This is a genomic window from Amycolatopsis sp. cmx-4-83 (assembly GCF_046548815.1).
Taxonomy (GTDB): Bacteria; Actinomycetota; Actinomycetes; order Mycobacteriales; family Pseudonocardiaceae; genus Amycolatopsis; species Amycolatopsis pretoriensis_A.
Genome location: NZ_JAEBEF010000011.1, coordinates 1 through 221,373 on the forward strand (window position 1 = coordinate 1; position 221,373 = coordinate 221,373).

Here is a 221,373-nt window from a genome sequence, read left to right on the forward strand (position 1 = left end):
CGTTCGGGGCTGGTGTGTGGGGCGAGCTCCGGACCGCTGTGAGTTCCGTTCGGGGCTGGTGTGTGGGGCGAGCTCCGGACCGCTGTGAGTTCCGTTCGGGGCTGGTGTGTGGGGCGAGCTCCGGACCGCTGTGAGTTCCGTTCGGGGCTGGTGTGTGGGGCGAGCTCCGGACCTCCGCGAGTTCCGTTCGGGGCTGGTGTGTGGGGCGAGCTCCGGACCTCCGCGAGTTCCGTTCGGGGCTGGTGTGTGGGGCGAGCTCCGGACCCCCGCGAGTTGCGCTCCGTGCCGGTTTCGATGGGCGGGGTCGGTAGGGTCTGCTCATGAGTGATGCCGACGAGACGCTCTTCGAGCGGATCATTGCTGGTGAGATCCCTGCTGATGTCGTCTATCAGGATGAGACCACCTTCGCTTTCCGGGATATTCGGCCTCAGGCTCGGGTTCACGTGCTCGTCGTGCCCAAGAAGCGGTATCGGAACCTGGGGGAGTTGGCTGCCGCCGAGCCGCAGTTGCTTGCTGACGTTGCGTTGACCGCTCGTCGCGTTGCCGAGCTCGAAGGTGTGCTCGAGAGTGGGTACCGGGTGGTCTTCAACACCGATGGTGATGCCGGGCAGACCGTCTTCCACGTGCATGCCCATGTGCTCGGTGGGGAGCCGCTCGGGCTGTTCGGTGCTGGTAGTTAAACCGGCCTGCGTCTTGTCGGGGGGTGCCAGTAGCATCGGTGGGGTCCAGTCGTACTCACCGAGAAAGCAGGCCTGAGGCCACGTGGCCGGAACCGTACCGGGTGGAGCCGCCCGTCCGGACGTCCCTGGGGACGTCGCGAAGGCCGAGGATTCCGCTGTTCAGGCTGCGCAGTCCCGGTTCCCCATTCCCGACGCTGCCGCGCTGAGCCTGCTCGGGTCTCGGGATGAAAACCTGCGGGTCGCCGAAGAGCTTCTCGCCGCTGACGTGCACGTTCGGGGTAACGAGGTCACGCTGACCGGGAGCCCGGCCGACGTCGCGTTCGCCGAGCGTGTTTTCGCCGAGCTCGTGCAGCTCGCCGGTGGGGGGCAGCAGGTCGGGCCCGACACCGTGCGTCGCACGATCGGGATGTTGTCCTCCGGGGATGCGTCGCCGGTCGAGGTGCTGAGTCTCAACATCGTTTCCCGGCGTGGGAAGACCATCCGGCCCAAGACGCTGAACCAGAAGCGGTACGTCGATGCCATCGACAAGCACACCGTCGTCTTCGGGATCGGGCCCGCCGGTACCGGCAAGACCTACCTGGCGATGGCCAAGGCCGTGCAGGCGCTGCAGGCCAAGCAGGTCACGCGGATCGTGCTGACCCGGCCCGCCGTCGAGGCCGGTGAGCGGCTCGGGTACCTGCCGGGCACCCTCAACGAGAAGATCGACCCCTACCTGCGGCCGCTCTACGACGCGCTGCACGACATGGTCGAACCCGAGTCCATCCCGCGGCTCATGCAGGCCGGCACGATCGAGATCGCGCCGCTCGCGTACATGCGCGGCCGCACCCTCAACGACGCCTTCATCATCCTCGACGAGGCGCAGAACACCACGCCCGAGCAGATGAAGATGTTCCTCACCCGGCTCGGTTTCGGCTCCAAGATCGTCGTCACCGGCGACATCACCCAGGTCGACCTGCCCAGCGGGCAGCGCAGCGGCCTGCGGGTCGTGCGCGACATCCTCACCGGCGTCGATGACCTCCACTTCGCCGAACTGACCAGCCAGGACGTCGTCCGGCACCGGCTCGTCGCGAGCATCGTCGACGCCTACGAGAAGTGGCAGGCCGTGCAGGACGCGCAGGGACAGCAGGGCAACGGCTGGAAGGGCAACCGGCGTTGAGCATCGAGATCGCCAACGAATCCGGCGTCAACGTCGACGAGACGTCCATCGTCTCCGCCGCCCGCTACGCCCTCGACAAGATGGAGGTCAGCCCGCTCGCCGAGCTGTCCATCCTCCTCGTCACCCTCGACGTGATGGAAGACCTCCACGAACGCTGGATGGACCTCCCCGGCCCCACCGACGTCATGGCCTTCCCCATGGACGAGCTCGACTCCAGCCGCCGCCCCGACGCGCCCGACGCGTCGCCGGCGCTGCTCGGGGACATCGTGCTCTGCCCGGCGTTCGCCAAGGACCAGGCCAAGACCGCGGGCCACGCCCTGATCGACGAGCTGCACCTGCTCACCGTGCACGGCTGCCTGCACCTGCTCGGCTACGACCACGCCGAACCCGCCGAGGAGCGCGAGATGTTCGCCCTCCAGAAGCGGATCCTCGGCGAGTACCAGGACGCCGTCGCCGCACTGGACAAGCAGAACGCCCAGCGCAACACCGACGACCGCGTCCTCGGCATCGCCGGCCTCGACGCGACCGAGCCGCCGGCCGGGGAAACGCCGTAGTGCCCGGCACCACGAGGCCGGGCCGCCGTCACCGGACCCCCGGCGCGAGACCCTAGCCGCCGGTCATGGTCCAGCTCCTCTTCGCGATCGCGCTCGTCCTCCTGGCGGGCGTCTTCGCGGCGGCCGACGCCGCCATCAGCACCGTCTCGCAGGCCCGGGCCGACGGCCTCGCCCGGCTCGGGCTGCCCGGCGCCCGCCACCTCTCGGCGGTCGTCGCCGAACGACGGCGGCACATCAACCTGCTGCTCCTGCTCCGCCTCGGCTGCGAGCTCACCGCGACCGTGCTCGTCACGGTGTTCGTCGGCACCCGCCTGGCCCCGCTCGGCCTGGCCGTGCTCGTCGCCGCCGTCGTCATGGTCGTGGTCAGCTACGTCCTCATCGGCGTCGGCCCCCGCACCCTCGGCCGCCAGCACCCCTACCGCATCGGCCGCTACGTCGCCGGGCCCGTCCGCGTGCTCGGCTCCGTCCTCGGCCCGCTGTCCCGGCTGCTGATCCTCATCGGTAACGCCATCACGCCCGGCCAGGGCTTCCGCGAAGGCCCGTTCACCTCCGAAGTCGAGCTGCGCGAACTCGTCGACCTCGCCCAGGAACGCGGTGTCGTCGAGGACTCCGAGCGCGAGATGATCCACTCGGTGTTCGAGCTGGGCGACACCGTCGCCCGCGAAGTCATGGTGCCGCGCACCGAAATCGTCTGGATCGAGCGCACCAAGACCGTCCGGCAGGCACTGGCGCTGGCGCTGCGCACCGGCTTCACCCGCCTGCCGGTGATCGACGAGTCGGTCGACGACATCGTCGGCGTCGTCAACATCAAGGACCTGATGGCGGCGTACATGGACCCGGACGGCGCCAGCACCATCGTCAGCACGCTGATGAACGAAGCGTCCTTCGTCCCGGACTCGAAGCGCCTCGACGAGCTGCTCAAGGAAATGCAGCGCTCGCACAACCACATGGCGATCGCCGTCGACGAGTACGGCGGCACCGCCGGCCTGCTCACCATCGAAGACGTTCTCGAGGAGATCGTCGGCGAGATCACCGACGAGTCGGACGCCGACGAGCGCCCCGAGGTCGAGGAGCTCGACGGCGGCGCCGTCCGGGTGTCCTCCCGGATGGGCGTCGACGACCTGGGCGAACTCTTCGGCATCGACCTCGAAGACCACGACGTGGAGACCGTGGGCGGCCTGCTCGCGGAACGACTGGGTAGGGTCCCGCTGCCGGGGGCCGAAGCCGAGGTCGCCGGCCTTCGGCTGTTCGCCGAAGGGGGCAAGGACCGGCGCGGCCGCATGCGGATCACCTCCGTCGTGGTGCACCCGGCCGACGCCGACGCGATGACGGACCCGGGCGACCGGACCACCCGTCGCCGCACGCGCGTACCCCACCCCGACGAACGCGACAGGAGCGTCGAACATGCCTGACCTCGAGGCCGAGGACCAGAAACTCGTCACGCTGGCCCGGTCTTCGCGCGCGCGGATCCAGGCCGCCGAGGGCGCCGCGATCCGCGACACCGACGGCCGCACCTACACCGCCGGCACGGTCGACCAGCCGTCGTTCAAGCTCACCGCGCTCCAGGCCGCGGTCGCCGCCGCGCTGTCCAGCGGCGCCGAGGGCATCGAGGCCGCCGCCGTCGTCACCGGTGAAGGCCTGCTCAAGGAAGCGTCCGTGCACGCGGTCCGCGACATCGCCGCGACCGCGCCGATCATCCTCGCCGACCCCAGCGGCGAAGTGCTCCAGGTGCTCAGCCGATGACCGAACACCGCTCCGGCTTCGCCTGCTTCGTCGGCCGCCCCAACGCGGGCAAGTCGACGCTGACCAACGCCCTCGTCGGCACGAAGGTCGCGATCACCTCCAGCAAGCCCCAGACCACCCGGCACGCCATCCGCGGCATCGTCCACCGCGAGGACGCCCAGCTCGTCCTCATCGACACGCCCGGCCTGCACCGCCCCCGTACCCTGCTCGGCGAGCGGCTCAACGACATCGTGCACGCGACGTGGTCCGAAGTGGACGTCGTCGGCCTCTGCGTGCCGGCGAACGAGAAGATCGGCCCCGGCGACAAGTTCATCGCCGCCGAGCTGCAGAAGATCGCGAAGCGCACCCCGGTCGTCGGCATCGTCACGAAGACCGACCTCGTGCAGCCCCAGCAGGTCGCCGAACAGTTGCTTGCCCTGCAGCAAGTGATGGACTTCGCCGAGCTGGTGCCGGTGTCCGCAGTGGACGGTTTCCAGGTCGACACGCTGGCGAAGCTGCTCGTCGAGCGGCTGCCCGAAGGCCCCCAGCTCTACCCGGGCGGCGAGCTCACCGACGAACCCGAGCAGACCCTGGTCGCCGAGCTGATCCGCGAGGCGGCGCTGGAAGGCGTCCGCGACGAGCTGCCGCACTCGATCGCCGTCACCGTCGAAGAGATGCTGCCGCGCGAAGGCCGCGACGACCTCATCGACGTGCACGCGTTCCTGTACGTGGAACGGCCCAGCCAGAAGGGCATCATCCTCGGGCACAAGGGCGAGCGCCTGCGCGAGGTCGGTGCCACCGCCCGCAAGCACATCGAGCGGCTGCTCGGCTCCAAGGTGTACCTCGACCTGCACATCAAGGTGGCCAAGGACTGGCAGCGCGACCCCCGTCAGCTGCGCCGGCTGGGCTTCTGACCGGCGGGTGGGACGCCCGCGGGAATTCCTGGTCTCGATTCGGTCGCGACGGCACGAATCCCGGGGCGCGCGCCGATCCGGCCCCCTACAGTTCGCACCTCGACCACACCGCGGCCGGTCGGGGCGGCCGCTGAACCAGTGGTCGTCCATGGAGCACGACGAAGGGGACCGACCGAAATGACCGACAGCCAGGGCATGCCCAACTACCCCGGCGACCAGCCCGGCGGGCAGCCGAACTACCCCGGCGGCCAGCCGGGCGGGTACCAGCCGGGCCCGCCCCCGAGCAACAACCTGGTGTGGGCCATCCTCACCACCATCCTCTGCTGCCTCCCGTTCGGCGTCGTGTCGATCGTGCAGGCCGCGAAGGTGAACGGGCTCTGGGCGCAGGGCCAGACCGCCGCCGCGCAGGAAGCCGCCGACTCCGCCAAGAAGTGGGCGATCATCTCCGCGGTCGTCGGTGTCGTGTGGCTCGTGCTGTGGATCATCCTGATGATCGCGGGCGTCTTCACGTTCGGCGCGGGCACGACGTCATACTGACGTAGCCGAACAGCAGGAGGATCCCGGTGACCGACCAGTACCCGCCGCCGTACCCGCCCCCGGGCGGGCCGCCGCCCGGCTATGGCTACGGCTACGGCTACCCGCCGCCGAACTACGGGCCACCGCCGGACAACAACATGGTCTGGGCGATCCTGAGCACGGTGCTTTGCTGCCTGCCGCTCGGCATCGTCTCGATCGTGAAGTCCAGCCAGGTCAGTTCGCTGTGGTTCCAAGGCATGCACGCCGAGGCGCGGAAGGCGGCCGACGACGCCCGCAAGTGGGCGATGTGGTCGGCGATCACGACCGGGATCCTCCTGCTGCTCTACATCGCGTTCATCGTGGTGATGATCGTGGTCGTCGGCGCGAACGCGGACCGGTACACGCCGTGATCGCGACGACCGTCTACACGGGAATCCCGGCGCGGGGCGCGAAGGCCAAGCTGCGCGCGCTCGCGCCGCCGCTGGCCCTCGTGGCCGGGCTCGGCGTGTGCTGCGCGGTCGTCTGGGCCGGCGACCCGACCACCCCCGGCGGGTTCCTGCCCGTCTGCCCGACCAAGGCGCTGTTCGGCATCGACTGCCCCGGCTGCGGCGGCATGCGGATGGCGTACAGCCTGATGCACGGGGACATCCCGGCGGCGCTGCACTACAACGCCGTGTCGTTCGTGGTCGTGCTGCTGTTCGTGTGGAGCACGGCCACGTGGACCCTCGGGCGGCTGCGCGGCCGGGCGATGGACAGCTGGCTGCACTGGCGCTGGACACCACTGGTGTTTTCCCTCGTGTTCGTCGTCTGGTTCGTCATCCGCAACCTGCCGTTCGCGCCGTTCACGGCGCTGCGCGTCTGAATCCGGCGCGCCGGGGAACCGGTGCTCCGCCCGCCGCGTCGGACCGGCGCGCGGGTCACCCGGACAGCCGATGCCTGGGAGGCGCGGCCGCGACCGGAGCGAGTACGCTCCCGCGGACCGGACCGATGAGGGCGGATCCGTTTCCGCGCGTCGGGGAAGTGACCAGCGAGGGGAAGACCCAATGACCGATCCCTACGGCCAGCAGTCCTTCGGGCAGCAGCCCGGGGGCCAGCAGCCGTTCGGACAGCCGGGACCGACGCCGTACGGCCAGCCGTCGCCGTTCGGTCAGCCCGCGCCGTACGGCCAGCCGGGTACCCCCTTCGGCGCCCCGCGGAACTACGCGGACTGGGGCCAGCGCGCGATCGGCTGGCTCATCGACTTCGGGCCCATCTACGTGCTGTACCTGATCGTCATCCCGCTGTCCTTCGCCGGCGGGGACGCCGGCTCGCTCCTGGCCGTGATCGGGTCGCTCGCCTGGCTCGGCTGGACCATCTACAACCGGTGGATCCAGCAGGGCAACACCGGCCAGTCGGTGGGCAAGCGGATCGCCAAGGTCAAGCTGGTCCGCGAGGACAACGGACAGCCGGTCGGTCCGGCCATGGCGTTCGTGCGCGACCTCGCCCACTTCGTCGACAACATCATCTGCTACGTCGGCTGGCTTTGGCCGCTGTGGGACGACAAGTCCCAGACGCTTGCCGACAAGATCGTCGGCACCGTCGTCGTCCGGGCCGACGACGCCGCCGCTCCCTCGCCCTTCGGACCGGGCGCCCAGCCGTTCGCGGGTGGTTACCCGCCGGCCGGCCAGTTCGGCCAGCAGGCGCCCGGCGGTTTCCCGCAGCAGCCGCAGTCCGCGCCCGGTGGTTTCGGCCAGCCGCAGCCGCCCTCCGGTGGTTTCGAGCAGCCGCCGTCGGCGCCGGGCGGTTTCGGCCAGCCGCAGCCGGGCGGGTTCGGGCAGCCGCCGCAGTCCGGTGGTTTCCCGCAGCAGCCCGCCCCGGGCGCGTTCGACCAGCCGGCGCCGGGCGGTTTCGGCCAGCCGCAGCCGCCCTCCGGTGGTTTCCCGCAGCCGGGCCAGCCGCTCGCGCCGCCGCCCGGCGGGTCCCCGTTCGACGAGCAGGCCGAGCGCACCCAGATGCTGCGCCCGGACACCGGCGGCGCGTCCGCCTTCGACGAGCAGGCCGAGCGCACCCAGATGCTGCGTCCCGAGAACCAGGACGAGACCGAGCAGACCCGCAAGATCGACCCGGGGCAGTTCGGCCGGCACTAGCTTTTCCCGCACCACCGACGGGGTGACCCGGCGGAAAATCACGAGTAGTTGGGGTACAAGTTCATGACCGATCCCTACGGCCAGCAGCAGCCCTACGGCCAGCAGCCGCAGCAGCCGGGTTACGGCCCGCCGTCCGGCGCTACGCCCGCGCCCTACGGCCAGCCCGCCCCGTACGGGCAGCCCGCGCCCTATGGCCAGCCCGCGCCGTACGGCCAGCCGCCCACCGGTGGGTTCGGCGCCCCCGGCTACGGCATGCCCGGCGGTGGCGGCGACATCAACCAGATCAAGGACTACAAGGGCTGGGCCATCGGCTGCATCTTCCTGTTCTGGATCCTCGCGATCTTCGCGATCATGAAGTCGAACGAGGTCCAGACGTACAAGATGCAGGGCAACTACGCGATGGCCGAGCAGGCCTCGCGGACGACCAAGACGCTCTGCCTGATCGCCACCATCGTCGGCGGCCTCGGCTGCGTGATCGCGATCATCGTCTGGATCGTCGCGCTCACGACCGCCGCCACGTACTGCACGGGCTACTACTGCTGATTCTCGCGGGGCGCACCACCCCGCCATCGCCCGGAAGTGGGACGATGTCGGGGTGGTGAACCTCTACCGCGACACCGGGGTGGTGTTGCGCACGCACAAGCTGGGTGAAGCCGACCGGATCGTCACCCTGCTGACCCGGCGGCACGGCAAGGTCCGGGCCGTCGCGAAGGGCGTGCGGCGGACTTCGTCCCGCTTCGGGGCCCGGCTGGAGCCGTTCGGCCACGTCGACGTGCAGTTCTACACCGGGCGCACGCTCGACGTCATCACCCAGGTCGAGACCGTCGACGCGTTCCAGCTGCCGCTGGTCGCCGACTACCAGCGCTACACCGCGGCCAGCGCGATCGCCGAAACCGCGGACCGGCTCTCGGCCGAAGAGGGCGAGCCGGTGCTCAAGCTCTACCTCCTCGTCTGCGGCGCGCTGCGGTCCCTCGCCGCGGGCGAGCGCGACGCGTCCCTCGTGCTCGACGCGTTCTTCCTCCGCGCGATGTCCTACGCCGGCTGGGCGCCCGCGCTCACCGAGTGCGCCCGCTGCGGCCTGCCGGGCCCGCACGTCGCGTTCAGCGTCCCCGCGGGCGGGTCGATGTGCCAGGACTGCCGCGTCCCGGGGTCCGTGCACCCCGCGCCCGAGGTCCTGGACCTGCTCACGGCCCTGCTGCACGGCGAGTGGACGATGGCCGAGTCGACCCTGCCCGGCACCCGCCGCGACGCGAGCGGCCTGGTCGCGGCGCACCTGCAGTGGCACCTGGAGCGCCAGCTCCGGTCCCTTCCCCTCGTCGAGCGACGTGCCCGGGAGACCCCGATGACGTCCGGGGCTTCGCCCCGAGCCGGGGGCTTCGCCACCCGGACCCCCGAGGGATAGGTGGTGCCCGGGCAGTAAGGTCGGGCTGATCGGTTTCACCCAGTCAGGGAGGCTCGCAGTGCTGCGCAGGGGACGCGAGAACAAGGCGTCGCGGTATGAGCTGCGGGCCCCCGATCCGCACCCGACCGGCGCCAAGCCGCCGGAAATCCCCCGCGAGCTGGTGCCGAAGCACGTCGCGCTGGTCATGGACGGCAACGGCCGCTGGGCCAACCAGCGCGGGCTGCCGCGGATCGAAGGCCACAAGCGCGGTGAGGCGGTGATGATCGACGTCGCCGCCGGCGCGGTCGAAATCGGCGTCAAGTGGCTTTCGGTGTACGCGTTCTCGACGGAGAACTGGAAGCGCAGCCCCGAAGAGGTGCGGTTCCTGATGGGCTTCAACCGCGACACCATCCGCCGCCAGGTCGACTACCTCGGCTCGATCGGCGTGCGCATCCGGTGGGCGGGCCGCCGTCCCAAGCTGTGGGCTTCGGTGATCAAGGAGCTGCAGGCGGCCGAGGAGAAGACCAAGCACAACACGGCGCTGAACATGACGATGTGCGTCAACTACGGCGGCCGGGCCGAGCTGGGCGACGCGATGCAGCGGATCGCGCGCGACGTCGCCGACGGCAAGCTCGACCCCGGCAAGGTCACCGAGAAGACCATCGGCAAGTACCTGTACCAGCCGGACATGCCCGACGTGGACCTGTTCCTGCGGCCGTCGGGGGAGCAGCGGACGTCGAACTTCCTGCTGTGGCAGTCCGCGTACGCCGAGATGGTCTACCAGGACACGCTGTTCCCGGACTTCGACCGGACGCACCTGTGGCGCGCCTGCCTGGAGTTCGCGAAGCGGGACAGGCGTTTCGGCGGCGCCGTGGACCAGGCGGCTTCCTCGTGAGCGCGACCGAAGCGGCGGAGACCGCGGAACTGCTGACGCAGGCGAAGGAAGCGCTCGAGCGCTACCTCGAGGTGCGCGTCGACGACGACGGCGCGCTGACGTTCTCCCACGGCGACGTCCCGTGCGTCATCCAGGCGACCCGGCTCGGCGAGGGGCTCACCGTGCTCTCGCTGACCTGCGTGGTTGGCTGGGACCTGGCGGACGGGCCCGGGCTGTCGGTCGCGGTCGCCGAGCGGGCGGGGCAGGGGTTGTTCGGGACGCTCGGCGTCGGGCACACCGACTCCGGGGTCGACGTCACGCTGCGGTACGCGTTCCCGGCCGCGGGCCTGGACGCCGCGGCGCTGGGGACGTTGCTGATGCTGGTCGTGTCGACGGCGTCGCAGCTGCGGACGGAATTGCCGGGTATCGGGTCCGCCGGGTAACCCACAAGGGGTGGAGATTCCGCCGCGAACGGCGGATTCCGGTCGGAAACGGACCGGATCCGACCGTTCGTGACCTGTGCGGGTCATTTCGTGTCGGTGGGCACTGGCATCATCGTCGTCGTGAACATCGTTTCCACTTCCGGCACCGAGCCCGGCCGGCGCACGCGCCGCTTCCGGATCAGCTCGGTCGAGGTGCTGTGCGCGATCCTGCTGGTCGCGATCCTCGGCCAGGGCTGGCTGCAGCAGCTGTTCGACGTGCCCGCGTTGCGCACCGGCTCGACCGTGTTCGTCGCCGTGTGCGTGCAGGCGCTGCCGTTCCTGGTGCTGGGCGTGCTGATCAGCGGGGCCATCGCGGCGTTCGTGCCCGCTCGTGTGCTGGAGAAGGTGCTGCCCCGCCGGCCCGGTGCGGCGGTCGGCGTGGCCGGGCTGGCCGGGGTCGCGCTGCCGGGTTGTGAGTGCGCGTCGGTGCCGGTGGCCCGCCGGCTGATGGGACAGGGCGTGGCACCGGCCGCGGCGCTGACGTTCCTGCTGGCGGCGCCGGCGGTGAACCCGGTGGTGCTGGTGGCCACCGCGGTCGCGTTCCCCGGCAAGCCGGAGATGGTGCTGGCCCGCTTCGCCGGCTCGCTGGCGACGGCGATGGTGATGGGCTGGCTGTGGGCCCGCTGGGGCAAGCTCGAATGGATCACCGCCCGCGCGCTGCGCCGCCTCCCCGAAGTGGCGCCGGGGCAGCGGTGGCGGGTGTTCGCCGAAACGGCCCGCACGGACCTGGTGGAGGCCGGCGGCTTCCTCGTGCTGGGCGCGCTGATCTCGTCGGCGCTGAACGTGCTGGTGCCGGCGAAGTGGTTCGGCGTACTGGGCGAGCAGCTCGTGCTCGGTGTGCTGGTAATGGCGGTGCTCGCGGTGGTGCTGGCGCTGTGCAGCGAGGCGGACGCGTTCGTGGCGGCGTCCCTGACGGCGTTGCCGCTGCTGCCGAAGCTGGTGTTCCTGGTCGTCGGCCCGGCGGTGGACGTCAAGCTGTTCGCCTTGCAGGCAGGCACGTTCGGCCGCTCGTTCGCGATCCGCTTCGCCCCGGCGACGTTCGTGGTGGCCACGGCCTGCGCGGTCGTGGCCGGGGTTCTGGTGGGGGTGGCGTGAAGCGCGAGACGCAGAACATCCTGCTGCTCCTGCTGGGCGGAGCGCTGATCAAGATCGCGCTGAACGGCGACTACTTGAGGTACGTGAAGCCTGCGCAGCAACCCTGGATCATCACGGGCGGCGCGGTGATGGTGCTGCTGGGCGCGGTGGCGATCGTGCGCGACCTGCTGTCCGTCCGCACCTCCCGCCCCGACGGCGAGGCGCACCCGGCCGTCGTCGAGCCGGGTTCCCCGGACGACGGTCACGGCCACGCCCACTCGGCCCGCCCGGCGTGGCTCCTGCTGGTCCCGGTCCTGGCGGTGTTCCTGGTCGCACCCCCGGCCCTCGGCGCCGATTCGGTGATCCGCACGGAGTCCAGGGTCCCGGCGAGCGCGGCGGCGGCCAACGCGGCGTCGTTCCCGCCACTCCCGGCCGGCGATCCGGTTCCGTTGGCGGTCAACGAGTTCGTCAGCCGCGCGGGCTGGGACGCGGCAGGCACCCTGAACGGCCGCACCGTCTCCCTGACCGGGTTCGTCGTCCACGCCGACGGCGGAACCCTGCTGGCCCGCCTGGTGATCAGCTGCTGCGCGGCCGACGCGTTCCCGGTGACGGTCCGCCTCCGCGGCGGCGAAGCGGACCGCCTGGCGAGCGACGCGTGGATCCGGGTGACCGGCCAGGTGGTCCCCGGCACGGCCACGAAGGCGAACAGCTACACCCCCGACTTGACCCCGTCCTCGCTGGCGACGGTCCCGGCCCCCAAGGATCCTTACGAGTACTGACATTCGTCCAAGACGGACGGCCGGCGGCGGCTTAGATTCCGGCACATGGGAGTTCACGGCAGTACGCACGGGATGCACGTCGTCCACGACGGTCCGAAGCAGGCGCCACCCCTGCTGCTCATCCACGGATCGGGTGCTTCGGGCGCGTCCTGGGGTCCGGTCGCCAGGATCCTCGCCGCCCGCCACCACGTCATCCGGGTCGACCTCCCGGGGTGCGGCCAGTCGCCGCCCGCGGCGTCGTACGCCGTGCCCGGGCAGGCCGCTCGCGTGGCCGCGCTGCTCGACGACCTCGGGCCGGCGCAGGTCACCGTGGCCGGGCACTCCAGCGGCGGCTACGTCGCGACGGCGCTGGCGGAACAACGCCCCGACCTGGTGCGGTCGCTGGCGCTGGTCAGCACCGGCCCGAGCCTCGACGCGCTGCTGCCGCAGCCGTGGGTGATCCGCGCCCTGGTGGCCCCGCCGTTCGGCCCGCTGCTGTGGGCACGGCGGTCGGACGCGGTGATCCGCAAGGGAATCCGCGCGACGACCGCCCGCCCGGTGGACGTCCCGGACGACGCCGTCGCCGATCTGAAGAACATCGGCTACCGCACGTTCCGGCGGATCCTGCGCGACTATTCCGCGTACGTCGCCGAACGGAGCGTCCCCGAGCGCCTCGCCGGCCTCGGCCGGCCCGTGCTGGTGGTGTTCGGCGCGGCGGACCCCCGCTGGGACCCGCGGTCGGCGCACCAGTACGAGGCGGTGCCGGGCGCGCGCGTCGAACTGCTCCCCGGCGTCGGGCACATCCCGCTCTTCGAGGCCCCGAAACCGACTAGCGAACTGCTTCTGCACTTCGCGACGGCCGACGCCGCCCCGGCCTAAGCTGCGTACGTGCTGCCGACCGGCTGGAAGTGGGCGGACGTGGAGGTCGCCGTCCCGCGCCCGGCCACGCGGCTGCCGGGCGTCGTGATGGCGGGGTTCCGCCAGCGGATCCGCGCGGACGTCGGGATCGCGATGGTCGCGCACCCGTCCGTCACGCTGTTCCTCGACCTGAGCGAAACGGGCGGCATCGTCCGCGAAGCCGGCGGCACACGCCGGCGCGGCAGCTTCGTCGCCGGCCTCCTCCCCGGCGCCATCCGAACCGGCGGCCAGGAGGGCACGTGCCTCCAGATCCGGCTCTCCCCGGTGGTCGCGTCCGCGCTGCTCGGCGTTTCGACGGAGCTGACGGGCGCCGTGGCCACCCTCGAGGAGGTCTGGGGACGCGACGCCGAGCGAGTCGAGGAGAGGCTGCGCGCCGCCCCGTCCTGGGACGAACGCTTCGCCGTCGCGTCGGACGTCCTCGCCCGCCGGCTGGCGACCCGCCCGCACGTCGAGCCGGAGGTCGTCCAGGCTTGGCGCCGGACCCTCGCCGCCCGGGGGCGGGTCCGGGTCGACGGCCTGGCCGAAGAGCTCGGCTGGAGCCGCAAGCGCCTGTGGTCCCGCTTCGGGTCCCAGCTGGGGCTGACGCCGAAGAGAGCGGCCCAGCTGGTGCGCTTCGACCACGCGGCCCACCTCTTGGCCACCGGCCACACCGCGGCGACGGTCGCCGCGCGAAGTGGTTACGCCGACCAATCCCACCTGCACCGCGAAGCGAGGGCGATCGCGGGACTGACCCCGACCGAGCTGGCCGCGGCTCCTTGGCTGGCCATCGACGACGTAGCTTGGCCGACCGCCCCACGAGCGTGACGCGGCCTCGCAACGCGACCCGGCCGCCCGGCGAACGTGCCACCGCCAGTGCACCGGCGCCGGCCCACCGCGTCGTGCGGGTCCGCGCCCGGGCGACCCGTGACCGGGCTAGTGCTCCGCGCAGGTGCCGGTGATCTCCACCGTGTGCGAGATCTCCGAAAACCCGTGCTCCGCCGCGATCTTCTCCGCCCAGCGCTCGACCGCCGGGCCCTCGACCTCCACCGTCCGGCCGCACAGGCGGCAGACCAGGTGATGGTGGTGGTGCGCCGAGCAGCGGCGGTAGATCGCTTCGCCGGAGTCGGTGCGCAGCACGTCGATCTCGCCGGCCTCCGACAACGACTGCAGGGTGCGGTACACCGTCGTCAGGCCGATGCCGTCGCCGCGTTTGCGCAGCTCGTCATGCAGTTCCTGGGCGGAGCGGAAGTCGTCGACGGTGCTCAGCAGCTCGACCACCGCGGCTCGCTGCCGGGTCGATCGGCGCCCGGGCACCGGGGCTTGGCTGCGCGGCGCGGCGGGGTTCATCACTTTCCTTCCTGCACGTGGGCCACGGCGTCGACCACGATGTGCGCCAGGTGGTCGTCGGCGAGCCGGTAGACCACCTCGCGGCCGCGGCGTTCGCCCTGCACCACCCCGGCCGTCTTCAGCACCCGCAGGTGCTGGCTGATCAGCGGCTGCGCGACGTCGAGGGCGTCCACCAGCTCGTGCACGCACCGGTCGGCGGCCCGCAGCTGCAGGACGATCGCGATCCGCACCGGCGCGGCCAGCGCGCGGAGCAGGTCGCCCGCGTCCGTCAGCACCGATGGTGACGGGTGCACCGGCTCGGCCGCCGGTGCGCAGTCCGCGAGGCCCGGCTGGGCGCCACTCCCGGTCACCGTCGCCATGCCCGCCTCCACCCTGCCCGTCCGGACCATGAATTCCGTAGTCATTGCCGATAACGGCGCCGCCCATCCTAGTGTTCCCCCGGACGGGAGCCCCGCCCCGGCGCCGAGCTGCGAAGTACGGCTGGTCGTATTACCCCGTTCGGGTGAGTTCGTGGGATATTGGCTCTTCGGCTTCGCATGTAGTGGCCGACGGTGCAAGGTTGTCGCGGAGCGTTTTGCCGCTTCTCGCACAGCCGGCGCCGCGCCCAAGCACACCAGTGGGGAGACATGACCCGTTTCGCAACCAAGGCAGCAGCGCTGACGGCTGTCGTGTTCCCGCTGGTCGGAGTGGGTTTGGCCGGGGCTCAGACGCAGGCTGTCGACGAGAAGTCCGGGCCGGTCTCGTTCGCGAACATCGCGTCGGTCCGGATCGGCGGGGAAGGTCAGCGCGGCGGCGCCCTCATCACGGAGACGCAGCGCTCGCCGTTGCTGCCAGGTCAGTCGAAGCTCGGCACGGACCGCGTCACCGTCCCGAAGGACGACGGCGAGCGCGCAACCTTCGGCGGGCACTACCAGATCGACCTGGGCCGCTACAGCGCGTCACAGAACCCGTACCCGCCGGGTGTCGCGAGCCGCGACCACAACGTCGTCGCCGCGCTGCAGGCCACCACGGTGCCCACGGCCGTCGCGGAGACGAACTACGCGCTGCGCGACGTCTGGCAGGGCGCGGCGAAGGCGGTCGACAACACCGTGCTCGTGCTCGAAGGCGCGAAGTCGGCCGTGGACTGCACCGGCCCCGCCAAGCTCACCGCCACCACGTCCGTCGCACGGCTGTGGGTGCGCCAAGCCGACGGGGCGCTCGGCATCGTCCCGGTGCCCGGCGGCAATGCCGGCCTCCAGCTGGCCAACCTGCGGCTCGGGCCGCCCGGCGACATCGCGAACGCGGACAAGGCCACCACGGTCTCCGACCTCAAGCTGACCCGCGTCGGCGCGTTCGACCAGCTGATCCGGCAGGACGGCTGGCGGGGCGGCGACTTCACAGCCGTCGCCGGCTGGCGCGTCGAGATCACCACCCACGTCAAGGACGCGCAGGGCGCCGCGGTGCAGGACGTCGTGACGAACATCGTGCTCGGCGGCGTCAGCTGCTCGGTCCCCAAGGGGTTCGTCGCGAAGGCGGGCAACCAGGCGGGCGGCACGAGCGCGTCGCAGGCGGCGGTCCCGACGCAGGTCCCGGCCGGCTACCTCGGCGCGGCGGCCCCCGCGACCGACGGCGACGGCTCCCGCGTCCCGCTCGGCATCGGCCTGCTCTTCGGCGGCGTGTTCTTCGCGGCGGTCGCGCTGCTGCTCGGGCGGCGGCGCAAAACCGGGACGGACTAGGTGCTCCGCACCGCGCTGGCCGCCGTCGCGGCCGCGCTGGCCGTGGCCGCTTTCGCGGCCGGGATCGTCCTGCTGACCTGGCTGCCCCCGACGGCAGCCCCGCTGGCGGCCCCGCCGCCCGGCTCGCTGCCGGGGGAGAACGCGGCACCGGCGGTGCTGCCCGCGGACAGCGAATCGGCGGCCCAGCAGCGCCCGGGCACGGTCCGGCTCCCCGACGGCGCGACCGCGCGGCTGGTCCGCACGGAACTGACCGACACGGGCGTGCTGCCGATTCCCCGCGGCCTCGGGGACGCGGCCTGGTGGGGCGCGAAGCTGGGCGCGGACCGCGGCACGGCGCTGCTGTCGGGCCACGTCAACTGGGAGGGGCAGCGCGGCCCGTTCGACGAGCTGTGGCGCACCCGCGCCGGCGACGAGGTCAGCATCGTCGACGCCCGCGGCGGCCGCTGGGTCTACCGCGTCGACCAGGTGGTGACGCTTGCGAAGGAAGCGCTCCCGCAGCAGGCCCAGAGCTGGTTCAACCAGAGCGGCCCCCACCGCCTGGTCCTGGTCACCTGCGGCGGCGACTACGTGGGCGGCACCGAGGGCTACGACGAGAACCGCCTGGTCACGGCGAACCTGGTGACCCGCCCGCCCGGCTGACCCCGAGCCGGGTCGCTCACCGCATCCCGCCCGCGGCCTGCGCCCGAGTCGTGCGGTCGGCCGGGCCGCGGTGGCTCACGCAGGCTTGCTCGCGGCCGCCGGCCCGCCCGTCGGTGGACCCCGCCCGTCGGTGGTCCCCCGTCGGACCCGAGCCCCGGCCGCGCCCGAGCCAGGCCGTATTGAGCCATGCCGACCCCGCTCCACGAAGCCGAGTCGGGCCGGGTCGAGTCGAACCGGGCCGGGCCAAGCCGGGCCGGGCCAAGCCGGGTCGAGCCGGCCGGGCCAGCCGGGCCAGCCGGGCCAGCCGGGCCGAGTCGAGTCGAGCCGGGCAAGCCGGGCAAGCCGGGCAAGCCGGGCCGAGCCGGGCCGAGCCGAACCGAGTCGAGCCGGGCCAAGCCAAGCCGGGCCGGGCCGAGCCCGAGTCGAGCCGGGCCAAGCCGGGCCGAGCCATGCCCGAGCGGAGCCGCGCCCGAGCCGGGCCAAGCCGGGCCGGGCCGAACCGCGTCGAGCCGCGATCCCGGTGCAACCTCCCGCACCCGCCGCCGCATGTGTTCCTTCGCCGAGTCACCCGAGCGAAGGAGCCAGACCCCATGCAGGAGCAGAACCCGGCGGAGCGGAAGAAGGGCTCCGGCCGCTGGTGGATCGTCGGCGTTGCCGGCGCTTTCGTCGTCGCCGCGCTGGTCGCCACCCTGCTCATCTTCACCGGAAAGGATGAACCCGCGGTCGCGAACGGCACCGGGACGCCCGCCGCGACGAACCAGCCCGCCGAACAGAAGGACTCCGGCCGCGACCCGGTGCACCTGAGCCTGCCCGGCGGCGGCACCGCGAAGCTCGTCCAGGAGGACCTCGACGCGAACGGCGCGCTCAAGATCCCCGAGGGCCTCGACGAAGCCGCCTGGTGGGGCGCCGAACTGGGCGCCGACCACGGCGTCGCCCTGCTCTCCGGGCACGTGAACTGGAAGGGCAAGAAGGGCCCGTTCATGGAACTCTGGCAGGTCGAGCGGGGCCAGGAGGTCAAGCTCACCGACACCGCCGGCGGCGCCTGGGTCTACCGGGTCGACGCCGTCGAGACCGTCCACAAGACCGACCTCGCCGGGCGCTCCGAGCAGCTCTTCGACCCCGATGGCCCGCACAAGCTGCTGCTGGTCACCTGCGGTGGCGAATACGTCGGCGGGACCGAGGGCTACGAGGACAACCGCGTCGTGACGGCGTCGCTGGTGTCGCGGCCGTAGCCTGCGCGATAACCGCTGGGCCCCGGCGGATACCCTGGACGTTCTAGTCCGATAACCGTCCCCGCATGCTTCCGGAGCGTGGAGTGCCCACGAACACCATTGAGACCGTAGTCCGCCTGTGCAAGAACCGTGGTTTCGTCTTCCCCAGCGGGGACATCTACGGCGGTACCCGCTCGGCGTGGGACTACGGCCCGCTCGGGGTCGAGCTGAAGGACAACATCAAGCGCCAGTGGTGGAAGACCGTCGTCCAGGGCCGTGAAGACGTCGTCGGCCTCGACTCCTCGGTGATCCTGCCGCGCCAGGTGTGGGTGGCTTCGGGGCACGTCAACGTCTTCACCGACCCGCTGATCGAGTGCCTGTCCTGCCACAAGCGGTTCCGCGCCGACCAGCTCGCCGAGGAGTACACCGCGCGCAGCGGCAAGGAGACCACCGAGGACGACCTGTCCGACGTGCCCTGCCCCAACTGCGGCACCCGCGGCAAGTACACCGAGCCGCGGGACTTCAACATGATGCTGAAGACCTACCTCGGCCCGGTCGAGTCGGAGGAGGGCCTGCACTACCTCCGCCCGGAGACCGCGCAGGGCATCTTCGTGAACTTCTCCAACGTCCAGACGACGTCGCGGAAGAAGCCGCCGTTCGGCATCGGCCAGATCGGCAAGTCCTTCCGCAACGAGATCACGCCGGGCAACTTCATCTTCCGCACGCGCGAGTTCGAGCAGATGGAGATGGAGTTCTTCGTCGAGCCGGGCGAGGACGAGCGCTGGCACCAGTACTGGATCGACGAGCGCACGAAGTGGTACACCGACCTCGGCATCAAGGCCGAGAACCTGCGCCACTTCGAGCACCCGAAGGAAAAGCTCTCGCACTACGCGAAGCGGACCGTCGACATCGAGTACCGCTTCGCGTTCAACGCGGGCCAGGAGTGGGGCGAGCTCGAGGGCATCGCCAACCGCACCGACTTCGACCTGACGACGCACTCGAACCACTCGGGTCAGGACCTGTCGTTCTTCGACCAGGCGTCGGGGCAGCGCTACCGGCCGTTCGTGATCGAGCCGGCGGCCGGTGTCGGCCGGTCGATGATGGCCTTCATGGTCGACGCCTACCACGAGGAGCAGGTGCCGAACGCCAAGGGCGGCACCGACACCCGTGTGGTGCTCAAGCTCGACCCGCGGCTTTCGCCGTTCAAGGTCGCGGTGCTCCCGCTGTCTCGCAACGCCGACCTGACCCCGAAGGCGAAGGACGTCGCCGCGACCCTGCGCAAGCACTGGAACGTCGACTTCGACGACGCGCAGGCGATCGGCCGCCGCTACCGCCGCCAGGACGAGATCGGCACGCCGTACTGCGTCACGGTCGACTTCGACTCGCTCGAGGACCAGGCCGTGACCGTGCGCGAGCGCGACTCGATGTCGCAGGAGCGCGTCGCGATCGACAAGCTCGAGTCCTACCTGGCGGCCCGCCTCATCGGCTGCTGAACCCGCCCGGGCCCGGGCACCCCTGACACCTGTCACGGCGAGGTCGTGACGCACGGTCTGGGGTCCCGGGCCCGCCGGGCGGCAGCCTGGGGGCATGCGAGAAACAGACATCCAGGCGGTGGCGGCGGGGGCCGCGGTCCACCTCACCGGCCTGCGGAAGCACTACGGCGACGTCCACGCGGTCGACGGCCTCGACCTGACGATCGCCCCGGGCGAAGTGGTCGCCCTGCTCGGCCCGAACGGCGCCGGCAAGTCCACCACCGTCGACATGGTCCTCGGCCTGACCAGCCCCGGCGCCGGCGAAGTGCGCGTGTTCGGGCGCAAGCCGATCGACGCCGTCCGCGCCGGGCTGATCGGCGCGATGCTGCAGGGCGGCGCCCTGATGGACGACCTGACCGTCGCCGAGACCGTCGGCATGGTCGCGGCCCTCCACCGCCGCCCGCTGCCGGTGGCCGAAGCCCTGCGCGCCGCCGGCGTCGAAGAGCTGGCCGGCCGCCGCGCGAACAAGCTGTCCGGCGGGCAGAAGCAGCGCGTGCGCTTCGCCGTCGCCCTGGTCAGCAACCCCGACCTGCTGATCCTCGACGAGCCGACGGCCGCGATGGACGTCGGGACGCGGCGCGAGTTCTGGCAGTCGATGTACGCGTTCACCGAGTCCGGCCGCACGGTCGTGTTCGCGACGCACTACCTCGAAGAAGCCGAAGAGTTCGCCGACCGGGTGGTGCTGATGCGCCGCGGCCGGATCGTCGCCGACGGCAGCGTCGCCGAGGTCCGCGCGCTCGCCGGCGGCCGCACCCTGCGCGCCGCCGTCCCGGGCGCCACCGAGGCGCTGATCGCCGCGCTGCCCGGCGTCAAGGAGTTCGAGCTGCGCGGCGACCGCGTCGCGATCTCCAGCGCCGACTCCGACGAGACGCTCTGGGCGCTCAAGGCCGCCGTCCCGGCCGTGCACGACGTCGAGATCGGGGCCGTCGGCCTCGAAGGCGCCTTCCTTTCCCTGACCGCCGACGAGACCGCGGAGCCCGTCCGATGAACGCCACCTACCTGGTCACCGAGATCCGCCGCAACTTCCGGGCGCCGCGGTTCCTGATCTTCGTCGTCGCCTTCCCGGTGCTGATGTTCCTGTTGCAGGCCAACGTCTTCACGAAGGCGGACGCGCCGGACCACGTTGCGATCGCCGCCGTGATCATGATCAACATGATGACGTTCGGGACGTTCGCCGCGGCCACGAACAGCGGCGCCCGGCTCGCGCTCGAACGCGCCGCCGGCTGGCAGCGCCAGTTGCGCCTGACGCCGCTGACCGGCACCGGTTACCTGGCGGGCAAGGGCATCTCCGGGATGCTCGTGGGGCTGCCCGCGCTGGTCCTGGTGCCGCTGCTGGCCGTGACGGTCGAGGGCGTGCACCTCGACGCCGCGGGCTGGGTCCGGATCTTCGCCGGCGTCTGGCTCGGCACGATCCCGCTGGTGCTGCTCGGGCTGCTGCTCGGCCAGTTCGGCACGCCCGATTCGATGCAGCCGGTCAACATGATCGTCACCCTCGGCATGGGTTTCCTCGGCGGCCTGTGGATCCCGATCGAGTCGATGCCGGGCTGGATGCACGACGTCGCCCAGATCATGCCGACGTACTGGGTGCTGCAGGTGGCGCGACCCGCGGTGACCAGCGACATGGTGGTGTCCCTGCCGACCGCGGCCGGCGTGCTCGGGGCGTGGGCGGTCGTGCTCGGAGCGCTCGTGATCAGGCGTTACCGTAAGGACAGCGCCCGCGTCTGAGGGCCGGAAGAACGAGGAACGGCGATGGCGAAGCGCAAGTTCGGGCTGGACAACAAGGAATCGTGGTGGGAGGACCCGCTGCCCGACGCCGGGCGCCGCGGCGGTCCGAAGGGCCTGCGGTGGTCGGTCATGTCGGTGGTGTTCCTGCTGCCGTTCCTCCTCCCGGTCACGCGGGGTCTGCTGGCCGAGCCCGGCGTTTCGGTCGAGGCCGTGCTCACCGGCGTGCTGATCTACACGTACGCGTTGTGCTACGCGATCTTCCCGTTCTTCTTCCAGCGGGAGCGCCGGGTGAAGCTGGCCTTCGGGATCACGATGAACGTGCTGGGGGTCGCGACGCTGGCGACGACCAGCGCGAGCGCGTTCGTCCTGCTCTACGGCACGGCGGTGCTGGTGTTCCTGCTCCCGGCCGCCTGGTCGGTGCTCCTGGACGTCGGCGCGCTGGCCGCCGGCGCCCTCGTGCTGCTGCTCGAGGGCCGGTTCCTGGCCGACTACGGCGACCTCATCACGGTCGGTTCGGTGACGCTGGCGATGTTCTTCATGGCCAACCTCGTCCGCGCGGTGCGGCGGCTGGAGCGGGCCAACGAGGAGATCGCCACGCTCGCGGTGGCGAACGAGCGCCAGCGCGTCGCCCGCGACCTGCACGACCTGCTCGGGCACAGCCTCACCACGATCACCGTCAAGGCGGGGCTGGCCCGGCGGGTGCTGGAGAGCTCCGGCGACATCCCGCGCACGGTCGAGGAGATCCGCGAGATCGAGAGCCTCACGCGCAGCGCGCTCTCCGACGTCCGCGCGACCGTTTCGGAATACCGCGAAGTGTCGCTCTCGGCGGAGCTCGCCGGCGCGCGGGCGGCGCTGCGGGCCGCGGAGATCGACGCCGACCTGCCGCACGCCGTCGACAACGTGCGGCCGGAGCTCCAGAACACCTTCGGGTACGTGCTGCGCGAAGCGGTCACGAACGTCCTGCGGCACTCCGGAGCCAAGCAGGTGACGGTGCGGCTGGGCAACACCTGGCTGGAGGTCGAGGACGACGGCCGGGCCACCGAGGTCGTCGCGGGCAACGGCCTGCGCGGGCTCTCGGAGCGGCTCGCCGCGGTGGGGGGCGCGTTGCGGACATCGGTCCGGCCCGGGGGAGGATTGCTGGTGCGGGCGGAGATCCCGCACGCAGAACCGCGCGCGGCCGCCCCGGCCGTGCGCGCCGAACCCGCGGGAGGATTCGCTTGATCCGGGTGCTGCTGGCCGACGACCAGGCCATGGTGCGCGGGGCGCTGGCCACCGTGCTCGGGCTCGAAAGCGACATCGAGGTGGTCGGGCAGGTCGGCTCGGGCGACGAGGTCGTCGCCGCCGCCCGCGAGGCGAAACCCGACGTCGCCCTGCTGGACGTGCAGATGCCGGGCAAGGACGGTCTCGAAGCCGCGGCCGACCTGCGGGCCGCGCTCCCGTCGTGCCGGGTGATCATCTGCACGACGTTCGGCAGGCCCGGCTACCTGGCCCGCGCGATGGCGGCGGGCGCGGCCGGGTTCGTCGTCAAGGACGCCCCGCCCGAGCAGCTCGTCGAAGCCGTCCGGCGAGTCCACAGTGGACTGCGAGTGGTGGACCCCGCGCTGGCCGCGGAATCCCTCGCCACCGGGGCGAGCCCGCTCACCGGACGCGAGCTGGACGTGCTGCGGGAGGCCAGGGACGGCAGCACGGTGGCCGACGTGGCGCGCGCCCTGCACCTGTCGGAGGGCACCGTGCGCAACCACTTGTCCGCCGCGATCGGCAAGACGGGCGCGCGGACCCGGGCCGAGGCCGTCCGCGTCGCCGAGGAGCGCGGCTGGCTCTGAGCGGGCGGCGGCGTTCTGACAAGATGGGGCGGGTGGGTACCGCTGAACGCACCAAACCGTCGCTCGCGAACTGGGCGCGCCGGATCGCCTTCGGCGTCGTGCTCGTGGTGGTCGCGCTCGTCGGCGGTACGGCGTTCCGGGTGTGGCAGGTCGCCCGCGAAAACGACCGGACGCCCGCCGACGTCATCGTGGTGCTCGGTGCGGCCCAGTACAACGGCCGGCCGTCGGACATCTACGCGGCCCGGCTGGTCAAGGCCAAGCAGCTCTACGACGCGGGCGTCGCGAAGACGATCGTCACCGCGGGCGGCAAGAAGGCCGAGGACAACTTCACCGAGGCGCGGGCCGGCCAGCTCTGGCTGACCCGCCACGGCGTGCCGTCGTCGGCGACACTCGCCGTCGGCGAGGGGAGCGACACGCTGCGGAGCCTGCGCGCGGTCGCCCAGCAGGTCGAAGCCCGCGACTGGCACACGGCGGTGCTCGTCAGCGACCCGTGGCATTCGTTCCGGGCCCGGACGATGGCCGGCGACCTGGGCCTGGACGCGTGGACGGCGCCGACGCACAGCGGGCCGATCGTGCAGGAGCGCGTCACCCAGGTGCGGTACATCGTCCGGGAGACCGGCGCGCTGCTCTACTACCGGCTGACGAAGACACCGGCCGACGACCTGTTCGCCACGTTCCTGGGGTGAGCTTTTTGTCGGTGCGCCCGCTTAAGCTGGCCGGGTGGGTTACACCGAACACGACACCGCCCGCCTGCTGCCGGAGCCGGCGAAGGGCGCGGTGCTGCCCGGCGCACGGGCGGACGGACGCAGCGCGTTTTCCCGCGACCGGGCCCGGGTGCTGCACTCGGCCGCGTTGCGGCGGCTCGCCGGCAAGACCCAGGTGGTCGGGCCGGGGGAGGGCGCCGAGGTCACCGGCGTCCCGCGCACCCGGCTGACGCATTCACTGGAGGTCGCGCAGATCGGCCGCGGCATCGCCGAGGAGCTGGGCGCGGACCCGGACCTGGTGGACACGGCGGGGCTGGCGCACGACATCGGCCACCCGCCGTTCGGCCACAACGGCGAGCGCGCACTCGACCAGGTCGCGGCGGCGTGCGGCGGCTTCGAGGGCAACGCGCAGACGATCCGCATCCTGACCCGCCTGGAGCCCAAGCTCCTCGGCCCGGACGGCGGTCCGGGGGGCCTCAACCTGACCCGCGCGTGCCTGGACGCGACGACGAAGTACCCGTGGCCGCGGAAGCCGGGCAAGGCGAAGTACGGCGTGTACCCGGACGACGCGGCGGTGTTCGCGTGGTTCCGCGAGGGCGCGCCGGAGGAACGCACGTGCCTGGAGGCCCAGATCATGGACTGGGCGGACGACGTGGCGTACTCGGTCCACGACGTCGAGGACGGCGTCCTGGCCGGGCGCATCAAACTGCGCGTACTGGCCCACCCGGACGAGCGAGCGGCGGTGGCGGAGGCGGCGGCCAAGCACTTCTCGGCCCAGTCGGTGTCCACATTGGAGAACGCGGCGACGGAGTTGCTCGCGCTTCCGGCGGTGGCGGCGCTGGCCGAAGCGGAACCGGACGGATCGCCGGGCGCCCAAGTGGCGCTGAAGAGACTGACGAGCGAACTGGTGGGCCGCTTCACGACGGCGGCGGTCACGGGCACCCGAGCGGCGTTCGGCACGAGCCCGCTGACCGGTTATGACGCCCGCCTGGCGGTCCCGGAGCAGGTGGCGGCGGAGGTGGCGCTGCTGAAGGCGCTGGCGCTGCGGTACGTGATGAGCGACCGCCGGAGGCTGGCGATGCAGGAGGGGCAGCGCGAATTGCTGGCTGAGCTGGTGCACGCCCTGGCTCGGCGGGCGCCGGAATCTTTGGATCCGTTGTTCGTACCGGCTTGGAACGCGGCGAAGGACGATGCGGGGTTGCTGAGGGTGGTGATCGACCAGGTCGCTTCGCTGACGGACGCGCAGGCCCACGTGTGGTACTCGTGGCACGTGACCCGCTTGCACCGCTGAGTGGAGTGGGGCGCTGGGGCGGTTCGCGGCGCGCCCGGCTGGGCCGCTGCTGCGGCGGACCGGGGTGCGGTCGCTTCGGGCGGGTTCCTGGGCGCAGGCCGGCCGGATGGTGCGGTGGGCTGGGTGCGGCCGTTGCGGGCGGGCTCTTGGGCGCGGGCGCGCGGGCCGTGCCGGATGGTGCGGTGGGCTGGGTGCGGCGGTTGCGGGCGGGCTCTTGGGCGCGCTTGCGGCCTGATGCTGCGGCGGTCGCTTCGAACGCGGTGCTGGGCGCGGGCGCGCAGGCCGGCCTGCCGGGTATTGCGGTGGGCTGGGTGCGGCCGCCGCGGGCGGGCTCCTGGGCGCGCTTGCCGGCCGGATGCTGCAGTGGTCGCTTTAGGCGAGGTGCTGGCGCGGGCCGCACCCCTGGGTGCGAGTTGCCTCCCTATGCGCCAGCGGCTTCCCCGCGCTGAAGTGACCCCTCTGGGTGCGGGCTGTCTTCTGGCGCGAGCCGCTCGCCTGGGTGCGAGTTGCCTCCCTATGCGCCAGCGGCCTCCCCGCGCTGAAGTTGCCTCCCTCGGCGCGGGCTGCCTTCTGGCGTGAGCCGCCTCCCTAGGCGTGGGTTGTCTGCAACGCGAGCCGCTTCCCTGGGTGGGAGCCGCCTTCTCCGGTGGGCGCTGCCTCCTTGAGCGCGAGTCGGCTCTGGCTCATGCCGGTCTTGTCGTCGCGAGTCCGCGACTCGCGGCGAGGACCACTCCCGCGAGCCCTGCGCTTGGCCCGCGGCCGGCCGCCGAGGCAGGCGGTCTGGCCGGGGTGGGCCGGTCTGCCCGGCAGCTTGAGTTGAGCTCCGGCGGGCGGGTGCGCGGGCGGTGGTCGCCGGTCAGGCCCGGCGGGTCGGCGCCCGAGATCACGTACGCGGCGGTGGACGGGCTCGGCGCCGAGGTCACGCGCGGGCCGGTCGGCCTCACGTCTGCGCCGGGATCACCTGCGCGGGTCCCGAGCGTGCGCCGGTCTTCCGCTCACCGGCGGTTACCCCGGCCCGGCATTCGGGGGAGCGGCACTAGCACCCGGCTCCGCGTCGGCCCGTGGGGGATTTGTCACCGGTGGTCGGAGTTCTGCGTGGGGGCCCGGTGGGGTTACCCGGTCCGGTAGTCTCGCCCGCATGGCCACGGACAGCCACCTCCGGTTCGCCCTCGCCGTTCACCGGGCCCTCGGTGCCGAGGGCGGGAACAGCTGTTTCTCGCCTTATTCGGTGGCCAGTGCGCTCACCCTCGCCGCGATCGCCGCGCGGGGGCGGACCAGGGAAGAGCTTGTCGGCTTGCTCGGGGACGTCGGTGAGCAGGCCGGGTTGCTGCGGGAGGCCGCTCAGCTCGGGGAAGAGCGTGGTGAGCAGCCCGAACTGGCCGTCGCCAACACGCTGTGGGCCGATGACCGGTTGCCGCTCGAGGACTCCTTCAAGGCCGAGCTTGCCGGGTGGCCCGGGGCCGCTGTGGCCGGTGCGCCCTTCGAAAAGGAGCCCGAGGCCGCGCGGGCGCTCATCAACGACGATGTCGGGCGGACCACGCGGGGGCTGATCCCGCAGCTGCTGCCGCCCGGGTCGATCGATCGGGACGTCGCCGCCGTGCTGGTCAACGCGCTGTACCTGAAGGCCGCCTGGCGGCTGCCGTTCCGTGAGGCCAACACCGCCGACGCGTCCTTCCACGCGCCCTCCGGCACCCGCGACGTGCCGACCATGTGGCTCAGCGAGAGCCTCGGCTACGCGCACGCGAACGGCTGGCAAGCCGTGCAGCTGGTCGCCGGCGGTGGGCTGCAGGCCGTCGTGCTGCTGCCCGACGGCGACCTCGCCGACGCCGAAGCCGCGCTCGACCAAGCGAAGCTCGCGAGCCTGCTCGGTGAGATCCGCTTCAAGCCGGTGGAGCTCGCGCTCCCGAAAGTTTCACTCGACGTGCCCAGCTCGCTGACCGGTGTGCTGCGCGGGCTCGGCGTGCACACCATGTTCAGCGACGAAGCCGATCTTTCCGGGCTTTCTCCGGACCCGCGGCTCACCGTCTCCGAGGTGCTGCACCAGGCCGTGCTGCGCGTCGACGAACAAGGCTTCGAGGGGGCCGCGGCGACCGCGCTGACGATGCGGCTCACCTCGATGATCATCGACGAACCGGTCGCCGTCGCGGTGGACCGGCCGTTCCTGCTGCTGGTCCGGCACGCCGCCACGGGTGCCCTCTACTTCTTCGCCAGGGTGGTCGAACCGTGAGCTTGAAGTCCGAAGCCGTCCCCGAGCTCGTCCCGCCCGCCCCCGAAGCACCCACCGGCCCGAGACGCTGGGCGTGGCAGGACACCGCGATCGGCGCCGGCTTCCTGCTCTTCACGATCCTCCTCTACAACGGGCTGTGGTTCGACCTCGACCGCGGCTACCTCTGGAACGGCGCGTCCGACCAGAGCCAGTGGGAGTGGTACTCCACGGTCGTCGCGAAGTCCGTGCTGCACTTCCAGAACCCGTTCACCACCGACCTGCAGAACTACCCGCTCGGCGTGAACATGGCGGCCAACGCGGCGATGTTCGGCCTGAACATCCCGCTCGCGCCCATCACGCTGACCTTCGGCGCGACGCTCACCTGGGCCATCGTGCTGACCGCGGGCCTCGCCGGCACCGCGTTCGGCTGGTACTGGGTGTTTTCGCGCCACCTGGTGCCGAACCGGACGGCGGCCGCGATCGGCGGTGCCTTCTGCGGCTTCGCCCCGCCGATGATCTCGCACGGCAACGCTCACCCGAACTTCGTCGTGCTGTTCGTGATGCCGTTCATCGCGCTCAAGACCATCCAGATCGCGCACGGCGAACGCCCGGTGCGCAACGGCATCGTGCTCGGCGTCCTCGTCGCGTGGCAGATCCTGCTGGGCGAGGAGCCGCTGGCGATCTTCGCGCTCACCTTCGTCGTCTTCGCGATCTGCTACCTCATCCCGCGCCGCGCGGAAATCCGCGGCATGCTGGCGCCGCTGGGCAAGGGTGTCGGCATCGGTGCCTTGGTCGCGCTGCTCATCGCCGGATTTCCGCTGTACTGGCAGTTCTTCGGCCCGTACAGCTTCCATTCGCTGCTGCACGGTGCGGCGGGCAACGACACCGCGGCGCTCACGCGCTTCGCGACGCAGTCGATCGCCGGCACGCCGGAGGCCGCCGCGGACGTGTCGATGAACCGCACCGAGGAGAACGCGTTCTTCGGCTGGCCGCTGGTCGTGCTCATGGTCGTGCTCACGATCTGGCTCTGGCGCGACGTCGTTTCGCGAGCGCTCGCGATCACGATGTACGTGATGGCCTTCCTTTCCCTCGGTGTCGAGATCACGGTGGCGCACCAGGACACGGGCGTCCCGGGGCTGTGGAAGTGGCTGGGTCAGCTGCCGCTGCTGGACTCGCTGATCGAGTCCCGGCTCGCGATGGGCTGCATCCCCCTGGTCGGCGGGCTCCTCGCGATCGCGACGCACCGCGTCTGGACGGCGGCGGCCGAGCTGCCGGACCCGCTCGAAGACAAACCTCGCTTCCCGTTGAAGATGCTCTGGGTCGGCGCCGTCATCGCCGTGCTCCTCCCGATCGCGCCGACGGAACTGGTGACGCACCAGCGCCCGCTTTCACCGCCCTTCTTCGCCGATGGCATCTGGCGCCAGTACATCGCCCCCGGCGGCTCGCTGGTGCCCGTGCCGCTGCCGAGCACCGGTGAGGCCGAACCGCTGCACTGGCAGGTCGACGCCGGCCTCGGGTACCCGATGCCGGAGGGCTACTTCGTCGGCCCGACGTCGGCGGACGACCGCCGCGGCCGGTACGGCGCCGTCCCGCGGCCGACGTCGGACCTGTTCGCGGAGGTCGAGCGCACCGGCCAGGCCGCGAACGTCACCGAAGCGGACCGCACCCAGGCCTTGGACGACCTGCGCTACTGGAAGGCCGACGTGCTCGTGGTCGGCCCGCGGCAGAACCAGGAAGCCCTCAAGTCCACAGTGGAACTGCTGCTGCGCAAGCCCGCCGAGTTCGTCGGCGGCGTGTGGGTCTGGGACGTGCGCCCGCTGACGCCGTGACTCCTCACGAAGCCGCCGCCAGCAGGATCCGGGCCAGCTCTTCGGGTTGCGAGAACATCGGCCAGTGACCGGTGTCGAGCTCCACGAGCTCCCACCGGTCGCTCTCCAGCAGTGAGACGACGTCCGGGCTCGGCGTGTCCCCGTCGAGGAGGCACTTGAGGTACGTCGCCGGGAGTTCGCCGAGCGGACGGGACAGCACGGCCGGATCGGTCAGCGACGCCGCGGGGTGCGGGGTCGAGCCGCCGACGATCCGGGCGATCGCCTCGCCGGAAAGCCCTTGCTCCGCATAGTCTTCCGCCGTCAAGGCCGGCCAGAACCCCCGCGCGGTGAGTTCGGCGACGCGCTCGGCGGACCAGTGGGAAGTGAAGGACTCGCCGTCGGCGGGCACGTTCGAGTCCACGAACACCACCCGTTTCAGCCGGTCGCCGATCCGTTCGGCCGCTTGGCCGGCCGGGATCCCCGAATAGCTGTGCCCCACCACCACGACCTCCCGCAAGTCGTTGCGCGAGACGACGTCGACGATGTCCTGGACGTGCGTTTGCCCGCCGACCGGCGCGTCACGCCGCTCGGCCAGGCCGGACAGGGTCACCGCGTGGGCGCCGTGGCCGGCCTCGCGCAGGCGCGGGACCACCTCGTCCCACGCCCACGAACCGAGCCAGGCGCCCGGAACCAGTACGAATTGAGCCATGACCGGAACCTAGCGGAGGGGTCCGACAATTTCGGTAGAGTCGGCGTCCGTGATCTCTGTGGACGACCAGGGCCGGCCCGAACCGCCCTACGACAGCGACGAAGCCGCTACCCTCCTCGGTTTCCTCGACTTCCACCGCGCGACGCTGGCCTGGAAGTGCGCCGGCCTGGACGCGGCCGGTCTGCGCGCCACGGTGCCGCCGTCCACGATGACCCTCGGCGGACTGCTCAAGCACCTCGCCTACGTGGAGGACAACTGGTTCTCGTTCGTGTGGTCCGACCACGACCGGATGCCGCCGTTCGACGCGGTCGACTGGGCGGCGACCCCGGACTGGGACTGGGATTCCGCCGCGGACGACACCCCGGAGCAGCTTCGCCTGCTGTGGGAGGAAGCGGTCGAGCGGTCGCGGGCGGCGGTGCGGGAGGCGAACGGCGACCTGGCGCGGCGGGCCCGGCGCTCGCTGCGCGACGGCGGCACCCCGACCCTGCGCTGGATCCTCGTGCACATGATCGAGGAGTACAGCCGCCACAACGGCCACGCCGATCTCATCCGCGAGTCGGTCGACGGCAGTACGGGCGAGTAGCTCACCGGCTCTTGGCGGGGGTGTCGGAGTCGACGCAGAGCTCGCCGTCGCGCATGGCGAGCCCGAGGACGTGCGTTTCGGTGGTGGCCGGGCGGCCGTCGCGGTAGTGCAGCCGGATCCGCGCGGTCACCGTGCTGCCCTCGACCGCGGGCGTCCCGACGACTTCGGCGCCGCTGAACCTGCTCCAGAACTTGTCGTAGCTGTCGCGCGTCCGCAGCCGCAGGTTCGGCCCGATCAGCGCCCAGCCGGCGTCGGTGTCCGGCAGCAGTCTGTAGTAGTGGACGACGAACCCGGCGAGATCACCCGGTGCGGGCCGGCTCGGACCGGCCGTGGTCACCGCGACCGGCACGGTCGTCTCCGCGGCCGGCGTGGTCGTGCGGACCGGCACCGGAACCGGTGCGGCGAGCGGCGCCGACGTCGGGGTCCCGGCCGGGGTCCGTGCGAGCAGGGCGGGCAGCGCGATCACCGCGCCGGCCCCGCCGAGCAGCAGGACCGTGACGATCGTGAGCGCGACCAGCAGCCCGGTCCGGCTCCGCGGCGCGACCTCCGGTCCGACCCTCGTGAAGGCCCGGGTCACCGCGGGCGGGGGAGCGGATTCGCGCGGCGGGCCGAGGGCGGCGCGTGCACCCGCCGCGAGCGCCGCGGTGGTCGGGTACCGGTCGTCCACGCTCTTCGCCATGCCCCGGGCCACGACGCCGTCCAGCGCCGCGGGGATGCCCGTGCGCAGCAGGCTCGGCCGCGGCGGCGCCTGGTTCAGGTGGGCGTGGAGCAGGGACGCGGCCGTCGTCGCGGCGAACGGCTTGGTGGCGGTCAGGCACTGGTGGAGCACGCACGCCAGCGCGTAGACGTCGACGCGCTGGTCGGGCCGGGCGCCGGTGAACCGCTCGGGCGCCATGTAGTCGAGCGTGCCGATCGCCGCGCCCGCGCCGGTCAGGCCGGTCGCCGACTCCTGCGACCGCGCGATCCCGAAGTCCACCAGGTAGGCGAAACCGGTGCTGGTCAGGAGGATGTTCGACGGCTTGACGTCCCGGTGGACCAGGCCTTCGGCGTGCGCGGCGGTGAGGGCCTGGGCGATCTGGCCGACGACGTCGACGGCTTCGGCCGGGTCCATCGGCCCGCGCGTGCTCAGCCGGGTCGCCAGGTCTTCGCCTTCGACGAGCTGCATGTCCAGGTAGAGGCGGCCGTCGATTTCCCCGAACGAGTGAATCGGCACGATGTGCGGCTCGCGCAGCCGGGCCGCGGCGTGCGCTTCGCGGCGGAAGCGTTCGCGGTACTCCTCGTCGGCGGCGAGGTGGGGCGGCAGCACCTTCAGCGCCACGACCCGGTCCAGCCGGGTGTCGCGGGCGCGCAGGACCTCGCCCATGCCGCCGCGCGCGATCGGCCGTTCGATGAGGTACGGCCCGAATTCCGGGTTCACGGGGCTCCTTCGCAGGCGGACTACGCCACGGAGTCGCCGCGCGACCGGCACCGCGTTACAAGGTCAGCTGCGGCGCTGGGCGATCTGGAAGACGTCGCCGAAGGGGGCGCGGACCATCGCCCGCCGCCCGCTCTCGGTCTCGCCGGTGGCGCCGAACACCGTGCGCAGGAACGCGACGGTGGCGACGACGTCGCGCACCACCATCCGCGGGAGCACTGTCGGGTGAGCCGGGTCCATACCCGCCCACCCAAGCCGCTTCGCGCCGTGATCACAAGACGGTGGCCGGTCTCAGCCGAGGACCTCGCCCGCGAGCCGGCTCAGGTAGCCCGCGAACCGGTCGCGGTCCTCGGCCGGCCAGTGCCCCACCAGCGCCTCGAACGCCTGGCGCTGGTGGGCCTGAGACGCCGCGAGGAACGCCCTGGCCTCGTCGGTCAGCGTCAGCACCGCGCGGCGCGCGTCGCGGGTCGACGTCGAGCGCGTCACGAAGCCGTCGCGGGCCGCTTCGGTCGTCATCCGGCTGGCCACCGAGCGGTCGATGCCCAGCTGGCGGGCCACGTCCGCGACGGTGACCTCGTCGGCCGCCGCGCCGTCGACCGCCTGGATGACGAAGAGGTTCGGCACCGTCCACGTCGGCGGCGCGTCGGCGGCGAAGCGCTCGACGACGTCCGGCGCCCACTGGCGGGCCCAGTGGCGGACCAGGCGGAAGAGGGCGGGGCCGCCGTCGCTTGATGTGTGCACAAGGCACGTTATAACGTGTGCTTTATGCACGCATCTCGGAACCTCGCGTTCGCCGGCCTCTTGCTCGGCATGGCCATGGCCCAGCTCGACGGCCTGATCGTCACCGCGGCCCTGCCTTCGATCGGCGCCGACCTGCACGCGCGCACCGGCCTCGTCGCGGTGACCGCCGCCGGCCTGCTGACGGTCACCGTCGCGACGCCGCTGCACGGCAGGCTCGGCGACCTCCACGGCCGCCGGACGTCCTTCGCCGTGTCGGTCCTCGTGTTCGCCGCCGCGTCCGCGTGGTGCGCCGCCGCACCCGACGTCGGGTCGCTGATCGCCGCCCGCACGCTGCAGGGGCTGGGCGGGAGCGGCCTGATCGTCACGGCGATGAGCGCGCTCGGCGAGCTGTTCGAACGCGACGAGCTGCTGCGCCGCCAGGGCTGGCAGACCGCCGTCTTCGCGGCCGCGACCCTGGGCGGGCCGCCGCTGGGCGGGCTGCTCGCGGCCGGTCCCGGCTGGCGGTGGATCTTCCTGGTCAACCTGCCGCTGTGCGTGCCCACCCTCCTGCTCGGGTGGCGTGGGCTGCCCGCGAAATCCCGTGGCACCAGGGAGAAGTTCGACGTACCAGGCAGTGCGCTGCTGGCCGTCGCGGGCTCCGCGGTGGTCGCGCTCGGCACGTTCGAAGGGCTCGCTCGGAGTCCACTGTGGACACCGCTGCTGGTCGTGGCCGCCGTCGGAGCCGGTTTCTCGTTCGTCCGCAGGCAGCGTCGCGCGGCGAGCCCGTTGATCTCCCCGAAGGTCTTCGCGGACGCCGTTCTCAAGCGCGCGGTGGTGGTCAACGGCCTGGCGGGCGCCGCGCTCTACGGCACCTTCACCTACGTGGCGCTGGTCGCCTCGCTCGGGGCCGGGGCGGCCGGTACCGGGCTGCTGCTCGTCGCGATGACCGCCGGGCAGCTCACGCTCTCCGCGTCCTTCGCCGCACTGGCGCGGCGGCACCCGGAAATGACGGCGTGGGGCCGCTTCGGCTGCCTGCTCGGCGTGGTGGGCCTCGCCGCGATCGCCGTCGCGGCCGCGTTGAACGGTGCGCCGTGGCTGCTGGTCCCGGGGCTGTTCGCGACCGGCGCCGCGTTCGCCGTCTGCACGTCCGCTTACACGGTGCTGGGCCAGACGCGGGCGGACCGCGCACTGCTGGGCGTCACACTGGGCTCGCTGACCTTCGCGCGGCAGGCCGGCGGCCTGGCCGGCGCCGCGGTGTTCGGCTGGCTGGCGCTGGCCACGACCGGCGGGCTGGCCGCGCCGGGCCTGACCGCGGTGTTCGCCGGCGCCGCCGCGGTCATGGCCGTGGCCTGGCTCACCTCGCCCGTTGTCACGTCTTCCGAAGCCGTCTCGTCCCCCTCGTGACCGAGACGAAGGAGAACGGACATGCCGCGCATCACCGCGAAGAAGACCACCGAAGCCGGGCCGGTCCTCAAGCTGTTCTACCGGATCGCCGGCCGCCGCTACGGCGCCGTGCCCGAGCCGATGGCGGTCGTCGCTCACCACCCCGGCCTGCTGCGCGCGAACATGACACACGAACTGCTGGTGGAGCGCGCGTCCAAGAAGCTGCCGGTGAACGTCCGCGAACTCGCCGTCTACCGGGTCGCGACCCGCATCGGCTGCTCGTGGTGCGTCGACTTCGGCACGATGCTGCAGAAGCACGACGGCCTGGACATCGAACGGCTCAAGCAGATCGACGACTACGCGACGTCGCCCGCGTTCAGCCACCAGGAGCGGCTCGCGATCGCCTACGCCGACGCGATGTCCGCGGCGCAGGTGACGGTGACCGACGAGCAGGTCGCCGAGCTCGAGCGCGAATTCGGCCGCGAAGGCGTCGTCGAACTGACCTACCAGATCGCGCTGGAGAACTCCCGCGCCCGGATGAACAGCGCGCTCGGCATCGTCGACCAGGGCTTCACCTCGGGTGCCGCCTGCCGCATCCCGCTCCCGTAGGATACCGGGAATCGGACCCCGGTCGGACGCGCCGCCGGGGTCCGCCGCGGGACCGTTCCCGCATGCACCTCGTCGCCAGTGAACGCATCAAGCTCTTCAGCATCGCCACGCCCTGGGTGTGCGGCCTCTTCGCGCTCGTCGCGCTGGCCTTCCCGGCCGCGCTCACGGCGCTCACCGCCACCGAGTCGCGGCTGCCGCCCACCGTCGCGAGCACCCAGTTCGGCCACCAGCTCGCGCTGGTCTCCGTGCTGGTCCTGGGCGCGCTCGCGGTGACGAGCGAATACCACTCCGGCACGATCCACGGCACCTTCCAGGCGGTACCCCGCCGGACGCCGGTGCTGGTGGCCAAGGCCGCGCTCGTCGCCGGGTACGCGTTCGGGATCGGCGAAGCGGCCGCGTTCACGGCCTGGCTGGTCGCGCGGGTGCTCGCCCCGGACGCCGACCTGGCGCTGGACAGCGTCGCGGACTGGACGATCGTCGCCGGCACCGGCCCGGTGTTCGCGCTGGCCGCGGTCTGCGGGGTCGGCGTCGGCCTGCTCGTGCGCCACACCGCCGGTGCGGTCGCCGTGCTCGTCGCCTACCCGCTGATGGCGGAGAACGTCGTCCAGCTGATCCCGCGGGCCGGGCAGGCGATCCACCGGTGGCTGCCGCTGAACGCCGTCGCGAAGTTCCTGAGCGGTTCCGGCGAGGCGAACGCCGGCCGCGACGGGGGCAACGCCGCGGTGCTGTCCGACTCGCCGCTGCCCCCGGGCTGGGCCTTGGCCTACTTCGGCGCCTTCGCCGTCCTCCTGCTGGCCGCGGGGATCATTCGTGCGCGGCGGCGGGACGCGTGATGCGGGCCAGCTTGTCCGGGTTGACCACGTCGTAGATGGCCACGATCTTCCCGTCGCGGATGCTGACCGACTGCACGTGCTCGTCGAGCGCGAGGAAGCCGTCGCGACCCGGCATCGGCGGCAGGTACATCCCCAGGTCGCCGTTGACCAGCACCGGAGCGCCGCGTTCGGCCATCCCCGGCGCGTACTTGCGGGTGAGGCCGACGAAGAACCGGGCGATCTTGTCCGGGCCGAGGATGAGCTGGCGGGCGGTGCGGCCCTTGCCGTTCGAGTCGCCGATGAGCACGACGTCCGGGGCCAGCAGCTCGGTCATCGCCCGGATGTCGCCGGCCTGCAGGGCGATGACGAACTTCTCGAGGATCTTCGCCTGGTCGTCCAGCGGCACGCGCGGCGCCGGGTCGGCGTCGGCGAGGGCCTTGCGGCCGCGGGACGCGTGCTGGCGCGCGGCCTCGACCGAGACGCCGAGCGCGTCCGCGATCTCGGCGAACGGCACCGAGAAGGCGTCGTGCAGGACGAAGGCGACGCGCTGCTCCGGGGTCAGCTTGTCGAGCACGACCAGCGCGGCCATCCGCAGCCCGTCGTCGCGGACCGCGATGTCGAGGGGGTCCTCGCTGACGGCCTGCCCGAACGGCGTGACGACCGGCTCCGGGAGCCAGTTGCCGACGTAGCGCTCCCGCTGCGCGGCGGCCGACTTCAGCCGGTCGAGGCAGATCCGGCCGACGACGGTGGTCAGCCAGCCCCGCAGCTCGCGGATGGCGGCGCGGCCGGCGTCGTCGAGCCCGGCCAGCCGCAGCCAGGACTCCTGGACCGCGTCCTCGGCGTCGGCGCGCGTGCCGGTCAGCCGGTAGGCGACCCCGATCAAGTGATCGCGGTGCGCAGCGAACTCCGCGGCGAGGGTGTCCTGGGCGGTGGGCGTGGAGGCCATGCCCCGAGTGTGCCGCAACCGGCACGACTAGAGTGGATGACGTGGCAGGACGGATTCGGGAGAGCGACATCGCGGAGGTGCGCGAGCGGAACCGGATCGACGAGGTCGTCGGGGAGTACGTGGCGCTGCGCCGCGCCGGTGGCGGAAGCCTGAAGGGCCTCTGCCCGTTCCACAACGAGAAGACCCCGTCGTTCAACGTCCGCCCGACGCACGGCACCTTCCACTGCTTCGGCTGTGGCGAGGGCGGCGACGTGATCAAGTTCGTCCAGAAGATCGACCTCATCACCTTCGTGGAGGCCGTCGAGCGCCTGGCCGACCGGGTCGGCCTCCGGCTCACCTACGAAGGCGGTGGCGCGACGATCCAGCGCGACCGCGGCAGCCGCAGCCGGCTGATCGAGGCGCACCGGGCCGCGCAGGAGTTCTACGCCGAACAGCTGGTCACCGACGAGGCGCGCGCCGCGCGGGACTTCCTGTCCGAGCGCGGGTTCGACGCCGCCGCGGCGAAGACGTTCGGCTGCGGGTACGCCCCCGGCGGCTGGGACAAGCTCACGAAGCACCTGCTCACGCGCGGGTTCGAGGTCAAGGAGCTGCTGACGGCGGGGCTGTCCAAGGAGGGCCAGCGCGGCCCGATGGACCGCTTCCACCGGCGCCTGGTCTGGCCGATCCGCGACGTCGGCAACGAGGTCGTCGGCTTCGGCGCGCGGCGGCTGTTCGACGACGACCGGATCTCGGCGAAGTACCTCAACACCGCCGAGTCGCCGATCTACAAGAAGTCCCAGGTCATGTTCGGCCTCGACCTGGCCAAGCGCGAGATCGCGAAGCGGCACCAGGTGGTCGTCGTCGAGGGCTACACCGACGTGATGGCGATGCACGCGGCCGGCGTGCCGACCGCGGTCGCGTCATCCGGCACGGCGTTCGGCGAAGACCACATGAAGGTGCTCCGCCGGCTGATGATGGACGACGACGCCTTCCGCGGCGAAGTCATCTTCACCTTCGACGGCGACGAAGCGGGCCAGAAGGCCGCGTTGAAGGCGTTCGAGGGCGACCAGACGTTCGCCGGCCAGACGTACATCGCGGTCGCGCCGGACGGCATGGACCCGTGCGAGCTGCGCCTGGCCAAGGGCGACAGCGCGGTGAAGGACCTGGTCGCGCGGCGCACCCCGCTGTTCGAGTTCGTCATCCGCAGCACGCTCAAGAACTACGACCTCGACTCGGTCGACGGCCAGGTCGCGGCGCTGCAGAAGACGGTGCCGATGGTCGCGTCGATCAAGGACCGCGCGGCCCGCGACGGCTACGCGTCGAAGCTCGCCTGGTGGGTGGGCTGGCAGGACGTCGCCCAGGTGGTCAACCGGGTGCGCGGCAGCGCGGGCGCGACCGACAAGCGCGGTGGTGCGCCCCTGCGCCAGCCCGCGCGCGGCGCTCAGCAGGCCGCCCCGGCCGCGCCGAAGCAGGACCTGGCGCGCCCGGCGCCGAAGGACCCGCGGTTCGCCGTCCAGCGCGAGGCGCTGAAGGCGGCGCTGCAGCAGCCCGCGATCGCCGGGCCCGAGTACGACGCCCTGCCGCTGGAGGCGTTCACGCACCCGGTGTACATGGCGGTCCACGAGGCGGTGTTGAAGGCCGGCGGCGCGGGTTCCGGGCTGACCGGCCCGGCGCTGCTGGACGCGGCGGCCCCGCACTGTCCGGAAGGGACGGTGCGGCGGGTGCTCTCGGAGCTGGCCGTGGAACCGTTGCAGGCCAAGGACGAAGTCGACTCGCGGTACATCTCGTCGATCCTCGCGCGGGTGCAGGAGAGCCTCGTCGGGCGGCAGATCGCGGAGATCAAGGGCAAGCTGCAGCGGCTCTCGCCGGTCGAAGCGCCGGACGACTACCGGGCGCTGTTCGGCGACCTCGTCGCGCTGGAGCAGTACAAGAAGTCGCTGGGCGAGCAGGCGGCCGCCGGCGCGTGGGGCTGAGATGAGCTTCCTGCGCCGGTTGCTGGGCGACCGCACACCGCCGGACTTCACCGGTGCCCTGGACCCGGGCGAAGACGTCGTCGACAGCGCTCCGGTGGAGGGCGGCGGCTACCTGGTCGTGACGGCGCTGGGCCTGTGGATCCCGGACGGCGACGGCGCGCGGCGCGTCGGCTGGCACCTGGTCGCCAAGGCGGCCTGGTCCGACGGCGTGTTCACCCTGACCGAGTCGGCCGAGGTGCGCACGGCGGGGGCGGCCGTCGTGCTGGCTGACCGGCCGCCGGTCCGCTTCCGGCTGGCCGAGCCGGGCAAGGTGCCGCGCGAGGCCTACCAGCGCGTCGAAGGTTCGATCCGCTCGCGGCACCGGCAGGAGATCGGGTCCGGGGGAGCGTGGTTCGTCCAGCGCAAGATCCCCGGCCGCGACGGCGCGGTCCTGCAGGTCCGCCCGGACCCCGGCACCGACGCCGCAGTGGTCGAGGCCATCGCCGAGCAGGCCGCCGCGAAGCTGGTCAACCCCACCGAATAGCAGTACGCTCGTACTCAGTACAAGCGTACTGTTTGCTGGAGGCGACTGTGTGGGATCCCGCGAAGTACCTCGACTACGCCGACCTGCGGGCCCGGCCGTTCTACGACCTCGTCTCGCGCGTCGGCGCTCCTGCGCCGCGCCGGGTGGTCGACCTCGGGTGCGGCCCGGGCAACCTGACCATCTCGTTGCGGGAACGCTGGCCCGACGCAGCCCTGGAATGCGGTGATAGTTCACCCGAAATGGTGACCGCCGCCCGCGCCCGAGGCCTGGACGCCCGGGTGCTCGACGTCCGCGACTGGACGCCGGCGCCGGACACCGACGTCGTGGTGTCGAACGCCGTGCTGCAGTGGGTGCCGGACCACTCTTCGTTGCTTCGCCGGTGGGCCGAGTCGCTGCCTGCGGGCGCTTACTTGGCGGTTCAGGTGCCGGGCAACTTCAACGCGCCCTCGCACGCGCTGACGCGGGAACTGGCGGCGTCCCCGGCCTGGTCGTCACGCCTGGCCGAGGTCGTCCTGCGCGAAGACGACGCCGTCTCGAGCCCCCTCGAATACGCGAACCTCCTGACCGACGCGGGCTGCACCGTCGACGCCTGGGAGACGACGTACGCGCAGCCGCTGCGGGGCGAGAACCCCGTGCTGGAATGGATCACCGGCACGGCGTTGCGCCCCATCCGCGCAGCTCTGGCGGACGACGAATGGGGCCGGTTCCGCGCGGAACTGGGTCCGCTCCTGGCGTCGGCCTATCCCACCCGCGCGGACGGGACCACGTGGTTCGAGTTCCGCCGCGTGTTCTTCGTGGCCCAGGTCAGCGCCGCACCTTCTCGCTGATCTTGGCGCGCGCCACCCCGGCGGCCCCTTGCACCATGGGGTGATCGACGACCCGGCGGTAGGTGCGCACGAGCTGCTCGTACCGCCCCCGGCCTGCCTTGGCGCCCAGTACGTACCCCAGGCCTGCCCCCAGCAGGAACTTCTTCATCCGCGTCCACGCCTTCCGTCGATAGGTCGTCCGACTGTCCATTGTCCAGGAAAACCGCGCCGCCGGTGGCGGTTGCGCCAAGTGGGGGGTGGTGTGAGACGGGGTCGGGGCATGGGCTAAGGTTTCTCTTGTCGGTCGGAGAGACCGGCACCGGAAGTGAGCAACATTCCCCTGTAGCTCAACTGGCAGAGCATTCGGCTGTTAACCGGAGGGTTCTTGGTTCGAGTCCAAGCGGGGGAGCAAAGCCCAGGTCGACGACCTGGGCTTTTTTGCTACCCGGAGCTGGGGATTCGATGTCCGCCTTGACGATCGGTCAAGGCGGGGCGGTGGGCACGGTGTTCGGTGACGAGCGATGTGCGCTCGGGTGGGGGTCGATGGGTGGGGCACGCCGAGGATGTGACGTTGCGGATTCTGGACGACGAAGCCGAATCTGACCGGCTTCTGCTCGAAGGCTCCGGTCGTCGGCTTACCCGCGGAGAACGAGATCCCGGTGGCGCACGCGAGGCCGATGTGGATGACGCCGCCCAGAATCGGCTCTCCGTCGGAGAACGGTACGTGTGTGCCGGCAGGCTCCCGGCGCTCCGGGGTGCTGGTGGTGATCCGGATCTGCCCGGCGGCACGTCGTCGACCGGTAGCGGCCCACGCCGCAGTCGGCGAAGGGGATCCCGCGCTCCCCGAGTGCGGTCACGATCACCTTCTTCGCGTCGCCGCTGGTCGTCGCCGGGCTTCGAGTTGGTGGACGCCGAGTAGCCGACCCTGCTGTGGGCTTCGGCCGACTCCGCCATGGACAGCGCGCCCGGAGTGCAGAACGCGTTGTGCTGCTGGAGCTCGTCGCCGTCGAAGAGGTGGATTTCCTCGACCCGGGTCTCGGCGACGAGGATCGCGATCGTCGCGAGCTCGGTACCGAGGATGGCGACGTGGGGCGTGACCTTCTCGTGGAGGTCGCGGTACTGCCCGGAAGACGTGGTCCTGGGGCCGCGCCTGGTCGCCGGCGATGGTGACCGGGCAGGCGGGCGTCCCGAAGGCCACCTCGCGGCGAGGGCGCGCAGGGGACGTGGCCCGGCTCGCCGTGTCCGCCGGCGAGGACCTGGCGATGATCAGCACTCGGGCTCCGGCCGGCGTGGGGTGTCCTCGGCGGCACCGGCGCGGCCCGCCGGAACTGCGCGACGATGCCCGCCACCTTTCTCGCGTTCCGCCTCGGAGTTGCCGAGCACTTCCTCGATCGCCTCATCGGTCACCCGCGCGGAGTCGGCTGCGCTGCGGCAACCCGGGCCCGGGCGGGTGTGCGGGCCGTCGTGACCGCCGGCCGGCTCGGTCACCCGGAGCGCGGCTTGGACTGCCGGAAGCCGATCGGCGGCCGCGTCCTGGTCCGCGAGCAGCGTTGTGCCTCGCGCCTGGGTGCGGAGGAGATCGTGATCTGTTCCTCCAGCGCACGCTGTTCCGCTTCGGCGGCCGCAGCCGGCCGGTGGGGAATCTTCGTCAGGAGTCGCTCCGTCCGACGCCACCCTCGCCGGCCGCACCTCCTTTCTGCCGATCCATGTCTGGTGAGGCGCCGAGGCGGCCGCAGAGCCGGCAGGCCGGGGATGCGGCCGGCTGGTTCACCGCACTGTGCGGATCGAACTGCGCCAACTGCCCGAGCAGCTCCGCCGCCGCGTAGGCCCCGGCCTGCCCGAGTGGATCTTGGACAGCCTCGTCACTCACGGTCGTCCCTCTTCCTTCGCTGCCGCTTCGGGGCGCGCCAGAAAATCTGTGGTGGCTGAGGTAGACATTGGGTGGCGGGTGTGTGTAGTGTTCTTCTCGTAGCGAGAGAGACAACGTCAAGCAGGCGCGGGAGAGGACGTAACTACCCGCGAGGTGATACAAGGCGGTCAGGCAGCGCGGAGCCGATCACGGAACAAGGTTTCGGCTGGTGACCGGAAGCAGTAACCCGGGGCCGGGTTGTGAAGAAGGTTTGATCAGGTAGTACCGGCCTCTGGGACGCAGTAGTTGCAGGACGCGGGTGGAGTGCGTGCGCCCGTGAAGATCAGCAGTATCGGTAGTTGTTGTGCAAGTGCAGTGGCAGGACCGGTCAGGTGGCCGGAGCCGATCAGTGAACGGGGCTCCGGGCAGTGACCAGCGGCGTCAGCGTGCTGGGACCGATCAGTGGAAGGGTTCTGGCGGTGACGTCCGTGGCAAGTGAAGTTGCAGTACCTGAAGTTGCAGTACCGAGAAAGTGGAACACCGAGGAAAGAAGGGAACGGAGCCATCATTGGATCGCCCGCAGCGGCCGCGTAGTGCCGCGCGGGTGCCGTAGTTCCATCGAGTTCGGAGGTGGTGCTCGGTCACGAGTCAGCGATCCCCGCGTAATCCGGTTTTCGGTCGGACGCGGGTGCAGGAAGCCGGCGGTCGCGCCGGTTGACAATGGTGAAACCCAACCCTTGAGGACCCCGGGTGCCGTTCGCGGCACCCGGGGTCCTTTGTGATGCGGAGGTGGAATGATTCCTGACCAGCAAGGACCGGCCACGCCCGGCGCGGCCGACAAGTTCGACGACGAGCACTACCCGGCCTACACCATGGGCCGGGCGGCGGACATGCTCGGCACCACCCAAAGTTTTCTGCGCAGCCTCGACGAAGCCGGGCTGATCACGCCGCAGCGCTCCGCCGGCGGGCACCGCCGCTACTCGCGGTCCCAGCTGCGGTTGGCCGCCCGCGTACGGGAACTGGTCGATCAGGGCACCGCCATCGACGCCGCCTGCCGCATCATCAGCCTCGAAGACCAGCTCCACGAAGCCCGGCGCGTCAACACCGAACTCCGCGCCGGTCACTGAGCTGCACATCGAAATCGGCCGCGAAGCGGGAGAAACGGTTCACGATCGGGCCTCCCGTTTCACCGAACGCACTGCCCCGCGAGTACCCCGGCTCATCGTCGCCTCGGTGACGAGCAAACGTGCACGTTGATGGTGGTGGGCCAGCGTTCGCCCACACGGACCCCCTCGCCGTGTTCTTCCCGGCATCCGGGCCTCGCGATCAGGCCACCCGCCGATCGTGTCGTCAACGCCGTCCTGGCGACGGCCGACCGCGGGGGCGATGCCCGGCACCCGACGAGCTCGGTGAAACCACTGATCTTCGGCACGGGCAGCAGCAACGGTGATCGACGGCCACCGGACCGGAACCGGTCGACCGCGCCGGTCGCGGTGGGTGGACGCCGACCTCGGTCGTGAACGCTGGGTGGCGCGGAGCCGGATCAGGCCGCCGGGGGAGTCGCCGTGTTCGACGGCGTCGGCCACGGTTTCCCGCGCGGCGACCAGAACGTTCCGGACCTGGCCCTCGCCCAGCCCGCGGCGGGCGAGCCGGTCCGCGTCGACGGCGAAGTCCTGGTTCCGCTGGTGGCGTAAACGATTCCCGGTACGTGGCCGTCGACCTACGGTGGCCGCATGCATCCACCGATCATGGGCGTGGCCGCCGGCGTGCCGTTCACGGCCCTGGCGCCGGCCGACGAAGGCGCCACTTCGCTGATCGTCACTTGGCACATGCTGGACGCGCCGCGGTCGGACGCCGCGTTCGCCGCCGCATTGCCGATGAACGAGCTGCCCGCGTGGCGGGTGCACCTCGGCCTGCCGATGTGCGGGGCGCGCATGGTGGACGGCAGCATGGACGCCGGTTTGGAGCTGCTCCGCAAGGACGTCCTGATGGCCGCGCTGTACCCGATCGTGGTGCAGGCGACCGAGGAGTTCCCGGCCGCGCTGGAGTCGATCCGGGCGCAGCTGCCGGTCGACGACGGCCCGATCGGCGTGCTCGGCGGCTCGCTGGGCGGGGCCGTCGCGCTGCGGGTCCTTGCCGATACCGAGATCCCGGTCTTCGCCGGCGCGATCGTGAACGCCGCCATCCGGATGCGGTCCGTCGTCGGCCTCTTCCCCGGCGACTACCGGTACGACGCCGAGTCCGAGGAGGTCGTCGACAGCCTCGACTTCGTCGCCAAGGCGGGTGCCGTCGCCGGTCGCGCCCCGCTGCTGGTCGTCAGCGGCGAGCTGGACCACCCGGCGTTGCGCGCCGACGCGTCGGACCTCGTCGGTGCGATGGGTGAACGGTCCCAGCTGCTGTCGATCCCCGGACTGGCGCATCCGCTCGCCGACGAGCCCGGCCTCGAGCCCGCACCTCAGCTGCCGCCGGCTCGTGAGGTGGACGCCGGCCTGACCACGTGGTTCCGGCACCACGTCCCCGAGGCAGCTCGCAATGGGCGGGTCACGCTTGGTCGAGTCGGGGGTAGAGCACCTCTTTGACCAGCAGGAGGATCGCCGCGGCGACGGGGATGGCGACCAGCGCGCCGATGACGCCGAGCAGCGCGCCACCGAGCAGGACGGCGACGACGGTGATCAGCGCGGGCACTTTGAGCACGTTCCCGATGATCTTCGGCACCAGCAGGTAGTCCTCGACGAGCCGGTAGACGACGAAGAACCCCACCGTGGCCAGGCACACCGGCAGCGAAACGGTCAGGGCGACGAGGCTCACCAGGACGCCGCCGATCACGGATCCGACCACCGGGATGAGGTCGAGCACCGCGACGGCGATCGCCAGCAGTGCGGCGTAGGGGACGCCGAAGATCAGCAGCCAGATGAGTGTGAGTACGCCGGCGATCACCGAGACGGCCAGGTTGCCCAGGACGTAGCCGCCGACTTTCGCGAAGATGTCGTCGCCGATGAGGATCGCCCGCGGCCGGCGGGAGTGCGGGATGAGCCGGTACATCGTGGCGCGGATGCGGGGCAGGTCGGCCACGAAGTAGATGGTGAGGACGATCACGATCAGCGTGTCGGTCACGATGTTGAAGACGGCTTTCCCGGCGCCCAGGACACCGCTGGTGAGGGCACCGCCGGAACTGAAGGACGACTCGATCGCTTGCTGCAGGTGGAAGCGTTCGTTGAGGCGGCCGAGGAAGGTGTTGTGGTCCTGAGCTTCGCGGAGGTACTCCGGGGCCTGCTGGACCAGCGCGGTGGCTTGTTCGACGATGACGGGGATCGCGGCGGCGAGGAATCCGCCTACGGCCCCGAAGGCGACGACGAAGACGGTGGTGACGGCGAGCCAGCGCGGAAAGCGGCGGGTCACCAGCCACGAGACGGCCGGTTCGGCGCCGATGGCGAGGAACAGCGCGAGCCCGACCAGGACGAGGATCTGCTCGGCGCCGGCGAGGAGCTGGATCAGCCCGTAGGTCACGGCGACCCCGGCGGCGGCGGTCATGCCGATGAAGAACGGTGATCGGCGGTCGAGCCGCTTGCCGATTCCGCCCAGCGGTTGTTCGCGAGTGCTGATCTGCGCGGCTTCGGCTTCGGCCTCGGCGACCGTGCCCTCTTCGTCGTCGCTGTGAGGTTGGCCCACCAGCGGGTGGTGTCCTTCGGCCGCGGGATCGGATGGTGAGGTCATGGGCACCGTTCTGTCTCGCACCGGGGGGTGCGTGGAGGAAGGCCGGCGCGTTCGACGTGACGGGTTCACGCGCTGGTGATCGGCTGGGGACTCAACCGCGGGCAGAGTAGCCATCCTGCCGAAATCGAACCGGCCGAAGGCCGGCCGTTACGCGAATGGCACTCAGCGCCCGTACCGCGGTGTCCGTTCCGGCGCGATCACCCGAGGCCTGGCACGTGCCTGGTGGCTGCCGGCTCCTCTTGTCCACAGTGGACCATGACGGTGCCGGTCCCGCCGGGGTACGACGAGGTCCGACGCCCGCAGGGCCGAGTACGGCGGCCCTGCCCGGTTTGTCCGGCGCGAAGCACGGGAGCCGATTGCCGAAGGCGGTGAGTGACGTGCCTCGGCGAAGTTCGGCGATGTTTACCTCGGAGGGAATTGGTTCGGCGCACGGGAGGCCGCAGACTTCAAGCCATGACCCGTCACCAGATCCACACCGCTGACACCGCCGACGAAGCCGCGAAAGAGGCGCTCGAGGCACTCGAAAGCGCTTTCGGTTTCGTTCCCGCCGGCGCGGGGCTCATGGCGAACTCACCGGCGCTGATCAACACCTTCTTCTCCGCCTTCGGTCACTTCCGGGGTGGGGGCACGTTCGGCGCGGACGAGCGGCAGGTCCTGCTGCTGTCCAACGCGGTCGCGAACCGCAGTGAGTGGGCGGTGGCGTTCCACACGCTCGAGTCGATCCAGGACGGCGTCGAGCCGGCCGTGGTCGAGGCGATCCGCCGGGGCGAAGTGCCGCCGAACGAGCGGATGGCGGCGCTGTCGGCGTTCACCCGGTCGCTGATCGAGAAGCGGGGCCACGTCGACGACGCGGAGGTACGGGCGTTCAAGGCGGCGGGCTTCACCGAAGCGCAGGTCTTCGAGGTGCTCACCGGCGTGGCGATCTCGGCGATGACGAACTACAGCGCCGGCCTCGCCAAGCCGCCGCTGGAGGACGCCGTGCGGCCCCACGCGTGGAAGACGGGATACTCGACGGGTGCCTGAGGTGGGTCCCCTGCTGAAACACTGGCGCGGTGTCCGGCGGCTGAGCCAGCTGGCGCTGGCCGCCGAGGCCGCCGTGTCGGTGCGCCACCTGAGTTTCGTCGAGACGGGACGGGCGAACCCGAGCCGCGCCATGGTGCTGAAGCTCGCGGAGGTCCTCGACGTTCCGTTGCGGGAGCGCAACACGCTGCTGCTCAGCGCCGGCTTCTCGCCCGAATACCCGGAGTCCGCATGGGACGCACCGTCCCTGGTCGCCGTGCGGGAAGCGCTGCGGACCATCCTCCTGCACCAGGAGCCGTTCCCCGCGCTGGTGATGGACCGCGGCTGGGACATCCGGCACACCAACACCGCCGCCCGGCGGTTCTTCGCCTTCCTCCAGAAGGGGCAGCCGAAGAGCCCGCCGGGGGCGGCGAACGTGCTCCGCCGGATGTTCCACCCGGACGGCGTGCGCCGCCAGGTGACGAACTGGCCGGAGGTCGCCGAGGCCCTGGTGCGGCGCGCCCGGCGAGAGGCGATCGGCGGCGTCCTCGACGAGCGGGCGCAGGAGATCCTCGACGAAGTCCTGGACTACCCGGGCGTGCCGTCGCACCTGCGCGTGGTGGACGCGACGGCCCCGGTCCTGCCGATCGTGCCGATCCGGTACGAGCGCGACGGACGGCGGTTCGACTACTTCTCCACGGTGACGACGCTGGGCACGCCGCAGGACGTCACGCTGCAGGAACTGCGCATCGAGTGCTTCTTCCCGATGAACGACGAGACCCGGGAACGCGCCCGCGAACTGGCCGAGCCGTCCGGGAAGTGACCGGGTCGCCTGGGCACCGGGCCCGATCGCGGCCATCGCGCGAGGCCTCGCGGCGGTCGGTGTCGTACGCAAGGTGACGAGCGCGTCCGTGCTGTCCGAGTCCAGCCGGTCGCGGCATCACCGTGCGGACCAGGTGCCTGATCCGGTCGAGGTCGACGTCCTCCGCCGAGCGGGTCTTCTCCGGCACCTCGTCCACCACCGGATCGATGCCGAACAGCGGCCTGGGCAGGGCCGGGTGGGTGACGAGGCCGAGCAGCTCGTCCGCCGCCTCGGCTTCCGATGCCGAGGCGGAGCGTCCGGGCTGCCGAGGACCACCGCAACAGCTGGATGAAGCGCTCGCAATACCGCACGACCGCTTCCGCCGGCTGCGCCGAGTACTCGGCGGGGAAGTGCGCGTACAGGGAACGCTTCGACGTTCCGCCCGCGCGGCGATCGCGTCCATCGAGGTCCGCTCGAAGCCGTCCTCCAGGAACGCCGCTTTCGCAGTATCGAGGATGTGCTCGCGCAGCGCCGCTCCGCGTCGGGCCACGGCATCCTCCCGAAGTATACGGTTCGGTAGAGTTTACTTCGGTTCCTCATCGAGGAGAGTCCTCCTCCGTGATCGTGGTTACCGCACCCACCGGAGTTCGTGAGCGGGCCGGGGTCTTCACCGGATCGCACCGCGATCGCGACGTGCTGGACCGCGCCCCACGACGGCGCCGGCGCCCTGTTCTGGCTGATGCCGGCGGCCGCGACCGCGAGCAGTCCCTACGAGGCCTGCGTGAGCGCCTCGATCCCCTTCTTCCTCAGCCGCCTGGACGACGTCCTCTCATCGGGCGACACCGGTCTGTCCCGGACGATCACCGAGGTCTACCGCTCGAACGTCCGGGTCACCCCAGCGGCATGTTCCACCGCCCCCAGTTCGGCTTCATCCGCGCCGAGGTGGGCCTCGACCGGGTGATCTGGTCGGCCGACTACCCCTTCCTCGGCCTCGCGGGAGTTCCTCGACGGACTGGCCCTCGCGCCCGAAGACCGGGAGAAGATCACCCACGGCCACGCGGAGCAGCTCTTCGGGCTCGCGGACGGGGAGCCGGCGGGAAGTGACCAGTGGCGGACTGGACAGATCAGGGACAGTTGCCGTCCATTGTGGTCCGGTGGGCAACTTCCCCTGCCGGCGGTGCGTTGACGCGGTGCGACGAGGGGAGCTTGCGTGGCGGAACAGGGTCGCTGGATCACGAAGGACAGGCGCCGGATCTTCATCAAGGCCGGTGGGGGGAAGGGGAAAGGGGTGGTGGTCGCGGCCGTGGCCGCGCTGGCCGTTGCGGGTGGGGCCGGGGGTGTCGGAGCGTTCGGTGGGGCGGCCGGCGGAGGTGGTGCCGCCTTGGAGGCGCTGGCCGGGAACGCTGCCGGGGACGTCGTCGACTCGCTGCCGGGGCGTTCGCTCAAGACGCGGCGGGCCGAGGCGCGGGAGTCGGCGAAGCGGGGGAAAGCGAAGGAAGCCTGGAGCCGCCTGAAGTTCAAGGAGCTCAAGCGGGAAGTGCGGCGCCTCGAGCGGGAAGGGGATTGCGTCGCGGCCGCGACGGACAAGGTGCGCGATTTCCTGACGCGGACGCCGTGCACGTCGCTGGACCGGATGGTGCTGGCCGTCGGCGACGGGCACCGCAATGCCGCGGTGGTTTCGGTGGTGCGGGTGGGTTTCCGCTCGAAGAAGCAGGCGAAGGACTTCGAGGCGGTCGAGGCCGTGCAGGGCAGTGGTGACGTTCGGCCGCTGGACATCGCGGCCGTTCTCGGGATCGCGGGACTGCGGATGACCGGGCTGCACTACGAGTCCCGCGCCGACGGCAACGGGATGGTGGTCGCCGAGGCGGACGTCGCCGCCGGGCACGTCGACCAGGGCACCCTGGACGCGCTCGCCGACGTCGCCGCCTACCTGCCGGTCAAGTAGTCACCGTGTCCAGGCGCGGGGTTTCGCCGGGGCCGGCGGGGAAGTGGGCCACGAACGTGACTCCCTCGCCCTGCGCGTCGAACCGTGCGATCCGCTTCGCTTCGGGCTCGTAGAAGACGTCGCCGCGAGTCAGCAGCATCGGGGGTTCGCCCTCGATCTGGTACACCGCCGAACCCTTCTCGATGCTGCCGAACACCGGTCCATTGTGGACGTGCAGCCCCGTGCCGCCGCCGGGGGCGATCGAGATGCGGCGGATCTCGAAGTGGTCGATCACGCGGGGTTCCGGGAGGTGCTGCTCCAGCACCAGTGCGCGGGTCGCGACGGGGAGCTCGCCGGGGTCCGGGAACGAGCCGAGTTCGGTCGCGGTGCCGTCCGCCGGGAGTTCCTCGATCGCCAGGTGGGTCAGGGGTGTCGTGTCGGTGGCGCCGTGCCAGTGCCACTCGCCCGGGGACACGCGGACCGTGTCGCCCGGGCGGATCAGCTGGGGCTCTGCGCCGCGGCTTTGGACGTGGCCCATCCCTTCCGTCACGACCAGGACCTGGCCGAGCGGGTGGCGGTGCCAGCGGGTGCGGGCGCCCGGGGCGAAGTGCACCCGGTCGACCTGCGTGCGTGACGCGCCTTCGGGGGTGGCCAGTGGCGTGATCCACGCGTTGCCGGTGACCGCGTCGGCGGGGGCGGCGGTGGCGGCGGGGGTGTGGCGGAGCTTCATGCCGAGCACCGTACATACTAGTAGGTACAGAGAACAAGTGATCCACGTCATGCTCTGTCACAGCGGCCGCCTCCGCGGTGTCTTGAGGCCGAACCAGCCGAAGAAGGAGACTGTCATGGACCTGGCGCTGTGGATCGCCGCCGGAACGCTCGCCCTCGTCGCGCTCGCCGGGGGTGTCAGCAAGGCGTTCGTGCCCCAAGCCAAGCTGGCCGCCGCGAGGGGCGGGGAATGGACGGCCGATGCCCAGCCCTGGTTCGTCAAGGGGCTCGGGGTGCTCGAACTGCTCGCCGCCGCCGGGCTGGTGCTGCCCGCGCTGACCGGGGTCGCGCCCGTGCTCGTGCCCGTCACCGCCGTCTGCTGGGTGCTGCTGATGATCGGTGCGATGATCACCCACGTCCGGCACGGCAGCGCGAACCTGGTGGTCCTCAACCTCGCCTACCTCGCCGTGGCCGCGTTCGTCGCCTGGGGGCGGTTCGCGGCCTGACCGCGGCCGGGAAAAGGAGACGCCCATGAACGCCACCGACACCTTCGTCGCCCACCGGAACCTGCTCTTCACCGTCGCCTACGAGATGCTCGGGTCCGCCGCCGACGCTGAGGACGTCCTGCAGGAAACCTGGCTGCGGTGGGTGGACGTCGACCCGGCCGGGGTGCGCGAGGAGCGCGCCTACCTGGTCCGGATCACCACCCGCCTGGCGCTCAACCGGCTGCGCACCCTGAAACGCCGCAAAGAGGCCTACGTCGGCCCGTGGCTCCCGGAACCGCTGCTCACCACACCGGACGTCGCTGAAAACGTAGAGCTCGCCGAGAGCGTGTCCATGGCGCTCATGCTCGTCCTCGAAACGCTGGCGCCGACCGAGCGCGCGGTCTTCGTGCTGCGCGAGGTCTTCGACTTCGGGTACGACGAAATCGCGGCCGCCGTCGGCAAGACCCCGGCCGCCGTCCGGCAGATCGCGCACCGCGCGCGGCGCCACGTCGACGCCCGGCGCCCGCGCGAGACCGTCTCCGCGCGGGAGACCCGGGCGGTGCTCGAGTCGTTCCAGCGCGCGCTGGAAAGCCGTGACCTGCAAGGACTTCTCGACGTCCTCGCGCCGGACGTCGTGCTGATGAGCGACGGCGGCGGCGTCAAGCAGGCCGTGCCGCGGCCGATCACCGGGGCCGACCGGCTCGCGCGGCTGGTTCTCGGCGGCCTCGCCAGGAACGCCGCCGCGCTCACCACCGAGGCCACCGTCGTCAACGGCAACCCGGGCCTCACCCTGCGCCTCGACGGCGAGCTCGACGGCGTCATGGCCGTGCGGGTCGAGGGCGGGCGCATCAGCGGCCTCTACTACGTGCGCAACCCGGAAAAGCTGACCCGCGTCGAGTCCGAAACCCCGCTGACCCTGCGCTAGATGTGCGTCGAGCTCACCGCGAACGCCGTGATGTGGTCGGCCAGCGCGCGCACGTCCGCGTGGTCGCGGTGCTTGTCCGCCTCCAGCTTGAGCGGCCGCAGGCGGTCCTTGGTGCGGACGGACTTGAGCGTCTCGGCCGTGTCGACCGCTTCGGTGCCGATCTCCGCGCCGCGCTCCAGCTCGCCCTCGATCAGGTGGTCCAGCGCCAGCATGGCCAGGCAGAAGGAGCGGCTGCGCGCCATGTCGGGGCCGTAGCGGGCGATCACGCCGGTCAGCGCGGCGATCGCGGCCCGGGAGCGGCGGGGGCGGACGCGCACGGCGAGCTCGGTGTGCACCGTGCCGGCCATCGCCGACACGTCGGTCTCGGTGAAGAACCGCGCCCAGTCCGGCGGCCCGCCGCCGCGAACTCCTCGCCGGCCCGGCCGAGCAGGTCGAGCACGAGCTGCTCGTCGCCCTTTTCGGCGTACGCCCACGCCTGGTTCGCGCTGAGGATGCTCGCCGCCGGCGCCGACCCGGACCGCCGCGCCGCCAGCCTGCCGTGCTGGAACTGGGCCAGCGCCTCGTCCGCGGCGCCGTGGTGCAGGTGGATGCGGCCGCGCCGGTAGCGGAGGTTGGCGGCCAGGTCGTCCTGCCCGCAGTGCTCGGCCAGGCTCAGCGCCAGGTCGAGGTCGTGGTGGGCGGCGCCGACGTGCCCGCTGTCGAAGTTTGTCCAGGCGGCCAGGTTGTGCAGGTCGGCGACCGCCGCGCACAGCCGTGTCCGCAGCGGCTCGGCCACGGAGGCGCGGAGCAGCTCGTGCCCGCGGTGGATCCGGGCGAGCACGGCGTCGCGGCACATGCCCGCCGCGACTGCGTGAAGTAGTCCCGCGGGTGCGCTGGGTGATCCGGGACAGGTATGGAGTCGGGTACTTGTACGGGTGTGGTGCGCGGCCGTACGGAGCAGTCTCGGACGTGCCGCAGAAGTCCGCAGGAGGTTCGGAACCCATGGTGCACGGCCGGTCGCGTCCCCTCCTCCGGGTCGTCACCCCCTCGGACGTCCCGGAGGCGCGGCCGGCCCCCTCCTCCCGCGGCCGCGACCGCTACGCCGACCTCCCCGACCGGCGGCTCTCCGCGATCCTCGCCGCCGAGGACACCGCCGAGGAGCACGGCCTCAACCCGCACATGCGCAGCACCTGCTACGTCCACCGGTGCTGGACGCACCAGTGCGTCGGCGATCCGCTGCACGTCCTGGTCGCCACCGGGCACCGCTGGTGCCGCCGCTGCGAATGCCCGGTCGACGTCGCCGTCGACGAGACCCCGCCGGGCGCGGTGCACCTGTTCTGCCCGCGCTGCGGCCAGGCCGGTTCGGCGGCGAACCGCGACGTCCGCCAGGCCTGCCGGACGAGCCTGGCCGCGATGCACGGCGGGGACGCGCCGACGTTGTACGGGATCCCGGACGCCTGACGCCCGGGCGTTGCAACCTCCGAGGGACGCGCACCCCCTCGCATTGACCGGCACGTGAGGCCCTCCTACGGTTCACGAGTGGGCACAGGGTGCGAGAGGGGCAACCTCCCCGCGGACACCACGAGTTTCGTGGGACGCAAGGCCGACGTGGCCGAGGTCAAGCACCTGCTGACGCGGGCGCGGCTGGTCACGCTGACCGGCGTGGGCGGGGTCGGGAAGACGCGGCTGGCCGTGCAGACCGCCGCCGGGCTGTCCCGCGCGTTCCCCGACGGTGTCTGGCTGGTCGAACTCGCCGGGCTGCAGGACCCCGCGCTCGTGGCGCACACGGTGCTCGAGGCGCTGCGCGTGCACGACGAAACCGGCCGGAGCCCGGCGGCCGTGCTCGCCGAGCACCTGCGGGAGCGCCGGACGCTGGTCGTCCTGGACAACTGCGAGCACCTCCTCGACGCCTGCGCCGCGCTGGCGCACGACCTGCTGCGGGCCGCGCCCGGGCTCCGGCTGCTCGCGACGAGCCGGGAACGGCTCGCGCTGGCCGGCGAGCACCTGTGGCCGGTCTCGCCGCTGCCGGTGCCGGAACCGGGCCGCCCGCTGGCCGGCGGGGCGTGGCTGCGCTACCCGGCGCTGACGCTGTTCGCCGAGCGCGCCGCCGCGGTCGACCCGGAGTTCGCCGTCACGGAAGAGAACCAGGAGCGCGTCAGCGCGATCTGCCGCCTGCTGGCCGGGATCCCGCTGGCCATCGAGCTGGCCGCGGTCCGGCTGCGGGTGCTGACGCTGGCGGAGCTGGAAAGCGGGCTGGGCGACTGCTTCCGCCTGCCCGGCACGGTGAAGCGCGGCGGCGAGCCGCGGCACCAGACGTTGCGGGCCGCCGTCGAATGGAGCTTCGCGTTGTGCCGCCCGGCCGAACGGCACCTGTGGGCGCGCGCGTCGGTGTTCGTGGGCGGCTTCGACCTGGCGGCGGCCGAGCGCGTCTGCGCCGGCGACGGCCTGCCCGCCGGGGAGCTGCGGAACCGGCTCGCCGGCCTGGTGGAGAAGTCGGTGCTGATCCGCGAGGCCGACGGCGACCGGCAGCGGTTCCGGCTGCTGGAACCGCTGCGGCAGTTCGGCCGCGACAAGCTGACCGAGTCGGGCGAGACGGCGGTGGTGCTGCGGCGGATGCGCGACCACTACCTCGACGTCGCCGAGCGGAGCGAACGGGCGTGGTTCGGCCCGGAGCAGGCGGACATCTTCCGGCGGACCCGCCTGGAGCACGCGAACCTGCGGGCCGCGCTCGACTACAGCCTGACCGAACCCGGCGAGCTCGGCACCGGCCTCCGGCTGGCCTCGACGCTCTGGTTCTACTGGGCCGGCTGCGGGGTGTTCGGTGAAGGCCGCCACTGGCTCGACCGCGCGCTCGCCCTCGCCGCCGAACCGGACGCGGAACGGGCGAAAGCGTTGTGCGTCAACGGGTACGTCGCGACGCTGCAGGGCGACAACGCGGCGGCGATCGCGATGCTGGAGGAGTGCCGCGCCTACGCGAAGCGGACCGGCGACGAGGTCGCGCTGGCGTACGCGACGCACCGGCTCGGCTGCAACCTGCTGGTGGGGGACGACGTCGGCGACGCGAAGACGCTGTTCGAGGAGGCGCAGGCCCGCTACCGGCAGCTCGGCGAGCTCAACAGCAACGTGATGCTGGCGGGCATCGAACTGGCCATCGCGTCCATCTTCCTCGGCGACCTCGACCGCGCGGGCCGCCTGTGCGAGGAGGCGTGCGCCACCGGCGTCGCCCACGGCGAGCAGTGGGCGCACGCGTACGCGATCTACGCCCAGGCCCTGGTCGCGCTGGGCCGCGGTGAGCTGGACCGGGCGGCCGAACGCGGGCGGGACTGCCTGCGGGTGAAGAGCACGTTCCACGACCTGCTCGGCATCGTCCTGGCGATCGAGGCGCTGGCGTGGACCGAAGCCGCGCGGGAACGCTGGGAGCCGGCGGCGGTCATGCTGGGGTCGGCGCAGCCGATCTGGCAGGCGGTCGGGTTCCCGATGTTCGGTTCCCGGTACTTCGGCGCCCCGCACGGAGAGTGTGAGAAGCGGACCCGACGCGCACTGGGTGACGGCTCGTTCGAGGTGGCGTTCCGGCGGGGGCGTGAGTTCGGCTTGCCGGAGGCGATCGCTTACGCGCTGGGGGATCTGGGCCCGGCCCGGCCGGAGGTGGTGGCGGCTTCGCAGCCGACGCCGTTGACCGACCGGGAAGGGGAAGTGGTGACCCTGATCGCGGACGGCCGGTCCAACCAGGAGATCGCGGACCGGCTGGTGATTTCCCGCCGGACGGCGGAAGGCCACGTGAACCGGATCCTGCGGAAATTGGGCTTCGACTCGCGTTCACAGGTGGCCGCCTGGGCGGCGCGGAATCCGCAGGTGCCGACGCCGCAGGCATGAGGGGGAAGTATCCCGTTTCCCGTAACGGAGTTCCGGGTGTGCTCGCGAACGATCCTCCGGTGCCGCGGACCGCGTCGGGAACTGCGACCGTGCCCTACGCGGTTCTCGACTCTCGCGTTCGAGTTTCGCGCAGCGCGACGGCTGGCCGCGCGGAACGCGACAGTTCATCGAACCCGGCCGCGGGATCGACGTCGACACCTCGGTCACACCGTTGTGGCCACCGAGCGGACCGGTGCCGTGCCGTCCGATGTGGACGGCACGGCACCGGCGTCGTCAGCCCAGGCGTTCGCCCCAGTTCTCGAACGCCGTCACGACCTCGGCCGGAGCGTCGGTCTCGCGCAGGCGCTTGGCCTCCGCCTCGATGTAGTGGCGGTACAACGGAACCAGTCCCGCGAGCAACTCGGGCCGCGCCTCCTCCGCCTCGAGCGGGTGCCCGGCCCGCACCCGTTCCGCCAGCTTCACCAGCGACGCCGCCGGGGTGTCCGGTTGGGACAGGAACCACTCGATGGCCTCGTCGTTGTTCGCCGCGCGACCCGTCGGGAGTGTTGCCGAATACAGGAAGCGGACCGGGAACAGCACCGCCTTCGTGAACCACACCTTGTCGGCCAGCAGGCGGCGGGGCTCGCGGAACTCGGCCGCCACCTCGTCGGTCGCCAGGACCGCGATCGCGAAGCGGGCGCTCTCCAGCAACATCTCCGAAGCCGCCGGACGGGCGACCTCGGCGAGGACGTCCTCGCCGGTCAGCAGGACGCCGTGGTCGGCCAGCTGCAAGCGGTCCTGGGCCGGGAAGCGGCCGTCGTCGCGGCCTTCGCGCAGGGCCGGGAGGGAGGCCCAGAACACCGACAGCTTGCGGTGCAGCGGACTCCGCTCCTGCAGCGCCGCCGTCACCGGGGCCACCTGGTCGTCCTCGGGGACGTCGGTGAGGACGAGGGCCAGGTCGATGTCGCTGGCCGCCGCGGAATAGCCGCCGTAGGAAAGGCTTCCCAGGAGGTACGCGCCGATCAGGCGCTCTCCCAACGCTTCCCGGTAGGCGTCGGCGGCTTCGGCGGCGATCGCGCGGGCCGCGTCGGCGGGTTCAGGTGTGGTCATGCCGCCACCGTATCGCGGCGGGCGCACTCGGCGATGCGGTCGGAAACCACGCCGATCACCTGCCACGCCCGGTCGAGGACCGCGAGCACCGACTCCTCGGTCCAGTCCCCGCGCTGCCGCAGGAGTTCGTAGCCCATCTCGAGGTGCTCGACGTCGGCTTCGTCGTGCAGCTCGAAGTATTCGTCCTCGGGGAACGCGCGGGTGCCCGCCTGGCTGAACACGAGGCTGCCGGCTTCGAGGGCCAGGTGCGCCAGCACCGCGCGCTGCACGCCGGGCAGGATCGCGAACTGGTCGACGAACCAGGAAGCGCCCATCTCGATGACCGGGTCCCAGACCAGCTGCCGGTCCTCCGCGCGGCTGCGAGCCAGGATCTTGTCGTGGCCGACCTCTTCCTGCTGGTGCTCCAGCGCGAGCGCCCGCAGCTCCGGGTCGCTCTCGAAGCTGACCCGCGCGCTGATCATCCGCTGGAAGGCGTTCGACCACGGCTGCAGGTACGTGAGCACCGCTTTCCTGGTCTCCGGCGACGTGGTCTCGTCGCTCAGCAGGCGGATCAGTTCCGAGGACTCGTATTCCCGTTGCCGCTGCTCGTTGTGGCGGGCGATGCGCTCGACGTCCTGCTGGGTCACGATCGGCTCCTTACCGTGGTGCTGCGGGAGATCATCCTTCCGGGGACCGCTATCCGAGGTCGACGGGCGCGAGCGCCCGGTCGTAGACGGGGAACCGGAAGTACGTGGTCACGTCGCCGCGGCGACCCGCGGTGCGGTAGCTCACCAGCTCCAGCACGCGCGTCTCGGAGAGCGGGCCCGGCGCCAGCGCGGCGGTGAGGAGGCGGAACCGGCCGGGGTCGACGCCTTCGCGGTGCAGCAGTTCCGCCGTGCGCTCGACGGCTTCTTCGTCACCGGACGTGAGATCGGGCAGCCGCAGGTACGTCGTGGCCTCCGCGGCCCGGTCCGCCCCGGACCGGAAAGCCAAGCAGCTCAGCGCGGCTTCACCCGCGTCGAGCCGGTCGCCCGCGAGGGTGCGGTACGCGGCCGCCGCGGCTTCGGCGTCGTGGCTCAGCGCCACCGAAGCGACGTCGTTGACCTCGGCGAGGCCGGCACCGTGGTTGCGGTAGTAGATCTTGACCCGGGCTTCGGCCTCGTCGCCCAGGTCCACCGCGAAGAACTCGATTTCCCGCACCCCGTCGACGGTTTCGACCCGGCGGCGGGCGTCGTCCCAGGCCGCGCCCATGCCGAGCCGCTCCATGGCCTCGGTGACGGCGCCCTCGCGGTGGGCGGGCGGCCAGGCGTAGAGGCCGAAGTACGTCTTGTGGACGACCCGCGACGGCGGGCGCCAGGCGATCGAGTGCCACACCGGCGCGGGGGACGGGCGGCCCGTCCGCGGGGTGAACGTCTCGTGGACGCGGTCCAGCCTGCCGGTGACGGGATCGCCGTCCCCGGGCCAGACGACGTCGTGGCCGAGGCTGTCGAACAGCACGCGCAGTTCGGGGTGACCGCCGGACCAGTTCACCGACATCTCGGCCGGGAAGCCGTCGGCCGCCACATAGGACGGGTGGACGGGCGCCGGCCCGATCCGCTCGTGCGCCCAGCGGGGCAGCGCGGCGCGCAGCATCCGCGTGGTCCGCACGGACTGTTCCAGCGGAACCCCGAGCGCTTCACAGGCCGTAGCCCAAAGCCCGCACAGAAAGTCACCGGACAGCCGACCCGATGCGGGGTAGTTTTCCCTTATATATTCAGGAAAGTCCGGCATTCGATCGGTCACGAGCGGATGCTATCAGTTGGATGCTTGCTCAACTAAAAAGCTGCACCCGGGTGGTGCAACCAATTGGGCCATGTGGGTACGCCGGTGTCCGGGGTGGACACGGAGGGACACATCGGACACCGGCGAGTCCTGACCGGACACGAAGCGGACAACGCGCAGGTCTCAGACCCGCGCGGGCACCACCGTCATCGCGTGCTTCACCAACCGGATCAGCGCGAGCTTGCTGGAATCCCTGTCACGCGCATCACACATGACGATCGGCACTCGATCCGGGACCACGAGGGCCTCGCGGATCTCGTCGGCGGTGTAGCGCGGCGCGTTGTCGAAGCAGTTCACCGCGACGACGAACGGGATCTTCCGGCGCTCGAAGAAGTCGATCGCGGCGAAGCTGGTCTCCAGCCGCCGGGTGTCGACCAGCACGACCGTCCCGATCGCCCCGCGCGCCAGGTCGTCCCACATGAACCAGAAACGCGCCTGCCCCGGCGTCCCGAACAGGTACAGCACGTGCCGCGGCGAGATGGTGATCCGGCCGAAGTCGAGCGCGACCGTCGTGGTCGTCTTCCGCTCCACGCCGGACAGGTCGTCGATGCCGGCGCTCGCCTCGGTGAGCACCTCTTCGGTCGTCAGCGGCGGGATCTCGCTGACCGAACCGACCATCGTGGTCTTCCCGGCGCCGAACCCGCCGGCGACGATGATCTTGACCGGCGTGGGGACCAGGTCGGCCCCGGTGCCGTCAGTACTTGATGAGGCCATCGAGAACCGCCTGGAGAGTTTCGAGGTCCGGCGACTGCGCCGGGTGGTGGGTGGGGGAGCGCGTGATCACGAGGCCGCGTTCGATCAGGTCGCCGACGAGCACGCGCACGACCCCGAGCGGGATCTTCACGTAGACGGCGATCTCGGCGATCGAAACCGGGTGGCGGCACAGCTGCACGATCGCCACGTGCTCCGGGCCCAGCCCGACCGGCTCCTGCTCCGAGCGCAGCGTCATCACCTGCGTGGACAGGTCCAGCCGCGCGGTGTCGGCCGGCGTCCGGCCGCTCGTGATCGTGTACGGCCGGACCAGTGGTCCGGCGGCCTCGTCGTACCAGCCGTCTTCCGCGCTCACGTGGCCTCCCGCAGGACGTGCGCCGCTTCACGCGGCGCGGACGCCATGTAGTCGCCGACGCGCTTCACCAGCCGGCTCATCTCGTAGGCGATCATCTCGACGTCGACGCTGTCCGCGGCCAGCACGGCGAGGCAGGCACCCTGGCCCGCCGCCGAGACGAACAGGTAACCGCGTTCCATCTCGATCATGTTCTGCAGCACCGGGCCGCGGTTGAACTGCTTGCTCACCCCCTTGGCGAGGCTCTGCAAGCTGGAGGCGATGGCCGACAGCTGGTCCGAGTCGTCCTTGCTCATGCCTGCCGACTTGCCGATGAGCAGCCCGTCGGCGGACAGCACGATGGCGTTCTGCGCGCCGACCACGCGGCTCACCACGTCGTCGAGCAGCCAGTTGAGATCGGGTTTGGGGTTCCCGTACTCGTTCATTCGACGTCAGACCCTGACTTTCCTGTGTGGACTTTCCGGTGTGTGGTCGGGAACTAGGCTTCGTCCGGCCCGCGGCCGCGGCGGGTGCCCTTGTGGAACGCCGCCAGCGTGCGCGCGGTGCCTTCGCCCGGCGTCACGACGTCGTCGTCGCCGTTGTCCGGTTCGGCTTCGAGCTGGGCGACGAGGTTCTGCTGGGGCTCGCGCCGGGGCAGCCGCGGCCGGTCGTCGGTCGGGCGCTGCGCGGCGGCCGGCTCCGCGGCGGGCACCGGCTCCGGTTCCGGCGCCGCGGCCGGCACGGAGGGCAGCGCTTCGGGCGGGGTGAGCGCCCGCACCGGGTACGGCCTCGGCTTGGTCTCCCGCTTCATCGGGATCTGGCCGGTGAACGAGCTGGGTGAGTCCATCGAACCGGGTGAGCTTTCTGCGGCCCGCGCGGCGGGGGCGCCCACCGGGGCCAGGACCGCGGTCGTTTCCGCCGGGGAGCTGCCGGGCTCGTCGCCGCCGGCGCTGTCCTGGCCCGCCAGGTGCTGGACCGGGATGAGGACGGTGGCGCGCAGGCCGCCGTAGCGGGACGGGTCGAAGGTGACGGTGATGCCGAGCCGGGCCGCCAGGCGCGCGACCACGAAGAGGCCGAGGCTGGAGTCGGCCCGCAGCGCCATCGCGTCGAACTCGGGGGCCTCGGCCATCATCGAGTTCGCCCACTCGCGGACGCCGTCCTTCATGCCGAGCCCCTGGTCCGACACGTCGACGACGACGCCGCGCGCGACCATGCGGCTGGTCACCTCGACCGGCGAACCGGGCGGGGAGAACGACGTCGCGTTGTCGACGAGCTCGGCGACGAGGTGGATGGTGTCGGCCACCGCGGCGCCGACGATGGCGACGTCGGCGACCTGCTCCACCTGGACCCGCGCGTACTGCTCGGTTTCCGAGACGGCCGCGCGCAGGACCTCCATCAGCGCGACCGGCTTGCGCCAGCGGCGGCCGGGCTGCTTGCCGCCGAGGATGATCAGGTTCTCGGTGGTGCGCCGCGCGCGGGCGGCGAGGTGGTCGAGCTGGAACAGCGACGCCAGCTGCGTCGAGTCGTCCTCGCGCGCTTCCATCTCGTCGAGGATCTGCAGCTGCTGGTGGACCAGCACCTGGTTGCGGTGCGCGATGCCGAGGAACACGTTGTGCACGCCGCTGCGGGCCTTCGCCTCGCTCGCCGCGGCGTTGACGGCGGTCAGCTGGGCGGTGTTGAACGCCTCCGCCACCTGGCCGATCTCGTCGCGGCCGTGGTCGAGCTGCGGCAGCTCTTCCTTGAGGTCGACCGATTCGCCGTTCTTCAGCCGCTCCACGATGTTCGGCAGCCGGTTGCGGGCGAGGTCGAGCGAGTCGTTGCGCAGCCGCGCGAGGCGCGTCATCAGCGCGCGGTCGACGAGCGAGCGGGACACCCGCACCGCGACGATGATCGCCGCCAGTGACGCGAGCAGAGCCAGGATCGACCCGATGATGACGTTGCGCAGCTGGGCGTCACCGGAGTCGATCGCGGCCGCGGAAACCTTGTCCGCCTGGGTGATCGCGAGGTCGTTGAGGCCCTGGGCGACCTGGGTGGTCGCGTTCAGCCAGTCCGTTTCGGACACCGGCACGGAGTTCTGCTCGCTGGGCGACCACGGGCCGTGCTTGACGATCGCCTGCTCGGCGGTGGCCAGCTGCTGCCACGCGGCGCTCTTGGCCAGCGCCCGATAGCGGTCGCGGACGCCCGCGTCGAGGAACGGCTCGATCTGCGCCAGCTGCGCGCGGTAGGTCCCGGACAGCTGCGCGAACTGGGCGAAGTCGTCGGGGGCGAAGGTGCCGGCCGAGAAGGCCGTCGACACCAGCGAAGTCTCGCGCGACATCGCGTCACCGGCGCGGAACACCGAGGTCGCGGTGATGCCGCCGGTCGCGGCTTCGGCGTCCGGCACGATCCGGGCCTGGGTGTCGAACAGGTTGGACGCCGTGTCCATCACGCCGTTGTAGTAGCTGTTGACCTGCGCGCGGTCGATGCTGCGGAAGCTGACCTGCGAGCGCAGCACGGGCAGCTGGTCGAACTGGGACTTCAGCGCGTTGACCTTGGTCGCGATCTCGTCCGGCGCGGTGGAGATGGTCGCGGCGAACGCGTCCTTCAGCGTGTCGAGCTTCTCGTCGGTGACCTTCTGCTGCGCCTGCAGCCGGGCCGGGCCGAGGGCCGGGTCGTCCAGGTACTGCAGCGCGCTTTGGCGTTCCTTCTGGAATTCGGCCAGCGCGGTGGCCGCGGGGATGGACACCTCACGCACCGAAGCGGCGACCAGCCGGACGTAAACGCCGTTGAAGAGGAAGTACGAAGAGACCGCGATCCACAGCACCAGCAGGGTCACGCTGGGAATGAGAACGGTCCTGGTCAGCCTTTTGCGGATCGACTTGTCGTACGGCTTGTCCGACTCGTCCTTGGCGTCTTTGTTCAGCACGGCGGTTCACGAACTCCTGAGTGACGGTCGGCGAGGAAAGGGGACCCGGAGGAGGAGGCGGACACGACGATGGGACACAGCGGCGGCCCTCACCCGTCTTCGCCTCACTCTCCGTGTTGCCGCGGAATCGATCAGGGTCCGTTTTTTACCACGAACCACTGAGGGCCGGTGGTGCTGGCCCGGCTGGCGGACGCTTGTCCGACCAGCGTTGAACGGTGTTTACCGAGTGCATCGGGGTGGTTACCGCCATTTCCTCTGGTAACGGACCCGCGACGGTTTTCGGCGGCTTGCACGCTGGGCCGAACGGGTGAATGTGAATTCGGCCGATGCGGCGGACGGGGTGTTCACGTTGCGGGAAAGAAGGGGCGGCGGTAATGCCCGCGCGTACCCGGCGGAGGCCGTCGCGGCACACTTGATGATCTTGACCACAGGACGCCGTCACGGCGTGTCGCGGGAACCCGCGTCAGTGCTCGCCGCAGCCGGGTTCTTCCCGGACCTCCGGCAGCGGCCGCCGGGGCTCGCGGACGCCGCTGGGGTCGCCGCCGCCGGCCACCCACACGGTCACCGCGCCCCACCGGTCGAGCCGGGTACCGGCGGCCGGCAGCTGGGCGACGACCAAGCCGTTCAGCAAGGGGTGGGGACTGTCCGGATCGGGTCCCTGCAGCGTCAAACCCGCGTCGTGCCCGGACAGCCACGCGTCGAGCGCCTGCCTGCCCCGGAAGTCCGGCACGACCACCGGTCGCGGTTCATCCGCCACTGCTCTTCACCCGCCGGCCAGTTTACCGGGGCAGGCAAGACTGGTTTGACAAAGAAGCAGTGCTTGTCAAACCAGCTTTACATCACGTACGGTTTCGTAAATCACTCGAGGAGGCGTGATGAGCGAAGTGACCGGAACCGTCCCCGCCGGGTCGACCGAGCTGTGGCGAGACCGCAAGCGGTACCTGTGGCTGATCGGCCTGGTCGTGCCGTCGCTGGCGTTCCTCGCCATCGGGCTGCACGCGGCGACCGGCTGGAGCGCCTGGTTCTGGATCGGCCCGGTCGTGATCCTGGTGATCGTCCCGCTCGTCGACCTGGCCGCCGGCCTGGACCGGAGCAACCCGCCCGACGACGTCCTCGAGCGGCTGGAGCAGGACCGGTACTACCGCTGGATCACCTTCGCGTTCCTCCCGATCCAGTACGTCGGCTTCGTCGCCGCGTTCTGGCTGGTCGCGCACGGCGGCCTCACCGTCGTCGACAAGATCGGGCTGGCCGTCTCCATCGGCTGCATCGGCGGCATCGGCATCAACACCGCGCACGAGCTGGGCCACAAGAAGGAGAGCCACGAGCGCTGGCTGTCGAAGATCGCGCTGGCGCAAAGCTTCTACGGCCACTTCTACATCGAGCACAACCGCGGCCACCACGTCCGCGTGGCCACCCCGGAGGACCCGGCGAGCAGCCGCCTCGGCGAGAGCTTCTACCGCTTCTGGCCGCGCACGGTCTTCGGTTCGCTGAAGTCGGCGTGGCGCCTGGAGCGCAAGCGCTACGCCCGCCGGGACAAGCACCCCTTCCGGCTCGGCAACGACGTCCTCAACGCGTGGCTGATGTCCGCGGTGCTGTGGGCGGCGATGATCGCGTGGCTCGGCGTGGGGATCCTGCCGTACCTGGTGATCCAGGCCGTCGTCGGGTTTTCGCTGCTGGAGGTCGTCAACTACATGGAGCACTACGGGATGCTGCGCCGGCGGGTCGGCGTGGCGGGGAAGCGCCGCTACGAGCGCGTGGATCCCAGCCACAGCTGGAACTCCAACAACATCGCCACCAACGTCCTGCTCTACCACCTGCAGCGGCACAGCGACCACCACGCCAACCCGACGCGGCGCTACCAGACCCTGCGCGACTTCGCCGAATCGCCGGTGCTGCCCACCGGGTACGCCGGGATGATCGTGCTGGCGCTCGTCCCGCCGGTGTGGCGGCGGGTGATGGACCCGCGGGTGCTCGCGCACTTCGAGGGGGACGTCTCCCGCGCCAACATCCAGCCGTCGAAGCGCGAGAAGATCCTTGCCCGGTACGGAACCCGGGTCACGGCCGCCGAAACCGCGCCGGCGGACACCCACGGCGACGCGAGCGAAGGCGGCATGTGCCCGGGCTGCGGGTACGTCTACGACGAGCAGCTCGGCGATCCGCGCGAAGGGTTCCCGGCCGGCACGCCGTGGTCCGCTATCCCGGACTCCTGGTGCTGCCCCGACTGCGGCGTCCGCGAGAAGGTCGACTTCGTCGCGCCGGGCCGGGTGGGTGCGTGATGCGGATCGAAGCGGACCGCGGGAAGTGCGACGGCCTGGGCATGTGCGAAGCGATGGCGCCCGACTTCTTCGAGGTCGGTGCGGACGGCACCGTCGTCGTGCTCGACGAGCAGCCGGGCGAGGAGCACCGGCAGGATCTTGCCGCCGCCGTGGACGCCTGCCCCGTGCTGGCCTTGAAGCTGACATGACCCTCGTCGTCGTGGGCGCGTCGCTGGCCGGGCTGCGTGCCGTGGAAGCCGCGCGCCGCACCGGGTACCGCGGCCGGACCGTGCTGATCGGCGCCGAGGAGCACCTACCCTACGACCGGCCGCCGTTGTCCAAGGCCTTCCTCGCGGCGGACGGCCCGCGGGTGGTCGAGCCGTTCCACGCCGAGGCGGTGCTCCGCGAAGAACTCGGGGTCGAGCTGATGCTGGGCGCGCCGGCCGAGGGACTCGACACCGATGCGCGCGAAGTGACCGTCGCGGGCGCGGGCGTCCGCTACGACGCCCTGGTCATCGCCACTGGCGCCACCGCCCGCACCCTGCCCGGCGCCCGCACGCTGCGCACCGCCGAAGACGCCGTCGCGGTGCGCGCCGCGCTCGACCGGGGCGCGCGGACCGTCGTGGTCGGCGCCGGGTTCATCGGCTCGGAGGTCGCGTCCGCCGCCCGCGCCCGGGGCCTGCCGGTGACGATCGTGGAAGCGGCCGCCGTCCCGCTCGTCCGCGCGGTCGGGGAGACCGCCGGGGCGATGCTGGCGGAGCTGCACCAGGAGGCCGGCACCGAGCTGCGGCTCGGCGCCGAGGTCACCGCCGTCACCGGCAGCGGCGTGCACCTGGCCGGCGGCGACGTGCTGCCCGCGGACCTCGTGGTCGCCGGCATCGGCGCCGTCCCGGCCACCGGCTGGCTCGCGGGCAGCGGGCTGCTCCTGCACGAGCGCGACCGCGGCGTCGTGTGCGACGCGACCCTGGCCGCCGGGCCACCGGGGGTCTACGCGGCCGGCGACGTCGCGCACGTCGCGAACCCGCTGTTCGACGGCCTCCTGCGGCCGGAACACTGGACCAACGCGGCCGAGCAGGGCGCGGCCGCCGCCCGGCACGCGCTCGACCCGGCGTCGGCGCGGCCCCTCGCAGCCGTGCCGTACTTCTGGTCCGACTGGTACGGCCACCGGATCCAGTTCGTCGGCACGCCGCACGCCGACGAGGTCGTGACCGCGGGGGACACCACCCTCTACCGCCGCGGCGACCGGCTCGTCGGCGCCCTGACCGTCGACCGCCCGCGCGAGATCATGAAGCACCGCAGGCGGATCGCCACCCGCGCGCCCTGGGCTGAGGCGCTCGCCTTCGCGGGCACGGCCTAGAATGACGATCATGAGCGGGGCACCTCCGGCGCCGCCCGACGGTGGTCAGCACCGGCGGCCGATCATCAGCGCGGCCATCGAGCTGACCGCGCGGTCCGGCTGGCCGTCGGTCACCATGGCCCGGCTGGCCGAGCTGGTCGGGGTCAGCCGCCAGACCGTGTACAACGAAATCGGCTCCAAGGCCGCCCTGGCCGAGGCGATGGTCGCGCACGAGCTCGACCGGTTCCTCACGGTCGTCGACGCCGCTTTCGAACACCACCCGGACGACCTCGTCGAGGCGTTCTACGAGGCCGTCCGCTCGGTGCTCGAACTCGCCGAGGACAACGTCCTGCTGCGGGCGATCGTGTCGGCGTCCCACGGCGCCGCCCCGGAGCTCCTCCCGCTGCTGACCACCGACGCGGGCGCGCTGCTCGCCCGCGCGAAGGTCCTGCTCGCCGCGCGCGTGCGGCCGTACCGGCTGCCGCTCACCGACGACCAGGCCGACGTGGTGATCGACCTGGTCGTGCGCGCGGTTCTCAGCCACGTCATGCAGCCGTCGGACACCCCGGCCCGCACGGCGGATTCGCTGGCCTGGGTGGCGACCCGCGTGCTCGGCGTCGAGGCGGCGCGGCCGCTGCGGCACACCTGACGCTCAGCGGAGGCCGCGCCGGTCGAGCCACGCCGAGAGCTCGGTGGCGATCTCCTTGGGCCGGTCCTCCTGGGCGTGGTGCCCGGCCTCGCCGCCCGCGACGACGTCCAGCGCCGCGATGTTCTCGGTGCACCACCGCGCCATCTCGTTACCGATGAGCAGGGTGGGCGAGCCTTCGAAGGTGAGCAGCAGCTTGGGGACGTCCACGCTGCCGGCGAGCCACCGGTCGTAGGCCTCGACGCGCTCGACGAGCTCGGCCGGCTCCCCGCCGAGCGGCAGCTGACGGGCCCAGGCGAGGACCGGGCGGCGGCTCTCCGGCGTCGGGAACGGAGCGAGGTAGGCCGCGAGGTCGTCGGCGCCGACCGGCGTGCGGACGCCGCCGGTGAACGCCTGCCGGATGAAGAGGTCCTGCGTCAGCACCAGGTCTTCGCCGACGCCGGGCGTGCGGATCCTGCGGGAGCGCTCGGCCGCCTGCGGGGACAGGTCGTCCCACGCCATCGGCTTCACGATCGTTTCGAAGAACGCGAGCCCGCGGACCCGGCCGGGGTGGCGGGCGGCGTGGTCGAAGGCGAGGGCGCCGCCCCAGTCGTGGCCGACGAGGACGACGTCGTCGAGGCCGAGCTCGTCGAACCAGGCGTCGAGGTACCGGGCGTGGTCGGCGAAGGTGTAGGCGAGGTCGGGCTTGGGGGAGCGGCCCATGCCGATGAGGTCGGGCGTGAGCAGCCGCCCGGGGCCGACGTGGGGGAGGACGTGGCGCCAGCCGTGCGCCGAGCCGGGGTTGCCGTGGAGGAAGACGACCGGGGTGCCGCTGCCGGTTTCTTCGTGGTGGAGGACGGGCATTTCAGGTCCCTTCGAGCGGGGTGTCGAGCAGCAGGGTGAGCTCCCGGGTCAGCGCCTCGGTGCGGTCGCCGCGGCGGCCGCCGAGCGGCGCGAGCATGCGGTCGAGCAGCGCGCCGACGGTGGCGATCGCCGGCTCGACCACTTCGTGCCCGCGCACGGTGAGGGCCAGCCGGACGCTCCGGGTGTCGGCGGGGTCGCGGGTGCGCTCGATCAGGCCGTCGGCGTCGAGGGTCCGGGCGAGCTTGGAGACGTAGAGGGCTTCGAGACCGGTGTGGTCGGCCAGTTCCCGCTGGCTCGGCGCCTGTTCGCGCTGCAGGTCGAGCAGCGAGGCCAGGAAGACGTACTGGGCGTGGGTCAGGCCGACCGGGGCGAGCGCGCGGTCGACCGCCACCCGCCACTTCATGGAGAGGCGCCAGACCAGGTGCCCGGGAGTGCTCATGCCAGATAATGTACATGGCTATAGTAGCCATGGCTACTATTTGGCCGGACGAGTGGGGCGGCTCGCGCTGTCATGAACGAGTCGTTCACCTCGCCGGACGCGGTGAACGAGTCGTTCACGTCAGCCGGCGAGCTCCCGGATCCGGGCCAGCGCCGCCCGGACTTCGGTGAAGCCGGTCGTGAGCGGGCTCAGCCCCACGCGGATGCCGTCGGGACGGCGGAAGTCGATCAGCACGCCGTTTTCGATCAGCACGCGGGACAGCCGCTCGGCGTCGGGGTGGCGGAGGGTGACGTGACCGCCGCGGCGGTCGTCGTCGCGGGGCGAGGCGACCTCGAACCCGAGCGGGACCAGCCACTCGTCGGCGAGGGCGAGCACCCACCGGCCCAGCGCCACGGCCTTGGCGCGCACGCGGTCGATGCCCGCCTCGGCCAGCAGCGCGACGCCTTCCTGGACGCCGACCATGCCGAGCACCGGCGGCGTGCCGGACAGCGCCCGGCGGATCCCCGGCGCGGGGACGTACTCCGCGGCCATGCCGAACGTGTCGGCCGCGCCCATCCAGCCGGTGATCGGCTGGCCGAACTCCGCTTGGTGGCGGGCGTTGACGTAGAGGAACGCGGGCGCGCCGGGCCCCGCGTTGAGGAACTTGTACGTGCAGCCGACGGCGAAGTCGGCGCCCGCCGCGTCGAGCGCCACCGGGATCGAGCCGACGCTGTGGCAGAGGTCCCAGACGGTGAGGGCGCCGCGTTCGTGCACCAGCCGCGTGATGGCGGCCAGGTCGGCGATCGCGGCCGAGCGGTAGTCCACATGGGACAGCACGACCGCCGCGGTGCGCGGCCCGGTCACCGCCGCGACGTCTTCGGGGCCGACGTCGCCGGCCTCGATCCACCGGACCGTGCGCCCGAGTTCGGCGGCGACGCTCTCGACCAGGAACCGGTCGGTGGGGAAGTTCGCGGTGTCCGTGACGATCTCGTCGCGCCCCGGCCGCAGCGCGACGGCCGCGCGCAGCACCTTGTAGAGGCACACGGACGTCGAGTCGGCGACGATCGTCTGGCCGGGCGCGGCGCCGATCGCGACGCGGCCGAGTTCGTCCCCGATCGCTTCGGGCAGCGCCAGCCAGCGCTCTTCCCACGACCGGATCAGCCGGCCGCCCCACTCTTCGGCGACGAGCTGCTGCAGCCGGTCCGCGGTGGCGCGCAGGGGACGGCCGAGCGAATTGCCGTCCAGGTAGGCGACGACGCCGGGATCGGTGATCGGGACGAACCGCTCGCGGAAGGCCGCCAGCTCGTCGTCCGCGTCGAGGCGCGCCGCCTCCGCCTGGGTGGTCAGCGGTTCTTCTCCTTCACCCGCACGGTTTCCTTGCGCACTTCGGCCTGCGTGGCGCGTTCCCGCACCAGCCAGTCGGGGCTGTCCGCCTTCAGCGCGTCGATCTCGTCGGTGGTGAGCGCTTCGGTGATGCCGCCGCGCGTGAGGCCGCCGATGGAGACGCCCAGCTTCGCCGCGACGACCGGCCGCGGGTGCGGCCCGTTCCGGCGCAGCTCCTGCAGCCATTCGGGCGGGTCGGCCTGCAGCGCGTTCAGTTCGTCGCGGGAGACGACACCCTCCTGGAACTCCGCGGGGGTGGCTTCGAGGTACACGCCCAGTTTCTTCGCCGCCGTCGCGGGCTTCATGGTCTGGGCGGTTTTGTGCGACGTCATGCCGTCCAGGGTAGCCAGCCGGGTGCCCGGTAACCTGACCCGGTGACCTCGTTCCGCCTCGCCTACGTTCCCGGAGCGACCCCCGCCAAGTGGGTGCGGACCTGGGCCGAGCGCGTGCCGGCGGTCCCGTTGACCCTGGTCCCGGTGGCCGCGGCGGACGCGACGGCCCTGCTCCGCGCGCGCGAAGCGGACGCGGCGCTGCTGCGCTCGCCGATCGACCGCGAGGGCCTGCACGCGATCCCGCTCTACACCGAGACGACCGTGGTCGTGGTGGCCAAGGAACACCTGATCGCGGCGGCGGACGAAGTGTCCACCGTGGACTTGGCCGACGACGTGGTGCTGCATCCCCTGGACGACACGTTGGAGTGGTCTTCCTTGCCGGGCCGCCCCGCGGTTTCGCGCCCGGAGACGACGGCGGACGCGATCGAGCTCGTGGCGGCCGGCGTCGGGGTGCTCGTCGTTCCGCAGTCGCTGGCTCGCCTGCACCACCGCCGCGACCTGACCTACCGGCCGCTCGCGGACGCGCCGCAGTCGAGCGTGGCGCTGTCGTGGCTGGAGGACGAGACGACCGACCTGATGGAGCAGTTCATCGGCATCGTCCGCGGCCGCACGGTCAACAGCACGCGCGGCCGCGCTCCGGCTCCTGCTGCGGATCCGGCGTCGGCTGAGCGCAAGCGTCCGGTGCGGAAGCCGTCGCCCCCGAAGCCGGCCCGGCGCACCGGCGGCGGCGCGGGCAAGCGGCGCCGCCGGTCCTGAAGCTCCCCGTACGCGGGCGGCTGTCTGGGTGCCGCGAATGACTCATTCGCGGCAGCTGTGAGGTGCGGCCCGGTTGGCGGAATCCGAGTGTCGCGTAGCCGCTGAAGCCGGTCCGGCGGTGGCGCGCCCGGGCGTGCGGCGTCAGGCGGTCGTGCAGACGCAGTTGCCGTCGGCGCGGTCGGCCAGGTCGGGGTCGTCGAACCAGTGGCCGTCCTCCCCGAGGTAGCGGAAGTGCAGCACTGTGCCGGGGGTGACGTCCACCGACGCCGAGCGGCGGCCGTTGGAGCGCGGGGTGAGGTGGTGGCGGCCGGGCGTCCAGTCGTTGAACGATCCCACGACGCTCACCCGTCCGGGCGGTGCGGCGAGCGGGAGACTGAAGGTGACGCGCTGGGTGCCGGCCCGGCTCTTGCTGATCTTGATCACTCGGTGGCGGCCTTTCGCGGAGGGCGGTCGGGAGGGGCGTGCTCGGCACTGAGCGCCGACATGGTCGCACAGCGGTGACGATTCGGTCACGTGGAGTGCCCGATGGAGTTACAGGGCCGCTCAACGGTTCGCCACCGTCCGGGTGGTCCTCGGGTGAACCATGATCATCTCGGGTTCATCGCGGGCCCCCGGTGGGAAACTGGCTGCCGTGACTGTCGTCGTCGATCGTCAAGTCAAGGATCCGTGTGCCTGGCTCAGCGCCGTCACCCACGAGCTCGCCGTCGCCTCCCCGGCGGACAGACGCGCGGTGCTCCTGACGGTGTGGGACGGGCTGGCCGCCGCCCGGCTGGCCGGACTGTTCGCGGCCGCGGCTTCGCCCCGGTGGCGAGCCCGGCAGCGCCACGCCGAATCCGTCGAGTTCGACCTCGCCCTGCAGCTGGCGCGCGAATGCACCATCGCCACGGGCTTGGCCATCCCGGCCCGGCTCCCGAGAGCCGCGGTCACCTGGCCGGAAGAGCGAGCCGACGCGGCGATCGCGGCGATCGTGTCGTTCTGCGGCACGGCCGAAGCGGTCCTGCGCCGGGCAGGCGAGCTGACGCCGGTGTGGGAGGACAGCCTGCTCGGGCCGGTGGCCCTGACGAGCTGGCTGGCGGAGTGCTGGACGGGCCGCCACGCGGGTTGCCCGCTGCAGCTCCCGGTACCTCGACCGGCGTGGTGGCGCTGACGTGTCCGTCAGGTCAAGTCTGGGCCGCCGGTGGTGTGCCGGGGCGGTGGAGAGGAGGCCGGGGTGACCGAAACGGCCCCGCTCAGAAGAATCCCGGACCCCGCCCGTGCGGCGATCCGCGCGCTCCTGCTGGCCGAACTGACCGCCGCCCACCGGCGAGTCGAGGCCGCGGGCTGCCCACCCGAGGTGCTGACGCGCGTGTTCGAGGCGCGCCGGAGCTGGCTGACCGAGCTCGGCCCGACGGCCCCGCCCAAGTCGGCTTAGGTGCCCGGGTTCGGTCTCCCGCCGTGCGGTCGGCTCGGCCCGATCCGGCGTGCGCCGCACAGCTGGCCCGCGCTGGCAGCCGACTTGCGTCGGGCGGGCGACCTGGGCCGGGCAGGCGACTTGCGCTGTGCGGCCGACCTGCGCCGCGCAGGCGGACCCGCGCCGTGCGGCCGATTTGCGTCGGGCAGTCGACCTGCGTCGGGCGGGGGACTTGCGCTGGGCGGCCGACCTGGGCCGGCCAGGCGACTTGCACCGCGCAGTCGAGGTGCGTCGAGCAGGCGACTCGCGTCGGGCGGTCGACTCGCGCCGCGCAATCGACCCTGGCCGGGCAGCCGACCTGCGTCGGGCAGGCGATTTGCACCGAGCAGTCGACCTGCGTCGGGCAGGCGATTTGCACCGAGCAGTCGACCTGCGTCGGGCAGGCGATTTGCACCGAGCAGGCGATCTGTGTCGGGCGGGCGACTTGCGCCGCGCAGGCGATCTGTGTCGGGCGGGCGACTTGCGCCGAGCGGCCGACCTGCGTCGGGCAGGCGACTTGTGCCGCGCGGCCGCCCCGGACCGCGCAGCCGACCTGCGCCGGACAGCCGCCCCGGACCACGCAGCCGATCCGGGCCGCGCAGCCGACCCGAGCCGCAGTCGACCCGGGCCGTGCGGCCGATCGCGCTCAGCGGTCCAGGATGGCCAGCACCGTCGCCACGATCCCGTCCAGCCGCTCCCGGTCCGCGAGTGCGGTCGCCAGCCAGTCGTCGCGGGTGGAGTCGCCCACTCCCGCCGCGCCGAACAGCACGCGGAGCACGGCCGTGACCACCTCCTTCGGGGGGTCGCCGCGGGCCAGGCGGGTCTCGATCGCCGCCAGTGCGCGCTCGGCCAGTTCCACCAGCTGCGCGTCCTCGATCTCGTCCGGGCCGACCAGCTCCAGCGCCGGCAGCTCCGCCGCGTTGTCCGCCGGCATCGGGGCCACCGGGGCGCGCTTGTGGCCCAGCGGCCGCTCGACGTGCTCGGCGTACCACTTCGGGTGGGAGCGCATCGCCGTCAGCACCTTCCGCACTTCGCGGTCGATCGTGTCGCGGTCGGCCACCGCCTCGCCGGTCACCTCGGCGCGCCGCGCGGCCCACGCGTCCAGGGGCCACAGCTCGGCGCCCGCCGTCGTCGGGACGCCGGCCCAGGTCAGGACCTGCACCGCCAGGTCGCACAACCAGGCGTCGCCGGCGAGGGCGTCGCCCAGCCAGGACGGGAGGCGAGGGCGTTGCAGGGCCCCGATTTCGCCGCGCCGGCGCCGGTGGGCGTCGACCGTCGCCGGGTTGAGGCGGGTGGCCAGCCAGCCTTCGAGGTTCTCGATCGGGTCGGTCGCGCGCCGCAGCGCGTGCTCCACCACCGCCTCGACGTCGTCGTGGAAGCGGTCGAGGCAGTCGGGGCGCAGCCACTCGAGGCCGCGCGCGCAGTCCGGGTGCCGCCGGCGGCGTTCCAGCGGCTTGGTGATCCGCGTGAACACCAGCGGCCACGCCACGCTGTAGACCGCGCCACGCAGCCGGGCACGGACGCCGGGCGTCGCGCCCGCGGCCGAGCCGGCGAGCAGGCCGTCGCGGGCCAGCCGGCGGACCCCCGCGACGTCGGTGCTGTCGAGCAACCCGTCCTCCCGATGTCGTCGACGGGAAAATGGTCGGACAGGCGGCGAACCGGAAAGGGCCGCGCGCAGGCCGAATCACAGCGGAAATGGCCAGGCACTGGCCAACCCGGAATCACCTGATCGGCGCATCGAGTACGCCCGATCGCCCGGAAGTCCGCGTGCCACAATCGAATTCCCATGGCACACGAGGACGGTTTGCTCCGGGAACTCACCACTTTGCGGCGCGGCTGGGGATTGGAAGCCGATCGGCTGCGGAGCCGGCTCGGGCCGCTCGTCTCGGGCTGGTGTGAAATCCACCGGACGGCGAGCGACCGCGACGCGCGGCGAGTTCTCCGTGAAATGATTTCGGCCGCGATCGCGGATTTCCCGGAAGCCGACCGGCTGGCGGTGAACGTCGCGCTCGGCATCGCCACCGGAACGCAGCACGCCCGGCTCAGCGACCGGGTCACCATCCTCGCCGAGCGCCTCCGGGTCTCCGAACGCACGGCGCGGCGCCGCATCGACCGCGCCTTCGTCCGGCTCGCCGCCGAAATCCAGGCCGGCTCGCAGCCCGGCGAAGGCGCGCCCGATCCGGACCGGGGCTGGTTCGTCAAACGGCTCAAGGCACTGCTGCGGCTGGACACCGCCGAGCCGGAGCTGATCGAGGAACGCGTGATCGTGGCGACCCAGGACGGGCTCCGCCGGATCTCCGCGCAGTTCACCGTGCCCCGCACGGACGACGGCCTGGACGGCGAGCGGCACGTCGCCGCCGACGCCCAGCACGGCGTCCGGATCAGCGACCGGAGCCGGGAGGGCCAGCGGCACTTCCGCTGGCTGCTCGACCTGCCGCGGCCGCTGTCCCGCGGCGACAGCCACACGTATTCGCTGGTCCTGCGGGTCCAGGACGGCCGCCCGATCCGGTCGTCCTACACGTTCGTGCCGCTGGTGACGTGCGAGTCGTTCACGGTCCGCGTGCGCTTCGACCCGGACCGGCCGCCGCGGTCGGTGTGGCGCCTGGACCGCGTCGCGCCCTCGGTGCTCGCCGACCCGCCGCAGCCGGGCGCGCCGCTGGACCTCGACGGCGCCGGCGAGGTCGCGCAGGACTTCGCCGCGCCGCAGCTCGGGTACGCCTACGGGCTGCGCTGGCTACCCGACCAAGATATTCCTTGACATGAATATTCTGATTGGTGAATACTCTGCTGCATGGACGGGATCGCAGCAGCACTCGGGGACGCCGCGCGGTGGCGCATCGTCGAACTCCTGGCCGAGCGCCCCCGCTCGGTCGGCGAGCTCGCCGAGCTGACCGGGCTGCGGCAACCGCAGACCACGAAGCACCTGCAGACCCTCGCCCGGGCCGGTCTCGTCGCCGTCTTCCCGCTGGGGCAGCGCCGCGTCTACGCCCTCGAGGCGGAGCCGCTCGCCGCCTTCGCGGGCCGGCTGCGGGAGCTGGCCGAGGCCACCGCGGGCCACGCGGGTGAGCGGGGCGTCGTCGCGCGCTACCGGGCGGCCATCGAGGCGGACTCGGCGGTCGCCGGCCGGGACCGCTGGGCGGACGGGCGCGAGTTCGCGTTCGACCGCATGCTGCCCGTGTCACGCGAGACCGTCTGGCGGTACTGGACCGACCCGGACCTGCTGGCGTCGTGGTGGGTCCCGGCACCGTTGACGCTCACCGACTGCGGCATCGAGCCGCGGCCGGGCGGGCGGGCCGTGATCGCCTACCGCGACGCCGACGGCGAATACCGCTCCGAAGGGAAGGTCCACGCCGCGGACGAACCCGGGCACCTGGCGTTCGACCTCGCGGTGCCGGGCCCGGCCTCGTTCACCGGCCACTACGACCTGACGTTCACCGAAGTCCCCGAGGGCACCCGGCTGCGCCTCGGCCTGCGCATCACCGCCACGACCACCGAGGCCCTGTCCGCCATCGCCGGCATCGAAACCGGCTGGGGCCAGGTCCTCGACAACCTCACCGCAGTACTCATCGAGAAGGGCTGACCGCCATGACCGACCGCAAGGTGACCGCGAACCTGAGCATCACCCTCGACGGCCGCTACCACGGCCCCGCCGGGCCCGCCGACATGGGCGCGATCGTCACGTACGCGATGACCGACGTCGCGCGCCGCCACCTCACCCGCATCTGGGAAGGCGCGACGACGGCGGTGCTCGGCCGCCGCAACGCCGAGGGCTTCCTCGGCTTCTGGCCGACGGTGGCCGCGGACGAGAACGCCGACCCGCGCGACCGCGGCTACGCGAAGTGGCTGGTGGACGTGGAGAAGGTGGTCTTTTCGACCACGCTGACCGAGGTCCCGTGGGAGCGCACCCGGCTGGTGAACGCGCCGGCCGCGGACGTCGTCGCCGAGCTCAAGGCGTCGGGGTCGGGCGAGATCCTGGTCAACAGCAGCGCGAGCGTCATCAAGGCGCTGCTCGAGGCGGACGCGCTGGACCGGCTGTACCTGATGGTCTGCCCCGAAATCGCGGGCGGCGGGCCGCGGCTGTTCGACGACGGCCTGCCCGCGTCGAAGTGGCGGCTGACCCACCACGAGGCGGGTGAGCTGGGGGAGACGGCGGTGGTCTACGACCGGGTGCGCTGAGGAGTCCGGAGTGGACGGTTCGGCGCAGTGGGGAAATGGTGGGGCGGGCGGGGCTCGAACCCGCGGCCAAGGGATTATGAGTCCCCTGCTCTAACCAACTGAGCTACCGCCCCCTGACCCCGGCACGCGGATTTGCTTCCGCACAGAAGTCTCAGTTCGCTTCAAGTTATCACAGCGGCCATCCGGGCAGATCCGGTAGGCCAAACAGGTTGAAGTGGCCGCCGACCGGCGCACGCTCGTCTAGGTTGCAAGGGCGTCACCGCTGAACGGAACGGCGGGAGGGACCGATGGCGGCAGCCACCCCGCCCGACCGCCGGGCGTGCCGGCTGGCGCTGCTGGACGCGTTCACGGCGGGGGCGGGCCTGGGCTTCCTCGCGCACCAGTACCGGGAGGCGCTCGTGGCGAACTCCGTGGTCATCGGCCTCGTGCTGGTCCTGCTGTGCGCACTCGGTTTCGTGCTCCGCGCCGCCGCGCGAGCCCTCTTCCGAGCGGGCTCGCGCGTCGACGCGATACTGGCGGAGGAACTGCGGGACAAGCCTTCGCCACGCCCGCGGTGACGGAAGTCGTTGCGGAGCAAAGCCAAGACCGCGGATTCCGCTAGCTGCCGCCGCCGCCGGTGGTGGTGGTCGGCGGAGGTTCGGTGGCGGGCGTCGTGGTCGGCGGTGGGGTCGTAGCGGTCGTGGTGGGCGGCTTGGCGGTCGTGGTGGGTGTGGTCGGCGGAGCCGCCTCCACGCCGTAAGCCGCGTAGGTGAACCAGATCTGGCCGAACGTCTTCGGTGCGGTCTGGGTGAACATCGCCCGCACCTGGAACGTGGTCGCCGTGAACGAGCCCTGCACCGTGTTGAGCATGAACGCGTTGAAGGGCCCGGGCGTGTTCGCCGACACCACGACCGCCTCCGGCACCTTGCCGAGGGTGTGGGTGACCGTGCAGAAGCCGTTGCCGTCGGTCACGCAGGTGGCTTGCGCCGCCTGGACGATCGGGGCCGGTGCCGGGCCGACGGCGGCGGACGCGCCCGCGAAGGCGACCGCGCCCGCGGTGACCACGAGCGCGCCGCCCAGTGCGGCGAGTGCGGTTCGAACCTGAAGTGCCATGGTGGATCCTCCCCTGGGAACGTCGCCACCGGGATCGCTCCGCCGGCCGCCGCCGTTACGCCCGACTGTCCACAACGGACGCGAACCGGTACCGGAACGTCCCGAAATCCCCGGCCGTGCTCAACTCCACCGGCTGCAGGCGGATCTGCGTGCCGCCCGGGTGGTCGAAGAGCCGGACCCCGTCGCCGAGGAGGATCGGGGCCACGTGGACCAGGACCTCGTCGAGCAGGCCCGCCTCCAGGCAGCGGCGGGCCGTCGTCGGGCCCAGCACCGCGACACAACCGTTGCCCGCCGCCGAGGACGCCGAAGCGACCGCCGTCCGCAGGTCCGGCTCGAAGGTGAACCCCGGCTCGGCCGAAGCCGGGTCGTCGCGGGTCACCACGAAGACCGGGACCCGGACGCGCCCGCCGTAGACCTCGCCCTCCGCCGTCGTCGCCGGGGCGTACGTGTTGTGTCCCATGACGACCGCGCCGATCTCGCCCAGCAACCGCTCGACGACCGGGTTCGGGCCGGCGGGCAAACCGCGGAGCCAGGACATGTCGTCGGCGGGGCCGGCGACGAAGCCGTCGAGGGACATCGTGATGTGGAACAGGACCTGGGCCATGGGTGCCGCCTTCCGGTGGGTGACACCGGTACCGACGAGCGGGGCCGGCGGAACTCATCGGTCAGGCGGGCACGAGTTCCCGCCTGACCGAGGCGGCGTAGCGCCGAGCGAGCGTCGCGCAGACGATCAGCTGGATCTGGTGGAACAGCATCAGCGGCAGCACGATCAGCCCCACCTGCGTGTGCCCGAACAGCACCGTCGCCATCGGCAGGCCGCTCGCCAGGCTCTTCTTCGACCCGCAGAACACGATGGTGATCCGGTCCGCGCGGGCGAACCCCAGCAGCCGGGCGCCCCAGCCGGTCGCGGCCAGCACGACCGCCAGCAGCACTCCGCACACCGCCACCAGCACCAGCAGGTGACCGAGGTCGAGCCGGTGCCAGATGCCTTCGACCATGCCCGCGCTGAACGCCGTGTAGACCACCAGCAGGATCGACCCGCGGTCGACCAGCTTCAGCGGCGCCGCGTGCGCGGAGATCCAGCCGCCGATCCAGCGCCGCGCCAGCTGGCCCGCCACGAACGGCGCCAGCAGCTGCAGCACGATCCCGAGCACGGCCGAACCGTCGACGCCGGCGCCGTCGCCCGCGAGCAGCAGCGCCACCAGCAGCGGCGTGAGCACGATCCCGGCCAGGTTGGACAGCGACGCGCTGCAGATCGCCGCCGCGACGTTGCCGCGGGCGATCGAGGTGAACGCGATCGACGACTGCACGGTCGAGGGCAGCACCGCGAGGAACAGCACCCCGGCGGCCAGCTGGGCGGGCAGCACGGACGACGGCAGCGCGAACAGCGCCAGGCCGAGCAGCGGGAACAGCACGAACGTCGCGCCGAGCACGACCGCGTGCAGCCGCCAGTGCCGCAGCCCGTCGAGGGCTTCCTGCGTGGACAGCCGGGCGCCGTACAGGAAGAACAGCAGCCCGACGGCGATCGTCGTGGCGGTGCCGAAACCGGCGGCCACCGCGCCCGAAGCGGGAAACAGGGTGGCGACGCCGACGGTGGCGAGGATGGCGAGGACGAACGGGTCGAGACGCAACCGAGACATGGATCTCCTTCCACAGTCATTGTCAGCGGCTCCGCGTTCATTGTGAACCCCGATGACCGGACTGACTGTCATCGCGAATCGCGATAAAGTGCCCCGGTGCTGGACCCGCGCCTGTGCCGCTCCTTCCTCGCCGTCGCCGAGACGCGCAGCTTCACCGCGGCCGCGCGGCGGCTGGGCGTCGGGCAGCCGACCGTCAGCCAGCACGTCCGGCGGCTCGAGCGCGACTCGGGCGGGCTGCTGTTCGCCCGCGACACCCACACCGTCGAGCTCACCGCGCGCGGGCAGGCGATGCTGGGGTTCGCGCAGACGGTCGTCGACACCGAAGAACGCGCGGAGCGGCACTTCCGCGGCGCCGAACTGCGCGGCCGCGTCCGGTTCGGCGTGTCCGAGGACTTCGCGCTCGGCGAGCTGCCGGAGATCCTGCACCGGCTGCGCCGCAGCCACCCGCTGGTGGACGTCGAGCTGACGGTCGAACTCTCGGACGTCCTCGCGCAGCGGCTGCGCGCCGGGCAACTGGACCTGGTGCTGGGCAAGCGCCGCCCGGGCGCGCACCACGGGCGGCTGCTCTGGCGGGAGCCGCTGGTCTGGATCGGCTCGGCGGCCACGGTGCTGGAGCCCGGTGAGCCGGTGCCGCTGGTGCAGTACCCGATGCCGTCGATCACGCGGCAGCTGGCGGTGGAGTGCCTCGAACGCGCCGGCCTCGAATGGCGCGCGGCGTGCCAGACGTCGAGCCTGACCGGCCTGCGCGCCGCGGCGGCGGCCGGGCTCGGCGTCACCCTGCACGCGCGCAGCCTCGTCCCGGCCGACCTCATCGAGCTCGACGGCCTGCCCGAACCCGGCGACATCGAGTTCATGCTGCTGGCCAGGGAGTCGATGGCCGGTCCGGCGGCGGCGCTGGCGGAGTTCGTCCTGGAGCGGGTGCGGCGCTGAGTCAGTCCTCGTCGCCCAGGAGTCTCCGGAGGCGCCCGAGCGCGCGGTGCTGGGCGACGCGGACGGCGCCGGGGGTCGAGCCGACCGCGGCGGCCGTCTCCTCCGCCGACAGCCCGACCACGATCCGCAGCACGACGATTTCGCGCTGCTTCGCCGGGAGCACGTCCAGCAGCTTGGCCAGCCGCTCGTTCAGCTCGAACCGCAGCGCCCGCTGCTCGGGGCCGACGGCTTCGCTGACCCCGTCCGGGATCTCGGGGACCGGGTCGGTGCGGTTGCGCGCCGCGGCGCGGTGGGCGTCGGCCACCTTGTGCTGGGCGATGCCGTAGACGAACGCGAGGAACGGCCGGCCCTGGTCGCGGTAGGAGGGCAGCGCGGTGAGCACGGCGAGGCACACCTCCTGCGCGACGTCGTCGGCCGAAGCGAACGAACGCTCGTGGCGCCCGACGCGGGCCCGGCAGTAGCGCACCACCAGCGGGCGGATGGTGGCCAGCAGCCGGGCGGTCGCGGCGTCGTCGCCGGCGATCGCGTCCGCGACCGGCTCGTCGTGCCGTCGCCAGTGCGACGGGAACGCGTCGGCGGGCTGCGCCGCGGCGATCTCCCGGACGAGCACCCTGCTGCGCACCCGCAGCAGAGTGCCCTCCACGTCGAGGCCGGCCCGCAGCGAGTCGTGCAGCGCGGTGTTGGACTCCCGCAGCAGCTCGGTGATCGCCCGGTCCCCGTACTCGGTTGCCGGCATGGTGCTCACCTTTCCCTGTCCCGCTGGTCACCGGGTCGGGCGACCCGGAGGCGCCGGAGGCGCTCCCGCACGTGCCGGAGGGTGGACCGGACGGTCGCCGGTGCGATCCGCAGGGCCTCCGCGATCTGCGCCGGGGAGAACCCGTCGAGGGACCACGCCAGGACCATCCGCTGCCTGCCGGGCAGCGACGCGAGCAGCTCGATGAGCCCGGCGTGCTGGTCGACCAGCACGGTGAGCTCGTCGTCGTCCCGCGGATCGCCCGCCAGCGTCCAGTCCGCCCGCGCGTCCCCCACGCCGTCGAGCAGCCGCCCCGCGACCCGGCGGACCCACGCGCGCGGGTCGTCGAGGGTCGGCCAAGCCTCCAGCGCGTGGACCATCGCTTCGGCGGCCGCGTCCCGCGCGGTCTCGACCTCGAACCCGGCCTTGCAGAGGAACGCCACCAGCGGCGCGAAGTCGGCGCGGAAGAACGCGTCGAAATCGTCGTGACCGCCCACGGACCCCTCACCACCCCTCGCCTCCACAAGGACAGGTGCGCCGAGGTGACCGCTACGTGTAACGATTCGATCAAGACTCCCCGGTAGGAGTAATGGCGCGCTTCTCCTTGGTGACACCTCGTGACGAATGACGACGGACAAGTCGGGTACCCGGGTTCGATGACCCACCGAGACGTGATCGAAAACCCGGTGCGGACGTCCGCGCGCCCGGGCGCCGATCGGCGCCGGCCGGGTCCGCGAACGGCGGATTCCGGTCGCCGCGCCCCCGCCGGGAGCCGGGGCGCCGCCGACGACGGCACCGCACGGGCCGGTCGGCCGTGTTTCGGCCGTGCCTGGGGTGGAAAGCCGTGTGGTGCAAGGAAGAGACCGGTCGGCCGCAGCTGCTGACCGAGGCGGTGGCCGGCACCCGCCGCCGCCGGAGCGGCCGGGTCGCGCGGGGCGCGGCCGCGCCGATCGGGTGACGTGATCGACATCGAGATCCCGGGAAGAAGGGCGTACTCTCATGTGTTGCAGTCTTGGTTGCCCGGAGGGTGAGCCGGGGACCGAAGCCAAAACCCCTTGACCGATGCGGATATGCTCGCGCGTCCGCGGCGGTCAAGTCGGTTGACGCGCGATGACAATGGGAAACAGAAGAACCGAAGGAGGTGACTGAAGGAAATGGAAGCCACGATGACGGGCTGGGCGGAACTCGCGGCCTGCAAGGACGAGGACCCGGAACTGTTCTTCCCGATCTCCGCGGTAGGCCCCGGCGCCCGGCAGACAGTGCAGGCCAAGGCCGTGTGCGCACGCTGCCCGGTGCGCGCCGAATGCCTCGGCTACGCGCTCGACAACGGGCTCGACCACGGTGTTTTCGGCGGGACCACCGCCGAGGACCGACGCCGGCTGGCGCGCACCGCGCCGCAGCGGCACCGAGTGGCCTGACCGCCGCCCGGTGACCTCTCCCGGCGGCCTCGAGCAATAACACCGAATCCGGAAGAAAATGGATCCGGGAGTGTGCGTGCCCGGGCGGGTGATTCCTGTGCGAATCACCCGCCCGGGTTTTTCACGTCCGCGTTCGGGTCGCTATTCGCTGCGCACCGGGATCGCGTTCACCACGACGCGTGCTCACCCGGCCACGTTTCGGGCAGGTCCCAGGCGGCGGCCGGCACCGACTCGAACGCGGCCATCGCCGTGATCAGCCCGTCTTCGACCGTCAGCACGCTGACCCCGAACCACCGGAAGCCGTCTTCGCCCGGCCGCCGCAGGTAGGTGGCCACGGCCGGCCGGCGGTTGGCGCGGACCGGCCGCATCCGGAACCGCCCGACGCAGTGCGGCGACGCCGGGTCCATCGAGAGCGACAGCGCCCGGATGATCGACGCGCGGTTGTCGAACCAAAGCGTGTACGGCGGCATGATCGCCTGGGCGTCTTCGCGCAGCAGTCGCGCGACCGCGGCGGGGTCGCCGTTCTCGTACGCGGCGATGAACCGCTTGAGCAGCGCGGCTTCCTCGGCCGTCGGGTCGCCGGCCGTCCACTCGGCACGGTGCGCGGGCAGCCGCTCACGCAACGTCGTCCGCGCCCGCTGGAGCGCGCTGTTCGCCGAAGCCACGCTCGTCTCCAGCGCCGCCGCCGTCTCCTTCGCCGGCCAGCCGAGCACGTCGCGCAGGACGAGCGCCGCCCGCTGCCGCGGCGGCAGGTGCTGGAGCGCGGCCAGGTAGGCGAGCTCGATGGTCTCCCGGTCGACGACGGCGTCGTCCGGCCCGGCCCCGTCGAGCAGCCGGTCCGGGTACGGCTCGAGCCACGGCAGGTCGGCGGCCGCGATCGGCCCGTTCGGCTCCCCGGCCGGCCCGAGCTGATCGGGCAGCACCCGCCGGGGCCGCCGGGCGAGGACGTCGAGGCACGCGTTCGTCGCGATCCGGTACAGCCACGTGCGCGCGCTCGCCCGGCCTTCGAAGCCGTCGCGCGCCTTCCACGCCCGCAGGAACGTCTCCTGCGCCAGGTCCTCGGCGTCACTCAGCGAGCCGAGCATCCGGTAACAGTGCACCTGGATCTCCCGGCGGTGCCGCGCGACGAGCGTCTCGAAGTCCGGAGTGCGACCCACCCGGGCACGCTAGCGCACCCGGGCTGCAAGACTGTGCCGAAACCGGGGCTCTGCCCCGGGCCGGGGGCTCCGCCACCCGGAACCCCCGAAAGAGAGGCTGTGCGGTGAGCGGAACGGTGCTGCTGCTGGGCGGACGCAGTGAAATCGGGCTGGCCCTGGCGAAACGCCTGGTCAGCGGGGACACCCGGCGGTTCGTGCTGGCCGCGCGGCCGGGCGCGGACCTGACCGCGGAGGTCGCCGCGCTGCGCGAGGCCGGCGCCGAAACCGTCGAGACCGCGGACTTCGACGCCGACGACCTCGCCGCGCACGGCCCCTTCCTGGAGAAGGTGACGGCCGAGCACGGGCCCCTGGAGACGGTGGTGCTCGCCTTCGGCATCCTCGGCGACCAGTCCCGCGCGGAAACCGACGCCGCCCACGCCGCGGCGGTCGTGCACACCGACTACGTCGCCCAGGTCGGCGTGCTGACCCACGCCGCGAACCTGCTGCGCGCCCAGGGCCACGGCACGCTGGTGGTGTTCTCGTCGGTGGCCGGGATCCGCGTGCGCCGCGCGAACTACGTCTACGGCTCGGCGAAGGCCGGTCTCGACGGCTTCGCGAGCGGCCTCGCCGACGCCCTGCACGGCTCGGGGGTCCGCCTGCTGCTGGTCCGCCCGGGCTTCGTGGTCGGCCGGATGACCGACGGCATGGCGCCGGCACCGTTCTCGAGCACCCCGGACCAGGTGGCGGAGGCGACGGCGGCGGCGTTGCGCCGGGGCCGCGGCGTCGTGTGGGTGCCGGGCGTGCTCCGCCCGGTGTTCTTCGCGATGCGCCTCCTGCCGCGCGCGATCTGGCGCCGCATGCCCCGCTGAGCCGGCCGCTGTGGCCGGCGCCACAGCACTTTCCCGTGCGCGCGCCGGTGCGGTCCGTAGCGAAAACCGGCCGATCGGCCCGAACCGGCTCGGCCGATCGGGCAGCGTCACGACCTTCCTACAATTTTCTCAGGTGATTCCCAGCTAACCCGGTGATCCTCGAAGGAGGGGATCCACCCGAGGGAAGCAAGGGGAAGTGTCGTGCTGCTGTCGTCCCGGGGGCGCCGCATCGGAGGGCGCGTGGCCATCGGCGTCGTGTCGACGCTGGTGCTCGCCGCCACCGGGTACGCGTGGACGCAGCTGAGCAAGCTGGACGCGGGCATAGTCACCGCGGACGTCATCCCGCCCTCGGCGCAGATCGACGAGCAAGACGCGATTCCCGGCGAACCGCTCAAAGTGGCCCAGAACATCCTGCTCGTCGGGATCGACGCGCGCACGGACGCGTACGGCAACCCGTTGCCGCAGAACGTGCTCGACGCGTTGCACGCCGGCAGCGGCGACGACGGCGGCGACACCACCGACACGATGATCGTCGTGCACATCCCGGCGGGCGGCGCGGCGGCCACCGCCATCTCCCTCCCGCGCGACTCCTATGTGGACATCGCGGGCGGGTACGGCAAGCACAAGATCAACTCGGCGTACAGCCGCGGCAAGAACGCCTCGATGTCCGGCCTGCGCGCCGAAGGCCTGAGCGGCGCGCAGCTGGAGGTCGCGGCGAACGCGGCGGGCGCGAAGACGGCGATCCAGACCGTCGAGAAGTTCACCGGGCTGACCATCAACCACTACGCGGCGATCAACCTCGCCGGATTCGACGCGCTGTCGCAGGCGGTCGGCGGCGTCGAGGTCTGCCTCAAGGCGCCGGTGCACGACAGCTACTCGGGCGCGGACTTCGCGGCCGGGCCGCAGACGCTGTCCGGGGCGCAGGCGCTCGCGTTCGTCCGGCAGCGCCACGGCCTGGCCAACGGCGACCTGGACCGGATCGCGCGGCAGCAGGCGTTCCTGTCCGGGATGGCGAAGAAGGTGCTGAACGCGGGCACCTTCACCGATGTCTCGAAGCTGAACTCGCTGGTCGGCGCGGTGCAGGGCGCCGTGGTGCTGGACAAGGGCTGGGACGTGCTGAGCTTCGCGCAGCAGCTGCGGGGGATGACCTCGGGCGCGATCGCGTTCGCCACCATCCCGGTGCAGAGCCTGTCGCTGCAGACGCCGTCCGACGGCGACGCGGTGAAGGTCGACCCGGCGCAGGTCCAGCAGTTCGTGCGCACGGCGATCAGCACGCCCGCGGTGCAGGCCTCGGGCGACGACACGACCGGCGGCGTCAAGCCGGTCGCGGCGACCAGCACCCGGACGCCGGACAGCAAGCAGCCGGCGACCAGTACGGCCGCCGGCTGCGTGAACTAGCCCGTCACACGAACGCGGACTGCCCCGTGATCGCCTTCCCGACGATCAGGGTGTTCATCTCGCGCGTGCCCTCGAACGAGTAGATCGCTTCGGCGTCGGCGAAGAACCGCGCGACGTCGTATTCGAGCACGATCCCGTTGCCGCCGAAGATCTCCCGGCTCCAGGCGACGACCTCGCGCATCCGCGAAGTGACGAACGCCTTGGCCAGCGACGACTGCTCGTCCTTGAAGATCCCGGCGTCCTGCAGGCGGGCGAGCTGCACGAGCATGCCCCACGACGCGGTGATGTTGCCGAGGCTCTTCACGAGCAGGTCCTGCACCAGCTGGAACCGCGCGATCGGGCGGCCGAACTGCTTGCGCTCCTGCGAGTAGGCCAGCGCGGCTTCGTAGGCGCCGATCATCACGCCCAGCGCCTGCCAGGCGACCCCGCCGCGGGTGGCGCGCAGGATCTCGGCGACGTCGCGGAAGGAATCGATGCCCTGCAGGCGGTTCGCCTCCGGCACGCGGACGTCGGTCAGGGTGATCTCGGCGTTCTCGACGATCCGGAACGCCGTCTTGCCCTGGATCTTCTCCGGCACGAAGCCCGGCATGCCCTTCTCGACGACGAACCCCTTGACGTGGTTGTCGTCCAGGTCGCGGGCCCACACGACGACGTAGTCGGCGAAGGTCGCGTTGCCGATCCACTTCTTGGCGCCGTTGAGGATCCAGGTGTCTCCGGTCCGCTTGGCCGTGGTGCGCATGCCACCGGCCACGTCGGACCCGCCGAGCGGCTCGGTCATCGCGAACGCGCCGATCTTGTCCATCGCCGCCATCTCGGGTAGCCAGCGGTCGCGCTGTTCCTGGCTGCCACCGCTGAAGATCGAGTACATCGCGAGTCCGTTGTGGACACCGAAGAACGTCGCCACGGACGCGTCCGTGCGGCTCATCTCCATCGCCATCATGCCGGTGAGCAGATGGCTGACGGCGGGCTTGTGCTCGCCGTAGCCCTCGTACGGCAGGCCGGCGAGACCGCTTTCGCGGAACATGCCGATGAGTTCCTCCGGGAAGGTGCCGGCTTCCCAGTTCTCGTTCACCAGCGGCTTGACGTCGTTCGTCATGAACTCGCGCGCCTTCACGAGCAGCTTGCGCTCGTCGTCGGCGAGCAGCGCCTCGAAGTCGTAGAAGTCGGCGGTCAGCTTGTCCTTCAGCGGTTCCATGTCAGTTCTCCTCCACTGCGTGCAAAACGGCGAGCTGCTTGCGGTCGCGCGTCTCGGCCAGGTCCGAGTACGTGGAGGAGCCGTAAGCGGTTTCGACGGCTTCGATCAGCCGTTCCTGCTCTTCGGGGCTCTGGCTGGGGGTGCCCAGCCCGGCCCACATCTTCTTCATGGACTTGCCGATGTGCTCGGCCATGTGCCGGTAGCCGCCGGGGCCGCCGCCGAGGTGCGAGCCGAGGAACGGCCCGACCGTGGCCCAGCGGATGCCGAGCGAGTTCGTGATGACTTTGTCGAGCTCTTCCGGTGTCACGACACCCTGCTCGACGAGGTAGATCGCCTCGCGGCTGAGCGCGTTCTGCAGCCGGTTTCCCACGAAGCCGGGCATCTCCTTGCGTTCCACGACCGGCGTCCGGCCGAGGGAGGTGTAGAACTCGACGGCCCGCTCGACCGACTCGTCGCTGGTGCGCTCGCCGGGGACGACCTCGACCAGCGGGATCAGGTGCGGCGGGTTGAACGGGTGTCCGATGAGGACCCGGCTGCCGTCGATCTCCTCGGTGAACGCGGTCGAGGGGATGGCGCTCGACGAACTCAGCAACAGCGCGTGCTGCGGAGCTTCCTCGACGAGCTGCTTGAACAGGTCCTTCTTGAACTCGACGTTCTCCGGCCCGTTCTCCTGCACGACGTCCGCCGCTTTCACTGATTCAGTGACGCTTTCGGCGATGCTCACCCGGCTCGCCAGCTCGGCGGCGGTGGTGCCCAGGTGCGGTGCGAACGTCTTCAGCGCTTCGGCGACGGCGTCCGCGAGATCCGGGCGGGGGTCGGTGACCCGGACGGTCAGGCCGTGGTGGGCGAACAGCGCCGTCCAGGACAGGCCGATCGTGCCGGCACCGATGACTGCCGCGTTCTTCACGACTGTGTCATTCATGCTGTGCTCCCCTTCAGCTGAGGTAGTCGAAGACCGGCTTGACCGGGGCGAGCGTCAGGTCGGTGAGGATGTGGCTGGCGGAGACGACCTCCAGCACCGGCAGGTCGGCCAGCGGCGCCAGGACGTGCTGGAACAGCTGCAGCCGCGCGGGGCCGGTGTAGGCCTCCTTGACCACGACGTCGGTGATCTCGGTGCGGACCAGTTCCTGCACGCGCGGCGCGCCGTCGTAGCCCGGGATCGTCTTGAGCATGAACGTCGGGACGGTGATCTGGCGTTCGGCCTCGCGGGCGTCCAGCTCGTTGTGCTTGTAGCCCATGGTCGCGGTGGCCACCCGGAGCGTCCCGTAGTCCAGCGTGCCCACGAGAACACCGTTGTCGACATAGAGCTTCGGGCTGCCGACCGTCTTCGGGTACGCGCTGACCTCGCGCCCGGACGCCGTCGCCGGGAAGTTGTCGAGGTACATCGCGTGCAGGTACTCGCCGCGCTCGCCGTCGAAGCTGACCTCGATCGCCTGGCCGGACTCGGTGTAGGGGCCGTAGCCGGAGACGTCGCCCATCTTCATGACTTCGAAGCGCACCAACGGTTCTTCGACCTTCAGCGGCTCCGGCACGACGGCGCGCAGGGCGTCGGCGTCGGTGCGGTAGACGATGTTCAGGTACTCGCGGTTCGTGAACCTCGGGACCACGGGCGCGAACGCCGGGGCGGTCAGGGGAGTGGTCACGTGCCTGCGGACTTCGTCGATCTTCATCTTATTCGCCTGTCCACTTCGGAGCGCGGCGCTCGGCGAAGGCGGTCATGCCCTCGCGGACGTCGGCGGACTGCATCAGCTTCTTGATTTCTTCCCGCTGCACGGCCGCGGGATCCGCGGCACGCACGATCTTCTTCACGGCGGCGAGCGCCAGGGGTGCGTTCTCCGCCAGCTTCTCGGCCAGCTGGAGTGCGACGGCGGCGGCGTCACCGGCCGGCGTCACGCGGTTGACCAGGCCCAGCTCGCCGGCGCGGCGGCCGGTGACCGGCTCGCCGGTGAGGAGGAACTCCATCGCGAGGTGGTGCGGGATCCGCTTCGGCAGCCGGATGACGCCGCCACCGGCGGCGATCAGGCCGCGCTTGACCTCGGGGAGGCCGAACTTCGCGTCTTCGGCGGCGACGATCAGGTCGCAGCCCAGCGCGAGTTCGAACCCGCCGCCCATCGCGAACCCTTCGACGGCGGCGATCAGGGGCTTGCCCAGCTCGGCTTCGGTCAGGCCGCCGAACCCGCGTCCCGGGATCTCCGGGGACTCGCCCTTGAGCGCGGCCTTGAGGTCCATGCCGGCGCTGAAGGTGTTCTCGGCGCCGGTCAGGACACCGGCCCGCAGCGCGGGGTCGGCTTCCAGCTCGTCGAGGGCCGCGGCCAGCCCGGCCGCGACGGCGGCGTTCACCGCGTTGCGGGCCTGGGGCCGGTCGATCGTGATCAGCAGGGTGCCGCCGATCCGCTCGGTGCGTACTTCACTCATGACTTCACACTTCCTTGACGCCACTTTCGTAGGGAAAGTTGCGTTGGTCTAGACCAGTTCGGCGAGGACTTCGGCGGTGTCCTGGCCGGCCAGCGGGGCCAGGCGGCGGATCGAGCCGGGCGTCGCGGAGAACTTCACCGGGATGCCGACCGTGCGGATGGTGCCCTCGCTCGGGTGCTCGACGGTGTCGAGCAGGTGGCCGTCGCGGACGTAGGCGTCCTCGTGCGCGCGGTCCAGTTCGAGCACCGGCGCCATCGGGATGCTGTGCTTCGCGCAGACCTCGGCCCACTCCTCGGTGGTCAGCGCCGGCGCGCACGCGGCGATCTGCTCGGTCAGCCACTCGTTGTCGGCGCGGTCGATGGCGTCGCCGTTCACGCGCGCGTCCGCCGCCAGCTCGGGGCGTCCGGCCGCGGCGAAGAAGTCGCGGAAGTTCTTCGGGTTGTAGGGGATGACGCAGGCGAGGCCGTCCTTGGTGTGGACCGCGGCGTGGCCCTTCGTCATCGACAGGCCGAACCCGGTGGGGCCCTCGGCCGGCTCGTAGGTGTGCCCGGCGAGGTGCTCGACCAGGTTGAACGCGAGCAGCGTGTCGGTCATCGGGATCTCGATCTGCTGGCCCTCGCCGGTCTTGTCGCGGTGGACCAGCGCGGCGAGCACGCTGTAGGCGATGGTCAGCGACGACACCTTGTCGCCGATGATCGTCGGCAGGTAGACCGGCTTGCCCAATGCGCGGTTGGCGACGTCGACCAGGCCGGAAGAGGCCTGCACGGTCTCGTCGTAGGCGGCGTTGCCGGCCTGCGGGGAGTCGCCGCGGAAGCCCTGCGCGTGGGCGTAGACCAGGCGGGGGTTGCGCTCGGCGACGTCGGCGTAGTTCAGGCCGAGGCGGCTCAGCGCGCCGGGGCGCATGTTGGTGATCAGCACGTCGGCGGTGTCGATCAGCTTCAGCGCCTGCTCGCGCTCGGCGTCGTCCTTGAGGTTGAGGGCCACGCTGCGCTTGTTGCGGTTCACGTTGAGGTTCAGCGCGGTCATGCCCGGCGTGGTCCGGTAGCTGCCCACCCGGACGGTGTCCGCGGGGGACTCGATCTTGATCACGTCGGCGCCCAGGTCACCGAGGATCTGGGCCGCGTACGGGCCCATGACCACGGTCGAGAGGTCGATCACGCGCACGCCGTCCAGCGGTCCGGTGCTGTTCATCGTTCGTCCTTTCGCGCCTTGCTGTTTCGCTCTACCTACGAAGCTAATAGCGTGGGCGCTGAAAGGGAATGATCATGATGCGAACAATGGTATGACCGCAGCGGTCATACCATTTGTCAGCTGGTGAGGGGTTCGGCGAAGATCTCTTTCGCGGCATCGACGAGTTCTCGCAGGTCGCCGTCGGTGCGATCACGCCGCCAGAGCAGGCCGGTGTCCAGCTGGGGCCGGAAATCGGTGAAGGGCAGCACGATGACGTTGTCGAGCCGGTAGCCGTGCATCGGCGACTTCTCGTCGAGCATGGAAATGGAGAACGCCTCGCCGCTGGAAATGATTTCGGACGTCCCGCCGTACCCGGTGTTGGTCAACCGGATGCGTTTCTTGACGCCGAGTTCGCTCAATTGGTGGTCCAATTGGTCGAAATACGCGGGGACGATTTCACCCGGCGGGGCGACGTACGGGAAGTCGGTCAGCTCGGCCAGGCTCACGGAGTCCCGCCCGGCGAACAGCTCGGCGGGCACGACGGCCCCGAGCCGTTCGCTCATCACGGGCAGCTGCTCCAGCGCGGGATCGGTCACCGGCAGCCGCGCCAGCGCGAGGGCCAGCTTGCCCTCGTGCACCCCCTGCACGAGATCGGCGGTCGTCCCGGGCCACCGCTTGAGCTCGTAGGTCTCCCGAACGCGCCCGGCGAGGGCGTTGACGCGGTCCCGCAGATCGGGGTGCACCCCGGCGGGCATCCCGAGGAAAACGGTCCGCCGCTGCGGCCGGGTCGCCTCGGCGAGCTTCCACGGGATGGCGCCGACCTGCTCGAGAACGTCCCGCGCGAGGGGCAGCAACGCGGTCCCGGCGTCGGTGAGGGTGACGTGGTGGGTGCTGCGGTCGAACAGCTGCTGCCCGAGCTCGTGCTCGAGGTCCTTGATCCGCTGGGACAGCGGCGAGGCGGCCATGTGCAGCTTCCGCGCGGCGGCGGAGAAGTTCAGCTCCTCGGCGACCGCGACGAAGTAGCGCAGGTGCAGCATCTCCACGTGATCACCCTAGACGGCCGTCACCGCCGTTGCAGGAACTGGACGAACTCCCCGAACTCGACCTTGTTCCGGTAGGACACCCGTTTGCGGTCCCGCAGCAGGAGCGGCAGGGCACCCGGGTCGACGTCGTCGAGCAGGACGGGGATCACGCGGCGGGTTTCGTCTCCGGAGAACTGGGCGTTGAGGATCGCCTGGTACTCCGCGCGCATCCAGCCCGAATCCCGCTGGTCGATGCTGAAGCACGGCAGGACGAAGCGGCTGCGTGACAGGCCTTTTTCGATCGCGTCGGTGATCGCGTCCCCGAAGGCGATCTGCTCGGAGTCCAGCCAGCAGGTCAACCCCGCCCCGGACAGCCGGCCGGCCAGCTCGGTGACCGTCGGCTTGTCCGGTGACGAGTGACACAGGAAGACGTCGAAGTCGTATTCGGCGGGCGGGTCCACCTGGCTGGGGGAGGGGATGTCGCTCAGGGTCGCGGAGAAGTCCCGCGCCAGCATCGTCGCGCGGTAGAACTTGACCAGCCCGGTCAGCCCGGGGAACGGCAGGTGCGGCACGGTCGCGGACAGCTCGCAGGTCCGGTCGTCCGCGACGATCTCCCCGCGGACGTGCCCGGAGAAGAACTCCAGCGAGAACCGGTTCGCCCGCCTCGAGAGCACCACCGGCTCGGCCGAGACGGCCACCGGCACGAACAGGCCCTCCTTGACCACGCCGATCCGGGCGAACGTCGAGTCCGCCGAGTCGCCCGACGGTGCGGTGTAGAAGGCGAGGAACGACCAGGCGGTGTCGGCCCGGCAGACCAGGCCGGCCCCGGTCTGGTGCCGGTCGGTCAGGGTGATCGACGCGCTGACCCGGCCGTTCAGCATCCGCTGGTCGGACAGGACCGCGTAGGACGTGCCGAACTCGCCGGTGCCCTTCCCGTGCCCGGTGAGCAGGGTTTTGCCGAAGGTCCAGGCGCCCGGCTCAGAGCCTTGCCAGGTACTCACGCAGTGCCTCCACCCGCCGCCCGATGGTCTCGGCGTCGTCCGGGTAGCGCGCGGCCAGCTCGCCGCCGAGGGTGATGGCGCGGGCCACGAGGTCCACCACCATCCCTTCGTCGGAGTCTCTCACGGAGCAGTCGCGGATCGAACTGCGCTGGTACTCCTGCCGGAGGCCTTTGCGCCAGACCGACACGAACCGGGTCACATCGGGGTCTGCGAGGAAGGGCTCCAGCAGTTCGGTGAGTTCCATCGACACCTCGGAGACCATCACCCGGTTCGTGAGGTTCCTCAGCTCATGCCGTACGCGCACGGTGTTCTGCTCGGCCTCGAGCGCATCCGTTACGTGACGCATGCCTTCCACTTCGGCGATCAAGAGGCGCTTCATGAGGTTCATGTCGCCCGCGTCGAGTTTGTCGAGCATCTCCTCGTCCGACGTCGTCATCGTGTACTGGCTGACCACACTGAGCACCAGCGGTTCGGACGGGGTCGCCGCCGCCTGCTCGACCGGGAGCACCTCGACGGCGGCGGTGGCGCTCGTCACGAGCTTGTCGGCGTCGTAAAGCCGCGCGCCGATCTCCGCCCCCTCGTTGCCGAGCGCCTTCGGGTCGATCGACAGGCGCACGGCGAAGTTGAACATGTCCTCGCCCTTGAGCGGCCGGATCCGGTATCGGTTGCCGTTCTTCTTCAGGATGTTGAGCTCCTGCTCCAGGACGACACCGTCGGGCAGGGTCAGCTCGATCCTCGGCCGGTCGAGCGTGGTGCTCAGGGCGCCGCTGAACTCTTCCTCGATGATGTCTTCGAGCCGCGACTCGCTGATGCTCCAGAACCGGCCACCCGAGCCGGAGGCGATGGTCTCGAGGATGTCCTCGGCGAAGTCTTCCCCGATCCCGATCGTCGACGTCGTGATGCCGAGGTCCCGGGATTGCGCCGCTTCCCTGGCCAGCGTGGTCCGCTTGGTCTCGCCGGCGTTGGCTTGCCCGTCCGACAGCAGGAACAGTCGGTTGTAGTGCCGGTCGGTGGTGTGCGTCTGCAGTTCCAGCAAGCCGAGGTACCAGCCGAGCGAAAGGTTGGTGTTGCCTCGCGAACCGACGGCGCGAATCCGCTCCTGCGCCGTGGCGCGGTCCATCTGCGGATTGGTGACCACTTCAGCCTGGCCGTCGAAAACCACCACGGTGAACAGATCGCGTTCGGCGAGGCGGCCCAGGATGTCGAGGCAGCTGCGTTTCGCGGTCTCCAGTTTCCGGCCGTTCATGCTGGCGCTCCGGTCGATCACCACGCACAGGTTCATCCGCATCGCGTCACCGGATTCGCGGGTGGAACTCCCGGCCCGGCAGCGGATTTCGACGACCACGTCGAGGTCGGTGGCCGTGTCGTTCCGCACCGCGGGCCGCTCGGTCAGCACGACCAGTTCGATCGGGCCGCCAGTTTCGCTCATGGTTTCCGCCTCCACCTTTTCCGACGAGGACGCCTGGAAAGTCGCCGGAACACCGCGGTTGTTACGGCGAAGAAGAAACCGTGGTGGTCAACGGGAAAACGATCGTGAACGCCGCCCCGCCTTCCGGGGCCGGGCCCGCGGTCAGCGTTCCGCCCATCCGGGTGACGAGACCGTGCACCAGCGCCAGCCCGATGCCCGACCCCACCGGCCGCCGATCCCGGTACCTCTTGTTCAGCACGCCCCGCTCGAACGCCACCGGGTAGTCCTCCGGTGCCAGTCCCGGCCCGCCGTCGCGCACCGAAAGTGCGGCTCCGGCGGCCGACACCGAGAGCGCGAACACCATCGGCGCCCCGGCCGGCGTCACCCGCAGCGCGTTCTCCGCCAGTCCGTCGACCACCTGACGCAGCCGCCGGGCGTCCGCCACCACCACGACCGGGGCCGCGGGTGCCGACACCGACAGCCGGACGTTCTCGCGGGCGCACCGCAGCTGCCAGACCTCCGCGCAGTCGCGCACGAGCGCGGCCAGGTCCACCGAAGCCGGGTCCAGCCGGAACTCGTCCGCGCCCAGCCTCGCCAGTTCCAGCAGGTCCGTCACCAGCCGCTCGAGCCGCAACGCTTCGCGCTGGATCGTCCGACCCGCGTGCACGGCGTCGTCACCGGTGGCGACGCCGTCCGCGATCGCCTCCGCGAAGCCCGTCACGGCGGTCAGGGGCGTCCGCAGCTCGTGCGACACCGACAGCAGGAACTCCCGCTGCCGCGCCTCGCTCACCGCCAGCGCGTCGGCCAGCGAGTTCAACGACCCCGCGACCTCCGCCACTTCGCGCGGCCCCTGGACCGGGACCCGCACGTCCCGCCGTCCCGCCCGGAGCGAGCCCGCCGCGAGCGCCGCCCGCCGCAGGGGACGGCCCAGCAACCGGCCCGACACGAAGCCCGCCAGTGCCGCCACCACCAGGCCGATCCCCAGCGCCAGCGCGATGTTCCGCACCAGCGCGCGCTGCGTCGCGTCGGCGTTGCGCGCGGGCAGGACCAGCGCGAACGCCGCCCCGCGCGCGCCGACCACCCGCGTCTCGACCAGGTACTGCGAGCCGCCGACCGTGACGCGGCCCGAATGGTCCGCCGCCAGCCCCAGCTTGCCCGCGGCCTGCACCGCGACCGCCTCGCCGAGCGCCTGGCCGCCGCCCGCGCGGCGCACCACCACCGAAATGCCCTGCCCGCGCACGACGTCGGCCACCTTGCCGACCCCGAGCCGGTTGCCGATGCCGGTTTCGTCGAGCTGCGTCGCGACGACGTCGGCCTGCGCGGACAGCGAAGACTGCAGCACGTTGTCCGCCGTCGTCCGCACCAGCCGGGCGCCGACCAGCCCGGCGACGATCACCGCGACCCCGGCGACGCCCAGGCACACCAGCGTGATCCGGCCGGCCAGCGTGCCCCTCACGCCGGGTCCGCCGCGTAGCCGATGCCGCGCACCGTCCGGATCGGACTCGCCGCGCCGAGTTTCGCCCGCAGCTGCGCCACGTGGACGTCGACCGTGCGCGCGCCCGCCGCCGCGGCGTAGCCCCAGACGGCGCTGAGCAGCTGGTCGCGCGAAAGCACCTGCCCCGGGTGCCGGAGCAGGTGCGTGAGGAGGTCGAACTCGGTGGACGTCAGCGAAACCTCCGCCTCGCCCGCCCAGGCGCGGCGGCTGGTGACGTCGACCCGGGCGCCGCCGACGGTGAACGTCTCCGCGGCCGGCGTCGCCCCCGACGCGCGCCGCAGCACCGTCCGGACCCGGGCGGCCAGCTCGCGGGGGCTGAACGGCTTCGTCAGGTAGTCGTCCGCGCCGATCTCCAGGCCCAGCAGGCGGTCGAGCTCGTCGTCGCGGGCGGTGACGAACAGCACCGGCGTCCAGTCCCCGGCCGCGCGCAGCGCCTTGCAGATCTCGATACCGTCCATTCCGGACAGTCCGATGTCGAGCACGATCGCGACCGGCTTCAACCGCCGCACGGCGTCGAGGGCCCGCCCGCCGTCGGCCTCGACGTGCACCCCGAAGCCGTCGCGCTTGAGGTAGAGCGCCGCCAGCTCGGCGATCGCGGCCTCGTCCTCGACCACGAGGACGAGGCCGCGTCCCGGTGACCCCATACCTGCTCCCGTCTCCGCCGTTACCGACGGGGAGACGCTAGCCGGTCAGGGCGTGCCATCGCTGTTCATGTCCGACTCGATGCCGTTGAGCGTCGACTCGACGCCGCTCAGCTCGGACGACGCGGGCGCGTTGTCGGACGGCGAGCCCATCAGGTTGTCGCGGCACCCGGAACAGCCGAGCGCGATGAGCGCGGCGGCCCCGACCGCCGCCGCGATCCTCGCCGCCCTCACTTCGCCGGCTTGCAGTGCGCGGACGCGAACGCGTCGAGCTTCTGCTTGGCCGCGTCCAGCTCGCCGACGCGGCCCTGGCGCTTGGTGGCGCGCTGGTCGAGCTGGTCGGCGCGCTGCGTGTGGCCCTTGGCGCGCTGGTCGGCGGCCCGCGCCTTGAGGTTGGCGACCGAGCCGCTGATCTCGGCGCCGCCGTTGATCCGCTTCTTCAGGTTGTCGGCCTTCTTCTGCAGCTTCGGCACCCAGTCCGAGCAGACCTGCTGGGACTCCTCGGGGCTGAGCGTGATCGGTGCGACCGGCGCCGGCGACGTCGTCTGGGCCGAGGCCAGCGGCGCCGCCACCAGCAGGCAGGCCGCGCTCCCGGCGCCCGCCAGCGCCAGCCGCGTCCAAGTGGTTCCTCGCATCGTGTCTCCTCGTGTCGGGTACGAGGAGAACTCTGGCCGGGCGGTGTTCGGAGGGCGTCCGCCTAGTGTTCGGGCTTTGTAAGGCCGGCGGTGACCGACGTCCGCGCGAGGTCGAACGTCAGCGTGTCGCCCAGCACCGGCAGCGCCGGGTCGAACAGCTGCCCGTCCGTGCCGCCGAGGAGCAGGCCGAGCCGGTGCCCGGCCGGGACGACGTGGTCGAGGGCGCTGAGGGTGAACGTCATGGTGTACGCCCGGCCCGGGACGAGCGGCTCACCGTGGCGCAGCGACGCGTGGTGCCCGAGGTCCGCCCAGCCCGCGGCGACGATCCGGTGGTCCACGTGCACGAGGTCGGTGGCCGTGTCGAGGAAGCACGCGGAGTCCCCGGGCCGGCTCTCGCCCCAGCACGACTTCGTCGTCAGGTTCTTGATCCCGCTCCCGTAGTTCGCGGTGGCGCGGACGTCGGCCGGCCCGTAGTCGACGAGCGCGACGCCGACCCGCGCGGCGGTCTTGTCCGACGAGGCCGTGATCGTCACCGAAGGCGACCCGGCGATCCGCACCGCGGCGGGCAGCGCAGGGCCGGTGAACTTCGCCGCCGACACCCCGGCCGCCCAGTCCTCGCGGCCCACGGCGGGGTCGTCGACGACGGTGGCCGTGCCCGAGCCGCGGAGCCCGAGCGTGCCGCCGGCCGACGGGTACACGGTCACCGGCAGGGCCGCGGGCGGCCAGCTCCGGACGTCGGTCCAGTGATCCGGCGTGGTCTCGAGGTGGACGGCGGGCTCGTGCTCGACGCCGTTGCGGACGCCCTTCAGCCAGCGGTCGAACCAGCGGCCCAGCGTCTCGACCCACTGCGCGCGCTGCAGGTCGAACGGGTCGACGTGCCCGGCCTGGCTCAGCCACGCCTTGCGCGGGACCCCGGCGCGGCCGAGCGCGTCCCAGTAGGCGGCGAACTGGTTCGGCGCCACGACGCTGTCCCCGAACCCCTGCGCGATGAGCACGCTCGCGCGGCCGGGGTCCGGTACGTAGTTCACGCTGCGCCAGTAGGCGTTGTAGTCGCCGTTCGTGCCCATCCGCGCCTTGAGGTCCGCTTCGAACGGCTTGCACAGCTCGGCCGCGCGCTCGTTGTAGGTGAACGACGACCCGGTGTTCTCGGGCGTGGCCAGCGGCGCGCCGTTCGCGACGAGCTGGGCGTAGTTGTCGGTGACCCCTTCGATCGGCACGATCGTCTTCAGCCCGGGGACCCCGGACGCGGCCATGCCGATCGCGGTGGCGCCGTCCTGGGACTTGCCGATGGCGCCGACGTCCCCGGTGGCCCAGTCCGCTTTCACCGGGCGGCCGCCTTCGGGGGCGTCGAAGGCCTTCGCGCGGCCGTTGAGCCAGTTCACGACGGCGTTGCCGTTCGCCACGTCGTCGAAGCACCCCGACGAGCGGTTCGTCCCGCCGACGTCGGCGAGCACCACGGCGTACCCGCGCGGCACGAAGTAGTTGTCGTAGAAGAGCGGGAACTGCTCCGGGGTGCCGTCCGGCGCGTACGTCTTCTTCTGCGACTCGTTGCCCCGGCCGCAGCAGGCGTAGTACGGGCTGACGTCGAGGATCGCCGGGACGCGTCCGCCGGTCGCCGGCCGGGCGATGTCGGCGGCGACGCGGTCGATCTTCCCGTCGTGGTCGTGGTCGGTGCCGGTTTCGACCCACGCCGTTTCGCGGACGGGCGGGCTCGCGGCCGCCGCCACGGGCGTCAGCACGGTCGTCGTGAGCACTGCGGCGGAAATCCCCAGGAGCAAGCGCATCGCGCCAGTATCACGCGGGTTGTTCGTACCTGGCCAGGAACTGCGCCATCGCGGCGTCGACGGCTTCGCGGTCACCGGTCGTGACGAGGTCGAGCAGCAGCCCGCGGGTGACGGCGAGGCCGAGCCGGGCGTGGGCGGGGCGGTCGGCTTCGGGGACGCCGTACTTCCCGAGCAGCGCTTCGATCGGGGCCAGCCAGTCGTCGACGACGCCGTCGAGGAGCCCGGTCGTGCCCGGGGTGCCACCGAGAGCCTGGCCGTAGAGCTGGAAGAACAGCCTCTCGTTGGTGCGCAGGTCGTCGTCGGTGAGCCGCCGCCAGAACTCCGCCGGGTCGAGACCGGCGAGCGCCGCGCGCTGCCGGGCTTCGACTTCGCGCGCCACCGCCGTGAGCAGGCCTTCCTTCGAGCCGAAGTGGTAGATCAGCATGCGGTGGCTGGTGCCGAGGTCGGCGGCGAGGGCCCGCAGGCTCTTGCCCGCGCCGCCGTGGTGGGCGATGTGGTCGATCGCGGCGGCGAGCAGCCGATCGCGCGGGCTTGTCCCGATCATGTACCAGATGGTACACGTACCAAATGGTACAAAGCATTTCCGTGCGCGGCCGGACGTCCGCGCCGCCCGACGCCGTGTACGCGCTCCTCCGCGACGGCGCGACCTGGCCGGAGTGGTCGCCGCTGGGCTCGTTCGAGCTGGTCCGGGAGGGGGAGAAGGAGCCGGAAGGGCTGGGCGCGGTCCGGCTGTTCCGGACCGGCGGCGTCAAGTCGTACGAGAAGGTCGTCGCGCTGGAGCCGGGCCGCCGCTTCGGCTACGCGCTGGAGCACGGCCTGCCGCTGCGGGACTACGTCGCCTACGTCGACCTTTCCCCGCGCGACGGCGGCACCGAGATCCACTGGCACTCGACGTTCACGGCGAAGATCCCCGGCACCGGCTGGTTCTACCAGTGGTTCCTGGGGCGCTTCATCGGGCGGGTCGTGGCGGGGCTGGTCGAGGCGGCGCCGGTGGCCCCATAAGGTGGGCGCATGTCAGCGCCACGACGGGGATCGACCGGCCGCACGCAGGAGGAGCGCAGCGCGGCGATGCGCGTCCGGCTGCTCGACGCGACGATCGACTGCCTCGTCGAGTACGGCTACGCGGGCACGACGACCACCCGCGTCGCCGACCGCGCCGGCGTCACGCGCGGCGCGCAGGTGCACCACTTCCCGACGAAGGCCGACCTGGTGACGTCGGCGATCCGGCACCTGGCGGCCAAGCGCACCGAGGTCGCGATGGCCGAGCTCGACCGGCTCCGCGCGTCCACCGACCCGGTCGGCGACGCGCTGCAGCTGATGTGGGAGATGCACCAGGGCCCGGTGTTTTCGGCGACGGTGGAGCTGTGGGTGGCCTCGCGCACGGACCCCGAACTGCGCCGCCAGATGGCCGCGGTCGAGCCGATCGCGACGTCCAGCCTGGTCGAATTCGGCAAGGCGCTGCTGCCGGAGCACGCGGAGCACCACGAGTTCCTGCACGCGGTGTACACGGCGATGGACGTCGTGCGCGGCATCCTCATCGCCAGCTGGGCCACCCGTGACCAGTCGGAGCTGGAAGCCCGCTGGGAGCGCGGACGCCGTCACCTGCGGGTCCTGTTCGAAGCGCTGCTGGCTCCCACCGGCTGAAACGCGTGTTACTCTCTCCGGGAGAGTGAGGAGACACGCCGTGTGGCAGCCCGACCCGTACGACCGCAACTGCCCGACCCGCCAGCTGCTCGACCGCATCGGCGACCAGTGGACGGTGCTGATCGTGGGCGCGTTGAAGGACGGCCCCCTCCGCTTCACGGAGATCGGCCGCCGCGTGGACGGCATCTCGCAGAAGGTCCTGACGCAGACGCTGCGCAGCCTGGTCCGCGACGGCATCCTCACCCGCACGGCGTACGCGACGATCCCGCCGAAGGTGGAGTACGAGCTGACTTCGCTGGGGCGGAACCTGTCGGAGCCGCTGGAGATGCTCGATCGGTGGGCCCGGGTGCACATGTCGTCGGTGCAGGACGCGCGTGAGGCGTACGACGCGGAGCACACGCCGGCGTCGGCGTAGTCCGGGACGGTTCCCTGATGGCGTCCGCGTTCGCCGTGCTCAACGAGACTGTGCCCGCGCCGGGCTGGGCTCTGGTGGCCACGACCGCGCTGTTCGCTGCTGCCGTGTCGGCGACGTCGTTCGCGCTCATGACGACCGGGAGACGGTTGCTGCTGAACCGGGTGAACGTTCTCGGGACGCTCTTCCACGAGGGTGGCCACGCGCTCGTGAGCATCTTGACCGGGGGCGGGGTGTTTCGCATCGAGATCACCGGTGCCGAGTCCGGTTCCACGCGGCATTGGAACCCGTCGCCGTTCGCGGGTGTTCTCGCCACTGCTGCCGGATACGCGATGCCTCCGCTGGCCGGTCTCGGTGCGGCTGCGTTGCTGCATCGGGGTTTGGTGCCTGCGGTGCTTGCTCTTACTGCTGTTGCCATGTTGTTCATCCTGCTGTTCACGCGGGACGTCATCACCGGTCTCGTGGTCGTCACGGTTGGTGCGGTGGTGTTTTGTGCGTTGCGGTGGGCTCCGGATTGGGTGAAGAACGGGGTTGCGTATGCGGAGGCTTGGTTGTTGCTGACCAGTGAGGTCGGTGGGCTGGGGGCGTTGGTGGCGAACCGGGTGCGTGGGTTTCAGGGGGATGATGCTTCTTCGCTGGCTGAGCGGACTGGGGTTCCTGGGGGTGTTTGGATCGTCGCTTGGTTCGTGCTGATCGGGTGGGCTGTTTGGTGCGCCTTTCCGATGTTGTGGCCGTAGTTGTCGGCTTTACTGATGCGGCTTCGCCGGGGCGTGGGAAATCGGCGCTCGTGGTGGTTGCCTTTCTGTGGTGGTCGGCAGCGCCGATTCCCCACGCAACGATCATCGCCACCTGATCGAGTGATGAACATGTGGTCGATGGTCGGGTAATCTTGTTGTGTGGACAGAGAAACGGTGTGGCAAGCGGACGCGGAGGCCTTGGCCGACCGTCTCCGTGGGCTGCTCACCGTCGTGCGGTCTGCCGAGGCGGAAATCGGGACTCTACTGGTGGAGATCGAATCCCGCGGGGTTATGGAACTGTTCGGGTACCGCTCGGTTGCCCGGTTACTTGAGCACCTCGCCGACATTCCCCATGCGGCTGCCCAGCGGACGGTCGCCCGAGCTCAGGCCCTCACCTCTGCTCACAGCCTCGACTCGCCGCCCGCTCTCGCACCCGCCACCGGCGTCGCCGCTCTGACGGGCGCCCTGAGCACCCCGATGATCGACACCATCATCACCGCCCTCACCCCCATCCCCCTCGAACACCGCGACACCGCCGAACAGGACCTGCTCGCCTTCGCCGCCGACGCAGGCCACAAACAAGTCGCCGCCCTCGGCACCCGGATCCTGGCCCACCTCGACCCCGACGGCGCCGAGCCGGTCGATGTCGAGCCCGCAACCCCGACCCGCGAACTCTCGTTACGCCGCAGGCGCACCGGAACCTGGGAACTCACCGGCCGCTTCGACGACGAAACCGGCACCCGAGCGAGCGCCCTACTCGACGCCCTCGCCGAACGCCGCACCGCCGACGACGGCGGAGACTTCCGTTCCCCACAGGAACGCTACGGCGACGCCTTCTCCGACGCCATCGACCTCGCGCTCAACTCCCCAGAGCTGCCGACGCAGGCCGGTGAACGCGCCCACGTCCTGGTCGCCGTCTCCCTGTCGGACCTGCAATCCGGTCTCGGCTCGGCGACCCTGGGCGATACCGGCCTGATCTCCGCGGTCGAAGCTCGCATCCACGCCTGCGACTGCAAGCTGATCCCCACCGTCCTCGGCGCCGCCAGTGAACCTCTGGACTTGGGGAGAGCCCGCCGCCTGATCTCACCCGGCCTCCGCCGAGCCCTGTTCTTACGCGACCGAGGCTGCGCCTTCCCCGGCTGCCACCGCCCACCGCGGCACTGTCAAGGCCACCACATCCGCCACTGGGCCGACGGCGGCCCGACCGATCTCGCGAACCTGGTCCTGCTCTGCGCCCACCATCACCGCCTGATGCATCGCTCGGGTTGGCAGGTCCGCCTCGCGACCGACGGCCACCCCGAATTCCTACCCCCGATGTTCCTGGACAAGCGTCGAAAACCCAGGCGCAACAACCTGCATCAGCCACTGCCCTTCGCAGCCTGACACAACCACATATGGGAAAGGCCCGCAGCCATTGGTTACGGGCCTACACCCACGCCCCTACGACGGGCCTCCGCCAACACTCCCCGGCGACCACCAATCGCCTTCCACCCCCGGCCCCACGCCGTACTCATTCGGCATCCGACGGCCATCGCCCGCCCAGCGCTACTCGCCCGAGCAGCGCCCCGGAGCGCTGCCCACTCCAGTGCTACCCGCCCGAACACTGGCCTTGGGCGCTGCCCGCCCAGCGCTACTCGCCCGAGTGGTGTCCCCGAGCGCTGCCGTTCGAGTTCTACCGGCCGAGCCTTGTCCGCGGGTGCTGCTCCGCCCGAGCACTGTTCTTGGGCGCTACTCGCCCGAGTGGTGTCCCCGAGCGCTGCCGTCCCAGCTCTACCGGCCGAGTGTCGTCCTCGGCTGCTGCCCGCTTGAGTACTGTCTTCTTGAGCACTGTCTTCGGGTGCTGCCCGCCGCAGCGCTGCCCGCTTGAGCACTGTCACCGGGCGCTGCCCGCCCCAGTGCTACCCGCCCGACCACCCGGTGCCTACCCGGTCCAGCGGTGCTCGCCCCGAGTGCTGTCCGCCCCGGCAGCGCCCGCCCACCGCTGCTCGCCCCAGTGCTTGCCACCCGGGCGCTGCCGACTTCAGCGGTGCTGCTCAGCGTTGGCCGGCCGTGCAGATTCCGCCCGAGCGCTGTCGGCCCCAAGCCGCCCACCAGCAATGCCCGCCGCCGCACTCCCACCTCAGCACTGTCCGCCCGGGTGCTGCCCGCTCCCGCCGCGAGTGCTGTCCGCCCCAGCAGTGTCCGCCGCTGCTGCTCGCCCGCCAATGCCCGCAGTCGACAGAGCACCTACCGGCCGCCGTCATCGCCGAGGTTCCCGCCGCGGGCGCGCATCCGCAGCGATCCCCGAGTCAGCCGATCACCGCAACCGACGGGATCGCAGCGGGCGCCCGTCCCCGCGCCGACTGGGTCCGTCACTGCCGAGGTTCCCGCGGCGAGCGCGCACCCACGACAACGCCGCACCGACCCCCGCAACCGCCAGGAGCCACATCGACCAGGTCGGCCACCGCGCCCGCAACGAAGTCAACACTCCCTACCGGACCACCAAACCAGCCTCATGGGCCAGCAACCCCGCCTGCGTCCGGTTAGCACACTCCAGCTTCACCAGCATCCGCGACACATAACTCTTCACCGTAGCCTCAGCCAGGTGCAACCGGCCCGCGATGTCCGCATTGGACAGTCCCTCACCCAGGCACGCCAGCACATCGCGCTCCCGATCGGTGAGCCCCGAAGTCCGCCGCCGAGCATCCTCGCCACGCTCACGCCCATCCGAAGACAACGCCACCAACCGACGCGCCGCCGACGGTGACAGCACCGTATGACCGTCCGCCGCTACCCGGACCAGGCCGATCAGATCCTCCGGCGGTGTCGACTTCACCAAAAACCCCGCCGCTCCCGCGCGCAAAGCCCGGATGACGTACGTGTCCGCATCGAACGTGGTCAGCGCCACCACCGCGGGCGGGTCGGGCATGGCTGTGATCCGGGCGATCGCCGTGAGACCGTCCACGCCCGGCATGCGCAGGTCCATCAACACCACGCGCGGCCGGTGGCGGATCACGGCCTCGACCGCTTCCGCGCCGTCGGCGGCCTGTGCCACCACCTCGATGTCGCCCGCCGAACCCAGGATCGTGCGCAGGTGGGCGCACACCATCGGCTCGTCATCGACCACGAGCACCGGGATCACAGTGCGTGCCTTCCGCCGTCGGTACGTAGGCGGGCAGTATCGCACCGACCCGGAAGCCGCCGCCGGGGGCTGGGCCTGCCTCGAAGCGGCCGCCGACCAGCTCCACCCGCTGGCGCAGGCCCGCCAGGCCTGCTCCGGAGCCGCTCGTGGCCAGGGCCGGGTCGGGTGGGCGGGCCGCCGCCGTGTTGGTGATCAAGATGTCCAGGCCGGCTTCGCGGTAGTGCAGGGAAACCGTCGCCGACGCGCCCGGTGCGTGCTTGCGCACGTTCGTCAGTGCCTCCTGGACCAGCCGGAACGCCGTGCGCGCGACCGTCGGGGACAGCCGGGCCGGGTCGCCGTCCACCAGCAGCTCCGTCGTCACGCCGACCGAACGGGACTCCTCCACCAAGCGCGCCGGGTCGCCGGGCTCGGCCGGGCTGAGCGTCCGGGCGCCCACGACCTCCGTGCCGTTGCGCAGGACGCCGACCAGGTCGCGCAGCTCGTCGAGCGCCTGGGCGCCCTCGCGGCGGATGTCCTCCGCCGCCGTCCGGACCGCCGGCTCGGCCGACGTCACGCCCAGCGCGCCGGCGTGCAGCACCATCAGGCTGAGCCGGTGCGTGACGACGTCGTGCATCTCGCCCGCGAGGCGCCGCCGTTCCTCCGCGCGGGCCTGCTCGGCGAGCAGGTGCTGCTCGCGCTCGGCGCGTTCCGCGCGGTCGCGCAGCGACTGCAGCAGCTGGCGCCGCGCTTCGAAGTACAGCGAAACCAGGGCCGGCAGCGCCGTGCTGAGCAGTCCGAACGGCGTCACCGCCCAGCTCGGTGTCCACGGCCGCGCGGCCACGACGGCCAGGATCCCGGCGACCCACAGCACGGTCCGCCGGTCCAGCACCCGCGCCGCCTGCGAAAGGATCACCGGGGCGATCGTCGGGACGGTCAGCAGCGCGAGCGGGTTGACCGGCACCAGCAGACCGGGCGCGAACAGGTCGGACGCCAGCATCGCGAACGCCGCCGCCGTGACGAACGCGCACACCTGGACCGGGAACCGGAACAACAGCACCAGCGTGCAGTCGCAGACCACCTGCAGGACCAGCCCGGCCGCCGGGCCGAGCGCCCCCGACGTCCGGTCGCCCAGCGCGAAGAAGAGCGCGTTCAGCCCGGCGAACGCGAACGCGGCGAAGAACAGCCAGTAGGCGTCGGAGCGGCTCGGCCACAACGGCCGCCGGGCGGTGGTCACGCGGTCACGGTAACCGCCGCGCGAGCCCGCCGCGCCCGGATGACAACCAAAGTTGCGGGCCGCCCCCGGAGCCCGCAACCTTCGGCGCCGCGATCACCACCCTCGTCCGCTTTCGCGGGGTCCCGGCGAACCGGTGGACTGGGGACACCACGGCGAAGGGGGGAAGAAACGATGACTGTCCTGACGCGACCGAAGACGACGTTCGCCACGGGCCCGGTGCTCGTGGTCGCGGGACTGGCCGGGCTCGCGCTGCTGCTGACCAGCGGGCGCTACGCCGGCGGGTTCGACGAGCTCTACTTCCTGGTGGCCGGTCGAGATCACCTGGACTGGGGGTATTTCGACCAGCCACCGCTCATCCCGGCGCTGGCGGCGGCGATGGACTGGCTCGCGCCGGACTCGCTCGTCGTGCTGCGCCTGCCGATGACGCTGGCCGCGGCCGCCGGGGTGGTCGTCACGGCGCTGATCGCCCGCGAGTTCGGCGGCGGCCGCGGCGCCCAGGTGATGGCGGCCGCGTGCTACGCGACCTCCGGCATCGTCATCGCGAGCCACTGGCTGGCCACCTACGTGCTCGACCCGTTCCTCTGGACGGTCGTCACGTGGCTGCTGGTCCGCTGGACCCGCACCCGCCGCGACGGCCTGCTCGTCTGGGCCGGCGTCGTGACGGCGGTGTCGCTGGAGACGAAGTTCCTGATCCCCGCGCTCTGGGCGGCGGTGCTGCTCGCCGCGCTGTGGCTGGGCCCGCGGGAGCTGCTCACCCGGCCGAAGCTCTGGCTGGGCGCCGCGATCGCGGTCGTGGCCACGCTGCCGACGCTGGTCTGGCAGGCCACCCACGGCTGGCCGTACACCCACATGAGTGACGTCGTCGCGGCGGAATTCCCCGGCTACGGCGGCTTCGCGCGGGACGCGCTGCTCGGCGCCGGGGTCGGGGCCGGCGTGCTCGCGCTGCTCTACGGGGTCTGGCGGCTGCTGCGCTCGCCCGAACTGCGGCCGTACCGGTACCTCGGCGTCGCGGCGCTGGTGGTGTCGGTGGCCGTGCTGGTCATGCACGGCCGAGCCAACTACGTCATGGGGCTGTACGCGGTGCCGTTCGCGGCCGCGGCCACCGAGCTCAGCAGGCGGAACCTGGTCCGGTGGTGGAAAGCGGTGGTGTGGCCGGTGTTCGCGGTGTCGGCCGTCGTCACGCTCGCCGCGCTGCCGGTGTGGCCGGCGACGGCGCGGACGTCGTACGGGCCGTTCCTGCTCGGCAGCACGTTCGCGCAGGGGGAGCTGCCGCAGCAGGAACTGGCGAAGGCGGTCGGGCAGGCGTACGCGGCCCTGCCCGCGGACGTCCGGGCGCGGACCGCGGTGTACGCCGAGATCTACCCGTTCGCGGCGGTGACGGAGTTCTACGGTCCGCCGTCCGGCATCCACCGTGTCTACAGTGGACACCGCGGGTACTGGTACTTCGGGCCGCCGCCGGAAACGGCCGACGCGGTGCTGTTCCTGGGCTTCGACCCCGGCCTGCTGCGGCCGTACTTCGCGCACGAGACGACGGTGGTCGACGGACTGCTGTGGGAATACGACGGCCGGACGGCGCCGTGGCGGGACATCTGGCCCGCGCTGAAGCGGCAGTGAGGAGAACGACGATGCTTTCCCTGCCCGCACGGGCGTACCTGCTCGCCTGCGACACCCGGCGGGACCGGCTGCCGGACCGCGAGCGCGTGGCGCTGCTGGTCCGCGCGGCGGCGCTGACGGACCTGGTGCTGCGCGGCCTGGTCGCCGACGACGGCGGCCGCCCGGTCGTCACCGGCGCCGGCGGCACCGGGCACCTGGTGCTCGACGACCTGCTCGTCGAGCTGGCCGCGGACCCGCACCGCAAGTGGCGCGCCCGGGTCCGCCGCGGCGCCCGTGGCACGCTCGAATCCCTGGAAGCGCAGCTCGACGCGGCCGGGGTGATCACGCTGCGGACGTCGCGGGTGCTGGGGTTGTTCCCGCGCCGCCGCCCGGAGGTCCGCGACCGCGCCGAGGCGGCCGCGCTGCACGACGAGGTGGCGTCGGCGCTGCGGAGCACCGGCGAGGTGCCCCCGGCGGTGGCGGCTCTGACGGCGTTGGCCGCGGCGGTCGAGCTGGGCGCGGTGCTCCCGCGCGCGGAACGGCGGCGGCACAAGGCGCGGATCGCGCAGCTGGAGGAGCAGGCGGGCGCGGCGGTTCCGGCCCTGCGCAAGGTGATCCGCGAGGTGAACGCGGCCCGCGCGGCGGCGATCTCGGCGGCGTCGGGCGGCGGTGGGGGTGGCGGCTGAGCGGTGCCGCCGCGGGAGGCGGATGTGGCCGGCGGCGGTCGCGGCTGAGCGGTACCGCCGCGGGGAAGCGGCGGAGCCGGTGCGGCGCAGGTGAATGCGGTGCCGCCGCGGGAGGTGGATGTGGCCGGCGGCGGTCGCGGCTGAGCGGTACCGCCGCGGGGAAGCGGCGGAGCCGGTGCGGCGCAGGTGAATGCGGTGCCGCCGCGGGAGGTGGATGCGGCCGGCGGCGGTCGCGGGAGAGCGGTGCCGCTGCCGGGATGGGGTTCGCGTGGCGGTCTCGGGCGGTGGCTGAGCGGTGCCGCCGCGGGGAAGCGGCGGAGCCGTTGCCGCGCAGGTGAATGCGGCCCGCATGGCGGCGGAAGTGCGGCCGGGGCGGCAGCACTACCGCAGCGGTGCCGCCGCGCGATGGGCTGCGGTGCGGGCGTCCTCCACGGCGTTTCGCTCCGCGGGGGCCGGCCGGTGCCAGGGAGCCGAGGGGGCTCGCTGGCGTCAGCCGGTGAACAGCCGGCCGAGGTAGTAGTCCACTGTGGCCACTGCCTCGGCCGGTGTCCGGTGTCCCATCAGGATTTCCGAGCCCTGCGAGTCCGCGAGGGCCCACAGGATCGCCGCCTCCGTCGCGGGGTCGGCCCACGCCGGGACGTCGCCCGCTTCCTGGGCCTGGCGGACCTGGTCGGCGAAGAACGCCAGCAGTTCGGGCATGCCTTCGCCGAAGACCTTCGACATCGCCGGGTCGGCGACCGCGCGGATGAAGTACGCGACGCCCATCAGGAAGTCGCCCTCGCTGTCCGGGTCGCGCGGCAGGACCTCGACCAGGCACGCGCGCAGGATCGAGCGCGGGGTCGGCGGTCCCTCGGCGAGCACCTTCGCCGTGATCCGCTCGCTGCGCAGCTTGTGCCGGTGCGCCAGGGCGAACCGCAGCATTTCGTCCTTGGTCTTGAAGTAGTGCTGCACCGATCCCATGGACATGCCCGCTTCGGCGGCGACGTGGCGAAGGCTGACGCCTTCCAGGCCGGCTCTCGTGGTCAGCCGCTGGAGCGCCTCCGCGATCTGCACTCGGCGCTGCTCGTGATCCACCTGTTTCGGCACGTCCGCTCCCGTTGTCATGCGATCGCATTGCGAAGACCCGGCGTCCGCCGTTACGATGCGGTCGCATTGTAAAACAACCTCGGGGGTATCCGTGTCTGACGGTGTGGTGCGGCTGAGGCCGCCGCGCAACGCGCTCGATCGCCGGGCGATCGGCTGGTGGCGCACGCAGTGGGCGCTCGTGTTCGGCCCGGCCGTGCTCGTGCTCGCCCTGCTCGGCGTGCTGATCCCGCCCGCCGCGTGCTGGCTGCTCGGCCCGGCCGCCGTGCTCGCGGTGCTCGGCGTGGCCTGGTGCGCGGTCCTGCCGGTCTGGTGGTTCGGCCTGCACCGCTGGGAGATCACCGGCACCGCCGTCTACGTCCGGTCGGGCTTCCTCTGGCAGGAGTGGCGGGTGGCGCCGCTCTCGCGCGTCCAGACCGTCGACACGCTGCGCGGGCCGCTGCAGCAGCGCTTCGGGCTCGCCACGGTCACCGTGACCACGGCGTCGGCGCGCGGCGCGGTCAAGCTCCGTGGGCTCGACGCGCAGGTCGCCGCGGACGTCGCCGAGCGGCTGACCGACCGCACCGAAGCCACGCCCGGGGACGCGACGTGAGCGAGTGGCGCCGGCTCGACCGGCGCACCCTCGGCGTCACCGCGCTCGTCACGGCGGGGATCGCCGTCTCGGCGGGCGTCCCGATCGCGATCGGGGCGTGGTCACTGTGGCCGGTCCCGGCGGCCGTCCTCTTCGTCGGGGCCGGCGTGCTCGCCGACTTCGTCCGCTGGCGGTTCACCCGGTACCGCTGCACGCCCGAGCGGCTGGAGCTCGAGTTCCGGTTCCTCGCCCACACGCGCAAGTCCTCGCCGCGCGAACGGATCCGCACCGTTGACCTGACGGCCCACCCGCTGCACCGCGTGTTCGGCGTCGCGGTGCTGACCATCGGCACCGGGCAGCGGGCCGAGATCGCGCTCGGCCCGTTGGCCAGGGCGGACGCCGAAGCGCTGCGCACCGAGCTGCTGCACCGCGTCCCGGCCACCGAGCGCACCGACGGCTCGCTGGCGAGCCTCGACCCGCGCTGGATCCGGTACGCGCCGGTCTCGTTCGTCGCGCCGGCGCTCGGCCTGTCCGCGTTCGGCGCGCTGTTCAAGGTCGCGGACTGGTTCGGGGCCGGCGGCGGCCTGCTGAACTGGCTGCTGGACCGCTTCGGCGACCTCCCGCTCGCCGCCAGCGTCCTGCTCCTGCTGGTCCTGGCGGTCGTCCTCGGCGTGGCCGGCGCCGCGGGCCTGTTCGCCGAGATGTGGTGGCACTACCGGCTGGACCGCGAACCCGGCGGCACCCTGCGCGTCCGCCGCGGCCTGCTGACGACCCGGTCGGTCACCCTCGAGGAGCGGCGCCTGCGCGGGGTCGAGCTCGTCGAGCCGCTCGGGGCCCGGCTCGCCGGCGCCGCACGCGTCGACGCCATCGCCACCGGCGTGAAGCGCGACGACGACAAGACCGAATCCAAGACGCTGCTACCGGCGGCCCCGCGGGCGGTGGCCGTGGCCGTCGCCGCGCGGGTGCTGGGCGAGCCCGCCACGGACGTCCCGCTGGTGGCGCACCCGCGGGCCGCCCGTGGCCGCCGGCTGCGCTGGGCCCTGCTGACCGCGCTGGTGCCGGTGCTGGCCCTGCTGGTGCTCGGCGCCTTGCTCACCGACGTCCTGCTCGTGCTGGGCGGGGCCCTCGCCGTCGTCGCGCTGCCCGTGGCGGTCCTGCTCGCCGTGGACGCCCACCGCGGCCTCGGGCACGGCGCGCGCGGCCGCTACCTGGTGCTGCGCGCGGGCACGGTCCGGCGCAGCACGGCGGTGCTGGCGCGGGACGGGGTGATCGGCTGGACCGTGAAGCAGTCGGTGTTCCAGCGCCGCCGCGGGCTCGCGACCTTCACCGCGACCACGGCGGCGGGCACGGGCGCCTACTCGATCTTCGACGCCGACGCCGGCGAAGGACTCGAGTTCGCGGCGGCGGCGGTCCCGGGGATCCTGGCGCCGTTCGCTTCGGTACCCGCCGAAGCGTCGCGGACCTAGGTTCGGGGGCATGGACGAATTCCGTGCCCTGCACGTCCCCGGGTCCCCGCTGCTGCTGCCGAACGCGTGGGAGTTCGGCGTCGGCGCGTTCCTCGCCGCGCAGGGCTTCCGCGCGCTCGGCACGACGAGCCTCGGCGTGTCCGCGGCGGCGGGGGAACCGGACGGCGCGCCGTCGACGCGGGCCGCGACCGTCGCCCTCGCCGCCCGGCTGACCCGGCTGGACGCGCTGGTGAGCGTCGACATCGCCGACGGCTTCAGCGCGGACCCGGCCGCCGTCGCCGACCTGGCCGGAGAACTGGCCGCCGCCGGTGCCGTCGGCGTCAACCTCGAAGACGGCCGCGCGGACGGTTCGCCGGCGCCCGTCGACGTCCAGTGCGCGCTGGTCACGGCCGTGAAGGAGCGCGTGCCGGGGCTGTTCGTCAACGCGCGGACGGACACGCACTGGGCGGGCGACCGGTCGATCGCCGAAGCCGAGCGGCGGGTGCGGGCGTACGCGGGCGCGGGCGCGGACGGCGTGTTCGTGCCCGGCCTCGCCGAGCCGGCCGACGTCGAGCGGATCGTCGCCGCCGGGCTCCCGCTCAACCTGCTGTTCCTGCCCGGGAAGGTCACCGCGGCCGGCTTGGCCGAGCTGGGCGTCGCGCGGATCAGCCTCGGCTCGCTGCCGTACCGGATGGCCCTCGCGGCCGCCGCCGAAACCGCGCTGGCCGTGCGCGACGGCCGTGACCTGCCGCTGAGCCCGCCGTCCTACGCCGAGGTCACCGCGCTGCTGCCGTAATCGGCTTGCCCCTTTCTGCTTGAGTCGGAGGCATGCGTGCCTTCGGAACCGACTTCGCCGTCCCGCCCGGCTACCTGAACACGCCCAGCGTGGGCATCCCGCCCGCGCCGGTGGCCGAAGCCGTCGCGGAGTCGGTCGAGCGGTGGCGGACCGGCGCGACCCGCCCGGGCGAGTTCGACCCGTACGTCACGCGCTCGCGGGCCGGGTTCGCGCGGCTGCTCGGCGTCGACGCCGAGCGGGTCGCGATCGGGGCGTCGGCCTCGCAGCTCATCGCCAACGTCGCCGCGGCCCTGCCCGCCGGCACCCGCGTCCTCGCCGCCGAGGGCGACTTCACCAGCGTCACGTTCCCGTTCGCGGCGAACCCGGGCGTCACGGTGACCGAAGTGCCGCTGGAGCGGCTGGCCGGGCGGGTCGAGGGCCACGACGTCGTGGCGGTGAGCGTCGTCCAGTCCGCCGACGGCCGGATCGCCGACCTCCCGGCCCTGCGCGCGGCGGCCGAGGCCGCCGGGGCGGCGGTGCTGCTGGACGCCACGCAGGCGGTGGGCTGGCTGCCCCTGGACGTCGCCTGGGCCGACTGGGTGGTCGCGGCGGGGTACAAGTGGCTGCTTTCGCCCCGCGGCAGCGCGTGGCTCTACGTGCGGCCGGACGCGCACGAGCGCACCCGGCCGGTCGCGGCGAACTGGTACGCGGGGGAGGACCCGTGGACCACCGTCTACGGCCTCCCGCTGCGCCTGGCCGGCGATGCGCGGGCGTTCGACCTCTCGCCGGTGTGGCTGGCCCAGGTCGGCGCCGCGGCGGCGCTGGAGTACCTCGATGGGGTGGACTTGGCGCAGGTCCGCGCGCACAACACCGGGCTCGCCGACGCGCTGCTGGAGAAGCTCGGGCTGACCCCGCGCGGCACCGCGATCGTGGCGCTCGACGCCGATCCCGGGCGGCTGGCCTCGGCCGGGATCGCGGCGAGCGTCCGCGGCGGCCGGGTGCGGGTCGGCTTCCACCTCTACAACACCGTTGACGACGTCGAACGCGTTTTACACGCATTCGAGTGAACGCCGCGCGGGCGGTGAACTACCGTATGGCCCCGTGGTTGGTGCTCGTTTCACCCCAGGCCCGTCCGACACGGCCCCGCTGGGCGCGGTGCCCCCGCAGCCCCGCCCCCCGGCGCCGGGGCCGCCGGCGCGCGACACCCGGTCCCTGCTGCTCAGGGGCGCCGGGCTGGTCGCGATCGCCGTCGTCGCCGGGCTGCTGTGGTTCCTGATCAGGCACGACTCGACGCCGGACGAGCCGGTCGCGCAGCCGCCGTCCCCGAGCACGGGGGCCTACCAGTTCACCAAGGTCGCCGGCCCGGAGCGCTCGGACGACTGCCCGGCGACCTCCTACGGCAAGACCAAGGAGTTCTTCCAGGACAACCCGTGCCAGTCGCTGGTCCGCGCGCTGTACACGACCGAGACGGGCGGGCAGAAGGCCCTGGTCTCGGTGGTCGTGGTCGGCATGCCGGACTCGTCGAAGGCCAAGGCGCTCAAGGCGCTGACCGAGCAGGACGGTACCGGCAACGTCACGGACCTGGTGCGCGACAAGACCTTCGCCGGCACCGGAACCCCGAGCGTGAGCGGCAAGAACTCGGCGTACGCCTCGAAGGTCGACGGCACGAACACGGTGATCGTGCTCGCCGACTTCTACGAGAAGCACACCGACAAGGCCCTGATCGAGAAGATCGCCGACGACGCCCTGCGCCTGTCGGCGGACCTCCACTCCTGAGCTAGCCGGCCTGGCCCGGCATCGCGATCGCCGTCGGCTTCTCGCCCGCCTCCGAACGCCACGGGGTGCCGCGGCGGGAGGCCGCGACCAGCGCGTGCAGCGCCGTCGTCCGCAAGCCGGCGTCGTCGGTGTGGTTCACCACCGCCAGCCACGCCGACGCGCAGTCCGCCTCGGCCGTCGCGACGACCTGGGACGCCGACTTCGTGTCCGTCACCGGGTTCTTCGGCACGTACGCGGCTTCGGGCGCGACCGGGGTCGCCCCCGACGCCGCCAGCGTCGTCTGCAGGTAGTCCCGGCGCAGGGCGTGCTCCGCCGCGCCGCTCTTCTCGCCGTCGCCGAAGTCGGCCGGCAGGAACGCGCCGACCAGGCCGTACACCCAGACGGCGGCGTGCTCGGCGGCCAGCGCGGTCTGCAGCGGGTCCACCGCTTCCGCGGGCACCGCGCCCCCGGGTGCGACACCCACCTTCGGCGCGTCCTCGCCCGGGCCCAGCGCGGGGTCGATGCGCTGCAGCGCCGCGCAGCCCGCCGCCACCGCGGCGACCAGCCCGGCGCGGTAGCGCGGCAGGCCCCCGACGAGGTCTTCGGCCTGCTTGCGGGCCGCCGCCAGCCGGTCCTTGAGGTCGCCCAGCGCCGCCGGAGCGGGCGGGGCGGCCGACGACGAGGGTTTCGGCCGGTTCAAGCGGTCCACTTCGGACTTGAGCGCGGCCGCGTGCGCCGCACGGGCGGCGGCGAGCTGCCCGGCGGCGTCGTCGCCCTTGGCGAGGGCCTTGGCGGCCGCGGCGTCCGCGTCGGCGGCGGCCAGCAGCGGCTGCAGCGGGTCGGGGGTTTCGTCGTAGCCGGGCCCGCAAGCGGCGAGCGGGACGGCCAGCACGGCCAGCGCCCCCGCGCGGAGGGCGGCACGACGGGTCAGGTCGGTCGGTCTTCCGGTCACGTCGGCCCATCCTGCCAGGCCCCCGGCCGCCCCCGCCGCTCGCGCGGCCCGAGCGGGCGACCGGATAAGCTGGTCCACCACCGACCCGACCACCCAGTCCGAACAAGGAGACCCCCACGTGCCAGGAGAACTCGCCAGCCGGCTCCAGCCGATAGTGGCCGAAGCCGTCACCGCCGCGGGTTTCGACCTCGATTCGTTCGAGGTGCAGCAGGCCGGCCGGCGGCAGCTGGTCAAGGTCGTCGTCGACGCCGACGACGGGGTCGGGCTGGACGAGGTCGCCGAGGTCAGCCGCAAGGTGTCGGCGGCGCTCGACGAAAACGACCACGTGCTGGCGAGCGCCTACACGCTGGAGGTCACTTCACCGGGGCTCGACCGCCCGCTCACCCAGGCCCGGCACTGGCGGCGCGCGCGGTACCGGCTGGTGAAGATCACCCCGGCCGACGGCACGGCCTTCATCGGCCGGGTCGGCCACGCGGGCGCGGACGCCGCCCGCGTCCTCGAAGGCGGCAAGTTCCGCGACGTCCGCTACGCCGACGTGGCGAAGGCGGTCGTGGAGATCGAGTTCAAGCAGCCGCCCGCCGAGGACCTGAAACTGCTCGAAGACGACGCGTCCGGCATGATCGCCGCCGAGACGGAGAAGGGGTCGAAGTGAACGTCGACATCGCCGCGCTGCGGGCGATCGAACGGGACAAGGACATCCCCTTCGAAACGGTGATCGAGGCCATCGAAACGGCCTTGCTCACCGCGTACAAGCACACCGAGGGGCACCAGCCGCACGCCCGCATCGACATCGACAAGAAGAGCGGCCTGGTCCGCGTGCTCGCGCACACGCTGACCCACGACGGCCAGGTCGACGAGGAGTGGGACGACACCCCGGAGGGGTTCGGCCGGATCGCCGCCACCACCGCGCGCCAGGTCATCCTGCAGCGGCTGCGCGACGCCGAGCACGAGAAGACCTTCGGCGAGTTCTCCACCAAGGAGGGCGAGATCGTCGCCGGCGTGATCCAGCGCGACGCCCGCGCCAACGCCCGCGGCATGGTCGTGGTCCAGGTGGGCGACACCGAGGGCGTGCTGCCGTCGGCCGAGCAGGTCGCGGGGGAGTCCTACGAGCACGGCAGCCGGATCAAGGCGTACGTGGTCACCGTTTCGCGCGGCAACCGCGGCCCGCAGATCACGCTCTCGCGCTCGCACCCCAACCTGGTGCGCAAGCTGTTCGCGCTCGAGGTGCCGGAGATCGCCGACGGGACCGTCGAGATCGCCGCCATCGCGCGCGAACCGGGGCACCGCACGAAGATCGCGGTCAAGTCCACCGTGGCGGGCGTCAACGCCAAGGGCGCCTGCATCGGCCCGGTCGGCGCGCGCGTGCGCAACGTGATGAGCGAGCTGGCCGGTGAGAAGATCGACATCATCGACTTCTCGGAGGATCCGGCCCGCTTCGTCGGGAATGCGCTGTCGCCCGCCAAGGTTGTATCGGTCCGAGTGGTGGACGAGCGGGCGAAGACCGCCCGCGTCGTGGTGCCGGACTTCCAGCTGTCGCTGGCGATCGGCAAGGAGGGCCAGAACGCCCGGCTTGCCGCCCGTCTGACCGGCTGGCGGATCGACATCCGCAGCGACGCCGCACCGGCCGACGACGAGGGTGATCAAGACCACGCCGGTCCGACGCGGCCCGCCGCGACAACCGGTTCGGCTGAGTGAAGGTCGAAGCGCTAGACTCAGGAGCGGTTCAACGCCCGCGGCGGGTAGCCGAGCACCAGCCCCACCGGATTTCCCCGGTGCGGACTTGTGTCGGCTGCAAGCGGCGGGCCTTGATCGGTGAGCTGCTGCGCGTGGTCGCGGTGGCCGGGCGGGTGGTCGTCGACGAACGTCGGCGGCTGCCGGGCCGGGGGGCTTGGCTGCACCCCGACCCGGACTGCCTGGCCAAGGCCGAACGGCGGCGGGCCTTCCCCAGAGCCCTGCGGGCGACGGGGGCGCTCGACGCCCGCGAGGTCCGCGAGCACGTCGGGCTCACCACTCCGCACCACGAAACCGGGATGCTCCCGGGTTCGCGAGGAATCAAGGAAGCAGGTCGACCCGTCATGAGTCAGCCGTGAAGCTGAAGCCATGAGCGTCAGACAATAAGGACGAGGTCAGCGGGTATCCGCCTGGCCTCCCCTAGATGAGGAGAGTTGTGCCAGGCAAGGCCCGCGTACACGAGCTCGCGAAGGAGCTCGGCATCACCAGCAAGGACGTTCTCGCGAAGTTGAAGGAACAGGGCGAGTTCGTCAAGTCCGCGTCATCCACGGTCGAGGCGCCCGTCGCCCGCCGTCTCCGCGACGCGTACGCCCCCAAGGGCGCCAAGAAGCCCACCCCGGGCCCGTCGGCGCGCCCCGGCCCGCCGGCCAAGCCCGCCGCCCCGAAGCCCCCCGCGCCTGCCCAGCAGGCTCCGGCGGCCAAGGAGGCTCCGGCTCCGGCCGCGTCGGCTCCGGCCGCGCCCCAGCAGCAGGCGCCCGCGGCGTCGAAGCCGGCTTCGCCGGGGCAGCGCCCCGGTCCGCGGCCCGGCCCGCGCCCGGCGACGCCCGCACCCCAGCAGCAGGTCCCGGCCGCGAAGGCCGAAGCTCCTGCCGCGCCCCAGCAGGACACCCCCGCCGCGCCGCCCGCACCGGGCACCGGCTCGGTCGTCCCGCCGAAGCCGCAGGGCCCCAAGCCCGGCGGCCCCAAGCCCGGTCCGCGCACCCCGCGGGTCGGCAACAACCCCTTCGGCGTCGGTTCCGGCGCTCCGCCGCGCCCGCAGGGCCCGCGCCCCGGTGGCGGCCCCGGCCAGGGCGGCGACAACCGTCCGCCGCGGCCCGGTGGCGGCCAGGGCTCGGGTGACCGCCCGGCCCCGCGGCCCGGTGGCGGCGCAGGTGGCAACCGGCCGAGCCCGGGCAACATGCCCCCGCGGCCGAACCCCGGCATGATGCCGGGCCGCACGCAGCGTCCCGCCGGTCCCGGTGGCGGCGCTCGTGGTGGCCCCGGTGGCGGTGCCCGTGGTGGCCCCGGTGGCGGTGCCCGTGGCGGTCCCGGTGGTGGCGGCGGCGGTTTCCGCGGCGGTCCCGGTGGCGGCGGCGGTGGCGGTGGCTTCCGCGGTGGTCCCGGTGGCGGCGGCGGTGGCGGCGGCTTCCGTCCGGGTGGCGGTGGCGGCACCGGTGCCCCGGCGGGCGGCGGCGGTTTCCGTGGCGGCGGCGGTGGCCGTGGCGGCCCCGGTGGCCGTGGCGGCACGGCGGGTGCCTTCGGGCGTCCGGGTGGTCCCTCGCGCAAGGGTCGCAAGTCGAAGCGGCAGAAGCGCCAGGAGTACATGGACAACATGCAGGCGCCCAGCGTCGGCGGCGTCCGCCTGCCCAAGGGGCAGGGCGAGACGATCCGGCTGCCGCGGGGTGCTTCGCTGACCGACTTCGCCGAGAAGATCGACGCCAACCCGGCTTCGCTGGTGCAGGTGCTCTTCCACCTCGGCGAGATGGTCACCGCGACGCAGTCCGTGTCGGACGACATCCTCGAGCTGCTCGGCGGCGAAATGAACTACACGGTTCAGGTCGTCAGCCCCGAGGAAGAAGACCGCGAGCTGCTGGAGACCTTCGACATCACCTACGGCGACGACGCCGGTGGCGAAGAGGATCTGCAGGTCAGGCCGCCGGTCGTGACCATCATGGGTCACGTCGACCACGGTAAGACCCGACTGCTCGACACGATCCGGAAGACGAAGGTCCGCGAGAGCGAGGCCGGCGGCATCACGCAGCACATCGGTGCGTACCAGATCGAGACCGAGCTCGAGGGCAACCCGCGCCTGATCACCTTCATCGACACCCCGGGTCACGAGGCGTTCACCGCCATGCGTGCCCGTGGTGCCAACTCGACCGACATCGCGGTGATCGTGGTGGCGGCCGACGACGGTGTGATGCCGCAGACGGTCGAGGCGATCAACCACGCGCAGGCCGCCAAGGCCCCGATCGTGGTCGCGATCAACAAGATCGACAAGGAAGGCGCGAACCCGGACAAGATCCGGCAGCAGCTGACCGAGTACGGCCTGGTCGCCGAGGAGTACGGCGGCGACACGATGTTCGTCGAGATCTCCGCGCGGCAGAACATCAACATCGACGGCCTGCTCGAGGCGATCCTGCTGACCGCCGACGCCGCTCTGGACCTCCGGGCCAACCCGGACATGGAGGCCCAGGGTGTCGCGATCGAGGCGCACCTCGACCGCGGCCGCGGCCCGGTGGCCACCGTCCTGGTCCAGCGCGGCACGCTGCGCGTCGGTGACTCGGTCGTGGCGGGTGACGCCTACGGCCGCGTCCGCCGGATGGTCGACGAGCACAACGTCGACGTGACCGAGGCGCTGCCGTCGCGTCCCGTCCAGGTCATCGGGTTCACCTCGGTGCCGGGTGCGGGCGACACCTTCCTGGTGGTCGACGAGGACCGCGTCGCCCGGCAGATCGCCGAGCGCCGCGCCGCTCGTACGCGCAACGCGCTCAACGCGTCGCGCCGCAAGCGGGTCAGCCTCGAGGACCTCGACTCCGCCTTGAAGGAGACGAACAGCCTCAACCTGATCATCAAGGGTGACAACTCGGGTACGGTCGAGGCCCTCGAAGCCTCGCTGCTCCAGCTGGACGTCGGCGACGAGGTCGAGCTGAACGTGGTCCACCGCGGTGTCGGTGGCGTGACCGAGTCGGACATCGACCTGGCGACCGCGTCCGACGCGATCGTCCTCGGGTTCAACGTCCGCGCCCAGGGCAAGGCGACCGAGCGGGCCACCCGCGAGGGCGTCGACGTCCGGTACTACACGGTCATCTACCAGGCGATCGACGAGATCGAGCAGGCCCTCAAGGGCATGCTCAAGCCGGAGTACGAAGAGGTCGAGCTGGGCCGCGCGGAGGTTCGCGAGGTCTTCAAGTCCTCCAAGATCGGCACGATCGCGGGTTGCCTGGTCATGTCCGGCGAGATCCGGCGCAACGCCCGGGCCCGTCTCCTGCGCGACGGCACCGTCGTCGCGGAGAACCTGCCGATCAGCTCGCTGCGGCGGTTCAAGGACGACGTGGTCGAGGTCCGCGAAGGCTACGAGTGCGGTCTGACGCTCGGTTCGTACGGCGACCTCAAGGTCGGCGACTCGATCGAGACGTACGAGCAGCGCGAGAAGCCCCGCGCGTAACGCGTGAGTTCCCCGGGTGTGCGGTTTCGCACCGCACACCCGGGGTCTTCCCATCCCTACGACACCACCTCAAAACTGCCTATGTTCGTCGGAGCCCTTGAGCTCGACATCCTGCTCGGCGACGTCCATTCGCTGAAGCAGAAGCGATCCGTGGTCCGTCCGGTGCTGGCCGAGGTGCGCAAGCGCTTCGCCGTTTCGGTGGCCGAAGCCGGGCACACCGACCTGCACCGCCGGACCCTCATCGGGGTGGCCGTGGTCGCCGAAGGTGGCGAGCACGTGCGTGACGTGCTCGACTCGTGTGAGCGGTACGTGGCGAGCCGGCCGGAGTTCGAGCTGCTCACCGCCCGCCGCCGGCTGCTCGGTCCAGAAGACTAGGAGAAAGACATGGCTGATCCTGCTCGGGCTCGCAAGCTCGCCAAGCGGATCTCGCAGATCGTGGCGTCCGCGATCGAGCACGAGGTCAAGGACGCCCGGCTGGACTACGTGACCATCACGGACACGAAGGTCACCGGCGACCTGCACGACGCCACGGTGTACTACACGGTGCTCGGCGAGAAGCTGGACTCCGTCCCGGACTTCGCCGGCGCCGCCGCCGCGCTCGAATCGGCGCGCGGGATGCTCCGCTCCAAGGTCGGGCAGGGCACCGGCGTCCGCTACACGCCGACGCTGACGTTCGTCGCGGACACGATCCCGGAAGAGTCGAAGCGGATCGAAGACCTCCTCGCGAAGGCCCGTGAGGCCGACGCGGAGGTCGCCCGCCGCGCGACCGGCGCCCAGCACGCCGGCGAGGCCGACCCGTACAAGGCGCCTCGCGAAGAGAACGAAGACGCCGAAGACGACGAGTTCGCGGAAGAGGAGAGCCGGGGCTGACCCGTGCTTTCCCGCCGCACCCTGCTCGCCGGCAGCGCAGTCGCGCTGCTGGCGGGCTGCTCGCCGTCCGCACCCCCGCCCGGTCCGGCCGCGGTGCCCGTCCCGACCCGCCCGTCCGTGCTGCGCGACCCGGTGACGGTGCAGCGCATGCGGTCGAACGCCCGCGGCACGGACGTCGACCTGGTGCTGATCACCCCGGCCGGGGTCCCGGCGTCGGGGCTGCCGGTGTGCCTGGCCCTGCACGGCCGCGGCGCGCAAGCCCGCACGTTCCTCTCCCTCGGTGTCCCGGACCTGCTGACGGCGGCGGTCCGCGCCGGCACCCCGCCGTTCGCGATCGCGGCGGTCGACGGTGACCACTACTGGGTCGACGTCGGCGAAGGCGACGATCCGCAGCGGATGCTCACCGAGGAGGTCCCGGCCTGGCTGACGGGCCGCGACCTGCTCCCGGCCTCGGCGGTGTTCGGCATCTCGATGGGCGGCTTCGGCGCGCTGCGGTTCGCCCGCGGCCACCCCGATCTGAAGGCGGTGGCGACGGCGAGCGCGGCCCTGTTCGTGGACTGGCCCGATGCCCGCAGTCGCAAGGTGTTCTCCGGTGAGGACAACTGGCGCGCGGAAGAACCCTTGCTGCACACGGCGGATCTCCGCGCGCCCGCGCTCGGCGTCTGGTGCGGCGAGTCGGATCCGTTCCTGGGCGCGGACAAGAAGCTGGTGAAAGCCGTTTCGCCCGCGGTGTCGAAGTTCTCGCCGGGCGGGCACAAGGACGAGTACTGGCGCGGGATCCTGCCGGATGTCCTGGATTTCGTGGGACAGCGGCTACGCTGACGCCCGGGCGAACAGGATCGCTTGCGACACCTTGTTTTCCGGGTTCAGCGACCACTCGGCCTCGACCGAGAACCCGGCCGCGCGCACCCGCCTCGCCAGCCACCACGGCTGCCGGAGGTGGATGTGGACGCGCATCGGGTGCCCGCCGTAGCCCTCGGTCTTCAGCCGGGTCCCGGCGCCGACGTGGTACCCGATCACCAGCAGCCCGCCCGGGCGCAGCACGCGCCGGAAGTGCTCCAGCGCCACCGGGACGTCGTCGTCCGGGACGTGGATCAGCGACCAGGACGCGAGCACGCCCGCCACCGACGCGTCGGGCAGCGCCAGGTCCGTCATCGAGCCCACTTCGAACGCCAGCTCCGGGTGCGCCCGCCGGGCCAGCCCGACCATCGCCGGGGAGAGGTCGACGCCGGACGCGTCGACGCCGAGCGAGGCCAGGTACGCCGTGAAGTGCCCCGGCCCGCAGCCTACGTCCACCGCCGGCCCGTCGACCTCCGCGGCGAACAGCGTCAGGGCGGCCTTGAGGTACGGCTGCTCTTCGAGGGCGCCGGCCACGAACTCGGCGTAGCTCTCGGCGACGGTGTCGTAGGAGGTGCGGGTGTCCGCGAGCCAGTTCACCGCGCGCGCAGCCCGTCGAGGACCATGCCGAGCGCCCGCCGCCAATCCGGGGTGGCGGTCGCCGCGGCGAAGACGATGGCGAGGTCGGGCCCGCGGAAGTCCGCGCGCAGCGCCCCGGCCTCCTGCGCCCGTTCGATGATCCGGTTCATCCGGGAAGCGTTGGCGTGCTTGGCTTTCTCGATCCCCGAGGCCGGGTCGAACGCCCGCGAGCACACTTCGGTGAACCCGCGGTCGGCGACCTGCATGAGCACGCAGCGTTCGAGCAGGAGCACGAAGCCGTCCCAGGGATCGGCGCACCGGAGCGCTTCTTCGGTGATGGCTTCGGCTTCTTCGAGCGTCGGGAGGAAGGCGGCCTCGACGAGGTCGGCCCGGGTGGGGAACCGGTTGTAGAGGGTGCCGATGGCGACCTCGGCCCGCCTCGCGACTTCGTCGAGCGGGGCGTCGACGCCCTTGGCCCCGAAGATTTCCCGCGCGGCGGCGACCAGGGCCTCCCGGTTGCGCCGCGCGTCCGCGCGCAGGGGACGCTCGCCGACGGTCACGCTCCGGAGTATAGCCAAGCCGGACGTCAGTACACGCCCGAGCGGGCTGCCCGGTTGCCTCCTGATCGGAACCTCACAGTGCCCACCGCCGGTGGCGGCCAGGAGCACAATGGGATTCAGCGGGGGCGCAACCCGCACCGAGGCGGTCAGCGAGGGAGGTCGGCGCCATGCACTCCGACCTCTCCCCGGCGGGCCGGACCGGAGTCCTCCTCGTCGGCACCCGCGGGCAGCGGGGCCCGGGGGAGGTGCTGATCAGGATCAGGGGCGGCCTGGAAACCTTCCTTGCCTGGTCCGACACGGAGCTGCCGAAGGGCACGACCGTCCTGGTCGTGGAGACCCGGGGACGGCGCACGGTCGACGTCGTGGCGTGGGACGCCTCGGATCCTGCTTCTCAGTGATCGCGGAAGGACAGCCGTGTTCGGTTATCGCGTTCCGGCCCCCAACGAGGCGATGCTCATCTCCGGGGGCAAGCACAGCCAGGGCACCTCGCCGTTCCGGGTCGTCACCGGCCACGGCGCGTTCGTCATGCCGGTCTTCCGGAAAGTCCGGTTCCTCACGCTTTCCATGTGCGAGGCCGAAGTGACCGAAGTGTGCGTCACGAAACAGGCCATCGCGCTGACGGTCCGGGCGGTGATCGCGTTCAAGGTCGGCAACGACACCGAGAGCATCGTCAACGCCGGGCAGCGCTTCCTCTCCGACCAGGACCAGATGTCCGTGCTGACCGGCCGGATCTTCGCCGGGCACCTGCGGTCCATCATCGGGTCGATGACGGTCGAGGAGATCATCACCGAGCGGCAGAAGCTCGCGACCGAGGTGCTGGACGGCTCGGCGGTCGAGATGGCGAAGATCGGGCTCAGCGTCGACGCGCTGCAGATCCAGTCGATCGACGACATGAAGCTCGGCTACATCGCCGCGATGGCCGCCCCGCACAACGCCGCCATCCAGCGGGACGCCCAGATCGCGCAGGCGGTGGCGAACCAGACCGCGGCGGAGGCGGAGCAGAAGTCCCAGCGGACGCAGGCGGAGTACGCGCGGCAGACGTCGATCGTGCAGGCGCAGTACCGCGCCGAGGTGGACAAGGCGCAAGCGGAGGCGGCGCAGGCCGGCCCGCTCGCGCAGGCGCGGGCGCAGCAGGAGGTCATCGACGCGCGCACCGAGCTGGCCCAGCGCGAGGCGGAGCTGCGTCAGCAGCAGCTGGTGGCCGAGGTCATCAAGCCCGCCGGCGCCGAAGCCGAGCGGATCCGCATCCTGGCGCTGGCCGAGGCGGAGAAGATGCGCGTACAAGCGGAGGCGGCGGCGTCGAACAACCGCGTGGCGCTCGACCGGATGCTCATCGACCAGCTGCCGCAGATCGTCAAGGAAGCGGGCCGCGGGCTGTCCGGCGCGAACGTCAACATCCTCAACGGCGCGGACGGCCTGGGCGAGATGGCCGCGGGACTCGTCGGCCAGGGACTGTCCATCTTGGACTCGGTGAAGCGCGGCCTGAGCACGTCACCGTCGACGCCGGCGGCTCCCGAGGAGAACGGTCAGGTACCGAAGCCGGCCGAGCTCACGCAGTCCTGAGGCGCTTTGTCGACTCAGGAAGCTTTTCGGCTCAGGAGGCGGGTTTCACCGCGACGACCAGGTCGCGCAGGATGGCCTGGTCGACCCGGTGGGCGAACTCCTCCCACGGGCCGCCCTCCCGGACGTCGAGGCCGGCCTTCCGCAGCACCTCGACCAGCTCTTCGCGCGGCAGCACCGTGGTGTTCCACGAGATCCCCAGCGCGCCGCCCGGGCGCAGCACCCGGGTCCACACCGGGACCGCGGCCGCCAGGAGGTCGCGCGGGCTTCGCTGCAGGCCCGCCTCGCGGTGGCTCCCGTGCTGCACGCCGTACGGCGCGTCGGTCACGATCACGTCGAACGAGTTCGCCCGCAGCGCCTCGTCGGTGGTCAGCGTGTCCGCGTTCAGGTACACGAGCCGCCGGGTGTCGCCGGCCTTGTACTCCTCCTTGGACAGCGCGTACTCGATGTCGAGCCGCCGGCCGAGGCGGACCTTGTTCCGGCGCAGCTGGCCCGACTCCGCGGTGTGCTTCACGCGCTTGTTCCGCAGCCACGTCTTGATGAACGCCTCGTACGCCTCGAAGTCCTTGCCGTCGACGTCCAGGCCGGTGGCGTGCAGGCCGTACATCATCGCCTGGTTCAGCGTCGTGCCGCGGCCGCACAGCGGGTCCAGCAGGTACTTCGCCTTCGCGGAGAACGGGTCGGCCGTCGCCATCAGCGTCACGTTCACCAGCAGCTTCGTGAACAGCTCGTTGGTCTTGCCCGCGTACTTCTGGATCGTCAGCAGGTCCGAGTCCGCCTTCGCCAGCGGTGTCACGGTGACCGGGCGCAGGACCCCGTCGCCCAGCTCGAACAGCGCGTACAACGAGGACAGGTTGGACAGCAGCGCGAGGTCGCGCCCGGCCAGCGGGGACGAACTCGTGAAGCGCACGTACCCCACGCCGCCGAGTTCGACCTCGTCGATCGCGGACAGTTCGGCGGCCAAGGCCGCGCCGAAGACCGCCAGCTCGGCGCGCAACAGGGCGGTGGAGGAGGCGGCGTAGACCCGGTTGGCCGACGGGTAGACCAGCATCGCGTACTCAGGCATCCCGCAGAGCGTAGCGTGACGCACCGTGACCCCTACTTCGGCGCAGGACATCCGGGACGCGGTGGCGCTGCTCGCCGCGGCCACCGACGTGACGATCCTCGGCCACGTCCGCCCCGACGCGGACGCGCTGGGCAGCGCGCTCGCCCTCGGCCGGGCCCTCGTGCAGCGGGGCGTCAAGGTGCGCGTCTCCTTCGGCGAGCCCGACGAGGCGCCCGAGACGCTGCGGTGGCTCGACGAAGACGGCCTGCTGACCCACCCGGACGACCTCCCCGCCTCCGAACCGCTGCTGATCTGCGTCGACACGCCGGCGCCGAAGCGGCTGGGCCGGCTCGCCGGGCGCGTCGAAGCCGCCGGTGCCGTGCTGGTGGTCGACCACCACGCCACGAACACCTACTACGGCACCTGCCACGTCGTCGACGAGTCGGCCGAGGCCAGCGCGATCCTGGTGTTCCGCATCCTGGACGCACTGGGCGCCGCGCTGGACGAGCCGATCGCGCGCGGGATCTACGCCGGGATCGTCACCGACACCAGCGGGTTCCGCCGGGCGAGCCCGGAGACGCACCGGATGGCGGCGCGGCTGCTGGAAGCGGGCGTCGACGCCGAAGCGGTCGTGCGGCGGATCGTCGACGAGCGCCCGTTCGCGTGGCTGCCGATGCTGTCGTCCGTGCTGAACGAGGCCCGGCTCGAACCGGAAGCCGCTCAGGGCAAGGGTTTCGTGCACGCGGTGGTGCGGCTCGACGCGGCCGCCACCGTGCGAGGGGAAGAGGTCGAGTCGGTCATCGACGTCATCCGCTCGGTACGCGAAGCCGCCGTCGCCGCCGTGCTCAAACAGGACCCTACCAACCCGGCGCAGTGGCAGATCTCGTTGCGCTCCATCGGGATCGACGTCTCGGCGGTCGCCGCGGAGTTCGGCGGCGGCGGGCACCGCCAGGCCGCGGGCTGCACGATCCCGGGTACCGCCGAGGAGGTCCTCGCGGGACTGCGCGCCGCATTGGACCGGGCGCCGCTGCTCTAGCCAAACCCGGCTGCGGCGGTTCGTGCGGAACGCATCGTCCGTTCAGGAGTTCAGCACTTCGTGCACCGCTCGCCGCAATCGGGGAGCAAACCCCGCCGCGATCACGCGCGATGCTTCGTTCCCAGCCGGTCGTGTCCGGCTGGGAACGAAGGAGGCGCGCATGAGCGAAGCGAAGCCGCTGACCGGGCCGGTGCGGAAAACGGGTCCAGGGTGGACCGCGGGACTGACCGTGCCGCGGGAACACCCCTTCTTCTTCGACCACCCGCTGGACCACGTGCCCGGCTCGCTGACCATCTGCGGCCTGCTCGACCTGGCGGAATCGGTGACCGGGCCGGCGGGCGGGGCCGAGCGGCTGCTGCTCGACCTGCGCTTCCCGGCGATGGGGACGCTGTCCGGCCCGGTCGAACTCGGCCTGGCCCCGGCACCGGGTGTGCCCGGCCAGTGGTCGCTGCTGGCCCAGCAGGCCGACGCGGACATCTGCGCCGGCACCCTGCGCCGGGTCGCGGGCCTCGGCCGCCCGGCCACCGCCCCGCAACCGGGGGACACGCGGGACTCGCTGTGCCCCCAGGACCTCGTCCACCGCGTCGACGAGGACAACATCGTGCTCGGCGTCCCGGCCGACGCCGGGGACGAGGTCACCGCGCCCGCCGTGCCGCCCCGGCCGGGGCACTACCTCGACCACGGTGGTCCCGCTTTCTCGGCGCGCAGCCTGATCGAGTCGAGCCGGCAGTTCTTCACCGTGCTGGAGCACTGGGCGGCGGGCTGGTCCTACGGCACCACGGTGCTGTGGACGGCTTTCCACGCCGACCTGCCGGCGTCCCCGCCGAGCCCGGCGTATTCGTTCCGCTGGGTCCGCGAGCCGGTGAAGCGCAGCAAGCTCGACGTCTCGTTCGACCTGCTGGACGCCGACGGCGTGGTCGCCGGCCGGTTCGACTACGTCGCCGTCACCGTCAGCGCCGCCGCGTACGAGCGGTTCCGCGCCGCCCGCGGCCGCCTGGCCGGGGAGGCCGCCGCGTGATCGGCCTCGTGCGGGTGAACCAGGTTCCCCGGCTCCTGTACTTCGTCATCGTCGGCGGCCTCGGCGCGGGCCTCGTGCTGCGCCTGCTCTCGGCCGCCGACCCGCGGTCCGCGGTGGCCGCCGGGTTCGTGCTGGTCCACCTGGTCTGGATCGTCGCGGAATCCCGGATCACCTTCACCCCCAACGGCACTTCGCCGCCCGACCCGACCGTGCTGCCCTACGGTTTCGCGCGCACGGTGGTCGTCGTCGCCGGCGCGCTCGGCCCGCTGCCGTGGGCCGGGGGCCCGCTGTGGTGGGCGCTGGCGCCCGCCGCGCTGTTCCTGGGCGGGATCGCGTTGCGGCTGCGGGCGATCGGCGAGCTCGGCCGGTTCTACACCCACCGCGTGCTGCGCCACGACGGCCACGAAGTCGTCACCACCGGGCCGTACCGCGCGGTCCGCCACCCGGCCTACACCGGGATGCTGGCGGCCAGCGCCGGGTACACCGCCTACCTGTTCACCGTGCCCGGCGCCGTCGCGCTCGTGGTGCTCGCCGGGGCGCTGGTGTGGCGGATCCGCGTCGAGGAGCGGATGCTCTTCGACGTCCCGGGGTACCCCGCGTTCGCCGCCGGCCGCGCCCGGCTGGTCCCGGGGGTGTGGTGACCGTGGACCTCCTCCACGACGGCCCGCGGCTGACCGACCCCGGCGTCGTCGGGAACAAGTTCGCCCGCCAGGCCGAGCTCCGCGCCGCGGGGTTCGCAGTCCCCGAGTTCTTCTGCGTCCCGGTGGAGGCGTTCGACGCCGCCCTCGCCCGGGTGCCGGGCGGCGAGCCCGTCGCCCGGCGGCGGGCGCTGCTCGGCCACGGCGTACCGGAGCCGCTGGCCGGGACGCTGCTGGCGGCGTTCGACCGGCTCGCCGGCCCGGACGGCGTGGTCGCCGTGCGCGCCTGCGTCGTCGGCGACGGGGAAGACAGCGCGGCCGACCCGTTCGCCGGGATGAGCGACAGCTTCCTCAACGTCGGCCGCGCGGCGCTGCTCGCCCGGGTCGCCGAGTGCTGGGCGTCCGCGTTCACCGACCGGGCGGTGGCCTACCGGCGGCTGCGCGGTGCGGACCCGGGCGCGGCGCGGGTCGCGGTCGGCGTGCAGCGCATGGTGCGGGCGGAACGCTCGTTCGTCGCGTTCAGCCGGGATCCGCGCACCGGGGCCGCGCAGCACCTGATCGCGGCCGCGTACGGGCTGGGCGAAGGCGTCGTCCAGGAACTCGCCGACGTCGACCACTTCGTGCACGACCCCGCGGCCGGCCACGTGTCGCGCACGGTCGTCCCGAAGCACCGCATGGTCGTGCCCGATCCCGCTCGCTCGGGCGCGCCGCTGCTGGCCGGCGTCCCGGTCGGGCTCGTCGCGGCGCCGGTGCTGACCGACGCCGAGGTGCGCGAGATCGGCGTGCTCGCCGAGCGGGTGGCCGAGCACTTCGGTGCCCCGCAGGACATCGAGGGCGCGTTGACGGCGGACGGGACGATCGAACTGGTCCAGGCCCGCCCGATCGTCTTCACCGAGCCGGAGCCGGACCCCGGACCGGCGTCCGACATCATCTGGACCAACCACAACCTGACCGAGAGCTTCCCGGGCGTCACCTGCGCGCTCACCTACTCGCAGGCCCAGGAGTTCTACGAAGTCTGCTTTCGCGGGTTCTACCGCCGGATCGGCGTGCCCGCCCGGCTGCGGCACCGGCACGCCGGCGACCTCGCGCGGATGATCGGGCTGCTCGACGGGCGCGTCTACTACCAGCTCGACGCCTGGTACCGGCTGCACGCGATGATGCCCGGCTGGGGGCTGCTGCGCCCGACCTGGCAGCGGACGCTGGGTCTCTCCGGCGACGAGCTCGACGAGGCGCCGCCGCTGCCGCGCGACGGCCGGCTGCGGACGGTGCGTGCGCTGCCCCGCGCGGTCGCGAGCCTGCTCGGGCACCCGCTCGCCGTGCGCCGGTTCCTGACGTGGTGGGACGACCTCGCCGCGACCACCGGGCCGCTCGACGGCCTCCCGCCGGCGGAACTGGTCCGCCGCTACCGCCGGATCTGGGCGGAGTTCGCCGGGCAGTGGCCGGTCACCCTGCTCAACGGCTACTTCCTGCTCGGCTGCCTGACGCTGACGCAGCGGCTGCTGTCCCGCTGGACCACCGGCGACCCGGCGCTGCTCGTGGGGCTGCTGCCCGGCGGCCCGGAGAACCGCTCGCTGCTGGCCCTGCGCTCGGCGCTGCGGCTGGCCACGCGGTTCCGGCACGACCCGCGGCTGACGGCGGCGCTGGCCGCCGGGACCGACCGGGAGGTGCACGACGGGATTGTCGCCGGCCGCTTCGGGGACGACGTCGCCGAGGCGTTCGCCGAGCACCTGCGCCGGTACGGCGACCGGACCGTGCACGACCTGAAGCTCGAGGTCCGCACGCCGCGCCAGGACCCGTGGCGGCTGATCGGCGTGCTGCGGCCGCTGGTGGCCAGCGGCGAGACCGCCGAGGGCAACCGCGCCGCGGAACGGAACGCCCGCCGTGACGGCGTCCGGCGGCTGCGCCGGGCCTGCTCGAGCCCGGTGCGCCGGATCGCGCTCGGGCTCTGCGTCCGGGTGCTGCGGCGGTTCGTCAAGGCGCGGGAGGACACCCGGTTGTGCCGCAGCCAGCTCTACGGCCTCAGCCGGGACATCCTCTACCGGCTGGGTGACGTCCTGGCCGCCGACGGCCGGCTCGCCGACGCCGGCGACGTCGTGCACCTGCGGGTCGAAGAGGTCCTCGGTGCCGTCGACGGCACCGGAGGCACGGCCGGGCTCGCCGACCTGGCCGCCCGGCGCCGGGCGGAACTCGAAGCGTGGCAAGGGAAACCCGCGCCGCCGGGCTACCTCTCGCCGGACGGACCCGGGCGCGACGCCGCCCGCAGCGGCCCGCCGCCGGGTGACGTCCTGCGGGGACTGGCCTCCAGCCGCGGCGTCGTCCGGGCCCGGGCGGCGGTCGTGCTCGACCCGACCGCCCCGGTCGAGGACTGCCGGGACCGCATCCTCGTCGCCCGCGAGACCGATCCCGGCTGGCTGTACCTGATGACCGCGGCGAAGGGCATCGTCGTCGAACGCGGCAGCCTGCTGTCGCACACCGCGATCACCGGGCGGCTGCTGGGGATCCCGACCGTGGTGGCGGTACCCGGTGCCACCACCGCCATCGCCGACGGCGGGTGGATCGAACTGGACGGCGCGGCCGGCACGGTCCGGCTGCTGCACACCGAGGAGGAGGCGGCGTGAGCGCGCCCGAATTCCCGTTCACCGAAGGTCCCGGGCTCGAACCGCCGGTGGAGTACGGGGAAATCCTCGGTGCCGGCGCGCTGTGCCCGGTGACGCTGGCGGGCGGCAGGCACGCCGTGCTCGTCACGCGGCACGCCGACGTGCGGACCGTGCTCGGCGACCCGCGGTTCAGCCGCGAGGCCCACGGGGCCCTGTTCGACCGGGAGGCCGGGTCGCTCGCGTTGCTGCTGACCGATCCGCCGGTGCACACCCGGCGGCGCCGCACGGTCGCGGCCGGCTTCACGGCGCGGCAGGCCGAGGCCGCGCGCCCGGGACTGGCCGCGCTGGCGGCCGAGCTGGTCGCCGGGCTGCGGGCGCGGGGCACCGAAGCGGAACTCGTCGAGGAGTTCGCGGTGCCGTTCACCCTCGCGGTGATCAGCGACCTGCTCGGGGTGCCGGCTGCGGACCGGGGCCGGTTCCGGCCGTGGGTGAACGCGATGATGTCGCGCGGCCACGCCTCGCCCGAAGAGGTCGCCGAGGGGCACCGCGCGATGCACGAGTACTTCACCGCGCTGGTCGACGAAATCTGGGCGGGGGACACCCGCGACGGCATCATCGCCGACCTCGCCCCGGTGCCCGGCCGGGCGGGGGAGCTCTCGCGCGAGGAAGCGATCGTGATGAGCGCCGGCCTGCTCGTCGCGGGCTACGAGTCGACGAGCAACCAGCTCGCGTCCTGCGTCTACCTGCTGCTCACCGAACGCGCCCGCTGGGAATCCCTGGTGGGCGAACCGGCGGCGCTCGACCGGGCGATCGAGGAGATGCTGCGCTGGACGTCGTTCACCACCGGCGGCGGGACCCCGCACGTGGCCACCGAGGACGTGCGGCTGACCGACCGGCTGGTGCGCCGCGGCGAGGTCGTGGTGCCGCTGACCGACGCGGCGAACCGCGACGCCGAGGTCTTCGCCGACCCGGACCGGCTGGACCTGACCAGGGAGCCCAACCCGCACGTGGCCTTCGGCGCCGGACGGCACCGGTGCCTCGGCGCCGAACTGGCGCGGGCCGAGCTGCAGATCGGCTTGGCGGTCCTGCTGCGCGAACTGCCCGGACTCGAACTCGCGGTGCCCGAAGGGGCGCTGCGCTGGCGGAGGGAGATGCAGGTGAGCGGTGTGTGGGAGCTTCCGGTGCGCTGGGCGGGTGACGCGCGATGAGCGAGCCCGCCGTCCCCGACGTGTACTTCACCGACCGGCAGATCGCGGCGGTCCGGCACGTGGTCGAGCACCGCCTCGGCGGCGAGATCGAACTGGCCTACCTGGCCGGGAGCCTCGCCGTCGGTCTCGGCCACGGGACGTCCGATGTGGACGTCTACGCCGTCGGCGACCACCTGCCCGGCCAGGACCACGGCTACGAGCACGACGGCGTCGTGGTGCACGTGACCAAACTGGACGGTGCGCTGGTGCGCCGGCTGGCCGGGCTCGGCAGCCGGTTCACCGCCACCGGCGCCGACCGGGAGCAGTTCCTGCTCGAGTTCAAGGTGCTGAACGCGCTGGTCCGGCTGACCACCGGGCACCGGGTCAAGGTGGCCCCGGCCTGGCAGGACGCGCTCGCGCCGCTGCGCCGGGACGTCGTGCGGCGGATCCTCGTCGCCCGGCACGCCAACATCTTCGCGGCCTTCGCCGAGGACGTCTGGGGCGCGTTGCTCAGCGGCGACCGCTACACCGCGGCGACGGCGTCCGCGATCGCGCTGGAGAACGCGGCGGAGGCGCTGCTGGCGGCGGCCGACGACCTCTACGTCGGCCCCAAGTTCCTCTTCCGCAGGCTGCGCCGGACCGAGGTGACCGCGCCGTGGGCGGGGGAGCTGTGGCGGCTGCTCAACCAGGTCTTCGACGCCGGGCTCGACGACGTCGAAACCGTTGCGGCGCACCGGCTCCGGGTCGGCAACCTGCTGCTGTCCTGGTGCGTGACCGAGGGCTGGGACAAGCCTCTCGCGGAACTGCCGCCGCCGGCGGCCGCGGAGACGTCGCGGCGCAGCCCCTACTTCGCGCCGGTGCGGTTTTCCGACGGCATCGCGCTGATGAGCGCCGAAGAGGCCTACGCCGTGGACGAATCGGTCGTGGCGGCCTGGCGCGACGCCGACCGGTTCGGCCTCGACGGCGGCGAGCTGTCCCCGGCGCTGCGCGGCCTGCTCGCGATCGGCGCGCTGGACGGTCCCGACCGGCCCGGCGCCGAAGCGCGCAACCCGCGGCTGCCCGCGGATCCGGCGGTGGCCGCGCTGATCCGCGTCCAGCCCGGGTACACGGTGCACCCGCAGGTCGCGCCGGTCGCGCGCCCGTGACCGTCCGGAGTGGACCCGTCGTCGCGGTCGTCGGCGCCGACGGGGCGGGCAAGTCGACGCTGACGGCGCTGCTGGCCGAGCGGCTCACCGCCGCCGGCCACGCGGCGGCCCGCGTCGACCGCTGGGACATCGCCGACGCCGGCCGCTACCCCCACGCGAGCTGCCTGACCGGCGACGTCGCGGTGGCCCGCCGGTGCGCGGCGCTGATGCCGGCCGGGCCCCGGCTGCTGTTCCTGCTGTGGGCTTCGGCGCTGGCCCTCGCCGACCGGCCGGGCGAGCCGGGGGAGATCCTGCTGCTCGACGGCCACTGGCAGAAGCACGCGGCGAGCGAAGTCGCGTACGGCGCCGACGTTTCCTGGGTGGAAGCGGTCGGCGCGGGACTGCCCGTCGCGGACGTCACGGTCTTCCTCCGGATCGCGCCCGAAGACGCGTGGGCGCGCAAGGACGGCAAGCCGGTGCCGTTCGAGTGCGGGATGGACCTGTCCTGCTCACGGGAGAGCTTCCTGGCCCACCAGCGGTCGATCACGGGCACGCTGGACCGCTGGGCGGCCCGGGACGGCTGGCTGGTCCTCGACGCCCGGACCCCGGCGGACCGGCTCGCGGCGCGGCTCGTGCCCCGGGTCCTCGCCTTGGCCGATGGGGAAGCGAGGGAGAGCGCGTGAAGATCGGGCTGTGCGCGTTCCCGACCGACTACGGGATCGCGCCGGGCGCGCTCGCCGTCGCGGCGGAGGAACGCGGCTTCGAGTCGCTGTTCTTCTGCGACCACACGCACATCCCGGTGTCGCGCCGGACGCCGTACCCACCCGGTGGCGAGCTGCCGCGGATGTACCTGCGCTCGCTCGACCTGTTCGGGGCGCTCACGGCGGCCGCGGCGGTGACGGCCACGCTGCGCGTCGGCAGCGGCGTCTGCCTGGTGGTGCAACGGGATCCCATCGTCACGGCCAAGCAGGTCGCCACCCTCGACCTGCTCAGCGGCGGCCGGTTCCTCTTCGGCGTGGGCGCGGGCTGGAACCGCGAGGAGATGGCCCACCACGGCACGGACCCGCGGACCCGGATGCGGCTGCTCGGCGAACGCGTCCGCGCGATGCGGGCGATCTGGACCGAGGACGAGGCCGAGTTCCACGGCGAGTTCGTCGACTTCGACCCGCTGTGGTCGTGGCCGAAACCCCGCCGCGTCCCGCCGGTGCTGGTCGGCGGCATGGGCCCGGGCGTGGAGGACCGAATCCTGGCCTGGGGCGACGGCTGGCTGGCCCAGAACGTGACCGCGGACACGATCGATGCCTTCGCCGCCCGCCTCGGCCGGTTGCGGGAGCGGGCGCCGGTGCCGGTGACCTTGTTCAACGCGTCGGCCGACCCGGCGATGCTGGCCCGCTACGCCGAGCTGGGCCTGGAGCGCGTGCTGCTCCTGGTACCGGACGCGGGCGCCGACGTCGTGCTCCCGCACCTGGACCGCTTGGCGCCGCTGGTGGCGTGATCGGCGTCGGATGGCAGGCCCGGAAAGTTCCCCGGTTCCCGCCGGTCAGAACTGTCGGTGGGGGCGGTTAGAGTCCGGTTCGTGGTGAACGTGGAGGAGACCGAGCGGGTGCCGGCGAAGCGCGTGCTGGGCTTGGCCGTGCCCGCGCTGGGGGTGCTGGCCGCCGAGCCGCTGTACGTGCTGGTCGACACCGCCGTGGTCGGCCACCTCGACGCGCTCTCGCTGGCCGGGCTCGCGCTGGGCGGGGTGGTGCTGGCGCAGGTGTCGAGCCAGCTGACGTTCCTGTCCTACGGCACGACGTCCCGCACGGCCCGCCTGCACGGCGCCGGCCGCCGGGCCGACGCGGTCCGCGAAGGCGTGCAGGCGACGTGGCTGGCGCTGTTCGTCGGGTTCTTCGTGCTGGCCGTCGGGCAACTGCTGGCGTGGCCGATCGCCCGGGTGCTGTCGGGAAGCGACGAGATCGCGTCCGCGGCCGTGTCGTGGCTGCGCATCGCGCTGTTCGGCGCGCCCTTGATCCTGGTCACGATGGCGGGCAACGGCTGGATGCGCGGGGTCCAGGACGCCGCGAGGCCGCTGCGGTACGTGCTGGCGGGCAACGGGATTTCGGCCGTGCTGTGCCCGGTGCTCGTGTACTGGGCGGGGCTGGGCCTGGAGGGCTCGGCGATCGCGAACGTCGTCGCGCAGGTGATCTCGGCGGCGCTGTTCTTCGCGGCGCTGGTCCGCGAGAAGGTGGCGTTGCGGCCGGACTTCAAGGTGATGCGCGCCCAGCTCGGCCTGGGCCGCGACCTGGTCCTGCGCAGCCTGGCGTTTCAGGCGTGCTTCGTCTCGGCGGCGGCGGTCGCGGCCCGTACGTCGACGGAGGCGGTGGGCGCGCACCAGGTGGTGCTGCAGCTGTGGACGTTCCTGGCGCTGGTCCTGGACTCGGTGGCGATCGCGGCGCAATCGCTGGTGGGCGCGGCGTTGGGCGCGAACTCGGCCCGCCAGGCGCGAGGGGTGGCCAACCAGATCACGGCGTACGGCCTGCTGCTGGGGTGCTTCTTGTGCGTGCTGTTCGCGGCGCTGTCGTGGGTGCTGCCGCACGCGTTCACGTCGGATCCGGGCGTGCTGGCGGAGATCCCGCACGCGTGGTGGTTCTTCGTGGCGCTGCAGCCGATCGCCGGGGTGGTGTTCGCTCTGGACGGGGTGCTGCTGGGAGCGGGGGATGCGGCGTTCTTGCGCAACGCGACGCTGGGTAGCGCGGCGCTGGGATTCTTGCCGCTGATCTGGGCGTCGCTGGGCTTCGGCTGGGGTCTGACGGGGATCTGGACGGGGCTGTCGTTGTTCATGGTGATCCGCTTGGCGTTCGTGGTGGCGAGGTGGCGCTCGGGCAACTGGGCGGTGACGGGAGCGATCCGCCCGGCTTGAGTCGCGGCTCGCGCGGCCGGCCGCGGCCGCGTTGGGTTCCCGAGCCTCACGGCGACCGCCCCGCCGTCCGGGGCGTTCGGCACCCGCCCGGGTGTCGCGTGGTGGCCCCGAGCCCCGCAGCAGTTGGCCGCCCGGGTCGCTCGGCGATCCCCCAGCCGTGCGGCCCCCACCCGTCACCCGCCGGCAGCGGGCTCCGGGCGCACTGGGGTCCCGAGCCCCGCCGGCCGCCCACCTGGGTCGCCCGGCACCCCAAGCCGCTCGGCGGCCGGCTGCCCACTCGGATCGCGCGGCAGCCCCAGCCGCGCGGCACTCGTCCGGGTCGCTCGGCGCTCCCTAGTCGCGCACCCACCCGCCGCCGCCCGGCCGACCCCGCCCGTTCACCCGTCCGAGCGGCCCCGCCCAAACACCCCCTGACCACGTGTGACGCCCCCGACCCTGTGGCGAAAACCACCCGGATAACGGCTATGTTTCGCCGTTGCTTAGGCGATACAAGTAGTAGGGACGGCAGCGCGGGCGTCCCGCGCCCCGAACACCGCTGAACCCCTGGAGGTCCTTGTGCCGCCCGCCACCGGCCGCGCCACTGCCCGGTCCTGGCTCGTCTGGCTCGCCGCCGTCACCGTCTACCTCCTCGCGGTCTTCCACCGCACCTCCTTCGGTGTCGCCGGGCTGCAGGCGGCCGAACGGTTCGGGGTCGGGGCCGCCGCGCTCGGCACCTTCACCGTCCTCCAGGTCGGCGTCTACGCCGCCATGCAGATCCCGACCGGTGTGCTGGTCGACCGCTACGGTCCCCGCCGCGTTCTCATCGTCGCCGTGCTGATCCTCGGTACCGGGCAGCTCCTGCTCGGCATCGCGCACACCTACGGCCTCGGCCTGCTCGCCCGCGGTGTGCTCGGCCTCGGCGACGCGCTCACCTTCGTCAGCGTGCTGCGCCTGGTCGCCGCCCACTTCCCGGGCCGCCAATACGCGCTGCTGACGTCGTTCACCGCCGCCGTCGGCTACATCGGGAACCTCGCCGCCACCGTTCCGCTGTCGCTGCTGCTCGACGTCTCCGGCTGGACGCCCACCTTCCTCGCCGTCGGCGCCCTCACCGTGCTCTACACGCTGGTCGTGGCGCTGCGCGTGCGGGACGTGCCGCACGGCGAAACACCGCCCGTCCGCGAAGAGGTCCGGCCGCGCCAGCTCGCCCACCAGGTCGCCGAGGCCTGGCGGACGCCGGGGACGCGGCTGGGTTTCTGGGTGCACTTCAGCACGATGTTCGCCCCGAACGCGCTGACCCTGCTGTGGGGCGTCCCGTGGCTGGTGCAGGGCCAAGGGCAGACGAAGGCCGCCGCGAGCGCGCTGCTCACCGTGTTCGTCTTCGGGTCGATGGCCGGCGGCCCGCTGCTCGGTGGCGTGATCGGGCGGCACCCGTCGCTGCGGATGCCGCTGGTCGGCGGGTACATCGGCGGCGCCGCGCTGCTCTGGGCGGTGCTGCTGAGCTGGCCCGGCACCGTGCCGGTGCCGGTGCTGGTGCCCGCGTTCGCCTTCCTCGCCCTCGGCGGCCCGGCGTCGATGATCGGCTTCGCACTCGCCCGCGACTACAACCCGCTGTCCCGCGTGGGCACCGCGACCGGCGTCGTCAACGTCGGCGGTTTCGTGGCGACGACGATCGCCGCGCTCGCGGTCGGCGTGCTGCTGCAGTGGACCGGCGGGAGCTTCCGGCTGTCGCTGCTGGCGATCGTCGCGATCCTCGCGCTCGGCACCTCCCGGATGCTCGTCTGGTGGCGCCGCACCCGCGCCCACCTCTTCCTGGCCGAGGCGCGCGGCGAGGAGCTGCCGGTGCGGATCACCCGCCGCCGCTGGGACGCCGCACTACCGGAGACGCCGATCGTCGCCGCCTGAGCGGCCTGATCGTTCCCCGAGGGACGGCAGCTAGGGTTTGCCGCGTGTCGAGCCCCAAACCGCCCCGCCGCCCCGCCCCGCCGCCCGGTCTCCTGATCGTCGACAAGCCCGCCGGGATGACGTCGCACGACGTCGTCGCCCGCGCCCGCCGCATCATGGGCACGCGCAAGGTCGGGCACGCCGGCACGCTCGACCCGATGGCGACCGGCGTGCTGGTGCTCGGCATCGAGCGCGCGACCAAGCTGCTCGGCCACCTGGCGCTGGACCGCAAGACCTACCTGGCCACCCTGAGCCTCGGCAGCAGCACCACGACCGACGACGCCGAGGGCGAAGTCCTCACCGAGGGCGCGACGGACCACGTGACCGACGACGACATCGCGAGCGGCGTCGAGAAGCTGACCGGCGACATCCAGCAGGTGCCGAGCGCGGTCAGCGCCGTCAAGATCGACGGCAAGCGCGCCTACGCCCGCGTCCGCGCCGGCGAGGACGTCGTGATCCCGGCCCGCCCGGTGACTGTCTACCGCTTCGACGTCCTGGGCATCCGCCACGAGGACGACCACGTCGAGGTCGACGCCGTCGTCGAGTGCTCGTCCGGCACCTACGTCCGCGCGCTGGCCCGCGACCTCGGCGCGGACCTCGGCTGCGGCGGGCACCTGAAGGCGTTGCGGCGCACCACGGTCGGCCCCTTCACCCTCGCCAAGGCGCGCACCCTCGACCAGCTCGAGGAGGCGCCCGAACTGAGCCTGGACCTCGACGCCGCCGTCGCCGCCGCCTTCCCGCGGCGCGACCTCGACGCGGCCACGGCGAAGGCGGTCCGGCACGGGCAGCGCATCCCCGCGGCCGGGCTCGAAGGCACCTACGGGCTCTTCGGGCCTGACGGCCGGGTACTCGCGCTGGCCGCCGACGAAGAAGGCGTGTCCCGCGCGGTGGTGGTGTTGCTGCCCGCCTAGGGTGGGCCTTACAGAGACGGGAGTGCGACGTGCTGCGGTGGCGTGGGCTGGGGGACCTCCCCGGCGGCTGGGGCCGGTGCGTGGTCACCATCGGCGTGTTCGACGGGGTGCATCGCGGGCACCAGGAGCTGATCAGCCGGACCGTGGCCGCGGCGGCCGAACGGGGGCTGCCGAGCGTCATGCTGACGTTCGACCCGCACCCGTCGGAGGTGCTGCGCCCCGGTAGCCACCCGGCGCAGCTGACCACGTTGCGGCGCAAGGCGGAAATCGTAGAGAGCCTCGGCGTCGACGTCTTCTGCGTGCTGCCGTTCACCTTGGAGCTGTCCCGGCTCGCGCCGGAGGAGTTCGTGCACGAGGTGCTCGTCGACCGCCTGCACGCGGCCGCGGTGATCGTCGGCGACAACTTCACCTTCGGCGCCAAGGCCGCCGGCGACGTCGCGATGCTGCGCACCCTCGGCCGCCGGTTCGGTTTCGCCGCCTACGGCGCGGAACTGCAGGGCAAGGAACTGTCCGAAGAGGACCAGGCGTCGATCACCTTTTCCAGCACGTACGTCCGTTCGTGCATCGACGCGGGTGACGTCCTCGCCGCGGCGGAGGCCCTCGGCCGTCCGCACCGCCTGGAGGGCATCGTCGTGCGCGGCGACGGCCGCGGCCACGAGCTCGGCTACCCGACGGCGAACCTGTCGACGCCGCGCTTCGCCGCCGTCCCGGCCGACGGCGTGTACAGCGCCTGGTTCACCCGCTCGGCGGACCCGTCGCGCCGGCTGCGCGCCGCGGTCTCGGTGGGCACCAACCCGACGTTCTCCGGGCGCGAGCGGACCGTCGAGGCGTTCGTCCTCGACGTCGACGAGGACTTCTACGGCCAGCACGTCGCGATCGACTTCGTGACGCGGCTGCGCGACCAGGTGCGCTTCGCCGACTCGGCCGGGCTGGTCCAGCAGATCGACGACGACGTGATCGAGACGAGAAAGGCACTCGAGGTGCCCCCGGACGCCCCGACCGGGGGCGAATAGGGGATTTCGCGTTCACGCACGTGAGGGCGATGGCAAGATGCTCACGGACGGTGTGCGCGGGCAAGGCTTAGGGGAGAGCGGGACTGGTGGAGGACCACAAGATCGTCCAGCGGAACATCGCGTTGCAGCGCGAGTGGTACGGGGAGCCGCTCGGCGACCGCGTGCGCCGGCTCGTCGTCGCGTTCGACGTTTCGCAGGCGTTCTTGGCCGAGGTCCTCGGGATCAGCGCCCCCATGCTCAGCCAGGTGATGAGCGGGCGGCGGGCGAAGATCGGCAACCCGGTCGTGCTGGCGAGGATGATCATGCTGGAGCGCAAGATCCTCGTGCCCGAGGTCGCCGCCGGCAACCGCGACGCGATGCTGGCCGCGATGGAGGACGTCCGCGACTCGCGCCCCACCGTCGGCCGCGACAACATCCCGGTGGTCAACGAAGACGCGAAGGTCCTCGCGTACCTGCGCGACCTGGCCGAGGACGAAGACCTGGGCGAGGCCGCCAAGCGCCTCGACGACGAGTTCCCGGCCATCGCCGACCTGCTCCGCCGGGCGGGCCACGGCTCCTGATGCCGGTCCTGTTCAGCGCGCTGTTCCCGCCGGACGACGTCGCCGCCGCGGTCGCGGACGCCGTGGGCGAGCCGGAACCCGGCCTGCGCTGGGAGCCGCCGGAGCGCTGGCACGTCACGCTGGCCTACTACGGGCCGGACGACGTCGAGGCGCGCGGTGCCTGGCTGGCCGGGCGCCTGGCCGGGCGGACCGGCGTCGACGTCCGGCTGGAAAAGGCCGCGACGTTCCCCGGGGTGCTGTGGTTGACTGTCGCGGGAACGGAGCTGACGCCGCTCGCGCACGCCGCGGGTGCCGACGCCGAAGCGAGGCCGTACGCGGCCCACCTGACGCTCGCGCGGTTCCCCCGGGAAGAACCTGGGCTCGCCGCGCGTTGGACCGAAAAGCTGGCCGGCTTCACGAGCCGGAGCTGGCGAGCCGCCGAGGTGGCGCTGGTCACCAGCGAGCGCGAGCCGGGTGGTCCCCGCTACCGGGTGGCGCGCGTCTTCGAGCTGGACGGCGCCTGAAGCCGCTGTTCAGCGGGCTGGTAACCTCACGACCGGGTCCGGCTGCAGTCCGTGGCGGCCGTGACCGTCTTCCCGGCGTCCATTCCGCGTCCGGGGCCGCACGGCACTGATTATTTCGAGGAGCAACACAAGTGGCGCTGTCCACCGAAGAGAAGAAGTCGATCCTGGCCGAGTACGGCGTGCACGACTCGGACACGGGATCCCCCGAGGCCCAGGTCGCGCTGCTGACCAAGCGGATCGTCGGCCTCACCGAGCACCTCAAGGCTCACAAGCACGACCACCACTCGCGTCGCGGGCTCCTGCTGCTGGTCGGCCGTCGCCGCCGGCTGCTGAACTACGTGATGAAGGTGGACATCGAGCGTTACCGTGCGCTGATCCAGCGCCTCGGCCTGCGCCGATAGCTGCACCCCGAGGGGGAGTGACCACATCGGTCGCTCCCCCTCGGTCTGAAAGAGAACGAACGGCGCGAGCGCGCACGAGGGTCCGTCCGCCGGTCCTCGGTAGTGGTTCCCGGGAAGCGTCCCGGGGGCTTCGATCGAAGACCGGCCTCATTCCTCGAGCGTCCTCAGGCGAAACGGGTCCCAGGGTGGGAGACTCGCGCCGACTGAAGGAACCAAAGAGGAGAAGCATCTATGACCGACTCCACCGGAGTCACCGTGCACGAGACCGAAGCCGTCATCGACAACGGCAAGTTCGGCACTCGCACCGTTCGTTTCGAGACGGGCCGCCTGGCCAAGCAGGCCGCCGGCGCCGTCGTCGCGTACCTCGACGAAGAGACCATGCTGCTCTCGGCGACGACCGCGTCGAAGCACCCGAAGGAGCACTTCGACTTCTTCCCGCTGACCGTGGACGTCGAAGAGCGCATGTACGCCGCGGGCCGCATCCCCGGCGCGTTCTTCCGCCGCGAGGGCCGCCCGTCGACCGACGCGATCCTGACCTGCCGCCTGATCGACCGGCCGCTGCGCCCGTCGTTCGCCGACGGTCTCCGCAACGAGATCCAGGTCGTCATCACCGTCCAGAGCCTCAACCCGGACGACCCGTACGACGTGCTGGCCATCAACGCCGCTTCGGCGTCGACCCAGATCGCCGGCCTCCCGTTCTCCGGCCCGGTCGGCGGCGTCCGCGTCGCGCTGATCGAGGGCCAGTGGGTCGCGTTCCCGACCTGGTCGCAGCTGGAGAAGGCGACCTTCAACATGGTCGTCGCCGGCCGCATCGTCGGTGACGACGTCGCGATCATGATGGTCGAGGCCGAGGGCACCGAGAACACGCTCGACCTGATCGCCGACGGCGGCAAGGCGCCCGACGAGGTCGCGGTCGCCGAGGGTCTCGAGGCCGCGAAGCCGTTCATCAAGGTCCTGTGCGAGGCGCAGCAGCGCCTGGCCGACGCGGCCGCGAAGCCGACCGGCGAGTTCCCGGTCTACCCGGCCTACCAGCAGGACGTCTACGAGGCCGTCGCCGCCATCGCGACCGACGACCTGGCGAACGCCCTCCAGATCGCCGGCAAGCAGGACCGCGACGCCGCGACCGACCAGGTCAAGGCCGCCGTGCTGGAGAAGGTCGGCCTGGGCGAGGGCGAAGCCTTCGCGGGGCGCGACAAGGAGATCGGCGGGGCGTTCAAGGCCCTGACGAAGAAGATCATGCGCCAGCGCGTCCTCACGGAGAAGATCCGCATGGACGGCCGCGGCCTCACCGACATCCGGTCGCTCGCGGCCGAGGTCGCCGTGATCCCGCGGGCGCACGGCTCGGCGCTGTTCGAGCGCGGCGAAACCCAGATCCTGGGCGTCACCACGCTGAACATGCTTCGCCTGGAGCAGCAGATCGACTCGCTGTCCCCGGAGACGCACAAGCGCTACATGCACCACTACAACTTCCCGCCGTTCTCCACCGGTGAGACCGGCCGCGTCGGTTCGCCGAAGCGCCGCGAAATCGGCCACGGCATGCTCGCCGAGCGCGCCCTGGTGCCGGTGCTGCCGAAGCGGGACGAGTTCCCGTACGCGATCCGCCAGGTCTCCGAGGCGCTGGGCTCCAACGGCTCGACGTCGATGGGCTCGGTCTGCGCGTCCACGATGAGCCTGTACAACGCCGGCGTGCCGCTCAAGGCGCCGGTCGCGGGCATCGCGATGGGCCTGGTCTCGGACGAGGTCGACGGCGAGACCCGCTACGTGGCGCTCACCGACATCCTCGGTGCCGAGGACGCCCTCGGCGACATGGACTTCAAGGTCGCGGGCACCAAGGACATCATCACCGCGCTGCAGCTCGACACGAAGCTCGACGGCATCCCGTCGGAGGTCCTCGCGGCCGCGCTGAAGCAGGCGAAGGACGCCCGGACCACCATCCTGGAGGTCATCGCCGAGGCGATCGACAGCCCGGACGAGATGAGCCCGTACTCGCCGCGCGTCACCAGCGTCAAGATCCCGGTCGACAAGATCGGCGAGGTCATCGGCCCGAAGGGCAAGATGATCAACTCGATCACCGAGCAGACCGGCGCCGACATCTCCATCGAGGACGACGGCACGATCTACGTGGGCGCTTCGGACGGCCCGTCGGCGGAGGCGGCGATCGACCTGATCAACGCCATCGCCAACCCGCAGCTGCCCAAGGTCGGCGAGCGCTTCCTCGGCACCGTGGTGAAGACGGCCGCGTTCGGCGCGTTCGTCTCGCTGCTGCCGGGCAAGGACGGCCTGGTGCACATCTCCAAGCTGGGCAACGGCAAGCGGATCGCCAAGGTCGAGGACGTCGTCAACGTGGGCGACAAGCTCCGCGTCGAGATCGCCGACATCGACAACCGCGGCAAGATCAGCCTGATCGTGGTCAAGGAGGACGACGCGAAGCCCGCCGAGGGCGACGCGCCGGCCGCCGACGCCGAGACGGCCGACGCCAAGTAACACCATTCGACGCGAAGGCCTCCTGATCCGCGGTGCCGGGTCGTGGGTGTTCAGGGCGGTTAGAACCGCCCTGAACACCCACGACCCGGGCGGGCAGGGGGCCTTCGCGGCATCGTGAGTAAGGAACCCATGGCACGGCAGGTTTCCGGGCACGAACAGCCCATCGGCACCACCCGCACGCTCGAGTCCACCCCGGACGGTGCGGTCGTCAAGCGCAGCGTGCTGCCCGGTGGCCTGCGGGTGATCACCGAGCACGTCCCCGCGTCCCGTTCGGCCACGGTCGGGCTGTGGGTCGGCATCGGTTCCCGCGACGAGCCGGTGGCCGTCGCCGGCGCCGCGCACTACCTCGAGCACCTGCTGTTCAAGGGAACGAAGAACCGCGACGCCACGCAGATCGCCGAGGAGATCGACGCGGTCGGCGGCGAGTTCAACGCCTTCACGGCGAAGGAGCACACCTGCTACTACGCGCAGGTGCTCGACGCCGACCTCCCGCTGGCCGTGGACCTGGTCACCGACGTCGTGTTCGAGGCGCTGTGCACCGACCGCGACATGGACATGGAGCGCAGCGTCGTCCTCGAAGAGATTTCGATGCGCGACGACGACCCCGAAGACCTGCTGCACGAGACGTTCGTCAGCGCGGTCCTGGGTGACCACGCGCTCGGCCGCCCGGTGCTCGGCACCGAGAAGTCGATCGTGGAGATGTCGCCGGTCGCGCTGCGGAACTTCTACAAGCGCCGGTACACCCTGCCGCGGATGGTCCTGGCCGTGGCCGGGAACGTCGACCACGGCCAGGTGCTGCGGCTGGTCCGCAAGGCGCTGAAGGACCGGCTGACCGGGACGGCGACGCCGGTCGCGCCGCGTGAGGGCCGGGCCCGGATCAAGACCCCGCCGAAGCTGGCCCTGCACACCGACGACACCGAGCAGGCGCACGTCATGCTGGGCCTGCGGTCCCTGTCGCGCCACGACGAACGGCGCTTCGCGCTGTCGGTGCTCAACGCGGCCCTCGGCGGCGGCATGAGCTCGCGGCTGTTCCAGGAGATCCGGGAGCGGCGCGGGCTGGCCTACCAGGTGTACTCCTCGGTCGCGAGCTACGCCGACACGGGCCACATGGCCGTGTACGCGGGCTGCCAGCCGGAGAAGCTCGGCGACGTCGCCGGCGTCATCCGCGAGGTGCTCGACAAGGTCGGCGTCGACGGCCTGACCGAAGCCGAGGTGGCCCGAGCGAAGGGCCAGCTGCGCGGCGGGATCGTGCTGGGCCTGGAGGACACGTCGTCGCGGATGTCGCGGATCGGCAAGACCGAGCTCAACTACGGCCGCTACCTGGGTGTCGACGACACGGTCGCGCGCATCGACGCCGTCACCACCGAGGAAGTGTGTGCCCTCGCTCGCACTTTGTTCGCGCGCCCGGGCGGGGTCTCGGCGGCGGCGGTCGTCGGGCCGTACGCTCACGCCGACGACCTTCCTGACGACCTCCACGAGGTGATCGCTTCATGACCATCAACGTCGGTGTGCTCGGTGCCCGGGGCCGCATGGGCGCGACGGTGGTGAACGCCGTCGAAAGCGCGGGCGACATGAAGGTCGTCGCGGCGCTGGACGCGGGCGACGACTTCGCGGCCCTCGCCGACGCGCAGGTGGTCGTGGACTTCACCCACCCCGACGCCGTCATGGACAACCTGAAGTACCTGGTGGCGCACGACATCCACGCGGTCGTCGGCACCACCGGCTTCAGCGAGGAGCGGCTGGCCGAGCTGCGCGCGTTGCTGGAGCCGAAGCCTTCGCTCGGTGTGCTGATCGCGCCGAACTTCGCGCTCGGCGCGGTTCTCGCGATGCGCTTCGCGGCCCAGGCGGCGAAGTTCTACGCGTCGGCGGAGATCATCGAGCTGCACCACAACCGCAAGGCCGACGCGCCTTCGGGCACCGCCGCGCACACCGCCCGGATGATCGCGACGGCGCGCGCGGAGGCCGGCGTGACGCCGGGCCCGGACGCGACGACGGCCGAGCTGGACGGTGCCCGCGGCGCTTCGGTCGAGGACGTCCGCGTCCACTCGGTCCGCCTGCCGGGCCTGGTCGCGCACGAGGAGATCCTGTTCGGCGGCGAGGGGGAGACCCTGACCATCCGCCACGACTCCCTCGACCGGACGTCGTTCATGCCGGGCGTGCTGCTCGGCGTCCGCACGGTGCTGACGCGCCCCGGCCTGACGGTCGGCCTGGAAAACGTCCTCGACCTGTGAGGGCCCGCAACGTGGCGCTGCTGCTGACGGCGGCGCTGGTGGTGTACCTGGTCCTGCTGGCGGACCGCGCGTTCGCGCTGTTCGCCTCGGGGACGCCCCTGGGCATCGCGCTCGGCGTCGGCGTCCTGCTGCTGCCGATCCTCGGCGTCTGGGTGGTGGTCGTGACCTGGCGCAACGGGCTGCAGATCCAGCGCCTGTCACGCCGCCTGGACGCCGAGGGCGCGCTCCCGGACGTCTCCGACCTGCCGCGCCGTCCTTCGGGCCGGGTGGACCGCGACGCGGCGGACGCGTGGTTCGAGCAGCGCCGCGCCGAGGTCGAGGCGGACCAGGAGAACTGGCGGGCCTGGTACAAGCTCGCGTACGCCTACGACATCGCGGGCGACCGCCGCCGGGCGCGTGAGACGATGAAGACCGCCGTGGAGCTGGAAGCCGCCGAGCGCTCAGGTGCCGAGTAGCTCCGTCGCGAAGACTTCCTCGACCTGCCGGCGACGGGACGACAGCCCCTGCTCGTGGTGGTACCGCAGGTAGGTTTCGAGCGTCGCGCGGTTGGCGGAAATCCCGTAAGGCCACCAGTTTTCACCGAACTCGGCGAGCGTTTCGTCGACCAGCGCGTCGGCCCACGGCACCATGGTCTGCACCTGGTAGAGCCGCTGCCCGCGGCGGTACCGCTCGGCGGCGGCGTCCTTCGCGGTTTCGAACATGGCGTAGACGCTCCGGGCGAGGCCGGGATCGTCGGCCAGGAGGTCCCGCCGGACGACGACGGCGTGCATGATCGGGAAGATCCCGGTGCGGCGGTGGTAATCGCGTTCCCTCGCGACGAAGTCGGGGAACAGGCGGGTGACGTTCGGGGAGCCGTCGAGCACGCACTGCGGGACGTTGGCGGAGAACAGCGCGTCGATCTCACCGGCGTCGAGCAGATCGCTCAACGTCCTCCCGTCCCCGGCCTGGGTGACGTCGAGGCCGGCCGGGTGCGGGTGGGGGATGAAGCCGAAGGGCGCCGACGGGCGGTCGAGCCCGCCGATCACCCAGCGGTTCTCCTCGGGCTTGAAGCCGTACTCGTCCATGAGGATGCCCTTGGCCCAGACGCCCGAGTCCTGGCCGTAGGTGCCGAATTCGCCGATGGTCCGGCCGGTGAGATCGCCCGGCCCGGCGATGCCCGAGTGGGTGTTGACGAAGACGCAGGAGTGCCGGAACACGCGGTTGGGGAAGATCGGCAGCGCCACGAAGGGCGTGCCTTTCTCGAGCAGGCGCAGGTAGAACGTGAGCCCGAGCTCGGCGACGTCGTATTCGCCGCCGCGGATCATGCGCTCGAAGATCTCGGGCAGCGTGTCGGCGGTTTCCACGGTGGTGGTTTCGAACAGCTGCCGGGTGGTGTCGTACGGGAAGCACCCGATCTTGAGGTCCATGCCCCCGATCCTCGGTCCGCGAGCCATCGGGCGTCCAAGACCGGCTGCGTCAGCTCGATACTCTGGAAGTATGGACTTGCGCGTGCTCCGGTACTTCGTCGCGGTGGCCGAGGAACGCCACGTCGGCCGCGCGGCGAGCCGCCTGCACATGGCACAGCCGCCGCTGAGCCGCGCGGTCCGCGGGCTGGAGGACGAGCTGGGCGCGACGCTGTTCGACCGCACCCCGAAGGGCGTCACGCTCACCGCCGCGGGCGCGGTGCTGTACGAGGAGGCGACGGCACTGCTGGCCCAGTCGGCCCGCATCCGCGACCGCGTGACCGCGGCGGCGGGCACGGCAACCCTGGTGGTGGGGACGTTGGCGGACACCGCCGAGCAGGCCGGCGCCCGCCTGGTGGCGCTGTTCCGCAACCGCCACCCGCACGTCGACGTCCGGGTCCACGAGACGGACCTGGCCGACCCCACGGCGGGGTTGCGCACGGGCCTGGTCGACGTGGCCTTGACGCGGACTCCGTTCGACACCGGGGGAATCAGCACCCACGTCCTACGCCCGGTCCGCACCGGCGTGGTCCTGCGCGACGACGACCCCCTGTCCGGTCGCCCTTCGGTGTTCTCCGCGGACCTGGCCGGCCGCCGCTGGATCCGCCTCCCGGACGGAACGGACCCGCTGTGGGCGGCCTACTGGACGGGCGGCGAGCCCCGGGAAGCCGCCCCGGTCGTCCGGACGATCCAGGAGTGCCTGCAGGCGGTGCTGTGGAACGGGATTTCGGCGTTCGCGCCCCTCGGCCAGCCGCTCCCACCGGGCCTGCGCATCGTCCCGGTACCGGACCGCCCGCCGAGCGACCTGGTGGTGGCCTGGCCGAAGTCCCGCGGCGGCCCGCTGGTCCGCGGTTTCGTGCGCGTGGCGGCGTCGTTGGGGCGGGCGGACTGGACGCAGTGACGCGGGCCAGCCCCCTCAGCGCGAGCGAACCGGCGGCCCTGCCCACTTCCGGCGCGACCGGATCTGTGACGTGTCCACGCCTGGCGTGATCGGATCGGCGGCCCTGCCTGCCCTTGATGCGACCCGAACCTGCGGCGCTGTCCGCCCCTGGCGCGATCGGCCCGCCAACCCTTACGCGGCCCCCCGCCAGTGCCCTGCCCACCCCTGGCGAGCCCCATCCGCCAAGCCTGCCGTCGTCGGGCCTGCGCCCCTGCGGCGAGGTGAGTCCCGCGAGTTTGCCCACATCGCGGCGACGCCCGACCCGGTGAGCCACCTGGGCCGGCCCTGCCCGCCCCGAGCGCGCCCGGACCGCTTGCTGTTCCCATCACCGGCGCGCCGCACCCCAGCGGCCCGCCGAGGCACTCGACTCACACTCAGTGGTGCAGCCACCCGGCGAACACCGCAGGGGAAGCCGCGATCAGGCTGAACCGGATCCACCTTCCGGCCAGCCCGGTCGTCAAGAACGTGGCCAGCCGCATCCGCACCAGCCCGGCCAGCACGCTCGTCGCCATGAACGGCGGCAACCCCACCAGCGAACTGACCCCGTAAGTCCCGGCCATCCAGTGCGGGTGCCGGTGGCAGCGCTCCCGCAACCGCTCGACCCACCCGCGAATCCGCTTCGTCCGCAACTGCCACCGCACCCGCCGCGGCGTCAGAGGCCGCTCGCGGTGCAGCCGGTCGTGCAGCGGCTTCGGCAGCTTGATGGTCCCCCGCGCGGCGAGGTAGTACAGCGTCTTCCCGGCGATCTGCCCGACGGCGACCGCCGCCCCGAGCCACAGCCAGTGCAGGCCGGGCTGGCTCGCGCAGAGCCCGATCAGGAACACCTCGGCGTTGATCAGCGGCACGATGGCCGAACCGAACGCGACGCCCAGCGTCAGCAGGATCCAGCTCATCGTGTCACCTCCCGAAAATCGCTCGCGTTCTTCACGTTATCAGTTCGAAATCCGGAAACACGGGGGTTGGCCCCCGTCTTCGGCCGGGGGTCCGCACCAGAAGATCACCTGCCGGACGGCTCCCGGTCACCTCCCGCTGGAACGCTGACGACGTGGCCGCCGAGCAACCCCGTACGCCCGCTGACCGCTTCGGCGCCTTCTGCCGGGCCGTCGTCCGGGTACTGCCGCTGGGTCTGTCGCGGATCGTGGCCCCGACGTTCCTCGGCTTCTGCCTCATCAACGGTCTGACGTTCGGCGTCGACCTCGGGTTGCTGACGATCTTCCACGGCCTGCTCGGCTGGCCCGTGTGGCTGGCGATCACGGTCGCCTACGGCTGCGCGTTCGGGCTCAGCTTCGTGCTGAACCGGACGTTCAACTTCCATTCCCACGCCGCCGTCGGAATCCAGCTCGCCCTTTACATCGTGGCGATCGCCGTCAATTACGCCGCGTTTTTGCTGGGTGTGGGCGCGGGACTGACGGCGCTGGGCGTCGAGTACCACGTCGCACGGCTGCTCGCGGGCGCCTGTGAGGGCGTCTTCATGTACGCCGTGCTGCGCTGGGTGATCTTCCGCGACTCAGGTGAGCGCGAGCTCGAGGGTGCCGGTGAGCCGGACCTCGCGGAGCAGCCGCTCGCCGGTGTCGAGCGTGCGGACCGTGCCGTCGGGGTTCCAGCCGGCCCGCCGGTAGAAGGCGAGGGTGGCGTGGTCGCCCTGGGCGACCCAGGCGATGCCGCGGCCGGCGCCGTCGGCCCGCAGGCCCGCGGCGGCCGTCGCGAGTAGCCGGCCGGCGTGGCCGCGCCGTCCCCACCGCGGCTCGACGAGCAGGGTGGCGATCAAGCCGGTGGAGCCGGCGTCCTCGGGCAGGCTGCCGTCGGCGGCGGCGACCTCTTCTTCGGGCGCGCGGCCGGCGACGCAGAACCCGACGGTGAACTCGCCCTCGGTGGCGACGTAGACCAGGCTGCCGGGGTAGTCGATGGTCTCGGTCCAGGTGCCGGCGAGGTCGGCGGCGTCCAGTTCGGCGAGCGCCTGCTTGCCCAGCAGGTCCTCGTAGGCGGCGTGCCAGGTGTCGCGTTGGATGCGGGCGATCTCCGCGGCGTCGGACAGGTCGGCGGGGCGGACGGCGGCGTCGCTCATGGGCAAAAGTTAGTACAGCGGAGCGCAGCTCCTCCGTCGAGGGCGGTGGCGGGGGCATGGATGGATATCGGGTCGCCGAAAACTGTCGGTGGTGGCTGGCACCATGAGCTCACCATGCAAACGATCAGCGTCTCGACGGCCCGGAAGACCTTCCTGGCCGCACAGGGCTTCACCGACCCGCGTCCCTCCGGCGAGCCGTCCCGGCGGCACCTGAAACGCGTGCTTTCGCGCGTCCAGCTGCTGCAGCTCGACTCGGTGAACGTCGCGGTGCGGGCGCACTACATGCCGGTGTTCTCCCGCCTGGGCGCGTACGAGCCCGCGCTGCTGGACGCGGCGGCGTGGGCGCACTCGGCGCGTCAGCCGCGCCTGCTGGTGGAGACGTGGGCGCACGAGGCGAGCCTGCTGCCGATCGAAGACTGGCCGCTGATCCGCTCGGGCGCGAAGCGCGACGGCTGGTGGAAGCACTACGGCCCGCTGATCGAGAAGTCGCCGGGGCTGGTCGAAGAGATCCTTTCGGTGGTCAAGGAACTCGGCCCGATCGGCGCGGGCGGCATCGAGCGCGAGGTCGAGGCGGACGCGCAGCGGCGGGGGCCGGGCTCGTGGTGGGAGCGGTCCGAGGTCAAGCGCGTCTGCGAGTACCTGTTCGGCACCGGCCAGCTGACCACGGGCACGCGCCGGTCGTTCGAGCGGCTGTACGACCTGACCGAACGGGTGGTCCCGCCGGACGTCCTGGCCCGGACGGTTTCGGCGGAGGAGGGCGCGCGCGGCCTGATCGAGCGTTCGGCGCGCGCACTGGGCGTCGCGACGGAGACGGACCTGCGCGACTACTACCGCCTCGGCCCGGCCCCGGCGCGCCAGGCGGTGGCGGAGCTGGTCGAATCCGGTGTCCTGGAGCCGGTTTCGGTGCGCGGCTGGAAGGCGGTGGCGTACCGGCACGCCGAGGCCCGCACGCCGCGGTCGGTGACCGGCCGGGCGCTGCTGTGCCCGTTCGACCCGCTGATCTGGGAACGCGCGCGCACCGAGCGGCTCTTCGGGTTCCACTACCGGATCGAGATCTACGTCCCGGAGCCGAAGCGCGTGTACGGCTACTACGTGTTCCCGTTCCTGCTGGACGGCGAACTGGTCGGGCGGGTGGACCTGAAGGCCGACCGCGCGGCGGGTGTCCTGCGGGTCCAGGGCGCCTTCGCGGAGGAGGGCGCCGACGTGGCGCGCGTGCTCCCGGAGCTGGCCGCGGAGCTGCGGCACATGGCGGAGTGGCTCGGCCTGTCCGGCGTCGCGGTGGGCACCCGCGGCGAGCTGGCCCGGCCCCTGGCGAAACTGGTGCGCTGACGGCTATTCCACCGCATGGACCGTGCCGATCCCGGTCAGGATGAGGTCGACGCCCGCCAGGAACTGTTCGCGGTCGTCGTGGTCGCGCATCTCGTCGGCGACCGCGCGCGCGAAGGGGTACTCCTCGGCGTCGAGCGCCTCCCACGCGGTCGAGACGGCGTCGAGGAACTCGCCGCGGCCGGCGCCGGGGTGCACGACGCGCGCGTTCGCGGCGTTCTGGCCGGCGGCGCCGAGGACGTAGTGCACCAGCGCCGAAGTCGCCGTGAACCAGCTGCCCTTCGGCACGCCCAGGTCGCGGACGTGCCGTCCGAAGCTCTCGAAGATCTTCGGCGTCACCGAGCCCGACGGCCCGCGCGAAAGCTGCGCCGAGAGCTGCAGGGCGAGCCACGGGTGGCCCTCGATCGCGTCGAACAGGCCGAGCGCGACGGCGCGGACCTCGTCCTGCGGTGACCCCGCGGGCTCGGCGCGTCCGGCCCTCAACGCGGCCGAGACCACGGCGCCGGTCGCTGCGTCGAGCAGTTCGCCCTTGTTCGCCACGTGCCAGTAGATCGCCCCGGGGCCGGTGGCGAGGCGCTCGGTCAGCGCGCGGAACGTCAACCCGCGCTCGCCGTCGGCGTCGAGCAGTTCGACAGCCGTCTCGATGATGCGCGCCCGCGAGAGGGCTTCTGTGCGCCGTTGTGCCATGCCTCATCTTGACATGTCTGGAACGCCGTTCCAATATTGGAACAACGTTCCAGAAAGAGGAGTCGCGATGTCCATCCCCGTCACGATCGTCGGCGCCGGCCTCGGCGGGCTCACGCTCGCCCGCGTCCTGCACGTCCACGGCATCCCGGTCACGGTCCACGAAGCGGAGAGCTCGCCGTCCGCGCGCACGCAGGGCGGCATGCTCGACATCCACGAGCACAACGGCCAGCCGGCGCTCGAGGCAGCGGGCCTGACCGACGGCTTCCGCGCCCTGATCCTGGAGGGCCGCGAAGCTACGCGGATCCTGGACCGGACGGGCAAGGTCCTGCTCGACGAGCCGGACGACGGCACCGGCGGCCGCCCCGAGGTCCAGCGAGGCGAGCTGCGCGGCCTCCTGCTGGACTCACTGCCCGAGGGAACGGTCCACTGGGACCACAAGGTCACCGCGGCCCGGTCCCTGGGCGACGGCCGCCACGAGCTGACGTTCGCCGACGGCACGACGGCGACCACCGGCCTGCTGGTCGGCGCGGACGGCGCGTGGTCCCGCATCCGCCCCCTGGTGTCGGACGCGGTCCCGGAGTACGTCGGTACGTCGTTCGTGGAGACGTACCTGTTCGACAGCGACACCCGCCACCCGGCAACCGCGAAGGCGGCCGGGGGAGGAGCGCTGTTCGTGCCGGAGCCGGGCAAGGGCATCCAGGCGCACCGCGAAACGGGCGGCACGCTCCACACGTACGTGGTGCTGGCGAAACCGCAGGACTGGTTCACCGACTTCACCGACCCGGACGCGGCCAGGGCCCAGATCGCGGCCGAGTTCACGGACTGGGCCCCGGAACTGACGGCCCTGATCACCGACGGCGAGACGGCACCGGTGCTGCGCCCGATCAACGCCCTGCCACCCGGCCACAACTGGCCCCGCACCCCGGGCGTGACGCTCCTGGGCGACGCGGCCCACCTATCGGTCCCGAACGGCGAAGGCGCCAACCTGGCGATGCAGGACGGCGCGGAACTGGGCCGAGCCATCGCCGCCCACCCGGACGACCCGGAGGCCGCCTTGGCCGAATACGAGCGGGAGTTGTTCCCCCGCAGCGCAACGGAAGCAGCGGAGGCGGAGCGTGATTTCGAGACCTGCTTCGGCGAGCGGACCCCGCACAGCCTGATCGACCTGTTCACGGGCCAGGGCTAGGGTTCGGGACCGGTCCACAGTGGACTCAAGGGGGTCGCGTGCCGTCGATGCCACGGCCAGGCCCGCGTAGCCGCCAACCGCGACCGCCGCGGCGCATCGCAGCCCCGAGGAACGGTCGCCGCGCCCGCGACTTCGCCGCCGAACGCCGCAACGGCTGTTTCCGGGACCGCCGGCTGTACCCACCGACTCGGCCCCGACCCGCCGCGCTCGGTGCGGTGACATGCTGCCCGCCGCTCCCACGCTCGTGGTCGGCGGCCGTGGCAACCGATGGCGTTGCCTGCAGCTGCGGCCCCCTGGCCGCCGCATATGGCGGCCGTCGCCTGCCGTGACCGCCGCACCGACGACATGCCCGTCGCCGCGACGACGGCCCGCGGGCGCCCCGGACGCCGCGCCGCCGCGTCCCGCGACCGCTCCCGCCGGAGAGCTGCCCCAGCCGCATCGCTGCCGCCACGTCGCCCCGGCCACATGCCAGTCGCCCCGGCGACATGCTCGTCGCCGCGACGACGGCCCGCGGCCGCTCCCGCCGGAGAGCTGCCCCAACCGCATCGCCACCGCCACGTCGCCCCGGCCACATCGGCACTCCACGGCATCGCCTCAGCCCCATCGTCGCGGCGACCGACCAATCTCCCCGCGCGCGCAGACGGGCCGTTCCCGGCACCCCCGCCGGGAACGGCCCGTCTCCCCCTTACTCAGCCGGCCGCGCTTGTCACCACGGCGTTGCCGGAACCCGTCCGCGCCCGGACCCTCAACTTCACGTCACCCTCCGGCGCCGCCTCCAGCACGTCCAGCTCGCTGGAAACCCGCCCGCCACTCGACGTCAGATCGATCTCCGCCGCCGTGCCGCCGCGGATCCCGATCCGCACCTCGCCCGAGCCCGTGATCAAGTCCAGCGAGCCCGAAGCCGCATCGGCCACCGACAGGTCGCCGCTTCCCGTACGGGCCATCACCTCGCCCGAAACCGCGCCCAGCCAGACGTTGCCCGTTCCGGTCGCCAGCGTGGCCGAGCCCGCCACCGACGACGCCTCGACGTGGCCGCTGCCGCTGCGGAGCTGGAGGCCGGCCAGGGTCGGGCCGAGGGTGATGCCGCCGCTGCCGGTGCGGATCGTGGCCGAGCCGTCCGCGCGGTCGAGCTTGACCTCGCCCGAGCCCGTCAGCAGGTCGACGCGGCCGGCCGAACCCGTCACCGTCACGTCCGCCGCGCCCGCGCGCACCTCCACGTGCGAGCCCGCCGGGGCGTGCACCTTCACCGACAGCGCGACGTTCCGCAGCTGCCACGCCTTCGGGGCCTGGACGACCAGGCGATTGCCCAGCTTCTCGATCCGGCTCTGCCGCACCGCCTCGGCGGGGGAGCTCGCCGGGTCCACGCCCAGCTGGTCGCCGAAGCGCTCGCCGACCCACGACAGCAGGTTGTTCACCCCCGCCACCCACGGCTGCTGCTCACCCTGGTCGTGCCGCAGCTCCACCCGCGCGCCCGAGTCGCCGTCGAGGACGACCTCGACGCGCCCGATCGTCACGCTGACGTCGAGCTCCAGCGGGCCTTCGGCCTCGAAGTCGTCGACCCGCACCAGCTCGTCGGCCGGCGTCGTCTGTTCCTCGCTCATTTCCGTCCCCTCAGCCTTCGACCCAGCCGTGCAGGCGCGACCCGGATCGGTCGTCCTTGCCGTGGTGCTGCTTGTGCCCGCCGCCCCCGAGCGCGCCCTGCACCGCCTGGGAAACGAACGTGTTCAGCGAGACACCCTGCGCCGCCGCCGCGCGCTCGGCCTGCCCCTTGATCTGCTCGACCAGGCGCAGGGTGATGCGGGTGATGTCGCCGCCGTCGATCGGTGGTGGCGGTGTGGTGTCACGTGGTGTCGCGCGTGGTGCCGGCTCCTCGGCGGCGCCGGTGACGACCACGCGGACGTCGCGCCCGTCCAGCCGCACGTCCACGACCTGGCCCGGCAAGGCGGCCGTGACCTCGGCGGCGAGGTCGGCGAGGGCGTTCATCAACGTCAGGCGGACGGCTGGTTCGAGCGCGGAGGACAGCAACGCGGCCGCTCGCCGGGTCTGCTCGTCCCCGGCGGCAGCCGTGTTCGCGAGGTCCTCGCGAAGGTTGGCGATGTACGGCGTCAAGTCCATGACACCACTATGACGTCAGCCGTGGTGTCAGTCAAGGAAGCCGATGGTGTCACGCGTCGCCCGGGACTCCCGCACGGCCCGCGGATAGGCTGCCGGGGGAGTCGTGGACAAGGAGTGCTGACGTGACCGAAACCGTGTCACCCAGGGTGCAGCTGATCGCGAAAACGGAGTTCTTCCCGCCCGAGGACGTCCCATGGTCGACCGACGCCGACGGCGGCGAGGCGCTGGCCGAGTTCGCCGGCCGGGCCTGCTACCAGTCGTGGCAGAAGCCGAACCCCGCCACCGCGACCAACGCCGGCTACCTCGAGCACATCATGGACGTCGGCCACCTTTCGGTGCTGGAGCACGGCTCGGTGACCTTCTACATCACCGGCATCTCGCGGTCCCTGACGCACGAGCTGATCCGCCACCGCCACTTCTCCTACTCCCAGCTCTCGCAGCGCTACGTCCCGGAGCGCACCGCCGCCGTCGTCGAGCCGGACGTGATCGCGAACGACCCGGTGCTGCACGAGAAGTTCCTCGCCGCGACGCAGGCGAGCGTCGACGCCTACACCGAGCTCCTCGCCGGCCTGGAGGAGAAGTTCGCCGACGTCCCGAGCGCGACGCTGCGCCGCAAGCAGGCCCGCCAGGCCGCGCGGGCGGTGCTGCCCAACGCGACCGAGACGCGCATCGTCGTCACCGGCAACTACCGCGCCTGGCGCCACTTCGTCGCGATGCGCGCGACCGAGCACGCCGACGTCGAGATCCGTGAGCTCGCCGTCGAATGCCTGCGCCAGCTGCAGAAAGCGGCCGCGAACGTCTTCGCGGACTTCACGATCTCGACGCTGCCGGACGGCACCGAGATCGCCACTAGCCCGAAGGTGTTCGAAGGCTGATGAAACGACTCGCGATCGACGTCCGGCCCGGTGACTACGCCGTCGTCCGGCTGCCCGCGGACGCCCCGGTGCCCGCCGAGCTCTTCGAGCCCGGCGAAGCCTTCGTCTCGGTGACCCGCACCCCCCAGGAGCTGTCGGTGATCTGCCCGGCCGGCCGCGAGCCGGCCGGCAGCACGGCGGCGGAGGACGGCTGGCGGCTCCTGTCCGTCCGCGGCCCGCTGGAGTTCACGCTGACCGGCATCATCGCCGCGCTGGCTTCGGAGCTGGCCGCGGCCGGGGTCGCGCTGTTCTCGATGTCGACGTTCGACACCGACCACATCCTCGTCCGCGCCACCGATCTCGAGCACGCGGTGACGGCGCTGCGCGAATCCGGGCACGAGGTCGGGCACGCCTGACGCTTTTCGACGGGCGATCACCGGGTACTCCGGGCACGACGGTGGGACCCGTCACCCTTGAAATCGAAAGTTCGGCACGCCTAAACTTCGATTTGGGGTCCCCGACATCCGGTTGAGAGGCAGGCGCCGTGGCAGTGACCGAGGCCGTGCGGCCGAGACTGGCCACCCGCCTGCGCACGGGCTCGGCCCTGCTCGGGCCCGCGTTCGTCGCCGCGATCGCGTACGTCGACCCCGGGAACGTCGCCTCCAACATCAGCGCCGGAGCCCGCTACGGCTACCTGCTGGTCTGGGTGATCGTCGCGGCGAACCTGATGGCCGTGCTGGTGCAGTACCTGTCGGCGAAGCTGGGCCTGGTCAGCGGGATGTCGCTGCCGGAGGCCCTGCGCGCCCGGCTGTCCGGGCCCGCGCGGCTGGCCTACTGGGCGCAGGCCGAGGTCGTCGCCATCGCCACCGACCTGGCCGAGGTCGTCGGCGGCGCGATCGCCCTCACCCTGCTGTTCGACCTGCCGCTCGTCGTCGGCGGCTTGATCACCGGCGCGGTTTCGCTGACGCTGCTGGCGGTCCAGGACCGCGGCGGCCAGCGGACGTTTGAGCGCGTCGTCACCGGCCTGCTGCTGGTCATCGCCGTCGGCTTCCTGGCGAGCCTGTTCGTCGAGCCGCCGTCGGCCGCAGACACCCTCGGCGGCCTGGTCCCGAAGTTCGACGGCGCCGGCAGCGTCCTCATCGCCGCCGCGATGCTCGGCGCGACGGTCATGCCGCACGCCGTCTACCTGCACTCCGGTCTGGTCCGCGACCGCCACGGCCTGCCGGACGTCACCACCCGCCGCCGCCTGCTGCGCGCGACCCGCGCCGACGTCGGCCTGGCGATGCTCCTGGCCGGCGCGGTGAACCTCGGCATGCTCCTGCTGGCCGCGACGAACCTCCAGGGCCAAGCCGGCGTCGACAGCATCGAAGGCGCGCACACCGCGGTCGCCGGAGCGCTCGGCCCGGGCGTCGCGCTGCTGTTCGCGATCGGCCTGCTGGCCTCCGGCCTGGCCTCGACGTCGGTCGGCGCGTACGCGGGCGCGATGATCATGCAGGGCCTGCTGCACAAGCGGATCCCGCTGGTCCTGCGCCGGCTCGTCACCCTCACCCCGGCGATCGTGGTGCTGGCGCTGGGCACCGACCCGAGCGCCGCGCTGGTCGTGTCCCAGGTGGTGCTGTCGTTCGGGATCCCGTTCGCCCTGGTGCCGCTGATCCGCCTGACGGCCGACCGCACGCTGATGGGCGAAAACGCCAACCACCGGCTGACGACGGTGGCCGCCTGGGTGATCGCGGCGATCATCATCGCGCTGAACCTGGTCCTCATCTACCTGACCTTCGTAAGCTGAGCCGGTGACCCGGGTCTACGCCCTCAACGCCGAATGCGGCGCGCGGGAGAACCACGCTCGTGACCTTGCCCGCCATTTCGACGGCTGGCCCACCTCTGTCTTCTCCGACGGCGCCGGCTGGTGGTGCGGAGTGGCGCCCGAAGGCCCGTCCGGGGTCGCCCCGGCCGAAGACGCGGCGACGATGACCGCGGCGGGCCGGCGGCTGTACTGGCAGCTCCGGACCGCTCCACCGGTCTACCGCTACGCCCTCGCCGGGGTCGGCACCGGCGGGTTCCGCGTCTACACCGACCTGGTGACCGAGGACCTGACCGCCTTCCCCGGCCTGGTGGTTTCCGAAGACATCTGGACGGCGACCGGCGGCCGCGCCGAGTTCAGCGTCTTCGCGCCCGGCTACCGGTGGCTCCCGTACCGCGGCGAGACTCACCGCTGAGTCACGAATTCCGCGGAACCCGCGGCGCCCGGCGGCGGTCCGACTAGCATCTGCGCGACCGCCGCCAAAAGGAGCACCGTGACCGACGAACAGACCCGTCCGTACCCACCCCAGGCGCCCGTCACGCCTGGTCAGCGGGTCGTCGCCGGCCGCTACCTGCTGCTCGGCGAACTCGGCCGCGGCGGCATGGGCGTCGTGTGGCGGGCGCAGGACCAGGTCATCGGGCGGCAGGTCGCCGTCAAGGAACTGCGCCTGCCCGACGCCGAGTCCGCCGCCGTCTTCTCCGAGCGCGCGCTGCGGGAGGTGCGCACCGGCGGCCGGCTCAACGACCCCGCGGTCGTCACCGTCTACGACGTCGTCACCGACGGCGGCACCACGTTCATCGTCATGGAGCTCGTCGAAGCGCCGTCGCTGGCCGACCTCGTGCGCCAGCGCGGCCCGATGCCCGGCGCGCAGGCCGCGCTGATGGGGGAGCGGGTGCTGGCCGCGCTGCAGGCCGCGCACACCGCCGGGATCGTGCACCGCGACGTCAAGCCGGCCAACATTTTGGTCGCGCCGGACGGCCGCGTGAAGCTCACCGACTTCGGCATCGCGCACGCCGTCGACGACCCGCGCCTGACCACCAGCGGCATGATCGTCGGCTCGCCCGCGTTCATGGCGCCCGAGCGCGTCGAAGGCCGCGAGGCGCTGCCCGCGTCCGACCTGTGGTCCCTCGGCGCGACGCTGTTCTTCGCCGTCGAAGGCACGATCCCGTTCGAGCGCGCCACCACGGCGGCGACGCTGCACGCGATCATGACCGAAATCCCGTACCTGACCCGCGGCCACGGCCCGATCGCCGCGGCGATCCTCGGCCTGCTCGTCGCGAACCCCGACGCGCGGCTGTCCGCCGCCCAGGCGCAGAACCTGCTGACCACGGCGCAGGGCATGCGCCCGACCCCGCCGAACGGCACCGCGATGCTGGCCGGCCCGGCGACGCGGACGGCCCCGCAGCCGCCGCCGAAGAAGAACCTCCGCGCGCTGTGGCTCTCGCTCGCCGCGGTGCTCGTCGTCGGTGCCCTGGTCGGCGGGTTCTTCGCGGGCAAGGCCTATCAGACCCCGGCGGTCGACCAGCAGAAGCAGCCGACCATGACCTTCGGCCTCAACGGGCAGCTCCGCACCGCCATCGGCGGCTACTACCGGTGCTTCAACACCCCGGTGCAGGACGGCTCGATCATCAGCGACGACGACAACAAGACCGACTGCGACAAGAGCCACACGCTGGAGGTCTACGAGATCGGCGGCCTGCTGTCGGTCGAGAACTGGAACTCCGACGACGCCAAGGTGGCCGCCTACCCCGGCCAGGCCGCGGTGACGGCGAGCGCCGAGGCGGCGTGCGCGACCGCGTTCCGCTCGTCGATCGTGCCCGAGCCCAAGCGGCAGGACCTCACCTTCCGCGCGCTCGTGCCGACCCAGGCGGCGTGGGAGAGCGCGCCGTCGAAGAGCGGCGAAGAGCCCACCCGCGAGTTCTACTGCGTGCTCGCCCGGTCCGACGGCGGGCCGATCACCGCGCCGATCGTGACCAAGGTCAAGTAGAAGTTCCGCGACGAGCGGCCGGGTCCCGGAAATCCTCCGCACTTCGCCGGAGGTGACCAGGTCGGCGCGGTTTTGTCGGGGGGACGGGGTACCGTCTGGGCATGTCCAACCCACCTACCGCAGCGCCCGGACGGCCGTTCGGGCGCGTGCTCACCGCGATGGCCACCCCCTTCGACGCCGACGGGTCACTGGACCTGAAGCGGGCGCAGGAGCTCGCCGAGCACCTCGTGGAGCTGGGTAACGACGGCCTGGTCGTCAACGGCACCACCGGCGAGAGCCCGACCACGACCGACGACGAGAAGCAGCAGCTGATCCGCGCCGTGGTCGAGGCCGTCGGCGACCGCGCGACGATCGTGGCCGGCGCGGGCACCAACAACACCGCGCACAGCATCGAGCAGGCGAAGCAGGCCGAGGCGGCGGGCGCGCACGGCCTGCTCGTGGTCACCCCGTACTACTCGCGGCCGAGCCAGGCCGGGCTGTACGCGCACTTCACCACGGTCGCCGACAGCAGCGGGCTGCCGGTGATGCTCTACGACATCCCGCCGCGCTCGGTCGTCCCGATCGAGGTCGACACGCTGCTGCGGCTGGCCGAACACCCGCGGATCGTCGCGGTCAAGGACGCCAAGGGCGACCTCATCGCCGGCTCCGAGGTCATCGCGAACACCCACCTCGCCTACTACTCGGGTGACGACGGCCTGAACCTGCCGTGGATCTCCGTCGGCGGCACCGGCGTGGTGAGTGTGATCGGTCACGTCGTCGCGGGCCGGATCCGCGCGATGATCGACGCCTACGAGAACGGCGACACGTCCACCGCGCGCACGAACCACCGCGCGATGCTGCCGGTGCTGCGCGCGATGTCGCGGGTCGGCGGGGTCGCGTTCAGCAAGGCGGCGCTGCGGCTGCGCGGCTTCGACATCGGCCACCCGCGCCTCCCGATCGCCCCGGCGACCGAGGAGCAGGTGGTCGCGATCGCCGCCGATCTGGCCCAGGGCGGCGTGCCGCTGGGCGACACGGCGGCCCAGGACTGGCATGGTGAGCGGGTGGCACAAGCAGACTCGAGGGCCGCCTACGTGGCGCCGACCTCGCACACCAGCGTTGGGACCCTGCCTCGGTGAGCTCACTTCCCCCCGGTCCAGGCCCCACCAACGCCCCGCCCGCACTCCCCGAGGGAGCCCTGCGCGTAGTCGCGCTGGGCGGCATCGGCGAGGTCGGGCGCAACATGACCGTCTTCGAATTCGGCGGCCGGCTGCTCATCGTCGACTGCGGGGTGCTCTTCCCCGAGGACGACCAGCCCGGCGTCGACTTGATCCTGCCCGACTTCCGCGCGATCGAGGACCGCCTCGACGACATCGAAGGTCTGGTGCTCACCCACGGGCACGAGGACCACATCGGTGCCGTCCCGTTCCTCTTGCGCCTGCGGCCGGACCTGCCGATCTACGGCTCGCGGTTCACCAACGCGCTGCTCGCGGCCAAGGCCAAGGAGCACCGGCAGCGGCCGAAGCTGATCGAGGTCCGCGAGGGCGAGCGCCGCGACGTCGGCGTGTTCAACCTCGAGTTCTTCGCGGTGAACCACTCGATCCCGGACGCGCTGGCCGTGGCCATCCGCACCCCGGCCGGCGTGGTCCTGCACACCGGCGACATCAAGCTCGACCAGCTCCCGCTGGACGGGCGCCTCACCGACCTGGCCGGCTTCTCGCGGCTCGGCGACGAGGGCGTCGACCTGTTCTGCGTGGACTCGACCAACGCCGAGGTCCCCGGGTTCGTCATGCCCGAGCGCGACATCGGCCCGGTCCTCGACGACGTCATCCGCCGCGTCGACCAGCGCGTGATCGTGGCCTGCTTCGCCAGCCACGTCCACCGCGTCCAGCAGGTGCTGGACGCGGCGCACCGGCACGGCCGCCGGATCGCGTTCGTCGGCCGCTCGATGGTCCGCAACATGGGCATCGCCGCCGAGCTGGGCCTGCTCAACGTGCCGGACGGCCTGCTGGTCGACCTCGACCAGGCGAGCAACCTGCCCGAGAGCAAGGTCCTGTTCGTCTCGACGGGCTCGCAGGGCGAGCCCCTTTCGGCGCTGTCGAGGATGGCGCGCGGCGAGCACCGCCAGATCTCGATCCGCGCGGGCGACACGGTCGTGCTGGCCAGCTCGATGATCCCGGGCAACGAGACAGCGGTGTTCGGCGTGGTCAACGGCCTGACCCGGCTCGGCGCGAACGTCGTCCACCAGGGCAACGCGAAGGTCCACGTGTCCGGCCACGCGTCGGCGGGCGAGCTGCTGTACCTGTACAACGCGGTGCGCCCGAGCAACGTGATGCCGGTCCACGGCGAATGGAAGCACCTGCGCGCGAACGGCGAGCTGGCCATCCGCACCGGCGTGGCCGCGGAGAACGTGGTCATCGCCGAGGACGGCGTGGTCGTCGACCTGGTCGACGGCAAGGCCACCCGCACCGGCCGCGTCGAGGTCGGCCACGTCTACGTCGACGGCCTCTCGGTCGGCGACGTGGGCGAGTCGACCCTGTCGGACCGCTTGGTCCTCGGCGAGGGCGGCTTCATCGCGATCAACGTGGCGGTGGACTCGAACACGGGCCGGCCGGTCAGCCCCCCGACGGTCGCGGGCCGCGGCTTCTCGGACGACCCGAAGGCCCTCGACGCGGTCGTCCCGCTGGTGGAGATGGAGCTGGCCCGCACGGAGGCGGAGGGGATCACCGACACCCACCGCATCGCCCAGGCGGTCCGCCGCGTGGTCGGCCGCTGGGTGGCGGACACCTACCGCCGCCGCCCGATGATCGTCCCGACGGTCATCCCGGTCTGATTTACCTCGCTTCGTGAAGGCCACCTCGGATCATCGAGGTGGCCTTCACGGCGTTCAGCGGGCTTTGGCCAGCAGCAGCGCCAGCGTGGCGGTGACGCCCTGGCGGAGAAGCGCCCGCCGAGCCCGGCGCTGTTCGGCACGTGTCGGCTTCATGGGGTCAAGTGTTTCGCCTGACGCGGGCCCGGACATCCCGCCATCGGACGGACCGGGTCCCTCCCAGGGATGAGCTTGTCCCTAGGGGCCTGTTACGCCGTCTGGACCACGAGATGCCGCTTTGCCGCGGGATAACCTTGGTCCCCACTCGCCTCGCGCAGAGAGGCCGCGCCGATGGGACGTCACTCGCCGGATGGGCGACGCCGGCTGCTCGTGCCCGCCCTCGCGATCGGGCTCGTGCTCGTCCTCGGTGGCGCGGCCTGGGTGACGGTGTCGGCCGTCGGCCGGAAGCCCGGGTGTGACCAGCCCGCGAACGTGCTCGTGACGGCGTCCTCGGACATCGCGCCCGCGTTGTCGCTCGTCGCGCGGGGTCTGGACCTCGCGTGCGGCAGCGTCGAGGTCCAGACCAGGGAGGCGACGCAGGCCGCCGAGCGGCTCGCCATGTCCGACGGCAGCCCGCGCCCGCAGGTGTGGGTGCCCGACTCCACGCTCGCCCTGCGCCGCGCGCACCAGCTCGGGGCCGCTGACGTGCCCGAAAGCGGGGCGTCGGTGGCCAGTTCGCCGGTGGTGCTCGGCGTCGCCGCGGACGTCGCCAAGGGCCTCGGCTGGCCCGACCGCACGCCGACGTGGGCGGAGGTCCTGGCCGGGCCCGGGGTCGTCCCCGGCATGCCCGACCCGGCCCATGACGCGGTCGGCGCGCTGGCGCTGCTCGGCCTGCGTGACAGCGTGAAGGCCGCGCCCGAGCCCTCGGCCGCGTACGTCGCGCTGCTGCGGCGGTTCTCGGTCAACGCGCTCGGCGCCGAGACGGACCTGATCGCGCGGCTGCCGGGCTCGAGCGACGGCAGCGGCACGGCCGCGGTGACGGCGTTCCCCGCGTCGGAGAACTCCTTGCTGCGCCACAACATCGAGGACACGTCGTCGCCGCTCGTCGCCGTCTACTCGACCGCGGTGCCCACTTTGGACTACCCGTTCGCGGAACTGGGCGGCATCACCCCGAAGCAGCGCCCGATCATCGACGCGCTGCGGGAGGCACTGCTCGGCGGCCCCGGCGCCGACGCGATCGCGAAGACGGGCCTGCGCGCGGCGGGCGGCCAGGCCCTGCGCGACCACACCGACGACCCCCGCGTGGCGCCGACGGGCTTCAAGGCCACGAACCTGCCACCGGCCACCACCGTCGACGAACTGCTCAACCAGTGGGCGGGCGTCAACCTGAGCGCGCGCGTGCAGGTGCTGCTCGACGTCTCGGGTTCGATGAACGCGCAGGTGCCCGGCACGTCGCTGAACCGGATGCAGCTGACGGTGGAGGCGACGCAGAAGGCGTTGCACCTCTTCAAACCGGCGACGCAGCTGCGCATGCTGGCGTTCTCGACCAAGCTCGACGGCGACAAGGACTACCGCGAGATCCTGCCGATGGCCCCGGTGGCCCAGCACCTGGCCGGCGGCGCACTGGACAAGCTCGCCCAGCTGAAGGCGACCGCGGACGGCGGAACCGGCTTGTACGACAGCGTTCTGGACACCTACCGCACCGCCCGCCGCGAGTGGGAGCCCGGCCGCCTCAACCTGGTGATCGTGATGACGGACGGCCGCAACGAGGACCCGCACAGCATCAGCCGCCCGGACCTGCTGGCCGAGCTGGCCAAACTCCAGGACCCCCGCCGCCCGATCCCGCTGATCGGCGTGGGCGTCGGCCCGGACGCGGACAAACCGGAGCTGGACCAGATCACGGCGGCAACGGGCGGCCAGGCGTTCGTGGCCCCGGACCCGACGAAGATCACGGACGTGTTCTTCGGAGCCCTGAGCCGCATCGCCGGCGGCTGAGCGGCGGTCACCACCCGGCGTGCAGGAGGCCCAAGTCGAAGCTCCGCGCCGGAAGACCGCGGTCGTCGACGCCGAACCGGTGGACGGCTTCCGCCTCCGCGGAGAGCCCACGGCGTTCGTAGAACCCGACGACCCGGTCGATGTCGATCGCCTCGACGCCGAGCGCCTCGATCAGGATCTCGTGCGCCGACTCCGGATCGTCCGCCTGCTCGTAAGCCAGCACCCGGGAATCGAGGTCCCTGACCGCGGCTCGCTGTGCGTCGAGCGCGGGATCGTCGCTTTCCGCCAGTTCGCTCAGCAGCCGCAGGTACTCCCGCCGGCGCGCATTGCCGTCCTCGATTCCGTTGTGGAAGACTTGTGCGTTCGCCTGGATTTGTTCTTCGGACGCACCGGATGGGAACAGCACCCGGGTCGTGATGGCCTCGTATTCCCGCATCGCCTCGGGTGATTCCACGCCCTCCAATGCGGCCAGAAGCGCTCGCGCGGCGCCGGCCTTGAATTCTTCCTCGGCCAGCTCCTCCACTCGATCGAATCGCTCCTGCTGGACCAGCAGTCTCATGAGCTGATCGACCGCCAAGTCGTCCCGATGCGGTGCTGCTTCGAGCACCGAAGTGGCACCGGGCAGGTCTCCGGCCAATTCCAGCAACTCGGCGAGCGGGCGGGCGGACTGCCAATGGCCCAGAGACAGCGCGCGGTGGTGCAGAAAGGCTGCCATGCGGTCGCGCCACAGGTTGCCCAATCGGCTCGCGACGACGTGAAGGCGTTCCGGCTCGTCGGTCAGGGCGTGAATCGCGCGGAAGACCGCTTCGGGTGGGAACGAATTCTTCCGCTCCTCGCCGACCTGCTGCTCCAGGTAATCGGCGACACGGAACTTCACCGGGCCTTCTTCGGCAGCCCCCGGTCTCCGCCGCACGCGGGTCAGCGGTCCGGGTAGCCCGCGGGCCGGTGAGCAGACGACTTCCAGCGCACGCTCGAACCAATCGTCCGGCAAGGTGTCGAAGTCCCCGGCGGGAAGTAGCTCGCCGCTGCCTGGCGCAGCAGCTCTTCGGGGATCGGGGTGGGGTAGTCGAATCTCCTGAGGTCAACGGCCGCGTCCAAAACCGCTTTCGCCGGGCGAGGGGCGTTCCGGTAGCGCTCCATCAGCTTCGGCGCGCCCGAAAGGAACTGGACGACTTTCCCGTGGGCGTCTTCCGCGGTGGCCAGCCGTGGATCACCTTCCGAAGCAGCGTGGAGGGCACGCATGGCCTTTTCGTCGAAGCGGTCGGGGACGCTGATGTCGGTCCCGTCCAGCAGCTGGCGCGCCTGCGCGTGCGCGTCCGGCTCGTTCGGCGGTGGCTGCCTGGTGAGCCGCCACCAGTGGTCGGGCCACGTCGTACCCAGCACGAGCACCGGCCCCGACGTGGGAGTCCGCAGCAGCTCGCGGAGGCCGGCCGCGATCCGCTCCCCGGTGCTGGGCAGCAGGTAGAACTGGATCTCGTTCAGCCAGAGCACCGTGTGCGGTGGGATGCCGGAGTCCAGCACGGAGAGCAGGGCTTCCGGGCGATCCGGATCGATCGGGTGCCAGAGCCGCCACGGGGCAGGCAGCGACTTCACCGCTTCCCAGCAGGCGCGGGTCTTCCCCGTCGACGATTCGCCGACGAGGACCGCCATCGAGCTGGTGCCCCGTCGTGCCGAAGAGACGGCTTCGCGCAGCGACTCGTCATGCGGGCGGGCGATGTACGTGGGCAACGGGGAGAGCCCCGCGGCGGCGGCGGCGCCGGCGTCGATCGAGCGGTGGACTTCCAGGTCGAACGGGTCCCAGTGCGGGATCGGGCGGCCGAGTGCCGGGCCCGCCGGTTGCGGGACGGGGCGGGACTGCTCGACCAGCGTGGCCCAGTACTGCCGGCTCGGCTTTTCGCCGGCCCAGTGGCTGTAGAGCTCGACGAGTCTCCACAGCTGGTCGTAGTCCTTCGGCACCCGCGGGGAAGTCCGTGAGAACCAGCCGCTCACGGTTTGCTTGGCCAGCCCGGCCTGCTTCGCGGCGGTGCCTCGCGAGTCGTCCTTACCCGTCTTCTTCCTGGCCGCTCGTGCCCGATTCTCCAGCGATTCGAGTTGCCGCAGCAACTCACCCATCCCCGGCCCCCCACCCTCGCGGACCCCGTCGGACACGTCGGACGAAGCGCTCTACCAGGCGGTCCAGTCTAATCCCGTCCCCGCGGTCCGACCGGGACCGTGATGGGCCCGCGAGTCACGCAGGCTGAAGGCGTGAACAACTCGTTGATCTTCATGGCCGTCTTGCCGCTGATGCTCCGGGGGATGCGCTACGCCGTCCTCCTGATCGGGCTCGCTCTCGCCCTTCGCAGCCCTGAAAACGCTTCGGCGACCGAGCTGTATGGAACCTTCGCCAAGCTCGCCGGGGCCGAACCGGTCAGGCAGCGGATCGCCGGCGGATGAGGGCGTAAACGCCCAAGATCACCGCCAGGCTGATGAGACTCAAATACAGCTGGGACCGCGCATCCGAGTCCACGAACAGCATCGACGCCACCACCGCCAGCGTCAGCACCAGCGTCACCCAGCTCAGCCACGGGTACCCCCACATGCGCAGCTTCAGCTTCTCCGGTGCCGAAGCCTCCAGCGCACGCCGCATCCGCAACTGGGACCCGCAGATGATCGCGTACACGAACAACGCCACCGCGCCCGCCGAATTGATGATGAAGTAGAAGATCTTGTCCGGGGACACGTAACTCATCACCACCGCCACGTAACCGACCGAAGTGGACACCAGGATCGCCTTCCACGGGACGCCCCGCTTGTTCGTGTCCGAGATCCACGACGGCGCCCAGCCGTGGCGCCGCAGCGCGAACAGCATCCGGGATGCCGTGTACAGCCCCGAATTCAGCACCGACAGGGCCGCCGTCAGGACCACCGCGCTCACGATCGTCGACGCCGCCGGGACGCCGAAGCGGCCGAACGCCGCCGCGAACGGGCTTGTCTCGCTGGGGATTTCGCGCCACGGCGTGATCATCACCAGCAGGGTCACCGAACCCACGTAGAACACGATCACGCGCCAGACGATCGTCGACGTCGCCTTGCGGACCGCCGTCTCCGGCTGGTCGGACTCCGCCGCTGCGATCGTCACGATTTCCGCGCCGAAATAGGAAAAAATCACGATCACCACGCCGTGGACGACCGAAAAGCCGCCGTGGGGCACGAAACCGTCGAGAGCGATGTTGCCGACCGAGAAGTGCGCTCCCGGCCAGAGCCCCAGCACGAACAGCAGGCCCAGTACCAGGAACACCACGATCGTCGCGACCTTGATCGACGCCAGCCAGAACTCCGTCTCCCCGAACGAGCGCGCCGACGCCAGGTTCGTCGCCGTCAGCAGGAGCATCAGCGCCAGCGAGAACACCCACTGCGGCACGCCGGGGATCCAGCCCTGCAGGATCTTCGCGCCGGCCACCGCCTCGAACGCGACCACGCCGACCCAGAAGTACCAGTACAGCCAGCCGATCGTGAAGCCCGCCCAGCCGCCGAGCGAGTCGCGGGCGTACTCCATGAACGAGCCCAGTGCGGGGGCGGCCGTCGCCATCTCGCCGAGCATCCGCATCACCAGCACGACGAGCAAGCCGCCCAGCGCGTACGAGAGCACGGCCGCCGGTCCTACGGTGCGGATCACCGCGCCGCTGCCGATGAACAGGCTCGCGCCGATGATGCCGCCGAGGGCGATCATGCGGACGTGCCGCTGCCGCAGGTCGGGCCGCAGCCCGGACTTCGTCGTCACGGTGTGGGATTCTCGCACTTCGGCACCACATCGTGAAGAACTCAGGTCGCGAGGATCTCCGACTTCCGCTGCACCAGGTACGCGCCGCCGAGCAGGATCGCCGAACCGAGCAGCTGCAGCCAGGTGAGCTCCTCGCCGAGCAGCGCCCACGCCGTGACGGTGACGATCACCGGCTCGACCAGCCCCAGCACGCTCGCCACCGACGCCGGCAGGTGCCGCAGCGACGAAATCCCGAAGACGTAGGCCAGCACCGTCGCCACCAGCACCAGCAGGGTGATCAGCAGCCACACCGGCGGGTGCCACGCGCCGAAGCCGACGTCGGTGCCGAGCAGCCCGACCGGCCACGTCCACGGCGGCGCGGCGAAGCTGATGGCGACCGCGCCGATCACCATGCCCCAGGTGACCAGGCCCAGCGGGTCGATGTCGGCCACCGCGCGCTCGCCGAGCAGGAAGTACCCGGCCGAGCAGAGCGCCGCGCCGAAGCCGGCGAGCAGGCCGACGCCGTCGAGCGTCACGCCCTGCCAGACCTGCGCGACCAGCGACAGCCCGACCATCGCCAGCGCGATGCCGCCCCACACCGACCGCGGCAGCCGGTGCCGCCACACGAACCGCACCCACAGCGCGATCAGCACGGGGGAGACGAACTCCAGCAGGATCGCGATGCCGACCGGGATCCGGCCCGCGGCGACGAAGTAGAGCAGCTGCACGCCGGCGACGCCGAGGAGGCCGTAGCCGGCCAGCACCGGCAGCTCGGCCCGGCCCACCCGGAGTTTCCGCGGCGCGACCAGCGCGACCCCGGCGAGCAGCACCAGCCCGGCCAGCGCGATGCGCATCGAGGCCACCTGCTCCGGGGTGATCCCGGCGCTCATCGCGGACTTGCCCAGCGTGCCCGACGTGCTGAAGAACAGCGCGGCCAGCAGGACGAGGGTGGTCCCGCGGCCGCGGTGGGCGACCCGGGGCGGGGCGAGGACGGGCAGCTCGGTGGTCACCCCGGCGACTCTAAGCGCGACCGCGTCACTGCCAAAGCGGTTTTCGCGGTTACTCGGCCTGCTTGAGCCCCGTCGCGACGTGCGTGGTGATGGTCGCCAGCCGCCGCCCCTGGACGCGCAGCGCGCCGAGGGCGAGGTCGTCGGGCGCCGCGGACTTGCGGGACACGAACGAGCCGCCGTACGGGTTGCCCGACTCCATCAGGTGCGGGTCGGTGTAGCCGAGCGGCACGACGATCGCGCCCCAGTGGTAGAAGACGTTGTTGATCGCCAGCAGCGTCGACTCCAGGCCGCCGTGCGCGGTGGACGCCGTCGTGAACGACGTCGCGACCTTGTCGGCCAGCTTCCCCTTCGCCCACAACCCGCCCGTGCTGTCCAGGAAGGACTTCAGCTGGGCGGCCGGGCCGCCGAACCGGGTCGGGCTGCCGATCGCGAGGCCGTCGGCCCACTCGAGGTCGGCGAGCTCGGCCAGCGCGTGGTGCGGGCCGGCGTCGATCCAGGCCTGCCAGCGCGGGTTCTGCGCGACGGCCTGCTCGGGCGCGGTCTCCCGCACGGTCCGCACCCGCACGTCGGCGCCGGTTTCGCGGGCGCCGGCGGCGAGGGACTCGGCGAGGGCCGCGGTGTTGCCGGTCGAGCTGTAGTAGACGACGAGGATCCGTGTGCTCACGTCCGCCGACTCTAGGGTGCCGGGCCGGGCGTCTCAGGATCCGGACTGGGGCTTCCACGGGCTGACCGTGTCGGTCGGCCGCGTCGGGTCGTGGAAGCGCGGGCGGTCCAGCTCGCCGCGGCGCAGCGGGACCAGGCCGTCGGCGATGGCCTGCATGATCTTCGCGTGCGCGCGCACGCCGGCGCCGGGCCGCTCCGGTTCGACGTCCGAGAGGTCGACGGGGTCGCCGAAGTGCACTTGGAACCGCGGCCGGCGCAGCGGCGCGCTGAGCCCGGAGCGGGCGAGCGGAACCAGGTCGGCCGGGCCGTTGACGGTCTCGGTGCCCCAGTAGACGGCCTCGTGCGCGCCCCACTGGCTGATCGGGATCACCGGCACGCCCGAGGCGAGCGCCAGGCGGGCCGCGCCGGTCTTGCCGCGCTCGGGCCACAGGCCGGGGTCGTGGCTGATCCGGCCCTCGGGGTAGACGATGATCGGCTCGCGCGTGGTCTTCATCGCCTCGACGGCCTCGGCGAACTGCCCGACGGCGGTCCCGGCGTGCTTGCGGTCGACCCGCAGGTGCCCGCTGACCCGCAGCGCCGGCCCGATCACGGGCGCGTCGAGGATGCCGCCGGCCAGCATGAACCGCGGGTTGATGCCGATCCGCTTGCACGCCGCCATCAGCACGAACGCGTCGAACACGCCGATGTGGTTCGCGGTCATGAGCAGCGGCTTGCCGCGCAGCTGAGCCGGGATCCGGCCGGTGACGGTGAGCCGTCCGACCAGGTTCACCAGACCGCGGTCGATGTTCAGCATGGTCCGCCAGATGGCGGGGGCACGGCGGGGCGGTTCGGCGGTGCGCAGCGCGAGCATGGGGCAGAGCATGGCAGACGCCGATTTCACCCGAATGCGCACTGGCCGGATCGGTTCACCCGGATGGCCCCGCCGCGCCGGTTGTGAGGCAGAAGTTCACCCTGAGCCGAGAGTGGCGCACGAGGCGAACGGGCACGGGCGGTTACCGTTGACGCATGGCTGGGTCGGCGACGAGGAAGAGAAGCACGGGAAGCGGCGCGAAGGGGGCAGCGGCGCGCAAGCCGCGTACGCCCGCGAAGCCACGGCCACGTTCGTCGCCCGCCCGCAAGCCCGCCCCGCGCCGCAAGACGCCCGGGATCTTCGGCAAGGGCGTCCGCGGCACCTGGAACCTGCTGGCCAAGGGCACCGGAACGCTGGCACGTACGGTCGGCCGCACCCGTGAGCTCGAGGCCGAACACCGTCGTGACGGCCTGGCGCTCGGCCTGATCGCGCTGGCCATCATCGCCGCCGTCGGCGTCTGGTGGCGGGCCGCCGGCCCGATCGGAGCCGGGGTCGAGATCGCCACCCGGAGCGTGCTCGGCGCCGGGGCCGTGACGCTGCCGCTCGTGCTGGTCGTCGTCGCCGTCGCGCTGATGCGGTCCGAACCGCACCCCGAGACGCGGCCGCGGATGGTCATCGGCACGATCATGGTCGTGCTGTCCGTGCTCGGGATGCTGCACATCTTCACCGCGCTCCCGGACACCAACGACGGCCGGATGTACGCCGGTGGCATCATCGGCGCCTTCTCCGGCGGCCTGCTCACCATGGGCGTCACCACCTGGGTCGCGGTGCCGCTGCTGATCCTCGCGCTCGTCTTCGGCATCCTCGTCTTCACCGGCACGCCGGTCCGCGAGATCCCGCAGCGGCTGCGCAACTGGGGCCTCGACGAGGAGGAGATCGCCGAGGCCGAGGCCCAGCGCTCCGGGTTCGCTACCGACGAGGACGCCGTCACCGACGCCGACCCGAAGGCCGCGCGGCTGCGCAAGCCGTCGCGGCGCCGCCAGGCCGCCGACGCGGACCCCGAGCAGCTCGACATCGACGCGATGCTGGCCGAGGCACCGACGCCGATCAAGCCGCCGAAGACGCTGCCCAAGCCGCCGGTCGAGGTGCCCGAGAAGAAGCCGAAGAAGGCCCCGGAGCCTCCGCTGGCCGTCACCCGGACCGTCGAAGGGGACTACCAGCTCCCGCCGCCCGACCTGCTGAAGCTCGGCGACGCGCCGAAGTCCCGCAGCAAGGCCAACGACGCCATGATCGAGGCGATCACCGGCGTGCTGGAGCAGTTCAGCATCGACGCGCAGGTCACCGGCTTCACCCGCGGCCCGACGGTCACGCGCTACGAGGTCGAGCTCGGCCCGGGCGTGAAGGTCGAGAAGATCACCGCGCTGACCAAGAACATCGCCTACGCGGTGGCCACCGACAACGTCCGGCTGCTGGCGCCGATCCCCGGCAAGTCCGCGGTCGGCATCGAGGTGCCGAACTCCGACCGCGAGATGGTCCGCCTGGGCGACGTCCTGCGCGCGCCGTCCACGGTCAAGGACAACCACCCGATGGTGATCGGCCTCGGCAAGGACATCGAGGGCCACTTCGTCACCGCGAACCTGACGAAGATGCCCCACCTGCTGGTCGCGGGCTCCACCGGTTCCGGTAAGTCGAGCTTCGTCAACTCGATGCTGGTGTCGCTGCTCGCCCGCGCGACACCGGACGAGTGCCGGATGATCCTGATCGACCCGAAGATGGTCGAGCTGACGCCGTACGAAGGCATCCCGCACCTGATCACGCCCATCATCACCCAGCCGAAGAAGGCCGCCGCCGCGCTGGCCTGGCTGGTGGAGGAGATGGAGCAGCGCTACCAGGACATGCAGGTCAACAAGGTCCGGCACATCGACGACTACAACAAGAAGGTCAAATCCGGCGAGATCACGGCGCCGCCGGGGTCCGAGCGCGAATACCGGCCGTACCCGTACATCATGGCGATCGTCGACGAGCTCGCCGACCTGATGATGACCGCCCCGCGCGACGTCGAGGACGCGATCGTCCGGATCACGCAGAAGGCGCGCGCGGCGGGTATCCACCTGGTCCTGGCCACGCAGCGGCCGTCGGTCGACGTCGTCACCGGCCTGATCAAGACCAACGTGCCCTCGCGGCTGGCGTTCGCGACGTCGTCGCTGACCGACTCGCGGGTCATCCTCGACCAGCCGGGCGCGGAGAAGCTGATCGGCATGGGCGACGCGCTCTACCTGCCGATGGGCGCCGGCAAACCGGTCCGCATCCAGGGCGCGTTCGTCGGTGACGAAGAGATCGCCGCGGTCGTCAACTACGCCAAGGAGCAGGCGCAGCCGGACTACCAGGACGGCGTCACCGCGCAGAAGGCCGGCGAGAAGAAGGAGATCGACCCGGACATCGGGGACGACCTGGACGTCCTGCTGCAGGCGGCGGAGCTGATCGTGACGTCCCAGTTCGGCTCGACGTCGATGCTGCAGCGCAAGCTGCGGGTCGGCTTCGCGAAGGCCGGGCGCCTGATGGACCTGCTGGAAAGCCGGGGCGTGGTCGGCCCGTCGGAGGGCTCGAAGGCCCGCGACGTGCTGATCAAGCCGGAGGAGCTGGAAGGCGTCCTGTTCATGATCCGCGGCGGCGGCCCGGTGGACGCCGACGCCGACGGCGACGACGAGTAGGCGGTGCAACCCGTGACGCCGTCCGTTCCGTCCTGAGCACGTGGACCTGAAGCGATTCGTAGCCGGACTGTTCGCCTTCGCCGTCGTGACGGTGGGCGCCGGGAGCTCGGTCGCCACCGGGCAGCCCGCCGCCCCCGGGCCGGCCACGCCACCGTCCTCGACGGTGAGCGCCCCGGCCGGCCGCGACGTCACCCTGCGGCTCGGGCAGGAGGCCGCCGTCCAGGGCAAGGACCTGACCGTGCGCTACACCCGGGTCGTCTCGGACTCGCGGTGCCGCCCGGGCATGACGTGCATCTGGCAGGGGGAGGCCACGCTGGCGTTCCTGCTGAAGGAGCCCGGCCGCGGCGAGAGCACGACGGCCGAGCTGCACAGCGGCCCGCGTACGGGCCCTCAGGCGACGTCGTTCGCGGCCAGCCGCATCGAACTGGTGTCGGTCAGCGAGGACGGCGGGGAAGCCACGGTCCGGGTCACATGAGCCGCTGCGGCCCAAAGTGATCCAGACCGCGGCGGCGATCCGCGCCACGTGCCCTTGGTCGCGGCCCGGCCAGGAATGCGATGGCCGCGAGCATGCCGCCGATGGTCTTGACCGGCCCGGACTCCTCGAAGAGTGCGTTGAACTCCAGGGATCACCCGAGCGGCGTGCCCCAGTGGTCCTGGAAGGCCACTTCGGACAGCGGGGTGCGCGGCGCGGGCTTGAAGTCCGGCACGGTCGTGTACGCCACCGGCAGCAGCCCGGCCTGCGTGTGGCCGTCCGGGATGCCGAGGATCTCGGCCGCCTCCGCCTCGCGGGAAAGGTGGTACGTGGTGAGCGTCGAGCCGAGGCCGCGTGCGCGCAGCGCCAGCTGGAAGTTCCACACCGCCGGGAAGATGCCGCCGTAGAAGGCCGCGTCGACCGCGTTGTCCCCGGCCGGGCGGCCCCGCAGGACCGGGATCACGAACACCGGGACGCGCTCGATCACGTCGATCAGGTGCTGCCCGGACGCCAGCGCCCGCGGGTCGCCCGTCTTCGTCGCGAGGTAGGCCTCGCCGACCTCGCGGAACAGCACCCCGAGCCGGTTCTTCACGTCCTGGTCGCGCACGACGAGCCAGCGCCAGGCCTGGACGTTGCCGGGTGTCGGCGCCTGCAGCGCCAGGTTCAGGCACTCCTCGACGACGGCGGGTTCGACCGGCCGGTCGAGGTCGAGCTTGCGGCGCACCGCGCGGGTCGTGCTGAGCAGGTGATCGATCTCCATGACCCCATCCTGGCCCAGGCGCGCGCGAGCGCACCCGGGCCGGGGCGCGGGCTCAGCCGCCGAACTTGCGGACCGCCTGGTAGTACGTCCAGGCGGCGCCCTTGCAGGCCACGTTGGAGCCGCAGACGCTCTTGAGGTCGCTGTAGAGGTTGTCGTCGATCTTCAGCCGGTTCGCCTCGGAGAAGCGGCCCTGCTTCTTGTAGTTGCGGTAGCCGAAGTCGTGCCGGTGGCAGCCGGGCAGGAACTGCCAGCCGAACGGCGTGTCCGGCGACCACGAGCAGCCGTCCGACGACCAGTCGAGCTGGCCGGAGTAGGGCGCCTGGTTCCGGATCGACTCGAACCCGGACAGGGACGTGGAGAAGAGGTACTGGTCGGTGACCGTCGGGATGTCGACGGCCGCCGCGGTGCCGGCGCCCGCGAGGACGCCTCCGCCGACAGTCACGGCCACCGCCACGGTGGCCCCCAGGTTCCGCAGTGTCGTGCGCATCGTTGCTTCCTTGCCGATCGAGTGACTTGGTGCCCGACCAGCTTCGGGCAGGCCAGTGGCGTGGGTCACCGCCCGAAAGGATGTTGTCGGGAAAATTTCCCCCTGACTTCGCCCCCTAGGTGGGAATCGGCCAGACGACCTAGGGGTGGCCGACCCGGCCGCGTCAGAGCTGCAGCAGCATCCGCGAGTTGCCCAGCGTGTTCGGCTTCGCGTACGGCAGGTCCAGGAACTCCGCCACGCCCGTGTCGTGCGAGCGCCGCATCTCCTCGAACACCTCGTGCGAAACCGGCGTCCCGTCGATCTCCACGAAGCCGTGCCCGGCGAAGAAGCTCGTCTCGAAGGTCAGCACGAACAGCCGCCTGAGACCCAGCTCACGGGCCTCCTCCACCAGCCGCGCCACGAGCAGCCGCCCGACGCCCTGGCCGCGGACCGCCTTGTCGACCACCACCGTGCGCAGCTCGGCGATGTCCTCCCAGAGCACGTGCAGGGCCGCCGCGCCGACGACTTCGTCACCCAGTTCGGCGACCCAGAACTCCTGGACCGCCTCGTAGAGCGTGACCAGGTCCTTCTCCAGCAGGACGCGGCCGGCGTCCGAATCGACGAGGGCCTTGATCTTGCGGACGTCGGCGATCCGCGCGCGGCGGACGGTCGGGCGGGGGGAGGCGGACGGCACGATCGTCAACCCTGCCACATCGCCCGGCGCGCGCGGCGACACAGCTCGCTCTTCGGGTCCGGTTGTCGCAGCCGGGCCACGCCGTCGTCAGGCCGCGTGCACCCGGCGGCTACCCTGAACTTCGTGCCTTCCCCTGCCACGGACCCAGCCGCCACCCGACGCGTCTCCCTGCTGACCCTGGGCTGCGCCCGCAACGAGGTCGACTCGGAGGAGCTCGCGGGCCGGCTCGCGGCCGGCGGCTGGGAGCTGGCGGCCGATCCCGAAGAGTCCGACGTCGTGGTGGTCAACACCTGCGGCTTCGTCGAATCGGCCAAAAAGGACTCGGTCGACACGCTGCTGGCGGCGTCCGACACGGGCAAGAAGGTCGTCGCCGTCGGCTGCATGGCCGAGCGCTACGGCCACGAGCTCGCCGACAGCCTCCCCGAAGCCGACGCCGTGCTGGGCTTCGACCACTACGCCGACCTCTCGGCCCGGCTCGACGACGTCGTCGCCGGCCGCAAGATCGCCTCGCACACCCCCGGCGACCGCCGCAAGCTGCTGCCGATCAGCCCGGTCCAGCGGCCCGCCGCCGCGGAGACCGTCGAGGTCCCGGGCCACGCGCAGCACGGCTGGGGCCCGCGGGTGCTCCGCACGCGCCTCGACGACGCGCCGGTCGCCGCGCTGAAGATCGCCTCCGGCTGCGACCGGCGCTGCTCGTTCTGCGCGATCCCGTCGTTCCGCGGCTCCTTCGTCTCGCGGCAGCCCGACGAGATCGTCGCCGAAGCGATGTGGCTGGCCGAAAACGGCGTCAAGGAGCTGTTCCTGGTCAGCGAGAACTCGACGTCGTACGGCAAGGACTTCGGCCGCGACGGCGCCACCGCGCTGGAGCGGCTGCTGCCGCGCCTGGCGGCGGTCGACGGCATCGAGCGCGTCCGCGTCTCCTACCTGCAGCCGGCCGAGACGCGCCCGCAGCTGGTCAAGGCCATCGCCACCACGCCGGGCGTCGCCGAGTACTTCGACCTGTCGTTCCAGCACTCCAGCGAGCAGGTGCTGCGCCGGATGCGCCGGTTCGGCTCGACCGACTCGTTCCTCGCGCTGACCGAGCAGATCCGCGAGTACGCGCCCGAGGCGGGCATCCGCACCAACGTGATCGTCGGGTTCCCCGGCGAGACCGAGCACGACCTGAGCGAGCTGGAGCGCTTCCTGACCGGCGCGCGCCTCGACGCGGTCGGCGTCTTCGGCTACTCCGACGAGGACGGCACCGAGGCCGAGGGCTTCGACGGCAAGCTCGACGCCGAAGAGGTCGCGAAGCGGGTCACCCGGATCTCGGCGCTGGTCGAGGAGCTGACCTCGCAGCGCGCCGAGGACCGGATCGGCACCTTCGTCGACGTCCTGGTCGAGCTGGACGACGACGGCGAGGTCACCGGCCGCGCCGCGCACCAGGCCCCCGAGGTCGACGGCGAGTGCATCATCCTCGACGCGCCGGAGAAGGCCCAGGTCGGCGACTTCCTGCGGTGCGAGGTCGTGGACTCGGCGGGCGTCGACCTGATCGTCCGCGCGGTACCGGACGCCGACCGGTGAGTGCGCTCCCCAGCGACGCCGCCGACGAGGGCCTGACGCACGACGCCCCCGCCCAGGTCCCCGAGCCGACCCCGGTCCCGACGCTCAACGTCGCGAACCTGCTGACGCTGTCGCGGCTGGTCCTGGTCCCGCTGTTCGTCGCCGCGCTGTTCGTCGGCGACGGCCACGACACCACCTGGCGCGCGCTCGCGACCGGCCTCTTCGCCATCGCTTCGGCCACCGACCAGCTGGACGGCTGGGTGGCCCGCAAGTACGGCCTGATCACCGACTTCGGCAAGATCGCCGACCCGATCGCGGACAAGGCGCTGACCGGCGCCGCGCTGGTGGGGCTGAGCGTCCTCGGCGAGCTCGGCTGGTGGGTCACGATCGTGATCGCGGTCCGCGAGATCGGCGTGACGCTGCTGCGCTTCTGGGTGATCCGCCACGGCGTGATCCCGGCCAGCCGGGGCGGGAAGGCGAAGACGATGGCGCAGATCGCGGCCATCGTGGCGTACCTGCTGCCGCTGCCGGCCGGCGCGGACCCCGTCCGCTGGTCGCTGATGGGCCTGGCCCTGGTGCTGACGGTGGTGACGGGGGTGGACTACCTGGTCCGCGCGATCCGGCTGCGCGCGGCCGGGCGCCGGGTCACCGGGAGCTGAGCTTGGCCGAGGTGCCGCGAACGACTCATGGGGGACCTCCGGCGTTCCAAATGAGTCATTGGCGACCTCCGGCCGGCCCGGCCGCTGCGCGCGAGGTGGCCGCGGGCGGCACCGCCGGGGCGGGCCGGCGCCTGCCCCTCCCGACCGGGCCGAGGTGCCGCGAATGAGTCATTCGCGACCTCCGGCCATCCCCGCCGAGGGTGACGAGCAGGCCGCCGCCCTCGTCGCGGCCCTCACCCGGCGCGGGGAGACCGTCGCCGCCGCCGAGTCGCTGACCGCCGGGCTCGTCTGCGCCACCCTCGCCCGCGTGCCCGGGGCCAGCGCGGCCCTGCGTGGCGGGCTCGTCGTCTACGCCACCGAACTCAAGACCGTCCTCGCCGGCGTCGACGCCACCCTGCTGGCCGAGCACGGCGCCGTCCACCCCGAGGTCGCCGCGCAGCTCGCCGAGGGTGCCCGTGAGCGGTGCGGGGCCACCTGGGGCCTCGGGCTCACCGGCGTGGCCGGCCCGGCCGCGCAGGACGGCGTCGAGCCCGGGACCGTGCACATCGGGCTCGCGGGGCCGGGAACACGCACACCGCGTCTTTCGGGGGTTCGGGTGGCGGAGCCCCCGACCCGAGGCGAAGCCTCGTTTGTCACAGTCCGTACGCTGGCGTTGAGCGGCGATCGCGACTTGATCAGGACCCGATCGGTCCAGGCCGCGTTTGCCCTGCTCGGGGAACATCTGACGTGAATCCGGCGTTCGCCCTTGGCGTACGGGAGCACCAACTCCTGCGCCCAGGGCACCGCTCTGGGTAACGTAGGGGGTACTTGTACGGAAGGGAGGCGCGTGATGACCGTGCTGTTGCGTGAGGCGATCGGTGATCGGCTCCGTCATGCCCGCACCAACCAGCGTCGTACGCTGCGCGACATCTCCCGCGCCGCCAGGGTCAGCCTCGGCTACCTCTCGGAGGTGGAACGGGGCCAGAAGGAGGCGTCGAGCGAGCTGCTCGCGTCCATCTGCCAGGCTCTGGACCTTCCGCTCGGCGAACTGTTGCACAAGGTGGCGGCGGACGTTTCGGCCCTCGACAACGTCGAGGTCGCGCCGGTCGACGAGCGGATCGTGGAGGGCAGGCCCCGGGAGAAGCGGGGTGCCGAGGCCTCGGCGGCCGGTATCGAAGGCGGCCGCCTGATGTCCGAGCTGATCGGGAACGACCTCGCCGACCTGCGGGTTTCCCCGGCACCGCGGATGAACACGACGTTGCGGACGACGATCGGCCAGCCCAAGCTGGCCTCGACCATCGCCGCTTGATCACAGGTCGGACACGACGACGGCCCCGGGCAACCCGCCCGGGGCCGTTCGCGTTGCCTACTCGGGGTGATCAGGGCGATCCCTGAATTCCGCCGGGTCGCCTGGAACGGAAGTGGCCGACCTGACACGATGGAACCCAACGCCGGGGTCGGTGCGTTGCAGAAGCAGGGGAGCGACGCCCCACCCCGAGTACTCAAGGCCCGTGGGACGCAAGAAGGCAGGCGGAGGAGATGGCCAACCCGTTCGTGAAGTTCTGGAAGTACATGATGGCGGCGTTCTCGTCGAAGATCGACGAGCACGCCGACCCGAAGGTACAGATCCAGCAGGCCATCGAGGAGGCGCAGCGCAACCACCAGGCGCTGACGCAGCAGGCCGCCTCCGTGATCGGCAACCAGCGGCAGCTGGAGATGAAGCTCAACCGGCAGCTCGGCGACGTCGAAAAGCTGCAGGCGTCCACCCGGCAGGCGCTCGTCCTCGCGGACGAGGCCCGCAGCAAGGGTGACGAGCAGAAGGCCACCGAGTTCGAGAACGCCGCGGAGAGCTTCGCGACGCAGCTCGTCACGGCCGAGCAGAACATCGAGGACCTGAAGACGCTGCACGACCAGTCGCTGCAGGCCGCGGCCCAGGCCAAGAAGGCCGTGGAGCGCAACTCGCAGATGCTGCAGCAGAAGCTGGCCGAGCGCACGAAGCTGCTCTCGCAGCTGGAGCAGGCGAAGATGCAGGAGCAGGTCTCCGCTTCGCTGAACCAGATGAGCCAGCTGGCGGCGCCGGGCAACACGCCGTCGCTGGAAGAGGTCCGCGACAAGATCGAGAAGCGCTACACCACGGCGCTGGGCTCGGCGGAGCTGGCGCAGAACTCGGTCCAGGGGCGGATGATGGAGGTCCAGGCCTCCACGACGCAGATGGCGGGCCAGTCGCGGCTGCAGCAGATCCGCGCGTCGATGCACGGTGACTCGGTCGCCCAGGTGACCGACGGCGGCGCGGCGGCCCAGAAGCCGGCGAGCAGCTCGGCGGACATCCAGCGGGAGATCCAGGCGCGCGTGCAGGCCGAGCAGGGCAAGAACCCGGCCTGACCCGGGCTTGAACCAGGGCGAAGGGGGCGAAAGCGATGGGGCAGCAAGGCAAGCGGCGTGACTTCGGCGAACTGAGCGCCAAGCTGGAGAAGCACATCGAGAAGCTGCCCGACTACGCCGTCCGCGCCCAGGAAAAGCTCCAAAAGGTGCAGAAGTACTTCCCGCCGGCCGAGCAGGCCGGCGGGAAGTCTCCGCGCCCGAACCCGCTGCAACGGCCGCCCGTGCGGCGGCCGGACGTGACGACGTCGCTGACGTCGATGGCGAACCAGGTCCCGGCCTTCGCCGAGGCCCGGGCCAAGTGGGACCGCTGGAACCACCCGGCCGCGAAGCTCGAACGCCGCAAGCGCCGGACGGCGAAGGCACTCACGCTGTGGATCCTCCTCACGATCCTGTGCGGCGTGGTCACCGTGGCGGCGGCCGTGGGCTGGATCAGCCCCACCCACGCCGCGATGATGCCGCAGGCGATCACGGCGTTCGCCGGGGTCGTCATCTTCGGCACGTTCAGCGTCCGGTCCGGCCTCAAGCTGCGCGACCTCAAGCGCACCCCGATCCCGGCGGCGCCGGCCGGACCGCCGCCGCTGCCCCCCGCCCGGTCGGCGGCCCGCGAACCCATGGAACGGCTCGCCGAGTGCGAGGCGTCGCTGGGCGAGCTGCTGCGCCAGCTTTCGGTGCCGTCCCCGGTGGGCACGGCCCCGGTTTCCGAGGTGGCCGTCGCGGACGCCCGGCAGACGGCGAACGAAGCCGCCGCCGCGCTGCGCGGCCTGGCGGCCCGCATCCAGGCGATCGAGCGCGGCCGGGACTCCGCGCCGACCCGGGAGAAGGCGGCCTTGGCCGCAGCCGTCGGCAAGCTCCGCGAACAGCTCGACGACGGCATCGAGGGCTACCGCGGCCTGGTCGCCGCGGCGGGCCACACGGTCGCCGCCTCCAGCGACGGCCTGGTGACGTCGAAGCAGGACCTCACTGACGCGACCGACCGCCTGGCGGGGCTGGCGATGGCCCTGCGCGAGCTCTCCTGACCGTCCGATTCCGCCCGGCGCGCCCGCTCGGCGAAGCGAAATCCGGCTGATCCCAGCCGGATCCCACGTTTTCCCCGCCCGTCACGCTAATCCGGCTTCGCTGCGCCATCCGGGCACCCCGCTCCGCCGTTCGAGGGCGTCCATGCGGCCGTCCGGCCCGTTCGTCACCCCGCGTGCGTGATCGTGCGTTTCACCCCGGCGTCGCCGCCTGTTCACCTCTTGGTGCCGAAACACGCGCGTAATCGGAAACTGATCGCGACGGAAACGTCGGCGAACTAACGTTTCTGTCATGCATGCAGAGGTGTCACTCGCCGGGAGGCCCGCCGTGCACTGAGGTTCGCCGGCGCCGACCGTACACAGTGGACTTTCTCGACCCGCCGAGGAAAGGACGCCCCGTGAACACGCTCCCGCCGGACCCGGACCCCGTCCCGGTCACCCCGCCCACCGCCTCGCACCGCGTCATCGCCGCCTTCGAGCGCATCACCGAAGCCGGCCGCCCCGAAATCTGGACCACCCTCCGCGCCGTCGAAGACGTCCTCGTCGACGCCAAGACCGTCGACGAACGCGTCAAGGCCGGGGAAGACCTGCCGCTGGCCGGCACCGTGTTCGCCGTGCAGGACCTGATCGACGTCGCCGGGCAGCCGGCCGGGTCCGGCGTGCCGGAGACCAGCGCCCCGGTCGTCGCCCGGCTCACCGCCGCCGGCGCCATCGTGCTCGGCAAGACCGGCGCCGCCATGGTTTCCGGGACCTGGGACCGCACCAAGGCCGGCGGGAACGGCGCGGCGGTCGCCGTCGCGCTGGGCATCGTCGACCTGGCGTTGAGCACCGGGGGAGCCGTCCCCGCGGCGCTGAACGCCGTCGCCGCCGTGAAGCCGACACGCGGCCTGCTGCCCGCCGCCGACGGCGTCTCCGTCTACTCGAACGGCCTGGTCACCGCGCACCGCGCGCTCACGCAGATGACCGGCGGCGACCGGTCCTGGCCCGCCGACGTCCGCCTCGGCGCCGGCGAGCACCCGAGGATCGGCTACCCCGCCGACCTGCCCCTCGGCGAGGCCGCGAGCCTGGCGCTCGATATCGTCGTCGCCCGGCTGACGGCATCGGGGGCCGTGCTGACCCCGTTCTCCGTGCGCGAGCCCGGGTTCGACGGTTTCGACGCCCTCGTCGTGCCCACCGTCCCGGAGCACCCCGGGATCGCCGAAGCGCTGGCCGACCCGGCCGGTGTGGGCCACCGCCTGGCCGCCTGCACGGCGTTCGCGAACCTCCTCGACGTGGCCGTGGTGTCGGTCCCGGTGCTGCCGGGCGACCGCCGTCCGTTCGGCGTCACCTTCCTGACGCGGGCGTTCGAAGACCAGATCGCGCTGGACCTCGCGACCGTCTGCACGGACGAGCCGATGACGCCCTACCCCGAGCCGGGCGAGGACGTCGTCGTGTTCGGCGCGCACCTGCGCGGTCAGCCGCTCAACGCCGAGCTCACCGGGCTCGGCGCCCGGTTCGGCGGGCCGGTCCGGACCATCGAGGGCTACCGGATGGTGCTCCTGGGCACCGAGCCGCCGCAGCCCGGCGTGCTCGCCGGCGGCGCCGTCCTCGACGGCGAACGCTGGCGGCTCTCCCCGGCCGCGTTCGAGCGGTTCGCCGCCGCGCTCAAGGAACCCTTCGTGCTCGACCGCGTCGAGCTGGACGACGGCACCGCCCCGCTCGCCGTCCGCTGCCTCGCCGCGGACGGGCCCGGTCTGGACCGCTACGAGTCCTGGCGCGGGTACGTCCGGTTCGCCTCTACCGCCGGCCTGCGAGCCCCCGGCTGACGCGGCGCACCAGGCCCGGCCCGTGCAGCGCGAAGCCCGTGTAGAGCTGCACGAGCGACGCACCGGCGTCCACGAGCCGGAGCGCGTCGTCCGGGCCCAGGACGCCGCCGACGCCGATGATCGGCAGGGTCCCGCCGGTGTGGTCGTGCACGAACCGCACGACCTCGGCCGCGCGGGTGGTCAGCGGCCGGCCGGACAGCCCTCCCGCCTGTCCGGCCAGGCCGCTCTCCGCGGCCGCGATGCCGTCGCGGGACAACGTCGTGTTCGTCGCGATGATCCCGGCGACGCCGTGCTCGACCGCGACCTCCAGGAGCTCGCCCAGCGCGTCGTCGGTCAGGTCGGGCGCGACCTTCACCAGCAGCGGCGTCGGCGTGCCCTGGCCGGCCAGCTCCGCGGACGTCGCCCGCAGCTCGCCGAGCAGCTCGGCCAGCGCGGCGCGGTCCTGCAGCTGCCGCAGGCCCGGCGTGTTCGGGGAGCTGACGTTGATCGCGAAGTAGTCCGCGTACGGGTACAGCGCCCGCAGCGAGAACCGGTAGTCCTCGACGGCCTCGTCGAGCGGCGTCACCTTCGACTTGCCGATGCTGATCCCCAGCGGGACGCCGGGTTTGCCGTCGCGAGCCAGCTTCGCCGCGAGCGCTTCGGCGCCGTCGTTGTTGAAGCCCATGCGGTTGATCACCGCGTCGGACGCGGGGAGGCTGAACAGCCGCGGCCGGGGGTTGCCCGGCTGCGCCAGCCGTGTCACCGTGCCGACCTCGACGAACCCGAAGCCCAGCGCGGCCCACGCGGGCAGCGCGCGGCCGTTCTTGTCCATCCCGGCGGCCAGGCCGACGCGGTTGGGGAAGCGCAGGCCGAGCACCGTCACCGGGTCGTCGACGCGGAGGGCGCCGCCGAGCGCGGGCGCCGCCTTGCCGAGCCGGGCGAGGACGCTGATCGTGCGCTCGTGCACCAGCTCGGGGTCGTGGTAGGACAGCCGGTACAGCGCCGGGCGGACGATCTTGTCGAAGAACACGCCCCCATGCTGCCAAACCGCCCGCGGCCCGCTACCGGAGCGCCGCTTTCACGTGAAAGCGGCCACTACGCCCCCGCGGCCCGGAGGTCCTTCCACTCGTCTTCGAGCAGGGCGTAGATCAGCTCGTCGGTCCACTCGCCCTTGACGATCTCGTTCTCCTTCAGGTGCGCTTCCCGGCGCATCCCGAGGCGTTCCATCAGCGCGGCGGACGCGGTGTTCCGGCCGTCGCAGCGGCCGATGACGCGGTGCAGCCCCAGGTCTTCGAAGGCCAGCCGCAGCAGTTCGGTCGTCGCCTCGGCGGCCAGGCCCTTGCCGTGGTGGTCCGGGTGGAAGACGAAGCCGATCTCGCCCTGGCGGTGCTCGCTGCTGATCCACTCGAGGTTCAGGTCGCCGATCAGCTGCCCGGTCGAGGCCAGTTCGACCGCCACGGCCAGGAACTGCCCTTCCTTCGTCAGCGTGGAGCTGTGGACCCGCTTGGCCAGCGCGGCGGCCGACTCGGCCCGGCTACGCGGCCCCCAGTAGAGGTAACGGGCGACGTCGGCACGGGACTGGAAGGAGTTCAGCGCGTCGAGGTCGCCGGGCGTGAACGGGCGCAGGAGCAGCCGATCCGTGGTGATCGGGTAGTCGGGCCTGAGCATGCGTCCAGGCTAGCGACCTTCAACCGTCCGGGTGACACAACGGAGAAACGCTGATCGCCGGACGGTCGTCCCGCGACGCCGGGTGGCGCGACGTGCACAAATGAGCACTCCATCGAGGAAATGGAGGAACCCCCGGGGTGCCTCTCGGACGCCGTCAAACGTCCGAGCCCGAGCCGGACTGGTGCTCGGGAACCCCGGGGGCACGGTGACTGCCTGGTATTCGCTATCAGGCATCACGTGGAGCAGGCGATGAGCCAGAAGGTGGCTCAGCTGTAGCGCTGCTCAAAGTCCTCCACGTGCCATCCGCTAGCGGACAGCCACCTCACGAGTCCTGTTGGAATACAACTTGGGACCACCTCCTCTCTCGTGTACTTCCACGCTAGGCGAAGCTCCCGGGGTCCGGCAATGTCATTTTCGCGATCTCACTCCGCAGACGGCCTTTGCGCTGCTCACCGAAGAAGGACGCGTCGACGGCGTGCTCCGCGAGCGGCGCCGGCCCGGCCGCGGCCGGCCCCATCGCGACGGAGACGTACTCGCCGGTCATGCGCCACACCGGGTGCGCGGCGATGCTGGCGAGCTGCGCGGTCCGGAGGTCGGGCACGCGTCGAGCGGGATCCGGTGCGCCGCACGGTGTTCCCGCACCGCCGGGTCGGCCGCGAAGCCGGTGCCGTGCCCGATCCGGTGGTTTCGCCCGCGTGCGGGACGCTGCGCAGCCCGGCTTCCCGCGCCCGCGTGAAGAACGGCTTGAACGCGCCCGGCCGACGCCCGGTTCCGGCCCGCCCAACCCGAAGGACACCAGGCCCTTAGGGCGTTCGCGCAGCGCGAACACGAGCGTCTCCCGCCCGGCTTCGACGCCCGTTTCGCCCGGGATGTCGGAGCACCAGGCCAGTTCTACGCCCAGCCCGGCCGCTCTCCAGCCCGGACAGCAGTTCGTCGCCGGGCACTCCGTCGAGCACGTGGTTGTACGGCGTGACGGTGACTTCGGCGTAGCGGCAGTTCTGCGCGGCGAGATCGGCGGGCCAGTGCGAGGACGGTCCGCAGGCCCGCGGCACCGGGCCTACTGCGGCGGGTGCGGTCCGGCCTGGTCCTTCGGGCAGAACCAGGTCGGCCGGCGCTGGACGTCGTGGCCCTGCGTGCGGACCAGGAGCCGTCCGCCGCAGCGGAAGCAGCCCTGGCGGGTGCGCTCGTAGACCCAGTTCTTCCGGTTGCGGTCGAGGTGCCCGGTGGTGCTCTGGTCGAAGCGGCCGGAGCGGGCGTTGGCCAGCAACAGCTTGCGGGCCAGCGCGACCGTGGTCGCGGCGTCCACTTCGGACACCGGAACCCACGGCGTGACGCCGAGCAGGAAGGCGATCTCGCACTTGTAGAGGTTCCCGACCCCCGCCATGACCCGCTGGTCGAGCAGCGCCAGCCCCAGTTCGCGCTCCGGTGCGGCGGTCAGGTTCGCGACCGCGCGCGCCGCGTGCTCTTCCGTCCACTGTGGATCGAGCAGGTCCGGGCCGAGGTGCGCGACGAGGTCGTGTTCCTTCGGCGTGGCGACGATCCTGAGGTCGTGGACGCGGAAGCCGATCACCTGGACGTCGGCCGCGGTGAAGACCACGCGGGCGTGGTGGCCGGGCCGCCGCCACTTCGCGCCGGCGGCGTAGACGTCCCACATGCCGTCCATCATCAGGTGCGAGTGGAGCGTCAGGTCGCCGGAGAAGCGCGTGAAGAGGTGCTTGCCGACCGTGCCGACGCCGAGGACCTCGCGCCCGGCGAGGTCCACAGTGGCCAGCTGGGGCACGCGGAACTCCCCGCGCAGCAGCGTTTTGCCGGCCAGTGCCTTGTCGAAGCGCTTCCCGACGAGGTAGACGGTGTCACCTTCGGGCACGGCTCACCCCGCCGATTCGGACACCTCGGCGGGTGCCTCGGGTGTCTCCGGCGCCGGGCCTTCGGGCCAGTCCGGGCCCTCGGGCTCTTCGCCGGCGACGCGGTGGCGGCCGGCCCGGTTCGAGCGCAGGATCTTCGCCAGCACCATGTTGAACGTCAGCGCGATCTCCTGGGCACCGGGGGAGTGCCATTCGTGGATCGGGCTGCACGCGCCCTGGGCCTGCTGCACCGCCAGGCGGTCGGTGATCGCCGTCGGCATCACCAGCGAACCGAAGTTCTCGCGCAGCTCGGCGATCCGGAACTGGTGCTCGTAGGACCGGACGCGCAGCTTGTTCACCAGCACGCCGATCGGCCGCAGCCGCGGGTTGAGGTCCTTGCGGATCTTCTCGATCGCTTCCAGGGCCCGGTGCGCGCCCGCGACGGCGTACATGGTCGGCTCGGTGACGATGAGCGCGCTGTCCGCGGCGACCAGCGCCGACTTCGTCAGCCGGCCCAGCGACGGCGGGCAGTCGAGGATCACCAGCTCGTAGGGCAGTTCGCCGAGCGGCTCGCGGTGCAGTTCGTCGAGCGCGCGGGAGAAGTTCGCCAGCCGCTCGCTGTCGGCGTCGGGGTCGTTGAGCAGTTCCAGCTCTTCGGTGCCGACGAGGACGTCGACGTCCTCGCTCCACACGCTGGGCGCGATCGCGCGTTCGAGCATCTCCCGGGTCGGGGTCTCGAGCACGTCCGCGAGGGTGGCGTCGGTGAACGGCGGGTCGAGCGAGGTGGTGGCGTTGCCCTGCGGGTCGAGGTCGACCACCAGCGTTCGCGTGCCCCTACGCAAGGCGGCGGACGCGATACCGAGAGCGACCGTCGTCTTGCCGACGCCTCCCTTGAGGCTGAGTACGGCGACCGTGTGCACGACGACCAGCCTACGGGTGTGGGCGAGGCGCGCCGTCGGGCAAGGGGCGTTCACTCGAAGGGAGGAGCCGGGGAGGCGGGCGGGGGCGGGCACTACCCTGTCCGGCATGAAGACGGAGACCGTGGCCGCCCGGGGTTCGGGTGCCGTTCGCCGGGTGCTCGAGGCCGAGCTGAAGGCCGCCCGCGCCCGGGGCGTCGAGCACCCCCGCGTCGTCGACGTGGGCGGCGGCAGCGGCGGCTGGGCGGTGCCGTTCGCGGCGGCGGGCTGCCGGGTGACGGTCGTCGAGCCGAGCCCCAACGCGCTGGCCACGCTGCAGCGGCGGGCCGAGGAAGAGGGCGTCGCCGACCGGATCACGGTGATCGCGGACGACTCCGACGCGCTGGGCAGGCACGTCGAGGCCGGCTCGGCCGACCTGGTGCTGGCGCACGGCCTGCTGGAGATCGTCGACGACCCGGCGGCGGTGCTGACGGCGCTGGCCACGGCGGTCGCCCCGGGCGGCGCGGTGTCGGTGCTGGTGGCCAACCGCCACGCGTCGGTCCTCTACCGGGCGCTGTCCGGCCGCGTCGCCGAAGCCCGGCAGCTGCTGGAGAGCGCGGACGGCGTGGTCGCGGGCGACACGGTGCTGCGGCGCTTCGACGCCGACGGCCTGCGCGCCCAGCTGGTGACGGCGGGCCTGGACGTGACGCTGCTGCAGGGCGACCGGGTGATCTCGGACCTGATGGGCGGCGACGTCCGCGAAGACGAGCTGGCGGACTTCGAGCGCGTGGCGGCGGCCACCCCGGCGTTGCGGGAGATCGCGAGCCGCCTGCACGCGGTGGCGCGGCCCCCGGCCTGAATGGCGGATTTCGGCTGGCGTGCGGCCGTGACCGGCGGATTCCGGTCGTCGCGCACCGCTCGATCCGGAATTGTCGGTGGTGCCCGGTAGCGTCCCGGGCGTGGGGCGAAATGCTGAACTGCCGGGCGGGATGGCCCGGTTCCGCGTCCGGCCGGGGGAGCCGGCGCCGGACGACGCCGGCTGCGGGCTGCTGCACGTCGACATGGACGCGTTCTTCGTGTCGGTCGAGCTGCGCACCCGCCCCGAGCTGGCGGACAAACCGGTCGTCGTGTCGGGCGGCGGCCCCCGCGCGGTCGTGGCGGCGGCGAACTACCCGGCGCGCAAGTTCGGCGTGCGCTCGGCGATGCCGTTCTCGACCGCCAAGCGCCTCTGCCCGCACTTGATCAACATCCCGCCGACATCGGGCCTGTACGGCGAGGTCTCCCGCGGGGTGATGGGGATCTTCCGCGAGCTGACGCCGCTGGTCGAGCCGCTGAGCCTGGACGAGGCGTTCCTGGACGTCAGCGGAGCACTGCGCCGCCTGGGCGCGACACCCGCTTCGCTGGGCGCGCAGATCCGGGCGCGGGTCGAGGCCGAGCACGGGATCACGTGCTCGGTCGGCGTGGCGAAGGTCAAGTTCGTGGCGAAGCTGGCGTCGGGGATGGCGAAGCCGGACGGCATGGTCGTCGTCCCGGCGGCGGAGACGCTGGCCTTCCTGCACCCGCTGCCGGTCTCGGCGCTGTGGGGCGTCGGCGCCCGCACGGAGGAACAGCTGAAGCGGCTCGGCCTGGACACGATCGCGGACGTGGCCGCGTTCCCGCCGGAGCGCCTGAAGAAGTCGCTGGGAACGGCGATCGGCGAGCACCTGTACCGGCTGGCGCACGGCGTCGACGAGCGCGCGGTGGTGATCGACTCCCCGGAGAAGTCGATCGGCGCCGAGCACACTTTCGACGTCGACCGCCATGACCGGGCTTCGCTGGGCCTGGAGCTGCTGAGGCTCTCCGAGCGGGTGGGGGCGACGCTGCGGGAGCGGGGTGTCCGAGGCCGGACGGTGTCGATCAAGGTGCGCTTCGCGGATTTCCGCACGATCACCCGTGCCCGCACGCTGATGTCGGCGACGGACGTGGCCCGGGAGATCCACGCGGTGGCGGTGGCGTTGCTGGCGGAGCACGCGCCGACGGGGGCGGTCAGGTTGATCGGCGTCCGCGTGGAGGGCTTGGACACGGGAGAGGCGGGCGAGCAGCTGGTGTTCGATTCCGCGGCGCCCCGCTGGCGTGACGCCGAGGTGGCGGCCGACGTGGCGAGATCGAAGTTCGGCTCGGCAGCGGTGCGGCCGGCGTCGTTGCTGGCGCCGCGGGAGCAGTGAGGGGAGAGCGGCTGGAAGTGGCGAGGGAGCCGGTGGCGGGGAGCGGCCGCCCGCCGCCCGCACTGCCATCCGCTCAATCGTTTTCCCCACCCGCCATCCGCTGGCTCGCCGCCTCAACCCGCCATCCGGTCGCGAGCCGCCGCCACCCGCCAATCCCGTTGTTCGGCCGCGCACCGGCAGCGAGCGCCAACCCTCCGCTCGCCGCCGACTCGCCGCCGGTCACCAGACCACCCGCCGCCGAACCCGCCGTCCGGCCGCCCGCCGCTGCTTCCATCGCCGACCCCGGTTCAGCCCGCCGCTACCCACCCCGCCCGACCGCCGACCCCGCGATCCGGCCGCCCACCCCGCCTCGACCGTTGACCCCGGTGCGGCCGCCTGCTGCTGCCAACCCCGCCCGACCGCGACCCCCGCGATCCGGCCGCCCACCCCGCTCCCACCACCGGCCGTGTACGGAAGGTGATCTTCCGCTCGTCCGCCATCCCCCACATCGCCGCTCAGGCCGTTAACCGGTCACGATGGGCCACCGTGACCCTCCGCGACGCCCCTCCGGCGGGATTTAGCCCAATTCGATCCCTACTGGATGCGGGATCGGGTAGTCGTGCGGGCGCGGGCCTCGTATCCTGGACAGTGCCACCCCGCCTGGGGTTGGCTGTTGGGTCCAGGACGTTGCGCGGCCCGGCGCCCGCGACAGCTGTGCCGGAGGAGGAAAGATGCCACTCTCCGAGCATGAGCAGCGGCTGCTCGATCAAATCGAGCGCGAGCTCTATGCCGAGGACCCCAAGTTCGCATCCACGGTGCGTGGCACCCGGTTGCGTCGCCCCGCTCGCCGACGGCGGATTCAGGGCATCGCCCTGTTCGTGGTGGGCGTGGCCCTGCTGGTGCTGGGCGTGGTGGTGCCGCAGTTCCGGGTGGCCGACATCCCGCTGATCAGCGTGCTCGGGTTCCTCGTGATGTTCTTCGGGGTCATGTTGGCCGTCACATCGATTCGGCACGCCGCCGAGGGGGACGGCAAGGGCGGTGGATCGGGCGCCCGCGGTGGCAAGCAGCCAGGGCGGCGCAGCTCCTTCACCCAGCGGATGGAAGAACGCTTCCGCCAGCGCTTCGAGGAGCAGTAGCGCCGCAAGACCACAAGATCCGCGTCCGGCCACCCAGGCCGGACGCGGATCTTCTTGTGTGCTCTACGCCTCGCCCCGGTGGGTCACCCGCGTCCGTGACAACGGGTGACCCCCGATCGGGTCAATTGCTCAGTCCCGGTTGCGGAACAGGGACTTCGGGAAGAGCCGGCCCTTCCAGGACAGCGGCGCGTTGCGGTGCAGGCTCCGGCGGAGGTGGTCGAACGCCGATGGCAGCGTCGGGTCACCCTCACCTTCTCCGCCGTACCAGGACCGCTCGACCACGCCGATGACCGTGCGGAGGCCCTCGCGGCCCTCGTCGTCCAGGTGGTGCTTCGCCGCCAGTTTCTGGCCGGCCACGCGGACCGTGTCGCTCGGCGGAATCGGCAACCCGCGGTCAGCGCACTCGGCGCGCAGCTCGGACCACGCCGCGTCCGCCGCGCCCGGGCGGTGGCCGACGATCTCCTGCAGCCGCCTTCGCCTGCCGACGTCGCGGGCGGCCGAGGGGCCGAGCAACCCGGCCAGGAGCAGCACGACCAGCAGGCTGAACCACCAGGCCACCAGCCAGGTCAGCACGCCGAGCAGCGCCACCCACAGCGCCGCGGCGATCAGCGGCAGCCAGTTCTTGAGCAGCGCGCTCAGCCCGGTGGCCGCGGGTTCGCGGTCCGGCCGTCGTCGTCGGCCGCCGGCGATCACCAGGACCGTCGCCAGCAGCGCGAGCGCGAGCAGCGCCAGCACCAGCGCCCACACCCAGCCCGGCGTGCCCGGGTCGGCCTGCTCCGGGCCCTGCGCCTGCTGGTTCTGCCCGGTGTCGCGCGGGACGCCGGTCGGCGCCGCGCTCGACTGGACCGTGCTCGGCGCCACCTGGGTGTCGTCCGGCTGGTCGCCGTCCTGCGGGCCGGCCTGCAGGTACGGCGGGGTGATGCCGCGCCCGTCGGACAGCGGGGTCGGGTCGAACGTCACCCAGCCCTTGTCGCCGAAGTACGCCTCGACCCACGCGTGCGCGTCCTGGGTGCTGATCGACAGGTAGTCGTTGACCTGCGAGCCGGGGGTGAAGCCGATCGCCACCCGCGACGGGATGCCCGCCACCCGCAGCATCACGGCCATCGCCGAGGCGAACTGCTCGCAGAAGCCGCGCTTGCCGTTGAGGATGAAGTCGGCGAGCGCGTCCGCGTCGTTGGCCGGCGCGGTCTTCGTGTCGTAGACGAAGCCGTTCTGCGCCGTGAAGTACCGCCAGATCGCCGACGCGCGGTCGAAGTCGTTGCCCGCGCCGGCGATCAGCTGCTGCGTCTTCGCGCGGACGCGGTCGTCGACCCGGTCGAGCTCGGTGTAGCGCGGCGGCAGGTCGTCGACGCGCGCGGTCACGCGCAGCTCGGCGGCCGTCGGCTCCTTCAGCGACGCGTATTCGACGTACGACGGCGGGGTTTCGCTGCGCGTGGTGAACACCGTGCCGCTGACCTGGTCGTAGAGGTAGCCGTTGCCGGTGCCGTCGATCACCCGCGGCGCGCCGAACACCGGCAGCCAGTTGTCGCGCCAGCTCGTCGGCTCGACGTCGATCTTGCGCGCGGCGCCGGTGCCGTCGTCGCCCGGCGCGGCCGGCAGCTGCGGCCCGACCGGGACGCCCTGCTGCGAACGGCCCTCGTCGTGCAGGCCCCAGCCCTTGTTCGGGTAGAAGGTGTCCAGCGTCATCGCGCGCAGCAGCCGCCGGTCGGTGCCGAGGCCGCGGACCTTGAACAGCTCGCGGTTGGAGCCCTGGTCGAGCATCCCGCGCAGCTCGGTGAACGGTTGGATGCCGAAGCCGCCGGAGCCCGCGCCGGCGCCGTTCCCGCTGGCGCCGAAGGGGATCCGCCCGACGGTGCCGACCCACGTGATCGCGCCGCCGAACAGGCCGAGCACGATCGCCGCGCTGACGACCGCGACCGGCGCGGACAGCACGCCCTGCTTGCCGCTGCGACCGGGTGCTTCGCGGGTCCGCCAGCGCCGGTGCCGGTGGTTGCCGTCGACGGCCAGCAGGCCGGCGAAGGCCGCGCCGCCGAGCAGGAACGTCCACCAGGGCAGCATTTCCTCGCTCAGCGCGGCCGGCACGGCGTAGACGCAGAGCAGTACGAGCCCGGTTGCGGCCGGCGCCGCGGCGGCCACCGTCAGCGTGTCCACCAGGACGGCGACCAGGCCGATCAGGATCGTCACCAGGCACAGGATCGGCTGGCTGCCCTCGACCGGCGGCAGCCCGACGCGGATCTGCTCGGCGGCGGCCGAAAGCGTCGTGCCGATCTCTTCGAACGCGTCCGGGCCGGGGATCACCTGCAGTATCCCGTTCGTGGTGAACGCGCCGGTGATGAGGAACAGCAGCACCAGCAACTGGCCGAGGCCGACCAGCACGGTCGGCACCTGCAGCGAGCGCAGCGCCAGCCCGGTCGCGCCGATCAGCAGGACCGCGACGAACAGGTAGCCGAACCAGGCCAGGCCGGCCACGACGCTGGTCACCGACGTCGCCGCGCAGAGCGTCGCGATGCCGGCCGCGGCCGGGGCCAGCAGGCTGCTCCGCCAGGCCGACAGCGGGTGCTGGGACGACGGGCGGTTCGCCGGGCGCGGGGGTGCGGAGGCGCTCATCGCTGACCGCCGATCAACGTGTGGCCGCGGGCACCGCTGCGGCTGAGCTCGGCCCACACCTGCGGCATCGGCGAGCCGGGCCCGGCGATGACCACGCCCCAGCCCGACGCGCGCAGCAACGCGGCCGAGTCTTCGGTGGCCGCGGCCCGCTGCTCGGGCGCGCTCACCCCCGCCGACCAGGTGGGCGTGTCGAGCAGGACGGCGAGGCTGCGGATGCCGCGCGGGCGGTACTGGGTCAGTTCGTGGACGGCTTCGGTGCTGACCGTGCCGAGCACGGCGATCAGCTCCTGGCCCTCGCCGGGGTCGCCGGCCAGCGTGATGTCCCGCTGGTGCGCCGGCTGCAGCGCGGCCAGCGCGTCGAGCAGGACGTTGTCGTAGTGGTCGCCGCCTTCGCCGGGGGTGTCGGCGAGGGTGATCCCGTGCTCGCTGACCAGCCGGACGCGGTGCCCGGACCGGCGCAGGTGCAGCGCGGCCGACGCGGTGAACGACACCGCCCACTCCAGGCTGGCGGCCGGGCCGCTGCCGTGGTGCGCGGCGGCGCGGTGGTCGAGCAGCACGGTGGTGCCGCCGCGCCACGGCCGTTCTTCGACGCGCACCATGATCTCGTCGCGGCGCGCGGTCGAGCGCCAGTGCACCTTCCGCAGGTCGTCGCCCTGGCGGTACTGGCGGACGATGACGTCGGCCTCGCCCTGCCCGGCGTGCAGCCGGACGGTGCCGTCGTCGCCGACGCCGATCCCGGCGCCGCTCGGCATGCCCCACAGCGGGACCACCCGGGGCACGACGACCAGCCGCGAGTGCCCGATCAGCTCGCGCTCGAACTCGCACAGCCCGAACGGGTCGGTGATGGTCGCGCGCAGCGGCCCGACCTGCTGGACCCCGCGCAGCACCGGCTGCAGCGGGTAGCGCAGGGCGACGCGGCGGTCGTGCGGGAGCCGCTCGACGACGAACCGCGGCCGCGAACCCAGCGCGTACGGCACGCCGTCTTCGAGCAGGATCTCGCCGGCCGGCAGCCGGCCGCTGCGCCACAGCTCCAGGTGGACTTCGCCGTTGCCGCCGACCGCGACGCGCTGCGGGTTCAGCGTGCGGGTGGCGCCGATGCGCAGCCGGGTCGCCGAGATGAACGCGGCGACCAGCAGCGGCAGCGCCACCACGAACACCGCCACGCGCAGGAGGTCGCGTTCGTTGAGCACGAACGAGCACACCGCGGCCGCGATCCCCGCGGCCAGGAGGCAGCGGCCGCGGGTGGTCAGGCCGGACAGGGCACGCAGCATGCCGTTCTCTTCCCCTTCGCGCGCTGGAACAATTTTTCGGGGGTTCGGGTGGCGGAGCCCCCGACCTGGGGCGAAGCCCCAGATGTCACCAGCTAGGGCCGGGAGCCCTGCGGCACCGGGACCCGGTGCAGCACCGCGCGCACGACGTCGGTCGCCGACCGCCGCGCCGCGTGGGCCTCGGTGGTCAGCACCAGGCGGTGCGCCAGCACCGGGACCGCGACCGTGTGCAGGTCGTCCGGGACGACGTAGTCGCGGCCCGACAGCGCCGCCTGCGCCCGCGCCGCGCGGACCAGGTGCAGCGTGGCCCGTGGGGAGGCGCCGAGGCGGATCTCCGGCACCTGCCGGGTGGCCGCGACGACGTCGACGGCGTACCGGCGGACCTCCGGCGCCATGTGCACGTTGCGGACCGTCTCGATCAGGCGGTGCACGGTCTCGCCGTCGGACACCGGCTGCAGCTCTTCGAGGGGGTTGTGGCCGGCGTGCTCGTCGACCATGGCCAGCTCGGCCTGCTGGTCGGGGTAGCCGATGGAGACGCGCGCGGTGAAGCGGTCGCGCTGGGCCTCGGGGAGGGCGTAGGTGCCTTCCATCTCGATCGGGTTCTGGGTCGCGATGACCATGAACGGCTCTTCGAGGCGGTAGGTCGAGGTGTCGACGGTGACCTGGTGCTCCTCCATGCACTCCAGGAGCGCCGACTGCGTCTTCGGCGAGGCGCGGTTGATCTCGTCGCCCACCACGATGTTCGCGAACACCGGGCCGGGGCGGAAGTCGAACTCGCCGGACTGGCGGTTGTAGATCGAGACGCCGGTGACGTCGCTCGGCAGCAGGTCCGGGGTGAACTGGATGCGGCTGACCGTGCAGTCGATCGACCGGGCGAGCGCCTTGGCCAGCGACGTCTTCCCGACGCCGGGGACGTCTTCGACCAGGAGGTGGCCTTCGGCGAGCAGCGTGACCAGCGCGATCCGGATGACGTCGGGCTTGCCGACCAGCACGCGTTCGACGTTGGCGGCGATCCGGCGGGCGGTTTCGTGCAGCTCGTCCAGCGACACTCTGGCGGGCCGGCCGGCGGCCCGGCCGTTGCCCGTGGACTCCGCCGGGTAAGGCGGCCGTCCGGATGCCTGCTCGCCCGATCCGGGCGTCGCAGACTGGATTCTCGACGTCACTCGACCTCCTGGTGGCGCGTGGCCGCGCGCACTGTGCGCACCGCCGGGCCGAACGGCCCCCATCGCTGCTGTCCGCGCGCAGCGACCAGCCTTCCATCCAGTGTGTCAAACCCGGGCGAACCAGGGGCCGGAACCCCGTGAACCCCGGGCAATCACGCCCGCCACGGCGGTTGATGACACTGCGCAAGCAGCGACGATACCCCGAACGGGTGTGTTGTCACCCGATTCTGGGCGCTCCCGCTGACACCCCGCTTTGTCGTATGCTGCGTTTCGAGGTCGCCCGGCTACAGAGAGGCGTAACCGCTCATGAGCGACGTGCGCGCGCAACCGCCGTTCGACGTGCGCGGTTTCGCGGTCGCGCCCGAGCTGGCCGCGGACGCCTACGGGAAGCTCGGCCGGCTGCAGGACGTCGTCGGCGAGATGGTCCGCGAGGCCAAGGTGCTGGGGCGGACGGTGCCGCTCGGCGGCGGGTACGCGGGGGAGCTGGGCCGGTTCATGGCCGAGTACGGCATCGGCGGCCAGGGGTCGGCCGTGCAGCAGCTGACGGCGTTCGGCAAGGAGCTCGAGACGCTCAAGCACCGGATCTCGGAGGCGCTGGCGAAGTACCAGCACGCCGACGAGCAGGCGGCGGACGGGGTGGACTGCTCGGGTGGCTGATCGGATGCGACTGCTGGGGGTCCCGGTCGCGCTGGTGGTGCTCGCCGGCTGCGCGCAGACCTCGCCGCGGACCGGAATCGGCCACACCACGTCAACCCCGGCGTCGTCGACGCCGCCCGTCGCGTGGACCGGCCTGGCCGCGATGGACCCGTGCACGCTGCTCAGCCCCCAGGACCGCTCGAGCGCCGGGGTGAGCGTGCTCGGCAAGCCCAAGGAGATCGCGGGTGCCCGCGCGTGCGACTGGACCGTGCCCGGCGCCTTCGGCGTCACCGTGACCCTCAGCGAGACCGACGGCTTGGCCGACCTCGAAGTCGCGAAGAAGACCGCGACCAAGACGACGGTCGGCAGCCACCCGGCGCTGAAGGTGATGGACAAGAAGGCCGCCGACGGCACCTGCGCCGTGCTGCTCGGGGTCGGCGACGCGGCCAGCGTCCAGATCGACGTCAGCAACACCGGCTTCTCGGACACCCCGCTCGCGTGCCGCCGCGCGGGCACGGTGGCCGGCCTGGTGGAACCGAAACTGCCCTGACCACGAGAGGTGCGCCGTGCCCGACGCCCAACCGCCCGTCCCCACCGCGCGGTACGAGTCCTACAGCCACGAGGCCATGGCCGCGGAGGTCGAGGCGGGCAACGACCCGGTCGCCGCGGGCGAGGCGGGCGCGCGCTGGGACGGGCTGGCGAAACGGCTGCAGGAGTCGACCGCCGAGCTGGCCGGGCTGATCACGTCGTCGAGGGAGAACTGGCGGGGCGGCGCGGGCGACGCGGCGCGGGCGGCCCTCGGCCGGGCCGCGGACTGGCTTTCGCACTCCGCCGCCGTCTCGGCTTCGGTCGGCCGCGCGGTCGGCGCGCAGGCGGAGGCGGCGGCGCGGGCCCGGGCCGACATGCCGCCGCCGGTGGGCTACGACCCGGCGTCGATGATCCGGGACGCGGCTTCGTCGGGGAACCTGCAGGTCCTGGCGGGACTGTCGGACGAGCTGGCGGCCCGCCGCGCCGAGGCGGAAGCCGCGCGGCAGAAGGCGATCGACGTGATGCGCACCCGCGACGCGGCGCTGCACGGCCACGTGCCGGCCGAGACGTTCCCCGCCGCGCCGTCGCTGGGGCAGGCTTGATCCGCGTCTCGGCGTCGGCGTTCGACATCCTGTGGACCGACCTCGGCCACGACCGCCCGCCGGAGCCGCTGAGCGTCCGCAGCGTCGGCGGCACCGAGGAGGAACGCGCCGAGGTCCGCAAGGCGGTGTACGACAACCTGGCCGAGCGCGGGCTGTACGACGGTTCTGCGCTGGAGCCGGCGTTGACGGAGCGGCTCGCGCTGCTCGCGTCGGCGGAGGTCTTCGTCGCGTGCGAAGCGATGGTGGACATGACGGCGGAAGCCCCGTTCCGCGCGGTGACGGCGGTCCGCGGCCGCCGGGGCGTCCTGGCGACTCAGCCGGAGCAGACGATCGCACTGGCGGCCATCCGCGACGCGGAGCTGTGCACGGCGATCATCGACGTCCTCCCGGAGCTGACGGCCGGCCCGGGGTACGGGGTGAGCCTGCCGGCGTCGTCCTTGGCGGGCTCGGTGGAGGACCCGGTGTTCTCTTCCCGCGGCGCGGCTTCGGCGGCTTCGTCGGCTCAGCTGCGGGAGGTGCTGGCGATCCAGGCGCGCCCGGTGTACTCGGCGGGGTCGTTCAGCGTGAGCCGCCGTGGCCCGTCGGGGAGGGTGGCGCGGGTGGGCGGGCTGTCGTGGTTCGACACGGACGTGGGCGCGTATTGCGCGACGAAGACGCCGGGGCGGGGCGGGCAGGACTGGGTGAACGTGACCCCGGTGGACAGCACCCGCCTGGCGGCGCGGGTCGCGTCACTGCTCACTCCGGAGGACTGACCCGGCCCCGCAACGTCATGAAAGAGTCGTTCATGTCGTCAGGCGCCATGAACGACTCTTTCATGACGTCCGGTCAGGACCACGGGCGGACGCGGGTGGGTTGCGGCGGCCTGGTACGCGGAGATCAGCTCGGCGACGACGGCTCGGGGGTCGTCGCGCAGGCGGCTCGGCACGGTCTGGACCACGGCGACGCCGGCGGCCGCGTAGCGGTTGTTGCGGGCGAGGGTTGCCGCATACCCGGGCTGCCCGAAGTGGAACTCGCGGGAGTCGATCTCCCAGGCGAGGGCGACGTCGTCGAACCAGGCGTCCGGGGTGGCGACGTAGCGGCCCCGGTCATCGCGGAGTTCGAAGTTCCAGACAGGCTCCGGCAGGCCTGTCCGGCGCCACACCGCCATGGCTTCGGCTTCCGCGGCCGAACGGGCGCCATCGGTGATCTCCCGGAGCGCCGAACGCGGCAACGCGGTTCCCCGCTTGCTGCCGGCCTCCAGCTCAGCGGCCAGCTCGGCCGGGTCGACGCCGAGCTGCTGGACCGCCTCGGCGAGCAAGGCCCGGATCGGTGCCCGCTCACGCAAACGCCGGCACTCGTCGAGCACCGCCCGCACCGCCGGTGCGACGACGAGCCCGTCGCACCGGACCGGAACGGGCATGCGCTTGGTGCGTTCGACGAGGACGTAGCCGGTGCTGGTGGTCTTCAGGTGCAGCGGCAGCAGGACGTGGATCAGCTCGCCCGGCACGGCTGGCCGGTCGAGGCCCTGCCTGCGGCACGCTTCGACACCCGTGACCACGGCTTGGTCGCCGCAGTGGAGGAGAGCGCCTTCGACCAGCTGCCGCCGTGTGGGTTCGCCGGTGCGCAGCAGCACCACACCCGGGAGGAGCCGCTGCCAGGGCCCGCCGGGGAGGCACCGCCGGTAGCTGGTTCCCTGCGGCACGCCCAGCGCCGCCAGGTGCGCCACCGCGATCACGCCTCGTCGGCTGGCCGCGAAGAGCGCTTCCGCGTCGCGCATCCAAGATCCTCTTGTCACTCGCCGATCGTGACTCGCTCGGCCAGGGCGAACCAGAGCTTTGCGCGATCTGTGGACTACTCGGGGTGACTTCGCGTGCCTGTGGACAAGTCCCGGTGTGGTCCGGACGTCATGAACGACTCTTTCATGGCGTCCGGCGAGGTGAACGACTCGTTCATGACATTCACGCGCGGCCGGGGTTGACGGGGTGCTCTTCGCTGGATCCAGCCGGGAGCTCCCCTCGGTCCCCACACACCCCCACTGGCGTCCCGGCGCGCCCGCACCCGGGGGCCCCACGTGCCCCACCCACAGCCCCACGTGCCCCCACCCGTGTCCCAACGGGACCCCACCGAAGGCCCCACGCATCCCCACCCGGGTCCCCACGGGCTCCCAGCCGCAGCCCCACGCACCCCCACCGGGGTCCCCACGGGGCCCCACCCGGGGCCCTCCGGGTTCCTTCGCGGCCGTTATGCGGACGTCCGGGGTACAGCTGAGGTTGCTCCGGCCCCCGCCGAGGGGGATCTTGGCCACCGCCCCCCACACTGGCCCCCACCTGCCCCCACCTCGTTGACCTGCGCAAACGGACCACACGACGGAGTGAGCCGTCGGTTTCTCGCGTTGACTGTGGTGAAAAGTGGGGTACGGTGGTGGCCAGTGGGGCGGAAGGGAAGCCCTGGAGCCGTAGACGGTGGTTCGCCACCGGGTGCGGTAGGGAGGTGGAGGCCGTGTTCCTCGGCACCCACACCCCGAAGCTGGACGACAAAGGGCGGCTCGCGCTGCCCGCGAAGTTCCGCGACGCCTTGGCCGGCGGGCTGATGCTCACCAAGGGGCAGGACCACTGCCTCTTCGTCTTCCCCCGCGCCGAGTTCGAGCAGATGGCGCGCAAGGTCGCCGAGGCCCCGTTCACGAACGAGGCGGTTCGGGCCTACCAGCGCTACCTGTTCGCCGGGACGGACGAGCAACGGCCGGACGGCCAGGGGCGCATCACGATCGCGTCCGAGCTCCGCCGCTACGCGGGGCTCAGCAAGGAGTGCGTGGTGATCGGGGCGATCACCAGGCTGGAGATCTGGGACGCCCAAGCGTGGCAGGGCTACCTGGAAGAACACGAAGACAGCTACGCGAAGGCTCGAGAGGAAGTACTGCCGGGCGTCTTCTAGACGTGCGGACGCGGTGCACCTTCGTCGTCGGGGGACGAAGAGGTTCGCCGCCCGCGCGAAGAGGGGAAGCCCACCCGGATGCCGTGAGGCCTCTGTCCGCTCAACAGCCCTGGTGCACCTTCCCCGGTACCAGGTCCGCAGCGGGCGGACAGGGACCTGACGGCATCCGCCATATTTCCCCCGGGCCGCCCAGGCGAGAAAGGGGGAGGGAACACCATGACGGCACCCGAACACGTCCCGGTACTGCTGAGGCGCATCGTCGAGCTGTTCACCCCCGTGTTCGCCGACCGAGACGGCGTCCTCGTGGACGCGACCGTCGGGCTCGGCGGCCACTCCGACGCCCTCCTCGAAACGTTCCCGCGGCTGCGCCTCGTCGCCTTGGACCGCGACCCGGCCGCGCTCGAGAAGTCCGGGGAGCGCCTCGCGCGCCACGGTGACCGCGTCGACTTCGTGCACACGGTCTACGACGGACTGCCGGAAGCCCTCGAGGGGCTGAAGATCGACAAGGCCGACGGCATCCTGTTCGACCTCGGCGTCTCCTCGATGCAGCTGGACCGGGCCGAGCGCGGGTTCGCCTACTCCAAGGACTCGCCGCTGGACATGCGGATGGACCCGACCACCGGGTTCACCGCCGCCGACGTGCTGAACACCTACGCGCCCGGCGAGCTGATCCGGATCCTGCGGGACTACGGCGAAGAACGCTTCGCGCAGCGGATCGTCAAGGCCGTCGTGAAAGCCCGCGAACAGGAGCCGTTCACCACGAGCGGGCGCCTGGTCGAGCTGCTCTACGACGCCGTCCCGGCCGCCACCCGCCGCACCGGCGGGCACCCGGCCAAGCGCACCTTCCAGGCGCTGCGGATCGAGGTCAACGGCGAGCTCGAGGTGCTCCGCCGGGCCATGCCGGCGGCACTGGGCGCCTTGAAGACGGGCGGGCGGATCGTCGTCGAGTCCTACCAGTCCCTGGAAGACCGGCTCGTCAAGCAGGCGCTGGCCGAGCTCGCGAAGTCGCGCACGCCGGAAGGGCTCCCGGTCGAACTGCCGGGACACGGACCTGAGCTGAAGCTCCTCACCCGCGGGGCCGAGAAGGCCGGCGAAGAGGAGATCGAACGGAACCCGCGCGCCGCCTCGGTGCGGCTGCGGGCCGCAGAGAGGATCGGAGAGCCGCGATGACCGCTCCCACGAGGTCCCGCCGCCGCACCGCGCCGGCGACGCGGGGACGCAGCGAGGCCGCCCGCACCTCGACCACCGTCGAGCCGGACCCGCAGACCACCGAGCCGGGCAAGGCGTCGCCCCGGCGCGCGTCGCGGGGCCGCACGTCCGCGGCCGAACGCGCCTACGCGCGCCGCGCCCAGCGGGCCGACCTGCTCAAGGAGCGCGAGCCGCGCCCGCAGCCGAAGGCGGCCCAGCCCGGCACGCCCGCGCCGAAGCTCAAGCTGAAGCTGCGGCTGCCGAAGTCGCGCGCCTCGTTCGTGCTGCTGATGATGGCGCTGCTCGCCGTCGGCGTGGCCACCACGCTGTGGCTGTCCACGCAGGCGATCGCCGACTCCTACCGGCTCGAGCAGCTGCGCACCACCAACGCGAGCCTGGCCGAGGCGAAGGAACAGCTCCAGCGCGACGTCGCCAAGGCCGAGTCGCCCGCGTCGCTGGCCCCCGCGGCCCAGCAGCTGGGCATGGTGCCCGGCGGCGACCCGGCGCGGATCGTCGTCGGCCCGGACGGCAAGACCTCGCTCGTCGGCGAGCCCAAGAAGGCCAAGGGGGACACGCCGGCGGTGCCGGTCGCGCCGCCGGCCGCGCCCGCCGCGGGCACGCAGTCGCAGCAGGGCGCGCCGATCGAAGGTGACCAGCCCGCCGTGCCCGCCGAGGAGCAGCCGCCGCCCGCGCAGCCGGGGGCCGGTCAGTGATGGCTTCTTCCAGCCGGGGACAGGTCCGCGCGCGCTCCGCCGGGAGCGCGCGCCGGACCTACTCCGCCGGGACGCGCAGCGCGGCCGCGCGCCGGGGCAACGGCGGCAACCGCACCCGGTTCTCCGCCGTGCGCCTGATCCTGGTCGCCGTGCTGCTCGTCGCCGGCGGGAAACTGGTGCAGGTGCAGTGGTTCGAGGCCGGGGCGCTGTCCGCCGCGGCCGAGCGGCAGCGCACCCAGACCATCGACATCCCGGCCCAGCGCGGGTCCATTGTGGACCGCAGCGGCGCCAAGCTGGCGTTCAGCGTCGAGGTGCGCACGCTTTCGGTGAACCTCAAGGCGCTGCACAAGAGCATGGACGACTTCGCGACGAAGAACCCCGGCACCGCGCGGACCTTCGACAGCGAAACCGCCGCCGCCGCGAAGTACATCGCCGGCAAGCTGCCGAACGTCATCGGCGAGCAGCAGCTGCTGGACCTGTTCCACAAGCAGGCGTCCTTCACCTACCTGGTGAACAACGTCGAGCCGTCGATCGCCACCGACATCGTCAAGCACTTCGCCTGGATCGGCGTCGAGAAGCGCGCGCTGCGCGAATACCCGGGCGGCAGCCTGGCTTCGAACATCGTCGGCGCCGCGAACTGGCGTTCCGACGACCCGGACGTCTCCAAGCACAACCTGCACGGCCTGGTCGGGCTGGAGCTGCTGCGCGACAACGACCTGGCGGGTACGCCGGGCCGGATGATGGTCAACACCAAGAACGGCAGCGACAACGTCGTCATCCCGGGCACGGAGCACGACCTCCAGGCCGCGGTCCCCGGCTCGGACCTCGAGCTGACCATCGACTCCGACCTGCAGTACGAGGTGCAGCGGCAGCTGTCGGACTACGTCCAGCAGTCGCACGCCAAGGGCGGGCAGGCGGTCGTCACGGACACCAAGACCGGCGAGGTCTACGCGCTGGCCAACGACAAGACGTTCGACCCCAACGACCAGTCGACCTGGACCAACGAGGACCTGGCCAACCCCGCGGTCACGACGCCGTTCGAACCGGGTTCGGTGAACAAGGTCGTCACCGCCACCGGCGCGATCGACGAAGGCATCGCGACGCCGGAGTCGACGATCCAGGTGCCGGGCGCGCTGCAGGTCGCCGACAAGACCGTGCACGACGCCTGGACCCACGGCACGCAGACGTTCACCACCGCCGGCATCTTCGCCAAGTCGTCCAACATCGGCACGCTGCTGCTCGCCCAGAAGATCGGCGAGGAGCACTACTCGGAGCTGCTCAAGCGGTTCGGCCTCGGGCAGCGCACCGGCGTCGGCCTCCCCGGCGAGAGCGCGGGCGTGGTGCCCGCGCGCAGCCAGTGGTCGGCGACGACGTTCGGCAACCTGCCGATCGGGCAGGGCCTGTCGATGACCGTCCTGCAGATGGCGGGGATGTACCAGGCGATCGCGAACGACGGCCTGCGCGTCGAACCCCGGATCGTCAAGGCGAAGGTCAACCCGGACGGGACGACGGTGCCCGAGCCTGCGCCGAAGAGCGTCCAGGTGGTCAGCCCGCAGACGGCGAAGACGGTGCGCGACATGATGCGCGCGGTCGCCCAGAACGGCAAGGGCGTGCAGAAGGGCACCGCGCCGACGGCGGCGGTCGAGGGTTACCAGATCTCCGGCAAGACGGGCACCGGCCAGCAGGTCGACCCGCGGACGAAGGCCTACAGCGACCACCTGTACAACATCACCTTCGCCGGCATCCTGCCCGCGGACCACCCGCGGTTCGTGGTGGGCATCCGGCTGGACGCGCCGGACACGACGCTGCCGGTCGGGCACTCCGCGGCACCGCTGTTCCACAGCATCGCGTCGTACCTGACGCAGCGGTACCAGATCCCGCTGTCGGACGGCCCTTCGCCGGAAGTCCCGCTCATCGTCCAGTAAGCACTGTGCGTCAAAGCCCCCTCACGCGGGTGAGGGGGCTTTGACGCGCCCATCGTCCACATCGGTCCGCAACGCTCGCGAAGTCCTTGCGGCGCAACGAGGTCCGTGTCGCCACTTAGCACATCTGCCTCAGCCGCGCGCAATCGCCGTACCGCGTGCGGGTGCCCGAACCGGCCGCCGGTAGCCTCTTGGCCGTGTCCGTGTCCTCGTCCAGTTCCCAGGTGCCGGAAAGCCCGGTGAAAGCGGTCCCCGCGCCGCCCCGCCCGGCGCGCATCGACCCGGTCCCGCTGGCGACGCTGCTCGCCAGGGCGGACGCCCGGCTGATCGCCGGCTCGCCCGACGCCGCCGACCTCACGGTCACCGGCACCACCCTGCGGGCCCAGCACGTGCTGCCCGGCGACCTCTTCGCCGCCCTCCCGGGGGCCAGGGCCCACGGCGCCGACTTCAGCGACCAGGCGGTCGCCGCCGGTGCCGTCGCGGTGCTCACCGACGCCGCGGGCGCCGAGCGGCCCGCCCTGCGCGACGCCGGCGTCCCGATCCTGGTGCACACCGACCCGCGCGCGGCCCTCGGTGAGATCGCCGCCTGGATCTACGGCGAGCCCTCCCTGCGCCTGGCCGTCCTCGGCGTCACCGGCACGTCCGGCAAGACCACGACGTCGTACCTGGTCGACGCCGGGCTGCAGGCCGCGGGCCTGACCACCGGCCTGATCGGCACGGTCGAGACGCGGATCGCGGGCGAACGCCTGGTCAGCGGCTTCACCACGCCCGAGGCGCCGGACCTGCAGGCGCTGCTCGCGGTGATGCTCGAGCGCGGCGTCACGCACGTGCCGATGGAGGTTTCCAGCCACGCGCTCGCGCTGGGCCGCGCCAACGGCACCCGGTTCGCGGTCGGCGCGTTCACCAATCTCTCCCAGGACCACCTGGACTTCCACAAGGACATGCAGGAGTACTTCGCCGCGAAGTCGCTGCTGTTCGACGGCCGCTCGACCAGCGAGGTCGTCGTGGTCGACAGCGCGTGGGGCCAGGCGCTGCTCACGCCGCAGACGATCACCGTGACCACCGACCCGGGCACCGAAGCGGCGTGGAAGGCCACCGACCTGGAGGCCACCCCGCACGGTGAGCAGACGTTCACCCTGCACGGCCCGGACGGCGCCAGCGCCGCGGCGAAGATCCCGCTGCCCGGCGAGTTCAACGTCGCCAACGCCGTGCTCGCGGCCGCGATCCTGAGCACCGCCGGGGTGGGCCTGGAGCACATCGTCGCCGGGCTCGCGCAGGTGCAGGTGCCTGGGCGGATGGAGCGTGTTTACGTCGGCCAGGAGTTCACCGCCGTCGTCGACTACGCCCACAAGCCGGCCGCGGTCGCCCAGGGCCTGGACGCGCTGCGGGCCCGCACCGAGGGCCGGATCATCACCGTCCTCGGCTGCGGCGGCGACCGGGACACCGCCAAGCGCCCGATGATGGGCGAGGCGGCGGCCCGCCGCAGCGAGTTCCTGATCGTCACCGACGACAACCCGCGTTCCGAAGACCCCGCGGCGATCCGCGCGGCGATGCTGGCCGGCGCCCGCGCGGTCGGGCCCGCCGAGGGCGGCGAGGTCATCGAAATCGGCGACCGCCGCGAAGCCATCGCGCACGCGGTCGCGCTCGCGCGGCCGGGCGACATCGTCTTCCTCGCCGGCAAGGGGCACGAGTCCGGCCAGGAGGCCGGCGGCGTCGTGCACCCGTTCTCCGACCGCGACGAGCTGGCCGCGGCCATCCGCAACAAACTCGAGGTGAATGTGTGATCGTGCTCAGCCTGGCCGAGATCGCCGACGTCGTCGGCGGCCGGCTGCACCGCGCCGAACCGGGCGTGCTGGTCACCGGCAGCGTGGAGTTCGACACGCGGAAGCTCACCCCCGGCGGCCTGTTCGTCGCCCTGCCGGGCGAGCAGGTCGACGGCCACGACTTCGCCGCGCAGGCCGTCGAGGCCGGCGCCGTCGCCGTGCTGGCCGCCCGCGAGGTCGACGCGCCCGCGATCGTCGTGCCCCCATTGGGGGAGGGCGAGGCCCACGAGCGGTCGGTCGCGCTGACCGGCGACAAGGACGGCTCCGGCGCCGCGGTGCTGGGCGCGCTGGCCAAGCTCGCCCGGTACGTCGTGCAGCGGCTGGCCGAGGGCGAGCTGACCGTCGTCGGCGTCACCGGCTCTTCCGGCAAGACGTCGACGAAGGACGTCATCGCGCAGCTGCTCGAGCCGCTCGGCCCGACGGTCGCGCCGCCCGGGTCCTTCAACAACGAGCTCGGTCACCCCTGGACCGCCCTGCGGGCCGACGCGAGCACCCGCCACCTCGTGCTGGAGCTGTCCGCGCGCGGCCCCGGGCACATCGCCCACCTCGCCGAGATCGCGCCGCCGAAGATCGGCGTCGTGCTCAACGTCGGCACCGCGCACGTCGGCGAGTTCGGCTCGCGCGAAGGCATCGCGAAGACCAAGGGCGAGCTGGTCGAGGCCCTGCCCGCCGACGGCGTCGCGATCCTCAACGCCGACGACCCGCTGGTCAGCGCCATGGCGAGCCGCACGAAGGCCCGCGTCGTGTTCGTCGGCGAGAGCCCGTCCGCGCAGGTCCGCGCGGAAGGCATCACCCTCGACGACGAGGCCCGCGCGTCCTTCCGGCTGGTCACCCCGTCCGGCGAGGCCGACGTCAAGCTGCCGCTGCACGGCGAGCACCACGTCGGCAACGCGCTTTCGGCCGCGGCGGTCGCGCTGGAGCTGGGCGCGACCCCGGCGGAGGTCGCCACGCGGCTCTCGGGCCTCGAACGGCGGTCCGCGCGCCGCATGGAGGTCGTGACGCGCGAAGACGGCGTCACGATCCTCAACGACTCCTTCAACGCCAACCCCGAGTCGATGCGGGCCGGCCTCAAGGCCCTCGCGGCGATGACGCGGGAGAGCGGCCGCCGGTCCTGGGCCGTGCTCGGCGTGATGGGCGAGCTCGGCGCGGACGCGATCACCGCGCACGACGAGATCGGCCGCCTCGTCGTCCGGCTCAACATCGCCAAGCTCGTCGTGATCGGCCCGGAAGCGGCGGCCATGCACCAGGGGGCGCACCAGGAGGGTTCCTGGGGCGAGGAATCGACCCTGGTACCCGACGTACGCGCCGCCATCGCCCTGCTGCATGATCAGCTCCGCCCCGGGGACGTGGTGCTGGTGAAGGCCTCCAAGGCCGCCGGCCTCTGGCGGGTCGCCGAAGCACTGCTCGAACCCCGGGAAACCGACAACTCCGAGAATCGCTCGAACGGTGGTGACGCGTGATCAGCATCCTGATCGCGGCCGCGGCGGGCCTGCTGGTCTCCATCATGCTGACGCCCTACCTGATCCGGGTCTTCTCCCGGCAGGGCTTCGGCCAGGAGATCCGCGAGGAAGGCCCCCAGGGACACAAGTCCAAGCGCGGTACCCCGACCATGGGCGGTGTCGCGATCATCATCGCGATGGTCGTCGGGTACTTCGCCGCGCACCTGATCAACTGGATGTTCAACTCCCGCAGCGGCGCGCCGACGGCCTCCGGGCTGCTCGTGCTGATGCTGGCGGTGGGGCTGGGGATCGTCGGGTTCCTCGACGACTTCATCAAGATCCGCAAGCAGCGCAACCTGGGGCTGAACAAGACCGCGAAACTGGTCGGCCAGCTCGTGGTCACCATCGCGTTCGCGGTGCTGGCGCTGAACTTCGCGGACGCCCGCGGCATCACGCCGGCGTCGGAGAGCCTCTCCTACGTCCGCGACCTCGCGCTGATCACGTTCCCGGCGGTGATCTTCGTGATCTTCTGCTACGTCGTGATCTCCGGCTGGTCGAACGCGGTGAACTTCACCGACGGGCTCGACGGCCTGGCCGGCGGCTCGGCGGCGATGGTGCTGGCCACCTACGTCGTCATCGCGTTCTGGCAGGAGCGGCTGAACTGCGCCAACGGCCCGGCGCCCGCCTGCTACGACGTCCGCGACCCGCTCGACCTGGCGGTGGTCGCCGCCGCGGCCACCGGCGCCTGCGTCGGGTTCCTCTGGTGGAACGCGGCCCCGGCGAAGATCTTCATGGGCGACACCGGCTCGCTGGCCCTCGGCGGCCTGGTCGCCGGCCTGTCCATGACCACCCGCACCGAGCTGCTCGCCATCGTCATCGGCGGCCTGTTCATGGTCGAGATGATCTCGGTGGTCGCGCAGATCGCGGTGTTCCGGACGACCCGGCGAAGGCTCTTCCGGATGGCACCGTTCCACCACCACTTCGAGCTCGCCGGGTGGGCGGAAACCACGGTCATCATCCGGTTCTGGCTGCTCTCGGCGATCTGCTGCATGTTCGGGCTCGGCCTGTTCTACAGCGAGCAGCTCGGCTTCGGCGGCTGACGTGGAGATCTCCGGTCGTCACGTTCTCGTCGCCGGTGCGGGGGTCACCGGGAAGTCGATCGTGCCCGTGCTCACCGAGCTGGGCGCGCGCGTCACCGTCGCCGACGGCAACGCCGAGCGGCTGGCCGAGCTGGACGGCCTGGGCGCCGAGCTGGCGCCCGGGCTGACCGAACCGCCCGAAGACGTCGTCCTCGTCGTCACCAGCCCCGGCTGGCGGCCGACGTCGCCGCTGCTGGTCGCCGCCGCCGAAGCCGGTGTCGAGGTGATCGGCGACGTCGAGCTGGCCTGGCGGGTCGGGCAGCTGCGCGAGCACCCGCCGGCGTGGCTCGTGGTGACCGGGACCAACGGCAAGACGACCACCGTCGGCATGCTCGAGTCGATCCTCAAGTCGGCCGGCGCCAACGCCGTGGCCTGCGGGAACATCGGCTACGCGGCACTCGACGCGGTCCGCGCGGGCTACGACGTCCTCGCCGTGGAGCTGTCGAGCTTCCAGCTGCACTGGTCCTCGACGCTGGCCCCGGACGCGGCCGTGGTGCTGAACCTGGCCGAGGACCACATCGACTGGCACGGCTCCATGGACGAGTACGCGGCCGCGAAGGGCCGGGCCTACACCCGCGCCAAGGTCGCCGTGCACAACGCCGACGACGACTGGTCCACCCGGATCGCCGGCGCGCACGCGCCCGAGAGCGCCCGCCGCGTCGGCTTCCAGCTCGACACCCCGCGGGTCGGCGAGCTCGGCCTGGTCGAAGACCTGCTGGTCGACCGCGCGTTCGTGGCCGACCCGGCGACCAGCGCCGAGGAACTGGCCACCCTCGCCGACGTCCGCCCGGCGGGCCCGCACAACGTCTCCAACGCCCTCGCGGCGGCCGCGCTGGCCCGCGCGCACGGCGTCTCCCCGGAGGCCGTGCTGAAGGGCCTGCGCGAGTACCAGCCCGCGCCGCACCGGGCCGTCGAGGTGGCCGAGGTCGCCGGCGTCCGGTACGTCAACGACTCGAAGGCGACCAACCCGCACGCGGCGGCCGGGTCGCTGCGCGCGCACCAGAGCATCGTGTGGATCGCCGGGGGCCAGCTCAAGGGCGCTTCGGTCGACGAATTGGTGAGCAGCATCGCGGGCCGCCTGCGCGGAGTTGTGCTACTCGGTGTCGATTCACCCGTGATCGCCGCCGCGGTCGCGCGACACGCGCCGGATGTCCCGGTGAACAGCCTCCGTCCGGGTGACCATGAACCCATGACTGCGGCGGTGAGTGCGGCCAGCGAGATGGCCCGGCCAGGTGATGTGGTGCTGCTGGCACCCGCCGCGGCGTCGTTGGACATGTTCCCGAACTACGGCGCGCGCGGCGACGCGTTCGCCGCGGCGGTGCACGTCCTCCGCGACGACGCAGCGGGGGAGCCGAGTGACGGCCACTGAGCCCAAGACACCCAAGCCCCGGGAAGCGCCGAAGCGGCCGCGCCGCGAGCGCAAGGAGAGCGGCTTCGTCGCCTTCCGGACCGCGCTGACCGCGTGGCTCTCGCGCCCGCTGGCGTCGTTCCACCTCGTGCTGGCCCTCACCGGCGTGCTCACGGTGATCGGCGCCGTCATGGTGCTGTCGGCGTCGTCGGTCGCGTCCTACAACCCGAAGACCGGCAGCGGGGTGTACTCGCTGTTCATCAAGCACCTGGTGTTCGTCGCGATCGGCGCGGTCGTGTTCTGGGTGGGCCTGCGGATCAAGCTGGAACGGATCCGCGCGATGTCGGCCACCGCCACGGTGGTCTGCCTCGGCCTGCTGGTCCTCGTGCTCACCCCGCTCGGCTCGACGGTCAACGGCTCGCAGGGCTGGTTCAAGCTCGGCGACTTCACCTTCCAGCCGGTCGAGGCCGCGAAGGTCGCGCTGGCGTTCTGGGGCGCGCACATCCTGGTGATCAAGTACAACGTGATCCACCAGTGGCGGCACCTGCTGGTGCCGGTGGTGCCGATCGCGCTGCTGATGTTCGCCCTGGTCATGCTGCAGCCGGACCTCGGCGGCACGGTCACCCTGGCCGTCGTCCTGCTGGCGCTGCTGTGGTTCGCCGGCGCCCCGAAACGGCTGTTCGGCGTGATCCTCGCCGGCGGCCTGGCCGGCGTGCTCGTGCTCGCCGTCATCGCGCCCTACCGGCTCGACCGGGTCATGTCGTTCCTCTCCCCGGACGCCGACACGACCGCCGAGGGCTTCCAGGCCAACCAGGCCAAGCTGGCACTGGCCGATGGCGGGTTCTTCGGCAAGGGGCTCGGCCAGGGCGCGTCCAACTGGGGCTACCTGCCGAACGTGCAGAACGACTTCATCTTCGCCCTGATCGGCGAGGAGCTCGGCCTGATCGGCTGCGTCGTCGTGCTGGCCCTCTTCGCCGGGGTCGCGATCGTCGGCCTGCGGATCGCCACCCGCAACATCGACCCGTGGATCCGGATCGTCTCCGGCACGCTGACGGTGTTCCTGGTGGCGCAGGCCGGCATCAACATCGGCTACGTCGTCGGCCTGCTGCCGGTCACCGGCGTGACGCTGCCGCTGATCTCCTACGGCGGGACGTCGCTGGTGATCACCATGCTCATCATGGGCGTGCTCGCGAACGCGGCCCGGCACGAACCGGAGGCGGTGGCCGCGCTGCGCACACAGGGGCCGGGTAAATTCGGACGCCTGCTGCGGCTGCCCGCGCCCGATCCGTACCGCCCGCCCGCCACCCGCAAGGGTGCGGCGCGCGCCGGGGCGAAGGCGGCCAGGCCCGCGCCCCGTGCGGCGCGGGCCGCCCCGGCGCAGGAACGGCGCAGGTCGGTCCGCGAGCCGGTGCGCCGCAGCGCGGCACGGACGAGCACGACCCGCACGAGCACCGCTCGCGGCGGGGCCGCGCGGACAACAGCGAGCCGTGGTACCCGGAGTACCGCGAACCGGAGAGGTCATTGGTGAGTAAGCCCGTCAAGGGAACCGAGCGATCAGCCGCGGGCAGAGGGCCTGTGGTCGTGGTCGCCGGAGGTGGCACCGCAGGACACATCGAACCCGCTCTCGCACTGGCCGACGCCGTCATGCGGCTGCGCCCGGACGCGACCGTGATCGCCCTCGGGACCGAGCGCGGCCTGGAGAACAAGCTGGTCCCGGCCCGCGGTTACGACCTGGAGCTGATCCCGCCGGTGCCGCTGCCGCGCAAGCCGACACCGGAGCTGCTGCGGCTGCCGCTGAAGGTCCGCGACTCGGTGCGCAAGACCCGCGCGGTGCTGGACCGGGTCGGCGCGGACGTCGTCGTCGGCTTCGGCGGCTACGTCGCCCTGCCGGCCTACCTGGCCGCGCGCGGGCGCGTCCCGATCGTCGTGCACGAGGCCAACAAGTCGGCCGGCCTGGCGAACAAGGTCGGCGCGCGGTTCGCCGAGCGCGTCGCCGTCGCCGTCCCGGGGACCCCGCTGCCGAAGGCCGAGGTCGTCGGGATCCCGCTGCGGCGCTCGATCACCTCGCTGGACCGCGCCGCGCTGCGCGCCGAGGCCCGCGCGCACTTCGGGCTGGACCCGGACGCGCCGACGCTGCTGGTGTTCGGCGGTTCGCAGGGCGCGGCGTCGATCAACAACGCGCTGTCCGGCGCGGCGAAGGACCTGGCCGACGCGGGTGTCGGCGTGCTGCACGCGCACGGCCCGAAGAACACGCTGGTCGTGCAGGAGTTCCCGGGCAAGCCGGCGTACGTGCCGGTGCCGTACCTGGAGCGGATGGACCTGGCCTACGCCGCGGCCGACGTCGCCGTGTGCCGGTCGGGCGCGATGACCGTGGCCGAGGTGACCGCGGTCGGGCTGCCCGCCGTGTTCGTCCCGCTGCCGCACGGCAACGGCGAGCAGGCTTCGAACGGCCGTCCCGCGGTCGACGCCGGCGCCGCGCTGATGGTCGACGACGCCGAGCTCACCCCGGCCAAGGTCGCCGAGCTGGTCGTGCCGCTGGTCACCGACCCCGACCGCGTCGCGAAGATGAGCGCCGCCGCGGTCGGCATGGGTCACCGCGAGGCCGACGAGACCCTCGCTCGCATCGTCTTGGAGGCCGCCGGTGCCTGACCTGCCTGAAGAGCTGCGCCGGGCGCACCTGATCGGGATCGGCGGCGCCGGCATGTCCGGCATCGCGCGGATCCTGCTGGCCAGGGGTGCTTTCGTGTCGGGCTCGGACGCCAAGGAGTCGCGCGCGCTGCTGTCGCTGCGGGCCCAGGGTGCCGAGCTGTTCATCGGCCAGCGCGCCGAGAACATCTCCGCGCTGCCCGAGCCGCCGTCCGCGGTCGTCGTCTCGACGGCGATCAAGGAGACCAACCCCGAGCTGGCCGCGGCCCGCGAGGCCGGCATCCCGGTGCTGCACCGGGCGCAGGCGCTGGCCGGGCTGATGGAGGGGCACCGCGTCGCCTGCATCGCGGGCACGCACGGCAAGACGTCGACGACGTCGATGCTCACCGTGGCGCTGCAGCACTGCCGGCTCGACCCGTCGTTCGCCATCGGCGGCGACCTCAACGAGTCCGGTGCCAACGCCCACCACGGCGAGGGCGGCATCTTCGTCGCCGAGGCCGACGAGAGCGACGGCTCGTTCCTGACCTACTCGCCGTCGGTCGCGGTCGTGACGAACGTCGAGCCCGACCACCTGGACCACCACGGCACCGCCGAGGCTTACACGAAGGTGTTCACCGAATTCGTGGGCCGGATCGTGCCGGGCGGGCTGCTGATCGTCTGCGGTGACGACGCCGCGGCCGACGAGCTGGGCAAGCAGGCGGCGGAGCTGGGTGTCCGGGTGCGCCGCTACGGCCGCACGGTCACCGGTCCGGACGACGCGCGCGTGCTCGACTACGCGCCGGCCCCCGACGGCGGCGTCGTGCGGCTCCTGCTGGACGGCTCCGAGCTGTCGGTGCGGGTCGCCGTGCCGGGTGAGCACATGGCGCTCAACGCGGTCGCGGCGCTGCTGGCCGGGATCGAGCTGGGCGCGCCGGCCGCCGGGCTGGCCGAGGGGCTGGCCGCGTTCGGCGGGGTCCGGCGCCGCTTCGAGTTCAAGGGCCGCTCCGGCGACGTCCGCGTCTACGACGACTACGCCCACCACCCGACCGAGGTGGACGCGCAGCTGCGCGCGGTCCGGACCGCGGCCGGGGACGGCCGGGTGGTCGTCGTGTTCCAGCCGCACCTGTTCTCGCGGACCAAGCTGTTCTCGAAGGAGTTCGCCGCGGCGCTGTCGCTGGCGGACGAGGTCGTCGTGCTGGACGTCTACGGGGCTCGCGAGGAACCGGAGCCGGGTGTCACGGGTGCGCTGATCGCCGATGGCGTGACCGTGCCGGTGCACTACGAGCCCGCGTTCGACGTCGCCGCCGGCCTGGTGGCCGGGCTCGTTCGCGGCAACGACCTCGTCGTCACCATGGGCGCCGGGGACGTGACGCAGCTGGGCCCGGAGATCCTCGCCGAGCTGGACAAGCGCTGACACCATGAGTCCGACCAGGGAACGCCGCCGTCCGTCCGAAACCGGCGATCGGGATCGTGCTGCCCTGGCGCGGGAACGGCGCGGGCGGCGCTCCGACGAGGAGCGCCGCCGCACCCGCGCCGCGCGCGTGAAGACGGCGCCGCGCACCCGGCCCCACCGGCCCAACCGGCAGGTCGAGATCCGCCGCCGGTGGGTCGCGCTGCTGACCGTGGTGACCGTCGTCGCGGGCGTGTACCTGCTGTTCTTCAGCTCGATGCTGGGCGTCAAGGACGTCGCGGTGGCGGGCGCGCGCACGGTGAGCGCGGACCAGATCCGCGCGGCGGCGGCGGTGCCGGCCGGGAAACCGTTGCTGCGCCTGGACGCCGACGAGATCCGCGACCGGGTGGCGGGTATGCCGGGCATCGCGACGGTCGAGGTGTCCCGCTCCTGGCCGAGCACGATCGAGATCACGGTGACCGAGCGAACGGCCATCGCGTTCTTCGACAGCGGCCCGGGCGGCGACGGCGTCCACCTGGTCGACGGCGGCGGCGTGGTCTTCAAGACGGTCCCGGCCCGCCCGGCGGGCCTGCCGGAACTGAAGCTCCCCAAGGTGTCGGCGGACGACCCGGTGACCCGAGCGGTGACGGCGGTCCTCGGCGTGATCCCGGAGCAGTTGCTGAAGCAGGTGACGACGGCGACGGCGAAGACACCGGCGAGCGTGGAGTTCACGTTGTCGAGCGGGAAGATCGTCCGCTGGGGGACGGCGGAGCAGACGGACCGCAAGGCGAAGGTCCTGGCGGCCCTGCTGACCCAGGAGGGCAAGGTCTACGACGTGGCGGCCCCGGAACTGCCGACGATCACGTCCTGACCCTCGTCCGCGGGTCGTGACTCGGGTCGGGGTACATCGGCGGGCAGCCGTGCTCGACAGCTTCGGGGCGCAGCTCGAAGTGCCACGGTTCGTTGCGGTAGATCTGGCACAGCCCGTACCCCGCACCGTGCTCGGACAGCCACCGCCGGGCCGCCGCGGGGCCGACGTCGACGGCGTTGCCCGACACGTGCGCCGAGGTGCCGGGCGTGGCCACCCAGCGGCGCGCTTCCCGTTCCGAGCCGTGCTCGGCGACCGCCCGGCGGAACAGCTCTTCCTGGTACTCGGGCGACCGCCAGCCGCCGTTGACGAGGATCGGGATCCCGGCGTCGGCCGCGGCTCGGCGCAGGGCGGCGAGCAGCTGCGGATCGAGGTTGGCGACCGCCGGGGTCTCGTCGTCGAAGACGCTCACCGGGTGGGGGACGGCGCCGCGGACGACCAGTTCGCGAGGAGTCATGCGCCCAGTCAAGGCAGGGCCGCGATGCCGGCCCGTATCCGGTTTTCGATACGCCGCCGATAGGAACCGGCTCGTACGATCGGGAGCGTGCGTGTGCTGGTCGTCGAGGACGAACCCTATCTGGCCGAAGGCATCCGGGACGGGCTGCGCCTGGCGGCGATCGCGGCCGACATCGCCGGCGACGGGGACACCGCGCTGGAGCTGCTGAGCGTCACCACCTACGACATCGCCGTGCTCGACCGCGACATCCCCGGGCCGTCCGGCGACGAGGTCGCGCGGCACATCGTCGCCTCCGGCAGCGGCACCCCGATCCTCATGCTCACCGCCGCCGACCGGATCGACGACAAGGCCACCGGGTTCGAGCTCGGTGCCGACGACTACCTCACCAAGCCCTTCGCGCTGCGGGAGCTCGTGCTGCGGCTGCGGGCGCTCGACCGGCGGCGCGCCCACAACCGGCCGCCCGTGCGGGAGATCGCCGGCCTGCGGCTGGACCCGTTCCGCCGCGAGGTCTACCGCGACGGCCGTTACGTCGCCCTGACCCGGAAGCAGTTCGCCGTGCTGGAGGTCCTCGTCGCCGCCGAAGGGGGTGTCGTCAGCGCCGAGGACCTCCTGGAACGGGCCTGGGACGAGAACGCCGACCCGTTCACCAACGCCGTCCGCATCACGGTGTCGGCGTTGCGCAAACGGCTCGGGGAACCCGGGATCATCGCCACCGTGCCCGGCGCCGGCTACCGCATCGAGCCGGGGGCCGGCCGTGGATAGGGCGCCCGGCCTGAGCGTCCGCCTCAAACTGACCCTCAGCTACGCCGGTTTCGTCATGCTCACGGGCACGCTGCTGCTCGCCGCCATCGGCCTGTTCCTGCTGTACTACCAGCAGCTGGGCATGGAGCTCATGCCGGTGGTGATGGCCCCGCCGGGCCGCGTCCTCATCCGGGCCTTCGCACCGTCCGCGGCGGCCTGCCTGATCTTCCTGCTGGTGTTCGGGCTGGCGGGCGGGTGGTTCCTCGCCGGGCGGATGCTCGCCCCGCTGACCCGCATCACCGACGCCACCCGCACGGCCGCGGACGGCTCGCTCTCGCACCGGATCCGGCTGCCGGGCCGGCGCGACGAGTTCCGCGAGCTCGCCGACGCCTTCGACACCATGCTCGCCCGGCTCGAAGCCCAAGTCGCCGAACAGCGGCGGTTCGCCGCCAACGCGTCCCACGAACTGCGCACGCCGCTGGCGATCACGCGGACGCTCCTCGAGGTCGCCCGCCACGACGGCGACCGTGACGTCGACGAGCTCGTCGGCCGCCTCGACGCCGTCAACACCCGGGCGATCGACCTCGCCGAAGCGCTGCTCCTGCTCAGCCGCGCCGACCAGCGGTCGTTCACGCCGGAGCCCGTCGACCTGTCGCTGGTCGCGGAGGAGGCCGCCGAGACGCTCCTCCCGTTCGCGGAGAAGCGCGGCGTCGCGCTCTCGGTGTCCGGCGAGCCGGCCGCCGCCACCGGCTCGGCCGCGTTGCTGCTGCAGCTGACGACGAACCTCGTGCACAACGCGATCGTCCACAACCTGCCGGCGGCGGGCACGGTGTGGGTCGAGACGAGCGTCCACGCCGGGAGCGTCGAGCTCACCGTCGAGAACACCGGCGAGCCGCTCCCGCCGGAGCTGGTGGCGACGCTCGCCGAGCCGTTCCGGCGCGGTACCGAACGCGTGAAGAGCGACCAGGCGGGCGTCGGCCTCGGCCTGGCCATCGTCAGCAGCATCGCCCGCGCGCACGACGGAACGCTCACCCTGACGCCCCGGCTCGACGGCGGCCTCCGCGTCACCGTGCGCGTGCCCGCCGCTCCTCGAGCGCGGTGAGCACGTGCCGGGCCAGGACGACGTCCGCGTCGGGCGCACTGGCCGCCCTCGCACGCGCCGACATCGCCGCGATCCGCGCCGGATCGGTGAGCACCGGCACGAGGGTGGTTTCGATCCAGGCCGCGTCGAGGTCTTCGTCGTCGACGAGCAGGGCCGCGCCGGCCGAGACGGCGGGCTCGGCGTTCAGCCGCTGCTCGCCACCGCGGTCGGGGAGCGGGACGTACGCCGCCGGCAGCCCGACGGCGGCCAGTTCGGCGCAGGTCATCGCCCCCGATCGGCAGAGCACGAAGTCGGCGGCGGCGTAGGCGTAGCGCATCTCGTCGATGTAGGGGACGACGACGTAGGGCGGATCGCCGTCAGCAAGCTGTGGCGCGTCGGCGGGCCGCGGCCCGGTGGCCGCCCGCAGTGCCGCCGTCGTGTCGGCCACGTGCCGCGGTCCCGTGATGTGCAGGACCTGCACCCCGGCCGCCCGCAACGCCGCCGCCGCGCCGGTGACCGCGGTGTTGATCGTCCGCGCACCCTGCGAACCACCGGTGACCACCAGCACCGGCCCGGAGGACCGCAAGCCGGACCGCCGCCGGGCGGCATCGCGCAGTGCGGGCCGGTCGAGGCCGGCGATCGCCGGTCGCAGCGGGATCCCGATGGCGGTCGCGTGCGGCAGCCGGACCCCCGGGGCGGCCGTGAACACGTGCGGCGTCAACCGGGCGGCCAGCCGGTTCGCCACCCCGGGCCGCGCGTTCGCCTCGTGCACGACGATCGGCAGGCCCCGCCGCCGGGCGGCGAGGTAGGCGGGCCCGGCCACGTAACCGCCGAAGCCCACCACGACCTCGGCGCGCACGCGGTCGAGCACCGCCGCGGCCGCCCGCACCGAGTCCAGCAGCCGCGCCGGCGCCCGCACCAGGGCCGGGTCCGCGCCACGCGGCAGCGGCGCCGGCGGGATGAGTTCGAGCGGGTAGCCGCGGGCCGGGACGAGCGTGGTGTCCAGGCCGCGGACGGTCCCCAGCGCGGTGACTTCCGCGGTGGGTGCCAGGCGGCGCAACGCGTCGGCGAAGTTCAACATGGGTTCGATGTGCCCGGCCGAATGACCTCCGGCGACGACGACGCGCGGCGCCGTCACGATCGCCACGGCACGGGGAAGTCGAAGTAGGTGTCCGGGTAGGGCTCGCCGTTGAGCGTGTAGTGCCACCATTCGCGGTCGTACCGGCGGAACCCGCAGGACTCCATGATGGCGCAGAGGTGCCGCCGGTTCTCCGCCTCGGCCGGCGTGATCCCGGCCGCCCCGTGGTGCGAGACCGCGTCCATCAGGTCGTGGCCCCCACCCATCGCGGCGAGTTCGCCGGTGTCCAGGTGGTAGAGCGTCAGGTCGACGGTGCTGCCCCGGCTGTGCCCCGACTTCGTGGCCACGTAACCCTTTTCGACCATCGCGGCCCGCTCGATGTTCGGGTAGTGCCGCGGCTTGGTCCGGCCGTCCTCGGGTTTCCGCGACCAGCGCAAGAAGCAGTCGACGGCCCGCTGCGGGCGGTAGCCGTCCCACAGGAGCAACCCGAACCCGAGCGTTTCGGCCTTTTCCCGGGCCCGTTCCAAAGCCGCGCACAACGCCCGGGTGCCGACGACCCGGTTGGCGAGGTAGCCGTCCACGGGCCTGCCGGTGAAGTTGTCCCAGGTGGCGTACTTGGCGTCCCAGCGGATCCCGGGCACGAACTCGTCCACGAAGACGAAGTCGTCCTTCACCGCGTTTTCTCCTTCAGCGCCAGCGAAATCAGCCGGTCGAGGACATCCCCGAGCGGCAGTCCCGCGGCGGCCATCATCCTCGGGTAGCGGCTGTAGGAGGTCAGGCCGGGCAGGGTGTTGACCTCGTTGAGCACCACGGTTCCGTCCTCCTTGAGGAACACGTCGACTCGCGCCAGCCCCCGGCACCGCAGGGCGCGGTAGACGGCCTTCGCCGTCTCCAGGACGAGCGCACGCGCTTCGGCCGGGATGTCCGCGGGCACGATGAACGCGGAGTTCTCGGACCCGCTTTCCGGGTTCTCCTCCTGGTGGATCTTGAAGAACCCGTGGCTGAGCGCGACCCGGTCCAGCTCGCCCGTGATCAGGTCGGAACCGTTGCCCAGTAGGGAACACCCGATCTCGCTGCCGACGACGGCTTCCTCGACCAGCACCTTCTCGTCGTACTGCCGCGCGGCTTCCACCGCGTCCGGCAGGTCTTCCGCGCGGAGCACTTTGCTGACCCCGAAGGAAGAACCCGACCGCGCGGGCTTGACGAAGACGGGATAGGTGAACTCGCCGGGGTTTTCGTCCGCGTCCCAGTGCTTCGGCGTGGCGATGCCCGCGCTCGCGACGACGAGGTAGGTGAGGGACTTGTCCATGCACAGCGCGGAACCGGTGACGTCACAGCCGGCGTACGGAACGCCGGCCAGTTCGAGTAAACCCTGCACCGCGCCGTCCTCACCGAACCGTCCGTGCAGCACCGGCAGCACGACGTCCAGCCGGATCACCTCGTACTTCCCGTCGGAAAGCACGAGCAACCCGTCCGGCGACAGCACGACCGGGCTGCCGTGCTCCGCGCCGGGACCGTCGCAGAGTTCCCAGCCGCCGTCGTGGGAGATCCGGATCCAAACCGGCTCGTACTTTTCGGCGTCGAGGTGCCCGGCGACCTCGCGCGCGGACTTGACGGAGACGGGGTGTTCCTCGGACGGGCCCCCGAAGAGGATCCCGACTTTCAGCTTAACCACGGTGGTTCCCGCTTTCGAAGCTCAGGCAGTTGACGAGGCTGTTTTCGACGGTGTCGCTCAGGGCGTGGTCGGTGTAGTAGGCGGTGTGCGGGCTGATCACGACGTTGGGCAGTTTCTGCAGCCGCACCAGCGCTTCGGTCTCGATGGCCTTCCCCCGGCAGTCGGCGTAGAAAACGCCTTCCTCGCCTTCGAGGACGTCCAGCGCGGCGCCGCCCAGCCGCCCGCTTTCCAGCCCGCGCAGGAGAGCGTCGGTGTCGAGGAGCGGCCCGCGCCCGGTGTTGACGACGAAGGCACCCCGCTTCAGCCGCGCGATCCGCCGCCGGTCGAGCAGGTGGTGCGTGTCCGGCGTCAACGGTGTGTGGAGCGTGACGATGTCGCTGACCTGCAGGAGTTCGTCGAGCGGAACGTAGTCGGCGGAGTTCCGCGGCAGGCTGTCGTGCGCCAGGATGCGGCACCCGAACCCCCGCAGCCGATCCATGACGGCGACCCCGATGCGCCCGGTGCCGACCACCCCGACGGTCAGGTCCCGCAGTTCCTTCCCGCGGACGTCGTTCAACCGGAAGTCGTGGACTTCCGCGCGCCGCAAGGTGGTCTTCGCGTCCCGGAGCACCATCAGCATGAGCAGCAAGGTGTAATCGGCCACGCTGTCGGGCGAGTAGGCGACGTTTTCCACGGTGATGCCGACGGACTTCGCGTAGCCGACGTCGATGTGGTCGTAGCCGACGCTCCGGGTGGAGACGTACTCCACGCCGATCCGGCTCAGCGCGAGCAGGGTGGCCTCGGTGACCCGCGTCTTGTGCCCGACGCTGACGCACCGCATGCCGGCGGCCAGCCCGGCGTTGTCCGCGGAGACGGCGGCCTCGGTGATGGTGGGCGTGACCCCGCAGTGCACCGCCAGCTCCCGGAAGAGAGCGGCCTCGTCGGCCCCGCACCCGTAGACGGCGACCCCGGTGGTCACGGCCCCCGGCCCCCGGGCCGGCGCTTGCTGGCTGTCGGTCATGCGCCCCAGTCAAGAGCGGCCGCCGTTGCCGTCCCGTATGCGGATTTCGATACACCGGCGATATCCCGGGGCGCCGCCGGCGCGCGTCGGGTCATTGGTCGCGGGAGGGGGGATTTCGGCGTCGAGCACCGGATCGTGGCGGTGAGGTCGGGGCGAGCGGGCTCAGGCGTCCGGATTTCGGTGTACCGGCGCTTCCGCAACCGCGACCAGCTCGTGCGCGCGGTTTTCGACCACTTGCTGACGACCGTGGTGGACAGCGTCGAGCGCTACACCAAGGCGGCCGGCCCGTTGGTGGACCGCGCGATCGCGGCCGGCGTGGTGCGCCCGGACCTGCTGGGCCGCGACCTGGCCGCGGTGGTCGTGCTGACGCCGGCCACCGCCCACCCCGGTGATCCCGCGGGCGCCGACCGCAAGCGGTACCTCGCGCTCCTCATCGACGGGCCGCGCCCGGTGTCGACCACCGCTTCCGTCCACATCGGACCGCCAGGCGCCCGGTTCGCCTCGAGCTCGGTCAGCAGACCTCGATCGCTTCCCTGAAGCGCAGCGGGAAGAAGCCGATGGTGCGGAGGATCGGGCTTCCGGCGGAAACCCTTACGGTGCAAAGGATCTGGTGCTGACACGCCCGGAGGTAGCCGTGTTCGAGGGCGGAGAGCCCGGCGGCGCTGAGGAAGCCGACCTCGGTGAGGTCGATCACGAGCCGCCGCAGGGTGCTGTTGGCGCGGGCTTCGAGCAGCTCGGCCAGCCGCGGCGCACCGGCGGCGTCGAGATCACCGCCGACTTCGACGACGGCGGTGCCGCTCTCCGGCCGGTGGGTCCGCACCCACAGGTCGGACGGCAGGGTGATGGCGGGCTGGACCGTGGTGCGGTCGAGTTCGATGGTCATGGTGGCCTGCTTTCGTAGGACACACCCTAGGTACAACGCTGAAGTGTGATCGCGGTGAGAAGGCCGCGCGACAACTGATGCCCCGAGCGCGGGGTACAGGTTGCGGCCGTTGTCTCGACCGGTTCACCACCCACGGTAGAACAAGTAGCCGGTCGGGGCCACTTTTGGGTGACATCGGCGCGGCGGGCGGCACCACGGCGGCGGCCGGGGCACTGGCACGCCTACCGGTCGGGCGGCCGGAAAGTCCGCTCGCTTTCGATCCCGCCGTCGCGGTCGTGGACGACGTGCGCGACGTGTCGCTTCTTCGCGGTCTGCCGTCCGGCGACGACGGCGTCCACCCGGTGCCGCGAGGTGTTGG

At 72.2% G+C, this 221,373-nt stretch carries 230 protein-coding genes, 2 tRNA genes and 1 pseudogene (1 of these 233 only partly in view); 148 read left to right on the top strand and 85 right to left on the bottom strand.

Annotated features, from left to right (window positions below):
- Positions 1–320: 320 nt before the first annotated feature.
- From ACLJQM_RS32060 to ACLJQM_RS32145, 18 genes are all read left to right on the top strand, one after another.
- Positions 321–680: a histidine triad nucleotide-binding protein gene (locus ACLJQM_RS32060; protein ID WP_360769686.1), complete on the top strand. Its 360-nt coding sequence runs from the start codon at positions 321–323 to the stop codon at positions 678–680.
- An 82-nt stretch (positions 681–762) separates the two neighbouring features.
- Positions 763–1,836, top strand: coding sequence for a PhoH family protein (locus ACLJQM_RS32065; protein WP_247020844.1), 1,074 nt, complete (start codon positions 763–765; stop codon positions 1,834–1,836).
- Entirely contained in the window at positions 1,833–2,390 is a 558-nt protein-coding gene (ybeY, locus tag ACLJQM_RS32070; protein WP_247020847.1) for an rRNA maturation RNase YbeY, read from the top strand. Before ACLJQM_RS32065 ends, ybeY begins: the two co-directional genes overlap by 4 nt.
- A 65-nt stretch (positions 2,391–2,455) precedes the next feature.
- On the top strand, positions 2,456–3,802 hold the full coding sequence (locus ACLJQM_RS32075; RefSeq protein ID WP_247020848.1) for a hemolysin family protein: 1,347 nt from the start codon (positions 2,456–2,458) through the stop codon (positions 3,800–3,802).
- The gene (locus tag ACLJQM_RS32080) at positions 3,795–4,133 is read left to right on the top strand and encodes a cytidine deaminase (protein ID WP_247020850.1); all 339 of its coding nucleotides are present in this window, start codon (positions 3,795–3,797) and stop codon (positions 4,131–4,133) included. The genes ACLJQM_RS32075 and ACLJQM_RS32080 overlap by 8 nt, the downstream gene beginning before the upstream one ends.
- Complete coding sequence (gene era, locus ACLJQM_RS32085; protein WP_247020852.1) at positions 4,130–5,026, top strand: GTPase Era; 897 nt, start codon at positions 4,130–4,132, stop codon at positions 5,024–5,026. The genes ACLJQM_RS32080 and era overlap by 4 nt, the downstream gene beginning before the upstream one ends.
- 177 nt (positions 5,027–5,203) lie before the next feature.
- A complete protein-coding gene (locus tag ACLJQM_RS32090; RefSeq protein WP_247020854.1) occupies positions 5,204–5,563 on the top strand; it encodes a CD225/dispanin family protein in 360 nt (119 codons plus the stop codon).
- A gap of 26 nt (positions 5,564–5,589) precedes the next feature.
- On the top strand, positions 5,590–5,952 hold the full coding sequence (locus ACLJQM_RS32095; RefSeq protein WP_360769694.1) for a CD225/dispanin family protein: 363 nt from the start codon (positions 5,590–5,592) through the stop codon (positions 5,950–5,952).
- Positions 5,949–6,404, top strand: coding sequence for a DUF2752 domain-containing protein (locus tag ACLJQM_RS32100; RefSeq protein WP_410634085.1), 456 nt, complete (start codon positions 5,949–5,951; stop codon positions 6,402–6,404). Before ACLJQM_RS32095 ends, ACLJQM_RS32100 begins: the two co-directional genes overlap by 4 nt.
- A gap of 181 nt (positions 6,405–6,585) precedes the next feature.
- The gene (locus ACLJQM_RS32105) at positions 6,586–7,668 is read left to right on the top strand and encodes an RDD family protein (RefSeq protein WP_410634086.1); all 1,083 of its coding nucleotides are present in this window, start codon (positions 6,586–6,588) and stop codon (positions 7,666–7,668) included.
- Positions 7,669–7,731: 63 nt separating this feature from the next.
- On the top strand, positions 7,732–8,211 hold the full coding sequence (locus ACLJQM_RS32110; RefSeq protein ID WP_247020862.1) for a CD225/dispanin family protein: 480 nt from the start codon (positions 7,732–7,734) through the stop codon (positions 8,209–8,211).
- 52 nt (positions 8,212–8,263) lie between these two features.
- Positions 8,264–9,070 carry a DNA repair protein RecO gene (gene recO / locus ACLJQM_RS32115; RefSeq protein ID WP_247020864.1) on the top strand — a complete coding sequence of 269 codons (807 nt, stop codon included), beginning with the start codon at positions 8,264–8,266 and terminating at the stop codon, positions 9,068–9,070.
- A gap of 58 nt (positions 9,071–9,128) precedes the next feature.
- Positions 9,129–9,944, top strand: coding sequence for an isoprenyl transferase (locus ACLJQM_RS32120; protein WP_247020866.1), 816 nt, complete (start codon positions 9,129–9,131; stop codon positions 9,942–9,944).
- Complete coding sequence (locus tag ACLJQM_RS32125) at positions 9,941–10,366, top strand: YbjN domain-containing protein (RefSeq protein WP_247020868.1); 426 nt, start codon at positions 9,941–9,943, stop codon at positions 10,364–10,366. Before ACLJQM_RS32120 ends, ACLJQM_RS32125 begins: the two co-directional genes overlap by 4 nt.
- Before the next feature lie 126 nt (positions 10,367–10,492).
- Positions 10,493–11,500 (top strand): permease, encoded by a 1,008-nt coding sequence (locus ACLJQM_RS32130; protein WP_410634479.1) that lies wholly within the window; start codon positions 10,493–10,495, stop codon positions 11,498–11,500.
- The gene (locus tag ACLJQM_RS32135; protein ID WP_410634087.1) at positions 11,497–12,258 is read left to right on the top strand and encodes a TIGR03943 family putative permease subunit; all 762 of its coding nucleotides are present in this window, start codon (positions 11,497–11,499) and stop codon (positions 12,256–12,258) included. The genes ACLJQM_RS32130 and ACLJQM_RS32135 overlap by 4 nt, the downstream gene beginning before the upstream one ends.
- A 45-nt stretch (positions 12,259–12,303) precedes the next feature.
- Positions 12,304–13,116, top strand: coding sequence for an alpha/beta fold hydrolase (locus tag ACLJQM_RS32140; RefSeq protein WP_410634088.1), 813 nt, complete (start codon positions 12,304–12,306; stop codon positions 13,114–13,116).
- Between the two features lie 9 nt (positions 13,117–13,125).
- Positions 13,126–13,959, top strand: coding sequence for a helix-turn-helix domain-containing protein (locus tag ACLJQM_RS32145; RefSeq protein ID WP_410634089.1), 834 nt, complete (start codon positions 13,126–13,128; stop codon positions 13,957–13,959).
- 108 nt (positions 13,960–14,067) lie between these two features.
- On the opposite strand, the gene ACLJQM_RS32150 is transcribed toward ACLJQM_RS32145, so the two are convergent.
- Together ACLJQM_RS32150 and ACLJQM_RS32155 are read right to left on the bottom strand one after the other, a co-directional pair.
- Positions 14,068–14,481, bottom strand: a complete 414-nt coding sequence (locus ACLJQM_RS32150) for a Fur family transcriptional regulator (protein ID WP_086858947.1) — start codon at positions 14,479–14,481, stop codon at positions 14,068–14,070.
- A complete protein-coding gene (locus ACLJQM_RS32155) occupies positions 14,481–14,840 on the bottom strand; it encodes an ArsR/SmtB family transcription factor (RefSeq protein ID WP_360769716.1) in 360 nt (119 codons plus the stop codon). Before ACLJQM_RS32155 ends, ACLJQM_RS32150 begins: the two co-directional genes overlap by 1 nt.
- Before the next feature lie 267 nt (positions 14,841–15,107).
- Between ACLJQM_RS32155 and ACLJQM_RS32160 the strand changes: the two genes are divergently transcribed.
- The 12 genes from ACLJQM_RS32160 to ACLJQM_RS32215 all read left to right on the top strand — a co-directional run bounded on the left by ACLJQM_RS32160 (position 15,108) and on the right by ACLJQM_RS32215 (position 29,156).
- Positions 15,108–16,196: a hypothetical protein gene (locus tag ACLJQM_RS32160; protein WP_360769719.1), complete on the top strand. Its 1,089-nt coding sequence runs from the start codon at positions 15,108–15,110 to the stop codon at positions 16,194–16,196.
- Complete coding sequence (locus ACLJQM_RS32165) at positions 16,197–16,835, top strand: class F sortase (RefSeq protein WP_247020879.1); 639 nt, start codon at positions 16,197–16,199, stop codon at positions 16,833–16,835.
- 590 nt (positions 16,836–17,425) lie between these two features.
- On the top strand, positions 17,426–18,067 hold the full coding sequence (locus tag ACLJQM_RS32170) for a class F sortase (RefSeq protein ID WP_410634090.1): 642 nt from the start codon (positions 17,426–17,428) through the stop codon (positions 18,065–18,067).
- An 83-nt stretch (positions 18,068–18,150) separates the two neighbouring features.
- Positions 18,151–19,539 carry a glycine--tRNA ligase gene (locus ACLJQM_RS32175; RefSeq protein WP_360769728.1) on the top strand — a complete coding sequence of 463 codons (1,389 nt, stop codon included), beginning with the start codon at positions 18,151–18,153 and terminating at the stop codon, positions 19,537–19,539.
- Between the two features lie 94 nt (positions 19,540–19,633).
- A complete protein-coding gene (locus ACLJQM_RS32180; protein WP_247020885.1) occupies positions 19,634–20,566 on the top strand; it encodes an ABC transporter ATP-binding protein in 933 nt (310 codons plus the stop codon).
- A complete protein-coding gene (locus ACLJQM_RS32185) occupies positions 20,563–21,303 on the top strand; it encodes an ABC transporter permease (RefSeq protein WP_360769732.1) in 741 nt (246 codons plus the stop codon). The genes ACLJQM_RS32180 and ACLJQM_RS32185 overlap by 4 nt, the downstream gene beginning before the upstream one ends.
- A gap of 24 nt (positions 21,304–21,327) precedes the next feature.
- Complete coding sequence (locus ACLJQM_RS32190; RefSeq protein WP_410634091.1) at positions 21,328–22,524, top strand: sensor histidine kinase; 1,197 nt, start codon at positions 21,328–21,330, stop codon at positions 22,522–22,524.
- Complete coding sequence (locus ACLJQM_RS32195) at positions 22,521–23,126, top strand: DNA-binding response regulator (RefSeq protein ID WP_360769737.1); 606 nt, start codon at positions 22,521–22,523, stop codon at positions 23,124–23,126. Before ACLJQM_RS32190 ends, ACLJQM_RS32195 begins: the two co-directional genes overlap by 4 nt.
- 32 nt (positions 23,127–23,158) lie before the next feature.
- A complete protein-coding gene (locus tag ACLJQM_RS32200; RefSeq protein WP_247020894.1) occupies positions 23,159–23,812 on the top strand; it encodes a YdcF family protein in 654 nt (217 codons plus the stop codon).
- A gap of 34 nt (positions 23,813–23,846) precedes the next feature.
- On the top strand, positions 23,847–25,121 hold the full coding sequence (locus ACLJQM_RS32205) for a deoxyguanosinetriphosphate triphosphohydrolase (protein ID WP_247020896.1): 1,275 nt from the start codon (positions 23,847–23,849) through the stop codon (positions 25,119–25,121).
- 1,138 nt (positions 25,122–26,259) lie between these two features.
- On the top strand, positions 26,260–27,348 hold the full coding sequence (locus ACLJQM_RS32210) for a serpin family protein (protein ID WP_410634092.1): 1,089 nt from the start codon (positions 26,260–26,262) through the stop codon (positions 27,346–27,348).
- Positions 27,345–29,156, top strand: a complete 1,812-nt coding sequence (locus ACLJQM_RS32215; protein ID WP_410634094.1) for a glycosyl transferase — start codon at positions 27,345–27,347, stop codon at positions 29,154–29,156. The genes ACLJQM_RS32210 and ACLJQM_RS32215 overlap by 4 nt, the downstream gene beginning before the upstream one ends.
- A 4-nt stretch (positions 29,157–29,160) precedes the next feature.
- Here ACLJQM_RS32215 and ACLJQM_RS32220 read toward each other — a convergent pair whose 3' ends face one another.
- Positions 29,161–29,844 (bottom strand): alpha/beta fold hydrolase, encoded by a 684-nt coding sequence (locus tag ACLJQM_RS32220; RefSeq protein WP_410634096.1) that lies wholly within the window; start codon positions 29,842–29,844, stop codon positions 29,161–29,163.
- A gap of 49 nt (positions 29,845–29,893) precedes the next feature.
- Between ACLJQM_RS32220 and ACLJQM_RS32225 the strand changes: the two genes are divergently transcribed.
- Positions 29,894–30,427 (top strand): DinB family protein, encoded by a 534-nt coding sequence (locus ACLJQM_RS32225; RefSeq protein ID WP_410634098.1) that lies wholly within the window; start codon positions 29,894–29,896, stop codon positions 30,425–30,427.
- Between the two features lies 1 nt (position 30,428).
- Here the strand turns inward: ACLJQM_RS32225 and ACLJQM_RS32230 are convergent, their stop codons facing one another.
- The 3 genes from ACLJQM_RS32230 to ACLJQM_RS32240 form a co-directional block, all read right to left on the bottom strand.
- A complete protein-coding gene (locus tag ACLJQM_RS32230) occupies positions 30,429–31,844 on the bottom strand; it encodes a protein kinase domain-containing protein (protein WP_410634099.1) in 1,416 nt (471 codons plus the stop codon).
- A gap of 63 nt (positions 31,845–31,907) precedes the next feature.
- Positions 31,908–32,081 (bottom strand): hypothetical protein, encoded by a 174-nt coding sequence (locus ACLJQM_RS32235; RefSeq protein WP_410634101.1) that lies wholly within the window; start codon positions 32,079–32,081, stop codon positions 31,908–31,910.
- 51 nt (positions 32,082–32,132) lie between these two features.
- Positions 32,133–32,582, bottom strand: a complete 450-nt coding sequence (locus ACLJQM_RS32240; RefSeq protein ID WP_247020908.1) for a MarR family winged helix-turn-helix transcriptional regulator — start codon at positions 32,580–32,582, stop codon at positions 32,133–32,135.
- 24 nt (positions 32,583–32,606) lie between these two features.
- Between ACLJQM_RS32240 and ACLJQM_RS32245 the strand changes: the two genes are divergently transcribed.
- The 3 genes from ACLJQM_RS32245 (at position 32,607) to ACLJQM_RS32255 (ending at position 35,386) form a co-directional block, all read left to right on the top strand.
- Positions 32,607–33,965 (top strand): MFS transporter, encoded by a 1,359-nt coding sequence (locus ACLJQM_RS32245; protein WP_410634103.1) that lies wholly within the window; start codon positions 32,607–32,609, stop codon positions 33,963–33,965.
- A gap of 21 nt (positions 33,966–33,986) precedes the next feature.
- Complete coding sequence (locus ACLJQM_RS32250) at positions 33,987–34,553, top strand: carboxymuconolactone decarboxylase family protein (protein ID WP_410634104.1); 567 nt, start codon at positions 33,987–33,989, stop codon at positions 34,551–34,553.
- Between the two features lie 62 nt (positions 34,554–34,615).
- On the top strand, positions 34,616–35,386 hold the full coding sequence (locus tag ACLJQM_RS32255) for a hypothetical protein (protein ID WP_410634106.1): 771 nt from the start codon (positions 34,616–34,618) through the stop codon (positions 35,384–35,386).
- Here ACLJQM_RS32255 and ACLJQM_RS32260 read toward each other — a convergent pair.
- On the bottom strand, positions 35,358–36,311 hold the full coding sequence (locus ACLJQM_RS32260; RefSeq protein ID WP_410634108.1) for a sigma-70 family RNA polymerase sigma factor: 954 nt from the start codon (positions 36,309–36,311) through the stop codon (positions 35,358–35,360). The genes ACLJQM_RS32255 and ACLJQM_RS32260 overlap by 29 nt on opposite strands.
- A gap of 41 nt (positions 36,312–36,352) precedes the next feature.
- Here ACLJQM_RS32260 and dnaG point away from each other — a divergent pair, with 41 nt between their 5' ends.
- The 3 genes from dnaG to ACLJQM_RS32275 are packed head-to-tail and all read left to right on the top strand — an operon-like array spanning position 36,353 to position 39,613.
- Positions 36,353–38,263, top strand: coding sequence for a DNA primase (gene dnaG, locus ACLJQM_RS32265; protein WP_410634109.1), 1,911 nt, complete (start codon positions 36,353–36,355; stop codon positions 38,261–38,263).
- Position 38,264: 1 nt separating this feature from the next.
- Positions 38,265–38,786, top strand: coding sequence for a hypothetical protein (locus ACLJQM_RS32270; RefSeq protein WP_410634111.1), 522 nt, complete (start codon positions 38,265–38,267; stop codon positions 38,784–38,786).
- A 47-nt stretch (positions 38,787–38,833) separates the two neighbouring features.
- On the top strand, positions 38,834–39,613 hold the full coding sequence (locus ACLJQM_RS32275) for a trans-aconitate 2-methyltransferase (protein ID WP_410634113.1): 780 nt from the start codon (positions 38,834–38,836) through the stop codon (positions 39,611–39,613).
- Here ACLJQM_RS32275 and ACLJQM_RS32280 read toward each other — a convergent pair.
- Complete coding sequence (locus ACLJQM_RS32280) at positions 39,591–39,761, bottom strand: hypothetical protein (RefSeq protein ID WP_166641722.1); 171 nt, start codon at positions 39,759–39,761, stop codon at positions 39,591–39,593. The genes ACLJQM_RS32275 and ACLJQM_RS32280 overlap by 23 nt on opposite strands.
- Positions 39,762–39,928: 167 nt before the next feature.
- Here ACLJQM_RS32280 and ACLJQM_RS32285 point away from each other — a divergent pair.
- From ACLJQM_RS32285 to ACLJQM_RS32300, 4 genes are all read left to right on the top strand, one after another.
- Positions 39,929–40,001: transfer RNA gene (locus ACLJQM_RS32285), tRNA-Asn, on the top strand.
- Between the two features lie 2,234 nt (positions 40,002–42,235).
- Positions 42,236–42,568, top strand: a complete 333-nt coding sequence (locus tag ACLJQM_RS32290; RefSeq protein ID WP_410634115.1) for a MerR family transcriptional regulator — start codon at positions 42,236–42,238, stop codon at positions 42,566–42,568.
- 438 nt (positions 42,569–43,006) lie between these two features.
- The gene (locus ACLJQM_RS32295; protein ID WP_360769778.1) at positions 43,007–43,135 is read left to right on the top strand and encodes a hypothetical protein; all 129 of its coding nucleotides are present in this window, start codon (positions 43,007–43,009) and stop codon (positions 43,133–43,135) included.
- Between the two features lie 39 nt (positions 43,136–43,174).
- Positions 43,175–44,020 carry an alpha/beta hydrolase family protein gene (locus ACLJQM_RS32300; protein ID WP_410634117.1) on the top strand — a complete coding sequence of 282 codons (846 nt, stop codon included), beginning with the start codon at positions 43,175–43,177 and terminating at the stop codon, positions 44,018–44,020.
- Here ACLJQM_RS32300 and ACLJQM_RS32305 read toward each other — a convergent pair.
- Positions 43,983–45,110, bottom strand: coding sequence for an AI-2E family transporter (locus ACLJQM_RS32305; protein WP_410634481.1), 1,128 nt, complete (start codon positions 45,108–45,110; stop codon positions 43,983–43,985). The genes ACLJQM_RS32300 and ACLJQM_RS32305 overlap by 38 nt on opposite strands.
- A gap of 498 nt (positions 45,111–45,608) precedes the next feature.
- On the opposite strand from ACLJQM_RS32305, the gene ACLJQM_RS32310 reads away from it, so the two are divergent.
- The 4 genes from ACLJQM_RS32310 (at position 45,609) to ACLJQM_RS32325 (ending at position 48,901) form a co-directional block, all read left to right on the top strand.
- On the top strand, positions 45,609–46,178 hold the full coding sequence (locus ACLJQM_RS32310; RefSeq protein ID WP_360769783.1) for a carboxymuconolactone decarboxylase family protein: 570 nt from the start codon (positions 45,609–45,611) through the stop codon (positions 46,176–46,178).
- Positions 46,171–46,977, top strand: a complete 807-nt coding sequence (locus tag ACLJQM_RS32315; protein WP_410634119.1) for a helix-turn-helix domain-containing protein — start codon at positions 46,171–46,173, stop codon at positions 46,975–46,977. The genes ACLJQM_RS32310 and ACLJQM_RS32315 overlap by 8 nt, the downstream gene beginning before the upstream one ends.
- Positions 46,978–47,605: 628 nt before the next feature.
- Positions 47,606–47,917, top strand: coding sequence for a hypothetical protein (locus ACLJQM_RS32320; protein ID WP_410634121.1), 312 nt, complete (start codon positions 47,606–47,608; stop codon positions 47,915–47,917).
- A 249-nt stretch (positions 47,918–48,166) separates the two neighbouring features.
- Entirely contained in the window at positions 48,167–48,901 is a 735-nt protein-coding gene (locus ACLJQM_RS32325; protein WP_410634122.1) for a hypothetical protein, read from the top strand.
- Here the strand turns inward: ACLJQM_RS32325 and ACLJQM_RS32330 are convergent.
- Positions 48,894–49,610 (bottom strand): cupin domain-containing protein, encoded by a 717-nt coding sequence (locus tag ACLJQM_RS32330; RefSeq protein ID WP_410634123.1) that lies wholly within the window; start codon positions 49,608–49,610, stop codon positions 48,894–48,896. The genes ACLJQM_RS32325 and ACLJQM_RS32330 overlap by 8 nt on opposite strands.
- A gap of 115 nt (positions 49,611–49,725) precedes the next feature.
- On the opposite strand from ACLJQM_RS32330, the gene ACLJQM_RS32335 reads away from it, so the two are divergent.
- Positions 49,726–50,094: a DoxX family protein gene (locus ACLJQM_RS32335; protein ID WP_410634124.1), complete on the top strand. Its 369-nt coding sequence runs from the start codon at positions 49,726–49,728 to the stop codon at positions 50,092–50,094.
- A gap of 25 nt (positions 50,095–50,119) precedes the next feature.
- The gene (locus ACLJQM_RS32340; protein ID WP_410634125.1) at positions 50,120–50,998 is read left to right on the top strand and encodes an RNA polymerase sigma-70 factor; all 879 of its coding nucleotides are present in this window, start codon (positions 50,120–50,122) and stop codon (positions 50,996–50,998) included.
- Here the strand turns inward: ACLJQM_RS32340 and ACLJQM_RS32345 are convergent.
- Both ACLJQM_RS32345 and ACLJQM_RS32350 read right to left on the bottom strand, forming a co-directional pair.
- Positions 50,995–51,315, bottom strand: coding sequence for a hypothetical protein (locus ACLJQM_RS32345; RefSeq protein WP_410634126.1), 321 nt, complete (start codon positions 51,313–51,315; stop codon positions 50,995–50,997). The two genes, ACLJQM_RS32340 and ACLJQM_RS32345, sit on opposite strands and share 4 nt — an antisense overlap.
- Positions 51,270–51,833 carry a hypothetical protein gene (locus tag ACLJQM_RS32350; protein WP_410634128.1) on the bottom strand — a complete coding sequence of 188 codons (564 nt, stop codon included), beginning with the start codon at positions 51,831–51,833 and terminating at the stop codon, positions 51,270–51,272. Before ACLJQM_RS32350 ends, ACLJQM_RS32345 begins: the two co-directional genes overlap by 46 nt.
- Before the next feature lie 146 nt (positions 51,834–51,979).
- On the opposite strand from ACLJQM_RS32350, the gene ACLJQM_RS32355 reads away from it, so the two are divergent.
- Both ACLJQM_RS32355 and ACLJQM_RS32360 read left to right on the top strand, forming a co-directional pair.
- A complete protein-coding gene (locus ACLJQM_RS32355) occupies positions 51,980–52,438 on the top strand; it encodes a hypothetical protein (RefSeq protein WP_410634129.1) in 459 nt (152 codons plus the stop codon).
- Positions 52,439–52,567: 129 nt separating this feature from the next.
- Positions 52,568–54,850: an ATP-binding protein gene (locus ACLJQM_RS32360; RefSeq protein ID WP_410634131.1), complete on the top strand. Its 2,283-nt coding sequence runs from the start codon at positions 52,568–52,570 to the stop codon at positions 54,848–54,850.
- 273 nt (positions 54,851–55,123) lie between these two features.
- Here the strand turns inward: ACLJQM_RS32360 and ACLJQM_RS32365 are convergent, their stop codons facing one another.
- The 8 genes from ACLJQM_RS32365 to ACLJQM_RS32400 all read right to left on the bottom strand — a co-directional run bounded on the left by ACLJQM_RS32365 (position 55,124) and on the right by ACLJQM_RS32400 (position 62,443).
- Positions 55,124–55,939, bottom strand: coding sequence for a hypothetical protein (locus tag ACLJQM_RS32365; RefSeq protein ID WP_410634133.1), 816 nt, complete (start codon positions 55,937–55,939; stop codon positions 55,124–55,126).
- Positions 55,936–56,565 carry a hypothetical protein gene (locus tag ACLJQM_RS32370; RefSeq protein WP_360769810.1) on the bottom strand — a complete coding sequence of 210 codons (630 nt, stop codon included), beginning with the start codon at positions 56,563–56,565 and terminating at the stop codon, positions 55,936–55,938. Before ACLJQM_RS32370 ends, ACLJQM_RS32365 begins: the two co-directional genes overlap by 4 nt.
- A gap of 49 nt (positions 56,566–56,614) precedes the next feature.
- Positions 56,615–57,565 carry a hypothetical protein gene (locus ACLJQM_RS32375; protein ID WP_410634135.1) on the bottom strand — a complete coding sequence of 317 codons (951 nt, stop codon included), beginning with the start codon at positions 57,563–57,565 and terminating at the stop codon, positions 56,615–56,617.
- Between the two features lie 297 nt (positions 57,566–57,862).
- The gene (locus tag ACLJQM_RS32380; RefSeq protein WP_203612585.1) at positions 57,863–58,453 is read right to left on the bottom strand and encodes a GTP-binding protein; all 591 of its coding nucleotides are present in this window, start codon (positions 58,451–58,453) and stop codon (positions 57,863–57,865) included.
- Positions 58,434–58,805, bottom strand: coding sequence for a DUF742 domain-containing protein (locus tag ACLJQM_RS32385; protein ID WP_247020948.1), 372 nt, complete (start codon positions 58,803–58,805; stop codon positions 58,434–58,436). Before ACLJQM_RS32385 ends, ACLJQM_RS32380 begins: the two co-directional genes overlap by 20 nt.
- Positions 58,802–59,227 (bottom strand): roadblock/LC7 domain-containing protein, encoded by a 426-nt coding sequence (locus ACLJQM_RS32390; RefSeq protein ID WP_155545909.1) that lies wholly within the window; start codon positions 59,225–59,227, stop codon positions 58,802–58,804. The genes ACLJQM_RS32385 and ACLJQM_RS32390 overlap by 4 nt, the downstream gene beginning before the upstream one ends.
- A 53-nt stretch (positions 59,228–59,280) precedes the next feature.
- Positions 59,281–61,686 carry an ATP-binding protein gene (locus ACLJQM_RS32395; protein WP_360769816.1) on the bottom strand — a complete coding sequence of 802 codons (2,406 nt, stop codon included), beginning with the start codon at positions 61,684–61,686 and terminating at the stop codon, positions 59,281–59,283.
- A gap of 463 nt (positions 61,687–62,149) precedes the next feature.
- Positions 62,150–62,443, bottom strand: coding sequence for a PASTA domain-containing protein (locus tag ACLJQM_RS32400; RefSeq protein ID WP_360769819.1), 294 nt, complete (start codon positions 62,441–62,443; stop codon positions 62,150–62,152).
- 118 nt (positions 62,444–62,561) lie between these two features.
- Between ACLJQM_RS32400 and ACLJQM_RS32405 the strand changes: the two genes are divergently transcribed.
- From ACLJQM_RS32405 to ACLJQM_RS32420, 4 genes are read left to right on the top strand one after another with little or no spacing between them, the layout of a single operon-like run.
- Positions 62,562–63,962: a fatty acid desaturase gene (locus ACLJQM_RS32405; RefSeq protein ID WP_360769822.1), complete on the top strand. Its 1,401-nt coding sequence runs from the start codon at positions 62,562–62,564 to the stop codon at positions 63,960–63,962.
- Positions 63,962–64,150, top strand: coding sequence for a ferredoxin (locus ACLJQM_RS32410; RefSeq protein WP_247020956.1), 189 nt, complete (start codon positions 63,962–63,964; stop codon positions 64,148–64,150). The genes ACLJQM_RS32405 and ACLJQM_RS32410 overlap by 1 nt, the downstream gene beginning before the upstream one ends.
- Positions 64,147–65,298 carry an NAD(P)/FAD-dependent oxidoreductase gene (locus ACLJQM_RS32415; RefSeq protein WP_360769824.1) on the top strand — a complete coding sequence of 384 codons (1,152 nt, stop codon included), beginning with the start codon at positions 64,147–64,149 and terminating at the stop codon, positions 65,296–65,298. The genes ACLJQM_RS32410 and ACLJQM_RS32415 overlap by 4 nt, the downstream gene beginning before the upstream one ends.
- Before the next feature lies 1 nt (position 65,299).
- The gene (locus tag ACLJQM_RS32420) at positions 65,300–65,926 is read left to right on the top strand and encodes a TetR family transcriptional regulator (protein ID WP_410634140.1); all 627 of its coding nucleotides are present in this window, start codon (positions 65,300–65,302) and stop codon (positions 65,924–65,926) included.
- A gap of 3 nt (positions 65,927–65,929) precedes the next feature.
- On the opposite strand, the gene ACLJQM_RS32425 is transcribed toward ACLJQM_RS32420, so the two are convergent.
- The 4 genes from ACLJQM_RS32425 to ACLJQM_RS32440 all read right to left on the bottom strand — a co-directional run bounded on the left by ACLJQM_RS32425 (position 65,930) and on the right by ACLJQM_RS32440 (position 68,899).
- Complete coding sequence (locus tag ACLJQM_RS32425) at positions 65,930–66,766, bottom strand: haloalkane dehalogenase (RefSeq protein ID WP_410634142.1); 837 nt, start codon at positions 66,764–66,766, stop codon at positions 65,930–65,932.
- Between the two features lies 1 nt (position 66,767).
- Complete coding sequence (locus ACLJQM_RS32430) at positions 66,768–67,205, bottom strand: MarR family winged helix-turn-helix transcriptional regulator (protein ID WP_410634144.1); 438 nt, start codon at positions 67,203–67,205, stop codon at positions 66,768–66,770.
- A 120-nt stretch (positions 67,206–67,325) separates the two neighbouring features.
- Positions 67,326–68,531 (bottom strand): kynureninase, encoded by a 1,206-nt coding sequence (locus ACLJQM_RS32435; protein ID WP_410634483.1) that lies wholly within the window; start codon positions 68,529–68,531, stop codon positions 67,326–67,328.
- Positions 68,528–68,899 (bottom strand): DUF5997 family protein, encoded by a 372-nt coding sequence (locus ACLJQM_RS32440; protein WP_247020965.1) that lies wholly within the window; start codon positions 68,897–68,899, stop codon positions 68,528–68,530. The genes ACLJQM_RS32435 and ACLJQM_RS32440 overlap by 4 nt, the downstream gene beginning before the upstream one ends.
- A gap of 42 nt (positions 68,900–68,941) precedes the next feature.
- Between ACLJQM_RS32440 and ACLJQM_RS32445 the strand changes: the two genes are divergently transcribed.
- The gene (locus ACLJQM_RS32445; RefSeq protein ID WP_410634146.1) at positions 68,942–69,655 is read left to right on the top strand and encodes a LysR substrate-binding domain-containing protein; all 714 of its coding nucleotides are present in this window, start codon (positions 68,942–68,944) and stop codon (positions 69,653–69,655) included.
- A gap of 141 nt (positions 69,656–69,796) precedes the next feature.
- Here the strand turns inward: ACLJQM_RS32445 and ACLJQM_RS32450 are convergent, their stop codons facing one another.
- On the bottom strand, positions 69,797–70,078 hold the full coding sequence (locus tag ACLJQM_RS32450; RefSeq protein WP_247020969.1) for an isoamylase: 282 nt from the start codon (positions 70,076–70,078) through the stop codon (positions 69,797–69,799).
- A gap of 208 nt (positions 70,079–70,286) precedes the next feature.
- Between ACLJQM_RS32450 and ACLJQM_RS32455 the strand changes: the two genes are divergently transcribed.
- Complete coding sequence (locus ACLJQM_RS32455) at positions 70,287–70,802, top strand: hypothetical protein (RefSeq protein ID WP_247020971.1); 516 nt, start codon at positions 70,287–70,289, stop codon at positions 70,800–70,802.
- A 63-nt stretch (positions 70,803–70,865) separates the two neighbouring features.
- Positions 70,866–71,066, top strand: coding sequence for a hypothetical protein (locus ACLJQM_RS32460; protein WP_360769840.1), 201 nt, complete (start codon positions 70,866–70,868; stop codon positions 71,064–71,066).
- 664 nt (positions 71,067–71,730) lie between these two features.
- On the opposite strand, the gene ACLJQM_RS32465 is transcribed toward ACLJQM_RS32460, so the two are convergent.
- Complete coding sequence (locus ACLJQM_RS32465; protein ID WP_410634149.1) at positions 71,731–72,693, bottom strand: hypothetical protein; 963 nt, start codon at positions 72,691–72,693, stop codon at positions 71,731–71,733.
- A gap of 177 nt (positions 72,694–72,870) precedes the next feature.
- Between ACLJQM_RS32465 and ACLJQM_RS32470 the strand changes: the two genes are divergently transcribed.
- Genes ACLJQM_RS32470 through ACLJQM_RS32480 form a run of 3 tightly spaced genes read left to right on the top strand, consistent with a single transcriptional unit; the run spans position 72,871 to position 75,260 of the window.
- Positions 72,871–73,842 carry a hypothetical protein gene (locus ACLJQM_RS32470; RefSeq protein WP_360769844.1) on the top strand — a complete coding sequence of 324 codons (972 nt, stop codon included), beginning with the start codon at positions 72,871–72,873 and terminating at the stop codon, positions 73,840–73,842.
- A gap of 33 nt (positions 73,843–73,875) precedes the next feature.
- The gene (locus ACLJQM_RS32475; protein ID WP_410634151.1) at positions 73,876–74,664 is read left to right on the top strand and encodes a metalloregulator ArsR/SmtB family transcription factor; all 789 of its coding nucleotides are present in this window, start codon (positions 73,876–73,878) and stop codon (positions 74,662–74,664) included.
- Positions 74,665–74,669: 5 nt separating this feature from the next.
- Positions 74,670–75,260, top strand: coding sequence for a dihydrofolate reductase family protein (locus ACLJQM_RS32480; RefSeq protein WP_410634153.1), 591 nt, complete (start codon positions 74,670–74,672; stop codon positions 75,258–75,260).
- A gap of 36 nt (positions 75,261–75,296) precedes the next feature.
- On the opposite strand, the gene ACLJQM_RS32485 is transcribed toward ACLJQM_RS32480, so the two are convergent.
- Positions 75,297–75,373, bottom strand: a tRNA-Ile gene (locus ACLJQM_RS32485).
- Positions 75,374–75,547: 174 nt separating this feature from the next.
- Here ACLJQM_RS32485 and ACLJQM_RS32490 point away from each other — a divergent pair.
- Positions 75,548–75,817, top strand: a complete 270-nt coding sequence (locus ACLJQM_RS32490; protein ID WP_410634154.1) for a hypothetical protein — start codon at positions 75,548–75,550, stop codon at positions 75,815–75,817.
- 40 nt (positions 75,818–75,857) lie between these two features.
- Here the strand turns inward: ACLJQM_RS32490 and ACLJQM_RS32495 are convergent, their stop codons facing one another.
- The 3 genes from ACLJQM_RS32495 to ACLJQM_RS32505 form a co-directional block, all read right to left on the bottom strand.
- Positions 75,858–76,352: a hypothetical protein gene (locus ACLJQM_RS32495; protein WP_410634155.1), complete on the bottom strand. Its 495-nt coding sequence runs from the start codon at positions 76,350–76,352 to the stop codon at positions 75,858–75,860.
- Positions 76,353–76,407: 55 nt separating this feature from the next.
- The gene (locus ACLJQM_RS32500) at positions 76,408–76,956 is read right to left on the bottom strand and encodes a dihydrofolate reductase family protein (RefSeq protein ID WP_410634157.1); all 549 of its coding nucleotides are present in this window, start codon (positions 76,954–76,956) and stop codon (positions 76,408–76,410) included.
- Positions 76,957–77,017: 61 nt separating this feature from the next.
- Positions 77,018–77,992 carry a bile acid:sodium symporter family protein gene (locus tag ACLJQM_RS32505; RefSeq protein WP_410634159.1) on the bottom strand — a complete coding sequence of 325 codons (975 nt, stop codon included), beginning with the start codon at positions 77,990–77,992 and terminating at the stop codon, positions 77,018–77,020.
- Between the two features lie 96 nt (positions 77,993–78,088).
- On the opposite strand from ACLJQM_RS32505, the gene ACLJQM_RS32510 reads away from it, so the two are divergent.
- Positions 78,089–78,922 carry a LysR family transcriptional regulator gene (locus ACLJQM_RS32510; protein ID WP_086865023.1) on the top strand — a complete coding sequence of 278 codons (834 nt, stop codon included), beginning with the start codon at positions 78,089–78,091 and terminating at the stop codon, positions 78,920–78,922.
- A gap of 1 nt (position 78,923) precedes the next feature.
- Here ACLJQM_RS32510 and shbA read toward each other — a convergent pair whose 3' ends face one another.
- On the bottom strand, positions 78,924–79,517 hold the full coding sequence (gene shbA, locus ACLJQM_RS32515) for an RNA polymerase sigma factor ShbA (protein WP_247025049.1): 594 nt from the start codon (positions 79,515–79,517) through the stop codon (positions 78,924–78,926).
- 146 nt (positions 79,518–79,663) lie between these two features.
- Entirely contained in the window at positions 79,664–80,152 is a 489-nt protein-coding gene (locus ACLJQM_RS32520; RefSeq protein ID WP_360769863.1) for an RNA polymerase sigma factor, read from the bottom strand.
- 657 nt (positions 80,153–80,809) lie between these two features.
- Between ACLJQM_RS32520 and ACLJQM_RS32525 the strand changes: the two genes are divergently transcribed.
- Positions 80,810–81,073: a WhiB family transcriptional regulator gene (locus tag ACLJQM_RS32525; RefSeq protein WP_247020990.1), complete on the top strand. Its 264-nt coding sequence runs from the start codon at positions 80,810–80,812 to the stop codon at positions 81,071–81,073.
- A gap of 167 nt (positions 81,074–81,240) precedes the next feature.
- Here the strand turns inward: ACLJQM_RS32525 and ACLJQM_RS32530 are convergent, their stop codons facing one another.
- Entirely contained in the window at positions 81,241–82,230 is a 990-nt protein-coding gene (locus tag ACLJQM_RS32530; protein ID WP_360769866.1) for an RNA polymerase subunit sigma-70, read from the bottom strand.
- A gap of 104 nt (positions 82,231–82,334) precedes the next feature.
- On the opposite strand from ACLJQM_RS32530, the gene ACLJQM_RS32535 reads away from it, so the two are divergent.
- Positions 82,335–83,078, top strand: a complete 744-nt coding sequence (locus ACLJQM_RS32535; RefSeq protein ID WP_410634161.1) for an SDR family NAD(P)-dependent oxidoreductase — start codon at positions 82,335–82,337, stop codon at positions 83,076–83,078.
- A 201-nt stretch (positions 83,079–83,279) separates the two neighbouring features.
- Entirely contained in the window at positions 83,280–84,476 is a 1,197-nt protein-coding gene (locus tag ACLJQM_RS32540; protein WP_410634163.1) for an LCP family protein, read from the top strand.
- A gap of 4 nt (positions 84,477–84,480) precedes the next feature.
- Here ACLJQM_RS32540 and ACLJQM_RS32545 read toward each other — a convergent pair whose 3' ends face one another.
- From ACLJQM_RS32545 to ACLJQM_RS32610, 14 genes are all read right to left on the bottom strand, one after another.
- Entirely contained in the window at positions 84,481–85,671 is a 1,191-nt protein-coding gene (locus ACLJQM_RS32545; RefSeq protein WP_410634165.1) for an acyl-CoA dehydrogenase family protein, read from the bottom strand.
- Position 85,672: 1 nt separating this feature from the next.
- Positions 85,673–86,593 carry a 3-hydroxyacyl-CoA dehydrogenase NAD-binding domain-containing protein gene (locus ACLJQM_RS32550; RefSeq protein ID WP_410634166.1) on the bottom strand — a complete coding sequence of 307 codons (921 nt, stop codon included), beginning with the start codon at positions 86,591–86,593 and terminating at the stop codon, positions 85,673–85,675.
- 13 nt (positions 86,594–86,606) lie between these two features.
- Positions 86,607–87,341 carry an acetoacetate decarboxylase gene (locus ACLJQM_RS32555; RefSeq protein WP_410634168.1) on the bottom strand — a complete coding sequence of 245 codons (735 nt, stop codon included), beginning with the start codon at positions 87,339–87,341 and terminating at the stop codon, positions 86,607–86,609.
- 1 nt (position 87,342) lies between these two features.
- Positions 87,343–88,086, bottom strand: coding sequence for a crotonase/enoyl-CoA hydratase family protein (locus ACLJQM_RS32560; RefSeq protein ID WP_410634169.1), 744 nt, complete (start codon positions 88,084–88,086; stop codon positions 87,343–87,345).
- A 48-nt stretch (positions 88,087–88,134) separates the two neighbouring features.
- A complete protein-coding gene (locus ACLJQM_RS32565) occupies positions 88,135–89,277 on the bottom strand; it encodes a CaiB/BaiF CoA transferase family protein (RefSeq protein ID WP_360769886.1) in 1,143 nt (380 codons plus the stop codon).
- Between the two features lie 116 nt (positions 89,278–89,393).
- A complete protein-coding gene (locus ACLJQM_RS32570; protein ID WP_410634170.1) occupies positions 89,394–90,299 on the bottom strand; it encodes a LysR family transcriptional regulator in 906 nt (301 codons plus the stop codon).
- Between the two features lie 20 nt (positions 90,300–90,319).
- Complete coding sequence (locus ACLJQM_RS32575) at positions 90,320–91,279, bottom strand: toll/interleukin-1 receptor domain-containing protein (protein ID WP_360769891.1); 960 nt, start codon at positions 91,277–91,279, stop codon at positions 90,320–90,322.
- A complete protein-coding gene (locus tag ACLJQM_RS32580; RefSeq protein ID WP_410634171.1) occupies positions 91,257–92,624 on the bottom strand; it encodes a vWA domain-containing protein in 1,368 nt (455 codons plus the stop codon). The genes ACLJQM_RS32575 and ACLJQM_RS32580 overlap by 23 nt, the downstream gene beginning before the upstream one ends.
- Positions 92,625–92,769: 145 nt before the next feature.
- Complete coding sequence (locus ACLJQM_RS32585) at positions 92,770–94,143, bottom strand: ATP-binding protein (protein WP_410634172.1); 1,374 nt, start codon at positions 94,141–94,143, stop codon at positions 92,770–92,772.
- Complete coding sequence (locus ACLJQM_RS32590) at positions 94,140–94,826, bottom strand: response regulator (RefSeq protein ID WP_410634173.1); 687 nt, start codon at positions 94,824–94,826, stop codon at positions 94,140–94,142. Before ACLJQM_RS32590 ends, ACLJQM_RS32585 begins: the two co-directional genes overlap by 4 nt.
- Before the next feature lie 45 nt (positions 94,827–94,871).
- Positions 94,872–95,057: a hypothetical protein gene (locus ACLJQM_RS32595; protein ID WP_247021019.1), complete on the bottom strand. Its 186-nt coding sequence runs from the start codon at positions 95,055–95,057 to the stop codon at positions 94,872–94,874.
- Positions 95,054–95,458, bottom strand: a complete 405-nt coding sequence (locus ACLJQM_RS32600; RefSeq protein ID WP_247021021.1) for a hypothetical protein — start codon at positions 95,456–95,458, stop codon at positions 95,054–95,056. Before ACLJQM_RS32600 ends, ACLJQM_RS32595 begins: the two co-directional genes overlap by 4 nt.
- Positions 95,459–95,520: 62 nt before the next feature.
- Complete coding sequence (locus tag ACLJQM_RS32605) at positions 95,521–97,242, bottom strand: CocE/NonD family hydrolase (RefSeq protein WP_410634175.1); 1,722 nt, start codon at positions 97,240–97,242, stop codon at positions 95,521–95,523.
- Positions 97,243–97,252: 10 nt separating this feature from the next.
- Complete coding sequence (locus ACLJQM_RS32610) at positions 97,253–97,786, bottom strand: TetR/AcrR family transcriptional regulator (protein ID WP_360769903.1); 534 nt, start codon at positions 97,784–97,786, stop codon at positions 97,253–97,255.
- A 23-nt stretch (positions 97,787–97,809) separates the two neighbouring features.
- Here ACLJQM_RS32610 and ACLJQM_RS32615 point away from each other — a divergent pair, with 23 nt between their 5' ends.
- The 5 genes from ACLJQM_RS32615 to ACLJQM_RS32635 all read left to right on the top strand — a co-directional run bounded on the left by ACLJQM_RS32615 (position 97,810) and on the right by ACLJQM_RS32635 (position 101,418).
- Positions 97,810–98,244, top strand: coding sequence for an SRPBCC family protein (locus ACLJQM_RS32615; protein WP_410634176.1), 435 nt, complete (start codon positions 97,810–97,812; stop codon positions 98,242–98,244).
- A 66-nt stretch (positions 98,245–98,310) separates the two neighbouring features.
- Positions 98,311–98,886 (top strand): TetR/AcrR family transcriptional regulator, encoded by a 576-nt coding sequence (locus tag ACLJQM_RS32620; protein WP_315863280.1) that lies wholly within the window; start codon positions 98,311–98,313, stop codon positions 98,884–98,886.
- 40 nt (positions 98,887–98,926) lie between these two features.
- Positions 98,927–99,301 carry a winged helix-turn-helix transcriptional regulator gene (locus ACLJQM_RS32625; RefSeq protein WP_410634177.1) on the top strand — a complete coding sequence of 125 codons (375 nt, stop codon included), beginning with the start codon at positions 98,927–98,929 and terminating at the stop codon, positions 99,299–99,301.
- Positions 99,302–99,318: 17 nt separating this feature from the next.
- Positions 99,319–100,035, top strand: coding sequence for a M50 family metallopeptidase (locus ACLJQM_RS32630; RefSeq protein ID WP_410634178.1), 717 nt, complete (start codon positions 99,319–99,321; stop codon positions 100,033–100,035).
- Between the two features lie 159 nt (positions 100,036–100,194).
- Positions 100,195–101,418 carry a DUF222 domain-containing protein gene (locus ACLJQM_RS32635; RefSeq protein ID WP_410634179.1) on the top strand — a complete coding sequence of 408 codons (1,224 nt, stop codon included), beginning with the start codon at positions 100,195–100,197 and terminating at the stop codon, positions 101,416–101,418.
- A 1,087-nt stretch (positions 101,419–102,505) separates the two neighbouring features.
- Here the strand turns inward: ACLJQM_RS32635 and ACLJQM_RS32640 are convergent.
- Together ACLJQM_RS32640 and ACLJQM_RS32645 are read right to left on the bottom strand one after the other, a co-directional pair.
- A complete protein-coding gene (locus tag ACLJQM_RS32640) occupies positions 102,506–103,156 on the bottom strand; it encodes a response regulator (protein WP_410634181.1) in 651 nt (216 codons plus the stop codon).
- Positions 103,131–104,369, bottom strand: coding sequence for a sensor histidine kinase (locus ACLJQM_RS32645; protein ID WP_360769917.1), 1,239 nt, complete (start codon positions 104,367–104,369; stop codon positions 103,131–103,133). Before ACLJQM_RS32645 ends, ACLJQM_RS32640 begins: the two co-directional genes overlap by 26 nt.
- A 171-nt stretch (positions 104,370–104,540) precedes the next feature.
- Between ACLJQM_RS32645 and ACLJQM_RS32650 the strand changes: the two genes are divergently transcribed.
- Together ACLJQM_RS32650 and ACLJQM_RS32655 are read left to right on the top strand one after the other, a co-directional pair.
- Positions 104,541–105,983, top strand: a complete 1,443-nt coding sequence (locus tag ACLJQM_RS32650) for an ArnT family glycosyltransferase (RefSeq protein ID WP_410634182.1) — start codon at positions 104,541–104,543, stop codon at positions 105,981–105,983.
- Between the two features lie 11 nt (positions 105,984–105,994).
- Complete coding sequence (locus ACLJQM_RS32655) at positions 105,995–106,648, top strand: GOLPH3/VPS74 family protein (RefSeq protein WP_247021044.1); 654 nt, start codon at positions 105,995–105,997, stop codon at positions 106,646–106,648.
- A 489-nt stretch (positions 106,649–107,137) separates the two neighbouring features.
- On the opposite strand, the gene ACLJQM_RS32660 is transcribed toward ACLJQM_RS32655, so the two are convergent.
- The gene (locus ACLJQM_RS32660; RefSeq protein ID WP_360769925.1) at positions 107,138–107,734 is read right to left on the bottom strand and encodes a TetR/AcrR family transcriptional regulator; all 597 of its coding nucleotides are present in this window, start codon (positions 107,732–107,734) and stop codon (positions 107,138–107,140) included.
- 91 nt (positions 107,735–107,825) lie between these two features.
- On the opposite strand from ACLJQM_RS32660, the gene ACLJQM_RS32665 reads away from it, so the two are divergent.
- The 5 genes from ACLJQM_RS32665 (at position 107,826) to ACLJQM_RS32685 (ending at position 112,298) form a co-directional block, all read left to right on the top strand.
- Positions 107,826–108,323, top strand: coding sequence for a PH domain-containing protein (locus tag ACLJQM_RS32665; RefSeq protein ID WP_410634183.1), 498 nt, complete (start codon positions 107,826–107,828; stop codon positions 108,321–108,323).
- Complete coding sequence (locus ACLJQM_RS32670; RefSeq protein ID WP_410634184.1) at positions 108,320–109,768, top strand: PH domain-containing protein; 1,449 nt, start codon at positions 108,320–108,322, stop codon at positions 109,766–109,768. Before ACLJQM_RS32665 ends, ACLJQM_RS32670 begins: the two co-directional genes overlap by 4 nt.
- A 10-nt stretch (positions 109,769–109,778) precedes the next feature.
- Positions 109,779–110,543, top strand: coding sequence for an isocitrate lyase/phosphoenolpyruvate mutase family protein (locus ACLJQM_RS32675; RefSeq protein WP_410634185.1), 765 nt, complete (start codon positions 109,779–109,781; stop codon positions 110,541–110,543).
- A gap of 32 nt (positions 110,544–110,575) precedes the next feature.
- Positions 110,576–111,589, top strand: coding sequence for an aminotransferase class V-fold PLP-dependent enzyme (locus tag ACLJQM_RS32680; RefSeq protein ID WP_410634186.1), 1,014 nt, complete (start codon positions 110,576–110,578; stop codon positions 111,587–111,589).
- Positions 111,590–111,677: 88 nt separating this feature from the next.
- Positions 111,678–112,298, top strand: a complete 621-nt coding sequence (locus ACLJQM_RS32685; protein WP_360770374.1) for a hypothetical protein — start codon at positions 111,678–111,680, stop codon at positions 112,296–112,298.
- Between the two features lies 1 nt (position 112,299).
- Here ACLJQM_RS32685 and ACLJQM_RS32690 read toward each other — a convergent pair whose 3' ends face one another.
- Complete coding sequence (locus ACLJQM_RS32690) at positions 112,300–113,229, bottom strand: ferritin-like domain-containing protein (RefSeq protein ID WP_360769939.1); 930 nt, start codon at positions 113,227–113,229, stop codon at positions 112,300–112,302.
- 118 nt (positions 113,230–113,347) lie between these two features.
- Between ACLJQM_RS32690 and rimP the strand changes: the two genes are divergently transcribed.
- The 7 genes from rimP to ACLJQM_RS32725 all read left to right on the top strand — a co-directional run bounded on the left by rimP (position 113,348) and on the right by ACLJQM_RS32725 (position 120,079).
- The gene (gene rimP, locus ACLJQM_RS32695; protein ID WP_247021058.1) at positions 113,348–113,881 is read left to right on the top strand and encodes a ribosome maturation factor RimP; all 534 of its coding nucleotides are present in this window, start codon (positions 113,348–113,350) and stop codon (positions 113,879–113,881) included.
- A complete protein-coding gene (gene nusA / locus ACLJQM_RS32700; protein ID WP_247021060.1) occupies positions 113,878–114,924 on the top strand; it encodes a transcription termination factor NusA in 1,047 nt (348 codons plus the stop codon). The genes rimP and nusA overlap by 4 nt, the downstream gene beginning before the upstream one ends.
- Before the next feature lie 77 nt (positions 114,925–115,001).
- Entirely contained in the window at positions 115,002–115,319 is a 318-nt protein-coding gene (locus ACLJQM_RS32705) for a YlxR family protein (protein WP_410634187.1), read from the top strand.
- A gap of 77 nt (positions 115,320–115,396) precedes the next feature.
- Complete coding sequence (gene infB / locus ACLJQM_RS32710; RefSeq protein WP_247021064.1) at positions 115,397–118,387, top strand: translation initiation factor IF-2; 2,991 nt, start codon at positions 115,397–115,399, stop codon at positions 118,385–118,387.
- An 81-nt stretch (positions 118,388–118,468) separates the two neighbouring features.
- Positions 118,469–118,762 carry a DUF503 domain-containing protein gene (locus ACLJQM_RS32715; protein WP_155545954.1) on the top strand — a complete coding sequence of 98 codons (294 nt, stop codon included), beginning with the start codon at positions 118,469–118,471 and terminating at the stop codon, positions 118,760–118,762.
- Positions 118,763–118,771: 9 nt separating this feature from the next.
- Positions 118,772–119,257, top strand: coding sequence for a 30S ribosome-binding factor RbfA (gene rbfA / locus ACLJQM_RS32720; RefSeq protein ID WP_247021066.1), 486 nt, complete (start codon positions 118,772–118,774; stop codon positions 119,255–119,257).
- Positions 119,258–119,260: 3 nt separating this feature from the next.
- Complete coding sequence (locus tag ACLJQM_RS32725; RefSeq protein WP_410634188.1) at positions 119,261–120,079, top strand: alpha/beta hydrolase; 819 nt, start codon at positions 119,261–119,263, stop codon at positions 120,077–120,079.
- Here the strand turns inward: ACLJQM_RS32725 and ACLJQM_RS32730 are convergent.
- Positions 120,071–120,694 carry a class I SAM-dependent methyltransferase gene (locus ACLJQM_RS32730; RefSeq protein WP_410634189.1) on the bottom strand — a complete coding sequence of 208 codons (624 nt, stop codon included), beginning with the start codon at positions 120,692–120,694 and terminating at the stop codon, positions 120,071–120,073. The two genes, ACLJQM_RS32725 and ACLJQM_RS32730, sit on opposite strands and share 9 nt — an antisense overlap.
- The gene (locus tag ACLJQM_RS32735) at positions 120,691–121,233 is read right to left on the bottom strand and encodes a TetR/AcrR family transcriptional regulator (protein ID WP_410634190.1); all 543 of its coding nucleotides are present in this window, start codon (positions 121,231–121,233) and stop codon (positions 120,691–120,693) included. The genes ACLJQM_RS32730 and ACLJQM_RS32735 overlap by 4 nt, the downstream gene beginning before the upstream one ends.
- Positions 121,234–121,400: 167 nt before the next feature.
- On the opposite strand from ACLJQM_RS32735, the gene ACLJQM_RS32740 reads away from it, so the two are divergent.
- Together ACLJQM_RS32740 and ACLJQM_RS32745 are read left to right on the top strand one after the other, a co-directional pair.
- Complete coding sequence (locus ACLJQM_RS32740) at positions 121,401–121,631, top strand: hypothetical protein (RefSeq protein WP_247021075.1); 231 nt, start codon at positions 121,401–121,403, stop codon at positions 121,629–121,631.
- 16 nt (positions 121,632–121,647) lie between these two features.
- Positions 121,648–122,796 carry a flotillin family protein gene (locus ACLJQM_RS32745; protein WP_410634191.1) on the top strand — a complete coding sequence of 383 codons (1,149 nt, stop codon included), beginning with the start codon at positions 121,648–121,650 and terminating at the stop codon, positions 122,794–122,796.
- 31 nt (positions 122,797–122,827) lie between these two features.
- Here ACLJQM_RS32745 and ACLJQM_RS32750 read toward each other — a convergent pair whose 3' ends face one another.
- Positions 122,828–123,859, bottom strand: a complete 1,032-nt coding sequence (locus tag ACLJQM_RS32750) for a TRM11 family SAM-dependent methyltransferase (RefSeq protein WP_247021081.1) — start codon at positions 123,857–123,859, stop codon at positions 122,828–122,830.
- A gap of 25 nt (positions 123,860–123,884) precedes the next feature.
- On the opposite strand from ACLJQM_RS32750, the gene ACLJQM_RS32755 reads away from it, so the two are divergent.
- From ACLJQM_RS32755 to ACLJQM_RS32845, 19 genes are all read left to right on the top strand, one after another.
- Positions 123,885–124,874, top strand: a complete 990-nt coding sequence (locus ACLJQM_RS32755) for a DHH family phosphoesterase (protein WP_410634192.1) — start codon at positions 123,885–123,887, stop codon at positions 124,872–124,874.
- Between the two features lie 160 nt (positions 124,875–125,034).
- Positions 125,035–125,892 (top strand): hypothetical protein, encoded by an 858-nt coding sequence (locus ACLJQM_RS32760; RefSeq protein ID WP_360769961.1) that lies wholly within the window; start codon positions 125,035–125,037, stop codon positions 125,890–125,892.
- Positions 125,889–126,533, top strand: coding sequence for a methyltransferase family protein (locus tag ACLJQM_RS32765; RefSeq protein WP_360769964.1), 645 nt, complete (start codon positions 125,889–125,891; stop codon positions 126,531–126,533). Before ACLJQM_RS32760 ends, ACLJQM_RS32765 begins: the two co-directional genes overlap by 4 nt.
- Positions 126,534–126,535: 2 nt before the next feature.
- Positions 126,536–129,148: a PEP/pyruvate-binding domain-containing protein gene (locus ACLJQM_RS32770; RefSeq protein ID WP_410634194.1), complete on the top strand. Its 2,613-nt coding sequence runs from the start codon at positions 126,536–126,538 to the stop codon at positions 129,146–129,148.
- Entirely contained in the window at positions 129,145–130,335 is a 1,191-nt protein-coding gene (locus ACLJQM_RS32775) for a cytochrome P450 (protein WP_410634196.1), read from the top strand. The genes ACLJQM_RS32770 and ACLJQM_RS32775 overlap by 4 nt, the downstream gene beginning before the upstream one ends.
- Positions 130,332–131,459 carry a hypothetical protein gene (locus ACLJQM_RS32780; protein WP_410634198.1) on the top strand — a complete coding sequence of 376 codons (1,128 nt, stop codon included), beginning with the start codon at positions 130,332–130,334 and terminating at the stop codon, positions 131,457–131,459. The genes ACLJQM_RS32775 and ACLJQM_RS32780 overlap by 4 nt, the downstream gene beginning before the upstream one ends.
- The gene (locus ACLJQM_RS32785) at positions 131,456–132,121 is read left to right on the top strand and encodes a thymidylate kinase (protein ID WP_410634200.1); all 666 of its coding nucleotides are present in this window, start codon (positions 131,456–131,458) and stop codon (positions 132,119–132,121) included. The genes ACLJQM_RS32780 and ACLJQM_RS32785 overlap by 4 nt, the downstream gene beginning before the upstream one ends.
- Positions 132,118–132,933 (top strand): LLM class F420-dependent oxidoreductase, encoded by an 816-nt coding sequence (locus tag ACLJQM_RS32790; RefSeq protein WP_410634202.1) that lies wholly within the window; start codon positions 132,118–132,120, stop codon positions 132,931–132,933. The genes ACLJQM_RS32785 and ACLJQM_RS32790 overlap by 4 nt, the downstream gene beginning before the upstream one ends.
- A gap of 84 nt (positions 132,934–133,017) precedes the next feature.
- Positions 133,018–134,337, top strand: coding sequence for an MATE family efflux transporter (locus ACLJQM_RS32795; protein WP_247025051.1), 1,320 nt, complete (start codon positions 133,018–133,020; stop codon positions 134,335–134,337).
- Between the two features lie 555 nt (positions 134,338–134,892).
- Positions 134,893–136,218, top strand: coding sequence for an MFS transporter (locus ACLJQM_RS32800; protein WP_247021096.1), 1,326 nt, complete (start codon positions 134,893–134,895; stop codon positions 136,216–136,218).
- A 44-nt stretch (positions 136,219–136,262) separates the two neighbouring features.
- Positions 136,263–137,168 carry a tRNA pseudouridine(55) synthase TruB gene (gene truB / locus ACLJQM_RS32805; RefSeq protein ID WP_360769982.1) on the top strand — a complete coding sequence of 302 codons (906 nt, stop codon included), beginning with the start codon at positions 136,263–136,265 and terminating at the stop codon, positions 137,166–137,168.
- A gap of 29 nt (positions 137,169–137,197) precedes the next feature.
- A complete protein-coding gene (locus ACLJQM_RS32810; RefSeq protein WP_247021098.1) occupies positions 137,198–138,181 on the top strand; it encodes a bifunctional riboflavin kinase/FAD synthetase in 984 nt (327 codons plus the stop codon).
- 86 nt (positions 138,182–138,267) lie between these two features.
- Positions 138,268–138,741 carry a helix-turn-helix domain-containing protein gene (locus ACLJQM_RS32815; protein ID WP_086851932.1) on the top strand — a complete coding sequence of 158 codons (474 nt, stop codon included), beginning with the start codon at positions 138,268–138,270 and terminating at the stop codon, positions 138,739–138,741.
- Positions 138,741–139,244, top strand: a complete 504-nt coding sequence (gene thpR, locus ACLJQM_RS32820) for an RNA 2',3'-cyclic phosphodiesterase (protein ID WP_360769986.1) — start codon at positions 138,741–138,743, stop codon at positions 139,242–139,244. The genes ACLJQM_RS32815 and thpR overlap by 1 nt, the downstream gene beginning before the upstream one ends.
- Positions 139,245–139,375: 131 nt before the next feature.
- A complete protein-coding gene (gene rpsO / locus ACLJQM_RS32825; RefSeq protein ID WP_003084034.1) occupies positions 139,376–139,645 on the top strand; it encodes a 30S ribosomal protein S15 in 270 nt (89 codons plus the stop codon).
- A gap of 231 nt (positions 139,646–139,876) precedes the next feature.
- Positions 139,877–142,129 (top strand): polyribonucleotide nucleotidyltransferase, encoded by a 2,253-nt coding sequence (locus ACLJQM_RS32830; RefSeq protein ID WP_247021103.1) that lies wholly within the window; start codon positions 139,877–139,879, stop codon positions 142,127–142,129.
- A gap of 129 nt (positions 142,130–142,258) precedes the next feature.
- On the top strand, positions 142,259–143,623 hold the full coding sequence (locus ACLJQM_RS32835; protein ID WP_247021105.1) for a M16 family metallopeptidase: 1,365 nt from the start codon (positions 142,259–142,261) through the stop codon (positions 143,621–143,623).
- Positions 143,620–144,360: a 4-hydroxy-tetrahydrodipicolinate reductase gene (gene dapB / locus ACLJQM_RS32840; protein WP_410634206.1), complete on the top strand. Its 741-nt coding sequence runs from the start codon at positions 143,620–143,622 to the stop codon at positions 144,358–144,360. Before ACLJQM_RS32835 ends, dapB begins: the two co-directional genes overlap by 4 nt.
- Positions 144,357–144,815 (top strand): hypothetical protein, encoded by a 459-nt coding sequence (locus tag ACLJQM_RS32845; RefSeq protein ID WP_247021108.1) that lies wholly within the window; start codon positions 144,357–144,359, stop codon positions 144,813–144,815. Before dapB ends, ACLJQM_RS32845 begins: the two co-directional genes overlap by 4 nt.
- Here ACLJQM_RS32845 and ACLJQM_RS32850 read toward each other — a convergent pair.
- A complete protein-coding gene (locus ACLJQM_RS32850; protein ID WP_410634207.1) occupies positions 144,801–145,766 on the bottom strand; it encodes a 4,5-dihydroxyphthalate decarboxylase in 966 nt (321 codons plus the stop codon). The two genes, ACLJQM_RS32845 and ACLJQM_RS32850, sit on opposite strands and share 15 nt — an antisense overlap.
- Before the next feature lie 70 nt (positions 145,767–145,836).
- On the opposite strand from ACLJQM_RS32850, the gene ACLJQM_RS32855 reads away from it, so the two are divergent.
- Entirely contained in the window at positions 145,837–146,703 is an 867-nt protein-coding gene (locus ACLJQM_RS32855) for a LysR family transcriptional regulator (protein ID WP_410634208.1), read from the top strand.
- 413 nt (positions 146,704–147,116) lie between these two features.
- Here the strand turns inward: ACLJQM_RS32855 and ACLJQM_RS32860 are convergent, their stop codons facing one another.
- Positions 147,117–147,635 carry a hypothetical protein gene (locus tag ACLJQM_RS32860; protein WP_360769998.1) on the bottom strand — a complete coding sequence of 173 codons (519 nt, stop codon included), beginning with the start codon at positions 147,633–147,635 and terminating at the stop codon, positions 147,117–147,119.
- Positions 147,636–147,880: 245 nt separating this feature from the next.
- Here ACLJQM_RS32860 and ACLJQM_RS32865 point away from each other — a divergent pair.
- A pseudogene (locus ACLJQM_RS32865) lies at positions 147,881–148,183 on the top strand (GtrA family protein); the annotation flags it as partial.
- 66 nt (positions 148,184–148,249) lie between these two features.
- Here the strand turns inward: ACLJQM_RS32865 and ACLJQM_RS32870 are convergent.
- Positions 148,250–148,807, bottom strand: a complete 558-nt coding sequence (locus ACLJQM_RS32870) for a GNAT family N-acetyltransferase (protein WP_247021115.1) — start codon at positions 148,805–148,807, stop codon at positions 148,250–148,252.
- 114 nt (positions 148,808–148,921) lie between these two features.
- On the opposite strand from ACLJQM_RS32870, the gene ACLJQM_RS32875 reads away from it, so the two are divergent.
- Positions 148,922–150,136: a winged helix-turn-helix domain-containing protein gene (locus tag ACLJQM_RS32875; protein ID WP_410634209.1), complete on the top strand. Its 1,215-nt coding sequence runs from the start codon at positions 148,922–148,924 to the stop codon at positions 150,134–150,136.
- Positions 150,137–150,139: 3 nt separating this feature from the next.
- Here the strand turns inward: ACLJQM_RS32875 and ACLJQM_RS32880 are convergent, their stop codons facing one another.
- Positions 150,140–150,820: a TetR/AcrR family transcriptional regulator gene (locus ACLJQM_RS32880; protein ID WP_410634211.1), complete on the bottom strand. Its 681-nt coding sequence runs from the start codon at positions 150,818–150,820 to the stop codon at positions 150,140–150,142.
- Positions 150,821–150,887: 67 nt separating this feature from the next.
- Between ACLJQM_RS32880 and ACLJQM_RS32885 the strand changes: the two genes are divergently transcribed.
- Entirely contained in the window at positions 150,888–152,006 is a 1,119-nt protein-coding gene (locus ACLJQM_RS32885) for an FAD-dependent oxidoreductase (RefSeq protein WP_410634213.1), read from the top strand.
- Positions 152,007–152,695: 689 nt separating this feature from the next.
- Here the strand turns inward: ACLJQM_RS32885 and ACLJQM_RS32890 are convergent.
- Both ACLJQM_RS32890 and ACLJQM_RS32895 read right to left on the bottom strand, forming a co-directional pair.
- Entirely contained in the window at positions 152,696–153,607 is a 912-nt protein-coding gene (locus tag ACLJQM_RS32890) for a DUF4097 family beta strand repeat-containing protein (RefSeq protein WP_410634215.1), read from the bottom strand.
- 10 nt (positions 153,608–153,617) lie between these two features.
- Entirely contained in the window at positions 153,618–154,121 is a 504-nt protein-coding gene (locus ACLJQM_RS32895) for a toxin-antitoxin system HicB family antitoxin (protein ID WP_247021124.1), read from the bottom strand.
- A 122-nt stretch (positions 154,122–154,243) separates the two neighbouring features.
- Between ACLJQM_RS32895 and thyX the strand changes: the two genes are divergently transcribed.
- The 8 genes from thyX to ACLJQM_RS32935 all read left to right on the top strand — a co-directional run bounded on the left by thyX (position 154,244) and on the right by ACLJQM_RS32935 (position 163,543).
- The gene (gene thyX / locus ACLJQM_RS32900; RefSeq protein WP_247021126.1) at positions 154,244–154,996 is read left to right on the top strand and encodes an FAD-dependent thymidylate synthase; all 753 of its coding nucleotides are present in this window, start codon (positions 154,244–154,246) and stop codon (positions 154,994–154,996) included.
- The gene (locus ACLJQM_RS32905) at positions 154,996–155,391 is read left to right on the top strand and encodes an ACT domain-containing protein (protein WP_247021127.1); all 396 of its coding nucleotides are present in this window, start codon (positions 154,996–154,998) and stop codon (positions 155,389–155,391) included. The genes thyX and ACLJQM_RS32905 overlap by 1 nt, the downstream gene beginning before the upstream one ends.
- A 128-nt stretch (positions 155,392–155,519) precedes the next feature.
- Positions 155,520–156,761: an Nramp family divalent metal transporter gene (locus tag ACLJQM_RS32910; protein WP_360770013.1), complete on the top strand. Its 1,242-nt coding sequence runs from the start codon at positions 155,520–155,522 to the stop codon at positions 156,759–156,761.
- Between the two features lie 4 nt (positions 156,762–156,765).
- The gene (locus tag ACLJQM_RS32915) at positions 156,766–157,191 is read left to right on the top strand and encodes a hypothetical protein (protein WP_360770015.1); all 426 of its coding nucleotides are present in this window, start codon (positions 156,766–156,768) and stop codon (positions 157,189–157,191) included.
- A gap of 78 nt (positions 157,192–157,269) precedes the next feature.
- Entirely contained in the window at positions 157,270–158,763 is a 1,494-nt protein-coding gene (locus ACLJQM_RS32920) for a serine/threonine-protein kinase (RefSeq protein ID WP_410634220.1), read from the top strand.
- A 101-nt stretch (positions 158,764–158,864) separates the two neighbouring features.
- Positions 158,865–159,878, top strand: coding sequence for a 4-hydroxy-tetrahydrodipicolinate synthase (gene dapA / locus ACLJQM_RS32925; protein WP_360770021.1), 1,014 nt, complete (start codon positions 158,865–158,867; stop codon positions 159,876–159,878).
- Positions 159,875–161,572, top strand: a complete 1,698-nt coding sequence (locus ACLJQM_RS32930; RefSeq protein ID WP_281506255.1) for a ribonuclease J — start codon at positions 159,875–159,877, stop codon at positions 161,570–161,572. Before dapA ends, ACLJQM_RS32930 begins: the two co-directional genes overlap by 4 nt.
- A gap of 327 nt (positions 161,573–161,899) precedes the next feature.
- Complete coding sequence (locus ACLJQM_RS32935) at positions 161,900–163,543, top strand: VWA domain-containing protein (RefSeq protein WP_410634222.1); 1,644 nt, start codon at positions 161,900–161,902, stop codon at positions 163,541–163,543.
- Between the two features lie 7 nt (positions 163,544–163,550).
- On the opposite strand, the gene ACLJQM_RS32940 is transcribed toward ACLJQM_RS32935, so the two are convergent.
- Both ACLJQM_RS32940 and ACLJQM_RS32945 read right to left on the bottom strand, forming a co-directional pair.
- Positions 163,551–164,420 carry a hypothetical protein gene (locus ACLJQM_RS32940; RefSeq protein WP_410634223.1) on the bottom strand — a complete coding sequence of 290 codons (870 nt, stop codon included), beginning with the start codon at positions 164,418–164,420 and terminating at the stop codon, positions 163,551–163,553.
- 41 nt (positions 164,421–164,461) lie between these two features.
- Positions 164,462–165,655: a hypothetical protein gene (locus tag ACLJQM_RS32945; protein ID WP_410634224.1), complete on the bottom strand. Its 1,194-nt coding sequence runs from the start codon at positions 165,653–165,655 to the stop codon at positions 164,462–164,464.
- Positions 165,656–165,787: 132 nt separating this feature from the next.
- Here ACLJQM_RS32945 and ACLJQM_RS32950 point away from each other — a divergent pair, with 132 nt between their 5' ends.
- Positions 165,788–165,976, top strand: a complete 189-nt coding sequence (locus ACLJQM_RS32950) for a hypothetical protein (protein WP_410634226.1) — start codon at positions 165,788–165,790, stop codon at positions 165,974–165,976.
- Here ACLJQM_RS32950 and ACLJQM_RS32955 read toward each other — a convergent pair.
- The 4 genes from ACLJQM_RS32955 to ACLJQM_RS32970 form a co-directional block, all read right to left on the bottom strand.
- On the bottom strand, positions 165,951–167,252 hold the full coding sequence (locus ACLJQM_RS32955; RefSeq protein ID WP_410634486.1) for an amino acid permease: 1,302 nt from the start codon (positions 167,250–167,252) through the stop codon (positions 165,951–165,953). The two genes, ACLJQM_RS32950 and ACLJQM_RS32955, sit on opposite strands and share 26 nt — an antisense overlap.
- Positions 167,253–167,344: 92 nt before the next feature.
- Positions 167,345–168,292: an EamA family transporter gene (locus tag ACLJQM_RS32960; RefSeq protein WP_410634228.1), complete on the bottom strand. Its 948-nt coding sequence runs from the start codon at positions 168,290–168,292 to the stop codon at positions 167,345–167,347.
- A gap of 49 nt (positions 168,293–168,341) precedes the next feature.
- Complete coding sequence (gene wrbA / locus ACLJQM_RS32965; RefSeq protein WP_360770038.1) at positions 168,342–168,956, bottom strand: NAD(P)H:quinone oxidoreductase; 615 nt, start codon at positions 168,954–168,956, stop codon at positions 168,342–168,344.
- 33 nt (positions 168,957–168,989) lie between these two features.
- Positions 168,990–169,817 (bottom strand): lysophospholipid acyltransferase family protein, encoded by an 828-nt coding sequence (locus ACLJQM_RS32970; RefSeq protein WP_410634230.1) that lies wholly within the window; start codon positions 169,815–169,817, stop codon positions 168,990–168,992.
- A 143-nt stretch (positions 169,818–169,960) separates the two neighbouring features.
- Between ACLJQM_RS32970 and ACLJQM_RS32975 the strand changes: the two genes are divergently transcribed.
- Both ACLJQM_RS32975 and ACLJQM_RS32980 read left to right on the top strand, forming a co-directional pair.
- Entirely contained in the window at positions 169,961–172,456 is a 2,496-nt protein-coding gene (locus ACLJQM_RS32975) for a DNA translocase FtsK (protein WP_410634231.1), read from the top strand.
- A 40-nt stretch (positions 172,457–172,496) separates the two neighbouring features.
- Entirely contained in the window at positions 172,497–172,931 is a 435-nt protein-coding gene (locus tag ACLJQM_RS32980; RefSeq protein ID WP_247021156.1) for a hypothetical protein, read from the top strand.
- Between the two features lie 151 nt (positions 172,932–173,082).
- Here ACLJQM_RS32980 and ACLJQM_RS32985 read toward each other — a convergent pair whose 3' ends face one another.
- From ACLJQM_RS32985 to ACLJQM_RS32995, 3 genes are all read right to left on the bottom strand, one after another.
- Positions 173,083–173,688, bottom strand: coding sequence for a nitroreductase family protein (locus tag ACLJQM_RS32985; protein WP_360770047.1), 606 nt, complete (start codon positions 173,686–173,688; stop codon positions 173,083–173,085).
- 52 nt (positions 173,689–173,740) lie between these two features.
- Positions 173,741–174,175: a phospholipase gene (locus tag ACLJQM_RS32990; RefSeq protein ID WP_290055015.1), complete on the bottom strand. Its 435-nt coding sequence runs from the start codon at positions 174,173–174,175 to the stop codon at positions 173,741–173,743.
- Between the two features lie 163 nt (positions 174,176–174,338).
- Positions 174,339–174,848, bottom strand: coding sequence for an amino-acid N-acetyltransferase (locus ACLJQM_RS32995; RefSeq protein WP_247021162.1), 510 nt, complete (start codon positions 174,846–174,848; stop codon positions 174,339–174,341).
- A gap of 123 nt (positions 174,849–174,971) precedes the next feature.
- Between ACLJQM_RS32995 and rimO the strand changes: the two genes are divergently transcribed.
- From rimO to ACLJQM_RS33030, 7 genes are all read left to right on the top strand, one after another.
- Entirely contained in the window at positions 174,972–176,408 is a 1,437-nt protein-coding gene (gene rimO / locus ACLJQM_RS33000; RefSeq protein ID WP_247021164.1) for a 30S ribosomal protein S12 methylthiotransferase RimO, read from the top strand.
- Complete coding sequence (gene pgsA, locus ACLJQM_RS33005) at positions 176,405–177,046, top strand: CDP-diacylglycerol--glycerol-3-phosphate 3-phosphatidyltransferase (protein WP_247021166.1); 642 nt, start codon at positions 176,405–176,407, stop codon at positions 177,044–177,046. The genes rimO and pgsA overlap by 4 nt, the downstream gene beginning before the upstream one ends.
- A gap of 163 nt (positions 177,047–177,209) precedes the next feature.
- Entirely contained in the window at positions 177,210–177,776 is a 567-nt protein-coding gene (locus ACLJQM_RS33010) for a CinA family protein (RefSeq protein ID WP_410634234.1), read from the top strand.
- A gap of 99 nt (positions 177,777–177,875) precedes the next feature.
- Complete coding sequence (locus ACLJQM_RS33015) at positions 177,876–178,334, top strand: helix-turn-helix domain-containing protein (RefSeq protein ID WP_247021170.1); 459 nt, start codon at positions 177,876–177,878, stop codon at positions 178,332–178,334.
- 230 nt (positions 178,335–178,564) lie between these two features.
- Positions 178,565–179,407: a PspA/IM30 family protein gene (locus tag ACLJQM_RS33020; RefSeq protein WP_360770059.1), complete on the top strand. Its 843-nt coding sequence runs from the start codon at positions 178,565–178,567 to the stop codon at positions 179,405–179,407.
- Positions 179,408–179,442: 35 nt separating this feature from the next.
- A complete protein-coding gene (pspM, locus tag ACLJQM_RS33025; protein ID WP_360770062.1) occupies positions 179,443–180,423 on the top strand; it encodes a phage shock envelope stress response protein PspM in 981 nt (326 codons plus the stop codon).
- A 395-nt stretch (positions 180,424–180,818) separates the two neighbouring features.
- Positions 180,819–182,225: an amidase family protein gene (locus ACLJQM_RS33030; RefSeq protein ID WP_410634236.1), complete on the top strand. Its 1,407-nt coding sequence runs from the start codon at positions 180,819–180,821 to the stop codon at positions 182,223–182,225.
- Here the strand turns inward: ACLJQM_RS33030 and ACLJQM_RS33035 are convergent.
- From ACLJQM_RS33035 to ACLJQM_RS33055, 5 genes are all read right to left on the bottom strand, one after another.
- Complete coding sequence (locus tag ACLJQM_RS33035; protein ID WP_247021179.1) at positions 182,197–183,234, bottom strand: quinone-dependent dihydroorotate dehydrogenase; 1,038 nt, start codon at positions 183,232–183,234, stop codon at positions 182,197–182,199. The genes ACLJQM_RS33030 and ACLJQM_RS33035 overlap by 29 nt on opposite strands.
- Before the next feature lie 65 nt (positions 183,235–183,299).
- Positions 183,300–183,872: a GNAT family N-acetyltransferase gene (locus tag ACLJQM_RS33040; protein WP_410634237.1), complete on the bottom strand. Its 573-nt coding sequence runs from the start codon at positions 183,870–183,872 to the stop codon at positions 183,300–183,302.
- A 379-nt stretch (positions 183,873–184,251) separates the two neighbouring features.
- Positions 184,252–184,473: a hypothetical protein gene (locus ACLJQM_RS33045; RefSeq protein ID WP_410634238.1), complete on the bottom strand. Its 222-nt coding sequence runs from the start codon at positions 184,471–184,473 to the stop codon at positions 184,252–184,254.
- Between the two features lie 456 nt (positions 184,474–184,929).
- The gene (locus tag ACLJQM_RS33050) at positions 184,930–185,739 is read right to left on the bottom strand and encodes a DNA-formamidopyrimidine glycosylase family protein (protein WP_247021183.1); all 810 of its coding nucleotides are present in this window, start codon (positions 185,737–185,739) and stop codon (positions 184,930–184,932) included.
- Positions 185,740–185,742: 3 nt separating this feature from the next.
- Positions 185,743–186,636 (bottom strand): ParA family protein, encoded by an 894-nt coding sequence (locus ACLJQM_RS33055; protein WP_247021185.1) that lies wholly within the window; start codon positions 186,634–186,636, stop codon positions 185,743–185,745.
- Positions 186,637–186,742: 106 nt separating this feature from the next.
- Here ACLJQM_RS33055 and ACLJQM_RS33060 point away from each other — a divergent pair, with 106 nt between their 5' ends.
- From ACLJQM_RS33060 to ACLJQM_RS33070, 3 genes are all read left to right on the top strand, one after another.
- The gene (locus tag ACLJQM_RS33060) at positions 186,743–187,471 is read left to right on the top strand and encodes a methyltransferase domain-containing protein (protein WP_410634239.1); all 729 of its coding nucleotides are present in this window, start codon (positions 186,743–186,745) and stop codon (positions 187,469–187,471) included.
- 130 nt (positions 187,472–187,601) lie between these two features.
- On the top strand, positions 187,602–188,816 hold the full coding sequence (gene dinB / locus ACLJQM_RS33065; RefSeq protein ID WP_247025054.1) for a DNA polymerase IV: 1,215 nt from the start codon (positions 187,602–187,604) through the stop codon (positions 188,814–188,816).
- A gap of 710 nt (positions 188,817–189,526) precedes the next feature.
- Positions 189,527–189,931, top strand: a complete 405-nt coding sequence (locus ACLJQM_RS33070) for a DUF3040 domain-containing protein (protein WP_247021189.1) — start codon at positions 189,527–189,529, stop codon at positions 189,929–189,931.
- Between the two features lie 129 nt (positions 189,932–190,060).
- Here the strand turns inward: ACLJQM_RS33070 and ACLJQM_RS33075 are convergent, their stop codons facing one another.
- From ACLJQM_RS33075 to ACLJQM_RS33085, 3 genes are all read right to left on the bottom strand, one after another.
- Positions 190,061–192,538: a transglutaminaseTgpA domain-containing protein gene (locus tag ACLJQM_RS33075; RefSeq protein ID WP_410634240.1), complete on the bottom strand. Its 2,478-nt coding sequence runs from the start codon at positions 192,536–192,538 to the stop codon at positions 190,061–190,063.
- On the bottom strand, positions 192,535–193,809 hold the full coding sequence (locus tag ACLJQM_RS33080; RefSeq protein ID WP_247021193.1) for a DUF58 domain-containing protein: 1,275 nt from the start codon (positions 193,807–193,809) through the stop codon (positions 192,535–192,537). Before ACLJQM_RS33080 ends, ACLJQM_RS33075 begins: the two co-directional genes overlap by 4 nt.
- Positions 193,810–193,901: 92 nt before the next feature.
- The gene (locus ACLJQM_RS33085; RefSeq protein WP_247021195.1) at positions 193,902–194,969 is read right to left on the bottom strand and encodes an AAA family ATPase; all 1,068 of its coding nucleotides are present in this window, start codon (positions 194,967–194,969) and stop codon (positions 193,902–193,904) included.
- Positions 194,970–195,275: 306 nt separating this feature from the next.
- Between ACLJQM_RS33085 and ACLJQM_RS33090 the strand changes: the two genes are divergently transcribed.
- From ACLJQM_RS33090 to ACLJQM_RS33105, 4 genes are all read left to right on the top strand, one after another.
- Positions 195,276–195,626 (top strand): hypothetical protein, encoded by a 351-nt coding sequence (locus tag ACLJQM_RS33090; protein ID WP_247021197.1) that lies wholly within the window; start codon positions 195,276–195,278, stop codon positions 195,624–195,626.
- 4 nt (positions 195,627–195,630) lie between these two features.
- The gene (locus ACLJQM_RS33095; RefSeq protein ID WP_360770087.1) at positions 195,631–196,155 is read left to right on the top strand and encodes a DUF3558 domain-containing protein; all 525 of its coding nucleotides are present in this window, start codon (positions 195,631–195,633) and stop codon (positions 196,153–196,155) included.
- A gap of 76 nt (positions 196,156–196,231) precedes the next feature.
- On the top strand, positions 196,232–196,735 hold the full coding sequence (locus ACLJQM_RS33100; RefSeq protein ID WP_360770384.1) for a PPE domain-containing protein: 504 nt from the start codon (positions 196,232–196,234) through the stop codon (positions 196,733–196,735).
- Positions 196,732–197,487, top strand: a complete 756-nt coding sequence (locus ACLJQM_RS33105) for an ESX secretion-associated protein EspG (RefSeq protein ID WP_247021201.1) — start codon at positions 196,732–196,734, stop codon at positions 197,485–197,487. Before ACLJQM_RS33100 ends, ACLJQM_RS33105 begins: the two co-directional genes overlap by 4 nt.
- 38 nt (positions 197,488–197,525) lie before the next feature.
- Here ACLJQM_RS33105 and ACLJQM_RS33110 read toward each other — a convergent pair whose 3' ends face one another.
- Positions 197,526–198,491: a hypothetical protein gene (locus ACLJQM_RS33110; RefSeq protein ID WP_410634242.1), complete on the bottom strand. Its 966-nt coding sequence runs from the start codon at positions 198,489–198,491 to the stop codon at positions 197,526–197,528.
- Between the two features lie 722 nt (positions 198,492–199,213).
- On the opposite strand from ACLJQM_RS33110, the gene mraZ reads away from it, so the two are divergent.
- The 12 genes from mraZ to ACLJQM_RS33170 all read left to right on the top strand — a co-directional run bounded on the left by mraZ (position 199,214) and on the right by ACLJQM_RS33170 (position 214,103).
- Positions 199,214–199,645 (top strand): division/cell wall cluster transcriptional repressor MraZ, encoded by a 432-nt coding sequence (gene mraZ / locus ACLJQM_RS33115; RefSeq protein WP_125314530.1) that lies wholly within the window; start codon positions 199,214–199,216, stop codon positions 199,643–199,645.
- Between the two features lie 216 nt (positions 199,646–199,861).
- A complete protein-coding gene (rsmH, locus tag ACLJQM_RS33120) occupies positions 199,862–200,815 on the top strand; it encodes a 16S rRNA (cytosine(1402)-N(4))-methyltransferase RsmH (protein ID WP_360770092.1) in 954 nt (317 codons plus the stop codon).
- Positions 200,812–201,546, top strand: a complete 735-nt coding sequence (locus tag ACLJQM_RS33125) for a hypothetical protein (RefSeq protein ID WP_360770095.1) — start codon at positions 200,812–200,814, stop codon at positions 201,544–201,546. Before rsmH ends, ACLJQM_RS33125 begins: the two co-directional genes overlap by 4 nt.
- Positions 201,546–203,471, top strand: a complete 1,926-nt coding sequence (locus tag ACLJQM_RS33130) for a peptidoglycan D,D-transpeptidase FtsI family protein (RefSeq protein WP_247021210.1) — start codon at positions 201,546–201,548, stop codon at positions 203,469–203,471. The genes ACLJQM_RS33125 and ACLJQM_RS33130 overlap by 1 nt, the downstream gene beginning before the upstream one ends.
- Before the next feature lie 236 nt (positions 203,472–203,707).
- Positions 203,708–205,252, top strand: coding sequence for a UDP-N-acetylmuramoyl-L-alanyl-D-glutamate--2,6-diaminopimelate ligase (locus tag ACLJQM_RS33135; protein ID WP_410634489.1), 1,545 nt, complete (start codon positions 203,708–203,710; stop codon positions 205,250–205,252).
- Entirely contained in the window at positions 205,249–206,751 is a 1,503-nt protein-coding gene (locus tag ACLJQM_RS33140) for a UDP-N-acetylmuramoyl-tripeptide--D-alanyl-D-alanine ligase (RefSeq protein WP_410634245.1), read from the top strand. The genes ACLJQM_RS33135 and ACLJQM_RS33140 overlap by 4 nt, the downstream gene beginning before the upstream one ends.
- Complete coding sequence (gene mraY, locus ACLJQM_RS33145; RefSeq protein WP_247021214.1) at positions 206,748–207,830, top strand: phospho-N-acetylmuramoyl-pentapeptide-transferase; 1,083 nt, start codon at positions 206,748–206,750, stop codon at positions 207,828–207,830. Before ACLJQM_RS33140 ends, mraY begins: the two co-directional genes overlap by 4 nt.
- A gap of 1 nt (position 207,831) precedes the next feature.
- On the top strand, positions 207,832–209,238 hold the full coding sequence (gene murD / locus ACLJQM_RS33150) for a UDP-N-acetylmuramoyl-L-alanine--D-glutamate ligase (RefSeq protein WP_410634246.1): 1,407 nt from the start codon (positions 207,832–207,834) through the stop codon (positions 209,236–209,238).
- Entirely contained in the window at positions 209,225–210,745 is a 1,521-nt protein-coding gene (gene ftsW, locus ACLJQM_RS33155) for a putative lipid II flippase FtsW (protein WP_410634248.1), read from the top strand. Before murD ends, ftsW begins: the two co-directional genes overlap by 14 nt.
- Positions 210,742–211,866, top strand: coding sequence for an undecaprenyldiphospho-muramoylpentapeptide beta-N-acetylglucosaminyltransferase (gene murG, locus ACLJQM_RS33160; protein WP_247021220.1), 1,125 nt, complete (start codon positions 210,742–210,744; stop codon positions 211,864–211,866). The genes ftsW and murG overlap by 4 nt, the downstream gene beginning before the upstream one ends.
- Positions 211,859–213,256: a UDP-N-acetylmuramate--L-alanine ligase gene (gene murC, locus ACLJQM_RS33165; protein WP_410634249.1), complete on the top strand. Its 1,398-nt coding sequence runs from the start codon at positions 211,859–211,861 to the stop codon at positions 213,254–213,256. Before murG ends, murC begins: the two co-directional genes overlap by 8 nt.
- A gap of 4 nt (positions 213,257–213,260) precedes the next feature.
- A complete protein-coding gene (locus ACLJQM_RS33170; RefSeq protein WP_410634251.1) occupies positions 213,261–214,103 on the top strand; it encodes a cell division protein FtsQ/DivIB in 843 nt (280 codons plus the stop codon).
- Here ACLJQM_RS33170 and ACLJQM_RS33175 read toward each other — a convergent pair.
- The gene (locus tag ACLJQM_RS33175; RefSeq protein WP_410634253.1) at positions 214,093–214,557 is read right to left on the bottom strand and encodes a M15 family metallopeptidase; all 465 of its coding nucleotides are present in this window, start codon (positions 214,555–214,557) and stop codon (positions 214,093–214,095) included. The two genes, ACLJQM_RS33170 and ACLJQM_RS33175, sit on opposite strands and share 11 nt — an antisense overlap.
- Positions 214,558–214,644: 87 nt before the next feature.
- Between ACLJQM_RS33175 and ACLJQM_RS33180 the strand changes: the two genes are divergently transcribed.
- Together ACLJQM_RS33180 and ACLJQM_RS33185 are read left to right on the top strand one after the other, a co-directional pair.
- Positions 214,645–215,319 (top strand): response regulator transcription factor, encoded by a 675-nt coding sequence (locus ACLJQM_RS33180; RefSeq protein WP_247021228.1) that lies wholly within the window; start codon positions 214,645–214,647, stop codon positions 215,317–215,319.
- A complete protein-coding gene (locus tag ACLJQM_RS33185; protein ID WP_410634254.1) occupies positions 215,312–216,400 on the top strand; it encodes a sensor histidine kinase in 1,089 nt (362 codons plus the stop codon). Before ACLJQM_RS33180 ends, ACLJQM_RS33185 begins: the two co-directional genes overlap by 8 nt.
- On the opposite strand, the gene ACLJQM_RS33190 is transcribed toward ACLJQM_RS33185, so the two are convergent.
- From ACLJQM_RS33190 to ACLJQM_RS33205, 4 genes are read right to left on the bottom strand one after another with little or no spacing between them, the layout of a single operon-like run.
- A complete protein-coding gene (locus ACLJQM_RS33190) occupies positions 216,363–217,517 on the bottom strand; it encodes a UDP-N-acetylglucosamine--N-acetylmuramyl-(pentapeptide) pyrophosphoryl-undecaprenol N-acetylglucosamine transferase (RefSeq protein ID WP_410634256.1) in 1,155 nt (384 codons plus the stop codon). The two genes, ACLJQM_RS33185 and ACLJQM_RS33190, sit on opposite strands and share 38 nt — an antisense overlap.
- Positions 217,514–218,131 carry a D-Ala-D-Ala dipeptidase VanX gene (gene vanX / locus ACLJQM_RS33195; protein WP_410634258.1) on the bottom strand — a complete coding sequence of 206 codons (618 nt, stop codon included), beginning with the start codon at positions 218,129–218,131 and terminating at the stop codon, positions 217,514–217,516. Before vanX ends, ACLJQM_RS33190 begins: the two co-directional genes overlap by 4 nt.
- Entirely contained in the window at positions 218,128–219,132 is a 1,005-nt protein-coding gene (locus ACLJQM_RS33200; RefSeq protein ID WP_410634260.1) for a D-alanine--D-alanine ligase family protein, read from the bottom strand. The genes vanX and ACLJQM_RS33200 overlap by 4 nt, the downstream gene beginning before the upstream one ends.
- Entirely contained in the window at positions 219,125–220,132 is a 1,008-nt protein-coding gene (locus ACLJQM_RS33205; protein ID WP_410634261.1) for a D-isomer specific 2-hydroxyacid dehydrogenase family protein, read from the bottom strand. The genes ACLJQM_RS33200 and ACLJQM_RS33205 overlap by 8 nt, the downstream gene beginning before the upstream one ends.
- A 141-nt stretch (positions 220,133–220,273) precedes the next feature.
- Between ACLJQM_RS33205 and ACLJQM_RS33210 the strand changes: the two genes are divergently transcribed.
- A complete protein-coding gene (locus tag ACLJQM_RS33210; RefSeq protein ID WP_410634262.1) occupies positions 220,274–220,669 on the top strand; it encodes a hypothetical protein in 396 nt (131 codons plus the stop codon).
- Here ACLJQM_RS33210 and ACLJQM_RS33215 read toward each other — a convergent pair.
- Both ACLJQM_RS33215 and ACLJQM_RS33220 read right to left on the bottom strand, forming a co-directional pair.
- Entirely contained in the window at positions 220,644–221,015 is a 372-nt protein-coding gene (locus tag ACLJQM_RS33215; RefSeq protein ID WP_410634264.1) for an STAS domain-containing protein, read from the bottom strand. The two genes, ACLJQM_RS33210 and ACLJQM_RS33215, sit on opposite strands and share 26 nt — an antisense overlap.
- Before the next feature lie 221 nt (positions 221,016–221,236).
- Positions 221,237–221,373: the 3' portion of a DUF2188 domain-containing protein gene (locus ACLJQM_RS33220; protein ID WP_410634266.1), read on the bottom strand. The gene runs 76 nt beyond the window's last position; 137 of the gene's 213 nt are visible here — the last part of the coding sequence; its start codon lies off the right edge, out of view — the gene reads right to left on this strand; it ends in the stop codon at positions 221,237–221,239.

Bases quoted from the DNA above. Each gene is read 5' to 3' on its own strand.
- ACLJQM_RS32675 (WP_410634185.1), top strand. From the start codon at position 109,779: ATGGACGAATTCCGTGCCCTGCACGTCCCCGGGTCCCCGCTGCTGCTG.
- dapA (WP_360770021.1), top strand. From the start codon at position 158,865: ATGTCCAACCCACCTACCGCAGCGCCCGGACGGCCGTTCGGGCGCGTG.
- ACLJQM_RS32890 (WP_410634215.1), bottom strand. From the start codon at position 153,607: ATGAGCGAGGAACAGACGACGCCGGCCGACGAGCTGGTGCGGGTCGAC.
- ACLJQM_RS32850 (WP_410634207.1), bottom strand. From the start codon at position 145,766: ATGGACCTCAAGATCGGGTGCTTCCCGTACGACACCACCCGGCAGCTG.
- ACLJQM_RS32210 (WP_410634092.1), top strand. From the start codon at position 26,260: ATGGCCACGGACAGCCACCTCCGGTTCGCCCTCGCCGTTCACCGGGCC.
- ACLJQM_RS32830 (WP_247021103.1), top strand. From the start codon at position 139,877: ATGACCGACTCCACCGGAGTCACCGTGCACGAGACCGAAGCCGTCATC.
- ACLJQM_RS32655 (WP_247021044.1), top strand. From the start codon at position 105,995: ATGCTTTCCCTGCCCGCACGGGCGTACCTGCTCGCCTGCGACACCCGG.
- ACLJQM_RS32905 (WP_247021127.1), top strand. From the start codon at position 154,996: ATGAAACGACTCGCGATCGACGTCCGGCCCGGTGACTACGCCGTCGTC.
- ACLJQM_RS33080 (WP_247021193.1), bottom strand. From the start codon at position 193,809: ATGCTGCGTGCCCTGTCCGGCCTGACCACCCGCGGCCGCTGCCTCCTG.
- ACLJQM_RS32300 (WP_410634117.1), top strand. From the start codon at position 43,175: ATGCATCCACCGATCATGGGCGTGGCCGCCGGCGTGCCGTTCACGGCC.
- ACLJQM_RS33010 (WP_410634234.1), top strand. From the start codon at position 177,210: ATGAGTCATTCGCGACCTCCGGCCATCCCCGCCGAGGGTGACGAGCAG.
- ACLJQM_RS32500 (WP_410634157.1), bottom strand. From the start codon at position 76,956: ATGGCCCAGGTCCTGTTCCACATCACGATGTCCCTCGACGGCTTCGTC.
- ACLJQM_RS32180 (WP_247020885.1), top strand. From the start codon at position 19,634: ATGCGAGAAACAGACATCCAGGCGGTGGCGGCGGGGGCCGCGGTCCAC.
- ACLJQM_RS32080 (WP_247020850.1), top strand. From the start codon at position 3,795: ATGCCTGACCTCGAGGCCGAGGACCAGAAACTCGTCACGCTGGCCCGG.
- ACLJQM_RS32390 (WP_155545909.1), bottom strand. From the start codon at position 59,227: ATGAACGAGTACGGGAACCCCAAACCCGATCTCAACTGGCTGCTCGAC.
- ACLJQM_RS32975 (WP_410634231.1), top strand. From the start codon at position 169,961: ATGGCTGGGTCGGCGACGAGGAAGAGAAGCACGGGAAGCGGCGCGAAG.
- ACLJQM_RS32280 (WP_166641722.1), bottom strand. From the start codon at position 39,761: ATGAAGAAGTTCCTGCTGGGGGCAGGCCTGGGGTACGTACTGGGCGCC.
- ACLJQM_RS32615 (WP_410634176.1), top strand. From the start codon at position 97,810: ATGGTACAAAGCATTTCCGTGCGCGGCCGGACGTCCGCGCCGCCCGAC.
- ACLJQM_RS32780 (WP_410634198.1), top strand. From the start codon at position 130,332: ATGAGCGAGCCCGCCGTCCCCGACGTGTACTTCACCGACCGGCAGATC.
- thpR (WP_360769986.1), top strand. From the start codon at position 138,741: ATGCCGGTCCTGTTCAGCGCGCTGTTCCCGCCGGACGACGTCGCCGCC.
- ACLJQM_RS32410 (WP_247020956.1), top strand. From the start codon at position 63,962: ATGCGGATCGAAGCGGACCGCGGGAAGTGCGACGGCCTGGGCATGTGC.
- ACLJQM_RS33075 (WP_410634240.1), bottom strand. From the start codon at position 192,538: ATGAGCGCCTCCGCACCCCCGCGCCCGGCGAACCGCCCGTCGTCCCAG.
- ACLJQM_RS32440 (WP_247020965.1), bottom strand. From the start codon at position 68,899: ATGACGTCGCACAAAACCGCCCAGACCATGAAGCCCGCGACGGCGGCG.
- ACLJQM_RS33100 (WP_360770384.1), top strand. From the start codon at position 196,232: ATGGCCGCGGAGGTCGAGGCGGGCAACGACCCGGTCGCCGCGGGCGAG.
- ACLJQM_RS32835 (WP_247021105.1), top strand. From the start codon at position 142,259: ATGGCACGGCAGGTTTCCGGGCACGAACAGCCCATCGGCACCACCCGC.
- ACLJQM_RS32250 (WP_410634104.1), top strand. From the start codon at position 33,987: ATGCCGCGCATCACCGCGAAGAAGACCACCGAAGCCGGGCCGGTCCTC.
- ACLJQM_RS32990 (WP_290055015.1), bottom strand. From the start codon at position 174,175: ATGCGCACGACACTGCGGAACCTGGGGGCCACCGTGGCGGTGGCCGTG.
- ACLJQM_RS32170 (WP_410634090.1), top strand. From the start codon at position 17,426: ATGCAGGAGCAGAACCCGGCGGAGCGGAAGAAGGGCTCCGGCCGCTGG.
- ACLJQM_RS32740 (WP_247021075.1), top strand. From the start codon at position 121,401: ATGCACTCCGACCTCTCCCCGGCGGGCCGGACCGGAGTCCTCCTCGTC.
- ACLJQM_RS33170 (WP_410634251.1), top strand. From the start codon at position 213,261: ATGAGTCCGACCAGGGAACGCCGCCGTCCGTCCGAAACCGGCGATCGG.
- ACLJQM_RS32430 (WP_410634144.1), bottom strand. From the start codon at position 67,205: ATGAGCACTCCCGGGCACCTGGTCTGGCGCCTCTCCATGAAGTGGCGG.
- ACLJQM_RS32715 (WP_155545954.1), top strand. From the start codon at position 118,469: ATGTTCGTCGGAGCCCTTGAGCTCGACATCCTGCTCGGCGACGTCCAT.
- ACLJQM_RS32935 (WP_410634222.1), top strand. From the start codon at position 161,900: ATGGGACGTCACTCGCCGGATGGGCGACGCCGGCTGCTCGTGCCCGCC.
- ACLJQM_RS32110 (WP_247020862.1), top strand. From the start codon at position 7,732: ATGACCGATCCCTACGGCCAGCAGCAGCCCTACGGCCAGCAGCCGCAG.
- ACLJQM_RS32945 (WP_410634224.1), bottom strand. From the start codon at position 165,655: ATGGGTGAGTTGCTGCGGCAACTCGAATCGCTGGAGAATCGGGCACGA.
- ACLJQM_RS32490 (WP_410634154.1), top strand. From the start codon at position 75,548: ATGGCGGCAGCCACCCCGCCCGACCGCCGGGCGTGCCGGCTGGCGCTG.
- rbfA (WP_247021066.1), top strand. From the start codon at position 118,772: ATGGCTGATCCTGCTCGGGCTCGCAAGCTCGCCAAGCGGATCTCGCAG.
- ACLJQM_RS32185 (WP_360769732.1), top strand. From the start codon at position 20,563: ATGAACGCCACCTACCTGGTCACCGAGATCCGCCGCAACTTCCGGGCG.
- dinB (WP_247025054.1), top strand. From the start codon at position 187,602: ATGGCCCGGTTCCGCGTCCGGCCGGGGGAGCCGGCGCCGGACGACGCC.
- ACLJQM_RS33020 (WP_360770059.1), top strand. From the start codon at position 178,565: ATGGCCAACCCGTTCGTGAAGTTCTGGAAGTACATGATGGCGGCGTTC.
- ACLJQM_RS32630 (WP_410634178.1), top strand. From the start codon at position 99,319: ATGGCGTCCGCGTTCGCCGTGCTCAACGAGACTGTGCCCGCGCCGGGC.
- ACLJQM_RS32480 (WP_410634153.1), top strand. From the start codon at position 74,670: ATGACCGACCGCAAGGTGACCGCGAACCTGAGCATCACCCTCGACGGC.
- ACLJQM_RS33110 (WP_410634242.1), bottom strand. From the start codon at position 198,491: ATGCGCGACGCGGAAGCGCTCTTCGCGGCCAGCCGACGAGGCGTGATC.
- ACLJQM_RS32860 (WP_360769998.1), bottom strand. From the start codon at position 147,635: ATGAGCTGGATCCTGCTGACGCTGGGCGTCGCGTTCGGTTCGGCCATC.
- ACLJQM_RS33070 (WP_247021189.1), top strand. From the start codon at position 189,527: ATGCCACTCTCCGAGCATGAGCAGCGGCTGCTCGATCAAATCGAGCGC.
- ACLJQM_RS32355 (WP_410634129.1), top strand. From the start codon at position 51,980: ATGGTGCACGGCCGGTCGCGTCCCCTCCTCCGGGTCGTCACCCCCTCG.
- ACLJQM_RS32470 (WP_360769844.1), top strand. From the start codon at position 72,871: ATGGCACACGAGGACGGTTTGCTCCGGGAACTCACCACTTTGCGGCGC.
- ACLJQM_RS32075 (WP_247020848.1), top strand. From the start codon at position 2,456: ATGGTCCAGCTCCTCTTCGCGATCGCGCTCGTCCTCCTGGCGGGCGTC.
- ACLJQM_RS32350 (WP_410634128.1), bottom strand. From the start codon at position 51,833: ATGTGCCGCGACGCCGTGCTCGCCCGGATCCACCGCGGGCACGAGCTG.
- ACLJQM_RS32875 (WP_410634209.1), top strand. From the start codon at position 148,922: ATGCAAACGATCAGCGTCTCGACGGCCCGGAAGACCTTCCTGGCCGCA.
- ACLJQM_RS32750 (WP_247021081.1), bottom strand. From the start codon at position 123,859: ATGCCTGAGTACGCGATGCTGGTCTACCCGTCGGCCAACCGGGTCTAC.
- era (WP_247020852.1), top strand. From the start codon at position 4,130: ATGACCGAACACCGCTCCGGCTTCGCCTGCTTCGTCGGCCGCCCCAAC.
- ACLJQM_RS33090 (WP_247021197.1), top strand. From the start codon at position 195,276: ATGAGCGACGTGCGCGCGCAACCGCCGTTCGACGTGCGCGGTTTCGCG.
- ACLJQM_RS32235 (WP_410634101.1), bottom strand. From the start codon at position 32,081: ATGGACCCGGCTCACCCGACAGTGCTCCCGCGGATGGTGGTGCGCGAC.
- ACLJQM_RS32650 (WP_410634182.1), top strand. From the start codon at position 104,541: ATGACTGTCCTGACGCGACCGAAGACGACGTTCGCCACGGGCCCGGTG.
- ACLJQM_RS32330 (WP_410634123.1), bottom strand. From the start codon at position 49,610: ATGAAGCTCCGCCACACCCCCGCCGCCACCGCCGCCCCCGCCGACGCG.
- rsmH (WP_360770092.1), top strand. From the start codon at position 199,862: ATGACGGCACCCGAACACGTCCCGGTACTGCTGAGGCGCATCGTCGAG.
- ACLJQM_RS32880 (WP_410634211.1), bottom strand. From the start codon at position 150,820: ATGGCACAACGGCGCACAGAAGCCCTCTCGCGGGCGCGCATCATCGAG.
- ACLJQM_RS32600 (WP_247021021.1), bottom strand. From the start codon at position 95,458: ATGCGAGGAACCACTTGGACGCGGCTGGCGCTGGCGGGCGCCGGGAGC.
- ACLJQM_RS32985 (WP_360770047.1), bottom strand. From the start codon at position 173,688: ATGGAGATCGATCACCTGCTCAGCACGACCCGCGCGGTGCGCCGCAAG.
- ACLJQM_RS32090 (WP_247020854.1), top strand. From the start codon at position 5,204: ATGACCGACAGCCAGGGCATGCCCAACTACCCCGGCGACCAGCCCGGC.
- ACLJQM_RS32680 (WP_410634186.1), top strand. From the start codon at position 110,576: ATGCGTGCCTTCGGAACCGACTTCGCCGTCCCGCCCGGCTACCTGAAC.
- ACLJQM_RS33095 (WP_360770087.1), top strand. From the start codon at position 195,631: ATGCGACTGCTGGGGGTCCCGGTCGCGCTGGTGGTGCTCGCCGGCTGC.
- ACLJQM_RS32495 (WP_410634155.1), bottom strand. From the start codon at position 76,352: ATGGCACTTCAGGTTCGAACCGCACTCGCCGCACTGGGCGGCGCGCTC.
- ACLJQM_RS32565 (WP_360769886.1), bottom strand. From the start codon at position 89,277: ATGAACAGCACCGGACCGCTGGACGGCGTGCGCGTGATCGACCTCTCG.
- ACLJQM_RS32365 (WP_410634133.1), bottom strand. From the start codon at position 55,939: ATGACCACACCTGAACCCGCCGACGCGGCCCGCGCGATCGCCGCCGAA.
- ACLJQM_RS32190 (WP_410634091.1), top strand. From the start codon at position 21,328: ATGGCGAAGCGCAAGTTCGGGCTGGACAACAAGGAATCGTGGTGGGAG.
- ACLJQM_RS32605 (WP_410634175.1), bottom strand. From the start codon at position 97,242: ATGCGCTTGCTCCTGGGGATTTCCGCCGCAGTGCTCACGACGACCGTG.
- ACLJQM_RS32245 (WP_410634103.1), top strand. From the start codon at position 32,607: ATGCACGCATCTCGGAACCTCGCGTTCGCCGGCCTCTTGCTCGGCATG.
- ACLJQM_RS32885 (WP_410634213.1), top strand. From the start codon at position 150,888: ATGTCCATCCCCGTCACGATCGTCGGCGCCGGCCTCGGCGGGCTCACG.
- ACLJQM_RS32610 (WP_360769903.1), bottom strand. From the start codon at position 97,786: ATGATCGGGACAAGCCCGCGCGATCGGCTGCTCGCCGCCGCGATCGAC.
- ACLJQM_RS32405 (WP_360769822.1), top strand. From the start codon at position 62,562: ATGAGCGAAGTGACCGGAACCGTCCCCGCCGGGTCGACCGAGCTGTGG.
- ACLJQM_RS32160 (WP_360769719.1), top strand. From the start codon at position 15,108: ATGACCCGTTTCGCAACCAAGGCAGCAGCGCTGACGGCTGTCGTGTTC.
- ACLJQM_RS32555 (WP_410634168.1), bottom strand. From the start codon at position 87,341: ATGAAGATCGACGAAGTCCGCAGGCACGTGACCACTCCCCTGACCGCC.
- ACLJQM_RS32420 (WP_410634140.1), top strand. From the start codon at position 65,300: ATGACGATCATGAGCGGGGCACCTCCGGCGCCGCCCGACGGTGGTCAG.
- ACLJQM_RS32415 (WP_360769824.1), top strand. From the start codon at position 64,147: ATGACCCTCGTCGTCGTGGGCGCGTCGCTGGCCGGGCTGCGTGCCGTG.
- ACLJQM_RS32550 (WP_410634166.1), bottom strand. From the start codon at position 86,593: ATGAATGACACAGTCGTGAAGAACGCGGCAGTCATCGGTGCCGGCACG.
- ACLJQM_RS32760 (WP_360769961.1), top strand. From the start codon at position 125,035: ATGAGCGAAGCGAAGCCGCTGACCGGGCCGGTGCGGAAAACGGGTCCA.
- ACLJQM_RS32220 (WP_410634096.1), bottom strand. From the start codon at position 29,844: ATGGCTCAATTCGTACTGGTTCCGGGCGCCTGGCTCGGTTCGTGGGCG.
- ACLJQM_RS32895 (WP_247021124.1), bottom strand. From the start codon at position 154,121: ATGGACTTGACGCCGTACATCGCCAACCTTCGCGAGGACCTCGCGAAC.
- ACLJQM_RS32105 (WP_410634086.1), top strand. From the start codon at position 6,586: ATGACCGATCCCTACGGCCAGCAGTCCTTCGGGCAGCAGCCCGGGGGC.
- ACLJQM_RS33015 (WP_247021170.1), top strand. From the start codon at position 177,876: ATGACCGTGCTGTTGCGTGAGGCGATCGGTGATCGGCTCCGTCATGCC.
- ACLJQM_RS32870 (WP_247021115.1), bottom strand. From the start codon at position 148,807: ATGAGCGACGCCGCCGTCCGCCCCGCCGACCTGTCCGACGCCGCGGAG.
- ACLJQM_RS32525 (WP_247020990.1), top strand. From the start codon at position 80,810: ATGGAAGCCACGATGACGGGCTGGGCGGAACTCGCGGCCTGCAAGGAC.
- ACLJQM_RS32425 (WP_410634142.1), bottom strand. From the start codon at position 66,766: ATGCCCGTCCTCCACCACGAAGAAACCGGCAGCGGCACCCCGGTCGTC.
- ACLJQM_RS32060 (WP_360769686.1), top strand. From the start codon at position 321: ATGAGTGATGCCGACGAGACGCTCTTCGAGCGGATCATTGCTGGTGAG.
- ACLJQM_RS33175 (WP_410634253.1), bottom strand. From the start codon at position 214,557: ATGACTCCTCGCGAACTGGTCGTCCGCGGCGCCGTCCCCCACCCGGTG.
- ACLJQM_RS33215 (WP_410634264.1), bottom strand. From the start codon at position 221,015: ATGACCATCGAACTCGACCGCACCACGGTCCAGCCCGCCATCACCCTG.
- ACLJQM_RS32380 (WP_203612585.1), bottom strand. From the start codon at position 58,453: ATGGCCTCATCAAGTACTGACGGCACCGGGGCCGACCTGGTCCCCACG.
- ACLJQM_RS33205 (WP_410634261.1), bottom strand. From the start codon at position 220,132: ATGACCGACAGCCAGCAAGCGCCGGCCCGGGGGCCGGGGGCCGTGACC.
- ACLJQM_RS33040 (WP_410634237.1), bottom strand. From the start codon at position 183,872: ATGCTCAGGCCCGACTACCCGATCACCACGGATCGGCTGCTCCTGCGC.
- pspM (WP_360770062.1), top strand. From the start codon at position 179,443: ATGGGGCAGCAAGGCAAGCGGCGTGACTTCGGCGAACTGAGCGCCAAG.
- ACLJQM_RS32255 (WP_410634106.1), top strand. From the start codon at position 34,616: ATGCACCTCGTCGCCAGTGAACGCATCAAGCTCTTCAGCATCGCCACG.
- dapB (WP_410634206.1), top strand. From the start codon at position 143,620: ATGACCATCAACGTCGGTGTGCTCGGTGCCCGGGGCCGCATGGGCGCG.
- ACLJQM_RS32290 (WP_410634115.1), top strand. From the start codon at position 42,236: ATGATTCCTGACCAGCAAGGACCGGCCACGCCCGGCGCGGCCGACAAG.
- ACLJQM_RS32340 (WP_410634125.1), top strand. From the start codon at position 50,120: ATGAACGCCACCGACACCTTCGTCGCCCACCGGAACCTGCTCTTCACC.
- ACLJQM_RS32855 (WP_410634208.1), top strand. From the start codon at position 145,837: ATGGACTTGCGCGTGCTCCGGTACTTCGTCGCGGTGGCCGAGGAACGC.
- ACLJQM_RS32270 (WP_410634111.1), top strand. From the start codon at position 38,265: ATGAGCTTCCTGCGCCGGTTGCTGGGCGACCGCACACCGCCGGACTTC.
- ACLJQM_RS32310 (WP_360769783.1), top strand. From the start codon at position 45,609: ATGACCCGTCACCAGATCCACACCGCTGACACCGCCGACGAAGCCGCG.
- ACLJQM_RS32560 (WP_410634169.1), bottom strand. From the start codon at position 88,086: ATGAGTGAAGTACGCACCGAGCGGATCGGCGGCACCCTGCTGATCACG.
- ACLJQM_RS32260 (WP_410634108.1), bottom strand. From the start codon at position 36,311: ATGGCCTCCACGCCCACCGCCCAGGACACCCTCGCCGCGGAGTTCGCT.
- ACLJQM_RS32140 (WP_410634088.1), top strand. From the start codon at position 12,304: ATGGGAGTTCACGGCAGTACGCACGGGATGCACGTCGTCCACGACGGT.
- ACLJQM_RS32150 (WP_086858947.1), bottom strand. From the start codon at position 14,481: ATGAACCCCGCCGCGCCGCGCAGCCAAGCCCCGGTGCCCGGGCGCCGA.
- ACLJQM_RS32970 (WP_410634230.1), bottom strand. From the start codon at position 169,817: ATGCTCTGCCCCATGCTCGCGCTGCGCACCGCCGAACCGCCCCGCCGT.
- ACLJQM_RS33130 (WP_247021210.1), top strand. From the start codon at position 201,546: ATGGCTTCTTCCAGCCGGGGACAGGTCCGCGCGCGCTCCGCCGGGAGC.
- ACLJQM_RS32590 (WP_410634173.1), bottom strand. From the start codon at position 94,826: ATGGGGTCACCGGGACGCGGCCTCGTCCTCGTGGTCGAGGACGAGGCC.
- ACLJQM_RS32475 (WP_410634151.1), top strand. From the start codon at position 73,876: ATGGACGGGATCGCAGCAGCACTCGGGGACGCCGCGCGGTGGCGCATC.
- ACLJQM_RS32335 (WP_410634124.1), top strand. From the start codon at position 49,726: ATGGACCTGGCGCTGTGGATCGCCGCCGGAACGCTCGCCCTCGTCGCG.
- ACLJQM_RS33125 (WP_360770095.1), top strand. From the start codon at position 200,812: ATGACCGCTCCCACGAGGTCCCGCCGCCGCACCGCGCCGGCGACGCGG.
- ACLJQM_RS32545 (WP_410634165.1), bottom strand. From the start codon at position 85,671: ATGGAACCGCTGAAGGACAAGCTGACCGCCGACTTCTACGACTTCGAG.
- ACLJQM_RS32955 (WP_410634486.1), bottom strand. From the start codon at position 167,252: ATGATCGCCCTCGGCGGCATCATCGGCGCGAGCCTGTTCATCGGCAGC.
- ACLJQM_RS32620 (WP_315863280.1), top strand. From the start codon at position 98,311: ATGCGCGTCCGGCTGCTCGACGCGACGATCGACTGCCTCGTCGAGTAC.
- ACLJQM_RS33060 (WP_410634239.1), top strand. From the start codon at position 186,743: ATGAAGACGGAGACCGTGGCCGCCCGGGGTTCGGGTGCCGTTCGCCGG.
- ACLJQM_RS32505 (WP_410634159.1), bottom strand. From the start codon at position 77,992: ATGTCTCGGTTGCGTCTCGACCCGTTCGTCCTCGCCATCCTCGCCACC.
- ACLJQM_RS32155 (WP_360769716.1), bottom strand. From the start codon at position 14,840: ATGGCGACGGTGACCGGGAGTGGCGCCCAGCCGGGCCTCGCGGACTGC.